The sequence below is a fragment of the Streptomyces sp. NPDC093252 genome, from assembly GCF_040683675.1.
In the GTDB taxonomy this organism is placed as follows: domain Bacteria; phylum Actinomycetota; class Actinomycetes; order Streptomycetales; family Streptomycetaceae; genus Streptomyces.
The window spans coordinates 180471-408490 of sequence record NZ_JBFBEM010000002.1 but is presented as its reverse complement, the minus strand read 5'-3'; the positions used below and the strand labels follow the sequence as shown (position 1 = coordinate 408490).

General features: G+C 72.8%; 200 protein-coding genes, 4 tRNA genes and 2 pseudogenes (1 of these 206 only partly in view). 99 read left to right on the top strand and 107 right to left on the bottom strand.

Going from position 1 to position 228020, the window contains the following annotated elements; translation table 11 throughout:
- Positions 1 to 722: the 5' portion of an MBL fold metallo-hydrolase gene (locus AB0O01_RS05010; RefSeq protein WP_365311044.1), read on the bottom strand. It extends 10 nt beyond the left edge of the window; the window shows 722 of its 732 coding nt (coding positions 1-722); its start codon is at positions 720 to 722; its stop codon lies off the left edge, out of view.
- A 216-nt stretch (positions 723 to 938) separates the two neighbouring features.
- Here AB0O01_RS05010 and hrcA point away from each other — a divergent pair, with 216 nt between their 5' ends.
- The 8 genes from hrcA to AB0O01_RS04970 all read left to right on the top strand — a co-directional run bounded on the left by hrcA (position 939) and on the right by AB0O01_RS04970 (position 10953).
- Positions 939 to 1955, top strand: coding sequence for a heat-inducible transcriptional repressor HrcA (hrcA, locus tag AB0O01_RS05005; protein WP_365311043.1), 1017 nt, complete (start codon positions 939 to 941; stop codon positions 1953 to 1955).
- Positions 1956 to 3092 (top strand): molecular chaperone DnaJ, encoded by a 1137-nt coding sequence (dnaJ, locus tag AB0O01_RS05000; RefSeq protein WP_355731536.1) that lies wholly within the window; start codon positions 1956 to 1958, stop codon positions 3090 to 3092.
- A gap of 553 nt (positions 3093 to 3645) precedes the next feature.
- A complete protein-coding gene (locus AB0O01_RS04995; protein ID WP_365311042.1) occupies positions 3646 to 4722 on the top strand; it encodes a nitronate monooxygenase in 1077 nt (358 codons plus the stop codon).
- Positions 4719 to 5462 carry a 16S rRNA (uracil(1498)-N(3))-methyltransferase gene (locus AB0O01_RS04990; protein ID WP_365311041.1) on the top strand — a complete coding sequence of 248 codons (744 nt, stop codon included), beginning with the start codon at positions 4719 to 4721 and terminating at the stop codon, positions 5460 to 5462. The genes AB0O01_RS04995 and AB0O01_RS04990 overlap by 4 nt, the downstream gene beginning before the upstream one ends.
- A 204-nt stretch (positions 5463 to 5666) precedes the next feature.
- The gene (locus AB0O01_RS04985; RefSeq protein ID WP_365311039.1) at positions 5667 to 6140 is read left to right on the top strand and encodes a hypothetical protein; all 474 of its coding nucleotides are present in this window, start codon (positions 5667 to 5669) and stop codon (positions 6138 to 6140) included.
- 115 nt (positions 6141 to 6255) lie between these two features.
- Positions 6256 to 9441 (top strand): S41 family peptidase, encoded by a 3186-nt coding sequence (locus AB0O01_RS04980; protein WP_365311038.1) that lies wholly within the window; start codon positions 6256 to 6258, stop codon positions 9439 to 9441.
- A 243-nt stretch (positions 9442 to 9684) separates the two neighbouring features.
- Positions 9685 to 10038, top strand: a complete 354-nt coding sequence (locus AB0O01_RS04975) for a histidine triad nucleotide-binding protein (RefSeq protein ID WP_365311037.1) — start codon at positions 9685 to 9687, stop codon at positions 10036 to 10038.
- 6 nt (positions 10039 to 10044) lie between these two features.
- Positions 10045 to 10953 (top strand): ribonuclease Z, encoded by a 909-nt coding sequence (locus AB0O01_RS04970; RefSeq protein ID WP_365311036.1) that lies wholly within the window; start codon positions 10045 to 10047, stop codon positions 10951 to 10953.
- Here the strand turns inward: AB0O01_RS04970 and AB0O01_RS04965 are convergent.
- Complete coding sequence (locus tag AB0O01_RS04965; protein WP_365311034.1) at positions 10950 to 12281, bottom strand: MFS transporter; 1332 nt, start codon at positions 12279 to 12281, stop codon at positions 10950 to 10952. The two genes, AB0O01_RS04970 and AB0O01_RS04965, sit on opposite strands and share 4 nt — an antisense overlap.
- A 411-nt stretch (positions 12282 to 12692) precedes the next feature.
- Between AB0O01_RS04965 and AB0O01_RS04960 the strand changes: the two genes are divergently transcribed.
- The 8 genes from AB0O01_RS04960 to era all read left to right on the top strand — a co-directional run bounded on the left by AB0O01_RS04960 (position 12693) and on the right by era (position 19393).
- Entirely contained in the window at positions 12693 to 13811 is a 1119-nt protein-coding gene (locus tag AB0O01_RS04960; protein WP_365311033.1) for a PfkB family carbohydrate kinase, read from the top strand.
- Positions 13812 to 13949: 138 nt separating this feature from the next.
- On the top strand, positions 13950 to 15008 hold the full coding sequence (locus AB0O01_RS04955) for a PhoH family protein (RefSeq protein WP_365311032.1): 1059 nt from the start codon (positions 13950 to 13952) through the stop codon (positions 15006 to 15008).
- Positions 15009 to 15021: 13 nt separating this feature from the next.
- Positions 15022 to 15519: an rRNA maturation RNase YbeY gene (gene ybeY / locus AB0O01_RS04950; RefSeq protein ID WP_365311031.1), complete on the top strand. Its 498-nt coding sequence runs from the start codon at positions 15022 to 15024 to the stop codon at positions 15517 to 15519.
- The gene (locus tag AB0O01_RS04945) at positions 15516 to 16862 is read left to right on the top strand and encodes a hemolysin family protein (protein WP_365311030.1); all 1347 of its coding nucleotides are present in this window, start codon (positions 15516 to 15518) and stop codon (positions 16860 to 16862) included. The genes ybeY and AB0O01_RS04945 overlap by 4 nt, the downstream gene beginning before the upstream one ends.
- Before the next feature lie 10 nt (positions 16863 to 16872).
- A complete protein-coding gene (locus AB0O01_RS04940; RefSeq protein ID WP_365311029.1) occupies positions 16873 to 17232 on the top strand; it encodes an MmcQ/YjbR family DNA-binding protein in 360 nt (119 codons plus the stop codon).
- 34 nt (positions 17233 to 17266) lie between these two features.
- Positions 17267 to 17620, top strand: a complete 354-nt coding sequence (locus AB0O01_RS04935) for a cytidine deaminase (RefSeq protein WP_365311028.1) — start codon at positions 17267 to 17269, stop codon at positions 17618 to 17620.
- A 212-nt stretch (positions 17621 to 17832) separates the two neighbouring features.
- Positions 17833 to 18336 carry a hypothetical protein gene (locus AB0O01_RS04930; protein WP_365311027.1) on the top strand — a complete coding sequence of 168 codons (504 nt, stop codon included), beginning with the start codon at positions 17833 to 17835 and terminating at the stop codon, positions 18334 to 18336.
- 97 nt (positions 18337 to 18433) lie between these two features.
- Complete coding sequence (gene era, locus AB0O01_RS04925) at positions 18434 to 19393, top strand: GTPase Era (RefSeq protein WP_365311026.1); 960 nt, start codon at positions 18434 to 18436, stop codon at positions 19391 to 19393.
- A gap of 105 nt (positions 19394 to 19498) precedes the next feature.
- On the opposite strand, the gene AB0O01_RS04920 is transcribed toward era, so the two are convergent.
- On the bottom strand, positions 19499 to 20350 hold the full coding sequence (locus AB0O01_RS04920; protein ID WP_365311024.1) for a helix-turn-helix transcriptional regulator: 852 nt from the start codon (positions 20348 to 20350) through the stop codon (positions 19499 to 19501).
- A 144-nt stretch (positions 20351 to 20494) separates the two neighbouring features.
- Between AB0O01_RS04920 and AB0O01_RS04915 the strand changes: the two genes are divergently transcribed.
- Positions 20495 to 21346 carry an NAD(P)-dependent oxidoreductase gene (locus AB0O01_RS04915; protein ID WP_365311022.1) on the top strand — a complete coding sequence of 284 codons (852 nt, stop codon included), beginning with the start codon at positions 20495 to 20497 and terminating at the stop codon, positions 21344 to 21346.
- A 40-nt stretch (positions 21347 to 21386) separates the two neighbouring features.
- Here AB0O01_RS04915 and AB0O01_RS04910 read toward each other — a convergent pair whose 3' ends face one another.
- The 3 genes from AB0O01_RS04910 to AB0O01_RS04900 form a co-directional block, all read right to left on the bottom strand.
- Positions 21387 to 22691: a GH1 family beta-glucosidase gene (locus tag AB0O01_RS04910; protein WP_365311247.1), complete on the bottom strand. Its 1305-nt coding sequence runs from the start codon at positions 22689 to 22691 to the stop codon at positions 21387 to 21389.
- Between the two features lie 188 nt (positions 22692 to 22879).
- Entirely contained in the window at positions 22880 to 23158 is a 279-nt protein-coding gene (locus AB0O01_RS04905; protein WP_365311021.1) for a protealysin inhibitor emfourin, read from the bottom strand.
- Positions 23159 to 23179: 21 nt separating this feature from the next.
- Positions 23180 to 24250 carry a M4 family metallopeptidase gene (locus AB0O01_RS04900; RefSeq protein ID WP_365311019.1) on the bottom strand — a complete coding sequence of 357 codons (1071 nt, stop codon included), beginning with the start codon at positions 24248 to 24250 and terminating at the stop codon, positions 23180 to 23182.
- 386 nt (positions 24251 to 24636) lie between these two features.
- Between AB0O01_RS04900 and leuA the strand changes: the two genes are divergently transcribed.
- The 6 genes from leuA (at position 24637) to AB0O01_RS04870 (ending at position 32953) form a co-directional block, all read left to right on the top strand.
- On the top strand, positions 24637 to 26358 hold the full coding sequence (gene leuA / locus AB0O01_RS04895; protein WP_365311018.1) for a 2-isopropylmalate synthase: 1722 nt from the start codon (positions 24637 to 24639) through the stop codon (positions 26356 to 26358).
- Between the two features lie 183 nt (positions 26359 to 26541).
- Positions 26542 to 27237: a TerB family tellurite resistance protein gene (locus AB0O01_RS04890; protein WP_365311017.1), complete on the top strand. Its 696-nt coding sequence runs from the start codon at positions 26542 to 26544 to the stop codon at positions 27235 to 27237.
- A 199-nt stretch (positions 27238 to 27436) separates the two neighbouring features.
- Entirely contained in the window at positions 27437 to 29587 is a 2151-nt protein-coding gene (locus AB0O01_RS04885) for an MMPL family transporter (protein WP_365311016.1), read from the top strand.
- Between the two features lie 135 nt (positions 29588 to 29722).
- Positions 29723 to 30961, top strand: coding sequence for a histidine kinase (locus tag AB0O01_RS04880; RefSeq protein ID WP_365311015.1), 1239 nt, complete (start codon positions 29723 to 29725; stop codon positions 30959 to 30961).
- Positions 30958 to 31647, top strand: coding sequence for a response regulator transcription factor (locus tag AB0O01_RS04875; protein WP_365311014.1), 690 nt, complete (start codon positions 30958 to 30960; stop codon positions 31645 to 31647). Before AB0O01_RS04880 ends, AB0O01_RS04875 begins: the two co-directional genes overlap by 4 nt.
- A gap of 118 nt (positions 31648 to 31765) precedes the next feature.
- Positions 31766 to 32953, top strand: a complete 1188-nt coding sequence (locus tag AB0O01_RS04870; RefSeq protein WP_365311013.1) for a sialidase family protein — start codon at positions 31766 to 31768, stop codon at positions 32951 to 32953.
- Here AB0O01_RS04870 and AB0O01_RS04865 read toward each other — a convergent pair.
- The 5 genes from AB0O01_RS04865 to AB0O01_RS04845 all read right to left on the bottom strand — a co-directional run bounded on the left by AB0O01_RS04865 (position 32950) and on the right by AB0O01_RS04845 (position 39652).
- Positions 32950 to 33876: a dihydrodipicolinate synthase family protein gene (locus tag AB0O01_RS04865; protein ID WP_365311012.1), complete on the bottom strand. Its 927-nt coding sequence runs from the start codon at positions 33874 to 33876 to the stop codon at positions 32950 to 32952. The genes AB0O01_RS04870 and AB0O01_RS04865 overlap by 4 nt on opposite strands.
- Complete coding sequence (locus tag AB0O01_RS04860; RefSeq protein WP_365311011.1) at positions 33876 to 34943, bottom strand: ABC transporter ATP-binding protein; 1068 nt, start codon at positions 34941 to 34943, stop codon at positions 33876 to 33878. The genes AB0O01_RS04865 and AB0O01_RS04860 overlap by 1 nt, the downstream gene beginning before the upstream one ends.
- 123 nt (positions 34944 to 35066) lie before the next feature.
- Positions 35067 to 37055: a dipeptide/oligopeptide/nickel ABC transporter permease/ATP-binding protein gene (locus AB0O01_RS04855; RefSeq protein ID WP_365311010.1), complete on the bottom strand. Its 1989-nt coding sequence runs from the start codon at positions 37053 to 37055 to the stop codon at positions 35067 to 35069.
- Complete coding sequence (locus AB0O01_RS04850; RefSeq protein ID WP_365311008.1) at positions 37052 to 38014, bottom strand: ABC transporter permease; 963 nt, start codon at positions 38012 to 38014, stop codon at positions 37052 to 37054. Before AB0O01_RS04850 ends, AB0O01_RS04855 begins: the two co-directional genes overlap by 4 nt.
- A gap of 21 nt (positions 38015 to 38035) precedes the next feature.
- On the bottom strand, positions 38036 to 39652 hold the full coding sequence (locus tag AB0O01_RS04845) for an ABC transporter substrate-binding protein (protein WP_365311007.1): 1617 nt from the start codon (positions 39650 to 39652) through the stop codon (positions 38036 to 38038).
- Between the two features lie 748 nt (positions 39653 to 40400).
- Here AB0O01_RS04845 and AB0O01_RS04840 point away from each other — a divergent pair.
- The 3 genes from AB0O01_RS04840 to AB0O01_RS04830 all read left to right on the top strand — a co-directional run bounded on the left by AB0O01_RS04840 (position 40401) and on the right by AB0O01_RS04830 (position 42583).
- Positions 40401 to 40625, top strand: coding sequence for a hypothetical protein (locus tag AB0O01_RS04840; RefSeq protein ID WP_365311006.1), 225 nt, complete (start codon positions 40401 to 40403; stop codon positions 40623 to 40625).
- A 255-nt stretch (positions 40626 to 40880) separates the two neighbouring features.
- On the top strand, positions 40881 to 41627 hold the full coding sequence (recO, locus tag AB0O01_RS04835; RefSeq protein ID WP_365311005.1) for a DNA repair protein RecO: 747 nt from the start codon (positions 40881 to 40883) through the stop codon (positions 41625 to 41627).
- 122 nt (positions 41628 to 41749) lie between these two features.
- Positions 41750 to 42583, top strand: a complete 834-nt coding sequence (locus AB0O01_RS04830) for an isoprenyl transferase (RefSeq protein ID WP_365311003.1) — start codon at positions 41750 to 41752, stop codon at positions 42581 to 42583.
- Between the two features lie 92 nt (positions 42584 to 42675).
- Here AB0O01_RS04830 and AB0O01_RS04825 read toward each other — a convergent pair whose 3' ends face one another.
- From AB0O01_RS04825 to AB0O01_RS04810, 4 genes are all read right to left on the bottom strand, one after another.
- Positions 42676 to 43098 (bottom strand): transcriptional repressor, encoded by a 423-nt coding sequence (locus AB0O01_RS04825; RefSeq protein WP_365311002.1) that lies wholly within the window; start codon positions 43096 to 43098, stop codon positions 42676 to 42678.
- Positions 43099 to 43160: 62 nt separating this feature from the next.
- Positions 43161 to 44063 (bottom strand): metal ABC transporter permease, encoded by a 903-nt coding sequence (locus AB0O01_RS04820; protein ID WP_365311001.1) that lies wholly within the window; start codon positions 44061 to 44063, stop codon positions 43161 to 43163.
- Entirely contained in the window at positions 44063 to 44845 is a 783-nt protein-coding gene (locus AB0O01_RS04815) for a metal ABC transporter ATP-binding protein (protein WP_365311000.1), read from the bottom strand. The genes AB0O01_RS04820 and AB0O01_RS04815 overlap by 1 nt, the downstream gene beginning before the upstream one ends.
- 17 nt (positions 44846 to 44862) lie before the next feature.
- On the bottom strand, positions 44863 to 45831 hold the full coding sequence (locus tag AB0O01_RS04810; RefSeq protein WP_365310999.1) for a zinc ABC transporter substrate-binding protein: 969 nt from the start codon (positions 45829 to 45831) through the stop codon (positions 44863 to 44865).
- Between the two features lie 252 nt (positions 45832 to 46083).
- Here AB0O01_RS04810 and AB0O01_RS04805 point away from each other — a divergent pair, with 252 nt between their 5' ends.
- On the top strand, positions 46084 to 47466 hold the full coding sequence (locus tag AB0O01_RS04805; RefSeq protein ID WP_365310998.1) for a glycine--tRNA ligase: 1383 nt from the start codon (positions 46084 to 46086) through the stop codon (positions 47464 to 47466).
- A 201-nt stretch (positions 47467 to 47667) separates the two neighbouring features.
- Positions 47668 to 48279 (top strand): LysE family translocator, encoded by a 612-nt coding sequence (locus AB0O01_RS04800; RefSeq protein ID WP_365310997.1) that lies wholly within the window; start codon positions 47668 to 47670, stop codon positions 48277 to 48279.
- A 6-nt stretch (positions 48280 to 48285) separates the two neighbouring features.
- On the opposite strand, the gene AB0O01_RS04795 is transcribed toward AB0O01_RS04800, so the two are convergent.
- A complete protein-coding gene (locus tag AB0O01_RS04795; protein ID WP_365310995.1) occupies positions 48286 to 49359 on the bottom strand; it encodes a chitinase in 1074 nt (357 codons plus the stop codon).
- A gap of 265 nt (positions 49360 to 49624) precedes the next feature.
- Here AB0O01_RS04795 and AB0O01_RS04790 point away from each other — a divergent pair, with 265 nt between their 5' ends.
- Entirely contained in the window at positions 49625 to 50602 is a 978-nt protein-coding gene (locus AB0O01_RS04790; RefSeq protein ID WP_365311246.1) for a zinc-binding dehydrogenase, read from the top strand.
- 80 nt (positions 50603 to 50682) lie between these two features.
- On the opposite strand, the gene AB0O01_RS04785 is transcribed toward AB0O01_RS04790, so the two are convergent.
- Complete coding sequence (locus tag AB0O01_RS04785) at positions 50683 to 50904, bottom strand: hypothetical protein (protein WP_365310994.1); 222 nt, start codon at positions 50902 to 50904, stop codon at positions 50683 to 50685.
- Between the two features lie 117 nt (positions 50905 to 51021).
- On the opposite strand from AB0O01_RS04785, the pseudogene AB0O01_RS04780 reads away from it, so the two are divergent.
- A pseudogene (locus AB0O01_RS04780) lies at positions 51022 to 51899 on the top strand (alpha/beta hydrolase).
- A gap of 185 nt (positions 51900 to 52084) precedes the next feature.
- Here AB0O01_RS04780 and AB0O01_RS04775 read toward each other — a convergent pair.
- Positions 52085 to 53530: an MFS transporter gene (locus AB0O01_RS04775; protein WP_365310992.1), complete on the bottom strand. Its 1446-nt coding sequence runs from the start codon at positions 53528 to 53530 to the stop codon at positions 52085 to 52087.
- A gap of 128 nt (positions 53531 to 53658) precedes the next feature.
- Here AB0O01_RS04775 and dusB point away from each other — a divergent pair, with 128 nt between their 5' ends.
- A complete protein-coding gene (gene dusB, locus AB0O01_RS04770) occupies positions 53659 to 54870 on the top strand; it encodes a tRNA dihydrouridine synthase DusB (RefSeq protein WP_365310991.1) in 1212 nt (403 codons plus the stop codon).
- Positions 54871 to 54897: 27 nt separating this feature from the next.
- Here dusB and AB0O01_RS04765 read toward each other — a convergent pair whose 3' ends face one another.
- The 3 genes from AB0O01_RS04765 to AB0O01_RS04755 all read right to left on the bottom strand — a co-directional run bounded on the left by AB0O01_RS04765 (position 54898) and on the right by AB0O01_RS04755 (position 60275).
- Positions 54898 to 56520, bottom strand: a complete 1623-nt coding sequence (locus AB0O01_RS04765; protein ID WP_365311245.1) for a CDP-alcohol phosphatidyltransferase — start codon at positions 56518 to 56520, stop codon at positions 54898 to 54900.
- A 204-nt stretch (positions 56521 to 56724) separates the two neighbouring features.
- Positions 56725 to 58665 (bottom strand): glycogen debranching N-terminal domain-containing protein, encoded by a 1941-nt coding sequence (locus AB0O01_RS04760; RefSeq protein WP_365310990.1) that lies wholly within the window; start codon positions 58663 to 58665, stop codon positions 56725 to 56727.
- Positions 58662 to 60275 carry a hypothetical protein gene (locus AB0O01_RS04755; protein WP_365310989.1) on the bottom strand — a complete coding sequence of 538 codons (1614 nt, stop codon included), beginning with the start codon at positions 60273 to 60275 and terminating at the stop codon, positions 58662 to 58664. The genes AB0O01_RS04760 and AB0O01_RS04755 overlap by 4 nt, the downstream gene beginning before the upstream one ends.
- A 121-nt stretch (positions 60276 to 60396) precedes the next feature.
- Between AB0O01_RS04755 and AB0O01_RS04750 the strand changes: the two genes are divergently transcribed.
- Both AB0O01_RS04750 and ppdK read left to right on the top strand, forming a co-directional pair.
- Positions 60397 to 61632 carry an ROK family protein gene (locus AB0O01_RS04750; RefSeq protein WP_365310988.1) on the top strand — a complete coding sequence of 412 codons (1236 nt, stop codon included), beginning with the start codon at positions 60397 to 60399 and terminating at the stop codon, positions 61630 to 61632.
- A gap of 558 nt (positions 61633 to 62190) precedes the next feature.
- On the top strand, positions 62191 to 64989 hold the full coding sequence (gene ppdK / locus AB0O01_RS04745) for a pyruvate, phosphate dikinase (protein WP_365310987.1): 2799 nt from the start codon (positions 62191 to 62193) through the stop codon (positions 64987 to 64989).
- A gap of 154 nt (positions 64990 to 65143) precedes the next feature.
- Here ppdK and AB0O01_RS04740 read toward each other — a convergent pair whose 3' ends face one another.
- Positions 65144 to 65347 (bottom strand): ferredoxin, encoded by a 204-nt coding sequence (locus AB0O01_RS04740; protein ID WP_365310986.1) that lies wholly within the window; start codon positions 65345 to 65347, stop codon positions 65144 to 65146.
- 289 nt (positions 65348 to 65636) lie between these two features.
- On the opposite strand from AB0O01_RS04740, the gene AB0O01_RS04735 reads away from it, so the two are divergent.
- From AB0O01_RS04735 to AB0O01_RS04725, 3 genes are all read left to right on the top strand, one after another.
- Positions 65637 to 66797, top strand: coding sequence for an alkaline phosphatase PhoX (locus AB0O01_RS04735; RefSeq protein WP_365310985.1), 1161 nt, complete (start codon positions 65637 to 65639; stop codon positions 66795 to 66797).
- Positions 66798 to 66928: 131 nt separating this feature from the next.
- Positions 66929 to 67876: a superoxide dismutase gene (locus tag AB0O01_RS04730; protein ID WP_365310983.1), complete on the top strand. Its 948-nt coding sequence runs from the start codon at positions 66929 to 66931 to the stop codon at positions 67874 to 67876.
- Between the two features lie 254 nt (positions 67877 to 68130).
- On the top strand, positions 68131 to 68433 hold the full coding sequence (locus AB0O01_RS04725; RefSeq protein WP_365310982.1) for a hypothetical protein: 303 nt from the start codon (positions 68131 to 68133) through the stop codon (positions 68431 to 68433).
- Positions 68434 to 68456: 23 nt separating this feature from the next.
- On the opposite strand, the gene nirD is transcribed toward AB0O01_RS04725, so the two are convergent.
- Both nirD and nirB read right to left on the bottom strand, forming a co-directional pair.
- Complete coding sequence (gene nirD, locus AB0O01_RS04720; RefSeq protein WP_365310981.1) at positions 68457 to 68828, bottom strand: nitrite reductase small subunit NirD; 372 nt, start codon at positions 68826 to 68828, stop codon at positions 68457 to 68459.
- Positions 68825 to 71413 carry a nitrite reductase large subunit NirB gene (gene nirB, locus AB0O01_RS04715; protein WP_365311244.1) on the bottom strand — a complete coding sequence of 863 codons (2589 nt, stop codon included), beginning with the start codon at positions 71411 to 71413 and terminating at the stop codon, positions 68825 to 68827. The genes nirD and nirB overlap by 4 nt, the downstream gene beginning before the upstream one ends.
- Positions 71414 to 71766: 353 nt before the next feature.
- Between nirB and AB0O01_RS04710 the strand changes: the two genes are divergently transcribed.
- Positions 71767 to 72549: a TSUP family transporter gene (locus AB0O01_RS04710; RefSeq protein WP_365310980.1), complete on the top strand. Its 783-nt coding sequence runs from the start codon at positions 71767 to 71769 to the stop codon at positions 72547 to 72549.
- Between the two features lie 8 nt (positions 72550 to 72557).
- Here AB0O01_RS04710 and AB0O01_RS04705 read toward each other — a convergent pair whose 3' ends face one another.
- Entirely contained in the window at positions 72558 to 73385 is an 828-nt protein-coding gene (locus AB0O01_RS04705) for an NAD(P)-binding domain-containing protein (protein ID WP_365311243.1), read from the bottom strand.
- A 237-nt stretch (positions 73386 to 73622) separates the two neighbouring features.
- Between AB0O01_RS04705 and AB0O01_RS04700 the strand changes: the two genes are divergently transcribed.
- Together AB0O01_RS04700 and AB0O01_RS04695 are read left to right on the top strand one after the other, a co-directional pair.
- The gene (locus tag AB0O01_RS04700; RefSeq protein WP_365310979.1) at positions 73623 to 74054 is read left to right on the top strand and encodes a helix-turn-helix domain-containing protein; all 432 of its coding nucleotides are present in this window, start codon (positions 73623 to 73625) and stop codon (positions 74052 to 74054) included.
- A gap of 100 nt (positions 74055 to 74154) precedes the next feature.
- Positions 74155 to 75333, top strand: coding sequence for a serine/threonine-protein kinase (locus AB0O01_RS04695; protein ID WP_365310978.1), 1179 nt, complete (start codon positions 74155 to 74157; stop codon positions 75331 to 75333).
- Here the strand turns inward: AB0O01_RS04695 and AB0O01_RS04690 are convergent.
- From AB0O01_RS04690 to AB0O01_RS04670, 5 genes are all read right to left on the bottom strand, one after another.
- On the bottom strand, positions 75317 to 75949 hold the full coding sequence (locus AB0O01_RS04690; RefSeq protein WP_365310977.1) for a class F sortase: 633 nt from the start codon (positions 75947 to 75949) through the stop codon (positions 75317 to 75319). The genes AB0O01_RS04695 and AB0O01_RS04690 overlap by 17 nt on opposite strands.
- 121 nt (positions 75950 to 76070) lie before the next feature.
- Positions 76071 to 76610: a hypothetical protein gene (locus AB0O01_RS04685; RefSeq protein ID WP_365310976.1), complete on the bottom strand. Its 540-nt coding sequence runs from the start codon at positions 76608 to 76610 to the stop codon at positions 76071 to 76073.
- A 271-nt stretch (positions 76611 to 76881) separates the two neighbouring features.
- Positions 76882 to 77076 (bottom strand): DUF397 domain-containing protein, encoded by a 195-nt coding sequence (locus AB0O01_RS04680; RefSeq protein ID WP_365310975.1) that lies wholly within the window; start codon positions 77074 to 77076, stop codon positions 76882 to 76884.
- Positions 77073 to 77276, bottom strand: a complete 204-nt coding sequence (locus AB0O01_RS04675) for a DUF397 domain-containing protein (protein ID WP_365310974.1) — start codon at positions 77274 to 77276, stop codon at positions 77073 to 77075. Before AB0O01_RS04675 ends, AB0O01_RS04680 begins: the two co-directional genes overlap by 4 nt.
- Positions 77273 to 78100 carry a helix-turn-helix transcriptional regulator gene (locus AB0O01_RS04670; protein ID WP_365310973.1) on the bottom strand — a complete coding sequence of 276 codons (828 nt, stop codon included), beginning with the start codon at positions 78098 to 78100 and terminating at the stop codon, positions 77273 to 77275. The genes AB0O01_RS04675 and AB0O01_RS04670 overlap by 4 nt, the downstream gene beginning before the upstream one ends.
- 106 nt (positions 78101 to 78206) lie before the next feature.
- Here AB0O01_RS04670 and AB0O01_RS04665 point away from each other — a divergent pair, with 106 nt between their 5' ends.
- From AB0O01_RS04665 to AB0O01_RS04650, 4 genes are all read left to right on the top strand, one after another.
- Positions 78207 to 78458, top strand: a complete 252-nt coding sequence (locus AB0O01_RS04665) for a hypothetical protein (RefSeq protein WP_365310972.1) — start codon at positions 78207 to 78209, stop codon at positions 78456 to 78458.
- 32 nt (positions 78459 to 78490) lie between these two features.
- Positions 78491 to 78826 (top strand): hypothetical protein, encoded by a 336-nt coding sequence (locus AB0O01_RS04660; RefSeq protein WP_365310971.1) that lies wholly within the window; start codon positions 78491 to 78493, stop codon positions 78824 to 78826.
- A gap of 119 nt (positions 78827 to 78945) precedes the next feature.
- The gene (locus tag AB0O01_RS04655; RefSeq protein ID WP_365310970.1) at positions 78946 to 79785 is read left to right on the top strand and encodes an alpha/beta hydrolase; all 840 of its coding nucleotides are present in this window, start codon (positions 78946 to 78948) and stop codon (positions 79783 to 79785) included.
- A gap of 15 nt (positions 79786 to 79800) precedes the next feature.
- The gene (locus tag AB0O01_RS04650) at positions 79801 to 80217 is read left to right on the top strand and encodes a gamma-glutamylcyclotransferase family protein (protein WP_365310969.1); all 417 of its coding nucleotides are present in this window, start codon (positions 79801 to 79803) and stop codon (positions 80215 to 80217) included.
- 15 nt (positions 80218 to 80232) lie between these two features.
- Here the strand turns inward: AB0O01_RS04650 and AB0O01_RS04645 are convergent, their stop codons facing one another.
- Positions 80233 to 80985 (bottom strand): ElyC/SanA/YdcF family protein, encoded by a 753-nt coding sequence (locus tag AB0O01_RS04645; protein WP_365311242.1) that lies wholly within the window; start codon positions 80983 to 80985, stop codon positions 80233 to 80235.
- A gap of 220 nt (positions 80986 to 81205) precedes the next feature.
- Here AB0O01_RS04645 and AB0O01_RS04640 point away from each other — a divergent pair, with 220 nt between their 5' ends.
- The 5 genes from AB0O01_RS04640 (at position 81206) to AB0O01_RS04620 (ending at position 88291) form a co-directional block, all read left to right on the top strand.
- Positions 81206 to 82066: a sirohydrochlorin chelatase gene (locus AB0O01_RS04640; RefSeq protein WP_365310968.1), complete on the top strand. Its 861-nt coding sequence runs from the start codon at positions 81206 to 81208 to the stop codon at positions 82064 to 82066.
- A 134-nt stretch (positions 82067 to 82200) separates the two neighbouring features.
- A complete protein-coding gene (locus tag AB0O01_RS04635) occupies positions 82201 to 83472 on the top strand; it encodes a deoxyguanosinetriphosphate triphosphohydrolase (RefSeq protein ID WP_365310967.1) in 1272 nt (423 codons plus the stop codon).
- 230 nt (positions 83473 to 83702) lie between these two features.
- Positions 83703 to 84968 carry an FAD-dependent oxidoreductase gene (locus AB0O01_RS04630; protein ID WP_365310965.1) on the top strand — a complete coding sequence of 422 codons (1266 nt, stop codon included), beginning with the start codon at positions 83703 to 83705 and terminating at the stop codon, positions 84966 to 84968.
- 29 nt (positions 84969 to 84997) lie between these two features.
- Positions 84998 to 86881, top strand: coding sequence for a DNA primase (dnaG, locus tag AB0O01_RS04625; RefSeq protein ID WP_365310963.1), 1884 nt, complete (start codon positions 84998 to 85000; stop codon positions 86879 to 86881).
- Between the two features lie 81 nt (positions 86882 to 86962).
- On the top strand, positions 86963 to 88291 hold the full coding sequence (locus AB0O01_RS04620; RefSeq protein WP_365310962.1) for an RNA polymerase sigma factor: 1329 nt from the start codon (positions 86963 to 86965) through the stop codon (positions 88289 to 88291).
- Between the two features lie 126 nt (positions 88292 to 88417).
- Here AB0O01_RS04620 and AB0O01_RS04615 read toward each other — a convergent pair whose 3' ends face one another.
- The 4 genes from AB0O01_RS04615 to AB0O01_RS04600 all read right to left on the bottom strand — a co-directional run bounded on the left by AB0O01_RS04615 (position 88418) and on the right by AB0O01_RS04600 (position 94133).
- Positions 88418 to 90346, bottom strand: coding sequence for an ABC transporter ATP-binding protein (locus tag AB0O01_RS04615; protein WP_365310961.1), 1929 nt, complete (start codon positions 90344 to 90346; stop codon positions 88418 to 88420).
- On the bottom strand, positions 90346 to 92079 hold the full coding sequence (locus AB0O01_RS04610) for an ABC transporter ATP-binding protein (RefSeq protein ID WP_365310960.1): 1734 nt from the start codon (positions 92077 to 92079) through the stop codon (positions 90346 to 90348). Before AB0O01_RS04610 ends, AB0O01_RS04615 begins: the two co-directional genes overlap by 1 nt.
- 212 nt (positions 92080 to 92291) lie before the next feature.
- Positions 92292 to 93749, bottom strand: coding sequence for an FGGY family carbohydrate kinase (locus AB0O01_RS04605; protein ID WP_365310959.1), 1458 nt, complete (start codon positions 93747 to 93749; stop codon positions 92292 to 92294).
- Between the two features lie 75 nt (positions 93750 to 93824).
- Positions 93825 to 94133 carry a YtxH domain-containing protein gene (locus AB0O01_RS04600; RefSeq protein ID WP_365310958.1) on the bottom strand — a complete coding sequence of 103 codons (309 nt, stop codon included), beginning with the start codon at positions 94131 to 94133 and terminating at the stop codon, positions 93825 to 93827.
- Between the two features lie 155 nt (positions 94134 to 94288).
- Here AB0O01_RS04600 and AB0O01_RS04595 point away from each other — a divergent pair.
- From AB0O01_RS04595 to AB0O01_RS04585, 3 genes are all read left to right on the top strand, one after another.
- Positions 94289 to 94361: transfer RNA gene (locus AB0O01_RS04595), tRNA-Asn, on the top strand.
- A 5-nt stretch (positions 94362 to 94366) separates the two neighbouring features.
- Positions 94367 to 94439 (top strand) — tRNA-Asn (locus AB0O01_RS04590).
- A gap of 188 nt (positions 94440 to 94627) precedes the next feature.
- Positions 94628 to 94704, top strand: a tRNA-Ile gene (locus AB0O01_RS04585).
- Between the two features lie 363 nt (positions 94705 to 95067).
- Here the strand turns inward: AB0O01_RS04585 and AB0O01_RS04580 are convergent.
- Both AB0O01_RS04580 and AB0O01_RS04575 read right to left on the bottom strand, forming a co-directional pair.
- Complete coding sequence (locus AB0O01_RS04580) at positions 95068 to 96177, bottom strand: serine/threonine-protein kinase (RefSeq protein ID WP_365310957.1); 1110 nt, start codon at positions 96175 to 96177, stop codon at positions 95068 to 95070.
- An 81-nt stretch (positions 96178 to 96258) separates the two neighbouring features.
- Positions 96259 to 97086, bottom strand: a complete 828-nt coding sequence (locus AB0O01_RS04575; protein ID WP_365310956.1) for a hypothetical protein — start codon at positions 97084 to 97086, stop codon at positions 96259 to 96261.
- Positions 97087 to 97378: 292 nt separating this feature from the next.
- On the opposite strand from AB0O01_RS04575, the gene AB0O01_RS04570 reads away from it, so the two are divergent.
- The gene (locus AB0O01_RS04570) at positions 97379 to 98599 is read left to right on the top strand and encodes an acyl-CoA dehydrogenase family protein (protein WP_365310955.1); all 1221 of its coding nucleotides are present in this window, start codon (positions 97379 to 97381) and stop codon (positions 98597 to 98599) included.
- Between the two features lie 273 nt (positions 98600 to 98872).
- The gene (locus AB0O01_RS04565) at positions 98873 to 100309 is read left to right on the top strand and encodes an MFS transporter (protein WP_365310954.1); all 1437 of its coding nucleotides are present in this window, start codon (positions 98873 to 98875) and stop codon (positions 100307 to 100309) included.
- A gap of 258 nt (positions 100310 to 100567) precedes the next feature.
- Here the strand turns inward: AB0O01_RS04565 and AB0O01_RS04560 are convergent, their stop codons facing one another.
- Entirely contained in the window at positions 100568 to 100855 is a 288-nt protein-coding gene (locus tag AB0O01_RS04560; protein ID WP_365310953.1) for a heavy-metal-associated domain-containing protein, read from the bottom strand.
- Between the two features lie 285 nt (positions 100856 to 101140).
- Here AB0O01_RS04560 and AB0O01_RS04555 point away from each other — a divergent pair, with 285 nt between their 5' ends.
- Positions 101141 to 101932, top strand: coding sequence for a hypothetical protein (locus tag AB0O01_RS04555; RefSeq protein ID WP_365310952.1), 792 nt, complete (start codon positions 101141 to 101143; stop codon positions 101930 to 101932).
- 54 nt (positions 101933 to 101986) lie between these two features.
- Here AB0O01_RS04555 and AB0O01_RS04550 read toward each other — a convergent pair whose 3' ends face one another.
- The 4 genes from AB0O01_RS04550 to AB0O01_RS04535 form a co-directional block, all read right to left on the bottom strand.
- On the bottom strand, positions 101987 to 103015 hold the full coding sequence (locus tag AB0O01_RS04550) for an NlpC/P60 family protein (protein WP_365310951.1): 1029 nt from the start codon (positions 103013 to 103015) through the stop codon (positions 101987 to 101989).
- A gap of 127 nt (positions 103016 to 103142) precedes the next feature.
- Positions 103143 to 104144, bottom strand: a complete 1002-nt coding sequence (locus AB0O01_RS04545; RefSeq protein ID WP_365310950.1) for a M56 family metallopeptidase — start codon at positions 104142 to 104144, stop codon at positions 103143 to 103145.
- Positions 104141 to 104509 carry a BlaI/MecI/CopY family transcriptional regulator gene (locus AB0O01_RS04540; protein WP_365310949.1) on the bottom strand — a complete coding sequence of 123 codons (369 nt, stop codon included), beginning with the start codon at positions 104507 to 104509 and terminating at the stop codon, positions 104141 to 104143. Before AB0O01_RS04540 ends, AB0O01_RS04545 begins: the two co-directional genes overlap by 4 nt.
- Before the next feature lie 130 nt (positions 104510 to 104639).
- On the bottom strand, positions 104640 to 105074 hold the full coding sequence (locus AB0O01_RS04535; RefSeq protein ID WP_365310948.1) for a protein-tyrosine phosphatase family protein: 435 nt from the start codon (positions 105072 to 105074) through the stop codon (positions 104640 to 104642).
- 91 nt (positions 105075 to 105165) lie between these two features.
- Here AB0O01_RS04535 and AB0O01_RS04530 point away from each other — a divergent pair, with 91 nt between their 5' ends.
- Together AB0O01_RS04530 and AB0O01_RS04525 are read left to right on the top strand one after the other, a co-directional pair.
- Positions 105166 to 105621, top strand: coding sequence for a hypothetical protein (locus tag AB0O01_RS04530; protein ID WP_365310947.1), 456 nt, complete (start codon positions 105166 to 105168; stop codon positions 105619 to 105621).
- A gap of 67 nt (positions 105622 to 105688) precedes the next feature.
- Positions 105689 to 106426 carry an ankyrin repeat domain-containing protein gene (locus AB0O01_RS04525; protein WP_365310946.1) on the top strand — a complete coding sequence of 246 codons (738 nt, stop codon included), beginning with the start codon at positions 105689 to 105691 and terminating at the stop codon, positions 106424 to 106426.
- A 57-nt stretch (positions 106427 to 106483) separates the two neighbouring features.
- On the opposite strand, the gene AB0O01_RS04520 is transcribed toward AB0O01_RS04525, so the two are convergent.
- The 9 genes from AB0O01_RS04520 to AB0O01_RS04480 form a co-directional block, all read right to left on the bottom strand.
- A complete protein-coding gene (locus AB0O01_RS04520; protein WP_365310945.1) occupies positions 106484 to 108067 on the bottom strand; it encodes a GAF domain-containing protein in 1584 nt (527 codons plus the stop codon).
- Positions 108068 to 108069: 2 nt separating this feature from the next.
- A complete protein-coding gene (locus AB0O01_RS04515) occupies positions 108070 to 109107 on the bottom strand; it encodes a rod shape-determining protein (RefSeq protein ID WP_365310944.1) in 1038 nt (345 codons plus the stop codon).
- 237 nt (positions 109108 to 109344) lie between these two features.
- Positions 109345 to 113898, bottom strand: coding sequence for an SAV_2336 N-terminal domain-related protein (locus AB0O01_RS04510; RefSeq protein ID WP_365310943.1), 4554 nt, complete (start codon positions 113896 to 113898; stop codon positions 109345 to 109347).
- A complete protein-coding gene (locus tag AB0O01_RS04505) occupies positions 113888 to 114910 on the bottom strand; it encodes a MoxR family ATPase (RefSeq protein WP_365310942.1) in 1023 nt (340 codons plus the stop codon). The genes AB0O01_RS04510 and AB0O01_RS04505 overlap by 11 nt, the downstream gene beginning before the upstream one ends.
- A gap of 82 nt (positions 114911 to 114992) precedes the next feature.
- Positions 114993 to 116702: a trypsin-like peptidase domain-containing protein gene (locus AB0O01_RS04500; RefSeq protein WP_365310941.1), complete on the bottom strand. Its 1710-nt coding sequence runs from the start codon at positions 116700 to 116702 to the stop codon at positions 114993 to 114995.
- 12 nt (positions 116703 to 116714) lie between these two features.
- Complete coding sequence (locus AB0O01_RS04495; RefSeq protein ID WP_365310940.1) at positions 116715 to 117101, bottom strand: CU044_2847 family protein; 387 nt, start codon at positions 117099 to 117101, stop codon at positions 116715 to 116717.
- A gap of 377 nt (positions 117102 to 117478) precedes the next feature.
- Positions 117479 to 118936 carry a carboxyl transferase domain-containing protein gene (locus AB0O01_RS04490; RefSeq protein ID WP_365310939.1) on the bottom strand — a complete coding sequence of 486 codons (1458 nt, stop codon included), beginning with the start codon at positions 118934 to 118936 and terminating at the stop codon, positions 117479 to 117481.
- Positions 118929 to 120377, bottom strand: a complete 1449-nt coding sequence (locus tag AB0O01_RS04485) for an acyl-CoA synthetase (protein WP_365310938.1) — start codon at positions 120375 to 120377, stop codon at positions 118929 to 118931. Before AB0O01_RS04485 ends, AB0O01_RS04490 begins: the two co-directional genes overlap by 8 nt.
- A gap of 133 nt (positions 120378 to 120510) precedes the next feature.
- Positions 120511 to 121689: a MerR family transcriptional regulator gene (locus tag AB0O01_RS04480; protein WP_365311241.1), complete on the bottom strand. Its 1179-nt coding sequence runs from the start codon at positions 121687 to 121689 to the stop codon at positions 120511 to 120513.
- A gap of 170 nt (positions 121690 to 121859) precedes the next feature.
- Between AB0O01_RS04480 and AB0O01_RS04475 the strand changes: the two genes are divergently transcribed.
- Together AB0O01_RS04475 and AB0O01_RS04470 are read left to right on the top strand one after the other, a co-directional pair.
- Entirely contained in the window at positions 121860 to 122735 is an 876-nt protein-coding gene (locus AB0O01_RS04475; RefSeq protein ID WP_365310937.1) for a hypothetical protein, read from the top strand.
- A gap of 161 nt (positions 122736 to 122896) precedes the next feature.
- Positions 122897 to 123820, top strand: coding sequence for an alpha/beta hydrolase (locus AB0O01_RS04470; RefSeq protein WP_365310936.1), 924 nt, complete (start codon positions 122897 to 122899; stop codon positions 123818 to 123820).
- A gap of 6 nt (positions 123821 to 123826) precedes the next feature.
- Here the strand turns inward: AB0O01_RS04470 and AB0O01_RS04465 are convergent, their stop codons facing one another.
- The 9 genes from AB0O01_RS04465 to AB0O01_RS04425 form a co-directional block, all read right to left on the bottom strand.
- Positions 123827 to 124459 carry a hypothetical protein gene (locus tag AB0O01_RS04465; protein WP_365310935.1) on the bottom strand — a complete coding sequence of 211 codons (633 nt, stop codon included), beginning with the start codon at positions 124457 to 124459 and terminating at the stop codon, positions 123827 to 123829.
- A complete protein-coding gene (locus AB0O01_RS04460) occupies positions 124422 to 125252 on the bottom strand; it encodes an FkbM family methyltransferase (protein WP_365311240.1) in 831 nt (276 codons plus the stop codon). The genes AB0O01_RS04465 and AB0O01_RS04460 overlap by 38 nt, the downstream gene beginning before the upstream one ends.
- Before the next feature lie 188 nt (positions 125253 to 125440).
- A complete protein-coding gene (locus tag AB0O01_RS04455; protein ID WP_365310934.1) occupies positions 125441 to 125674 on the bottom strand; it encodes a Trm112 family protein in 234 nt (77 codons plus the stop codon).
- Positions 125671 to 126582, bottom strand: a complete 912-nt coding sequence (locus AB0O01_RS04450; protein ID WP_365310933.1) for a hypothetical protein — start codon at positions 126580 to 126582, stop codon at positions 125671 to 125673. Before AB0O01_RS04450 ends, AB0O01_RS04455 begins: the two co-directional genes overlap by 4 nt.
- Before the next feature lie 23 nt (positions 126583 to 126605).
- Positions 126606 to 127358, bottom strand: coding sequence for a methyltransferase domain-containing protein (locus tag AB0O01_RS04445; protein WP_365310932.1), 753 nt, complete (start codon positions 127356 to 127358; stop codon positions 126606 to 126608).
- Positions 127355 to 128617, bottom strand: coding sequence for a condensation protein (locus tag AB0O01_RS04440; protein ID WP_365311239.1), 1263 nt, complete (start codon positions 128615 to 128617; stop codon positions 127355 to 127357). Before AB0O01_RS04440 ends, AB0O01_RS04445 begins: the two co-directional genes overlap by 4 nt.
- A gap of 8 nt (positions 128618 to 128625) precedes the next feature.
- Positions 128626 to 132885 (bottom strand): alpha-(1->3)-arabinofuranosyltransferase family protein, encoded by a 4260-nt coding sequence (locus AB0O01_RS04435; protein WP_365310931.1) that lies wholly within the window; start codon positions 132883 to 132885, stop codon positions 128626 to 128628.
- Complete coding sequence (locus AB0O01_RS04430) at positions 132882 to 133559, bottom strand: class I SAM-dependent methyltransferase (protein WP_365311238.1); 678 nt, start codon at positions 133557 to 133559, stop codon at positions 132882 to 132884. The genes AB0O01_RS04435 and AB0O01_RS04430 overlap by 4 nt, the downstream gene beginning before the upstream one ends.
- A 154-nt stretch (positions 133560 to 133713) precedes the next feature.
- The gene (locus AB0O01_RS04425; protein ID WP_365310930.1) at positions 133714 to 134889 is read right to left on the bottom strand and encodes a glycosyltransferase family 4 protein; all 1176 of its coding nucleotides are present in this window, start codon (positions 134887 to 134889) and stop codon (positions 133714 to 133716) included.
- A 310-nt stretch (positions 134890 to 135199) separates the two neighbouring features.
- Here AB0O01_RS04425 and AB0O01_RS04420 point away from each other — a divergent pair, with 310 nt between their 5' ends.
- Positions 135200 to 135352, top strand: coding sequence for a DUF2613 family protein (locus tag AB0O01_RS04420; RefSeq protein WP_355731852.1), 153 nt, complete (start codon positions 135200 to 135202; stop codon positions 135350 to 135352).
- A 3-nt stretch (positions 135353 to 135355) separates the two neighbouring features.
- A complete protein-coding gene (locus AB0O01_RS04415; RefSeq protein ID WP_365310929.1) occupies positions 135356 to 136600 on the top strand; it encodes a helix-turn-helix domain-containing protein in 1245 nt (414 codons plus the stop codon).
- A 78-nt stretch (positions 136601 to 136678) separates the two neighbouring features.
- Here AB0O01_RS04415 and AB0O01_RS04410 read toward each other — a convergent pair whose 3' ends face one another.
- Together AB0O01_RS04410 and AB0O01_RS04405 are read right to left on the bottom strand one after the other, a co-directional pair.
- Entirely contained in the window at positions 136679 to 137668 is a 990-nt protein-coding gene (locus tag AB0O01_RS04410) for an NAD-dependent protein deacetylase of SIR2 family (protein WP_365310928.1), read from the bottom strand.
- On the bottom strand, positions 137665 to 138684 hold the full coding sequence (locus AB0O01_RS04405; RefSeq protein ID WP_365310927.1) for a protein-ADP-ribose hydrolase: 1020 nt from the start codon (positions 138682 to 138684) through the stop codon (positions 137665 to 137667). The genes AB0O01_RS04410 and AB0O01_RS04405 overlap by 4 nt, the downstream gene beginning before the upstream one ends.
- A 184-nt stretch (positions 138685 to 138868) precedes the next feature.
- On the opposite strand from AB0O01_RS04405, the gene AB0O01_RS04400 reads away from it, so the two are divergent.
- From AB0O01_RS04400 to AB0O01_RS04390, 3 genes are all read left to right on the top strand, one after another.
- Positions 138869 to 139765 (top strand): AraC family transcriptional regulator, encoded by an 897-nt coding sequence (locus tag AB0O01_RS04400; protein ID WP_365310926.1) that lies wholly within the window; start codon positions 138869 to 138871, stop codon positions 139763 to 139765.
- A 244-nt stretch (positions 139766 to 140009) separates the two neighbouring features.
- Positions 140010 to 140537 (top strand): nuclear transport factor 2 family protein, encoded by a 528-nt coding sequence (locus AB0O01_RS04395; RefSeq protein WP_365310925.1) that lies wholly within the window; start codon positions 140010 to 140012, stop codon positions 140535 to 140537.
- A 188-nt stretch (positions 140538 to 140725) separates the two neighbouring features.
- Positions 140726 to 141583 carry an SMP-30/gluconolactonase/LRE family protein gene (locus AB0O01_RS04390; RefSeq protein ID WP_365310922.1) on the top strand — a complete coding sequence of 286 codons (858 nt, stop codon included), beginning with the start codon at positions 140726 to 140728 and terminating at the stop codon, positions 141581 to 141583.
- A gap of 7 nt (positions 141584 to 141590) precedes the next feature.
- On the opposite strand, the gene AB0O01_RS04385 is transcribed toward AB0O01_RS04390, so the two are convergent.
- The 5 genes from AB0O01_RS04385 to AB0O01_RS04365 form a co-directional block, all read right to left on the bottom strand.
- Positions 141591 to 142997, bottom strand: coding sequence for an FAD-dependent monooxygenase (locus tag AB0O01_RS04385; protein ID WP_365311237.1), 1407 nt, complete (start codon positions 142995 to 142997; stop codon positions 141591 to 141593).
- A 73-nt stretch (positions 142998 to 143070) separates the two neighbouring features.
- Entirely contained in the window at positions 143071 to 144264 is a 1194-nt protein-coding gene (locus tag AB0O01_RS04380) for an MAB_1171c family putative transporter (protein WP_365310920.1), read from the bottom strand.
- Positions 144261 to 145490 (bottom strand): MAB_1171c family putative transporter, encoded by a 1230-nt coding sequence (locus AB0O01_RS04375; RefSeq protein WP_365310918.1) that lies wholly within the window; start codon positions 145488 to 145490, stop codon positions 144261 to 144263. The genes AB0O01_RS04380 and AB0O01_RS04375 overlap by 4 nt, the downstream gene beginning before the upstream one ends.
- Complete coding sequence (locus AB0O01_RS04370; RefSeq protein WP_365310916.1) at positions 145487 to 146011, bottom strand: toxin; 525 nt, start codon at positions 146009 to 146011, stop codon at positions 145487 to 145489. Before AB0O01_RS04370 ends, AB0O01_RS04375 begins: the two co-directional genes overlap by 4 nt.
- Before the next feature lie 50 nt (positions 146012 to 146061).
- Entirely contained in the window at positions 146062 to 147303 is a 1242-nt protein-coding gene (locus AB0O01_RS04365) for an MAB_1171c family putative transporter (protein WP_365310914.1), read from the bottom strand.
- Between the two features lie 820 nt (positions 147304 to 148123).
- Here AB0O01_RS04365 and AB0O01_RS04360 point away from each other — a divergent pair.
- The 3 genes from AB0O01_RS04360 to AB0O01_RS04350 all read left to right on the top strand — a co-directional run bounded on the left by AB0O01_RS04360 (position 148124) and on the right by AB0O01_RS04350 (position 151686).
- The gene (locus tag AB0O01_RS04360) at positions 148124 to 148582 is read left to right on the top strand and encodes an Rrf2 family transcriptional regulator (RefSeq protein ID WP_365310912.1); all 459 of its coding nucleotides are present in this window, start codon (positions 148124 to 148126) and stop codon (positions 148580 to 148582) included.
- 147 nt (positions 148583 to 148729) lie between these two features.
- Positions 148730 to 150160, top strand: a complete 1431-nt coding sequence (locus AB0O01_RS04355; protein WP_365310910.1) for a hypothetical protein — start codon at positions 148730 to 148732, stop codon at positions 150158 to 150160.
- The gene (locus AB0O01_RS04350) at positions 150157 to 151686 is read left to right on the top strand and encodes a hypothetical protein (RefSeq protein ID WP_365310908.1); all 1530 of its coding nucleotides are present in this window, start codon (positions 150157 to 150159) and stop codon (positions 151684 to 151686) included. The genes AB0O01_RS04355 and AB0O01_RS04350 overlap by 4 nt, the downstream gene beginning before the upstream one ends.
- A gap of 150 nt (positions 151687 to 151836) precedes the next feature.
- Here AB0O01_RS04350 and AB0O01_RS04345 read toward each other — a convergent pair whose 3' ends face one another.
- From AB0O01_RS04345 to AB0O01_RS04335, 3 genes are all read right to left on the bottom strand, one after another.
- Positions 151837 to 153714 (bottom strand): glycerophosphodiester phosphodiesterase family protein, encoded by a 1878-nt coding sequence (locus tag AB0O01_RS04345; protein ID WP_365310906.1) that lies wholly within the window; start codon positions 153712 to 153714, stop codon positions 151837 to 151839.
- 100 nt (positions 153715 to 153814) lie between these two features.
- Positions 153815 to 154000 (bottom strand): DUF397 domain-containing protein, encoded by a 186-nt coding sequence (locus AB0O01_RS04340; RefSeq protein ID WP_365310904.1) that lies wholly within the window; start codon positions 153998 to 154000, stop codon positions 153815 to 153817.
- Positions 153997 to 154782: a helix-turn-helix transcriptional regulator gene (locus AB0O01_RS04335; RefSeq protein WP_365311236.1), complete on the bottom strand. Its 786-nt coding sequence runs from the start codon at positions 154780 to 154782 to the stop codon at positions 153997 to 153999. Before AB0O01_RS04335 ends, AB0O01_RS04340 begins: the two co-directional genes overlap by 4 nt.
- A gap of 213 nt (positions 154783 to 154995) precedes the next feature.
- Between AB0O01_RS04335 and AB0O01_RS04330 the strand changes: the two genes are divergently transcribed.
- A complete protein-coding gene (locus AB0O01_RS04330) occupies positions 154996 to 155505 on the top strand; it encodes an ATP-binding protein (RefSeq protein ID WP_365310902.1) in 510 nt (169 codons plus the stop codon).
- Here the strand turns inward: AB0O01_RS04330 and AB0O01_RS04325 are convergent.
- On the bottom strand, positions 155473 to 156291 hold the full coding sequence (locus AB0O01_RS04325) for an intradiol ring-cleavage dioxygenase (protein ID WP_365310899.1): 819 nt from the start codon (positions 156289 to 156291) through the stop codon (positions 155473 to 155475). The two genes, AB0O01_RS04330 and AB0O01_RS04325, sit on opposite strands and share 33 nt — an antisense overlap.
- Before the next feature lie 57 nt (positions 156292 to 156348).
- Positions 156349 to 157827: a histidinol-phosphate transaminase gene (locus AB0O01_RS04320; protein ID WP_365310897.1), complete on the bottom strand. Its 1479-nt coding sequence runs from the start codon at positions 157825 to 157827 to the stop codon at positions 156349 to 156351.
- A gap of 317 nt (positions 157828 to 158144) precedes the next feature.
- Between AB0O01_RS04320 and AB0O01_RS04315 the strand changes: the two genes are divergently transcribed.
- Positions 158145 to 158852, top strand: a complete 708-nt coding sequence (locus AB0O01_RS04315; RefSeq protein ID WP_365310895.1) for a hypothetical protein — start codon at positions 158145 to 158147, stop codon at positions 158850 to 158852.
- A gap of 86 nt (positions 158853 to 158938) precedes the next feature.
- On the opposite strand, the gene AB0O01_RS04310 is transcribed toward AB0O01_RS04315, so the two are convergent.
- The 3 genes from AB0O01_RS04310 to AB0O01_RS04300 form a co-directional block, all read right to left on the bottom strand.
- Positions 158939 to 160066 carry a glycosyltransferase gene (locus tag AB0O01_RS04310; protein WP_365310893.1) on the bottom strand — a complete coding sequence of 376 codons (1128 nt, stop codon included), beginning with the start codon at positions 160064 to 160066 and terminating at the stop codon, positions 158939 to 158941.
- 142 nt (positions 160067 to 160208) lie between these two features.
- Positions 160209 to 161513, bottom strand: a complete 1305-nt coding sequence (locus AB0O01_RS04305; RefSeq protein ID WP_365311235.1) for a nucleotide sugar dehydrogenase — start codon at positions 161511 to 161513, stop codon at positions 160209 to 160211.
- A gap of 64 nt (positions 161514 to 161577) precedes the next feature.
- Complete coding sequence (locus AB0O01_RS04300) at positions 161578 to 162975, bottom strand: glycosyltransferase family 4 protein (protein ID WP_365310891.1); 1398 nt, start codon at positions 162973 to 162975, stop codon at positions 161578 to 161580.
- A 231-nt stretch (positions 162976 to 163206) separates the two neighbouring features.
- Here AB0O01_RS04300 and wecB point away from each other — a divergent pair, with 231 nt between their 5' ends.
- From wecB to AB0O01_RS04280, 4 genes are all read left to right on the top strand, one after another.
- On the top strand, positions 163207 to 164295 hold the full coding sequence (gene wecB / locus AB0O01_RS04295) for a UDP-N-acetylglucosamine 2-epimerase (non-hydrolyzing) (protein ID WP_365310889.1): 1089 nt from the start codon (positions 163207 to 163209) through the stop codon (positions 164293 to 164295).
- The gene (locus AB0O01_RS04290; protein WP_365310886.1) at positions 164288 to 165043 is read left to right on the top strand and encodes a methyltransferase domain-containing protein; all 756 of its coding nucleotides are present in this window, start codon (positions 164288 to 164290) and stop codon (positions 165041 to 165043) included. The genes wecB and AB0O01_RS04290 overlap by 8 nt, the downstream gene beginning before the upstream one ends.
- Positions 165043 to 166863, top strand: a complete 1821-nt coding sequence (locus AB0O01_RS04285; RefSeq protein ID WP_365310884.1) for a hypothetical protein — start codon at positions 165043 to 165045, stop codon at positions 166861 to 166863. Before AB0O01_RS04290 ends, AB0O01_RS04285 begins: the two co-directional genes overlap by 1 nt.
- Positions 166864 to 167027: 164 nt before the next feature.
- On the top strand, positions 167028 to 169250 hold the full coding sequence (locus AB0O01_RS04280; protein WP_365310882.1) for a glycosyltransferase family 4 protein: 2223 nt from the start codon (positions 167028 to 167030) through the stop codon (positions 169248 to 169250).
- 12 nt (positions 169251 to 169262) lie between these two features.
- On the opposite strand, the gene AB0O01_RS04275 is transcribed toward AB0O01_RS04280, so the two are convergent.
- Together AB0O01_RS04275 and AB0O01_RS04270 are read right to left on the bottom strand one after the other, a co-directional pair.
- Positions 169263 to 169988: a class I SAM-dependent methyltransferase gene (locus AB0O01_RS04275; protein ID WP_365310880.1), complete on the bottom strand. Its 726-nt coding sequence runs from the start codon at positions 169986 to 169988 to the stop codon at positions 169263 to 169265.
- Between the two features lie 9 nt (positions 169989 to 169997).
- Positions 169998 to 170447 (bottom strand): MarR family transcriptional regulator, encoded by a 450-nt coding sequence (locus AB0O01_RS04270; protein WP_365310878.1) that lies wholly within the window; start codon positions 170445 to 170447, stop codon positions 169998 to 170000.
- A gap of 104 nt (positions 170448 to 170551) precedes the next feature.
- Between AB0O01_RS04270 and AB0O01_RS04265 the strand changes: the two genes are divergently transcribed.
- Positions 170552 to 171586 (top strand): NADP-dependent oxidoreductase, encoded by a 1035-nt coding sequence (locus AB0O01_RS04265; RefSeq protein ID WP_365310876.1) that lies wholly within the window; start codon positions 170552 to 170554, stop codon positions 171584 to 171586.
- Positions 171587 to 171646: 60 nt separating this feature from the next.
- Here AB0O01_RS04265 and AB0O01_RS04260 read toward each other — a convergent pair whose 3' ends face one another.
- Complete coding sequence (locus AB0O01_RS04260; RefSeq protein WP_365310873.1) at positions 171647 to 172153, bottom strand: GNAT family N-acetyltransferase; 507 nt, start codon at positions 172151 to 172153, stop codon at positions 171647 to 171649.
- On the bottom strand, positions 172144 to 173385 hold the full coding sequence (locus AB0O01_RS04255; RefSeq protein ID WP_365310871.1) for an XRE family transcriptional regulator: 1242 nt from the start codon (positions 173383 to 173385) through the stop codon (positions 172144 to 172146). Before AB0O01_RS04255 ends, AB0O01_RS04260 begins: the two co-directional genes overlap by 10 nt.
- 240 nt (positions 173386 to 173625) lie before the next feature.
- Between AB0O01_RS04255 and AB0O01_RS04250 the strand changes: the two genes are divergently transcribed.
- The 4 genes from AB0O01_RS04250 to AB0O01_RS04235 all read left to right on the top strand — a co-directional run bounded on the left by AB0O01_RS04250 (position 173626) and on the right by AB0O01_RS04235 (position 175582).
- Complete coding sequence (locus tag AB0O01_RS04250) at positions 173626 to 173901, top strand: hypothetical protein (protein ID WP_365310869.1); 276 nt, start codon at positions 173626 to 173628, stop codon at positions 173899 to 173901.
- Between the two features lie 99 nt (positions 173902 to 174000).
- Positions 174001 to 174183 (top strand): hypothetical protein, encoded by a 183-nt coding sequence (locus AB0O01_RS04245; RefSeq protein ID WP_365310866.1) that lies wholly within the window; start codon positions 174001 to 174003, stop codon positions 174181 to 174183.
- An 87-nt stretch (positions 174184 to 174270) separates the two neighbouring features.
- The gene (locus AB0O01_RS04240) at positions 174271 to 174696 is read left to right on the top strand and encodes an organic hydroperoxide resistance protein (RefSeq protein WP_365310864.1); all 426 of its coding nucleotides are present in this window, start codon (positions 174271 to 174273) and stop codon (positions 174694 to 174696) included.
- A 76-nt stretch (positions 174697 to 174772) separates the two neighbouring features.
- The gene (locus AB0O01_RS04235) at positions 174773 to 175582 is read left to right on the top strand and encodes an EI24 domain-containing protein (RefSeq protein WP_365310862.1); all 810 of its coding nucleotides are present in this window, start codon (positions 174773 to 174775) and stop codon (positions 175580 to 175582) included.
- A gap of 76 nt (positions 175583 to 175658) precedes the next feature.
- On the opposite strand, the gene AB0O01_RS04230 is transcribed toward AB0O01_RS04235, so the two are convergent.
- Positions 175659 to 176867, bottom strand: coding sequence for a pyroglutamyl peptidase (locus AB0O01_RS04230; RefSeq protein WP_365311234.1), 1209 nt, complete (start codon positions 176865 to 176867; stop codon positions 175659 to 175661).
- Between the two features lie 144 nt (positions 176868 to 177011).
- On the bottom strand, positions 177012 to 177635 hold the full coding sequence (locus AB0O01_RS04225; protein WP_365310860.1) for a TetR/AcrR family transcriptional regulator: 624 nt from the start codon (positions 177633 to 177635) through the stop codon (positions 177012 to 177014).
- Between the two features lie 114 nt (positions 177636 to 177749).
- On the opposite strand from AB0O01_RS04225, the gene AB0O01_RS04220 reads away from it, so the two are divergent.
- A complete protein-coding gene (locus tag AB0O01_RS04220) occupies positions 177750 to 180344 on the top strand; it encodes a glycoside hydrolase family 3 C-terminal domain-containing protein (RefSeq protein WP_365310858.1) in 2595 nt (864 codons plus the stop codon).
- 87 nt (positions 180345 to 180431) lie between these two features.
- Here the strand turns inward: AB0O01_RS04220 and AB0O01_RS04215 are convergent, their stop codons facing one another.
- Both AB0O01_RS04215 and AB0O01_RS04210 read right to left on the bottom strand, forming a co-directional pair.
- Positions 180432 to 181415, bottom strand: coding sequence for an aldose epimerase family protein (locus AB0O01_RS04215; protein ID WP_365310856.1), 984 nt, complete (start codon positions 181413 to 181415; stop codon positions 180432 to 180434).
- Between the two features lie 69 nt (positions 181416 to 181484).
- Positions 181485 to 182384 carry an SGNH/GDSL hydrolase family protein gene (locus tag AB0O01_RS04210; RefSeq protein WP_365311233.1) on the bottom strand — a complete coding sequence of 300 codons (900 nt, stop codon included), beginning with the start codon at positions 182382 to 182384 and terminating at the stop codon, positions 181485 to 181487.
- A 265-nt stretch (positions 182385 to 182649) separates the two neighbouring features.
- Between AB0O01_RS04210 and AB0O01_RS04205 the strand changes: the two genes are divergently transcribed.
- A complete protein-coding gene (locus AB0O01_RS04205) occupies positions 182650 to 183144 on the top strand; it encodes a DUF3145 domain-containing protein (RefSeq protein WP_365310854.1) in 495 nt (164 codons plus the stop codon).
- Positions 183145 to 183446: 302 nt separating this feature from the next.
- Here the strand turns inward: AB0O01_RS04205 and AB0O01_RS04200 are convergent, their stop codons facing one another.
- From AB0O01_RS04200 to fasR, 5 genes are all read right to left on the bottom strand, one after another.
- The gene (locus AB0O01_RS04200; RefSeq protein ID WP_365310852.1) at positions 183447 to 184721 is read right to left on the bottom strand and encodes a beta-ketoacyl-[acyl-carrier-protein] synthase family protein; all 1275 of its coding nucleotides are present in this window, start codon (positions 184719 to 184721) and stop codon (positions 183447 to 183449) included.
- A 92-nt stretch (positions 184722 to 184813) separates the two neighbouring features.
- Positions 184814 to 185062, bottom strand: a complete 249-nt coding sequence (locus AB0O01_RS04195) for an acyl carrier protein (RefSeq protein WP_212910420.1) — start codon at positions 185060 to 185062, stop codon at positions 184814 to 184816.
- Between the two features lie 77 nt (positions 185063 to 185139).
- Complete coding sequence (locus AB0O01_RS04190; protein WP_365310850.1) at positions 185140 to 186174, bottom strand: ketoacyl-ACP synthase III; 1035 nt, start codon at positions 186172 to 186174, stop codon at positions 185140 to 185142.
- A 17-nt stretch (positions 186175 to 186191) separates the two neighbouring features.
- Positions 186192 to 187163: an ACP S-malonyltransferase gene (locus tag AB0O01_RS04185; protein WP_365311232.1), complete on the bottom strand. Its 972-nt coding sequence runs from the start codon at positions 187161 to 187163 to the stop codon at positions 186192 to 186194.
- An 89-nt stretch (positions 187164 to 187252) separates the two neighbouring features.
- Positions 187253 to 188458 carry a fatty acid biosynthesis transcriptional regulator FasR gene (gene fasR, locus AB0O01_RS04180; RefSeq protein WP_365310848.1) on the bottom strand — a complete coding sequence of 402 codons (1206 nt, stop codon included), beginning with the start codon at positions 188456 to 188458 and terminating at the stop codon, positions 187253 to 187255.
- Between the two features lie 89 nt (positions 188459 to 188547).
- On the opposite strand from fasR, the gene AB0O01_RS04175 reads away from it, so the two are divergent.
- On the top strand, positions 188548 to 189198 hold the full coding sequence (locus AB0O01_RS04175; protein ID WP_365311230.1) for a pirin family protein: 651 nt from the start codon (positions 188548 to 188550) through the stop codon (positions 189196 to 189198).
- Positions 189199 to 189319: 121 nt separating this feature from the next.
- Here the strand turns inward: AB0O01_RS04175 and AB0O01_RS04170 are convergent, their stop codons facing one another.
- Complete coding sequence (locus AB0O01_RS04170; RefSeq protein ID WP_365310846.1) at positions 189320 to 190144, bottom strand: serine hydrolase domain-containing protein; 825 nt, start codon at positions 190142 to 190144, stop codon at positions 189320 to 189322.
- Positions 190145 to 190230: 86 nt separating this feature from the next.
- On the opposite strand from AB0O01_RS04170, the gene AB0O01_RS04165 reads away from it, so the two are divergent.
- Together AB0O01_RS04165 and AB0O01_RS04160 are read left to right on the top strand one after the other, a co-directional pair.
- Positions 190231 to 190725 carry a MerR family transcriptional regulator gene (locus tag AB0O01_RS04165; RefSeq protein WP_365310844.1) on the top strand — a complete coding sequence of 165 codons (495 nt, stop codon included), beginning with the start codon at positions 190231 to 190233 and terminating at the stop codon, positions 190723 to 190725.
- Complete coding sequence (locus tag AB0O01_RS04160) at positions 190722 to 191738, top strand: aldo/keto reductase (RefSeq protein ID WP_365310842.1); 1017 nt, start codon at positions 190722 to 190724, stop codon at positions 191736 to 191738. The genes AB0O01_RS04165 and AB0O01_RS04160 overlap by 4 nt, the downstream gene beginning before the upstream one ends.
- A gap of 56 nt (positions 191739 to 191794) precedes the next feature.
- Here the strand turns inward: AB0O01_RS04160 and AB0O01_RS04155 are convergent, their stop codons facing one another.
- From AB0O01_RS04155 to AB0O01_RS04145, 3 genes are all read right to left on the bottom strand, one after another.
- Complete coding sequence (locus AB0O01_RS04155) at positions 191795 to 192646, bottom strand: DUF4429 domain-containing protein (protein ID WP_365310840.1); 852 nt, start codon at positions 192644 to 192646, stop codon at positions 191795 to 191797.
- 66 nt (positions 192647 to 192712) lie between these two features.
- On the bottom strand, positions 192713 to 193930 hold the full coding sequence (locus tag AB0O01_RS04150; protein ID WP_365310838.1) for an alpha/beta hydrolase: 1218 nt from the start codon (positions 193928 to 193930) through the stop codon (positions 192713 to 192715).
- Between the two features lie 134 nt (positions 193931 to 194064).
- Entirely contained in the window at positions 194065 to 194715 is a 651-nt protein-coding gene (locus AB0O01_RS04145) for a TetR family transcriptional regulator (protein WP_365310836.1), read from the bottom strand.
- 113 nt (positions 194716 to 194828) lie between these two features.
- Here AB0O01_RS04145 and AB0O01_RS04140 point away from each other — a divergent pair, with 113 nt between their 5' ends.
- Complete coding sequence (locus AB0O01_RS04140; protein ID WP_365310834.1) at positions 194829 to 196445, top strand: MFS transporter; 1617 nt, start codon at positions 194829 to 194831, stop codon at positions 196443 to 196445.
- 189 nt (positions 196446 to 196634) lie between these two features.
- On the opposite strand, the gene aceE is transcribed toward AB0O01_RS04140, so the two are convergent.
- Entirely contained in the window at positions 196635 to 199382 is a 2748-nt protein-coding gene (gene aceE / locus AB0O01_RS04135; RefSeq protein ID WP_365310832.1) for a pyruvate dehydrogenase (acetyl-transferring), homodimeric type, read from the bottom strand.
- Positions 199383 to 199792: 410 nt separating this feature from the next.
- Here aceE and AB0O01_RS04130 point away from each other — a divergent pair, with 410 nt between their 5' ends.
- From AB0O01_RS04130 to AB0O01_RS04105, 6 genes are all read left to right on the top strand, one after another.
- Positions 199793 to 200230: a DUF3052 domain-containing protein gene (locus AB0O01_RS04130; RefSeq protein WP_365311229.1), complete on the top strand. Its 438-nt coding sequence runs from the start codon at positions 199793 to 199795 to the stop codon at positions 200228 to 200230.
- Positions 200231 to 200502: 272 nt separating this feature from the next.
- Positions 200503 to 200961 (top strand): peroxiredoxin, encoded by a 459-nt coding sequence (locus AB0O01_RS04125; RefSeq protein ID WP_365310830.1) that lies wholly within the window; start codon positions 200503 to 200505, stop codon positions 200959 to 200961.
- Between the two features lie 131 nt (positions 200962 to 201092).
- Positions 201093 to 201668 (top strand): calcium homeostasis/redox stress adaptation protein, encoded by a 576-nt coding sequence (locus AB0O01_RS04120; RefSeq protein ID WP_365310828.1) that lies wholly within the window; start codon positions 201093 to 201095, stop codon positions 201666 to 201668.
- Positions 201669 to 201773: 105 nt separating this feature from the next.
- Positions 201774 to 202349 (top strand): TerD family protein, encoded by a 576-nt coding sequence (locus AB0O01_RS04115; protein WP_365310826.1) that lies wholly within the window; start codon positions 201774 to 201776, stop codon positions 202347 to 202349.
- A gap of 58 nt (positions 202350 to 202407) precedes the next feature.
- Positions 202408 to 203544: a DUF475 domain-containing protein gene (locus tag AB0O01_RS04110; RefSeq protein ID WP_365310824.1), complete on the top strand. Its 1137-nt coding sequence runs from the start codon at positions 202408 to 202410 to the stop codon at positions 203542 to 203544.
- Positions 203545 to 203663: 119 nt separating this feature from the next.
- Positions 203664 to 204401, top strand: coding sequence for a Tellurium resistance (locus AB0O01_RS04105; protein ID WP_365310822.1), 738 nt, complete (start codon positions 203664 to 203666; stop codon positions 204399 to 204401).
- An 84-nt stretch (positions 204402 to 204485) separates the two neighbouring features.
- Here AB0O01_RS04105 and AB0O01_RS04100 read toward each other — a convergent pair whose 3' ends face one another.
- Positions 204486 to 205373 carry a TerD family protein gene (locus AB0O01_RS04100; RefSeq protein ID WP_365310820.1) on the bottom strand — a complete coding sequence of 296 codons (888 nt, stop codon included), beginning with the start codon at positions 205371 to 205373 and terminating at the stop codon, positions 204486 to 204488.
- 277 nt (positions 205374 to 205650) lie between these two features.
- On the opposite strand from AB0O01_RS04100, the gene AB0O01_RS04095 reads away from it, so the two are divergent.
- The 3 genes from AB0O01_RS04095 (at position 205651) to AB0O01_RS04085 (ending at position 210612) form a co-directional block, all read left to right on the top strand.
- Positions 205651 to 206823: an HpcH/HpaI aldolase/citrate lyase family protein gene (locus AB0O01_RS04095; RefSeq protein WP_365310818.1), complete on the top strand. Its 1173-nt coding sequence runs from the start codon at positions 205651 to 205653 to the stop codon at positions 206821 to 206823.
- Between the two features lie 394 nt (positions 206824 to 207217).
- Positions 207218 to 209785 (top strand): phosphoribosyltransferase, encoded by a 2568-nt coding sequence (locus AB0O01_RS04090; RefSeq protein WP_365310816.1) that lies wholly within the window; start codon positions 207218 to 207220, stop codon positions 209783 to 209785.
- A complete protein-coding gene (locus AB0O01_RS04085; protein ID WP_365310814.1) occupies positions 209785 to 210612 on the top strand; it encodes an HAD family hydrolase in 828 nt (275 codons plus the stop codon). The genes AB0O01_RS04090 and AB0O01_RS04085 overlap by 1 nt, the downstream gene beginning before the upstream one ends.
- A gap of 49 nt (positions 210613 to 210661) precedes the next feature.
- On the opposite strand, the gene AB0O01_RS04080 is transcribed toward AB0O01_RS04085, so the two are convergent.
- The 5 genes from AB0O01_RS04080 to AB0O01_RS04060 all read right to left on the bottom strand — a co-directional run bounded on the left by AB0O01_RS04080 (position 210662) and on the right by AB0O01_RS04060 (position 214745).
- The gene (locus AB0O01_RS04080; RefSeq protein WP_365310812.1) at positions 210662 to 211399 is read right to left on the bottom strand and encodes a DedA family protein; all 738 of its coding nucleotides are present in this window, start codon (positions 211397 to 211399) and stop codon (positions 210662 to 210664) included.
- A gap of 84 nt (positions 211400 to 211483) precedes the next feature.
- Positions 211484 to 211702: a zinc ribbon domain-containing protein gene (locus tag AB0O01_RS04075; protein ID WP_365310810.1), complete on the bottom strand. Its 219-nt coding sequence runs from the start codon at positions 211700 to 211702 to the stop codon at positions 211484 to 211486.
- A 9-nt stretch (positions 211703 to 211711) separates the two neighbouring features.
- The gene (locus AB0O01_RS04070; RefSeq protein WP_365310808.1) at positions 211712 to 212293 is read right to left on the bottom strand and encodes a DUF4383 domain-containing protein; all 582 of its coding nucleotides are present in this window, start codon (positions 212291 to 212293) and stop codon (positions 211712 to 211714) included.
- 84 nt (positions 212294 to 212377) lie between these two features.
- Positions 212378 to 213772, bottom strand: a complete 1395-nt coding sequence (locus tag AB0O01_RS04065) for a hypothetical protein (RefSeq protein WP_365310806.1) — start codon at positions 213770 to 213772, stop codon at positions 212378 to 212380.
- A gap of 73 nt (positions 213773 to 213845) precedes the next feature.
- Positions 213846 to 214745 carry a DUF4097 family beta strand repeat-containing protein gene (locus tag AB0O01_RS04060; protein WP_365310804.1) on the bottom strand — a complete coding sequence of 300 codons (900 nt, stop codon included), beginning with the start codon at positions 214743 to 214745 and terminating at the stop codon, positions 213846 to 213848.
- Between the two features lie 243 nt (positions 214746 to 214988).
- Between AB0O01_RS04060 and AB0O01_RS04055 the strand changes: the two genes are divergently transcribed.
- Positions 214989 to 215060 (top strand) — tRNA-Val (locus AB0O01_RS04055).
- 43 nt (positions 215061 to 215103) lie between these two features.
- Here AB0O01_RS04055 and AB0O01_RS04050 read toward each other — a convergent pair.
- Positions 215104 to 215466, bottom strand: coding sequence for a hypothetical protein (locus AB0O01_RS04050; protein ID WP_365310802.1), 363 nt, complete (start codon positions 215464 to 215466; stop codon positions 215104 to 215106).
- 117 nt (positions 215467 to 215583) lie between these two features.
- Here AB0O01_RS04050 and AB0O01_RS04045 point away from each other — a divergent pair, with 117 nt between their 5' ends.
- Positions 215584 to 215904 carry a DUF2277 domain-containing protein gene (locus AB0O01_RS04045; protein ID WP_365310800.1) on the top strand — a complete coding sequence of 107 codons (321 nt, stop codon included), beginning with the start codon at positions 215584 to 215586 and terminating at the stop codon, positions 215902 to 215904.
- Between the two features lie 125 nt (positions 215905 to 216029).
- Here AB0O01_RS04045 and AB0O01_RS04040 read toward each other — a convergent pair whose 3' ends face one another.
- Positions 216030 to 216671 carry a VTT domain-containing protein gene (locus AB0O01_RS04040; RefSeq protein WP_365310798.1) on the bottom strand — a complete coding sequence of 214 codons (642 nt, stop codon included), beginning with the start codon at positions 216669 to 216671 and terminating at the stop codon, positions 216030 to 216032.
- 271 nt (positions 216672 to 216942) lie between these two features.
- Between AB0O01_RS04040 and AB0O01_RS04035 the strand changes: the two genes are divergently transcribed.
- Complete coding sequence (locus AB0O01_RS04035) at positions 216943 to 217557, top strand: superoxide dismutase family protein (protein WP_365310796.1); 615 nt, start codon at positions 216943 to 216945, stop codon at positions 217555 to 217557.
- Here AB0O01_RS04035 and AB0O01_RS04030 read toward each other — a convergent pair.
- The 3 genes and pseudogenes from AB0O01_RS04030 to AB0O01_RS04020 all read right to left on the bottom strand — a co-directional run.
- Entirely contained in the window at positions 217520 to 219412 is a 1893-nt protein-coding gene (locus AB0O01_RS04030; protein ID WP_365311228.1) for an FAD/NAD(P)-binding protein, read from the bottom strand. The genes AB0O01_RS04035 and AB0O01_RS04030 overlap by 38 nt on opposite strands.
- Positions 219413 to 219795: 383 nt before the next feature.
- Positions 219796 to 221502: an alkaline phosphatase D family protein gene (locus tag AB0O01_RS04025; RefSeq protein ID WP_365310794.1), complete on the bottom strand. Its 1707-nt coding sequence runs from the start codon at positions 221500 to 221502 to the stop codon at positions 219796 to 219798.
- Between the two features lie 300 nt (positions 221503 to 221802).
- Positions 221803 to 221997, bottom strand: a pseudogene (locus AB0O01_RS04020) (FAD/NAD(P)-binding protein); the annotation flags it as partial.
- Positions 221998 to 222429: 432 nt separating this feature from the next.
- On the opposite strand from AB0O01_RS04020, the gene tgmA reads away from it, so the two are divergent.
- The 3 genes from tgmA to tgmC are packed head-to-tail and all read left to right on the top strand — an operon-like array spanning position 222430 to position 224803.
- Positions 222430 to 222702 carry a putative ATP-grasp-modified RiPP gene (gene tgmA / locus AB0O01_RS04015; RefSeq protein ID WP_365310792.1) on the top strand — a complete coding sequence of 91 codons (273 nt, stop codon included), beginning with the start codon at positions 222430 to 222432 and terminating at the stop codon, positions 222700 to 222702.
- The gene (tgmB, locus tag AB0O01_RS04010) at positions 222702 to 223664 is read left to right on the top strand and encodes an ATP-grasp ribosomal peptide maturase (RefSeq protein WP_365310790.1); all 963 of its coding nucleotides are present in this window, start codon (positions 222702 to 222704) and stop codon (positions 223662 to 223664) included. The genes tgmA and tgmB overlap by 1 nt, the downstream gene beginning before the upstream one ends.
- Positions 223661 to 224803, top strand: a complete 1143-nt coding sequence (gene tgmC, locus AB0O01_RS04005; RefSeq protein WP_365310788.1) for an ATP-grasp peptide maturase system methyltransferase — start codon at positions 223661 to 223663, stop codon at positions 224801 to 224803. Before tgmB ends, tgmC begins: the two co-directional genes overlap by 4 nt.
- Positions 224804 to 224885: 82 nt before the next feature.
- On the opposite strand, the gene AB0O01_RS04000 is transcribed toward tgmC, so the two are convergent.
- Together AB0O01_RS04000 and AB0O01_RS03995 are read right to left on the bottom strand one after the other, a co-directional pair.
- Positions 224886 to 225098: a DUF397 domain-containing protein gene (locus tag AB0O01_RS04000; protein ID WP_365310786.1), complete on the bottom strand. Its 213-nt coding sequence runs from the start codon at positions 225096 to 225098 to the stop codon at positions 224886 to 224888.
- Positions 225098 to 225937, bottom strand: coding sequence for a helix-turn-helix transcriptional regulator (locus tag AB0O01_RS03995; RefSeq protein WP_365310783.1), 840 nt, complete (start codon positions 225935 to 225937; stop codon positions 225098 to 225100). Before AB0O01_RS03995 ends, AB0O01_RS04000 begins: the two co-directional genes overlap by 1 nt.
- Before the next feature lie 398 nt (positions 225938 to 226335).
- On the opposite strand from AB0O01_RS03995, the gene AB0O01_RS03990 reads away from it, so the two are divergent.
- Entirely contained in the window at positions 226336 to 226827 is a 492-nt protein-coding gene (locus AB0O01_RS03990) for a hypothetical protein (protein ID WP_365310781.1), read from the top strand.
- 173 nt (positions 226828 to 227000) lie between these two features.
- Here the strand turns inward: AB0O01_RS03990 and AB0O01_RS03985 are convergent, their stop codons facing one another.
- Complete coding sequence (locus AB0O01_RS03985; RefSeq protein ID WP_365310779.1) at positions 227001 to 227645, bottom strand: HNH endonuclease family protein; 645 nt, start codon at positions 227643 to 227645, stop codon at positions 227001 to 227003.
- Positions 227646 to 228020: the final 375 nt, after the last annotated feature.

Genomic DNA, 228020 nt, shown 5'->3' with positions numbered 1-228020 from the left:
ACGCCGAAACGCTCCGCCAGCGCCTCCCGCTGCTCCCGCACGAACCCCGCCCCCACCACCGCCCCGTGACCGGGCACATACAGGGCGTCCTCCCCGCCCAGCGCCAGCAGCCGGTCCAGCGCCGCCGCCCACCGTCCCGGCACCGCGTCCGGCCCCGCCTGCGGAGGCCCGGACTCCTCGACCAGGTCACCGCAGAACACCACCGCCGGATCACCCGGCACCAGCACCGCCAGATCGCAGCCGGTGTGCCCGGGACCGGCGTTCACCAGCAGCACCCGGGTACCGCCGCCCAGGTCGACCGCCCGCTCGCCGGTGATCTCCCGGGTGGGCCCGGACAGCAGGGCGGCGGCCCGTGCCGCGTCCGCCTCCGGCAGCCCGTGGCGCACCGCGTCCGCCCGCAGTTCCTCCCGCGCCTCCGCGCCGGTCAGCGCCGCCGCCAGCCCGGCCGCGCCGAACACCTCGGCCTCCCCGAACGCCGCCATGCCGAACACGTGGTCGAAGTGGGCGTGGGTGAGGGCGAGATGGGTCACCGGCCCGCCCGCCAGCCGCTCCGCCCCCTCCCGCAGTGCGGCCCCTTCCCCCGCGCTCGACCCCGCGTCGATCAGCAGCGCGGCGCCCTCCCCGCGCACCAGCCCCACCGTGCAGTCCCAGCCCGGCAGCCGGCACCGTCCGACACCGGACCGCAGCCGTTCCCAGCCCAGCTCTTCCCAAGTGACCGTCATACGGCGACGCTAGCGGTACGCCCCGCCCCGCCCCGTGCCTGCCCGCCCGGCCACCCCGTACGGCCCGTAGGGACCGGTCTTGCCCGGCCCGCACCCCACCGCCGTACACTGGGCCGGGCAGGGTTGGCACTCGATGGTGCCGAGTGCCAGGGACAGCACCGGGGTAGACGGTGATGGACGGGGAGCGGGACGACAGCCGCAGGAGGTGTGCGCGGGATGCTCAGTGAACGAAGGCTCCAGGTGCTGCGCGCCATCGTCCAGGACTACGTCGGCACCGAGGAGCCCGTCGGCTCCAAGGCGCTCACCGAGCGGCACAACCTGGGCGTCTCCCCGGCCACCGTGCGCAACGACATGGCGGCGCTGGAGGACGAGGGCTTCATCGCGCAGCCGCACACCTCCGCCGGGCGCATCCCGACCGACAAGGGCTACCGGCTCTTCGTCGACAAGCTCGCCGAGGTCAAGCCGATGTCCGGCGCCGAGCGCCGCGCCATCCACAGCTTCCTGGACGGCGCCGTCGACCTGGACGACGTCGTGGGGCGCACGGTACGGCTGCTCGCCCAGCTCACCCGGCAGGTCGCCGTCGTCCAGTACCCCTCGCTGACCCGGTCCACGGTCCGCCATGTCGAACTGCTGGCGCTGGCGCCCGCGCGCGTGATGCTGGTCCTGATCACCGACACCGGCCGGGTCGAGCAGCGGCTCGTGGACTGCCCGGCGCCGTTCGGCGAGGCGTCGCTCGCGGATCTGCGGGCCCGGCTCAACAGCAGGGTGGCCGGCCGCCGCTTCCCGGATGTGCCGACCCTCGTCCAGGATCTGCCCGAGAGCTTCGAAGCCGAGGACCGGGGTACGGTCCAGACGGTACTCTCCACACTCCTGGAGACGCTGGTCGAGCAGACCGAGGAGCGCCTGATGATCGGCGGCACGGCCAATCTCACCCGCTTCGGACATGATTTCCCCCTCACCATCCGCCCCGTCCTGGAGGCGCTGGAGGAACAGGTCGTCCTCCTCAAACTGCTGGGCGAGGGGATGGATTCGGGCATGACCGTGCGGATCGGTCATGAGAACGCCCATGAGGGACTCAACTCCACCTCCGTCGTGTCGGTGGGCTACGGTTCGGGCGGCGAGGCGGTTGCCAAGCTCGGCGTGGTCGGACCGACCCGCATGGATTACCCGGGAACGATGGGAGCGGTACGCGCAGTGGCACGGTACGTCGGACAGATCCTGGCGGAGTCGTAAGTGGCCACGGACTACTACGCCGTTCTCGGCGTGCGCCGCGACGCGTCGCAGGAAGAGATCAAGAAGGCGTTCCGGCGGCTCGCACGCGAGCTGCACCCGGACGTCAACCCGGACCCGAAGACCCAGGAGCGGTTCAAGGAGATCAACGCCGCTTACGAGGTGCTCTCCGACCCGCAGAAGAAGCAGGTCTACGACCTCGGCGGCGACCCCCTCTCGCAGGCGGGCGCCGGTGCGGGCGCGGGCTTCGGCGCGGGCGGCTTCGGCAACTTCTCGGACATCATGGACGCGTTCTTCGGCACGGCGTCGCAGCGCGGACCGCGCTCGCGCACCCGCCGCGGCCAGGACGCCATGATCCGGATCGAGATCGAGCTGGACGAGGCCGCCTTCGGCACGACCAAGGACATCCAGGTCGACACCGCGATCGTCTGCTCCACCTGCAACGGCGAGGGCGCCGCCCCCGGCACCACCGCGCAGACCTGTGACATGTGCCGCGGCCGGGGCGAGGTCTCCCAGGTAACCCGGTCCTTCCTGGGCCAGGTCATGACCTCCCGCCCCTGCCCCCAGTGCCAGGGCTTCGGCACGGTCGTGCCGACCCCCTGCCCGGAGTGCGCGGGCGACGGCCGGGTCCGCTCCCGGCGCACCCTCACCGTGAAGATCCCGGCCGGTGTCGACAACGGCACCCGCATCCAGCTCGCCGGAGAGGGCGAGGTCGGCCCCGGCGGCGGCCCCGCCGGAGACCTCTACGTCGAGATCCACGAACTGCCGCACTCGGTCTTCCAGCGCCGCGGCGACGATCTGCACTGCACGGTCACCATCCCCATGACCGCGGCCTCCCTCGGCACCAAGGTGCCGCTGGAGACCCTCGACGGCATGGAGGAGGTCGACATCCGGCCCGGTACTCAGTCCGGCCAGTCGATCCCCCTGCACGGCCGGGGCGTGACCCATCTGCGCGGTGGCGGACGCGGCGATCTGATCGTCCATGTCGAGGTGCAGACCCCGACCAAGCTCGACCCCGAGCAGGAGCGGCTGCTGCGCGAACTGTCCAAGCTGCGCGGCGAGGAGCGGCCCACGGGCCAGTTCCAGCCGGGCCAGCAGGGGCTGTTCTCCCGGCTGAAGGACGCGTTCAACGGACGCTGAGCGATGCGTGCGGCTCCGCCGGGTCACCGGGTGCTGCGGGCGGCAGCCCGCTCTCCGGGGAGCCGGGGTCCGGCGTCGGCCCCACCCGCGGGTGGGGTGCGCGCGGGCCGGCCCCGGCCCGGTGGGTGATCCACTGCGGGGCTCGGCAGGCGCGGACCAGGGCAGGGCCGCGCCGGGCCCGGGGTGATCCGGAGTCGCTCCCGTCCGGCCCGGAGCGGGGCGCCGTCCGGGTTCAGGGCCGTTGAGGAGTGTGCCCGGTGCGGTTCAGTGACCGCCCCTGTGCGGTCCCGGCCGGGTCCCGATGAGGTCCACAGCGCCGCCTCGTGTGGTCCAGCGCTTTCCGACCCCGTGCCGTCCAGTGGCCGACCCGGGTGATCTGCAACCCCACCCCGCCCGGTCCAGTACCAGACCTCCGCGCGGTCCGGAAAAACCACCCCCTCCCCACCCCCTGAACTCACCCCCGCGTTTGTCCCCATCCGTCCCCATGCCGCTGGCCTATGCCGGGCGTAAGGCCGGATTCGGACCTTCACCGGGGACGTGACAACATGCGGTCATGTCCTCCGCGCTGACCGATCTCTTTCCGCACCCGATCGTGCAGGCCCCCATGGCGGGCGGCGTCTCCGTGCCGCATCTGGCGCTCGCCGTGTCCGAGGCCGGCGGGCTCGGGTTCCTCGCCGCCGGGTACAAGACGGCCGACGGCATGTACCAGGAGATCAAGCAACTGCGCGGGCTCACCAACAAGCCCTTCGGCGTCAACCTCTTCATGCCCCAGCCCGACACCGCCGACCCCGCCGCCGTCGATGTCTACGCCCATCAACTGGCCGGTGAGGCCGCCTGGTACGAGGCCGAGCTGGGCGACCCCGACAGCGGGCGCGACGACGGCTACGACGCCAAACTCGCCGTACTCCTCGACAACCCCGTACCCGTGGTCTCGTTCCACTTCGGGGTGCCCGCGCCCGAGGTGCTGGAGGCGCTGCGCCGGGCCGGCACCCTCACCCTGGTCACCGCGACCACCCCCGAGGAGGCCCTCGCCGTGCAGCGGGCCGGGGCGGGCGGGGTGATCGCCCAGGGGCTGGAGGCAGGCGGCCACCAGGGCACCCACCGCGACCTCGCCGAGAACGACGGCTCCGGGCTGGGCCTGCTCTCCCTGGTGGCGCAGATCCGCGAGGCCGTCGCCCTGCCGATCGTCGCCGCCGGGGGCATCATGCGCGGCGCCCAGATCGCCGCCGTCCTCGCCGCGGGCGCCCAGGCCGCCCAGCTCGGCACCGCCTTCCTCATCACCCCCGAGTCCGGCGCCAACGCCCTGCACAAGCGGGCCCTCATCGACCCGCTCTTCGCCCGCACCCAGCTCACCCGCGCCTTCTCCGGCCGCCCGGCCCGCGGCCTGGTCAACCGCTTCCTGCGCGAGCACGGCCCCTACGCCCCCTCCGCCTACCCCGAGATCCACCATCTGACCTCGCCGCTGCGCAAGGCCGCCGCCAAGGCCGGGGACGCCCAGGGCATGGCCCTGTGGGCCGGGCAGGGGCACCGCATGGCCCGGGAGATGCCCGCCGCCCAGTTGATCGAGGTGCTGGTCGCCGAACTCGCCGCGACCCGCACCGCGGTGTCCGCCCCCGGCGGTGCCGGATGACCGCCCCGGTCTTCGTCGTCCCGCACTTCGACGCCGGGGACGGCGGACGGTACGTGCTGGACGGCGCCGAGGGCCGCCACGCCGTCTCCGTGAAGCGGCTGCGGCCCGGCGAGGACGTGATCCTCACCGACGGCGCGGGCCGCTGGGCGGACTGCGTGGTCACCGGCACCGAGGGCAAGGACCGGCTGATCGTCCGGATGGACGGTGTCGGGGAGGACCCGGCGCCCGAGCCCCTCCTCACCGTCGTCCAGGCACTGCCCAAGGGCGACCGCGGGGAGGTCGCCGTCGAGACCATGACCGAGGTCGGGGTCGACGCGATCGTGCCCTGGGCCGCGACCCGCTGCATCACCCAGTGGAAGGGCGAACGCGCCGCCAGGGGCCTGGCCAAGTGGCGGAACACCGCCCGGGAGGCCGGTAAGCAGTCCCGCCGCACCCGCTTCCCCGAGGTCACCGCCCTCCACACCGGCAAGGAGGTCGCCGGACTGCTCGCCCGCGCCGACTTCGCCGCCGTGCTCCACGAGAGCGGCGAGAACACCCTCGCCACGGCCGAACTGCCCGCCACCGGCACGATCGTGCTGGTCGTCGGACCCGAGGGCGGCGTCACCCCCGAGGAACTCGCGCTGTTCGAGGCGGCCGGGGCCCGCCCCCACCGGCTCGGCCCGACCGTCCTGCGCACCTCGACCGCAGGCACCGCCGCCGCCGCACTCCTCCTGGGCCGCACCGGACGCTGGTCGTCCTGACCGCCGTACCGAAACTCCCGCCGGGAGGGGCGCCCGCCGTACGGCCGGGTCGCCCCGGGTGACCCGGATGCGTACTACCGCGACGGCCCCGACGATGGCAGGCTGCCCTTCATGGGGGCAGCACAGCGGTTATGGCGGACGGTACGGCGGACCCCGACCCGGGGCCGGGCCCGGACCCGGCGGACGGCCGGGGTCGCCCTGGGCGTGCTGCTCGGCGCGGGCGCGACCGTCGCCTGCGAACCGGCCAACACCCTGTCCACCGCGACGATCTCCTTCACCAGCGACGCGCTCCTCACCCGGGAACTGGAGCGCCGCGACCACCCGGTCCGCTGGCTCACCTGCACCGCCGAGTACGGCGACCGCGCCACCCCCAGCCCCTCCGCGAGCGAGGACACCGTCGCCGATGTCGACTGCGAGGGCCAGACCACCGACGGCAAGGACATCTCCGTCACCGGCAGCGTCACCCGGGCCGTGAACGGGGCCTGTGTCCGGGGCGACCTCACCGCCGAGGTCGACGGCAAGCGGCTCTTCCAGGTCAGCGCCCTCGGCGACTGCGACGCCACCGGCGCCCCGCCGGTCAACCAGCCGGGCGGCGGCGCCGGACCCACCACCACGGTGACCGTCACCCGGACCGTCTACTGCCAGAGCGACCCCCAGTGCTGGCCAGAGGGCAAATGACCCGTCCCGTCCGCGGGGACCGGGTCCGCTCCGCGCCAGGGCCGCGGCAAGTGATCCCAAACCCCTGTGCGGAACCGCCGCACCTGCATAGGGTGATCGGGTGATTCAGTCCCCAGTGCCTGCGTACCTCCGGTTTCCGCATGTCCAGGGCGAGTTGGTCGCCTTCGTCGCCGAGGACGACGTCTGGATCGCCCCGCTGGAGGGCGGGCGGGCCTGGCGCGTCAGCGCCGACAACATGCCCGTCACCATGCCGCGCATCTCGCCCGACGGCACCACCGTCGCCTGGACCTCCACCCGCGACGGCGCCCCCGAGATCCATGTCGCCCCCGTCGACGGCGGCCCCTCCCGGCGGCTGACCCACTGGGGCAGCGCCAAGACCCAGGTCCGCGGCTGGACCCCCGACGGCCGGATCCTCGCCCTCTCCACCCACGGCCAGGCCACCCTGCGCCGCACCTGGGCCCGCGCGGTCCCGCTCGACGGCGGCCCCGCCGAGACCCTCCCCCACGGCCCCGTCGGCGATGTCGTGCACGGCCCCGCCACCGTCCTGCTGTCCGCCCCCATGGGCCGCGAGGCCGCCTGGTGGAAGCGCTACCGGGGCGGCACCGCCGGCAAGCTCTGGATCGACCGCGCCGGCGACGGCTCCTTCGTCCGGCTCCACGAGGACCTCGACGGGAACCTGGAGTGCCCCCTGTGGGCGGGGGAGCGCATCGCGTTCCTCTCCGACCACGAAGGCACCGGCGCCCTCTACTCCTCCCTCGCCGACGGCACCGGCCTGCGCCGCCACACCCCCCTGGGCGGCTTCTACGCCCGCCAGGCGTCCGGCGACGGCACCCGCGCGGTGTACGCCTCGGCCGGTGCGCTGTGGCTCCTGGACGACCTCGCGCCCGGCACCGAACCGCGCCCCCTGGAGGTACGTCTCGGCGGCCAGCGCACCGACCGCCAGCCCTACCCCGTCAACGCCGCCCGCTGGTTCGGCGCCGCCTCGCCCGACCACACCGCCCGCGGCAGCGCGGTCGCCGTGCGCGGCGCCGTCCACTGGGTCACCCACCGCTCCGGCCCCGCCCGCGCCCTGGCCGCCGACCCCGGCGTCCGCAACCGGCTGCCGCACACCTTCCGCGTCGACGGCGAGGAACGGGTGGTGTGGGTCACCGACGCCGACGGCGAGGACGCCCTCGACATCGCCCCCGCCACCGGCACCGCCCCCGGCACCACCCCCCACCGCATCGGCGCCGGGCGCCTCGGCCGGGTCCTGGAGCTGGCCGTGGCCCCCGACGGCAGCCGGATCGCCGTCGCCGCGCACGACGGACGGCTGCTGCTGGTCGAGCGGGAGAGCGGCGCGATCCACGAGGTCGACCGCAGCGAGGACGGCGACGTCGCTGACCTGGCCTTCTCACCCGACTCCGCCTGGCTGGCCTGGTCCCACCCCGGCCCCCGCCCGCTCCTCCAGCTCCGCCTCGCCCACACCACCGACCTCACCGTCACCGAGGTCACCCCGCTCCGCTTCCAGGACTACGCGCCCGCCTTCACCCCGGACGGCAAGCACCTCGCCTTCCTCTCCAACCGCTCCTTCGACCCGGTCTACGACGAACACGTCTTCGACCTCGCCTTCGTCGTCGGCGACCGCCCCCACCTCATCACCCTCGCCGCGACCACCCCGTCCCCCTTCGGACCGCAGCGCCACGGAAGGCCCTTCGACGCGCCGGACAAGGACGAGACCCCCGACGGCGAGGGCACCCCGGCCACCCGGATCGACCTCGACGGCCTCGCCGACCGGATCGTGCCCTTCCCGGTGGAGGCGGGCCGCTACTCCAACCTCCGGGCCGCCAAGGACGGCGTCCTGTGGCTGCGCCACCCCGTGCAGGGTGTCCTCGGCGCCTCCCGGGCCACCCCCGACGACCCCGACCCCAAGACCGAGCTGGAGCGCTACGACCTCGTCCAGCAGCGCATCGAGCATCTCGCCGCCGACGCCGACCACTTCGAGGTCAGCGGCGACGGCAAACGCGTCCTGCTGTGGACGGACGGCCGCCTCAAGGTCGTCCCCAGCGACCGGCGGGCCTCCGGCGACGACGACAGCGACAGCAACATCACCGTCGACCTCGCCCGCGTCCGCCAGCAGGTCGACCCCGGCGCGGAGTGGCGCCAGATGTACGACGAGACCGGCCGCATCATGCGCGACCACTTCTGGCGCCCCGACATGAACGGCGTCGACTGGACCGCCGTCCTCGACCGCTACCGCCCCCTCGTCGACCGGATCGCCACCCACGACGACCTGGTCGACCTCCTCTGGGAGGTCCAGGGCGAACTGGGCACCTCCCACGCCTACGTCATCCCCCGCGGCCACGGCGGCGGCGCCGCCCGGCAGGGCCTGCTCGGCGCCGACCTCTCCCGCCACCCGGACGGCACCTGGCGCGTCGACCGGATCCTTCCCTCCGAGACCTCCGACCCCGACGCCCGCTCCCCGCTCGCCGCCCCCGGCGTCGCCGTCCGCCCCGGGGACACGATCACCGCCGTCGGCGGCCGTTCCGTCGACCCCGTCACCGGCCCCGGACCCCTCCTGACCGGCACGGCGGGCAAACCCGTCGAGCTGACCGTCGCCCCGGCCGACGGCGGCGACCCCCGCCACGCCGTCGTCGTCCCCCTCGCCGACGAGGAACCCCTCCGCTACCACGCCTGGGTCGCCGACCGCCGCGCCTACGTCCACGAACGCTCCGGCGGCCGGCTCGGCTACCTCCACGTCCCCGACATGCAGGCCCCCGGCTGGGCCCAGATCCACCGCGACCTCAGGGTCGAGGTCGCCCGGGAGGGGCTCGTCGTGGACGTCCGGGAGAACCGGGGCGGCCACACCTCCCAGCTCGTCGTGGAGAAACTGGCCCGCCGGATCGTCGGCTGGGCGGTCCCGCGCGGGATGCGGCCCTACAGCTATCCCCGGGACGCCCCGCGCGGCCCGGTCGTCGCCGTCGCCAACGAGTTCTCCGGCTCCGACGGCGACATCGTCAACGCGGCGATCCGCGCCCTCGGCATCGGCCCGGTGGTCGGCACCCGCACCTGGGGCGGGGTGATCGGCATCGACAGCCGCTACCACCTGGTCGACGGCACCCTGATCACCCAGCCGAAGTACGCCTTCTGGCTGGAGGGCTACGAGTGGGCCGTGGAGAACCACGGGGTCGACCCGGACGTGGAGATCGTCCAACGCCCCCAGGACTGGGCGGCCGACCTGGACCGCCAACTCGACGAGGCCATAACCCTGGCCCTGACCGCCCTGGAATCAACCCCGGCGAAGACCCCACCGACGGAGGGCTGAGGGGGCGGGCCCCTTACAACGGGCGTAGGGGGCAACGCCCTGCTTTTCAGGGGCGCGGGGCTGCTCCGATCTGCGGCTTCGCCGCAAGGGCCAACGCCCTGCTTCTAGGGGCGCTGGGGGTACCCCCTCTGGGGGAGGAACTGCGCGACCAGCCCCCACCGACCCGCACCCACCCACCGCCCCTCAACGAACACCGACGCTACGATGCAGGTCGTACGCCGCCCAACCCCCGGAGGGACCACCATGGCAGGGGAGCCCCAGGACGACTGCCTGTTCTGCAAGATCGTCGGGGGCCAGATCCCGGCGACCATCGTCCGCGAGACGGAGACGACCGTGGCCTTCCGGGACATCAACCCCCAGGCACCCACCCACGTCCTGGTCATCCCCAAGGCGCACTACGCCAACGCCGCCGACCTCGCCGTCGAGGAGCCCGGGACCGCCGCGGACATCCTGCGCGAGGCCCGCGCCGTAGCCGACGACGACCATCTGGAGAGCTACCGCATCGTCTTCAACACCGGCGCCGGCGCCGGCCAGACCGTCTTCCACGCGCACGCCCACGTCCTCGGCGGGCGCGGCATGCAGTGGCCCCCGGGATAGCACCCGGTGTCCGTCCGTGAACTGGTGGTGCTCGGCACCGCGAGCCAGGTGCCGACCCGCCAGCGCAACCACAACGGCTACTTCCTGCGCTGGGACGGCGAGGGCCTCCTCTTCGACCCCGGCGAGGGCACCCAGCGCCAGATGCTGCGCGCCTCCGTCGCCGCCCACGACGTGCACCGCATCTGCGTCACCCACTTCCACGGCGACCACAGCCTCGGCCTCGCCGGAGTGATCCAGCGCATCAACCTCGACCGGGTCCCGCACCCCGTCACCGCGCACTACCCGCGCTCCGGACAGCACTACTTCGACCGGCTGCGCCACGCCACCGCCTACCGCGAGACCGTGTCGCTCACCGAGGCACCCGTCGACACCGACGGCGACCTCGCCGTCACCCCCGCGTACACCCTCCAGGCCCGCCGTCTCTCCCACCCCGTGGAGTCGTACGGCTACCGGCTGGTGGAACCCGACGGCCGCCGGATGCTGCCCGAGCGACTCGCCGCACACGGCATCCAGGGCCCCGACATCGGCCGCATCCAGCGCGCGGGCGCCCTGCACGGCGTCGGACTCGACCAGGTCAGCGAGGTCCGCCGCGGCCAGCGGTTCGCGTTCGTCATGGACACCCGCCTCTGCGACGGTGTCCACGCGCTGGCCGAGGGCTGCGACCTGCTCGTCATCGAGTCGACCTTCCTGGACGAGGACGAGCGGCTCGCCGTCGAGTACGGGCATCTGACGGCGGGCCAGGCCGCCCGCGTGGCCCGGGACGCCGGTGTACGGCATCTGGTGCTGACCCACTTCAGCCAGCGCTACCCCGACCCGGAGGAGTTCGAGCGGCAGGCACGGGACGCGGGCTTCACGGGTGACCTCACGGTCGCCCACGACCTCCAGCACGTACCCCTCCCCAAACGCCGCACCTAGCCACTTTCCCCTGCCACCCCGGCAGCCCCCTCGACCCCGGCTGACCCCGCCGCCCCAGCCGATCCCGCCACCCCGGCCGCCCCCGCAGACCCACCCGCCCCCGCCGTCCCATACGCCCGCCGGGAGCCGGGTACGGCCGGGGTGCTCACCGCGATGTCCAGGGCCCCCACGGGCTCCGGGACGCGTGAGCACCCGGTGCGCACGGCGACCAGGGTCATCGGCACCGCCACCACCGCCAGTCCGGCCCCCAGCACGACCCCTATGACCGGGAACCCCGCCCACGCGGCCAGCGCACTGCCCACCAGCGGCCCCGCCGCCGTCCCCAGGGACGCCGCGGAACCCACCAGCACCGCCCACCGCCCGCGCGCGTCCAGCGAGGCGGCGAGAGAGATGACATAGGCCAGGACGACCGGATAGACACCGTTCCAGGCGATCTCCCCGACGGCGAACGCGGCCGGACCGGTCGCCGCGGCACTGAGCGCCATGCAGCCCGCGATCAGCGCCGTACCCGCCCCCAGTGCCACGGCCGGACCCAGCCGCCGCCCCAGCGCCCCCGCCGCCAGCACCCCGACCAGCCCCGCCCCCAGAGCCAGCGCGAACACCACCCCCACCGTCGCCTCGTCCAGTTGCGCCTGGGTGACGCCGATCCGGCCGCTCACCCCCCACAGCGCGTTCTGCGCCATCGCCCAGAACGGCATCGCGCCGACCAGCAGCAGCCCGTACCGGAGCCGGGCGCGCGGCACGCGCGCGGGTGCCGGTTCGGCGGCCCCCGGCAGGGGCACGTCGGCCGTACGCGCCGCCAGCCGGCCGGTCAGCGGCCACACCGCCAGCGCGGCCAGCGCCATCGCGGCGAACGGCAGCCCATGGCCGGGCCCCAGATGCGGGACCGTCAGGAACACGGCACCCGCGAGCGCGGACACCGACAGCAGACCGAGCCCGGTCGCCCGGTGCGGTACGGGCTGGGCGGCGATCCCGGTGGCGGCGACCGCCGCCGCCGTACCCGAACCGGCGCCGCCGAGGACCGCGCCGAGCGCGACCGCCGGTACGGAGGCGGTCAGCGCCGCACCGCCGTAGCCGAGCACGGCGAGCGCCAGCCCGGCGCGGGCCAGGAGACGGGCGCCGATCCGGTCGACCCGGGAGGCCAGCACGAACCCGGCCGACGCCGAACTCAGCAGCAGGGCACTGCCCATGGCACCGGCCTGGGTGGCGGAGACGGCGAGCCGCGCGTCCAGCCGGCCGACGATCGTCGGCAGCAGATAGGGGGCGAGGTACCCGGCCGCGAACAGGGCGGCCAGCGGCCGGGGCGAAGGAGAGAGGGCGGCGCACACGGGCGTTCCAAGGCATGCGGAAGGAGCGGCGGAGGGAGGGGGAGGACGACCGTCCGGGGACACCGTCGAGGAGCCGCGAACGACGACAGGGCGCGCGGACGCGGACGGGAACCGGAACGGGGACAAGGGCGAACCGGGACCCGCGGGATGGACCCCCGGGACGGGAACGAGGGGGCAATTTGTATCAAGCGGGGACAACGGGACGGGAGAGCCGAACGCGTGACGCGGGCAACATTTTGTTGAGCAGGGGCGTGTCCGCACGCACGAGCGCCCTCCTGTGCCCTCCCGTACCGCTCCCGTACCCCCGCCGTACCCGTAAAGCGCGCTCCCGCGCGCCCCGCCGCAGGTCACGGACCACTGTCAGTGCCGTGGTGCACACTGACCAGACCCGCACCACGTCAGGGAGCGCACGTGAACTCCTCCCACGCCACCGCCCGAAAGGCGCCGCCGCACTGCCAGGTCGACCCACTGGCCGAACTCCGCAGACCGGACGACCCCCCGTGGGACGTCTACCTGACCGGCACCGTCTTCCTCGACATCATCTTCACCGGCCTCGACTCGGCCCCGGTACGCGGAACCGAGTCCTGGGCACGCGGCATGGGCTCCAGCCCCGGCGGCGTCGCCAACATGGCCACCGCCCTCGCCCGCCTCGGCCTGCGCACCTCCCTGGCCGCCGCCTTCGGCGACGACCACTACGGGGAGTACTGCTGGGACGCCTTGGAGACCGGCGAGGGCATCGACCTCACCCCCTCCCGCTCCATCCCCGGCTGGCACTCCCCGGTCACCGTCTCCATGGCCTACGACGACGAACGCACGATGGTCTCGCACGGCCACGAGCCGCCCCCCGCCGAAACCGCCCCCGACCACCCGCCCCACGCCCGCGCCGCCGTCGCCTCCCTCACGCCCGGCGTCCGTGCCCCCTGGATCGAACAGGCCGCCCGCAGGGGCACCCGGATCTTCGCCGACGTCGGCTGGGACGAAACCGGCGCCTGGGACCTGGCCGGCCTCGCCGACCTGGAGCACTGCGAGGCGTTCCTGCCCAACGCCCAGGAGGCGATGCGCTACACCGGCACCGACAACCCCCGCCACGCCGCCCACGCCCTGACCCGCCATGTCCCGCTGGCCGTCGTCACCCTGGGCGCGGAGGGCGCCTACGCGGTGGACGGCCGGACCGGCGAGACCGCCGAGGTGCCCGCCATCGCCGTGGAGGCCCTGGACCCCACCGGCGCGGGGGACGTGTTCGTCGCCGGCTTCGTCGCGGGCACCCTCGCGGACTGGCCGCTCGCCGACCGCCTCGCCTTCGCCGGGCTGACCGCCGCGCTCTCCGTCCAGGAGTTCGGCGGCTCGCTGTCGGCGCCCGGCTGGTCGGAGATCGGCGCCTGGTGGCGCACGGTCCCGTCGCTGCCGGACCAGGACCCCACGGCCCTGAAGCGGTACGCGTTCCTGGACGGCCTCGCCCCCGGCGAACGCGCCAGACCCTGGCCGCTGCGCCGGGCGGTCCCCACCATCGGCTTCGGCCGCACGACCTGACCCCCTCGGGACCCGGGGCCGCGGTCACCGAAAAGCCCTACGGCGATGTCAGTGCCCCGTCGTACCCTGGGAACCGCGAGGCCGCCCTCAGCGACGCGGCCGTATCAAGGAGGAACAGCAGGCGATCAGCGCCGGCCCATGACTCAGACACCCACAGCTCACACCCCCGCGCAGCAGCAGGCGAGAGCAGAGATCACGGTCCCCGCCCAGCACCCCATGGTCACCGTCCTGGGATCCGGCGACTCGCTCCTGCGCGTGATCGAGAAGGCTTTCCCGGCGGCCGACATCCATGTCCGGGGCAATGAGATCAGCGCGACCGGTGACCCGGCGGAGGTCGCCATGGTCCAGCGCGTGTTCGACGAGATGATGCTGGTGCTCCGCACGGGGCAGCCGATGACGGAGGACGCAGTGGAACGCTCGATCGCCATGCTCAAGGCGAGCGAGAACGGGGAGAGCGACGGCGCCGAGACCCCGGCCCAGGTGCTGACGCAGAACATCCTGTCCTCGCGGGGGCGCACGATCCGCCCCAAGACCCTCAACCAGAAGCGGTACGTCGACGCCATCGACCACCACACCATCGTCTTCGGCATCGGCCCCGCCGGTACCGGCAAGACGTATCTGGCGATGGCCAAGGCGGTCCAGGCCCTTCAGTCCAAGCAGGTCAACCGCATCATCCTGACCCGCCCGGCGGTGGAGGCCGGCGAGCGCCTCGGCTTCCTCCCCGGCACCCTCTACGAAAAGATCGACCCCTACCTCCGCCCCCTCTACGACGCCCTGCACGACATGCTCGACCCCGACTCCATCCCGAGGCTGATGGCAGCGGGCACGATCGAGGTGGCGCCGCTGGCGTACATGCGGGGCCGCAGCCTGAACGACGCCTTCATCATCCTGGACGAGGCCCAGAACACGAGCCCCGAGCAGATGAAGATGTTCCTCACCCGGCTCGGGTTCGACTCGAAGATCGTGATCACGGGTGATGTGACCCAGGTCGACCTGCCGAACGGGACCAAGTCGGGGCTGCGGCAGGTGCAGGACATCCTGGAGGGGCTGGACGACGTGCACTTCTCCCGGCTGTCGTCGCAGGACGTCGTCCGGCACAAGCTGGTGGGCCGTATCGTCGACGCGTACGAGCAGTACGACAGCCTGAACGGCACGGAGAACGGCGCCCACAAGGGTGGTCGGAACAAGCGGAAGTAGACAAGCCAGCACTATGTCGATCGACGTCAACAACGAGTCCGGTACCGAGGTCGGCGAGCAGCAGATCCTCGACATCGCCCGCTACGCGCTGGCGCGGATGCGGATCCACCCGCTCTCCGAACTGTCGGTGATCGTCGTGGACGCCGACGCGATGGAGCAGTTGCACCTCCAGTGGATGGATCTGCCGGGCCCGACGGATGTGATGTCGTTCCCGATGGATGAACTGCGTCCGCCGTCGAAGGACGACGAGGAGCCCCCGCCGGGGCTGCTCGGGGACATCGTGCTGTGCCCGGAGGTGGCCGCCAAGCAGGGCGCGGAGGCCGACACCCAGCACTCCATGGACGAGGAGCTGCAACTGCTCACCGTCCATGGAGTGCTGCATCTGCTGGGGTACGACCACGAGGAGCCCGACGAGAAGGCCGAGATGTTCGGTCTCCAGGCCGCCATCGTGGACGGCTGGCGCGCGGAGCAGGGCCTGACCGGTCCCTCCCCGGCCCCCACGGTGTCATGAGCATCCCGCTGATCACCGGGGCCGTGGCGCTGGTCGTCGTGGCCTGGCTGGCGGCCTGCGCGGAGGCCGGGCTCGCCCGGGTCTCCAGCTTCCGCGCGGAGGAGGCCGTACGGTCCGGGCGGCGCGGGAGCGGCAGGCTGGCGCAGGTCGCCGCGGATCCGACGCGGTATCTGAATGTGGCGCTGCTGGTGCGGGTGGCCTGCGAGATGGCCGCCGCCGCGCTGGTGACGTACGCGTGTCTCCAGGAGTTCCCGGAAACCTGGGAGGCGCTGCTGGTCGCCATCGGGGTGATGGTGCTGGTGTCGTATGTGGCCGTGGGGGTGTCGCCGCGGACGATCGGGCGGCAGCATCCGCTGAACACGGCGACGGCGGCGGCCTATGTGCTGCTGCCGCTGGCGCGGATCATGGGGCCGATCCCGTATCTGCTGATCCTGATCGGCAACGCGCTGACGCCGGGCAAGGGGTTCCGGCGGGGGCCGTTCGCCTCGGAGGCGGAGCTGCGGGCGCTGGTGGATCTGGCGGAGCAGGAGTCGCTGATCGAGGACGAGGAGCGCCGGATGGTGCACTCGGTCTTCGAGCTGGGGGACACCCTGGTCCGGGAGGTGATGGTGCCGCGGACCGATCTGGTGGTCATCGAGCGGTACAAGACCATCCGCCAGGCGCTCACCCTCGCCCTGCGCTCCGGTTTCTCCCGGATCCCGGTGACCGGCGAGAGCGAGGACGACATCGTCGGGATCGTCTATCTGAAGGATCTCGCGCGCAAGACGCACATCAGCCGGGACGCCGAGTCGGAGCTGGTGTCGACGGCGATGCGGCCCGCGTTCTTCGTGCCGGACACCAAGAACGCCGGGGATCTGCTGCGCGAGATGCAGAAGGAGCGCAACCATGTCGCGGTGGTGATCGACGAGTACGGCGGTACGGCCGGGATCGTCACCATCGAGGACATTCTGGAGGAGATCGTCGGGGAGATCACCGACGAGTACGACCGTGAGCTGCCCCCCGTGGAGGATCTCGGCGCGGGCCGCCACCGGGTCACGGCCCGGCTGGACATCGGCGATCTGGGCGAGCTGTACGGCCTTGAGGCGTATGACGACGAGGATGTGGAGACCGTCGGCGGGCTGCTCGCCAAGTGCCTGGGCCGGGTGCCGATCGCGGGGGCGAGTGCCGTGGTCGACCTGCCCGACGGGCGGGCGCTGCGGCTGACGGCGGAGGCCGCGGCGGGCCGGCGGAACAAGATCGTGACGGTGCTGGTGGAGCCGGTCGGCCCGGACGGGACGCCCGGGGCGGCGGCTGAGCGGGCGGCCGGGAGACCGGCGGTGTCGGCGCGGGACCAGCAGGGGTGAGGGGCGCGGGATGACACCGGGTGAGCTGCGGGCGTTCTGCCTGTCGTTCAACGCGGCGGTCGAGGACTTCCCGTTCGGGCCGGAGACCTCGGTCTTCCGGGTGCTCGGCAAGCTGTTCGCGCTCAGTCGGCTGGACGGGACCCCGCTGACGGTCAACCTCAAGTGCGATCCCGAGGACGCGGTGCGGCTGCGGGCGGAGCATCCCGGGCTGATCGTTCCCGGCTGGCATATGAACAAGCGGCACTGGAACACCGTGACGGTGGCCGGAGAGCTGCCGAATCGGCTGGTCAGGGAGCTGGTGGAGGACTCGTACGACCTGGTGGTGGCGGGGTTGCCGCGGGCCGAGCGGCTGCGGCTGGACCGTCCCTGACGGAAGCGGCGCGGGGGGTTCGTATGCTTCGGGCATGACCGACAGCAGCGCGCTCGACGCCGAGGACCGCAAGATCGTCACCCTGGCCCGTTCCACCCGTGCCCGCAACGGGGTGCCCGAGGGGGCCGCCGTCCGGGATGAGACGGGGCGGACGTATGTCGCCGGGACGGTGGCGCTGGAGTCGCTGCGGCTGAGCGCGGTGCAGACGGCGGTGGCGATGGCGGTGGCGTCCGGGGCGCGGTCGCTGGAGGCGGCGGCCGTGGTGAGCGAGGCGGGGGAGGTCGCCCCGGCGGATCTGGCGGCGGTCCGGGATCTGGGCGGGGCCGGGACGCCGGTGTTTCTGGCGGGGCCGGACGGGGAGGTCCGGGTACGGGTGAGCGCCGGGTGAGCGGAGTGACGGGTGAGTCGAGTGCCGGGGTGACTTACCGGCGGTAACCTGGCCGGTTTTCGTCCTTACCCCGGTCCGTCGCTCCGGTATCAATGAAACCGCTGGTTCCGACGGACCGTCAGAAATCCGACGCGTGGTCCCTGGCCGACGCGTGGCGTGCCGTCTCCCGTTCACCCCCACACGGCATCCCCCACGGGAAGGGAACGCACCCCATGAGCAGCCCCATGAGCATCCCCCGGACACGCAAGCGGACCGGTACGAGCGTCGCCCTCATGGTCGGCGCCCTCGCGGTCACCGGACTCGCCCTGGCGCCCACGGCACTCGCCGTCACCCCCGCCACCGCCACCATCGACGCCGACTGCGGCGGCCTCGGCAGCGGCGCCGCCACCCTCACCGCCACCCAGAACGGCTCGGCGGCCACCGTCACCCTCACCTCCACCGACATCACCGCCCCGGTCGCCCTCGGCGCCGACTCCATCGCCGCCACCCTCACCCTGACGAAGGCGGGCGGCGGCACGGTCACCTTCTCCGGCACCGAGAACCCCGCCATGAACACCGGCGACCCCGTCACCGTCGGCCCGCTGAACGGCAGGGTCGCCTCCGGTGACCGGCTGGAGGCGTTCGGCGGCGAGCTGCGCATGACGATCTGGGGCTTCATCACCCTCACCTGTACGGCGACCGCCCCGCAGTCACCGGGACCGTTCGTGTTCGACTGACCGACCCCCCACGGGCCGGGCCACGCGCCCGGCTGCGGGCCGGACGCCCCGGGGCGTCCGGCCCGCACGTGCGGCGGCTCCCTGTGGATCAGGGACAATGGGCGCCATGAGCGTTCGAACCCCGTCCTCCGAGCCGTCCGCGGCGCCCCACCGCGCCGGCTTCGCCTGTTTCGTGGGCCGCCCCAACGCGGGCAAGTCCACCCTCACGAACGCTCTGGTCGGGCGGAAGGTCGCGATCACCGCGAACCAGCCGCAGACCACGCGGCACACCGTCCGCGGCATCGTGCACCGCCCCGACGCCCAGTTGATCCTGGTCGACACCCCCGGCCTCCACAAGCCGCGCACGCTGCTCGGCGAGCGGCTCAACGATGTCGTCCGCACCACCTGGGCCGAGGTCGATGTCATCGGCTTCTGCCTCCCCGCGAACGAGAAGATCGGGCCCGGCGACCGGTTCATCGCGAAGGAACTGGCCGGGATCCGCAAGTCCCCCAAGGTCGCCGTCGTCACCAAGACCGACCTGGTCGACTCCAAGGCCCTCGCCGAGCAGCTCATCGCCATCGACCAGCTAGGCAAGGAGCTGGGGTTCGAGTGGGCCCAGATCGTGCCGGTGTCGGCGAAGTCCGGCAAGCAGGTGGATCTCCTCGCGGATCTGCTCATCCCGCTGATGCCGGAGGGGCCCGCCCTGTATCCGGACGGTGAGCTGACCGACGAGCCCGAGCAGGTGATGATCGCGGAGCTGATCCGGGAGGCGGCGCTCGAAGGGGTGCGGGACGAGCTGCCGCACTCGATCGCGGTCGTGGTGGAGGAGATGCTGCCGCGGGCGGACCGGCCGGTGGATCGGCCGTTGCTGGACATCCACGCCTATCTGTACATCGAGCGGTCCAGTCAGAAGGGGATCGTGATCGGGCCCAAGGGGAAGCGGCTGAAGGATGTGGGGGTCAAGTCGCGCAAGCAGATCGAGGCGTTGCTGGGGACGCCGGTGTTCCTGGATCTGCATGTGAAGGTGGCGAAGGATTGGCAGCGGGATCCCAAGCAGTTGCGGAGGCTTGGGTTCTGAGGGGGCGGGTTTATCGGGTGCGGATGAAGGGTGCGGGTGCGTTGTGGCTGGTCGCGCAGTTCTCCCCCAGAGGGGGCACCCCCAGCTCCCCTAAAACCAAAAACCTCAAGTCCTCCCGGTGTTCGAGAGGTTCTGGGTGCCGATGACCCTCAGCAGCCTCAGGCGTTCGTAGGTCTCTGTGTCCGGGCGGGCCGTGTGGATGATCAGGAGGTGGCGGTGGCCGTGGCTGAGGAGGATCTCGCAGTCCAGTTCCAGCAGACCGACCACCGGGTGGAGGAACCGCTTGGTCGCGCTGTCCCGCTGGGACACCTCGTGCTCGGTCCACAGGGACGCGAACTCCTCGCTGCGGGAGCGGAGTTCGGCCACCAGCGCCGCCGGTTCCGGATCGTCCGGGTGGGCCGCGGCCACCGCCCGCAGGCTCGCCACATGACCACGGGCCAGCGCCGCCCGGTCCTCCTCGGGGAACAGCGCCCGCGCCCCGGGATCCAGAAAGAAACGGCGCCGTAGGTTCCGCTCCCGGCGCGGCTGGGCCATCACATCGCCGATCATCGCCTTGGCCAGCGCGTTCTGCGCGAGCAGCTCACCGCAGTCGTTGACGATGTGCGCGGGCGCGTCGTCCAGCCGGTCCAGGACCAGCAGCAGCCCGGGGCGGACATGCGCCGACGCGGTCTCCCGCCGGGGCGGCTCCTCACCGGTCAGATGGAAGAGGTGGTCGTGCTCCACCTCCGTCAGCCGCAGCGCGCGGGCCAGCGCGGTCAGGGTCTGCCGGGACGGCCGCGGGCCGCGTGACTGCTCCAGCCGCGTGTAGTAGTCCACGGACAGCCCCGCCAGCCCCGCCACCTCCTCCCGCCGCAGTCCGGGCGTACGGCGCCGGGGGCCCGCCGTCAGGCCCACATCGGCCGGGGTGATGCGGGCGCGCCCCCGGCGCAGGAAGTCCGCCAGTTCCGTTCGGTTCACCCCTCCACCCTGCAACGTCCCGTCCGTCTTATCCAGGGACTCCCGATCCCCCGATCGACAGGTCTCTCCCGCCGCCGCCCTCCCCACCCGAGGCTGGACCCGGAGATCGCGACGAGCGATCACGGGAGAAGGCGAGTGAGTGCCATGCTGACACTGGTGACGGGTACGACCGGGCAGGTCGGGCGGCGGTTTCTGCCCCGGCTGCTGGCGCGGCGGCAGGGGAGCGACCAGGTGCGGATCCTGGTGCGGGACGCGGCCCGCGCCGAGCCCTTCGCGGAGCTGGGCGCGCAGGTCGTCGTCGGTGATCTGCGCGACGAGGAGGCGCTCGGGAAGGCGGTGGCCGGGGCGGACGCCGTGGTGAACATCGCCGCCTCCTTCCGCGGGGTCCCCGACGAGGAGGCATGGGCGGTGAACCGGGACGCGGCCGTCGCCCTCGGCAAGGCCGCCCAGTCGGCCGGGGTGCAGCGGTTCGTGCAGGTCAGTACGGGGGTGGTGTACGGCATCGGGCGCGGGCGTCCGCTTGTCGAGGAGGACGAGAACCGGCCGGGCGGCGAGCTGTGGGGCGCCTACCCGGAGTCCAAGATCGCGGCCGAGCGGGAGCTGCTGGCCCTGCCCGAGCTGGACGTCCGGATCGGGCGGCTGCCCTTCGTGTACGGGGAGGGCGATCCGCATCTCGCCCAGTCCCTGCGCTGGGCCGCGCACTGGGCCAGAGCCCAGCGCCTCCAGATGGCCCACCACATGGATGTGGCCCAGGGCCTGCTGCGGCTGCTGTGGGCCCCGGGCGCCACCGGCGTCTACAACATCGCCGACGACGCCCCCGTGACCGCCGTGGAGCTGCATCAGCTCAACGGGATCGAGCCCCCGGAGCAGCCCGAGGACCGTACCGACCCCGACCCCTGGTTCGGGATCATGTCCACCGAGCGGATCCGCCGGGAGCTGGGCTACCGGCCGTACTTCCCGAGCGTCTGGAACGCCCGGGACGCCGGAGCCCTCTGAACCCGGCCGCCAGGCCCCCAGGCCGCCCGGCCGCCCGGCCTCAGCGCTGGGCGCGCAGCAGCTCCCGGTACCAGGTGTACGACGCCTTGGGGGTGCGCCGCTGGGTCGCGTGGTCGACGTGCACCAGGCCGAACCGGCGGGCGTAGCCCTCCGCCCACTCGAAGTTGTCCAGCAGCGACCAGACGAAGTAGCCGCGGACGTCCACGCCCGCCTCGATCGCCCGGTGCAGGGCGCGGACATGGCCGTCCAGGTAGGCGATCCGGTCCTGGTCGTCCAGGCCGTCGTAGGAGCAGCCGTTCTCGGTGATGACGATCGGGGGCAGCCGGTCGCCGTAGCGGTCGCGGAAGGTGGTGAGGAGTTCGGTCAGGCCCTCCGGGAGCACCGGCCAGCCGAAGTCCGTCCTCGGGACGTTCTCGATCTCCCGGACGGAGAAGGGCAGTTCGGCGGGCATCCGCACCCCGCCGAAGTCGATCTCGGTGCCCTGCGGGGCGCCCACCCGGGTCGGCGCGTAGTAGTTGACGCCGTAGAAGTCGAGCGGCTCGGAGATCACCTCCAGGTCGGCCGCCACGTCCCCCGGCATCAACTCGCCCAGCCCGGCGGGGTAGTCGCCCAGCAGGAGGGGATCGGCGAAGAGGCGGTTGAGGAGGACGTCGTAGAAGTCGGCGGCGGCCACGTCCGCGCTGTCGTCGGAGGCCGGCCAGGTGGGGCCGTGGGAGTTGGCGATCCCGATCTCCCCGGCCCCGGCCGCGCGCAGGGCCCGGACCGCCGAGCCATGGGCGAGGAGCTGGTGGTGGGCGACCGGCAGCGCGTCGAACAGCAGCCGCTCGCCGGGGGCGTGCAGGCCCAGGGCGTGGCCCAGCAGGGTGTGTTCGGCGGGTTCGTTGAGGGTGATCCACCGGGACACCCGGTCGCCGAGCCGCCCGGCGACCACCGCCACATGGTCGGCGAACCGGGCGGCGGTGTCCCGCTCGCGCCAGTCCAGCGCGGTCGGCAGCTCCCAGTGGAAGAGGGTCGGCACCGGCCGGATCCCCGCCGCGCACAGCGCGTCCACCAGCCGGTCGTAGAAGTCGAGCCCGCCGGGGGAGTTGACCCGGGGCCAGGAGATGGAGAAGCGGTAGGCGTCCACGCCGAGACCGGCGAGGAGCGCCACATCCTCCGGGTAGCGGTGGTAGTGGTCGCAGGCCACGGCCGGGCTGGAGCCGTCCTTCACCCGGCCGGGCCGCGCGGCGAACACATCCCACACCGAGGGTTCGCGCAGCTCGGCCGCGCCCTCGATCTGCTGGGCGGAGGTCGAGACCCCCCAGCAGAATCCCGCCGGGAAGCGGGGGAGGGGGGCCACCTCAATACCGGCCGGGGCCGGGGCCGGAGGCGGGCCCGGAGCCGGGATCGAGGCCGGTATCGGGGCCGTGTCCGGTATCGGTGCCGGGGGCGGTGCAGGGGTCGGGTCCGTGCGTCGGTCGGTCGCCATGCGCGGATCATCCGTACCGCTGGTAACGGAAGTCAACCGGCCGGAGGCGGATCCCCGCAGCCGCGTCAGGCGCCTTCCTTCAGCACCCGGCGGACCAGCTCGCGCTGCTCGTCGGTGAGCCGGGGATCCGCGCAGCGGACGGTCCTCCCGTCCACGGTGATCTCATAACTGAAGCCGTCCGGCACCCCGTGCGGCCCGCCTCCCGGCGGTGTGCCCCGGCCGGCGGCGACCGCCCGCTCGGCCAGGGCCTGCCACTCCGCGGCGTCGGGCCGCCCCGAGGTGTCCACCTCGGCGTGCCGCTCGATCCCCGCGAACCCACCCGTGCGCCTCACCTGAATCCGCATGGGTCCCTGTCTAGTACGGAACTACGCCTCGCGCACCCCGACCCGCTCCCACGCCTTCTGCACGGCGAGCAGTTCCTCGCCGTCCCCGAACCGCTCCCGGGCCGCCGCGACCGTCAGGTCCGCGAACTCGGTGAAGCTGGCGTCCTCCTTCAGCTCGCCGCCGGTCAGCACGTCGTACCAGACCCGGCCCGCGCGCTCCCAGGCGTGGCCGCCGAGGGTGGTGGCGGCGAGGTAGAACGCGTGGTTGGGGATACCGGAGTTGATGTGCACCCCGCCGTTGTCGCGGCCGGTGCGGATGTAGTCGTCCATCGTCGCGGGCTGCGGGTCCTTGCCGAGGACGTCGTCGTCGTACGCCGTGCCCGGGGCCTTCATGGAGCGCAGGGCGGTGCCGGTGACGCGGGGGGCGAGCAGTCCGGCGCCGATCAGCCAGTCGGCCTGGTCGGCGGTCTGGCCCAGGGTGTACTGCTTGATGAGCGAGCCGAAGACGTCCGAGACCGACTCGTTGAGCGCGCCGGGCTGGCCGAAGTAGGTGAGGTTCGCGGTGTACTGGGTGACGCCGTGGGCGAGTTCGTGGCCGATGACGTCGATGGGGAGCGTGAAGTCGAGGAAGATCTCGCCGTCCCCGTCGCCGAACACCATCTGCTCGCCGTTCCAGAACGCGTTGTTGTAGTCCCGGTCGTAGTGGACCGTGGCGTCCAGCGGCAGTCCGGAGCCGTCGATGGAGTCGCGCGCGAACGCCGTGAAGAAGAGTTCGTAGGTCGCGCCGAGGCCCGCGTAGGCGCGGTTGACGGTGGCGTCCCGGCCCGGCTCCGAGCCCTCGCCGCGGACCTTCTTGCCGGGCAGGTCGGTGCCGTGCTCGGCGTCGTGGATGCTGCGCTGCGGGGTGCCGGGCGCGGCGGCGGCCGGGGCGGTGACGGCGGGGGCGCCCAGGACGGTGGTCAGCCGTCGCTGGGTGCGCTCGAAGGCGTCGCGCTGGAGGGTGCGGCGCGCCGCGCTCGCGATGCCCGGTTCGTCGGCCTGGGCGAGGGTGTCGAGGACATGGGGCGGGATGATCGTGCAGAAGATGGGCTCGTGGCCCCCGTTTTCCTTCATGTGCGACACGGTGGCACTCCGTCTGGTTGATGTCACTATGCGTGACCGAGATGGATGAAATGCGGGGTGTTGGAGCGTGGGGGTGGGGGTGGTGTGTTAGCGGGTGCGGGCTGGTGGGGGCCGGTGAGTGGGGGCTGGTCGCGCGGTTCCTCGCGCCCCTGAAAGGCCGGAGACTCCCCCTCCTGTCTATACGAGGGGCGATCCCGCATCGTGATACACGGGCGTCATGGCTCGGGAGTCTCGGTTAGAGTGCTCGGCATCATGCGTTTCGGGCTGCTTCTTCTTAGCTGCCGCGGCGAGGGCCTGTAGTCCAGGTCGACTCCCTCCCCGCGGAGCTTCGTGTTGCCGTCGGCCGTCCCTTCCGGACACCCTCAGGAGCCCCGATCATGGCGAACCGCCAGCAGCCCAGCTCGATGCCCATCCAGAAGTACGGCCGCTACGAGCAGGTCGACATCCCCGACCGCACCTGGCCCCAGCAGCGCGTCACGGCCGCCCCCCGCTGGCTCTCCACCGATCTGCGCGACGGCAACCAGGCCCTGATCGACCCGATGTCCCCGGCGCGCAAGCGGGCGATGTTCGATCTGCTGGTGAAGATGGGCTACAAGGAGATCGAGGTCGGTTTCCCCGCCTCCGGCCAGACCGACTTCGACTTCGTCCGCTCGATCATCGAGGAAGAGGGGGCCATCCCCGAGGACGTCACGATCTCCGTGCTGACCCAGGCCCGTGAGGACCTGATCGAGCGGACCGTGGAGTCCCTGAAGGGCGCCCGCCGGGCCACCGTCCACCTCTACAACGCCACCGCGCCGGTCTTCCGCCGGGTCGTCTTCCGGGGCTCCAGGGACGACATCAAGCAGATCGCCGTCGACGGCACCCGCCTGGTGATGGAGTACGCGGAGAAGCTGCTGGGCCCCGAGACCACCTTCGGCTACCAGTACTCGCCGGAGATCTTCACCGACACCGAGCTGGACTTCGCGCTGGAGGTCTGCGAGGCCGTCATGGACGTCTGGCAGCCCGGCCCCGGCCGCGAGATCATCCTCAACCTGCCGGCCACCGTCGAGCGCTCCACGCCCTCCACCCACGCCGACCGCTTCGAGTGGATGGGCCGCAACCTGAGCCGCCGCGAGCACGTCTGCCTGTCCGTCCACCCCCACAACGACCGGGGTACGGCGGTGGCGGCGGCCGAGCTGGCGCTGATGGCCGGGGCCGACCGCGTCGAGGGCTGCCTGTTCGGCCAGGGCGAGCGCACCGGCAATGTCGACCTGGTCACCCTGGGCATGAACCTCTTCTCCCAGGGCATCGACCCGCAGATCGACTTCTCCGACATCGACGAGATCCGCCGTACGTGGGAGTACTGCAACCAGATGGAGGTCCACCCGCGCCACCCCTACGTGGGCGACCTGGTCTACACGTCCTTCTCCGGCTCCCACCAGGACGCCATCAAGAAGGGCTTCGACGCCATGGAGGCCGACGCCGCCGCCAGGGGCGTCACCGTCGACGACATCGAGTGGGCGGTCCCGTACCTGCCCATCGACCCCAAGGACGTCGGCCGCTCCTACGAGGCCGTGATCCGGGTGAACTCGCAGTCCGGCAAGGGCGGTATCGCCTACGTCCTGAAGAACGACCACAAGCTGGACCTGCCGCGCCGGATGCAGATCGAGTTCTCGCGGATCATCCAGGCCAAGACGGACGCCGAGGGCGGCGAGGTCACCCCGAAGGACATCTGGGCGGTCTTCCAGGACGAGTACCTGCCCAACCCGGACAACGCCTGGGGCCGCATCCAGGTCCGCACCGGCCAGTCCACCACCGACACCGACGGCGTGGACACGCTCACCGTGGAGGCCACCGTCGACGGCGCCGACACCGTGCTGTCCGGCTCCGGCAACGGGCCGATCTCGGCCTTCTTCGACGCGCTCCAGTCCATCGGCGTCGATGTACGCCTGCTGGACTACCAGGAGCACACCATGAGCGAGGGCGCCTCCGCGCAGGCCGCCTCGTACATCGAGTGCGCGATCGGCGACAAGGTGCTGTGGGGCATCGGGATCGACGCCAACACCACCCGCGCCTCCCTGAAGGCGGTCGTCTCCGCCGTCAACCGGGCGGCCCGCTGACCGCTCCCACCGGGGGTTTACGGATCCCGCCCACCCTCGTCGGTGGGCGGGATCCCGTCGTTTACCGGCGAACTCACGCCAAGGTCACGGAAAGGTCTCGTCCAAGGTACTGACTACGGCTCACTGATGTGGCTAACATCACGCCAGCGCGGCGATGTTGCCGTGGGGTTACGGAGGTGCGACATGCTGCCAGAACGGGAACAAGACGGCCGTGTCGCCAGGTATTCCCGCATCCTGGGTACCCGTACCGCGTGGACGGCCGTCGGCGACGGGCAGTTCTTCTGCCCGGGCTGCGGTGGCGACCGCAACTTCCAGCGGCTCACCGGCCGCCGCCGGTTCACCCTCCTCGGGGTGCCGGTGCTGCCGCGCGGCGAGACCGGGCCCACCATCGAGTGCGCGGCCTGCCGCCGGCACTTCGGCACGGATGTGCTGGACCACCCGACGACCTCGCGCTTCTCGGCGATGCTCCGCGACGCCGTGCACACCGTCGCCCTCGCCGTACTCGCCTCGGGCGGCACCCGCGCGCGTACGTCGCTGTCGGCGGCGGCGGGGACGGTCCGGGCCGCCGGGTTCGACGACTGCACCGAGGAGCAGCTCGACGCGCTCGTCGAGGCGCTCGCGGCGGACACCGGGCGGGTCTACGGGCGGCCCTGCGGGCCGGGGCTGGCCATAGAGCTGCACGAGGCGCTCGATCCGCTGGCGCCGCATCTCGCTCCGGCGGGGCGGGAGGGGATTCTGTTGCAGGGGGCGCGGATCGCCCTCGCGGACGGGCCCTACACGGCCGCGGAGCGGGAGGTGCTGGCGACGGTGGGGGCCGCGTTGACGATCACCGCGGATGAGGTGTCCCGGTTGCTGGCGGCGGCGGGGACGCCTGGGTGAGTTTTTTGGGTGCGGGTGAGTGGGGGCCGGTCGTGCAGTTCCTCGCGCCCCTAAGAGCTTTGTACTCCCCGGGGAGTAAGGGACCCCCGATGTCACCTGGCGTAGTACCCCGTGGCTCGGTCTTCCGTCGGACGTAAAGGAACGGTCCTCCCGACAGGCTGGGGGCGTCCGGTCAGTCTGAGGGAGGGAGGCCCGTCTTATGGGGGCCGTTGGGAGTTCTTCGCGGGGGCGGGTCGTGCCCTGGGTGGTGCTCGGGTTGTGGATCGCCGTGCTGGTGGTGGTCGCGCCGTTCGCGGCGAAACTGGGGGATGTGCAGCGCGACCGGGCCGTGGACTATCTGCCGAACAGCGCCGATTCCACGCAGGTCGCGAAGATCCAGGACCGGCTGCCCGGCGGGGAGACCACCGAGATGGTCGTCGTCTACCACCGGGACGGTGGGCTGACGGAGGCCGACCGGGAGGTCGCCGCGCGGCAGATCGAGGAGATCGCCGGGGCCCACACCCTGGCCGCCGAGCCCGTCGGGGTGCCGTCCGAGGACGGGACGACCCTGATGTATCCGGTCGCCAGCAATGCGCCGGGGCAGGACGAGGACGCCCGGGACGCGCTGGTCAACGAGGTGCGGGAGGTCGCGGACGGAGCGGACGCCGCGGGCGGGCTGAGTGTCGAGGTCGGGGGTGAGGCCGCGCTGGCGACGGACGCCGGGGAGGTCTACCAGTCGCTCGACGGGCCCCTGCTCTACACCACCGTCGCCGTGGTCGCCGTCCTGCTGATCATCATCTACCGCAGTCCGTTCCTGTGGCTGGTGCCGCTGGTCGTCGCCGGGATCGCGGACTTTCTGTCGATGGGGGTCGCGTACGGGCTCAACCAGTGGTTCGGGACGTCGGTGTCCGGGCAGTCGTCCGGGATCATGACGATCCTGGTGTTCGGCGCCGGGACGGACTACGCGCTGCTGCTGGTCTCCCGGTACCGGGAGGAACTGCGGACCGTCGAGCGGCCCCACGACGCCATGGTGCGGGCGCTGCGCGGCTGCGGGCCCGCCGTGCTCGCCTCCTCGGGGACCGTCGCCGCCGGGCTGCTCTGCCTGCTCGCCGCCGATCTGAACTCCAGCCGGGGCATGGGACCGCTCGGCACGGTCGGCGTGCTCTGCGCGCTGCTCGCCATGCTGACCCTGCTGCCCGCCCTGCTGGTGCTGCTGGGGCGGCGGGTGTTCTGGCCGCTGGTGCCGCGCCACGGCAGCACCCCGAAGGCGCGGAAGTCGCTGTTCGCGGCGATGGGTTCCAGCGCCGGGCGGCGGCCGAGGACCGTGCTGGTCGGCGGGGCACTGCTGCTGGGGGCGCTGGCCCTCGGGGCGTTCAACCTGCCCGGCGACCTCAAGCAGGAGGACTCCTTCACCAACACCCCGGAGGCCGTCGCCGCCATGGGGACCCTCGCCACCGCCTACCCCGAGCGCGGCACCCAGCCCATCACCGTCATCGCCCCCACCGGCCGGGCCGACGCCGTGCTGGCCGAGGCACAGGACACCGGCGGGGTGGAGAGCGCCGCACGCGGACGCAGCGGGGACGGGTGGACCGAGATCACCGTGCTCGCCGCCGCGCCCCCGCAGTCGGCGGGGGAGACCCGGACCATCGAGGACCTGCGCGACCGGCTCGACGGCTCCTATGTGGGCGGGCCCAGCGCCGAGCAGCTCGACCTCAAGGACACCAACGCCCGGGACCAGAAGGTCGTCGTCCCGCTGGTGCTGCTCTCCGTGCTGCTGATCCTGGTCGCGCTGCTGCGCAGCCTGGTCGCGCCGCTGCTGCTGGTGGCGGCCGTGGTCGCGGTGTGGGGGGCCGCGCTCGGCATCGGCGGACTGGTCTTCGGGCCGCTGTTCGGGTTCGAGGGCACGGATCCGGGGCTCGGGCTGCTGTCGTTCGTGTTCCTGGTCGCCCTGGGCGTCGACTACGGCATCTTCCTGATGCACCGGATGCGCGAGGAGGCCCTCAAGGGCGCCGAACCCGTCGCCGCCGCGCTCACCTCGCTGCGCACCACGGGCGGGGTCATCGCCTCCGCCGGGCTGGTGCTCGCCGCGACCTTCGCGGTGCTCACCACCATGCCGATGCTGCAACTCGTCCAGCTCGGCTTCGTCATCGCGGTCGGGGTGCTGCTGGACACCTTCCTGGTGCGGACCTACCTGGTGACCAGCGCCAGTGTGGCGCTGCGGCGGACGGTGTGGTGGCCGGGGCCGCTGTCCCGGGCACCCCGGACGCCGGGCGGATCGGAGGGGCCCGGGGGGTCCGAGGGGCGGGACGGGCCGGACGGGCCGGACGGCCGGGGTGAGTCCCGGGCGGTGGGTGCCGGCGCCGGTCGCTGATCCCGACCGGGAGGGAGCCGCTGGTTCCCGACCGCAAGCTCCCTGGTTCCCGACCGCAAGCTCCCGGTTCCCGACCGGAAACCTCTGGTGCCCCCTCCCTCCCGGAGGGGGCACCCCCTAGCGGAGGATGAGCCCGTGCAGGCATCCACCCGGGCGGCCCGGCCCCGCCGTATCGGCGAGCGGGTCATGGCCGCGATCAACCGCGACCCGCTGACGGCACCGCACGCCCTGCGCAACGACGCCGTGCTCGCCGTCGCCACCGCCCTCCTCGCCACCTGGTCCGCCCGCGTGGGCGACCACGGGCAGCGTCCGGACCTGCTCGGCTGGACCCTGCTCTACGCCGCCCATGTGCCGCTGGTGTGGCGGCGGCGGCGCCCGATGCTGGTCCTGCTCACCGTCGTCGCCTGCCTCGCCCCCTACCACGCGCTGGACAACCAGCACACCGCGCCGATCGCGACGACCGTGATCGTCCTCTACACCCTCGCCGCCACCGGCACGGTCCGGCGCACCCTGGTCACCGGCGGCACCATCCTCGGCACCGCCCTCGTCGTCAACGCGCTCACCAACCCCGACGGGCTGCGCGAACTGCTCCGGATCTCCGGGTGGATCCTCGCGGTGCTGTTCTGGGGCATCGACGTGCGCTACTACCGGCAGTACTTCGCCGCCCTGGTGGAGCGCGCCGAACGCGCCGAACGCACCCGCGAGGAGGAGGCCCGCCGCCGGGTCGCCGAGGAACGGCTGCGGATAGCCCGCGACCTGCACGATCTGCTGGCCCACAGCATCACCCTGATCGGGGTGCAGACCTCCGTCGCCGCGCATGTCCTTACCGCCGACCCCGACCGGCTCGACCGGGCCGCCGTCGCCGCCGCCCTCGACGACATCGCCGAGACCTGCCGTTCCGCCCGTGGTGAACTCCGCACCACCCTGGAGGTGCTCCGCGCCCAGGACGGCGGCGACCACCGCGGCTCCCTGCCCGGCCTCGGCGGCCTCGGCGACCTCGCCGACAGCGCCCGGCTGGCCGGGGCGAAGGTCGACCTCACGGTCACCGCCGACGGAGTGCCGCCCGCGGTGGGCGCCGCCGTCTACCGGATCGTCCAGGAGGCCCTCACCAACGCCGTCCGGCACGGTGGGCGCGACGGCCTCACCGTCCGGGTGCGGGTCGAGGGCGACTCCGGCGCGCTGCGGATCGCGGTCACCGACGACGGGGCGGGCAGCGGCACCGGCACCCCGGGCCACGGTCTGGTCGGGATGCGGGAGCGGGCCCGCAGCGTCGGCGGCACCCTGGAGGCCGGGGCGCTGCCGGGCGGACGCGGGTTCGAGGTCAGCGCGGTGCTGCCGCTGAGCGCCGCCGGTGAGGGAGCGGGTGCGCGATGAGTACGGGGACCGAGCCGATCCGGGTGCTGCTCGCCGACGACCAGACGCTGGTGCGGTCGGCGTTCGCCATGCTCGTCGAGTCCGCGAAGGACATGGAGGTCGTCGGGGAGGCCGCGACCGGGCGCGAGGCGGTCGAACTGGCGCGCAGCGTCCGCGCCGATCTGATCGTCATGGACATCCGGATGCCCGACCTCGACGGGATCGAGGCGACCCGGCTGATCGCCGCGGACGACGCTCTCGCGCGGGTGAAGGTGCTGGTGCTGACGACGTACGACAGCGACGAGAACATCGTCTCCGCGCTGCGGGCGGGGGCGGCGGGGTTCCTCGTCAAGGACACCCGGCCGGCCGATCTGCTGGACGCGATCCGTACGGTCGCGGCGGGGGAGGCGCTGCTGTCGCCGGGGCCGACGGCGCGGCTGATCGCGCGGGTGCTGGCGGCTCCGCCGGGGGTGGGGGGTATGGGTGCCGGTGCTGGGGGGCCCGAGGGTCTTTCGGCGCGGGAGCGGGAGGTGCTGGTGCTGGTGGCGCGGGGGTTGAACAACGCGGAGATCGGGGGTGCGCTGGGGGTGAGTCCGCTGACGGCGAAGACGCATGTCAGCCGGATCATGGGGAAGCTGGGGGTGCGGGATCGGGCGCAGTTGGTGGTGGTGGCTTATGAGTCGGGGTTGGTCAAGGCCGGGGGGTAGGTGCGGGTTTGTCGTGGCCGGTCGCGCCCGCGCGGCGGAGCCGCGAATTGACACAGCCCCGCGCCCCTGTCGGCGTTGCCGCCGACCGTGTTGACGAGGTGTCAGTGAGCATGAGGGCATGAGACCACTCCACCGGGGCCTGTTCATGGCCGTCGTCCTTCTCGCCCCCGTCGCCGCCACCGTGCCGACCGCCGCCGCCGTCACCGGATGTGCCTCCTCCGTCCCCTACACCGCCGCCCACGACGGATACGACACCTACCGCATCCCCGCCGTCGTCCGGACCCCGGACGGGGGCGTGCTGGCGTTCGCCGAGGGGCGGCGGGACGGGGCCGGGGACAGTGGGGACATCGATGTCGTGGTGCGGCGGTCCGGGGACGGGGGGTGCACCTGGGGGCCGGTGGACGTGGTGGCCACGGGGGAGGGGGACACCCGGGGGAACCCGGCGCCCGTGGTCGACCCGGCGACCGGGGACGTCGTGCTGCTCACCTCGTACAACAGCGGGCGGGTCAGCGAGGCGCAGATCATGCGGGGGGAGGTGACCCAGGCGCAGGGGCGGCGGGTGTTCGTGCAGCGCAGCGACGATGGCGGGGGGTCCTTCTCGGCGCCCCGCGAGATCACCGGGCAGGTGAAGGCGCCGGGCTGGCGCTGGTACGCGACGGGGCCGGGGCACGCCGTCGCCCTCACCCGGGGGCCCTACCGGGGGCGGCTCGTGGTCGCCGCCAACCACTCCGCCGCGCCGCCCGCCGGATCCGCCGACACCGGGCAGGAGCCCCGCTGGTACGGCGCCCACGCCCTCTACAGCGACGACGGGGGCGTGAGCTGGCGGATCGGGTTCGTGGACGACACGTACGACGGGGTGGACAACGCCAATGAGTCCAGCGCCGCCGAGCTGCCCGACGGGCGGGTCTACTTCTCCGCCCGCGACCAGCACGGCACCGGCACCGGCAACCGCCTGGACACCTACTCCCCCGACGGCGGCGAGAGCCTCGCCCGGCCCTACGCCGTGCAGCACAGCCTGGACGACGTGCCGATCGTGCAGGGGAGCGTGCTCCAGATGCCGGACGGGGGGCCGCTGCTGTTCTCCGGGCCGTCCGTGCCCACCGCCCGCCAGTCCATGGCCCTGTGGAGCAGCGCCGACGACGGGCTGGGCTTCCGCAGGGCGCTCACCCTGTCCGGGCAGCGGGCCGCCTACTCGGACCTGGTGCCGCTCGGGCGGGAGACGGTGGGGATCCTGTACGAGACCGGGGTGTCGGGGGCGTACGAGACGATCGAGTTCCGAAGGCTTTCGCCTGGAGATCTGGGCTAGAGGAGCCCGGCGGTGGCCAGGTGCTTGCCGACCTGCTCGATCTCGTCCGGGGAGAGCGGGATCTGGGGGGCCGCGGTCGCCGGGCAGTCGATGACGCCGCGCAGATGCAGGGCGGCCTTGAAGGCGCCGAGGGCGGAGGAGCTGCCGCCCATCCGGGCCGGGTCGCCGACGCCGACCAGGCCGAACAGGGCGCACAGCCGCTCCTGTTCGGCCCGGGCCCGGTCGGGGTCGTTCGCGCGGGCCAGCCGGTAGAGGCGGACATAGCCGTGCGGGTCGACGTTGGCGAGGCCGGGGACGGCCCCGTCGGCGCCGAGCGCGAGGGCCGCGTCGACGACCACCTCCGAGCCGGTCAGCACGCTGAAGCCGGGGATCGCGCGGGCCCCGAGGACCACCTCGCGGAAGCCGCCGAGGTCGCCGCTGGAGTCCTTCAGGCCCGCCAGGACACCGTCGGCGGCCAGCGCCAGGACCAGGGCCGGGGAGAGCTTGGAGTGCACCGAGCGGGGCAGGTCGTAGGCGACGACGGGCAGGGCGGAGCGCTCGGCGAGCAGGCGGTAGTGGCGGTCGATCTCGGCGGGGTGGGTGCGGGTGTAGAACGGGGCGGTGGCGACGACGGCGTCCGCGCCCGCCGCCGCTGCCGCGGCGATGTGGTCCAGGACCCGGGGGGTCGTCATGTCGATCGCGCCCGCCAGGACCGGCAGGGAGCCGCCCAGATGCCCGGTGACGGTCTCCACCACCCGGCGGCGCTGGGCGTCCGTCAGATAGGCCGCCTCGGAGGTCGAGCCGAGCACGAACAGGCCGTGCACCCCGCCCGCCACCAGATGGTCCACCAGCCGCTCCAGCGAGCGGACGTCCACCTCGCCCTCGGGCGTCAGGGGCGTGCAGACGGGCGGGACGACACCGGTGAGGGGGGCGGGCAGGGGCATCAGTTCTCCCGTGGGTGGCTCCGGCGGGCGAGATCGCGGGTCGACTCGTCCTCCTCCACAGGATGGTGACAGCGGAAGCGGTGGCCGGGCTCCGACGCGGCCGTAAAATCAGGCAATTCGTCCATGCAGACCTGGTCGGCCTTCCAGCAGCGGGTGCGGAACGGGCAGCCGCTCGGCGGGCGGGTCGCCGACGGCACCGGGCCCACCAGCGGGATCGGGTCGACCGGGTGCAGCAGTCCGGGCGTCGCCGAGAACAGGGCGCGGGTGTAGGGGTGGCGGGCGTGCTCGGTGACCCGGGCCGCCGGGGTCTCCTCGACGATCCGGCCCAGATACATGGTGATCACCCGGTCGCTCATCCGCCGCACCGTCTGGATGTCGTGCGAGACGAACACCAGGGCGAGGCCGAGGCGTTCCCTGAGGTCCAGCAGGAGATTGAGGATCTGGGCGCGGACCGACACGTCGAGGGCGCTGGTCGGCTCGTCGGCGACCACCAGCTCGGGGTCCAGGGCCAGGGCGCGGGCGATGGCCACGCGCTGGCGCTGACCGCCGGAGAGCTGGCCGGGGAGGGCGTCGGCGAGGGCGGGCGGCAGCCCCACCAGGGCCATCAGCTCCCGCACCCGCTCCTCGCGCCCGGCGCGGTCGCCGCGGCCGTGCACATCGAGGGGGTCGCGCAGGATCCGGCGGACCGGCAGCCGCCGGTTCAGGGCCGTGGAGGGGTCCTGGAAGATCATGCCGGTGGAGCCGCCGATGACGGTCCGCCGCTCGCCCGGCGGCATCGCCCACAGGTCCCGGCCCCGGAACGCCACCGTGCCCGACACCGGGCGCTCCACACCCACCAGCACCTTCGCCAGCGTCGACTTGCCGCAGCCCGATTCGCCGACCACCCCGACCGTCTCGCCGGGCGCGATGGTGAGATCGGCGCCGGTCAGGGCGTACACCCGGTCGCGGGTGAAGACGCCGCCGCTGCGGGCCCGGTGGACGACATGGGCGTCGGTGACGGTGACGAGGGGCGGGGGCGGGGGGCCGTCGGTCTCGCCGAGGCCGTCGGGTTTGACGAGGGCGTTCATCGTGATGCCTCCCCGTTCGGGGGCGGTGGGCCGCCCGGTTCGCCGAGGGCGTTCATCGTGTCCGCTCACCTCCGCTGGGCCGGCTCATCGCCGTACCGCTCCGAACCCGGCCCGTCCGGCTCCTCATGCGACCGGCTCGCTCTCCGTCGACACCAGGTCCACCGCCGGGTGGTGGCAGGCCGCCAGGTGGGTCGCCGTGCCGGTCAGGGCGGGGGCCGTCGCCCGGCAGACCTCGGTGGCGCGCGGGCAGCGGTCGGCGAAGCGGCAGCCCGCCGGGAAGTCCGCCGGGGCCGGGACGACACCCCTGATCTGCGTCATCCGGTCCGCCCCGCCCTCCAGGGACAGCACACTGCCGAGCAGCCCGCGCGTGTAGGGGTGGGCCGGTGCCTCCACCAGGTCCGCGGTCACCCCGCTCTCCACGATCTGGCCGCCGTACATCACCACCACCCGGTCGGTGATGTCGGCGATCAGGGCGAGGTCGTGGGAGACCAGGATCAGGGCGAAGCCCAGTTCCGCGCGGAGCCGCAGCAGCAGTTCCATCACCTGGGCCTGCACGGTGACGTCCAGCGCGGTGGTCGGCTCGTCGGCGACGATCAGCCGGGGATCGCGGGACAGGGCCAGGGCGATCAGGACGCGCTGGCGCTGGCCGCCGGAGAGTTCGTGCGGATAGCTGCGCAGGGTGCGTTCGGGGTCGAGGCCGACCAGGGTGAGGAGTTCGGCGGGGCTGCGCCGGCCGCCGCGCCGGACGACCTGTTTGAGCTGGGCGCGGATGGTCATCGCCGGGTTGAGGGAGGACAGGGCGTCCTGGTAGACCATCGCCATCTCGTGGCCGAGCAGCCGACGCCGTACCCGGGCCGGTTCGGTGAGCAGTTCGCGCTCCCGGAAGCGGATCCGGCCGCGTACCCGGGCGGCCCTGGGCGCCAGGCCCATCACGGTCAGCGCGGTCAGCGACTTGCCGCAGCCCGACTCGCCGACCAGCCCGAGCACCTCGCCGGGCCGCACCTCGAAGCTGATGCCGTCCACGATGTCGACGCCCCCGTGGCGGCCCGGGAACCCGATCGCCAGGTCCTCCACCGCCAGCACCGGTACCCCGCCGGGCAGCGGCCGGGCCCGGGACCGCAACCGCCGGGCGGCGTCGGTGAGACCGGGCAGCGCCAGCACCTCCCCGGTGCCGGGCCCGGCCGCCTCCAGATGGTCGGTGTGCCCGTCGGCGCCGGGGCGGACCGGTGTCTCGCGGGGCGCCGGGGCCGCCCAGGCGTCCGAGACGCCCTCGGACAGCACGTTCAGCGACAGCACCGTCACCAGCATCAGCAGCCCGGGGAAGACCGTCGCCCACCAGCCGCCGGTCAGCACCATGTTCTTGCCGTCGGCGATGACACTGCCCCAGGACGGGTCCGGCGGACGCACCCCGGCCCCGATGAAGGACAGCGACGCCTCGAACACGATCGCCTCGGCGACCTGCACCGTGCAGAACACCAGCACCGGCGCGGCGCAGTTGATCGCCACGTGCCGCCACACGATGTGCGGGGTGCGGGCGCCGATGACCCGCTCGGCGGTCACATAGTCCTCGCCGTACTGGTCGAGCACGTTCGCCCGCACCACCCGCGCCACCGGCGGGGTGAACAGGAACGCGATGGCGCAGATCAGGACGGTGATCCCGCCGCCGAACACGGCGACCAGGACCGCCGCCAGCGCGATCCCGGGGAACGCCATCACCACGTCCAGACAGCGCATCAGCGTCTCGTCCACCGCCCGCCGGGAGGTCGCCGCGACCGCGCCGATGACCGCGCCCGCCACCAGCGCCAGCCCGGTCGCCCCGAGACCGATCGCGAGGGACCAGCGGGCGCCGAAGACCAGGCGGCTGAGGATGTCCCGGCCGACGCTGTCCTGGCCCATCCAGTGCGCGGCCGACGGGTGCCCGGTCCCGTCGACCGGCGGGAACTGCGCCAGCGGGTCGTAGGGCGCGATCAGCGGGGCGAACACCGCCACCAGCACCACCACCGCCAGAAAGCACACGGCGGCCTTCGACAGCGGGGGCAGCCGGCGCCAGGTGCGCAGCCGGACCCCGGGACGGGCGAGGGCCTCGGTCAGGGCCTTGCGGGTCATGATCATGCGGTCGAGTCCCTCAGTCGCGGGTTGACCAGCAGGTACAGGATGTCGATGACCAGGTTGACGACGACGAACCCGATCGCCGTGGTGATCACGACTCCCTGGACGACCGCCGGGTCACCGTTCTTCACGGCGTCGATCATCAGCTTGCCCATGCCGGGCAGCGAGAAGATCGTCTCGATGACGACCGCGCCGCCCAGCAGATAGCCGACCCGCAGCCCCAGTACGGTCAGCGGGTTCATCAGGGCGTTGCGCAGCACGTTCCGGCCGACCACCACCCGGGGCGGCAGTCCGCTGCCGATGGCGGTGCGGACGTAGTCCTTGTCGAGTTCCTCGACCATCGAGGTGCGGACGATCCGGGTGAGCTGGGCGGCGACCGGCAGGGACAGGGCGAGGGCGGGCAGTGTCATGGTGCGCAGCCAGCCGGTGACCGAGTCGGCCGGGTTGATGTAGCCGCCGGCCGGGAACCAGCCGAGGCCGACCGCGAAGTACTGGATCATCAGCAGCGCCAGCCAGAAACCGGGCGCCGCGACCCCGATCAGCGAGACGACCCGGATGATCTGGTCCGGCGTCCGGTCCCGGTAGACCGCCGCGGTCACCCCGCCGATCAGCGCCAGCACCACCGCGATGCCCAGCCCCAGGAACGTGAGCTGCACGGTCAGCGGCAGCGCGGTCAGCACCTGGTCGAGGACCTCGCCCCGGGTCAGGGCGCTGGTGCCGAGGTCGCCGTGGAGGAGATCGCCCACGAAGTGCAGATACCGCACCGGCAGCGGGTCCAGCAGGCCGTGTTCCGCGCGGAAGTCGCGCAGTTGCTCGGGCGTCGGGTTGGCGCCCTGGAAGAACGCGGACGCCGGATCGACGTCCGAGAACCGCATGACGACGAAGACGAACAGCACGATGCCCAGCATCAGCGGCACCAGCAGCAGGATCCGGCGGACGAGAATCCGGACGACGGCGACCACGCGCGACTCCCCTCCGTTCCGTCAGACCCAGGTGGCCTGAAGCACATTGATCCCCGGGTACGGCTGGGCCCTGACCCCGCCGAGCCGGCGCGGGTCCCAGGCGGTCATCAGCGCGTTGTGCACCACCGGGTACAGCACCGCCTGCTCGGCGACCAGGTCGATGTACCCCTGGACCAGGGCCTTCTTGCGCTCCGGGTCCGGCTCCCGGGTCGCCCGGTCCATGTCCCGGAACAACCGCCGCGCCACCGGGTCGTCCGCCCACCGGGTGTAGCCCATCCACAGGTTCTCGGGGCCGTAGTTGTAATGCATGATCAGATCGGCGTCGATGCCGAACTGATTGGGGTTCGAGGCCGCGGCCACCACCTGGTAGTCCCGCTTCTGGTCCAGCTTGGTGAAGACCGCCGTGGTCTCCTGCGGCGCCAGCGTGGTCTTCACCCCGATCGCGTCCCAGGACGCCTTGATGGTCGGCAGACAGTCCATGATCCAGCTCACATTGGACGCCATCAGCTCCACGCCCAGCCCGTCGGCCCCCGCCTCCTTCAGCAGCCGCCGCGCCCGGTCCGGGTCGTACCCGTAGACCGTCCGCGCCCGCCGGTACGACGGATTCCCCTCGTCCAGGAACGAGGTCGCCGCCCGCCCGTGCCCCTTGAGCGCCACCTGGACGATGGTGTCGGTGTCCACCGCGTAGCGCAGCGCCTGCCGCACCCGGACATCGCCGAACGGCCGGTGCGCGGTGTTGAACATCAGGAACAGATTGTTCATCCCGGCCCCGCTCCCCACCTCCATCCCGCCCCCCTCCAACTGGCCGATGTTGGCGTACGGGATGTTGTCCGCGATCTGTACACCCGCCCCGGCGCCGGAGATCATCGCGACCCGGGGGGCGGCGTCCACGATGGTCAGCCAGTTCATGGTCCGGAAGGCGGGCGGGCGCGGCCCGTTGTAGCCGTCGAACGCCGCGAAGACGGTGTTGGACTTCGGGTGGTGCGCCGACTGCCGGTACGGCCCCGAGCCGATCGCCAGCCCCTTGATCGCGTCGTCCCAGGCACCCGGCCGGGAGAACACATGCCGGGGCATGATCTTGGCCAGCGTCAGCCGGGACACCCCGTCCGGGAACGGGAACTTCAGCTCCAGCCGCACCCGCCGCGCGTCGATCCGGGTCACCGCCCTCAGCCAGGGCGCGAAGAACCCCTTGGCGAGGGTCGGGGTGTCCGGGTCGAGGATCCGGTCGAAGACGAACACCACGTCGTCCGCCGTGACCGGCGTCCCGTCGTGGAACCGCGCCCCCTCCCGCAGGGTGAACGCCCAGGTGGTGGCGGACGGGTCCGGCGGCAGCGCGGTGGCCAGCGCCGGGTAGGGCGCCCGGGAGATCGGGTCGGTGTCGACCAGTCCCTCGTAGATGTGGTTGTTGGCGGCCATGGCGAACGCCGACGCGGTCTGCGTCGGATCCCAGTTGCCGTCGTTGCCGTAGCCGATCACCGCGGTCAGCGAGCGGTCCCGGCCCGAGCCGCCGCCGGTGTAGATCGTCGACTCGGGCCCGCACCCGGTCAGCGACACCGCCGCGACGGCGCCCAGCGCCCCGGTGTGCTTCAGAAACGTCCGGCGCGACGGCACCGGGACGCCACGGGACACAGCGCGCACGGGTCCTCCAGCGGTGGGGGGAGAGGAAGCGTGGGGTGAGGAACGAGGCGGGGGAGGGGGTGGTGGGGCTCTTGGGGTCGGCGGGGTAAATCGGGAGATACGACGTTCTATGTCCTGATCATCGTGACCATAGGAAAGGCACACTGCGTGGTCAAGGGATCACACACGAATGGCCGACACGTCCCGCCGCAGAGCCGACGGTTCACGCCCCCTGTGCCTTCGGGCGCCCCCGTGATCCGCCGGCCGACGGCGCCCGGTCCGCCGTCGGGGCCGGATCGGCCGAGCCGCCGCCCGACGCCTCCCCGGCCGCCACCGCTAACCCTCCCGCCCGCCCGCCTCGAATTCCGCCGCAACTGCTCGAAAACGCCGCCGATTTACGGATTGAGTCGAAGCCTTGTTAACGGCCGCGACAATTTTGGCCGAGATTTTCCCGAGGGCGCGGTACGGTCTCCTCAAGGTCGGTCACGCACCCCACACCAGGTACCGAATCGGCCCCTGGTCATGCCCAACACCCTTGAATGGGCAGGCACTTGTATCCCGGCGGAACAAAAGAGGCCGGTGAGTCTACGGCCCGCCGTACCGCCATGGAGCCAAAAGCATGAGATACGGAAAAGCCGGGGAGTCACGGGGCAGCACAGGGCGCGGCGCGATGCGCCGAAGAGGTGGAGGGAACGTTGAAAAAAATGCGGGCCGCAGGCGAAAAGGCCGGGATTTCTCCGGCACCCGGGCGCATCGAGGCGGCTGGGCTGTGAGTACACCGAAGCCGCCGATCGGCTCGTACGTCGTCGACACCCGTACCGGGCAGGTCGGCGTCGTCATGGGCCACGAAGGGCCGTACGTCCAGTTGCGGCCCTTCGGCGGCGGCCGGGAGTGGGACTGCCCGCCCGGCACCGTCCGGGCGGCCAGCGGCGCCGAGCGGCTGCGCGCGGCCACCGCCTACCAGAACGCGCGCAGCCGGGGCGAGGTCCCTTGAAGGGACTGCGCCCGAAGCGACTGCGCCCGACGGGACGGCGACCGGAGGGACTGCGTCCCAAGGGACTGCGACCCTCGAAGGGCCTGCGGCGGCCACGCGCACCGGCCGTGTGGGCAAGAATGGGGCCATGACCCAGTCCCGCGCCGACACCCCGCGCCCCCCGCACCCGGCGGGTGAGCCGCACCGGCCGGCGCCGCGCCCTCCCGGGGGACCGACCGAGGTCTCCGGGACCCGCACCCACGGAGGTGCGCGGCGATGAGCCTGTTCCGGGACGACGGCATCGTGCTGCGGACGCAGAAGCTCGGCGAGGCCGACCGCATCATCACCCTGCTCACCCGGGGCCACGGCCGGGTCAGGGCGGTGGCCCGCGGCGTGCGCCGCACCAAGTCCAAGTTCGGCGCCCGGCTGGAACCGTTCTCCCATGTCGATGTGCAGTTCTTCGCCCGGGGCGGTGAACTGATCGGCCGCGGTCTGCCGCTGTGCACCCAGAGCGAGACCATCGCCGCGTACGGCGGCGGCATCGTCACCGACTACGCCCGCTACACCGCCGGCACCGCCATGCTGGAGACCGCCGAGCGGTTCACCGACCACGAGGGCGAACCGGCCGTCCAGCAGTATCTGCTGCTGGTGGGCGCCCTGCGCACCCTCGCCCGCGGCGAGCACGCCCCGCACCTCGTCCTGGACGCCTTCCTGCTGCGCTCCCTCGCCGTCAACGGCTACGCGCCCAGCTTCGGCGACTGCGCGAAGTGCGGGCTGCCCGGCCCCAACCGCTTCTTCTCGGTCGGCTCCGGCGGCTCGGTCTGCGCGGACTGCCGGGTGCCCGGCAGCGTCGTACCCTCACCGCAGAGCCTCACCCTGCTCGGGGCGCTGCTCACCGGCGACTGGGCCACGGCGGACACCTGCGAGCCCCGGTACGTCCGGGAGGGCAGCGGACTGGTCTCCGCCTATCTCCACTGGCACCTGGAGCGCGGCCTGCGCTCCCTCAGATACGTCGAGAAGTGAGCGCGTCGAAAACGAGCGCGTCAGCGCGTCAGTGGACGAGCGCGTCAGCACGTCGGTCAGTCGGCCGGCACCGTCAGCCCAGCCGGCCCAGCCGGCACACCGCACAGGAAGACGAGAAGCACATGGTGGTACGCGGGATTCTGGGACGCCAGCGCCGCGAGTACAGCACGCCGGAACCGCACCCCTCCGGCGCCCGCCCGCCGAAGCTGCCCGGTGAGCTGATCCCGCGCCATGTGGCGATCGTCATGGACGGCAACGGCCGCTGGGCCAAGGAACGCGGACTGCCCCGCACCGAGGGCCACAAGGTCGGCGCGGAGCGGGTGCTCGATGTCCTCCAGGGCGCGATCGAGATGGGCGTCGGCAGTATCTCCCTGTACGCCTTCTCCACCGAGAACTGGAAGCGCTCGCCCGACGAGGTGCGCTTCCTGATGAACTTCAACCGCATGTTCATCCGCAGGACCCGCGACCAGCTCGACTCGCTCGGGGTGCGGGTCCGCTGGGTGGGCCGGATGCCCAAGCTGTGGAAGTCGGTCGCCAACGAACTCCAGATCGCCCAGGAGCAGACCAAGGACAACGACCGTCTGACCCTCTATTTCTGCATGAACTACGGCGGCCGGGCCGAGATCGCCGACGCCGCCAAGGCCCTCGCCGAGGACATCCGCACCGGCCGCCTCGACCCCGGCAAGGTCACCGAGAAGACCTTCGCGAAGTACCTGTACTACCCGGATATGCCGGATGTGGACCTGTTCCTGCGCCCCAGCGGCGAACAGCGCACCTCCAACTACCTGCTGTGGCAGTCCGCCTACGCGGAGATGGTCTTCCAGGATGTCCTGTGGCCCGACTTCGACCGCCGCGACCTCTGGCGCGCCTGCCTCGAATACGCCTCCCGGGACCGCCGCTTCGGAGGCGCGATCCCGAACGAGGACCTTTTGGCCATGGAGGGCAAGCAGCAATAGCGGGGGGGTACGGGGGGGCCGCAGGCCCCCCCCGCCAGGGGCGCGGGGAACTGCGCGACCAGCCCCCACGCGGGGAAAGCCCGAAACGGCGCTCAGACCCCCGAAGAACCCGCGGAGCACTCCGCACAGGTACCAAAAATCTCCACCGTGTGCGCCACATTCACAAACCCGTGCTCCACGGCGATCGCCTCCGCCCACGACTCCACCGCGGGCCCCGCGACCTCCACCGCCTTGCCGCACGCCCGGCACACCAGATGATGGTGGTGCTCCCCGGTGGAGCACCGGCGGTACACCGACTCCCCGTCGGACGTGCGCAGCACATCGACCTCACCGGCGTCGGCGAGGGACTGGAGGGTCCGGTACACCGTGGTCAGCCCGACCGCGTCGCCCTTGTGCTTGAGCATGTCGTGCAGTTCCTGGGCGCTGCGGAACTCGTCGACCTCGTCCAGCGCGGCGGCCACGGCGGCACGCTGCCGGGTGGCGCGGCCCTTCACGGGCGGTCCAGCGGTGGTCACTGGTTGCCTCCTTGCGTCTGCGTTGTGCCGGGCGCCATTGTGCCAGCCCGGCTCGTCCGCGGTCAGACGCCGATCTCCCTACCCGCTCCACGAGCGGCGGGAACCACGCATTCCGCGGGGTCTCCGGTGGGGTGCGCCGCGGCGGCGAGCCGTGCCCGGCGCCGGGCCAGCGGCAGCGACACCGCGGTCAGCGCCAGGAACGCGCCGATGGTCAGCAGCACGATCGTCGCGCCGGGCGGCACATCCTGGTAGTACGAGGTCACCGTACCGCCGAGGCTCACCGCCACCCCGATCGCGACGGCGACCGCGAAGGTCACCGCGAAACTCCGGCTGAGCTGCTGCGCCGCCGCCACCGGCACCACCATCAGCGCCGACACCAGCAGCAGCCCGACCACCCGCATCGCCACGGTCACCGTGACCGCCGCGGTGATCGCGGTGAGCAGATTCAGCGCCCGTACCGGCAGCCCGGTCACCCGCGCGAACTCCTCGTCCTGGCTCACCGCGAACAACTGCCGCCGCAGCCCCAGCGTGACCAGCATCACGAACGCCGCGAGCAGGCAGATCGCGGTCACATCGGACGCCGACACCGTCGACAGCGAGCCGAAGAGGTACGAGGTGAGGTTGGCGTTGGAGCCGCCGGGCGCGAGGTTGATGAACATCACGCCGCCGGCCATGCCGCCGTAGAAGAGCATGGCGAGGGCGATGTCACCGCGGGTGCGGCCGTACCAGCGGATCAGCTCCATCAGGACCGCGCCGAGCACCGAGACCAGGGTGGCCATCCAGATCGGCGACCAGGACAGCAGAAAGCCGAGGCCGACGCCGGTCATGGCGACATGGCCGATGCCGTCGCCCATCAGGGCCTGGCGGCGCTGGACGAGATAGATGCCGACGGCGGGGGCGGTGATGCCGACCAGGACGGCGGCGAGCAGCGCCCGCTGCATGAAGGCGTAGTCGAGGATCTCCATCAGCTCAGCAGTCCTGTCCGGAGGGGGCCGGCCCCCTGGGGCGCGTGCGGGTGGACGTGGTCGTGGCCGGGCAGGGCATGCTGGCCGAGGGCCTCGGGCGGCGGCCCGTCGTGCAGGACGCAGCCGTCGCGGAGCACCACCGCGCGGTCGATCAGCGGCTCCAGCGGTCCCAGCTCGTGCAGCACCAGCAGCACCGTCGCCCCGGCCGCGACCTGCTCGCGCAGGGCGGTGGCCAGCACCTCCTGGCTGGCCAGGTCGACGCCCGCCATCGGCTCGTCCATGATCAGCAGTTCCGGCGCGGAGGCCAGGGCGCGGGCGATCAGCACCCGCTGGTGCTGGCCGCCGGAGAGCGCGTCGACCGGGTCCTTCGCCCGGTCGGCCATCCCGACCAGTTCCAGGGCCCGGTGCACCGCCGACCGGTCGGCCTTGCGGAAGACGCCGAAGCGGGTACGGGACAGACGGCCCGCGGAGACCACCTCGGTCACCGTGGCGGGCACCCCGCCCGAGGCCGTGGTGCGCTGCGGGACGTAGCCGAGGCGCGCCCAGTCGCGGAACCGGGCGCGGTCGGTGCCGAACAGCTCGATCCGCCCGGCGCCCACCGGCACCTGCCCGATCACCGCGCGCACGGCGGTGGACTTGCCCGAGCCGTTCGCGCCGAGCAGCGCGACGACCTCGCCGCGGCCCACCGTGAAGTCGATCCCGCGCAGGACGGGCCGACCGCCCAGCTCGGCGCGCACCCCGCGCACGGAGATCACGGCCTCCGTCGTACCGCTTGCGCCCATGGCGTCCTCCACCGTTGTCACCTGCTGCCCAGAGCCTGTTTCAGTGCCGCCAGGTTGGCGTCCATGACCTGGAGGTAGTCGTCGCCCTTCGACCGGTCGGTGATGCCCTCGACCGGGTCCAGGACATCGGTCCGCAGACCCGCGTCGGCGGCGAGGGTCTTCGCGGTCTCGTCGGAGACGAGCGTCTCGTAGAAGACGGTGGTGACTCCGTCGGCCCTGGCCTCGTCCTGGAGTTCCTTGATCCGGGCCGGGCTGGGCTCGCTCTCCGGGTCCAGGCCGTTGATGGCCTCCTGGGTCAGCCCGTAGCGCTCGGCGAGATAGGTGAAGGCGGAGTGGTTGGTGAAGAAGACCTTGGTGCCGGTGTTCTTCAGGCCCTCGGTGAAGCGGGCGTCGAGGGCGTCGAGCTCGCCGGTCAGGGTCTCGGTGTTCTTGCGGTAGTCGGCCGCGTGGTCCGGGTCGGCCTTCGCGAAGGCGGCGCCGACGCCCTCGGCGATCTCGGCGTACTTCACCGGGTCCAGCCAGACATGCGGGTCGAGGGCGTCCCCCGACCCCTCCTCGCCCTCGTGACCCCCGTCGCCCTCGTGGCTGTGGCCCGCGCCGCCGTGGCTCTCCAGCGTGGTCAGCGAGGCGGCGTCGATCTTGGTGCCCACCTCGGACTGGGCGACCGCCTCGTCCACGGCGGGCTGGAGGCTCTTGAGATACAGCACCGCGTCGGCCTCGCCCATCCGGGCCGTCTGCCGGGCGCTCAGCTCCAGGTCATGGGGTTCCTGGCCGGGCTCGGTGAGGGTGGTGACGTTCACCAGGTCCCCGCCGATCCGCTCGGCGAGGAACTGCATCGGATAGAACGAGGCGACGACGTCGAACCTGTCGGTGTTGCCCGCGGCACCGGAGCCGGAGCCGGTGTCGGTCGAGCAGGCGGTGAGGGCGGCCAGACCCAGGGCGGTCACGGCCGCCATGGGTATGAGAGGGCGTCGTCGTACGTTCATGACAGTCATTTTCAACAATTCTGGAAACGATTGTCAACAAACCGTTCCCGGCCGCCGGTGACCGCACGGCGCCCCGCCGGGGGATCGGACCGGGGACCGGGGGTCGGTCGGCGCGATCGGGCCGTGGATCGGATGGGGGATCGGACCGGGGCCCGCACCGATTTGGCCGAGGGGGAGCCCCCGCCGGTAACCTGAAGCATTCGCTCTGAAGCATCTCGCTTCGTCGCCCGTCGTCGTAATGAAGAGAGCACCGTGGCCGCCGACAAGATCGACACCATCGTCAGCCTGAGCAAGCGCCGTGGCTTCGTATTCCCGTGCAGTGAGATCTACGGCGGACAGCGTGCCGCCTGGGACTACGGTCCGCTGGGTGTCGAGCTGAAGGAGAACCTCAAGCGCCAGTGGTGGCGCTACATGGTGACGTCGCGCGAGGACGTCGTCGGTATCGACTCGTCCGTCATCCTGGCCCCCGAGGTGTGGGTCGCCTCCGGTCATGTCGCCACCTTCACCGACCCGCTCACCGAGTGCACCTCCTGCCACAAGCGGTTCCGCGCGGACCACCTGGAGGAGGCGTACCAGGAGAAGAAGGGCCGTCTCCCCGAGAACGGCCTCGCGGACATCAACTGCCCCAACTGCGGCACCAAGGGCCAGTTCACCGAGCCCAAGTCGTTCTCCGGGCTGCTCTCCACCCACCTCGGCCCCACCCAGGACTCCGGCTCGGTCGCCTACCTGCGCCCCGAGACCGCCCAGGGCATCTTCACCAACTTCGCCCAGGTGCAGACGACTTCGCGGCGCAAGCCGCCGTTCGGCATCGCGCAGATGGGCAAGTCCTTCCGCAACGAGATCACGCCCGGCAACTTCATCTTCCGCACCCGCGAGTTCGAGCAGATGGAGATGGAGTTCTTCGTCAAGCCGGGCGAGGACGAGAAGTGGCAGGAGTACTGGATGGAGCAGCGCTGGAACTGGTACACCGGCCTGGGCCTGAGCGAGGAGAACATGCGGTGGTACGAGCACCCGAAGGAGAAGCTCTCCCACTACTCCAAGCGCACCGCCGACATCGAGTACCGCTTCCGGTTCGGCGGCAGCGAGTGGGGTGAGCTGGAGGGCGTCGCCAACCGCACCGACTACGACCTCGGCGCCCACTCCAAGGCGTCCGGCCAGGACCTGTCCTACTTCGACCAGGAGGCCCAGGAGCGCTGGACGCCGTATGTCATCGAGCCGGCGGCCGGTGTCGGGCGGGCGATGCTGGCGTTCCTGCTGGACGCCTATGTCGAGGACGAGGCGCCGAACGCCAAGGGCAAGCTGGAGCGCCGGGCCGTGCTGCGGCTCGACCACCGGCTCGCGCCGGTCAAGGTGGCCGTGCTGCCGCTGTCCCGCAACCCCGAGCTGTCGCCGAAGGCGAAGGGGCTCGCGCAGGCGCTGCGGCAGAACTGGAACATCGAGTTCGACGACGCCGGCGCGATCGGCCGCCGCTACCGCCGCCAGGACGAGATCGGTACGCCGTACTGCGTGACCGTCGACTTCGACACCCTGGAGGACAACGCGGTCACGGTGCGCGAGCGGGACTCGATGAAGCAGGAGCGGGTGTCGCTCGACCAGATCGAGGGGTACCTGGCGGGCCGCCTGGTGGGCTGCTGACGCCGGGAGCGCCGGGTACGACGCCCGCCCTTCCCTCCGGCTCGACCGGGGTGGGAGGGCGGGCGTTTCCCGTTCTGCTCCGTCCTTCTGCTCCCTCCTTCTGCTCCCTCCTTCTGCCTCCTCCGGTGCGAAGGTGGTCCCCGATAGGGGCTGCCCATTGGCCCTGTGGGGGTGCCCGGCGGGCGGGCGAGGCTGGGGCGCATGAGTATCGCGTTTCTGCTGACCACCCTCGTGGTGGTCGCCACCCCCGGTACCGGGGTCGTCTACACCCTCGCGGCCGGGCTGTCGCACGGGCGGCGGGCCGCCGTCGTGGCGGCGCTGGGCTGCACCGTCGGGATCGTCCCGCACATGCTGGCCACGGTCACCGGTGTCGCCGCCCTGCTGCACACCAGCGCCACCGCGTTCCAGGTGCTGAAGTACGCCGGGGTCGCCTATCTGCTCTACATGGCGTGGGCCACCCTCAGGGACCGGGAGGCGATCGGCGTCGAGGGCGGGGGCGCTCCGCTGTCGTCGGGCCAGATGATCTGGCGGGGCGTCCTGATCAATATCCTCAACCCCAAGCTGACCATCTTCTTCTTCGCGTTCCTGCCCCAGTTCGTCACCCCCGGCGAGCCGCGCGCGCTGCTGCGGATGCTGGCGCTGAGCGGGGTCTTCATGCTGGCGACGTTCGTGGTCTTCGCGGTGTACGGGGTGCTGGCGGCGTCCGTGCGCAGCCATGTCATCTCCCGGCCGAGGGTGATGACATGGCTGCGGCGGAGTTTCGCGGGCTCGTTCGTGGTGCTCGGCGCGAAGCTGGCCGTCACCTCGCGCTAGCGGGGCTCAACGCCCTTGCAGGGCCTTGACGTTGTCGCCGAAGGTCCAGTTGCGGGAGCCGTCCCAGTTGATGGACCAGGTCATGAGGCCCTTGAGGCTGGTGCCGTAGTTCCGCCACGCCTGGGAGACCAGGGACGGGGACATGTAGCCGCCGCCCGCGCCGGACTGGGCGGGCAGGCCGGGCACCTGCTTGTCGTACGGGACGCGGATGGTCGTGCCCTGGATGACCAGGCCCCGGTTGAGGCAGTCGGTCTGGGCGATGAAGCCCTGGACGGTCCCGGCGGAGTAGGAGTCGCCGGAGCAGCCGTAGAAGCTGCCGTTGTAGTACTGCATGTTGAGCCACCACAGGCGGCCGTTGTCGGCGTACTTCTTGATGACCGGGAGGTAGGCGCCCCAGATGGAGCCGTAGACGACGCTGCCGCCGGTGACGTACGCGGTCTCCGGGGCCATGGTGAGGCCGAAGTTGGACGGCATCTGGGCGAGGATGCCGTCGATGATGCGGATCAGATTGGCCTGGGACGCGGACAGGGTGTTGATGTTGCCGCTGCCGATGAGGCCGGTCTCGATGTCGATGTCGATGCCGTCGAAGTTGTACTTCTTCAGGATCGGCACGATGGTCGCGATGAAGCGGTCGGCGACGGTGGCCGAGCTGAGGTCGATCCCGGCGGTGGCGCCGCCGATGGACATGAGGATCGTCTGCCCGGCCGCCTTCGCGGCGCACATCTCGGACGGGGTGGCCACCTTCACCCCGGTGTCCATGCCGTCCTGCCAGAGCGCGGTGCCGTCGGAGAGGATCACGGGGAAGGCCGCGTTGATGACGTTGTAGCCGTGCTGGCCGATCCGGGCGTCGGTGATCGGGGTCCAGCCGAAGGGCGGGTGGACGCCGTTGGCGGCGCCGTCCCAGTTCTCCCAGTAGCCCTGGAGCACCTTGCCGGTGGGGCGGGACTTGACCGCGCAGGTCTCGACGGCGGCGGCGGGCTGGGCGAGGGCGAGGGGGGCGAGACAGACGGTCGCGAGCGCGGCGGCCAGCAGCCGCGCTCTGCGGCGGGCCGTGCCGAACATACGGAACGCACGGAGCATACGAGACCTCCAGGGTCTGCTGGTGGGGTGACCGTGCCGTGAGTGTCGTAGACATGACAGTCGCGCGGTCCAGACCATTCGTCAATAGGTCTGGACCAATTGCCGCCCGGGTGGGGGTGGGACGGGGGCTGCGTGGGGGCCGCGTGAGGTGGGGCCGGGTGGGGGCCGGGACCGTTGACCTCAACCTCGCTTGAGGTCCTAGCGTGCGGACGGTGAGCGCGCCGGGGTGCCCGGCGTGGATTCGTGAACGGGAGTGGTGAGCGCGATGCGAGCGGTCCAGGTGCGGGAGTTCGGCGGACCGGAGGTCCTGGTCGTGCGGGAGGTGGCCGACCCGGTGGCCGGACCCGGGCAACTGGTCGTCGGGGTCGCCGCCGCCGATGTCATCTTCTTGGACACCCTGCTGCGCTCCGGCTGGGGCGGGGACTACTTCCCGCTGGAACTGCCCTACGTCCCCGGTGGCGGTGGCGCCGGGCGGGTGCTGTCGGTGGGGGAGGGGGTGGACCCGGGGTGGATCGGGCGGCCGGTGCTGGCCCGGGGCAGCGGCGGCTATGCCGAGCGGATGGTCGCGGAGGCGGCGGATGCCGTCGAGGTCCCGGAGGGGATGTCCTTCCCGCGGGCGGCGGCGCTGCTGCACGACGCGGTGACCGCCCGGATGCTGATCACCGAGGCGGGCATCGGGACGGGCGCGTGGGTGCTGGTCGCGGCGGCGGCCGGGGGTGCGGGCTCGCTGGTGGTGCAGGGTGCGCGGGACGCGGGCGCGCGGGTGATCGCGGCGGCCCGGGGCGAACGCAAGCTCGCCCTGGCGGCGGAGCTGGGCGCCACCCTCACGGTCGACTACAGCGAGCCGGACTGGCCGCGCCGGGTGCGGGAGGCCACGGGCGGCGCCGGGGTGGCGGTGGCGTTCGACGGGGCCGGGGGAGCGCTGGGCCGCGAGGCGTTCGGGGCGGTGGCCGAGGGCGGCCGTTTCCTCACCTACGGCTCGGCGGACGGCTTCGCCGACATCGACCCGGGGACGGCACGGAGCCGGGGGGTGACGGCGATCAACGCCCTGGAGCTCGGGCCGCCGGGACCGGAGGCCGTACGGGAGATGCTGACCGGGGCGCTCGATCTGACCGCGCGGGGCCGTCTGCGGCCGGCGATCGGGGCGACCTATCCGCTGGAGCGGGCGGCCGACGCCCACCGGGCCCTCGCGGAACGGGCGACGGTGGGGAAGTCCTTGCTGGTGACGGGGGTGGAGAGCTGAGGGGAAGGGTCAGTCCGTGTCGGGAGGTGGAGAGCTGAGGGGGGAAGGGTCAGTCCGTGCCGGGGGGCTGAGCGGGCGGGTCAGTCCGTGTCGGGGGAGGGCTGAGCGGGGTCGACGGTGGCCTCATGGGCCTCGGCCAGATGCTCCTGCGCCTTCAGCCAGGGCAGGAACTGGGCGCGCCGGAGCCAGCCGCAGGTGTCGCAGGTGAGGGTGCGCTGCACCCCGGTGCGGGCGACCCGCACCACATGCTCCCGCCCGTGCCGGTCCCGGCGGCTGACCTTGCTCGTGTCGATCTGCGGCATGACGCCTCCTGCGGCCGTGGCGGTGACGGCCCGTCTCGGTGGGTGGGGGTGGGGGTGGGGACGCGGATGGGGGAAACCGGTGTGCGGTGGGGCGGGGCGGCTTGGCAGGATCGGCGCATGCCGATTGCCGAAGTGTCGTCCGGAGTGTCGCTCGCCCATGAGTGCTTCGGGAACCCGGGGAACCCGCCGGTGCTGCTGGTGGCCGGGTTCGGGTCGCAGCTCATCGTCTGGCACGAGGACTTCTGCCGGGCGCTGGCGGACCGGGGGCGCTATGTGATCCGCTTCGACAACCGGGACACCGGTCTGTCGACCCGGTTCGACGACCGTCCCGTGGACATGGGGCGGTTCGTCGCCGCCGTCCGGGGCGGGGACCTGCCCGGGGCCGGGGCGATGGTCCCGTACCGGCTGACCGATATGGCCGAGGACGCGTTCGGGCTGCTCACGGCGCTCGGCATCGAGCGGGCGCATGTCGTCGGGTCCTCGATGGGCGGGATGATCGCCCAGACGATGGCGATGATCCGCCCGGAGCGGCTGCTGACCCTGACGTCGATGATGTCCACCACCGGCGAGAGCGAGTACGGCGGGGCGAGCCCCGAGGCGAGGTGCTGCTCGGCCCGAGACCGGCGGACCGCGAGGGGTTCGTGGCGGCGGCGGAGCGCGAGCTGGTGTGGGCGTCGAAGCGGTACGGCGATGCCGCGTCGCTGCGGGACCTGGCGGGCCGGAGCCATGACCGGGCGTACTACCCGGCCGGCGTCGGCCGGCACCTCGGGGCGATGATCCTCAGCGGCTCCCGCGCGGACGGCCTGCGCCGGCTGACGGTACCGACCCTGGTGATCCACGGGCTGGACGACACCCTGATCGACCCCAGCGGCGGACGCCGTACCGCGGAACTGGTGCCCGGCGCGGAACTGCTGCTGGTCCCGGACATGGGGCACGACCGGCCGCGCGAGCTGTGGCCGGAACTGATCGACGCGCTGGCGGCGCACACCGGCTGAGCCGGTACACCCCGGACGCACCGCCCCGGACGGAACACACACAGCCCCGGGCCCCCTGTCACCTCCGCATCCCGAACGCAGTCTCCCCCGGGCCCCCCTCGCCCCGGAAGCAGGCCCCGCCGCCCCGGCCCCCGCTCACCTCCGCACCCCGCACGCAGCTCCCCACCCTCACCCCCACTCCCCGCTCACCTCCGCACCCCCACCACCTCCCGCCCCTCCGTCCCCTCCAGGAGCTTCGCCGTCCGCTCCGCGGTGGCCGCCGCCCATCGGCCGCTGGTGAGCAGCCCCACCGCCAGCACCGCCAGTCCGCACACCACCAGCACCCACCATCCGGGCCGGGCGGCGGCCACGAAGCCCTCCGCGTACGACAGGCCGCCGAGCCCGGCCGCCAGGACCGCGCCGACGATCGCGACGCCCAGGGTCTGGCCCAACTGGCGGCTGGTGGAGGCCACGGCGGAGGCCACACCGGCCTGGGACAGCGGCATCCCCGACACCGCGGTGTTGGTGATCGGCGCGTTCACGAAGCCGAAGCCGACGCCGAAGAGGGCGTACCCGAGGAAGAGGGTCACATCGGAGGTCTCGGCGTGGAACGCGGCGAACATCAGGGCCCCCGCCGTCATCGCCGGCCCGGCGATCAGCAGCGGAATCCGCGGCCCCCGCCCGCCGACCAGCCGCCCCGACAGGGGAGCGCACAGAAACGTCGGCACGGCCATCGGCAGCATCCACAGCCCGGCGTGCAGGGCGTCCAGACCCCGGACGTTCTGGAGATACAGCGTCGACAGGAACAGAAAGCCGCCGAGCGCGGCGAAGGAGCAGATGGCGATCACCGTCGCCCCGCTGAACGGCGCCGACCGGAAGAACCGCAGATCGATCAGCGGCTCGGCCCGCCTCGGCTCCACCCGCACCAGCGCCACCAGCGCGATCACCGCGACCGCCGCGAACGGCAGGACGTACGCCGGCTCCGAGTGCGGGGCCTCGATGATCGCGTATGTCAGCGAACCGAACAGCAGGATGATCAGGAGCTGCCCGACCGGGTCCGCCCGGCGGGGCTTCGCCGCCCGGGACTCCGGTACGAACCGCCAGGTCAGCAGGAGCGCGGCGATACCGACGGGGAGGTTGATCCAGAAGATCGCCCGCCAGTTGACCGCCTCCACCAGCAGACCTCCGATCAGCGGACCGGCGGCCATCGAGACACCCACCACCGCGCCCCAGGCGCCGATCGCGCGGGCGCGCTCCCGGGGGTCGGTGAAGGTGTTGGTGATGATCGACATGGCGACCGGGTTCAGCATCGAGCCGCCGACCGCCTGGATCATCCGGAAGATCACCAGCGTCTCCAGACTGGGAGCCGCCGAGCACAGGGCCGAGCCGAGGGTGAAGACGACCAGGCCCACGACGAAGACCCGTTTGCGCCCGATCCGGTCGGCCGTGGACCCGGCCAGCATCAGCAGCGAGGCGAGGACGAGGGTGTAGGCGTCGATCGTCCACTGGAGATCCGAGGTGGTGGCGTGCAGATCGCGCTGCATGGAGGGGAGCGCGATGTTCAGCACCGTGTTGTCCATGCTCACGATCAGCAGGCTCATACAGCAGATCGCGAGCACCAGCATCCGTCGGCGAGAGCTGAGCTGAGACATCTCTTCACTGTACGCCGATATCGATAGTGCGCCTAACTAATGATTATCTGTCCGGTGAGACGCCGACCGGTTCCGGCACCTGGCACATTCCCGCACCGGCACATTCCCGCACCCGGCACAATGGAGGAATGCCCACGCCCGTCCCGCCCGTCGCCCCCGCGCAGCCGTCGCCGCTGCGGATCGGTCCGCACACCGTGCAGCCGCCCGTCGTCCTGGCCCCCATGGCCGGGATCACCAACGCGCCCTTCCGCACCCTGTGCAGGCAGTTCGCCGGAGGCGACGCCTTCGCCGGAGGCGAAGCAAAGGATGGGGCCAGTGGGGGCAAGGGCCTGTTCGTGAGCGAGATGATCACGACCCGGGCGCTGGTCGAGCGCAATGAGAAGACCATGCAGCTCATCCACTTCGACCCGAGCGAGACCCCGCGCTCGATCCAGCTCTACGGGGTCGACCCGGCGACCGTCGGCAAGGCCGTCCGCATGATCGCCGAGGAGGGCCTCGCCGATCACATCGACCTGAACTTCGGCTGCCCGGTCCCCAAGGTCACCCGCAAGGGCGGCGGCTCCGCCCTCCCCTACAAGCGCCCCCTGCTCCGCGCGATCCTGCGCGAGGCCGTCACCGGCGCCGGGGACCTGCCGGTCACCATGAAGATGCGCAAGGGCATCGACGACGACCACCTCACCTACCTCGACGCGGGCCGGATCGCCGTCGAGGAGGGCGTCACCGCCATCGCCCTGCACGGCCGCACCGCCGCCCAGCACTACGGCGGCACCGCCGACTGGGACGCCATCGCCCGCCTCAAGGAGCACGTCCCGGAGATCCCCGTCCTCGGCAACGGCGACATCTGGTCGGCGGACGACGCCCTGCGGATGGTCCGTACGACGGGGTGCGACGGGGTGGTCGTCGGGCGCGGATGCCTCGGGCGGCCGTGGCTGTTCGCCGATCTGGTCGCGGCCTTCGAGGGACGGGCGGGGGAGGTGGCCCGGCCCGCGCTGCGGGAGGTCGCCGAGGTGATGGTGCGGCACGCAGCGCTGCTCGGGGAGTGGATCGGGGACGAGGCGCGCGGTGTCATCGACTTCCGCAAGCATGTCGCCTGGTATCTGAAGGGCTTCGCGGTCGGCTCGGAGATGCGCAAACGGCTCGCCGTGACCTCCTCGCTCCAGGAACTGCGGGGCGGGCTGGACGAACTGGACCTCGACCAGCAGTGGCCGGGCGGCGCGGACGGCCCGCGCGGGCGGACGTCGGGCAACAACCGGGTCGTCCTCCCGGACGGCTGGCTGAGGGACCCGTACGACTGCGCGGGCGTCGGCGAGGACGCGGAACTGGACACCTCCGGCGGCTGACTCACCTCCACCTTTCCACCCACCCTCTCAACCCGACGCGACCGACCCGAACGCCTCCAGGAACCGGTCCCGGAACGCGCTCATCCGCCACACCGGTGCCGCCGCCCCCGGCCGCAGCCCCTCCGTCCAGCCCCAGTTGGAGATCCGGGACAGCACCGCCGGATCCCTGGTGACGACGGAGACCGGGACATCCCGGCTTGCGTCGGGACCGGTGACCTTGGCCAGGGGCTGGTGGTCGCCGAGGAAGACCAGGACGGTGTCGTCCGTCCCGTAGCGCTCCAGCCATTCCGTCAGGCTCGTCACCGAGTAGGACACCGCCCTGCCGTACTCCTCCTTCGAGCGGGCGGCGCTGGGCGCGATCTCGGCGGGGCGGTGGCCCTTCGCCTCGATGGGGCCGTAGAGGGAGCCGTCGCCGAGACCGTCCCAGTCGACCCTCTCCGGCAGCGGCGCCCACGGCTGGTGACTGGACGTCAGGATGATCTCCGCCATCAGGGGCCGCTCCCGCTCCCTGCCGTGCTCCAGGCGCTCGAACGCCTCCAGCGCGTACTGGTCCGGCATCGTCGACCAACTGAACTTCGGCCCCTCATAACCCAGCTCGAAGGCGTCGTACACCCGGTCCAGGCCGAAGAAGTCCTGCTCGGGCCAGCCCTTCTGCACCCCCGGCATCACCCCGACCGTGTCCCACGCCCCCGTCCGCTGGAACACCTTGGTGAGGGTCAGCCGGTCGTCCGCCGCCGTCACCGTCCGGTACCGCTGCTGGTTGTCGATCCACAGACCGGACAGAAACGTGGAGTGGCCGAGCCAACTGCTGCCGCCGAACGTCGAGGATGTCAGCCAGCCGCTCCGCGCCCGGAACCCGGCCGCCGCCAGCGCCTCGCCCCGGGCCGCCAGCGTCCCGGTGACCCCGGGCGCGGTCACCGGGTCCTCGATCGCCGTCCGGCCGTAGCTCTCGATGAAGGCGAAGACGACGTCCTTGCCGCGCAGCTCCGGAACCAGCAGGTCCGCCGGGGTCGCCCCGTAGGGGTCGGTGCCCGCCTCCTTCGCGAACTCCGCCTCGTCCGCCAGCGTCCACCGCACCAGGTGCGCCTTCGCCTCCACCGCCGCCCGCGCCCGGTCCGCGGCCACCGGCACCCCGGCCCACTGGGCCCCCAGCGTGGCGCAGCAGATCCAGGCGGTCGCCGCGACCAGCGCCCCCCGGTGCACCGCCCCCTGGTGGTGGCCGAGGAGCCGGGCCAGCCGGACGGCCGCCGCCCCGGTCGCCGCCACCAGGACCACCGCGCCCGCCACCGCCCCCACCGTGGCGACCCAGGTGGCGGTACGGCCCATGGTGTCGACCAGGTAGGCGTGGGCGTCGTCCAGCAGGCCCCAGTCCAGCACCGGGTTGAAGCCGCGCCCCAGGTACTCGCCGAACCCCAGGTCCAGCAGATTCACCACGGTCACCGCGCCGAGCCCGGCCCCGGTCGCCCCCGCCACCCACAGCCGCGCCCGGCGCGGCAGCGCCAGCAGCACCGCCGCCGCGACGATCGGCTCCGCCGGGATCCGCGCGAACGCGGCCGGCCGCATGTCCTGCGCCGCGTTCGGCAGCACCGAGGCCAGGAAGAGGAGCAGTGCGGCCCCCGAGGTGAGCGCCGCCCGGCAGCCCCGCGCCACCCCGGGACGCGCCCGGAGCCAGCGCCGTACGATCCGCCGGGGCCGCGACAGATGGGGGAGCAGATGAGCGAGTACGGCCACCACAGGGGTCCTTCCGCACGGTCACGGTCACGATCACGTCATGACTCGACACCGTTCCGTACGGACGCCCCCTGCGGCACGTTCACCACGTCGCCGTTCTTTCGGAAAGCCCCCGGCGTACCCCTAGACGCCGCCCCCCACCGCCGTCAGCAGCCCCAGCGGCGAGGCCGCCGCCCGGGACTCCCGGACGCACGCGTGTGCGTACGGCACCGGACCCTCGCCCGCCCCCCGCTCGTACCCGGCGTACACCTCGGGCAGCCGGCCGCCCATCGCGACCGCCGCCGCCACCACGCCCTGCGCCACCGTCCGCGCCTCGTCGTGCAGCCCGTAGCGGGCCAGGCCCAGGGTGATCAGCGCGTTGTCGTGCGGCCACACCGAACCGCGGTGGTAGGAGAGCGGGTGGTAGGCCGGCTGCCCGGCCGCCAGGGTCCGCACACCCCAGCCGGAGAAGAAGTCGGGCTCCAGCAGCCGCCGTCCGACCGCCTCCCCGTACTCCTTGTCGAGCAGCCCCGACCAGAGCAGATGCCCGGCGTCGGAGGCCAGCGCGTTCAGGGCCCGGCCCTCGCCGTCCAGCGCCAGCGCCGGGAACGCCCGGTCCTCCATCCAGAAGTCCCGCTGGAAACGGTCCCGCAGATCCGCCGCCGCCTGTTCGAGCAGCGCCGCGTACACCTCGTCGCCCCACACCGTGCGCGACAGCCACGCCGTGCGGCGCAGGGCGTCGTACGCGTAGCCCTGGGCGCCCGCCGCCATCACCGGGCCGGTCGGACGGGTGCCGTCGGCGGCGCAGATCGCGCCGGGGGAGTCCTTCCAGTTCTGGTTGGCGAGGCCGCCGCGGTCGGCGCGGTAGACGAGATAGCCGCGCGAGGTCAGCCCGCCGTGGTCCAGCATCCAGCCGACGGCGGCGCGGGCGTGCGGTTCCAGGCGCCGGGCCAGTACCCCGTTGCCGGTCTGCTCCACATACGCGCCGAGCAGCACCAGGAAGAGGGGGGTGGCGTCGACCGAGCCGTAGTAGCGGCCGTAGGGCACCTGGCCGAAGTGGGCCAGCTCGCCGTGGCGCACCTCGTGCACGATCTTGCCGGGCTGGGCGACCGACTCGGTGACGGTGTCCGTCGCCTGGGTCGCGGCGAGCGCGGGGAGCGTGGCGGCGGCCAACTGGGGGCGGTAGGGGAGGGCGAAGAGGGAGGTGAGGAGGGCGTCCCGGCCGAGCAGGCTCAGGAACCAGGGGGCTCCGGCGGCCGGGACCTGGAGTTCCTCGCCGTCCGGGCCGGTCGCGGGGACATGCAGTATGGCCAGGTCCGCCAGGCCCCGGGTACAGGCCGCGGCCAGGTCCGGCCAGTCGGTCGGGAAGGCGACGCCCTCCATGAACGCGGCCTCCCGCGCCCGGACCCGCTCGGTCACCCCGCGCGGGGAGCGCGGCACCCGCAGCGCCCGCTTCTCGCCGTGCGGCCGGGCCATCACCCGCAGCAGCAGCTCGGCGGTGCCGTGCGCGGGCAGCTCCAGGGTCCAGACCAGGCGCCGGGCGCCGGTACCGGTCTCCTCCACCGCGTCCGGGGCGGGCTCGGCGGTGACCGTCGTACTGGAGCGCCATTCGCCGCGCCGGTAGCCGAACTCCACCCCGTCGTCGAGGATCTCGCGCCGCCGCACCGCGCCTGTCTTGGCGTAGGTGCGGTGGTCGGAGCGGAGTTCGAACTGGTCGGTGAAGTCGGCGTCGACGGTGAGCGCCACCCGTACCGTGACCGGCACCGGGCGGTTGCTGGTCACCCGCAGCGACTCCACGAAGGCGCTCTCCGCGACCGCCTGCTCCCGGAACAGGGTGCAGGCGGGCGGCTCGGTGCGGCCTCCGCGCGGAACGAGGACACAGCGCGCGGTGTCGCCGCCGCCGACCGGCGCGAGCGTCTCGGGCACCGCCCCGTCGACGGTGAGCTGCCAGCGGCTCAGATGCCGGGCGTCCCGCACGAACAGACCCTCGGGGGAGCCGCCGTGCCGGACACCGCTGATGTCCCCGCTGTCGTCGACGGCGGCGAACGTCCCGCCGTACACGAGCAGATGATGCCGGTCCGTCATGGCCGGTCCCCTCCCTCGGCTCCGTCGGCCGCCGGGTTCTCCGCGGCCGGTTCCATGGCGTGCAGCAGGTCGAGCGTGAGCGCGGCGGTCCAGCCGAAGCCGGCCGCGCCGCAGGGCTCGCCGGTGTACGGGTCGACGTACTCGGCGAATCCGGATGTCAGGGCGCTGTCCACGAGGGCCGTCCGCAGGGCGTCCGCCCGCCGGGCCTCGCCGTGGACGCGCAGGCCCCGCTCCAGGAGCCAGCCGGTGTTGAACCAGGCCGGCCCGCGCCAGTAGCGGTGCGGGTCGAAGGACTCCCCGAGCAGGTCGTAGCTGGGCACCAGCCGGGTGCCGGCGCCCAGCCCGAAGTGCGGTCCGGTCAGGGTGCGCAGCAGGGCGCCGCCGATCTCGCGCGGCAGCTCGGGCAGCAGCAGCGGGATCAGCCCGGACACCCCGCGCTCGGGGATGAGCGCGCCGCGCGGCTCCCGGGCACTCGGCAGGCCCTGGCCACCGGGCAGGTCGCGCCCACCGGGCAGATCCCGGCCACCGGGCAGGTCGCGCCCGCCCCGCAAGTCCCGGCCACTCGGCAGGTCGCGCCCACTCGGAAGATCCCGGCCCCCCGGCAGATCGCCGCGCCCGCCCGGCAGATCCCGCCGACTGGGCAGGTCCTGCCCGCCCCGCAGATCCCGGCACAGGAACATCCCCGCCGCCGGGTCCCACAGCCGCTCGATCAGCACCGCCGTGAGGCGCTCCGCGCGGGCGTGGCGGGCGGTGCCGCTGGCGCCCAGTTCGCGGGCGATACGGGCGAGGGCGTGCTCGGAGGCGATCAGCAGGGCGTTGAACGCGGGGTCCTCCACCATGAACGCGCTCGGCGCGTCCGCGTACCCCCCGTCCCGGTAGTCCGCCGCCAGCCGGACGTACCGGCCGTAGTCCAGGTCGGTCGGGCGGTCCTCGGGGGCGCCGTGGTCGAGGTCGGCGCGGCGGAAGGAACGGGCCGGGGCGGGCACCACCCGGGCCAGCGGGGCGTCCCAGGCGGGGCTGTTGTCCATGCCCTGCTCCCAGGGGTGGACGACGGACGCCAGCCCGCCACCGCCCAGATCCCGCCGGTGCAGCAGATAGCGGTGCCAGGCGGCGAGCTTCGGGTACATGCCGGTGAGAAACCCGCGCGCGCGGGACAGGCCGGGATCGGCCAGATGGGTCAGCCAGACCGCCAGCGCGTGCACCGGTGGCTGCACGATCCCGGATGTTTGTACGGTTCCCGGAGCGCCCGCGGTCCGCCCCGCCGTCGAGGAGCGCCAGAAGTCGGGGCTCGGGAAGTACGCGTCGAGCGGCACGGAGGGGTTGAAGACGATGTGCGGGACGCGGCCGTCACCCCACTGGGCGCGGAACAGGGTCTCCAGCTCGGTCTGGGCGCGTAACGGCGACAGATGCCGCAGCCCGATCGCGATGAACGCGGAGTCCCAGGACCACTGGTGCGGATACAGCGAGCGGGACGGCACGGTCGAGGTCCCGGTCCAGTTCCGCTCCAGGACGCGGGCCGCCGCAAGCCGGGGCGAACCGGGCGGCGGCGGTGGATCGTATGCGATCTCTCGATGCGCAGGTCGGGCGGTGAGTTGGGCGGTGCGATCCACTCGGGGCTCCCCGAAAGACATCCGGTCGGGTCGGTTCGGTCTGGGCCATCGTAGAGTTACGTCTATTTAACACGCAAAACCCAGGATGTAATGCAGACTTGGGAAACACAAGGGGGTGCGCATGAACGGTCGGAACGGGACTCGGAACGGCACGCGGAACGGGACTCAGACCAGCGCCGGTGACCTGCTGGAACTCGTCCGCAGCGGCCGTGCCGTCACCCGAGGTGCCCTCCAGCAGGCCACCGGACTCTCCCGGGCCACGGTCGGGCAGCGCCTCGACCGTCTCTTCCGCGCGGGCTGGCTGCGCGAGGGCGCGGGCGGCCCGGTCGGTTCTCCGCTCGGCGGGCGCCCCTCCATCACCCTGGAGTTCGACGCCGAGCACGCGGTGGTCCTCGCCGCCGACCTCGACACCCGGCACGCCCGTACCGCCCTGCTCACCCTGACCGGCGAGATCCTCGCGGAGAGCGGCGGCACCCTGGTGGTGGAGGAGGGCCCGGAGCCGGTGCTCGGTGAACTCGGCGGGCGGCTGGCCGAGTTGCTGCGCAAGGCCGGGCGGCTCCCCGAGGAGGTCTGCGGCATCGGCCTCGCGGTGCCCGGCCCGGTGGAGTCCGGCACCGGCCGGGTGGTGGAGCCCCCGATGATGCCGGGCTGGGACGGCTACGACATAAGGGGCCGCCTGGCCCGCTCCTTCGCCGACCACACCGGCTCCACCGCCCCCGTCCCGGTCCTGGTCGACAACGACGCCAATCTGATGGCCTACGGCGAGCAGCGCGCCGGGCACCCGGGCTGCGCGGCCTTCGTGCTGGTCAAGGTCTCCACCGGCATAGGCGCCGGCGTCGTGGTCGACGGCGCCCTGTTCCGGGGCATCGACGGCGGCGCTGGCGACATCGGCCACATCCGCGTCCCGCAGGGTGCGAAGGCGCTGTGCCGATGCGGTTCGTACGGCTGTCTGGCGGCGGTCGCCAGCGGGGGCGCGGTGGCCCGGCGGCTGGCCGAGGCCGGGGTGCCCGCGGCGTCCGGCTCGGATGTGCGCGAGCTGCTCGCCGCCGGGCACCCGGAGGCGGCGGCGCTGGCCCGGGAGGCCGGGCGCAGTGTGGGGGAGGTGCTGGCGACGGTGGTGACGCTGCTCAACCCCGGGGTGCTGATGGTTGCCGGGGACCTGGCCGGGATTCCGTTCCTGACCGGGGTGCGGGAGCTGCTGTACCAGCGGGCCCTGCCCCGCTCCACCGCCCACCTGGAGGTCCTGACCTCCCGCCTGGGCGACCGGGCGGCACTGGTCGGGGCCGGGGCGCTGGTGGTGGAGCACCTGTACGCCCCGGAGCGGGCGGAGGAGCGGCTGCGGGCGCTGGGGGTGTAGGGAGCGGTAGCCGGAGCGGAGCGGTAGCCGCGCGGCCGGGCGATGGCGAGGTTGCCGGGCCGGTGGGCGAGGTCGCGGGGCCGGTCGGCGGGGTGGTGTGGCCCGGTGGCCAAGGTTGCAGGGCCGGTCGGCAGGGTGGTGCGGCCCGGTGGGCGAGGTGGTGCGGCCCAGTCGGCGAGGTTGCGGGGCCCGGTGGCCGAGCGCACGCTCGGTGCATGAGAGGCAGCAGGTTTCCGCCCGATGACGAGGGATCGCCGGGCGTCCGCATGGTGATATCCGGTCGCCCGGACGGGTGCCCCGACGGCGTGATTCTCGCCACCCTTGATAAGGCTTGCGCTCAGATGAGCGGATCATGGGCGACTGCATTTCTCAAAGAGTGGCACTGAGTGCCAATCGATGATCGTTCATCGGGCGAACTCAGGCGTGCCGCAAGCCGCTCATTCGAGCGCAATGGGGCCGTGAGGGCGCGATCCGGCTTCAAGAAGTGAACACATCCCCGCCCGATTTCTTGCCAAGCCTTGACTTTCGATCCTGTGGCGGATGCCCGGTTACGGGCGCATGACGCGCAAGTGGACCTCCCCAGACGCCTTGGATCTGGGTATGTTCCTCGCCGTCAGGGCAGCCACCGCGTCCTCCGAGGAGTTGGGACCCGTGTCGGAAAACACCAAGTTCGTTTACGACTTCACCGAGGGCAACAAGGACCTCAAGGACCTTCTCGGCGGTAAGGGTGCAAACCTCGCGGAGATGACAAACCTGGGCCTTCCGGTTCCGCCCGGGTTCACCATCACCACCGAGGCGTGCAAGGTCTACCTCGACAGCGGCGACGAGCCCGCGGCACTCCGTGACGAGGTGAGCGCGCACCTCGACGCGCTGGAGCAGCGGATGGGCAAGAAGCTCGGCCAGGCCGACGACCCCCTGCTGGTCTCCGTACGCTCCGGCGCCAAGTTCTCCATGCCGGGGATGATGGACACCGTCCTGAACATCGGGCTCTCCGACGCGTCCGTGCAGGGGCTCGCCAAGCAGGCCGGGGACGAGCGGTTCGCCTGGGACTCCTACCGCCGCCTCATCCAGATGTTCGGCAAGACCGTCCTCGGCGTCGACGGCGACCTCTTCGAGGAGGCGCTGGAGAAGGCCAAGGCGGGCAAGAAGGTCACGGTCGACACCGAGCTGGAGGCCGCCGACCTCAAGAAGCTCGTCACCGCCTTCAAGAGGATCGTCAAGAAGGAGGCCGGGCGGGACTTCCCGCAGGAGCCGCGTGAGCAGATGGACCTCGCCATCCAGGCCGTCTTCGACTCCTGGAACGGCGACCGCGCCAAGCTCTACCGCCGCCAGGAGCGCATCCCGCACGACCTCGGCACCGCCGTCAACGTCTGCTCCATGGTCTTCGGCAACCTCGGCCCCGACTCCGGCACCGGCGTCGCCTTCACCCGCGACCCCGCCTCCGGCTACCAGGGCGTCTACGGCGACTACCTCCAGAACGCCCAGGGCGAGGACGTCGTCGCCGGGATCCGCAACACCGTCCCGCTCGCGGAGCTGGAGCGGATCGACCAGCAGTCCTACGACCGGCTCATGCGGATCATGGAGACCCTGGAGAACCACTACAAGGACCTCTGCGACATCGAGTTCACCATCGAGCGCGGTCAGCTCTGGATGCTCCAGACCCGGGTCGGCAAGCGCACCGCCGGGGCCGCCTTCCGGATCGCCACCCAGCTCGTGGACCAGGGTCTGATCGACGAGGCCGAGGCGCTCCAGCGCGTCACCGGCGCCCAGCTCGCCCAGCTCATGTTCCCCCGCTTCGACGACGAGGCCAAGGTCCAGCAGGTCGGCCGGGGCATCGCCGCCTCACCGGGCGCGGCGGTCGGCAAGGCGGTCTTCGACTCGTACACCGCGGTGAAGTGGTCCCGCTCCGGGGAGAAGGTCATCCTGGTCCGCCGGGAGACCAACCCCGACGACCTGGACGGCATGATCGCCGCCGAGGGCATCCTCACCTCCCGCGGCGGCAAGACCTCCCACGCGGCCGTGGTCGCCCGGGGCATGGGCAAGACCTGTGTGTGCGGCGCGGAGGAGCTGGAGGTCGACACCAAGCGCCGCCGGATGACCGTGCCCGGCGGGCAGGTGGTGGAGGAGGGCGACCTCATCTCCATCGACGGCTCCTCCGGCAAGGTCTACCTCGGCGAGGTACCGGTCGTGCCGTCCCCGGTGGTCGAGTACTTCGAGGGCCGGATGCACGCGGGCGCCGACGACGCCGACGAACTCGTCGAGGCCGTCCACCGGATCATGGCCTTCGCCGACCGCAAGCGCCGCCTGCGGGTCCGGGCCAACGCCGACAACGCCGAGGACGCGCTGCGCGCCCGCCGCTTCGGGGCCCAGGGCATCGGCCTGTGCCGCACCGAGCACATGTTCCTCGGCGACCGCCGCGAACTGGTCGAGCGGCTGATCCTCGCCGACCACGACGAGGAGCGCGAGGAGTCCCTGAAGGCCCTGCTGCCGCTCCAGAAGCGCGACTTCGTGGAACTCTTCGAGGCCATGGACGGCCTCCCGGTCACCGTCCGCCTCCTGGACCCGCCGCTGCACGAGTTCCTCCCCGACATCACCGAACTCTCCGTCCGGGTCGCCCTCGCCGAGTCCCGCCAGGAGCCGCACGAGAACGAGCTGCGCCTCCTCCAGGCCGTCCACCGCCTCCACGAGCAGAACCCGATGCTGGGCCTGCGCGGGGTCCGCCTCGGCCTGGTCATCCCCGGCCTGTTCACCATGCAGGTCCGCGCCATCGCCGAGGCGGCGGCGGCCCGCAAGGCGGCCAAGGGCGACCCGCGCGCCGAGATCATGATCCCGCTGGTCGGCACGGTCCAGGAGCTGGAGATCGTGAAGGACGAGGCGGACCGGGTGATCGCCGAGGTGGAGGCCGCCACCGGCACCTCCCTCAAGCTCACCATCGGCACGATGATCGAACTCCCGCGCGCCGCGCTGACCGCCGGTCAGATCGCCGAGGCCGCCCAGTTCTTCTCGTTCGGCACCAATGACCTCACCCAGACGGTGTGGGGCTTCAGCCGCGACGACGTCGAGGCGTCCTTCTTCACCGCGTACCTGGAGAAGGGCATCTTCGGGGTCTCCCCCTTCGAGACCATCGACCGCGACGGCGTCGGCTCCCTGGTCGAACTCGCCGCGAAGGCCGGCCGCGCCACCCGCCCCGACCTCAAACTCGGCGTCTGCGGCGAGCACGGCGGCGACCCGGAGTCCGTCCACTTCTTCCACGAGGTGGGCCTCGACTACGTCTCCTGCTCGCCGTTCCGCATCCCGGTGGCCCGGCTGGAGGCGGGCCGGGCGGCATCGCAGGCCCAGGGGAGCGACCACCGCTGAACCCTCCGGTGGGAGAAGAGGGGGCGGCACCCTTGTGCGGGGGTGCCGCCCCTGCGCCTTCCTGGGCGGGGGTGCCGCCCCTGCGCCTTCACGGGCGAGGGTCCGGGCGTGCCCGGCTCCGTCTCCGGGAGTACCCGGCTACTCCTCTACTCCTCTACTCCTCGCGGACGCTGATCGCCTGTGCCGGGCAGCCCCGGGCGGCCTCCCGCAGCAGGGGGTCGCCGCCGCCGTCGGCCCGGCCGGGGCGGACCGTCCCGAAGCCGTCCTCGTCCTGGTCGAACACACCCGGGGCGGTGAGATAGCAGTTGCCCGCGCCGATGCAGTGGTCCGGGTCGATCGACACCGTGGTCGTCGTCATCGCAGCTCCTGGCCGTGGGGGAGGGGAGAGGGGGGCGGGGCAGGTCGCCGCCCTGGTCGTCAGGGTGCCCGGAGCCGTCGCGGACACAGCCCTTCCGGGGGCCTGCTTCGCCCCATCGGGTGAGGGTCCGGGTGAGCGTCGGAGTGAGTATCGGGGCCCGCCCGCCGACCGCCCCGCTTCCGTCACGGCATGTCCATGACTTGTCCATCCCGCTCGCCTAACGTCCCGGACCGCACCACCCCGCCACCGGCCGGTGGCGGGACCGGTCACGGCACCCCTTGGAGTGAGAGTGGAACGTCGTCACCTTCTGCGTGCGGCCGTCCTCGGCGGCTCCGCCGCCGCCTTCGGCGGCAGTCTGTGGCGCGGCGCCGCCTACGCGGCCCCCGCCCAGCCCGGCACCGGCCCCTACGGGGCCCTCGGCGCGCCGGACGCCAACGGCATCAGACTGCCCAGCGGGTTCACCAGCCGAGTGATCGCCCGCTCGGGCCAGACGGTCCCCGGCACCTCGTACACCTGGCACAACGCCCCCGACGGCGGTGCCTGTTACACCGACGGCAGCGGCTGGATCTATGTGTCCAACTCCGAGATCAACCCCTCCGGCGGGGTGAGCGCGGTGAAATTCTCGGCGACCGGCACGGTCACCGCCGCGTACCGGATCCTCTCCGGCACCCGTACCAACTGCGCGGGCGGCAAGACCCCCTGGAACACCTGGCTGTCCTGCGAGGAGGTGTCCCTCGGCTACGTCTATGAGACCGACCCCTGGGGCGTCGCCGCGGCCGTCCGCCGGGACGCCATGGGCCGCTTCAAACACGAGGCCGCCGCCGCGGACCCGGTCCGCCGGGTCGTCTACCTCACCGAGGACGAGACCAACGGCCGCTTCTACCGCTTCGTCCCGGCGACCTGGGGCGACCTCTCCGCCGGCACCCTCCAGGTGATGGTGGCCGGAACCGCCACCTCCGGCTCCTTCACCTGGGCCAACGTCCCCGACCCCGACGGCTCCCCGACCACCACCCGCACCCAGGTCTCCGGCTCCAAGTCCTTCAACGGCGGCGAGGGCTGCCACTACGCCGACGACACCGTCTGGTTCACCACCAAGGGCGACAACCGCGTCTGGCAGCTCAACCTCACCACCAACACCTACGAGCTGGCCTACGACGACTCCCTCGTCACCTCCGGCACCGCCCCCCTGACCGGCGTCGACAACATCACCGGCGCGGCCTCCGGCGATCTCTACGTCGCCGAGGACGGCGGCACCATGGAGATCTGCGTGATCACCCCCGCCGATGTCATCGCCCCGTTCCTCCGTATCGACGGCCAGTCCGCCTCGGAGATCACCGGCCCCGCGTTCTCCCCCGACGGCCGCCGCCTCTACTTCTCCAGCCAGCGCGGCACCAGCGGCAGCTCCTCCGGCGGCATCACCTACGAGGTCACCGGCCCGTTCCGCGCGTAGGGGCTTGGACACCGGCGAGTGAAGGGTGGGGCGCGGGGGAACTCCCAGCGGGAGCAAGGGCGTTGACCCGGCAGACACCGCAGGCGCCACCCCGAGTCCCACCCCCCACCTCACCCCCGGAGGCATGCCCCATGACCCGGACCACCCGCCGCGCGCTCCTCACCGGACTGACCGCCGCGACCCTGGCCGCAGCCACCGCCACCACTGCCACCACCGCCACCGCCGCCCCGTCCCGAGCCCCCTGGCCGACGGAGTTCCCCCTCCCCGACGGCTTCCTCCCCGAGGGCATCACCATCGGCAGCCGCCCCTACGCCTACCTGGGCTCCCGCGCCAACGGCGCCGTCCTGCGCACCGATCTGCGCACGGGCACCGGCGAGATCCTCCACCCGGGCGCCCCCGGCACGGCCACCATCGGCCTCAAGCTCGACGGTGACGGCACGCTCTACCTCGCCGGAGGCGCGAGCGGCACCGCCCGCCTCGTCGACGCCCGCACCGGCAGCCTGCGCACCACCCACACCCTCAGCACCGCCACCCCCACCTTCATCAACGATGTGATCCTCACCGGCGACCGCGCCTGGTTCACGGACTCCCGCAACCCGGTCCTGTACGGCGTCCCGCGCGGCGGCCGGAGCACACCAGGCGTCCGCGAACTCCCTCTGACCGGCGACTGGGTCCAGATCCCCGACATCAACAACGCCAACGGGATCGTCGCCACCCCGGACGGCAAGGACCTGATCGTCGTCCAGAGCAACCCGGGCGCGCTCTACCGCGTCTCCCTGCGCACCGGCGTGGCCCGCCGCCTCACCCTCACCGGCGCCGACTCGGTCCTCTACGGCGACGGCCTGCTCCGGATCGGCTCCACCCTCTACGTCGTCCAGAACCGGCACAACCTGGTCTCCGTCTGGGACCTGGACCTCGCCCGCACCCGCGCCACCCTCCGCCGTACGATCACCGACCCCCGCTTCGACGTCCCCACCACGGCCGCCCGCCACGGCAACCGCCTGTACCTGGTCAACGCCCGCTTCACCAGCCCGCAACTGCCCACGACCACGTTCACGGGGGTCGCGGTCCCGCTCTAGGGACCCCCTGGCGGCGGGCGTGCGGGGGAAGCCGGTGCGCCGCACGGGGGTCGCGGGCGACGCGGCCCGCGCTCCCCGTGGGCGCACGGCCGCGCCGAAAGGGCGCACGCGGTGCTTTACCCCGCACCGGCGACCCCCGCTCTAAACGGGCATCCTCCCGGGCACCCCATCCCTGGCCGCGTCACCGGGGCACGGCCGTACAGGCGGGCGCACAGCCGCGCAGCCGTAGAGGCGCACAGGGAGAGGCAGCAGCCATGAGCATGCTCCAGACCGGTCAGTTGCAGTTGGGCTCCACCAGCCCCTCGGCCACCACGGGCGGGAACACCGCCACCTTCACGCAGGTCACGTTCCCCTCGCCGTTTCCGGCGAACTCCGAGGTCGTCGTCATCCCGTTCGTCCAGACGTTCAACGGCCCGGACACCCCGGGCCTGCGGATCGCCGATGTCACCACCACCGGCTTCAAGATCCGGATCAATGAACTGGTGGGCGTCGGAAGGCCGCTCTCCGACGGCCCCCACACCACCGAGACGATCGGCTGGATCGCCAGTACGGTCTAGCCCGAGCGAGGCCGGTAGGAAGGTCAGGCCGCCGCCCGCACCTCGTACACCCGCACCCCCACCCCCTCCTCGTCCAGGCAGCGCCCCGACTCCAGGTCGAAGCGCTGCTTGAGGAGGGGGGAGGCGACGAACGGGCGGCCCGCGTGGGTGCCGGTCAGGCCGCGGGAGAGCACCGCCGCCCCGCCGAACGGATCGCGGTTGTCGATGGCGAACAGCCGTCCCGCCCGGTCGCGGAACAGCGCCGCCTGGCCGCCGTCCGGCAGCAGGGCGGCGACGCCCCGGCCGGGGAGCAGGGTGCCCAGGTCGCAGACGGTGAGCCAGGAGTGGGCGGACACCCGGATCTGCACCTTGAGTTCTGTCTGAACGGAAGCGGGAGCGGGGGCTGCCGTGGTCATCGCGGGGCGGTTCCTTCCAGGACGGGACCGGCGCCGGGGCGCAGGCCGAGGGAGAGCAGGGGCAGGTCGGGCTTGATCTGATCGCGCTCGGCGACGAAACCGACCACCGGGTCCGGGGTGTCGGGGGCGTTCACGAAGGACACGAAACGGGCCAGCTTCTCCGGGTCGGCGATGGTCGCGGCCCACTCGTCGCGGTAGTGCGCCACATGGTCGGCCATCAGTTGCTCCAGCTCCGCGCAGATCCCGAGTGAGTCCGCGACCACCACGTCCCGGACATGGTCCAGGCCGCCCGGCAGCCGCTCCAGCCAGGTCGAGGTGCGCTCCAGGCGCTCGGCGGTCCGGATGTAGAACATCAGGAACCGGTCGATCAGGCGGATCAGCTCGGCGTCGGTCAGGTCCTGGGCGAGCAGGTCGGCGTGGCGCGGGGTGGCGCCCCCGTTGCCACCGACGTACAGATTCCAGCCATTCGCCGTGGCGATCACGCCGAAGTCCTTCGACCGGGCCTCGGCGCACTCCCGAGCGCACCCGGAGACCGCCGACTTCAGCTTGTGCGGGGAGCGCAGCCCCCGGTAGCGCAGCTCCAGGTCGATCGCCATCCGCACCGAGTCCTGCACGCCGTAGCGGCACCAGGTCTGCCCGACGCAGGACTTCACCGTCCGCAGCGCCTTGCCGTAGGCGTGCCCCGACTCGAAGCCCGCGTCGACCAGCCGCGTCCAGATCAGCGGGAGCTGCTCCACCCGGGCGCCGAAGAGATCGATCCGCTGACCACCCGTGATCTTGGTGTACAGCCCGAAGTCCCGGGCGATCTCCCCGATCACGATCAGCTTCTCCGGGGTGATCTCACCCCCCGGGATGCGCGGTACGACCGAGTACGACCCATTCCGCTGGAGATTGGCGAGGAAGTGATCGTTGCTGTCCTGGAGGGTGGCCTGTTCGCCGTCCAGGACATAGCCGCTCACGCCGATCGTCCCGGCGAGCGAGGCGATGATGGAGCCGATGGCGGGCTTGCAGACCTCGCAGCCGTCGCCGTCCCGGGCGCTCTCGCGGCCGTAGCGGTCGAGCAGTTCGCGGTGGGTGGTGATCCGCAGGGCGAGGACGATCTCGTACAGCTCCTCGCGGGTGCGGGCGAAGCAGCCGCACAGGCCCTTGTCGACCTCGACGCCGCTCGCCTCCAGCTCCGCGGAGACGAGTTGCCCCAGCACCTTCGCGCAGCTCCCGCAGCCGCTGCCCGCCCGGGTGCACTTCCGCACCTCGGGGACGGTGGTGCAGGAGTGCTCGGTGACGGCGGCGCGGACGGTGCCCTTGGTGACGTTGTGGCAGGAGCAGATCACGGCGTCGTCCGGGAGGGCGGAGGGGCCGAGCTGGGCGCCGCCGCTCGCGCCCGCGGGCAGCACCAGCGACTCCGGCGCGACCGGCGGCACGGAACCGGTCAGCGCGCGCAGGGTGCCGTACGCGTCCGCGTCGCCGACCAGGATGCCGCCGAGCAGGGTGCCGTCCCGGGCGACGACCAGCTTCTTGTACAGCCCGGACCGGGCGTCGGAGTACACCACGTCCAGGCAGTCCGGCGCCGTGCCGTGCGCGTCGCCGAAGGACGCCACATCCACGCCGAGCAGCTTCAGCTTGGTGGAGAGATCGGCGCCGGTGAAGGACGCCGCCCCGTCGGCCGCGAGGGTCGCCGTCCCGTCGGCCGCGAGGGTCGCCGCCGCCGTCTCCGCCTGCTCATAGCCCGGCGCCACCAGCCCGTACACCCGGCCGTCCGGGCTGAGCGCGCACTCGCCGATCGCGAACACGGCCGGGTCGGAGACCGTACGGCACCGCTCGTCCACCGCGATGCCGCCGCGCTCGCCGACGGTCAGCCCGCAGTCCCGGGCGAGTTGGTCGCGCGGCCGGACCCCGGCGCTGAACACCACCAGATCGACATCCAGCTCCGACCCGTCCGACAGCCGCATCCCGCTCACCGCGCCCGCCGCGTCCGTGACGATCTCCTGGGTGCCGGTCCCGGTGTGGACGCTCAGCCCCATCCCCTCCACCGTCCGCAGCAGCGCCGCGCCGCCGCCCTCGTCCACCTGGACCGGCATCAGCCGCGGCGCGAACTCCACGATGTGCGTGGCCAGTCCCAGCCCTTGCAGCGCGCCCGCCGCCTCCAGCCCGAGCAGCCCGCCGCCCACGACCGCCCCGGTCCGGGCCCCGGCCCGCGCGTACGCCTCGATGGCGAGCAGGTCGTCCATGGTCCGGTACACGAAGCAGCCCTCGGCGTCCTGGTGCGGCACCGGCGGGACGAAGGGGAAGGAGCCGGTGGCGAGGACGAGGGTGTCGTAGCGGAGGACCTCGCCCGAGCGGGCGGTCACCGTCCGGGCGGCGCGGTCGATCCGTTCCGCCGGGTCGCCGAGCCGCAGCTCGATCCCGTGCGCCGCGAGGAACTCCGGGTCGGTGAGGGACAGCTCCTCGGGGGTACGCCCCGAGAAGTACGACGTCAACCGCACCCGGTCGTACGCCGGACGCGACTCCTCCGCGAGTACCACCACCCGGTGGGTCGCCGTCAGGCCCCGCTCGGCGAGCGCCTCCAGGAACCGCTGGCCGACCATGCCGTGGCCGACGAGCACGATCGTGGCGGTGGCCCCTGCGGTGCCTCCTGCGGTGCCCCCCGGGGTGCCTCCTGGGGTGCCTCCTGGGGTGTCGGTCATGCGCGGCAGCCTCCGTCGTCCGAACCGGCGAGTGGTGATGCCCGGAAGCGTGCGCGGCGGAGGTTTCCCGACCGCATCGCACCTGTTTCCCGGGGGGAACGCTGCGCTCAGCGGGGGTGGGGGGTGGGTGTGAGGGGCCTCCGGCCATGGGAGGGGCCTCCAGCCGTGGGAGGGGCCTCCAGCCGTGGGAGGGGGCTCACGGCTGCCGGGGGTGGGTGCGAGGGGGGTCGGGGGCAGGCCCTAGGGTCGCGATCATGCCCGACATATCCCTGACCACCCTCGCCGTGCTCTGCCTCGCCGCCCTCGCGGCCGGCTGGATCGACGCGGTGGTCGGCGGGGGCGGGCTGCTGCTCCTGCCCGCGCTGCTGCTGGGCCTGCCCGGCACCACCCCCGCCGCGCACGCCCTCGGCACCAACAAGGCGGTCGCCATCGTCGGCACCACGGGTGCGGCGATCACCTACGCCCGCAGGACCCCCGTCGAGGTCCGCACGGCCGTCCGGATCGGGCTCGCGGCCCTCGCCGGTTCCTCCGGGGGCGCCTTCCTCGCGGCCGGGATGAGCACCGAGGTGCTGAAGCCGGTCGTCATGGTGGTGCTGCTGGGCGTGGCGGCCTTCGTCATCCTCAGGCCCACGTTCGGTACGGCCCCCGCCCCCGGCCCGGCGTCCCGCCGCCGCACACTCGCCGCGATCGGCCTGGCGGGCCTGGGCATCGGCTTCTACGACGGCCTGATCGGCCCCGGCACCGGCACCTTCCTGGTCCTCGCCCTGACCGCCGTCCTCCACCTCGACCTGGTGACCGCGTCCGCCACCGCGAAGATCGTCAACTGCTGTACCAACGCCGGGGCGCTGGCCATGTTCGCCTGGCAGGGGGCGGTGCTGTGGCAGTTGGCGGCGGTGATGGCGGTGTTCAACCTGGCGGGCGGCACCCTCGGCGCGCGCACCGCGCTGAAGCGGGGCAGCGGCTTCGTGCGGGGGGTGCTGCTGACGGTGGTGTTCGCGCTGGTGGCGAACATGGCGTACGAGCAGTGGATCAGCTAGGGCATGCCTCAGGTGAGAAGCAGATCCACCACCCCGGCGCTGCCCTCGTCCGGGTGGCCCTGGGCCAGGCGCAGTTCCATCAGCCGCCAGATCGGGGTGAACAGCTCGGTGGTGACGCCCTGCTCCTTGGCGGCCCGGCGCATGGTCCGGGTGCCGGTGACCATCATGGCGAGGTTGGAGGTGACGCCGGTGCGGTAGTCGCCGCTCTCCAGTTGCCCGGCCACCTCGTGCGCGAGCGGTGCCATCGCCGCGAGCCAGTCCACCAGCAGCGGGGCGAACGCGGTCGGCGCGATGTCCTCCCTCCTCAGCATGGCGAAGGCGTGCAGCACCCCGGTGAACACCCCATCCAGCCCGCTCAGCAGCGCGATGTCGTACAGCCCGGCGAAACCGGGGTCCGCGCCCACGTACGTCGTCCCGCCCGCCACCGCGAGCGTCTCCCGGTGCTCCTCGAACAGCTCCGCCGACCCGCTGTAGAGCACATATCCACCGGACGAGGGGTCCCCGATCATCGGCGGTACGGCCATGATCCCGCCGTCCAGGAAGCGCGCCCCGCGCCGCTCGGCCCAGACGGCACGGGAGCGGGCGTCGCCCGGGGTCCCGGTGGTGAGGTCGACCAGGTCGCGCCCGGCGAGATCGGTGCCGTCGAGGGCGTCGCCGACGGAGGCGTCGTCCAGCAGACAGACGATCACCAGCCGACCGGCGGCGACGGCCTCGGCCGCGCTCGCGGCGACGGTGGCGCCCTTGGCGGCGAGCGGTGCGGCTCGGGCGGCGGTGCGGTTCCAGACGGTGACGGGGTGCCCGGCGCCGAGCCAGGCACGGGCGAGGGCGGTCCCCATGGCGCCGGTGCCGAGGAGGGTGACGGGGGTGGGGGTTTTCGGTGCCGTCGCGGTCACGGTCGCGGTTTCGGTCTCGGTGTCGATGTCGGCGTCGGTGTCGATGTCGGTCATGGCGTTTAGCCTCGGGGTGGGGAACATGCCTGCTCAAGTACGTACTTCGGAGTGGGTGGTTACCTCGGGGATAGCGTCCAGCTCAGCGAGGTGCCGGACGCCGGTGACGACGGAAGGGGGCCCGGGATGCCGAGCGGGCGACGGCCGGGGCGGTATTTCTGCGGGATCGACGCGGCGATGGATGTGATCGGCGGCAAGTGGAAGGTGCTGATCCTGTGGGCGCTGGACGAACGGCCGCACCGCTTCGGTGAACTGCGCCGGGAACTGCCGGGCGTCACCGAGAAGGTCCTGGCCGCGCAACTGCGCGAACTGGAGGCGGACGGCATCGTGCACCGGGAGGAGTACGACGAGGTGCCGCCGAGGGTGGAGTACTCGCTGACGGCCCGCGGTACGTCCCTGAACGCGGCACTGGAGCCGCTGGGGGCGTGGGGGAGGGCGAACGTGGAGGGGGTACCGCCGGAGCCGGAGCCGGAGCCGGAGCCGGAGCCGGGGCTGGAGCCGGGGTCGGGTTCAGGGCCGGGGCCGGGGACTCGCTCCGACTCCGCCGCTCTGGTCTAGAAGGTCCCGTTCGGAGCGGAGAGTGCGGCACGGGCCCCACCGGCTCCTGCCGTGACTACCCTGGGCGCAGGCAGGGCTTCGGGAGGCGGGGGAAGCGCGCATGGTCAGAGGTCTGGGTGCCGGAGATCCGCGCGGCATAGGGTCGTACCGCCTGCTCGGGGTGCTCGGGGAAGGCGGTATGGGCAAGGTCTACCTGGGCAGTTCGCGCAGTGGGCGCCGCGTGGCGGTGAAGGTGATCAGACCGGATGTCGCCGCGGACACGGAGTTCCGGACGCGTTTCCGGCGGGAGATCGAAGCCGCCCGCAGGGTCGGCGGGGCGTGGACCGCACCCGTCATCGACGCCGACCCCGATGCCGCGGTCCCCTGGCTGGCCAGCGACTACATCGACGCCCCGGACCTGGGCACCCTCGTCCACCGGCGGGGCCCGCTGGACGAGGCCGACGGGCTGCGGCTGGCCGGCGGACTCGCCGAGGCGCTGGAGTCCGTACACCGCGCCGGGCTGATCCACCGGGACCTGAAGCCGCCCAATGTCCTGATGACCGGCAACGGTCCGCGGCTCATCGACTTCGGCATAGCCCGCGCCTTCGACGGGACCACACGGGTCACCGGGACCGGCCTGATCGTCGGCACGCCCGGGTTCATGTCACCGGAACAGGCGGAAGGCGCCGAACTCACACCGCCCAGCGATGTCTTCTCGCTGGGCGGTGTGCTGTTCTTCGCGGTCACGGGGCGGGAGCCCTTCGGCTCCGGTGGCGCCGCCTCGGTGCTGTACCGGGTGGTGCACGACGAGCCGGACCTCACCGCCGTACCGTCCAGGCTGCGGCCGGTCCTGAGCGCCTGTCTGCACAAGGATCCGGCACACCGGGCGACGCTCGACCAACTCCTCGGCCTCATCGACGGCCGGGCCGTCGGTCCGGTGCCGACGCAGGCAGCGGAGCACCGGCAGCCCGGTGCGTACACGCGGGCCCGCGCCGAGTCCCCGACGGAGGCACCCGTCCCGTCAGCGGATGCCCCAGCATCGGCCCCGGTCGAGCCTCCGTCCTCCCTGCCGATGCTGGTCGCGTTCGTGATCTGGGCGGGAGGCGGTGCGGTGGGTCTGGTGGCGCTCGTCGCCACCGGGGGTGTGGGCGGCTATCTCGTCATCCCCTTCCTGCTGTGGCTGGGCATCAGCACGGCACAGGCGCAGGAACTGCGGTCACGGCGGCGGCTGCGCCACCGGCTCCGCGACCGCGGGCGCGGCCCGGAGGGCCCCTGGCGGGGCCCTAATGGCTCCCCGTGAGATGGGCGAACACCACCACGTTCCCCTGGTACCCGGTGTCCCGCGAGTACCCTCCGCCGCAGGTGATCACCCGTAGCTCGGGCCGGTCGGCGGCCCCGTACACCTTGTCGTCGGGGAAGGCATCGGCGTCGTACACCTCCACCGCGTCCACGGTGAACTCGGCGACCGAGCCGTCCCGCCGCTCCACCTCGATCCGGCTGCCGCGCTGGAGCGCCCCGAGCCGGTAGAAGACGGCGGGCCCCTGCCGGTTGTCGACATGCCCGGCGACGATCGCGGTGCCGGTCTCCCCGGGGGTGGTTCCGGCCTCGTACCACCCGGCCAGGTTCTTGTCGGCGGCGGGCGGGACGTCGAGGCTGCCGCCGGGGGTGAGGCCGAGGCCCATCAGCGGGGCGTCGACGCGGATGCCGGGGACGCGGATACGGTCCGGCGGGGAGGGCGGCAGCGCGGGCGCGGCCCCGCTCCGGGCTCCGGGACCGGTGCCGGTGCCGGTGCCCGCCTGGGCGGCGGACGGCTGGGGCGGTGTCTCCCGTGCGGCGCCGGGTCCGAGCAGCCACAGGCCGGTGCACAGGGAGACGACGGTCACCCCGGCTATCGCGGCGTTCCCCACAGAGCGCATCAAGCCCCCTCTCCTTCTCTTCCTTCTCCCCGTGCCCCCTCCGGGCCGCGAGGGGCGTCGGACCAGGAGGGGGCCGGGGTCGTGCGGTACCGGTGGACGGACAGCGGAGGGTGTCCGTCCCTCACATCCCGTCGCCTCTCGCCCGGCGATGCAGGAGCCAGGTACCGCCCGCGGCGGCGACGGCGAGAGCCGTCACGCCGGCCGCGGTCTGTACGGGGTCGGGGCCCAGGGCGCCGCCGACCCCCGTCTTCACACTTCCGCGCGGATGCACCGCCGCCCCGCCGTGCGCGGGACCGAGGGCCACGACCAGATCGCCCAGCACCTGCCGCCCGCCCTCGGCGCACTTCGCGACGATCTCGTACGTCCCCGGCTGCGCGCTCGGCGGCACCTTGAACTGGCCGATGGCCCTGCCCTCGTCGCTGCTCGGCGCGAGCGTGAACCGTCCGGCGCCGACCGCACTGGCGTCCCCGTCGGCACTGCCGCGCCCGGCGCAGGCGTCGGTGGTGGCGGTGACATGGGTGCCGGGGGCGACGGTACGGGGGGTGATGTCGATGGTCCCGGCGACGGGGGGTGTGCCGCCTCCATGGGCGGGTGCGGCGAGACCGGCCGCGCCGGTGATGGCTAGCGCGGTGGCGGCCAGCAGCCGGGCGGTACGTCGCATCGATCGCTCCTTCGAGCCGTCGTCTCGGTCGGTTGCGCTTCCTCTCCGAGGAAACGGGCAACGGGCCGGACGCGCTTGTCGAGGGGGCGGGGCGAGAGGGGGGCGGGGGGCGGATTCCGCTCCGCGTTTCAGCAGGTCACGGGGGAGGGCGGGGTGGGTGCGGAGAAAGTGGGGGGTGCGGGGGTGAATGGGTGACGGGGCGTGCCAGCAGAGGGGGAAAGCCCCGCGGCGGCGCTCGCGGGCGGCGGGGCTTTCGGGGTCGACCGGGAGGTCAGTGGTTCTTGACGTCCGCCAGGAAGAACGCGAAGGCGCTGACGGAGGGTGCCAGGGTGGGGCCGGTGGGGTTCTTGGAGTCGCGGATGGGGACTATGCCGTGGGAGGGGGTGAGGTTGGTGGCGATCTCGACGCAGACGCCGCCGTTGTCGCTGTGCGACGACTTGAACCAGTCGGGGGTCTCGTCGGTCATTGCTGCTGACCCTTGATGTCCGCCACGAAGAGTGCGAAGGCGTTGACGGGGAGGGTCAGGGTGGGGCCGGTGGGGTTCTTGGAGTCGCGGATGGGGACCACGCCACTTATGGCGGCGAGGTTGGCGGCGACCTCGACGCAGTTGCCGCCATTGTCGCTGTAGGAAGACTTGAACCAGCGGGGGGTCTCGTCGGTCGTCACTGGATGCCCTTTCGTACCTCATGGATCATGGCCACGGATGCTGCCTGAGAGAGCGCTTCGGCCTGTAGCTGATGGTAGGCCGTCAGTATCGGAAGCACGGAGGTCGCTTCCCGGTCCAAGTGCCCCTGCGTTTGGGACTCTGCGTAGGCGAAGACTGAACGGTCAGGCATTGTAAGCAAGTTGACCGGCAGGTTGAATGTGCGGCGCTCCCCCATGGAGAACGGTGCCACCTGAAGCACGGTATTGGGACGGCCCGCGAACTCGACCAAGCGGTCGAACTGCGCGTTCATGACCTCAGGGCTGCCGACCGGCCGCCGAATGCAGCTCTCGTCCATCACCAGGAACACCATAGGTGGACGCCGCCGTTCCAGGGCCTGCTGCCGCTCCATGAGGAACGTCACTCGCTCGTCGGCCTGTTCGGACGTGATCGCCCCGCGCTCCACAGCGCTGTCGGCCAACACCGCCGCGTAGGCCGGGGTCTGCAAGAGCCCAGGAATGATCCCGATCTCGTACAGCCGGATCTCTACCGCCCGTTCCTCATACCCGACGTACTCCGGGAATCCCTCCAGCAGCACGCCGTGCCGAATCTCCCGCCACTCCCGCTCGAACGCGTCGTCGCTTCCGAAGGCCAGATCCAAGCGACGAGCCAGCCGCAAGGTTGGCATTTTGCGACCGGTTTCAACTGACGAAATATGCGTGCTGGAATATCCCATCTCCTCGCCTAACTGCTCCTGCGTCCAGCCACGTTCCTCTCGCAGCGTGCGTACACGCGCCCCGAACGCGGCGCGCGGGGAGCTGTCCGGGTTCAGTTCCTTGATGTTCATGAGCCCAGCACCGACCTTTCGTCCTGCTCCGACACGTTGAATGACTCCTCACCCTAGGCCACTCTGAACGCGCTTGGTAGTGATTCCACTACGGAGAGGAGTCGCCATGCCCCCCAAACCCCCCACCCCCGCCACATCCCCCCAACTCCCTTCCATCGGAACCCTGTTGATGGACAAGGCGCACGACCGCATCGGAGAGTTCCGCGGCGCTCAGGCCGGGCTCTGGCACCTGCGCCCCGTCACCGGTGGCATCGAATGGACCGTCGCCCCCGCCGACACCCGCCCTGCGAACCCCACCGAGCGACTGCGGGCCAAGACCGTCCGCGCCAACGCCCGCAGCCGGGGTGAGGTGTTGTGACCCCGCCCGGAGGGCAACCGCACGGCCCGGTGATGCGGCAATGCGGGGCCACCTCCGACGTACCGTCCGGTCGGCTGCTGCTGGCGATCATCGCCGGGCAGGGCAAGGTCCTCAGGGCCGATCTGCGACCCGCCCTGGCCCCCGTCCGTTGCGAACTCGGCGCCTGGCACGCCTGCGAGCACGCCTGCCACATCTGGGACTGGCCGGACAGCCACGCCCCACCCCTGTGGGCCCGCTGGCGGACCGCCGGCCCGATGCGGTTCGAGAACCTCACCTGGTGCGGGGTCCCCGGAGGACCGAGGGGAGACGCCTGCTTCCTCTACCGCAACCACGTCCGCACCCACTCCTGGAACCTCCGTGACCTCTAGGAGGTGGCGGACCGGCCGACCCACCGCACCGCTCCCGCAACGCCCCTGGCGGAATCACGACACCGATCGGCGGATCACCCCGTACCGGCCACCACCGCACCCGCCCTAGGTTCGGCCGCATGGCACAGCTCAGCCACCGGACCGCCACGACCTCCCTCACCACCGACGACTGCACCCTCCACGCCACCACCCTCGGAGCGGGCCCCGCTCTGGTCCTGCTGCACGCGGGCGGCCCCGATCACCGCAGCATGCTCCCGCTGGCCGAACGGCTCGCCGACCTCGGCACGATCGTCCTCCCCGATCTGCGCGGCTACGGCCGCTCCGTCTGCACCGACCCGGCCCGCCACACCTGGGCCCAGTACACCGAGGACGTCATCGCTCTCCTGGACCATCTGAACCTCCCCGACGCCGTGCTCGCCGGGGCGGGTCTCGGCTCCACGATCACCCTCCGCACCGCCGCCGCACACCCCGACCGCGTCCGCGCCGCCGTGCTGATCAGCGTCGAGGACATTGAGGACGACGAGGCGAAACAGGCCGAGATCCGCTTCCTCGACGCCTTCGCCGCCCGCGTCGCCACGGACGGTATCGAGGCCGGCTGGGAACCGATCCTCGCCGACTTCCCGCCCGTCGTCGGCGCCATGGTGCGCGACGCGATCCCCCGCTCCGACCCCGCCAGCATCGTCGCCGCAGCCGCCATCGGCCACGACCGCTCCTTCCGCAGCGTCGACGAACTCGCCGCCATCACCACCCCCACCCTCGTCTTCCCCGGCACCGACCCACGCCACCCCACCACCCTCGCCCAACAGGCCGCCGCCACCCTCCCCGGCGGACACCTCGCCACCACCCCGATCGGCGACGACCTCAAAACCGCCGAAGACCTCGCCCGCGCCCTCGCCCCCACCCTCCGCGCCTTCCTCGCCACCACCGCCGCCCACCCCTCGGCCGACGGACCCGCCTGATGCACAATCCCCAGCGTGAACCTCCCCTTCTTCGTCTACGGCACCCTGCGCCCCGGTGAGCCCAACCACACCACCCACCTCCTCGGCCGCACCCACGCCGAGGAGCCCGCCCACCTCATCGGCGCCACGCTCTACGACGGCCCCGGCTACCCCTACGCCGTCCCCACCCCCGGCGAGACGGTCCACGGCGAACTGATCACCGCCCGGCCCGAGAACTACCCCCAACTCCTCCGCGCCCTGGACCTCCTGGAGGAGTACACCCCCGGCGACCCCCGCAGCCTCTACCACCGCGCCGACCGCGAGGTCCTCCGCACCGCCGACGGCACCTCCGTCCGCGCCTGGGTGTACTTCGCCGCCCCACCGGTCGCCGCCCGGCTCCGGGCGCACGGCACCCTCATAGCGGGCGGCGACTGGAGATCCAGACCCCGGTGAGGGCCCAGCCCCCGCTCACTCCGCCGAGCCCGCGCCCGAAGTCGCGTCCGAAGTCGCGCCCGAAGTCGCGTCCGAGGCCAGGCCGTCCGAGGTCAACGCCTGCCGTACCCCCTCCTCGCGCGGCCCCAGGAACGTCGGATCGGGCCGCATCACCACATCCCACGCCGCCTTTCCGGCCGCGAGGATCTCCCGGACACCTCCGGAGTACGAGGGCCCGGGTCTGTAGTCGGCCACCCCGACGCCGTACCCCGACACCCCGGCCGCCTCGCACAGCGCCACCGCTCTGCGGATATGGAAGTCCTGGCTGATCAGGATCGCCTCGTCCACCCCGAAGATCTCCTTGGCGCGCACGCACGAGTCCCAGGTGTCGAACCCGGCGTGGTCGCTGACGATCCGCTCGTCCGGCACGCCCAGCCGGGTCAGATAGGACCGCATGGCGTCCGGCTCGTCGTACTCCTCCCGGCTGTTGTCGCCCGTGACCAGCACGACTCTGATCTGTCCCGCCCGGTACAGCTCCGCCGCCGCGTCCAGCCGGTCCGCCAGGTACCGCGACGGCTCGCCGTCCCAGCGCAGCCCGGCGCCGAAGACCACGGCCACATCCGTGCGCGGCACATCCGCGACCGTCCGCAACCGGTCACCGGTCGTCAGCCGCAGCCAGGTCGCCGGCAGCAGCCCCAGCACGCACACCACCATCACGGCCTGCACCAGCCGCCGCTTCCCGGCCGTACTCCGCGGCATCCGCGGACGCGGCACCCGCAACCGCGGCATCCGAAGGCGCTGCACCCGCAGTCGGCGAAGCCCCACTCCCACCGTCACTCCCCACCCCTCATCTGCCCCACTTCCACCCGTCACCAGCGAAAACGTGTTCCAGCCCCGCCAGAGTTCCCGCCCCTCCTCACACCAAAGGGTGAACCGCCGTGAACCCGCCGCAAACAGCCAGGACGAACCGGGCAACGGCCCAGCAATCTCCTCACGCCACCCTCTCCCCATGACCACCCCACCCGACCCCCTGTCCGACCCCCTGTCCGACCCCACGCCCAGCCCCCCACCCGCCCTCGTCCTCGTGGCCCACGGCAGCCGCGACCCCCGAGCCCTCACCACCGTCCACGCCCTCGCCGCCCGCGTCCGCGCCCTGCGCCCCGACCTCCCCGTCCACCTCGGCCACCTGGAACTGAACGCCCCCCTGCTCCCGGAAACCCTCGCCACCCTCGCCCCCCTCTCCTCGTCCCCCACCCCCGGCGCGATCCTCGTCCCCCTCCTCCTCAGCCGCGGTTACCACGTCAAACGGGACATCCCGGACCTGGCCGCCACCACCCCCCTCCGCACCACCGTCACCCCGCCCCTCGGCCCCCACCCCCTCCTCGCCGAGGCCCTCCACACCCGCCTGACCGAGGCCGGCTGGCCCAGCCACCTCACGGACCGCGACCGCCGCACGACCGCCGTCGTCCTCGCCGCCGCGGGCTCCCGCGACCCCGAGGCCGCCCGCGACACCGCCCGCACCGCCCGCCTCCTTGCCGCCCGCCTCGGCGTCCCCGTCCGCCCCGCGTACGCCTCCGCCGCCCGCCCGACCGTCCCGGAGGCGATCAGCGCCCTGCGCGCCGAGGGCCGCCCCCGCACCGCCGTGGCCTCGTACTTCACCGCCCCCGGCCGCTTCGCCACCCAGTGCGCCGCCGAGTCCCCCTGGCTGGCCTCGTCCCCCCTGGGCACCCACCCCGCCCTCCCCCACCTGATCCTCCACCGCTACACCCGGGCCACCCGGCAACGCCCTTCGAGGGGCGCGGGGAACCGCGCACGGCTGCCCCGGCTCCGCGCGGATGGCACCCGCGCAAGAACAACGCCCTGCTTCTAGGGGCGCTGGGGGTACCCCCTCTGGGGGAGGAACTGCGCGCCCAGCCACCCCCCACCCGCACCGGCCCCCCCAACAGAACCCCGCACCCACCCCCACCACCCCAAACCCCACCCCCACCACCTACTGTCAACCCCATGGAAGCCACCCCCTACGAACCGTCGGCGACAACCCGCTGGGCCCCCGAGCCCGACAAACGCCCCGGCCGTACCGCCTTCCAACGCGACCGCGCCCGCATCCTCCACTCCGCCGCCCTCCGCCGTCTCGCCGGAAAGACGCAGGTCGTCACCCCCGGCGGCACCTCCCAGGCATGGGACCCCAGCCCCCGCACCCGCCTCACCCACTCCCTGGAGTGCGCCCAGGTCGGCCGGGAACTCGGCGCGGCCCTCGGCTGCGACCCCGACCTCGTCGAGGCGGCCTGCCTCTCCCACGACCTCGGCCATCCCCCGTTCGGCCACAACGGCGAACAAGCCCTCAACGAGTTCGCCGAGGACTGCGGCGGCTTCGAGGGCAACGCCCAGTCCCTGCGCCTGCTCACCCGCATCGAGCCCAAACGATTCACCCCGCGGGGCTCCGTCGGCCTCAACCTCACCCGCGCCGCCCTGGACGCCGCCACCAAGTACCCCTGGCCGCGCGGAGCGCACCCCACCGACCCCGCCTCCCGCAAATTCGGTGTCTACGACGACGACCGCCCCGTCTTCGACTGGCTCCGCGAGGACGCCCCCGGCACCCGCACCTGCTTCGAGGCCCAGGTCATGGACTGGTCCGACGACGTGGCGTACTCCGTCCACGATGTCGAGGACGGACTGCACGCCGGTCACATCGACCCCAACTGCCTGCACGCCGAACCCGAACGCCGGGCGGTCTTCGCGGTCGCCGTCGGCCGCTACGTCCCCTCCGGCACCGACCCGGCCGAACTCGCCGCCGCCCTGGACCGCCTCCTCGACGCCGAGTGGTGGCCGCACGGCTACGACGGCTCGGCGGTCGCCCAGGCCCGCCTCAAGGACGCCACCAGCCAGCTCATCGGCCGGTTCTGCCTGGCCGCCGAGACCGCCACCAGAGCGGCGTACGGCGGGGGCCGCCTCACCCGGTACGGCGCCGAACTCGTCGTCCCGCGCGCCACCCGGATGGAGTGCGCGGTGCTCAAGGCGGTCGCCGACCGGTATGTGATGCAGCGGGACGAGCAGGCCCGGCTCCGGGCCGACCAGCGGATCGTGGTCGCCGAACTCGCCGAGGCCCTCACCGCCCGCGCCCCGGACGGCCTGGACCCGCAGTTCCGTGCCCTGTTCGACGCGGCCGGGGACGACCGGGCGCGCAAGCGGGTGATCGTGGACCAGATCGCCTCCCTCACCGACGCCTCGGCCCGCACCCTGCACCACCGCCTGACCACCCGCCGCCCCACCGCCTGACCACCCGCCGCCCCGCGGCCCGACCACCCGCCGCCCCACCCCCTGACCACCCCACGCCCCACCCCGCGCGCGGGGGCGTGATTGAACACAACGGAAGATACTCAGAGATACCCAAAGGTGACCCTCCGTGGCCTGATCGGGTCACCCCCTCTTCCCCCATCACGCTGCGTGCGGGACGCTCGCCTATGGCGGCACTCTCGTGTGGCGGCATTTTTACGAGGAGGCATCAAGTGGTCGACGCGGATCAGACATTCGTCATCGTCGGAGGCGGGCTCGCCGGGGCGAAGGCGGCCGAGACGCTCCGGGCGGAGGGTTTCAACGGGCGGGTGATACTGATCTGCGACGAACGCGACCACCCGTACGAGCGCCCGCCGCTGTCCAAGGGCTACCTCCTCGGCAAGGAGGAGCGCGACAGCGTCTTCGTGCACGAACCCGCCTGGTACGCGCGCCACGACATCGAACTGCATCTCGGCCAGACCGTCGACCGGATCGACCGCGCGGCGAAGACCGTCCGCTTCGGTGACGACGGCACCCTTGTCCACTACGACAAGCTGCTGCTGGCCACCGGCTCCGAGCCCCGCCGCCTGGACATCCCCGGCACGGACCTCGCGGGCGTCCACCATCTGCGCCGCCTCCACCACGCCGAACGCCTCAAGGGTGTCCTGTCCGCCCTGGGCCGGGACAACGGGCACATCGTGATCGCCGGGGCCGGCTGGATCGGTCTGGAGGTCGCCGCGGCGGCCCGGGAGTACGGCGCGGAGGTCACCGTCGTGGAGTCGGCGCCGACCCCGCTGTACGGGGTGCTGGGCCCGGAGCTGGGCGCCCTCTTCGCGGAGCTGCACCGCTCCCGCGGGGTCCGGTTCCACTTCGGGGCGCGGCTCACCGAGATCGTCGGCCAGGACGGCCTGGTCCTGGCCGCCCGCACCGACGACGGCGAGGAGCACCCGGCGCACGACGTGCTCGCCGCGATCGGCGCCGCTCCCCGCACGGGCCTCGCCGAGTCGGCGGGACTGGCGATCGCCGACCGCGCGGACGGCGGCGGCATCCTGGTGGACGAACGGCTGCGCACCTCCGACCCCGACATCTACGCCGCCGGTGATGTGGCCGCCTTCCCGCACGCCCTGTTCGGGGCCCGGGTCCGGGTGGAGCACTGGGCGAACGCCCTCAACGGCGGACCGGCCGCCGCCCGGTCGATGCTCGGCACGGACACGCCGTACGACCGGGTGCCGTACTTCTTCTCCGACCAGTACGACCTGGGGATGGAGTACAGCGGCTGGGCGCCGCCCGGGTCGTACGACCAGGTGGTGATCCGGGGGGACGCGGCGAAGCGGGAGTTCATCGCGTTCTGGCTGAAGGAGGGGCGGGTGCTGGCCGGGATGAATGTGAACGTGTGGGATGTCACAGACCCGATCCAGCAGTTGATCCGCTCCGGAGCCCCGGTGAGCACCGACGATCTGGCGGACCCGCACATTGCGCTGGAAAACCTCGTCCCGTGAGTGTCAGTGCGCCCCCGTAGACTCTCCTCGTGGCTGGACGGATCAACGACGAGGACGTGAAGGCGGTTCGGGACGGGGTCCCGATCGACGCCGTGGTGTCCGAGTACCTCCAGTTGCGCAACGCGGGCGGGGGCAACCTCAAGGGCCTCTGCCCGTTCCATGACGAGAAGTCGCCGTCCTTCCAGGTCAGCCCGAGCAAGGGACTCTTCCACTGCTTCGGCTGCCAGGAGGGCGGCGACACCATCACCTTCGTGATGAAGGTGGACCACCTCTCCTTCTCCGAGGCGGTCGAGCGCCTCGCCGCCCAGGCTGGCATCACCCTGCGCTACGAGGAGGGCGGTTACAACCCCTCCCACCAGCGCGGCGAGCGCATCCGCCTGGTCGAGGCCCACAAGATCGCCGCCGAGTGGTACGCGGAGCAGCTCGCCACCTCCCCGGAGGCCGAGACCGGCCGGACCTTCCTCACCGAGCGCGGATTCGACCACACCGCCGCCGTCCACTTCGGCGTGGGCTACAGCCCCCAGGGCTGGGACCACCTCACGCGCTATCTGCGCGGCAAGGGCTTCACCGACAAGGAACTGCTCCTCTCCGGCATCGCCCAGGAGGGCCGCCGCGGCCCCATCGACCGCTTCCGGGGCCGCCTCATGTGGCCCATCCGGGACATCGCGGGCGATGTCGTCGGCTTCGGCGCCCGCAAGCTCTACGAGGCCGACACCGGCCCCAAGTACCTCAACACGCCCGAGACGGCGATCTACAAGAAGTCCCAGGTGCTCTACGGCATCGACCTCGCGAAGAAGGAGATCGCCAAGACGCGCAGCGTCGTGGTGGTGGAAGGCTACACAGACGTCATGGCGTGTCATCTCGCCGGGATCACGACAGCAATCGCGACCTGCGGAACATCATTTGGTAATGAGCACATCAAGATTCTCCGTCGCCTTCTGATGGACAAGTCGACGGCGAGAGTGATCTTCACCTTCGATGGTGACGCCGCCGGGCAGAAGGCTGCCCTGCGGGCATTCGAGGACGACCAGAAGTTCGCGGCCGAGACCTACATCGCGATTGCTCCTGAGGGGATGGACCCATGTGATCTGCGACTGGCGAAGGGTGACGTGGCCGTGAAGGGACTGGTGGAGAGTCCTACCCCGTTGTTCAAGTTCGCCCTTCAGCACATCGTAAAGCACTATGACCTGGATACTCCGGGGGGTCGGGCCGCCGCTCTGGACGAAGCCGCACCCGTCACGGCCAAGATCAAGGAAGAAACGGCGCGCAGGGAGACAGCCGTGTTGCTGGCCGGACTGGTCGGCATTCTCGACCCGGAGCACGTGGTGACCAGGGTTGGCCACCTCTCTCGCCGCGGTCGCGGCCCTGCCCCCGCCCGTACGGACTCCCTCCAGATGCATGAAGCTCCCGCCCGGGCCTTCGGAGGGGCTCCTTTGACTTTGCGTAACCCTGTCTACTCCACTGAACGTGAGTTGCTGAAGCTGGCTCTCCAACGGCCAGACCTGGTCTCGCCAGCCTTTGACGCATATGGCGCCGACGAATTCACCGCCGCCCCCTACGCCACCGTACGCGAAGTGATCTTTGACGCGGGCGGCGCGGAATCGGGTACCGAGGATTACCAAGACTATCTGGTCCGTGTCCGCGCAGCCGCCCCCGACGACGCTGTCCGTGCACTGGTCACGGAACTAGTGGTTGAGACGCTTCGCCGCAAATCGGTGGATGAGCAATATGCGGGAGGGCAGTTGGTGGCGGTCCGCCGACGAGCGGTCGCGCGTCGGCTACATGACCTCCAGAGCCTTCTGACTCGCGTTAGCCACGTAGATGCCGCCCAAGCTGCGGCTATCCAAAACGAGATGATGACGTTGACGCGCTACGACAGAGCACTCCAGGACGAGGGTCCAACCGCGCTCTGAGCTGGTTGTCACAGCCCGGACGCAAAAAGTCACCGCACGCCCCTCGTGGCGGCGATGTGTCGTACCCCACACTGGGGAGCGGTGCCTGAGTCCTCGGAGCGCGGCCGACCCGTCCCCCACGGGTTCCACACCCCCGCGGTTCCGCTCATCGCGTACGGGACGGACAGCGGCAAGGCCGTCGACTCCGCCCCCCAAGCAGCGCTGCCGCACGCCTCAGCAGCGATCATCCTGGAGGTCGCCCCCGTGCAGACCCAGACCCTCGTGCAGAACGACACCCCCACCACCGGCGCGGCCCGGCCGGACACCGAGACCGGCGTCCTGGTCGCCGTACCACCCCAGCACCTCACCGAGGGCCACCCCGATGCCACCGGCACGGCCCCCGACCCGGACGAGCCCGACGGCCCGCCCCTCGCCGCACTGGACGCCACCGAACCCGTCGAACCCGCCGAGCCCGCCGAGCCCGTCGAACCGGCCCGCCCCGCCCGCGCCGACACCAGCGGCCCCACCTCCGACCTCTTCCGCCAGTACCTCCGCGAGATCGGCCGTATCCCGCTGCTCACCGCCGCCGAGGAGGTCGACCTCGCCCGCCGGGTCGAGGCCGGGCTGTTCGCCGAGGAGAAACTGGGCTCCGCCCCCGCCCTCGACAGCGAACTCGCCCTCGATCTCGACCGGCTCGTCGTCATGGGCCGGATGGCCAAACGCCGCCTCATCGAGGCCAACCTCCGCCTGGTCGTCTCGGTCGCGAAGCGGTACGTCGGCCGCGGGCTGACCATGCTCGACCTGGTCCAGGAGGGCAACCTCGGCCTGATCCGCGCGGTCGAGAAGTTCGACTACGCCCGCGGCTACAAGTTCTCCACGTACGCCACCTGGTGGATCCGCCAGGCCATGTCCCGCGCCCTCGCCGACCAGGCGCGCACGATACGGGTCCCGGTGCATGTGGTGGAGCTGATCAACCGGGTGGTCCGGGTGCAGCGCCGGATGCTCCAGGAACGGGGGTACGAGCCGACGGCGGAGGAGGTCGCGGCCCAGCTCGACCTGGCGCCGGAGCGGGTGGGGGAGGTGCTGCGGCTCGCCCAGGAACCGGTGTCGCTGCACGCGCCGGTCGGCGAGGAGGACGATGTCGCCCTCGGCGACCTCATCGAGGACGGTGACGCCGCGAGCCCGGTGGAGTCGGCGGCGTTCCTGCTGCTGCGGGAGCATCTGGAGGCGGTGCTGTCGACGCTGGGGGAGCGGGAGCGCAAGGTCGTCCAGTTGCGGTACGGGCTGGCGGACGGGCGTCCGCGGACGCTGGAGGAGATCGGGAGGATCTTCGGGGTGACGCGGGAGCGGATCCGGCAGATCGAGTCGAAGACGTTGAACAAGCTTCGCGATCATGCGTTCGCGGATCAGTTGAGGGGTTATCTCGACTGAGAGTGGCGTTGCCCCGCAGGGCGATGGGGAGTGGGCGCAGCGGCACCCCGCTCGCGCGGGCAAGCGCCCACCCCCGCCACGGCACCCCGCTCGCGCGGGCAAGCGCCCACCCCCGCCACGGCACCCCTAATCCACCTCCGCCACCGCCTCCGCGAACTGCGCCCTGTACAGCCGCGCGTACGCGCCCCCGGCCTCCACCAGCTCCCCGTGCGCGCCCTGCTCCACGATCGAGCCGTTCTCCATCACCAGGATCGTGTCCGCGTCCCGGATCGTGGAGAGCCGGTGGGCGATCACGAACGACGTCCGCCCGTGCTGGAGCTTGGCCATCGCCTTCTGGATCAGCACCTCGGTCCGGGTGTCGACGGAGGACGTCGCCTCGTCCAGCACCAGGATCACCGGGTCGGACAGGAACGCCCGCGCGATGGTGATGAGCTGCTTCTCCCCGGCGCTGACCCCCGCCCCCTCGTCGTCGATCACCGTGTCGTACCCGTCCGGCAGCGTCCGGACGAACCGGTCCGCGTGCGCCGCCCGTGCCGCCTCCTCGATCTCCCCGCGGCTCACCTCGCGCGTGGCGCCGTACGCGATGTTCTCCGCGATCGTGCCGCCGAACAGCCAGGTGTCCTGGAGGACCATGCCGATCCCGGCCCGCAGCTCGTCCCGGGACATCGCGGCGATATCGACCCCGTCGAGGGTGATCCGGCCGCCGGAGACGTCGTAGAACCGCATCAGCAGATTCACCAGCGTCGTCTTGCCCGCCCCGGTAGGGCCGACGATCGCGACCGTCTGACCGGGCTCCACCGTCAGCGACAGCTCCTCGATCAGCGGCTTGTCGGGGTCGTAGCGGAAGGAGACGGATTCCAGGGCCACCCGCCCCCGCAGCTCCTCCGGCCGCACCCCCGGCACCGGGTCCGCGGACTGCTCCCCGGCGTCGAGGAGTTCGAAGACCCGCTCGGCGGAGGCGACCCCGGACTGCACCAGGTTCGCCATCGACGCGACCTGTGTGAGCGGCATCGAGAACTGCCGGGAGTACTGGATGAACGCCTGGACGTCCCCGATGGACAGCGCGCCGGAGGCGACCCGCAGCCCGCCGACCACCGCGACCAGCACATAGTTCAGGTTCGACACGAACATCATCAGCGGCTGCATGATCCCGCTGTTGAACTGCGCCCGGAACCCGGCCTCGTACAGCTCCCCGTTCTGCTCGGCGAACTGCGCCGCCGACTCGTCCTGCCGCCCGAAGACCTTGACCAGAGTGTGGCCGGTGTACATCTCCTCGATGTGCGCGTTGAGCTTGCCGGTGGTGCGCCACTGCGCCACGAAGTGCGGCTGCGACCGCTTGCCGACCCGGGTGGCGACGACGAACGACAGCGGCACGGTGACCAGCGCGACCAGCGCCAGGATCCAGGAGACGTAGAACATCATCACCAGCACGCCGATGATCGTCAGCACCGAGTTGATGAGCTGGCCCATGGACTGCTGGAGGGTCTGGCCGATGTTGTCGATGTCGTTGGTCGCCCGGGACAGCACCTCGCCGCGCTGGCGCTTGTCGAAGTAGGACAGCGGCAGCCGGGACAGCTTGGTCTGGACGTCCTCGCGCATCCGGAACATCGTCCGGTTGACGGCCCGGTTCACCAGCCGGGTCGCCACCGCCATCAGCAGCCCGGCGATCAGGAACACCCCGAGCGCGAGCAGCAGCACCTGCCCGACGGCGGTGAAGTCGATGCCCTCACCGGGGGTGAAGTCGGTGCCGGAGAGCATGTCGGCCATCCGGCCGTCGCCGCGCTCGCGCATATCGGCGAGCATCTGCGCACGGCTGATCCCGGCGGGCATCTCCCGGCCGATGATCCCGGCGAAGACCAGGTCGGTGGCGTCCCCGAGGATCTTCGGCCCGATCACCGACAGACCCACGCTGATCACCACGCACACCAGCAGCGCGTAGATCGTCAGCCGTTCCGGGCGGAACTGGCCGATGAGCCGTTTCGCCGAGTTCTTGAAGTCGAGCGAGCGGCTGTCGGGGCCGGTGCCGGCCATCATCCGCCCCGCGGGCCCGGCCATCAGGCAGCCTCCGCTTCCGTGAGCTGGGAGAGCACGATCTCCCGGTAGGTCGCGTTCCCGGCCATCAGCTCCTGGTGACGGCCGCTGCCGACGATCCGGCCCTCGTCCAGGACGACGATCCGGTCGGCGTCGCGGATGGTCGACACCCGCTGCGCGACGATCACCACGGTCGCGTCGGCGGTCTCCGCGGCGAGCGCGGCCCGCAGCGCGGCGTCGGTGGCGTAGTCGAGGGCGGAGAAGGAGTCGTCGAAGAGAAAGATCTCCGGGCGCTGCACCAGCGTCCGGGCGATGGCGAGCCGCTGCCGCTGACCGCCGGACACATTGGTGCCGCCCTGCGCGACGGGCGCGTTCAGCCCACCCTCCAGCGCCGCCACGAACTCCCTGGCCTGCGCCACCTCCAGCGCGTGCCACAGCTCATCATCCGTGGCGTCCGGATTGCCGTACCGCAGATTGGTGGCGATCGTCCCCGCGAAGAGATACGGCCGCTGCGGCACCAGCCCGACGGTCCGGGCCAGCAGCCGCGGCTCGATCGCCGTCACCGCCGTACCGTCGACCAGCACCTCCCCCTCGGTGGCGTCGAACAGCCGGGGGACGAGCCCGAGCAGCGTGGACTTGCCGCTGCCCGTCGAGCCGATCACCGCCGTGACCTCGCCGGGCCGGGCCACCAGACCGACGTCCCGCAGCACCGGCTCCTCGGCGCCCGGGTAACGGAACCCCGCCCCCCGGATCTCCAGATACCCGCGCCGGCGCAGCTCGGTGACCGGCGCGACGGGCGGCACCACACTCGACTCCGTGTCCAGGACCTCCTGGATCCGCTCGGCGCACACCTCCGCCCGCGGCACCATCATGAACATGAAGGTGGCCATCATCACGGACATCACGATCTGCATCAGATAGGAGAGGAACGCCGTCAGATCACCGATCTGCATCCCCCCGCCGGCGATCCGGTGCGCCCCGAACCACACCACCGCGATCGACGACACATTCACCACCGTCATCACGATGGGAAACATCAGCGCCAGCAGATTCCCGGACTTCACCGATACGTCCGTCAGCTCGGCGTTGGCCTGCCGGAACCGCTGCTGCTCGTACGCGTCGCGGACGAACGCCCGGATCACCCGGTTGCCGGTGATCTGCTCGCGCAGCACCCGGTTCACCGTGTCCAGCCGCACCTGCATCGACCGGAACAGCGGGCGCAGCGCCCGCACGATCAGCGTCACGCTCAGCCCGAGCACCGGCACGACGGCCACCAGCACCCCGGACAGCGGGACGTCCAGCCCGAGCGCCAGCACGATGCCGCCCACGCACATGATCGGCGCCGACACCATCAGCGTGAAGGTCATCAGGGCCAGCATCTGGATCTGCTGGACGTCATTGGTGGTCCGGGTGATCAGCGAGGGCGCCCCGAAGTGCCCCAGCTCCCGGGAGGAGAACGACTGCACCCGGTCGAAGACGGCGGCCCGGACGTCCCGGCCGAGTGCCGCCGCGGTCCGGGCCCCGTAGAAGACGGCCCCGATGTTGCAGACGACCTGGGCCAGGGAGATCCCGATCATCAGGGCGCCGTAGCCGACGATGTAGCCGGTGTCGCCGTTGACGACACCGTTGTCGATGATGTCGGCGTTGAGGGTGGGCAGATAGAGCGTCGCGCAGGTCTGGAGGAACTGGAGCAGCACCAGCAGCACGATGGGTTTTCGGTAGGGCCTGAGATAGGTCCGCAGAAGTCGTATGAGCACGCTGAGGTCTCTCGGGTTCGGCGAGGTGAGGTGAGAATCAGGGAGTGAGGGGAGCGGGGGGAAGTGGGGGGCGGTCGCCCCCTGGGCCCCCATCGTCGGACACTCCACCGGCGTTACCTCAACCGAATTACGCCGCCGGTGGTGCCCTCAGCGGCCGTCCGGGGCCCCTTACTACCGGACTCTTACATTCCTCACCTCGCGCCGGGAACCCGTCACACCCGGAATGCACCCGGATGAGTCTGCTCCCGAACCGCCACGAACTGCTGGCGCACCGCCTGTCCCACGGCCAGCTCGTCCCCCGGGTCGAGCACCTGGGCCGCCACCGCCCCCTGCCACCCCGGCGGGGTGCGCGCGTCCAGCGTGCCCTGCGACACCCCGAGCGCCCAGGCCGCCTGCCGGGCGGCGCCGATCGCCCCGTAGTCGGCGGGCTGCACCACGACGACCTGCGCCCCGAACAGCGCCGGAGCCGCCGCCTGCACGGCCGGCAGCCCGGCCGCCGACCCCAGCAGAAACACCCGCCGTACGTCCACCCCGCGCCCGCGCAGCACGTCCAGCGCGTCCGCGAGCCCGCAGAGCATCCCCTCGAACGCGGCCCGCGCGAAGTGCTCCGGCTTCATCGACTCCCGCCGCAGCCCGGCCAGGGTGCCCGCGGTGTGCGGCAGACTCGGGGTGCGCTCACCCTCCAGATACGGCAGCAGCACCAGCCCGTGCGCGCCCGGCGTCGACTTCATCGCCAGCGCCGACAGCCCCTCCAGATCCCCGGCCCCGAGCAGCTCGGCGGCCCCGCGCAACGTCCGCACCGCGTTCAGCGTCGTCACGACCGGCAAATGCATGCCCGTAGCGTCCGCCAGCGATGTGATCATCCCGCTCGGATCCTGGAGCGCCTCGGGATGCACGGCCATCACCGACCCCGACGCCCCCAGCGACACCACCGCGTCCCCGAGCCCCAGCCCCAGCCCCAGCGCCGCGGCCATGGTCTCGCCGGTCCCGGCGGAGATCAGCAGCCCCTCCGGCGTCGTACCCGCCGCATCCGCAGGACCGATCACCTCCGGCAGCATCGCCTGGTGCCCGAGCGCCAGCTCCACCAGATCCGGCCGGTACGCCCCGGCCGCCGCCGACCAGTACCCGGTGCCCGAGGCCCCGCCCCGGTCGGTCGTCCGCCGCACCGGCCGCCCCAGCAACTGCCACACCAGCCAGTCGTGGGCCTGCATCAGGACGGCCGCCCGCCGCGCGTTCTCCGGCTCGCTCCGGCTGAGCCAGCGCAGCTTGGTCACCGGCTGCGCCGCCTGCGGCACACACCCCACGGCATGCGCCCACGCCTCCCGCCCGCCGAGCGCGTCCACCAGATCGGCGGCGGCGACCTGCGCCCGCTTGTCCCCACCGACCAGCGCGGGCCGTACGGTATTGCCCTGGGCGTCCAGCGCGATCAGCGCGTTCTGCTGCGCGGACACCCCGATGGCCTGCACACCCTCCAGCAGCCCGCCCCCGGCGGCCTCGCCCAGCGAGAGCAGCCATGCCTGTGGATCGACATCACTGGGCCGGGCCCCGCCCGAACCCTCGGGCAGGGGGTGCGGCGCGAACCCGGTCCGCAGCACGGAACCGCTGTCCGCGTCACAGACGACGATACGAGTGGAATCGGGTGAGCTGTCCAGCCCGGCGACTATCCCCATGCCCTTGATTTTGCCGTATGGGCGGGGTGATCCCGCCCCGGGAGGCGGGATCGGGGGACCGAGGCGACCGTCGGGTCACGTATTGCTGGTACCCCAGTCGTCCTCGCCCCCGCCGCCACCGGCGGTGCGCTCCCGCAGCGAGCGGACCCGGTCGGCCACCGAGTCGGGCATCCGGTCGCCCACCTTCTCGCTCACCGCGTGGTAGGCCTTGCCCGCGAACTCCCGCCCCTGCTGGGCGGCGGTCTCGGCGGTGTTGCGCACGGCCGGGTTCTCGGCGATCTGCCGCGCCGACTTCTTGAGCTGCTCGTAGCGCTCGCGCCCGGCCCTGGTGCCCAGTACGTAACCCACCGCGAGTCCGGCGACGAACATGAGCTTGTAGCGCACGGCGTCCACCCCTTCTTGACGTGTCCAGCAGTCGGCGTCGGGCCCGGGGGAACCGATTGGCGGAGCACCCCCCTGCTTGCGCTAATGTATGTGTCGCAGCGAGCCCACGCCCCCTGGTGAACACCCAGGTAGGTACGTTCGATGCAACGAGGCATTCCTCCGTAGCTCAATTGGCAGAGCAGCCGGCTGTTAACCGGCAGGTTACTGGTTCGAGTCCAGTCGGGGGAGCTCGGTCCTCCGTAGCTCAATTGGCAGAGCAGCCGGCTGTTAACCGGCAGGTTACTGGTTCGAGTCCAGTCGGGGGAGCCTGGTGAACGAGGGCCCCAGCGGGGTCCTTTTTCATGCCCGTTTTCATGTCCGGCGGAACCGTTCGAGGCGGCACGGAGTCCTCAGGTCATGAACGCCGTGGGAAGCCGACCATCCGGAGCAGGAGATCGTATGAGCGGCTATGCTGCGGCAGACGGCGCGCACAAATGTGCGCGACACGCCGCTATGGGGCGGTAGCTCAGCCGGTTAGAGCAGCGGACTCATAATCCGTCGGCCGTGGGTTCGAGTCCCACCCGCCCCACCATTTCCTTCCGGGCAGAATCGATCTGACCTGCGAGGCGGGCCACTTCCCGGGTCGGGCGCGAGCGCCGGTTCGCTCTTGAAGATGATCAGCTCGGCCGACGCTCAACCGAAGTGCAGGCGATCAAGAGATGAGTGGCCCCGGTCGGCGGGTGATGACGACCGGGGCAGGTGTCTGTGCGGTCAGGCTGTCCGCGCCTGCGCGAGCAGTCGGCCGATCCGGTCGCCGATGCTCTCGTCCTCGTACCGCATGGGCACCCCCACCAGGTGGATGTCCCTCCACGGTACGTCCGTTGGCCGGTGGGGGTGGCGGGGGAAACGCGGTCCGATCACTTTCCCTGGGCCTCTCGGCCGCGGCGGGGCGGTCCTACTCGCAGTAGTGGTTCAGGACATCCGGCAGTCGTCGGGCCCAGTCGGCGAAGGTCGGGTCGTCGGGGGCGGTGAGGGTGCAGTCGTACGGGGTGTCGTCCGGTACCTCGATGAACAGGGTGCACTGGCGGGCGGCGGCGGAGAAGGTGTGGCTGATGCTTGCGATGTCGGTCCAGGGGAATTCGATGGCGGTGCCCCGGTATTCGACCAGCCTGATCTCGATGCCGTGGGTGTTGATGACCAGAGCGCGTTCGTCGTCCTCGGCGTGGAAGGAGTCGGTGGTGGTGCCGGGTGCGGCGGTGGTCGGCGGTGGCGTGATGAGGGTGGGGAGCGCGGTTTCGGTGAAGGCGTCGAGCAGGTTTTCTGGGGTGGGGCGGTGGGCGGGGTTCTTCTCCAGGCATGCGGCGATGATTCCGCGCAGGTCTTTTGGGAGTGGTGAGAGGTTCGGTGGTGAGTGGACCGAGCGGTACATGAGCATCATCGGGGTGCCCGCGCCGAAGGCGCTGCCGCCCGCCGCCGCCACGAGGACGGCGCCGAGGGCGAACACATCGGCGGCACCCGTCACTTCACGGCCCTCCGCCTGCTCGGGGGCGAGATAGCCGGGGGTGCCGAAGGTGTGGCCCGTCGTGGTCAGCCGGGTGGATTCGACGGCCCGCGCGATACCGAAGTCCACGACGCGCGGGCCGTCCGGCGCCATGATGATGTTGGCCGGTTTGAGGTCGCGGTGGACCAGTCCGCATCCGTGTACCGCCTGGAGTGCCTCTGCCAGTGCCGCGCCGAGTTGTCGCAACTCGGGGGCGGGCAGGGGGTGTTCGGATGAGCGGATGACGTGGGCGAGGGTCGGGCCGGGTAGGTAGGCCGTGGCCAGCCAGGGGGGTTCGCCGTCCGGGTCGGCGTCCACCACCTGCGCGGTGTGGAAGCCGCCGACCCTGCGCGCGGCCTCCACCTCGGCACGGAACCGGGCCCGGAAGTCGGGGTCCGAGGCCAGCTCGGGCCTCGCCACCTTGACCGCGAGCAGGCGCCCGCCGCGTGACCGGGCCAGGTACACCGTGCCCATACCGCCCGCACCGAGTTCCCGCACGACGGCGTAGGAACCGATCCGCTCCAACTGGTCCTCCCGGTGCCGTCGCGCGGGTCCCTCGGTGGTGGCCCTGCTCAGGGGCTCAGCGTGGCGGCCCTGCTCAGGGGCTCAGCGCACGTCGATGTAGTCGGCCGTGCTGGTGGTGGCGCCGGTGGTGGAGTTGCCGTGGTACACCCAGCGGTAGGAGCCGTCGACCGACGCGGTGACCGTCGTCTTCAGGCTTCCGGTGCTGCTGGTGGTGGCCTTCTTGACCGTCTTGTAGGTGTCGGTGCCCTTGGCGCGGAACTGGAGGCTGACCGTACGGCCGCCGTAGCCGTCGTACTTCTTCGTGCCCCAGTTCGCCCGGGTCAGCTTGCCCGTGACGGTGATCGGCTTGCCCTTGGTGACCGGCTCCGGGGAGGCGTTGGTGGTCGCCTTGGCGGCGCGCTTGAGCGGGACGGTGAGGGAGCGGGTCTCCAGCTCCGACGCCTTGAGCTGGCCGTTGGCCTTGAAGAGGAGCAGGGAGACGCCGACCTTCCAGTTCGTGGCGTCGCTGTTGGAGTCGACCTGCTCCTGGCTCGGGTGCGGGTCGATGTAGAGGTTGCCCTCGCACTCGGTGCGCTTGGAGTCGATCTCGTAGCAGGTGTAGCTGCCCGCCTGGATGTAGTTGTTCCCGGTCTCGGCCGCCGTCTTGATGCTGCCCCGGTAGAGGAAGGGGTGCGCGTCGTAGGCGAAGGGATCGTCGGTGCTGTACCCGGCGGGCAGCTTGACCTTGAAGCTGAGGGCCGGCTCCACCACCTTCGAGGTGCCGACCACGATCGGCTTGCCGTTGTTGATGACGATGTCCGACACGGTGATACCGGTGTCCGCCGCCTGAGCCGCCGGCGCGTTCAGCACCGAGAGCCCCAGCGCCCCCACGAGCGTCGTCACCGCGATGGTTCGTCTGCTTGTTCTCATGCACACCCTCTTCAGGAGGAAACCGCTGCAAAGGGCGGCAGCTTATCCGACGAGTTCCGGTGGGAGCGGGCACGGGGGCGGGGTCTCCTTCGGGTGAAGCGGGTCGAACGGGCGCACGGCATGGGCTCGATGGCCCGGTGTCTGTCGTGTCCTGGTGGGCGGTGAGTGGGGCGCCCCGGTGAGCGGGGGCGTCCGGATGGTCGCAGAGGCGGTGCCGCGGAGGTGGCGCCGCGGAGTTCCGGAGGGTCGTCTTATGTCGAGGTCGAGGTCGAGGTCGAAGTCGTCGTCGTCCGTGTTCTCGTCCGCTGCCCGTGGGGAGGGGGACGGGCTGGTCGGGCGGGCCGCGGAGCTGGTGCCGCTGCTGCGGGGCAACGCGGCGCGTACCGAGGGGGAGCGCCGGGTCGTGGACGAGAACCTCGCGGCCCTGGCCGGGGCCGGTCTCCTCCGGCTCACCGTGCCCCGGCGCCTCGGTGGGCACGAGGTGAGCGTCCGGACCCTGGTCCGGGTCGGTGCGGAGCTGGCGCGCGGCTGCGGCTCGACCGCCTGGGTGAGCACGCTGATCAATGCCGGTAATTGGCTGGTCGCGCTGTTTCCGCGGCGGGTTCAGCGGGAGGTGTGGGGGAGCGGGCCGGACGTCCGGGTGTGCAGTGTGCTGTCCCCGGCGGGGGTCTGGCGCGAGGCCGACGGCGGCCGGGTGGTCACCGGGAAGTGGGGCTTCGCCTCGGGGAGTCTGCACAGCCGGTGGGCGGTGCTGGGCCTTCCCCTCGGCGAGGCCGCCGACGGGCAGCCGGCCGAGCAGGGGGTGGCGCTGATCCCGATGGCGGACCTGACGGTCGAGGACACCTGGTACGTCGCCGGCCTGCGCGGCACCGGCAGCAACACCCTCGTCGCCGCGGACGTCTTCGTCCCCGCGTATCGCGTCATGTCGCTGACCAGGGCCATCGGCGGGGAGCACGGCACCGAGCGCGAGCGCGAGCACGAGGACGAGGACGAGGACGAGGGACTGTACCGGGCGGCCCTGGTTCCGGTGCTCGCCCTGGTGCTGGCCGGGCCCCAGGTGGGGCTGGCGAAGGCCGCGCTGGAGGCGGTCATGGAGTCGCTCGCCGGGGGCAGGGGCATCTCCGGCACCTGCTACGGCCGTGCCCGTGACGCGCCCTTCGTGCAGACGCAGCTCGCCGAGGCGGCGCAACTCGTCGACACCGCCGAGCTGCACATGCTGCGCTGCGCCGACGACATCGACGACTGGGCCGCGCGGGGCGCGTACATGCCGCTGCTGGGCCGGGCCCGTGCCCGCATGGACACCGGGTACATCGCGCGCTGTGCGCGGGAGGCGATCGACCGGCTGCTCAGCGTCCAGGGCGCGGGCGGCTTCGCGGAATCCGCCCCGCTCCAGCGGATCTGGCGCGACCAGGAGACCGCCAGCCGCCACGCCCTCGTCAACCCGGCCCTCGCGACGGAGCTGTACGGGCGGGCCCTGCTGGGGGTCGAGGAGCGGATCACTCCGCTGATCTGACCGGGTTGGGTGGGGTGGGGGAGCGGGCCCGGTCGTGCGGGGGAGGGGGCCTCGTCGTGTGGGACGGGCGCGCCCGGCGGTGCCGGGAGAGCGGGCCTCGTCGTGCGGGGGAGCGCGCTCGGTCGTCTCGTTCGGGTCGGTGATGTCGACCCGGCGGCTAGCTATACCCCCTAGGGGTATGTTACCGTGCGGCAGCTCGATACCCCCTAGGGGTATTGGGAATGTCGCTGGTTCACAGCTTTTTCGTAGCTGACTCAAAGGGGTGGTGGAGAGATGTCCGACGTCAATCCCAGACGATGGTGGGCGCTCGCCGTACTCGCCGCGGCTCAGTTCATGGTGATCATGGATACGTCGATCATCGGCGTCGCGCTGCCCGAGATGCAGAAGGATCTCGGGTTCTCGCAGGGTGAGTTGCAGTGGGTCTTCAATGCTTATGTGATCGCCTTCGGTGGGCTGTTGCTGCTCGGTGGGCGGTTGTCCGATCTGCTCGGGGCGCGGCGGGTGTTCAACGCCGGGTGGGTCGTGCTGATCGCCGGGTCCGTGGTCGCCGCCGCCGCGCAGACCGCCTGGGTCGAGGTCGTGGGGCGGGCCGTGCAGGGCGTCGGCGGCGCGCTGATCGCGCCGGCCGCGATGACCCTGCTGATGATGCTCTTCGCCCACAACCCCCGGGAACTGGGCAAGGCCATGGCGCTCTACGGGGCCGCCGCGCCCGCCGGAGGCACCGCCGGGGTGTTCCTGGGCGGGGTGTTCACGGAGTGGCTGAGCTGGCCGTGGATCTTCATCATCTACGTGCCCATCGGTGTGGCCACCCTCGCCGCCACCAAGATCCTGCCGTCCGTGCAGGGGCGCAAGGGCGGGGTCGATGTGCTGGGTGCCGTCGCCGTCACCGCCGGGCTGGCGCTCGCGGTGTTCGCCGTGGTGCGGGCGCCCGAGGTGGGCTGGGGAGCCACCGCCACCGTGCTCCAGTTGATCGGTGCCGGGGTGCTGCTGGGGCTCTTCTTCGTCATCCAGCGGGCCGTGCGCGAGCCGCTCATGCCGCTCGGCATCTGGCGGGTGCCCCGGCTCGGTTCCGCCAACCTCGCCATGACCCTGCTCGGGGCCGCCTGGATCCCGATGTGGTACTTCCTGAACCTGTACCTCCAGCAGGTGCTCGGTTACGGGGCCTTCGCCTCCGGGGCCGCGCTGCTGCCCATGACCGGGCTGCTGATGGTGTTCATGACGGCCATCACCGCGCGGCTGATGGGCCGCTTCGGCGCCAAGGCGCTGATCGGCACCGGGCTGCTGGTCCTCGCGGGCGGGCTGCTGTGGCTGTCCGCCGTCGAGCCCACCGGCACCTTCGTGGTGGACGTCCTGCCCGCCTCGCTCGTCGCCGCGCTCGGTATGTCGCTCGCCTACATACCGGCGATGATGGCCGCGATGTCCGGCGCCCCGCAGGAGCAGGCCGGGCTGGCCTCCGGCATCGTCAACACCACCTATCAGGTGGGTTCCGCGCTGGGGCTGGCGACCCTGACCGCCGTCGCCACCTCGCAGGGGGCCGGGCAGCTCGGTGATCTGCCCGCGCTGACGGACGGGTTCAGCGCGGCCTTCGTCTGGGCCGCAGTGATCGCCGCGGTCGGCGGGCTCGTCACCCTGCTGGTGATGCGCCGGGAGCCCGCTGCCGCCGCGGCGGCCGGGGAGCGGAAGGGGGCGGGGGAGCGGGCCGGGGTCTGAGCACCCCCGAGGGCCGCTCGCGTCTCTCCCTCCCCCCCTGCCCCTCCCGCCAGGTCGGATCAGAAGGGCCCCGTAGCACCACACGGTGCGTGCGGGGTCCTTCTGCTGTGCGAGGGCCCCGGAGCCGTGCGAGGGCCCCGGGGCCGCCGCAGGGTGAGGTGTACGTCGTTGAGGACGGCCAGTGGGGCCCCTGCGCCACACGCCGGAAGGGCCGCCCCTCTCGGGGGCGGCCCTTCCGGTCTGTGCGGTGGTGGTCGCTCAGGACGACGACGATGCCGTCGCCGCCCGGCCCGCGTAGCCGTAGCCGGCCTCGTCGACCGTCTTGGCGATCAGGGCGTCCAGCGCCTCGTCCGGCTCGGTGGCCGTGGTGACCGTCACCAGGCCGGTGCCGATCTCGACCTCGACCGCGGTGATCTCCGCGAGATCGCCGACGGCCTTGGTCACCACGCCCTGGCAGTGGGCGCTGCCCACGCCCTCGACCCGGTAGACCGTCGTGACCTCGGCGGTGGAGTGGCAGCTTCCGTCCGTGGTGCAGCAGTTCGACATGGCGTTCGTTCTCCCGTGGGTCGGAGTGGGAAGAGGGGCGGGTCACCCGGGTGATCCGCTCACTGTGGGCGCTGGATACCCCATGGGGGTATCTGTGCCTGGAAATATGTATACCCCCCAGTGGTATTTATGGCAAGCTCCGGGTGGGGGTGTGCCATTGATCGCCCGGCTGGTCACCCCGTTGGTCACCTTGTTGATCACTCTTGACTTCACATACCCCCCGGGGGTATGTTTCCCTCAGTCGTCCGGTCACGGGCGACGAGGAAGACGAACGAGGAGTCGGTCATGAACAGCGCCGCGCACCACGCACACGCCGGTCACCACGGGCACCAGGGGGGCCATGGCGACCACGGGAGCCACGGGCACGCCGCCGCCTCCGCCGTGAGCCACCGGCTGGAGCTGGCCACGCCCCGCGTCACCGCCGGGGAGAAGACCGATCTGCGGTTCAGCGTGATCGAGGACGGTGAGCACGGGCCCCGGCTCCTCGCCTCCTCCGCCGAGTACGAGGAGTCGCACGGCAAGGAACTGCATCTGATCGTCGCCTCGCGCGATCTCTCCGTGTACCGGCATCTGCACCCGGTGCTCGGCGGGGACGGGATCTGGTCGGTGCCGGTGGAGCTGCCGAAGGGCGGGGAGTACCGGGTCTTCGCCGACTTCCGCCCGCACGGCGGCGACCCGGTGACCGCCGTCGCCGTTCTGCTCGCCGAGGGGGCCGGTGAGCCCGTCGCCCTGCCCGAGCCCACCGGGGTCGCCCTGGTGGACGGCTACGAGGTCCGGCTGGACGGCGAACTGGTCGGCGGCGAGGGCGGCGCGCTGGTCTTCTCGGTGCACAAGGACGGGCAGCCCGTCACCGACCTCCAGCCCTACCTGGGCGCCTACGGCCATCTGGTCGCCCTGCGCGCCGCCGACCTCGCCTATCTCCACGTCCACCCGGGCGGCGAACCCGGCGACGGAGTCACCCCGGCCGGACCGGAGGTCTCCTTCCATGCCGTGGCGGGCGGCCCCGGCCCGTACGGCCTCTTCCTGGACTTCCGGCACGGGGACGTCGTACGGACCGCCGCCTTCACCACCCGCTGACCGGGGCCGAGCGGTCCCTGATCAGCCCCTGACCCACCCCTGATCAGGGGCTGCTCAGGGGCGGGTCGCCGCGAAGTACGGCATCGAGTCCAGGTCGGTGACCTCCACGTTCTTGCCGGTGCGCGGGGCGTGGATCGCCTTGCCGTCGCCGACGTAGAGGCCGTTGTGCTGGGTGTTGTTGTACCAGTAGATGATGTCGCCCGGCTGGAGGTCGGCGCGGGCGACCTGGCGGCCCGCCGAGTACTGCTGATTGACCGTACGCGGCAGGGAGACGCCCGCGGCAGCCCAGGCGGAGCCGGTCAGGCCCGAGCAGTCGAAGGAGTCCGGGCCGGTCGAGCCCCACTCGTAGGGCTTGCCGAGCTGGGCGTACGCGAACTCGATCGCCGTACGGGCCCGGCCGCTCGCGGCGCCGTCGTAGGTGTCCGGGGCGTCGCTGCTGCCGGCCGCCTCGTCCGCCTTCTCCTCCGCCGCCTTCAGTTCCGCCCGCTCCTCGGCGGTCAGGCTGTTCAGCAGCTTCTGGGCGTCGCGCAGCTTGCCCTGGATCTCGTCCTTCTTCTCGCTCATCCGCTCCTGGGCCACGCGGGCCGCCGCCAGCTTCTCCATCGCCTCGGCGCGGCTCTGGGCGATCTCGCGCTGCTTGCGCTGGAGGCTGTCCAGCAGGGTCCGCTGGCGCTCGCTGGTGCGGTCCACCAGGGACGCCTGCTCCAGGAAGTCGTCCGGGTCGGCGGAGAGGAAGAGCCGCACGCTCGGGTCCAGCCCGCCGTCGCGGTACTGGGAGGCGGCTATCGGGCCCATCTCGGCGCGGATCTCATTGATCTCCTCCTGCTGGCGGGCCACCTCCTCCTGCGCCTTGTTCGCCGCCTCCTGAAGGGTCTTCCGCTTCTCCTGGGCCTCGTTGTACTCCTCGGTGCTGGCCTCCGAGTCGTGGTACAGCTCCTCGACCTCGGTGCGCACCTGCTCCACGGAGGGCTTCGGCTCCGCCTGGCTCTGGGCCGTCGGCAGCAGCGAGAACGCCCCCGCCGAGGCGGCCAGCACGGCGAGCCGGGGCCGGGTCGGCGGCTTGGGGCGGCGGTGGGTTCCCATGCTGCGGCTCACATTCCTGGGGAGGGGCGATGTTCCGGTAGGCAATACGGCAACAACTTAGTAGCTTCGTAGATGGGGGTGCAATGCGGGGGGAGGGGGAGGGCGGGAGATGAGGGACGGGCGGGGCTCAGGTGAACGGGGTCGGGACGCAGCCGAAGAGCAGCGGGATCACCGGGGGGAGCGCCGCCCCGGCCGCCAGCACGGCCCGCAGCGCCGGATGCGGACGCCGCTGCGGATGCAGCACCCGCCGCAGCCGCACCAGCGCCCCGGCTCCGCCGCCGTCCATGGCTCCCGCCCCGCCGCTCACGGCCCCGGTCCGGTTGCCCGCGGCGCTCCGGTCGTCCGCCGTGCTCGGGCCGTTCATCGCGAACGCGCCCGGGGGTACCGAACGGGCCGCCGCCATCTCGTACATCGCCGTGGCCAGCAGATCGCGGGAGTGGTGGTCGAGCGCGCGGTCGTCGGCCGCCATCTCCAGCAGGACGGCGGTCTGCTCGCGCGCGTGCCGGGCCAGCGGGAGCCACCCGCACAGCCGGGCGAACCCCTCCGTCACCGCCAGCGCCAGATGGTGCCGCCCCGCGATGTGCGCCCGCTCATGGGCGAGTACGGCGTCCAACTGGCCCGGCGAGAGCAGCCGCAGCGCGCCCGCGCTGACCACGATCCTCGAACGGCGGCCGGGGAGGCAGTACACGGCGGGCCGTTCGTGCTCGACGACCGTCGCCGACAGGAGCGGGTCACGGCGGCCCACCAGATCCAGGACCCGGCGGTGCCGGGCGCGGGCCCGGCGGCCCCGGAACGCCTCCAGCGCGACGGCGGCCAGCGCGGCGGCGACCACCGTCAGCGGGAGGGCGACCGTCAGACGGTCGGTGATCGTCGGGTCGGGCACGCCCGTCGCGCCGGTCAGACCGCACCAGTGCAGGAAGCCGACCACATCGGCGTGCAGATGCTCGGTGGGGGCGGCGAGATGGTGCCCGGCCAGGGCCACGGCCAGTACGAAGGAGACGATCAGCCCCTGCCAGACGGCGACCGCGAGCGCCGGGGCCCGGTACGCCCACGCCGCGCGCAGCAGCAGCCGCGGGGCCAGCAGGCCCACCGCCGCCGCGTACCCGAGCAGGGGGAGCGCCGGGCTCACGAGCCCGCCTTCCGCCCCACCGCGCGCAGCGCCTGGCGCAGGGCGCTGATCTCGTCGGGGTCCATCTGCTCCACGAAGTGCGCGAGCGCCACCGGCCGGTCCTCACTCGTCCCGAGCGCGTCCTCCATCAAGGCCGCCGAGTACTGCTCGCGGCTGCGCACCGGGGTGTACACCCAGGCCCGGCCCTGCTTGCCGCGCACCAGCCAGCCCTTGTTGTAGAGGATGTTGGCGACGGTCATCACGGTGGTGTAGGCGAGCGGGCGTTCCTCGTTGATGTCGTCGACGATCTCCCGTACGGTCGCCGGCCGCCGCCACCGCCAGAGGCGGTCCATGATCTCCGCCTCCAGATCGCCCAGCCGCCGCATCCGCCGCACTCCTCGTTCTTCTTCTTCCGGGTTCTACCCGGGCTCTTCCGGGCTCTCCAGGGCTCTTCCGGGCTCTTCCGAGTTCTTCCCGCCTGCTCGCAGGCCGCCATGGTAGGCCGGGGCGGGCCGGTCAGGAGAAGCGGGCCACGTAGCGCCGCTGCCAGGGGGTCTCCACCGCGCGGGGCGAGTAGTGCGCGCGGACGTAGGCGACGGCCTCGGCGGCGGGGACGCCGTCCAGGACCGCGAGCGCGGCCAGCGCCGTGCCGGTACGGCCCCGGCCGCCGCCGCAGGCGACCTCCACCCGCTCGCCGTCGGCCCGCCGCCACGCCTCGCGCAGGGCGTCGGCGGCGTCCGTACGGTCGGCCGGGAGCCGGAAGTCGGGCCAGCGCACCCAGCGGTACGCCCAGTCCACCGGCTCCGGCGCCCGGCCCAGCAGATACAGGGCGTACGAGGGCCGCGGGCCCGGCGGCAGCGGGTACCGCAGACCGCGTCCGCGCACCAGCCGCCCCGAGGGCAGCCGCAGCACTCCCTCACCGTCGGGCTTCCAGGTCTCGGAGGTGTCCATCCGTCGACCCTAGGGGGTGTGAACGCGGGCGGGGCGGGGTCCGTACTACTCGCCGTACGGGGAGGCGGGACCGGGGGACGGAGGGACTCGGGTGGAACAGGTGCGCGCGGTGCTGGTCGCGGTGGGGGCCGCCGCCGGGGTCGCCCTGGTGGCGGGGTGCGGCGGGGACGGGGACGCCGTACGGCCGCGACCGGCCGGGAGCGGGGCGCCCCGGGTGTCCGCCGCACCCGAGGCCGGGGTGATGGCACCCGCCAGGGTCGAGGTGATCGCCGCCCTCGCCGGGTGCGCGGCGGAGATCCGGATCGAGGCGGACGAACTGCGCCAGGGCGTCTGCGAATCCGGTGGCGACGGCTATGTCATCACCACGTTCCCCGAGGACCGGCTCAAGGAGACCTGGCTCGACTCCGCCGGCGTCTACGGCGGCACCTATCTGGTCGGGGCCCGGTGGGTGGTCGGCGCCGAGCCCGGCCTGCTGACCGGGCTGCGGGAGCGGCTGGGCGGGGAGGTACGGGAGTTGCGGGGGATCGGGCCCACCGCGGGGCGGTAGTCCGACGGGCTCTGCGCAGGGGAGCCGTGGTTCTGCTCGGGGGGCCGGAGTGGGAAGCTGGGTGTTCATGACGACCCTGAACTCCCTTGATCCGCTGGCCGTCGCGGTCACCGAGGCGATCCGCACCGGTGATCTCGCGGCGCTGCGCGAGCTGCTCGCCGACCGTCCCGACCTGGCGTCCGCCGGGATCACCGAGGCCGAGGACAGCGAGCGCGCCGGGACCCGCAGCCTGCTGCACATCGCCACCGACTGGCCCGGTCACTACCCGCGCGGTCCCGAGGTCGTCGCCCTGCTGGTGGCGGCCGGGGCCGATCCCGGCGCCCGGTTCGTGGGCGCGCACACCGAGACCCCGCTGCACTGGGCGGCCAGCAACAACGACGTCACCGCGATCGACGCGCTGCTGAAGGCCGGTGCCGACATCGAGGCGCCCGGCGCGGTCCTCGGCGGCGGCTCCCCGCTCACCGACGCCTGCGGCTTCGGGCAGTGGCGGGCCGCCCGGCACCTGGTCGAACGGGGCGCTCGGGTGGGCCTGGACGAGGCCGCCGCCCTCGGCCTGCGGGACCTGGTCGAGGAGTACGTCAGCGAGAACTCCGGCCCGGACACCGACGCCCTGGACCGGGCCTTCTGGTCCGCCTGTCACGGCGGGCAACTGGAGACCGCCCGGCGGCTGCGCGAGCTGGGCGCCGATCTGGACCGGGCCGGGCACGACGGGATGACCCCGCTGGACATCGCGCGGGCGCAGGACGCCGACGCGGTGGTGGCCTGGCTGGTGGGGGAGGGGGCGCGGGGCGCGACGGCGGGGTGAGCCGCACGGAAGCCATGGGTGCCGTGGGTGCCGTGGGTGCCGTGGGTGCCACGGGTCCTATAAGGGGGACTGCCAATCGGTGACCCCCGGACCACCCCCTGTACTCCCCGTACCCCCCGTACCCTCCGTACCCCCCGTACCCCCCGTACCCTCCGTCCCTCCGGTGGCCCCGCCGTCGTCGCGTACCGTCAGGCGGACGACCTCTCTGCCGTCCGGCAGGGGGGTCGTGGTGTCGACGGTGATCTCCAGTCGGGTGAGCGGCGGGCGGTGGGCCGCGGCGGTGAGGGCGCGGTGCAGGACCGTGAGGAGCTGTGCCGCGACGGGCTCCGGGACCCGGGAGTCGATCGGGCCGGTGAACCGTACCGACGGCTGGAAGCCGAGCAGCGCCGCCGCGGTCGCCGTCTCCCGCAGGACCTTGCCGCGCAGGGTGGTGGGGGCCTCGGTCGGCGGCTGCTGGAGGGCGTAGATGGTGGTGCGGACCTCCTGGATGGTGGCCTGGAGTTCGTCCGCCGCGCGGCCGAGGGTGTCGTGGACGTCGTCCGGTGGTGTGCGGCGCTGGGTGGACTCCAGCATCATCGCCGTCGCGAACAGCCGCTGGACGACGAGGTCGTGCAGATCGCGGGCGATCCGGTCGCGGTCCTCGTAGACCGCGAGCCGGCCCTGGCGCTGCCGGGTGTCGGCGAGGACCAGGGCGAGCGCGGCCTGCGAGGCGAACTGGGTGGCCAGCAGCCGTTCCACGTCCGTGTACGGGCTCGCGCCCCGGGCGCGGGGCAGGGCGAGGGTGCCGATGAGCCGGCCCCCGGCCTGGAGCGGGAGCATCATGCTGGGGCCGAAGCGGTGCCGGACATGGGTGGTCATCCGGGGGTCGGTCGCCGAGTCGTCGATGAACACCGGTTCCCCGCCCAGGAGCTGCACCAGGACCGGGCTGCCGGGCGCGATGGTGGTGCCGACGATGTCCCCGGGGTCGGCGGGGGCGGACGCGACGACGATCTCCATACCGCCCTCCGGGGTGGCCTGGAGGATGACGCCCGCGGCGGCGCCGGCCACGACCCGGGCGCGGTCGGCGACCGTGCGCAGGGCGTCGGCGCTCTCGCCGGTGAGCAGGGCGGTGGTGACCGCGGCCGAGCCCTCGATCCAGCGCTCGCGGTGCCGGGCCGCCGCGTACAGCCGGGCGTTGCCGATCGCGATACCGGCGTGGGCGGCGAGCAGCCGGAGCAGTTCCTCGTCGGCGGGGGTGAAGTCGCCGCCGCCGCGGGTGCCGGTGAGGCGGAGCCGGCCGAAGAGACGGTCGTCGACGTGGATCGGGACGTCGAGGGAGGGGGTGGGGGAGGGGGTGGTGGCGGGGGAGGGACCGGCGGTACAGGTGCCTGTTCCCGTGCCGGTGCCGGTGCCGGTGCCGGTGCCGGTGCCGGGGTCGGTGCCCGTGCCCGTGCCCGTGCCCGTACCGGTGTCGGTGCCGATGTCGGTGAGGCCGTCGCGGGCCGGGTCCGTCATGTCGAGGACGGCGTGCCGGGCGCCGGTCACCTCGGCGGCGCCGGACACGATGTGGCGCAGGGTGCCCGCGAGGTCGAGGTCGGCGCCCACGCCGAGGACCGCGTCCAGGAGCGGGGCGGGCAGCGGGGCGGCGGGGTCCCCGGGCATCCTCAGGGGCCCAGCGGGTTCAGCTCCAGCGGCTGGATCCGGCCCTCCAGCATCGCCCCGAGCCCCTGCACCGCGCAGATGTCGGGGCGTTCGGCGATGTGCACCGGCATCCCGGTGGCCTGGCGCAGCATCTCGTCCAGGCCCGGCAGCAGCGCCGAACCGCCGACCATCACGATCCCCCGGTCGACCAGGTCGGCCACCAGGTCGGGCGGGCAGTCGCGCAGCACCTTGCCGATGCCGTCGAGGATCGCGGTCAGCGGGGTCTGGATGGCGTCCCGGACGGCCGCCGTGTCCACCCGGACGCTGCGGGCGAGGCCGGTGGCGACATCGCGGCCGTGGATCTCGGTGGAGGCCGGGCCGTGCTCGTTCAGCCCGTTGCCGGACAGGGCGAGCTGGAGCGGCCGGACGGACTGGCTGGGCAGCATCAGCTCATGGGCGTGCCGCAGATGCTGCACGATCGCCTGGTCCACCGCCTCCCCGCCCACCGGGACCCGCTTGGCGGTGACGATCGAGCCCAGCGAGAGCACCGCGACCTGGGTGGCCGCCGCCCCGCACACCAGGACCATGGTCGCCTCGGGCTGCTCCACCGGCAGTCCGCTGCCGACGGCGGCGGCGATCAGGGTGTCGACCAGTTCGACCCGGCGGGCGCCGAGGCCGACCAGGGTCTCGATGGTGGCGCGCTGGGCGAGCGGGTCGGAGTCGTGCGGGGTGCAGGCCGCCGCACGCAGCCGGGGCTTGCGGCGCAGGGTGCGGCGGACCTTGTCGCCGAGGAGGTGGCGCAGCATCCGCTGGGCCATCTCGATGTCGACCACGGTCCCGCCGGAGACCGGGCGCACGACCCGGATGTAGTGCGGGGTGCGGCCGGTCATCTGCTCGGCGAACTCACCGACCGCGATCAGCGCGCCGGTACGGGTGTTCACGGCGGCGGCGGAGGGCTGGTCGACCACGAGGCCGTCGCCCTTCACGTACACCCGGGTCCGCGCGGCGCCCAGGTCGACGGCGAAGTGGCAGCGGCGCAGCGCCTCCAGGCTGGCGGTCATGGCGGATCCTCCCGGGAACGCGGAGCGGGCCGCCGGGCGGCGGGCCCCTGCGTCGAATACTCCGCCGGGGAAGGGGGGCGGCGCCTTCTGTGGGGGGCCGGGTGGGGGGCCACTGAATGGGGGATTTGCTGGCTTTGCCGAGTGTCGGGGTTGCGCGGGGCGCATCGGCCCCTCCGCCGGAGGGTGCGGAGCCGTCGCCGTTCGGAGGGCCCTTGGGGGCGGGCGGGGCCTCGCTCGTCAGAGCGTGCGGGCCGCCTCCATCAGGGTCGTGAGATCCGTGCCGAGGAAGGACGCTCCGGCTGCGGTCGCCGCTCGTGACTCCGCCGAGGTGGACCCGATCACCAGGCACCGGGAGGCCGGGACCCGCAGTTCCTCGATGGCCCGCGTCAGGATGTCCGGCGCCGGTGGCAGCGGGACGCGCCGGTCGTACCGGCCCTCGATGGCCTCGAACTGCTCCAGTTCGTGCCGGTCGACGAAGCTCCACAGCGCGTCGTCGGACGTGTCCCCGACGATGCCCAGCCGCAGCCCCCGCCCGGCCAGCGTCCGGACGCAGGCCACGGCGTCGGTGGCCGGAGCGACCCGGCGCACGGCGGCCTCCTCGATCTTCGCCAGCCGCACATGCAGCTCCTCGGCGTACGCGGTGTCCCGGAACGCGTCCAGCAGGTCCAGCGGGTGCGGGCGCTCGCCGCGCTGCCGGGCGACCGTGCCGTCCGGGCGCGGCAGCGGCACACCCGCGAGGGCGTCCGCGGCGCTGCGCCGCTCCACCACGGTCTCGGCCAGCCGCCGTGCCGCGTCGGACTGCTCCTCCGGTTCGTAGAGCCGGGTCAGGGTGCCGTCGAAGAACAGCAGCACGGCGTCCACCTCGCGCAGGGCGCGCTGCGCGCGGACGACGGGCGGCGCGAACCGCAGGGCGACGTCCCAGCGGACGGTGCAGCCGGGGACGGCGTCGGGGGAGAGCCGCTGCGCGAGCGCCGCGTCGGTGGGGAACCCGCGCAGCGTCACCCGGCCGAGGGCGTCGGCCAGATGGGTCCGCAGCGCCCGCTCTGCGTCGGCGCGGCCCTCCCGGACGTACGTCTCCGGGTGGACGATCCGCCACACCGCGCTGCCCCGGGCCGTGAGGGAGTGCTGGGACGCCTCCCAGCGCACCGACTCCTCCAGCCTGCTCCGGCGTTCGGTCAGATCGACCTCGTAGTACCGGTCCCCCGTGCGGACCACGGTCCGGGTCACGCTGCTGGAGGGCGCCGCGTGCGGCGGTTCGGGGAGGTGGGGCGGCAGCGGGTACGGACCCCGGACCGGCGGCAGCGGCTCCGACGGCTCCGGCAGGGTGACGGGCAGCGGTCCGCGCCCCCCGTCCAGCCGCTCCCGCACGGCCCGCGGTACGACGATCAGGCCCTGCGTGTCGGACCGGTCCAGCGCGGTGAGGGCCTCGGCCCACTCCTCGGCGTCCGCCACATGGGCCAGGCCCAGCCGGGCCCCGCCCAACTCCCGCAGCAGCCCAGGGAAGCTCTCGACCGCCGCGCGCAGCAGCTCCGGCACCGGACGGCCCGGCCCGCACGGCAGCGAGTAGCCCCCGGTGTGGGCGCGCGGCAGGAACGCCGTCTGGCTCGGCCCGCCCGCCGCGACCAGCCGGGTCAGCGCCCGGCCCAGCAGCGCGTGCAGATCCGCGGGCTGGGCGCCGTCCGTGAACTGGAACACCAGGAGGGTGTCCGGCGGGTTCCCGCGATTCTCCTGGCGCTCTGCGCTCTCCTCGTCCAGTTCCTCGCGCAGTTCGTGGCCGAGGGCGAGGAGGTCGTGGCCGGTGCCGCCGGAGAGTTCGTACTCCTCGAAGATCTCCAGGGCCTCCCGGAGGCGGCCCTGGCGGCGCAGGGCGATCAGATACAGGCGGCGGAAGTCCTCGTGGGAGGGGTGGGCGTCGACCAGGACGACGAGGTCGGCGGCGGCGCGGTCCACCTCGCCGAGGTCGAGGTCGAGTTCGGCGCGGGTGCGCAGCAGGCCCAGGCGGAGCTGGACGAGACGGGTGCGGGCGGCGCGGGCGGCGGGGCCGGGGACGCCCTCCAGGGGCGTTTCGGTGCGCCACAGGGCGAGTGCCTCGGCGATCTCGGCGCGGGCCCGGGTGAGATCGCCCCTCGCCCGGTTGCGCTCCGCCAGCCGGACCAGGTCCTCGCAGTGGGTGACATCCAGGTAGTCGGCGCTGATGTGCAGGGCGTAGCCGTCGGGGCGGGAGGACAGTGCGGAGTGCGGACCCAGCGGAGGCAGCAGCCGGGCCGCCGCCAGGTCGAGGGAGGCCACCGGATCGCTCGGCTCGTCCGGTGTGTCCCAGATGCCCCAGCGCAGTTCCTCATGGCTCACCGTGCGGCCGTGCTGGAGCAGCAGCATCGCCAGCAGGGCTTGGGCGGCGGGCGGTGCCAGGGGGGCGCCGTTCAGACGGAGCGGCCCGAGCAGGAGGTAGCGGCGCCGGTCGTAGGGGTCGTGGGCGTCGAACTCGTGCCACGCCTCGATCCGGTCCCTGCCCCGGGTCTGGGTCCACAAGGAAGGGGACATGAGCTGGTCGAGGGCGTCCGCGTACCCCGGGCGCAGCTCCTCCGGCAGGTGCACCAGGGCCGACGGCTCAACCGGCAGGTCCACCCGGGGTGTCCCGCAGGCCAGGTGGAGCAGCAGTTCGCCCAGGGCGCGCAGATCCTCGGACCGCTCCGCCGGACCCGCCGGGCGCCCCGGCTCGAACGGGCTGAGCAGTGCCTCGCCGCCCGGTTGCAGCACCACCCGGGACAGGTCGACACCGCCATGGGTGAGCCCGGCCGTGTGCAGGGCCTTGAGGGCGGACGCGAGATGCCGGACCAGTGAGACGAAGAGCGGGAAGGGCAGCCAGTAGCCGTTCGGCGCCGCCAGGCTCCTCAGCGCCAGGCCCTCCACGAACTGCATGACGAGATACGGCATGTCGTCCTCGACGCCGTGGTCGTAGACGGCGACCAGGGCGTCGTGCCGCAGTTCCCGCAGCAGCAGGGCGTCCCGGGCGAACGCCGAGTGCCGTGCCGGGTCGGTGGTCCGCTCGTATGTCCGCAGGGCCGCCTTCCGCCCCGTCGAGGGTGTCTCCACCTGCCACATCGACCCCGTGGCCGTCAGGGGCCGCACCGGCCGGAAACGCCGGGCCAGCGCCTCGGGCCAGTGCGGTGCCGCCCCGCCCCCGAGCCGCCGTACGCTCCCCGGGCTCACCGTCGCGAACGCCTGGCCGTCCGGGGCCGGGGCCGTGCCGCCCGCCGCCGGGGCCGTCGCCGTGAACTCGCCCGGCGCGCGGCCCGCCCAACTGTCGATCAGGCCGCCGACCCGCTCCAGTAGTTCCGTCGTCCGGCCCCGGTCGCTGCGGGGCAGCCCGCGCAGCAGCAGGGCGCGGACGCCGGGCCGGAACGCGTAGGTGCCGGGCGGGCCGGGGACCGCGGTGAGCAGGCCGCCGAGGACGACCTCGGCCAGATGCTGCGGGCGCGGATCCGGTTCCAGTGCCGCCTGCACCAGCCGCATCACCGGCAGCGCCGGACGCCCCACCGCCACATGCCCCGCCAGTCGGAACGCCTCCGGCGACGCGGTCGAGCGGAACCGCCGGACCAGTTCCTCGGGCGTCAGCCGGGTCAGGTCCGCACGGTCGCGGTCGCCGTCGCGGTCGCCGTCTCCGTCCGGCGGGGCCGGGCCCAGCGCCGCCACCGCCGCCGGGAACCCGCTGCCGCCCGGCGCCGCGACCAGCGCCGCCCAGTGCGCCAGCCAGCCCGCGTCCGGCTCCAGCACGGGCAGCGGGAACACTCCGGCGCCGGGCCCCGCCTCCGGGGGGTCGTACGGGGTGAACGTCAGGGACGCGGCCGGGGCCGCCGGGTGCGGGGCGCTCAGCCTGCCGGGGACGGTGGGCAGGGCCGTGTCCCGCCACAGATGCTCCGGCAGCGGCTGGAGCACGGCGAGCGGCATCCGCCGGGCCCAGCGGCGCAGGGTCCGGTACCAGCGCTCGCCCGCCGGGCCCCGGCGCCACTGCGGGCCCATGCAGTCACTGATCACCAGGGTCAGCGTCCGGCCGTCGGCGGGGGCGTGCGCGGCCTGCCCGGCGACCGAGCCGTCGGGGCCCGCCGCGTGCAGGGTGACCGTGCGGAAGACGCCCGACTGGGCCAGCGCCAGATGCAGTTCACGGACCAGGGGGCGCCACAGCGGCATGGTGGGGCCGGTGTCGTGCACCAGGTGCAGCCGCAGCCAGCGTTCCCGCGCGGGCCGCAGCACCGGCAGCCACCAGCGCGGATCGGCGTCCAGCCGGGCGATCCGGTCGGCGGTGGCCCGCTCGTCCAGCTCCCGCCCGACCGGCGCGTCCGCCCGCCGCTTCAGGGGCCGCAGCGCCCGTTGCAGGGCCAGCGGGTGGCGCAGCATGGGCGGCGCCGGGGCGCGCAGGGAGACATGCCGGGGGCCGGAGGAGACGGGTTCCGGCGGGCCGGGGAGATGCAGGGGGACGCGGGGGGCGCCGTGCGGTGCGGGCGGGGGAGGAGGGGGAGGCGGGGGAGTGGGGGCGACCGGCGGCCTTGGCTTCGGCTTCGGCTCCGGCTCCGGGCGTTGTGCCGCGCGTGGAGGGTCGGCCGCGGTGGCGGTGTCGGGGGCGTCGTCGCCCCGGGCCGGGGAGGACGGCTCCATCCGGGCCGCCAGCCACAGCAGTTCGGCCAGCTCGCGCGGGGCCGGGCGGTCCCCGGAGCCCGCCTCGGCGAGGGCGTCGGCGAGCCGGGAGAGCAGGGCGGCGGCCCCTTCGTCACCGCCCGGCCGGTCAGAAGGCATCGGTCCCCGGGTCCTGCCCCAGATAGGGCATCAGCCGCTCCGCCAGTTCGTCCAGCGACCCGGCGTCCAGCCCGGCGGCCCCGGCCAGATAGATGGCGTTCAGCAACTGGTCCGTGGCCAGGTCCCCGCCGCCCACCCGGGACAGGAACCGCTCGATCAGCCGCCGCGCGTAGGCGTCGGGTTCGCCCAGGTGGGCGCGGACGATCCCGGCGAGCTGCTCGTCGTCGGGCTGGCGCAGCCGCAGGGTGACACAACGGCGCAGGAACGCGGGCGGGAACTCGCGCTCCCCGTTGCTGGTCAGCACCACGAACGGGAACGCCAGACAGCGCACCCTGCCCCGGGTCACCGGGACCCGGGCGTCGGTGCCGTCGGCCAGCACCTCGGCCGTCGGGGTCCGCCGGGCGGCCCGCACCAGCTCCGGGATCTCGTACTGCCCCTCCTCCAGCACGTTCAGCAGGTCGTTGGGCAGATCGAGGTCGCTCTTGTCGATCTCGTCGATCAGCAGCGCGCGCGGCCGGGTGTGCGGCAGCAGGGCGGTGCCGAGGGGGCCCAGCCGGAGATGGTTCTCGACGCCCTCGCCGCTGCCGTCGCCCTCGCCGTCGTCGGGCCCGGCGCGGCGGGCCGCGTACAGCCGGGACAGCGGGTCGTACTGGTACAGCCCGTCGTGCAGGGCGCTGCGGCTGGTGATGTTCCAGCGCAGCACCGGGCCGAGCCGCAGCTCGCGGGCGACCGCGTAGGCCAGCGAGGACTTGCCGGTGCCGGGCGGGCCGGTGACCAGCAGCGGGCGGCGCAGATACAGGGCGGCGTTGACCAGTTGCACGGTGTCCGGGGTGGCCCGGTAGGTCTCGGCGCGGTGGGCGCGGTCGGGGGAGGCGGCCGAGGAGTCGTCGGCCGCGGTGGGCGGATCGAGGGGCGGGCCGCCGTCGAAGGCCCGCCAGGGCGGGGGGTCGGGCAGGCTGTCGATGCCGTCGTGCGGCTCGCCGGTGCCGGTGTACACGGGCCACAGGGGCATGGATCGCGCGTCCCTTTCCTTCGGTTCCTTCGTTGCTTTTGTTGCTTTCGTTTCCCTTGCTCCCTCGGTGCCGGTCATCGGTTCAGGCCACCGGGGAGTGGTCGCAGGCGGTCGGCTCCGGGAAGCAGCGCGGGTCGTCCCACATCAACTGGACGTCGTGTGCCCAGTGCTGGTCCGGTTCGTCGGTCGCCGCGGCGCTCTCGCGCAGGTCCAGCAGGAGCCGGGGGAGCTGCGCGGGCGGGACGCCGGTGACGGACTCGGCGACCCGGTCCAGGAAGGCGGTGCCCGCGCAGTCGCCGGGGTGCCCCGGGCCGGGACAGCCCGCGCGCGGCCACAGCAGCACCGGCACGGGGGCGAGCAGCCCCACCTCGAAGTGGGCTCCGGCGGCACCGGGCGCTATGGCGTACGCCGCCATCACGACCTCCGGGGCGCGCAGCCGAAGACGTAGGTGGGGCGGGCGTTCCTCGGTGTCGCAGGCCACCCGCTGCGGGGCGGTGCCGCCGTCGGCGTCCCGTTGCTGCCACTTCTTGGCGAGCTGGTGGCGGTGGCCGCCGCTGCGGTGCCGGGAGCGGTCGGCGACCACCAGGGGGTGGGCGCAGCCCAGCGGGGTGGAGTCGTCGGCGCCGCGCGCCCAGCGGGCGACCGGTTCGTTCAGCAGATCGCGCGGGAGGACGAAGGTGAGCAGTTCGTCGGCGCCGGGGGCGAGCTGGGTGAACGCCTCGTCGATCCGCTCCTGGACATAGGCCCGCACCCCGCCGCGCGGCAGCCGGCGCGCGCCGACCGGGCGGCGGTGGCCGTCGCGGTAGGCGAAGACCTCGACGGTGACCTGGTCGGCGCCCGCCCCGCTGTGCTCGATCTCGACGACGATCGGGGACCAGTCGGGGGGTGGTTCGGCGGGGGTGGGGGCGCCCGGGGAGCCCGGGGCCTCCGGCGCGCGGGCGGGTCCGGCCGGCGGCTCCGCTGCGAGCAGCCGGTCCAGCAGATCCGCCAGCCGCGCCACCGCCTCCGGGTCGTCCACCTCCCACTGCACATACGCCGCCACCCGCTCCAGCGACCCGAAGCCGCCCTCCGGCAGCGGCGGCCCGAACTCGCCCACGGCGTCGACGTACACCTGGTCCGGCCGGTACGGCAGTCCCGCCCGCTCGGCCCGGCGGACCAGCCCGTACAGCCGCCGCCGGAGTTCGGGGCGGTGGCCGTCGGTGGGGACGAGTTCGCCGAGGCCGCCCCAGTGGCGGGCCAGCACCTCGGTCGGCAGCATCCGGCCCACCCGGGTGTCCGGGCCGCCCGCGACCGCCGTGACCATCCCGACGACCCTGCCGTCCGCCAGGGTCGCCGCCGCCCCGCTGAACCCGCCCGCCAGCGGCTGCCCGTGCCCGGTCAGCGCCTCCAACTGCACCCACTCGCCGGAGATCAGCGGGCCGGGCAGGGCCCGGTAGGAGGCGACCATGCCCTCGTCGTAGCCCCGGGGGAACCCGTACGCCACCAGTTCCGCGCCCCGTCCCTCGGCGCCGGGCGGCGCGAACGCGGCCGGGGTCACCGGCACCGCCCGCTCCAGCTCCAGTACGGCGAGGTCGCCCGGGTCGGTGGCGCCGCCCCGCCAGCCGCCGTGCACGGTGACGGACGCGGCGAGGGCACCGAGGTCGGCGCGGCCCGGGAACCGGACGGTGATCTGCGCCGTCTCGCTGAACCGGATCACATGCGCGCAGGTCAGCACCCGGCGCGGGGAGATCAGGAAACCGGCGCCGACTTCCCTGCCGCAGTCGACCCTGGTGTGCCAGGCGTCCGTTCGCATGGGGTCGCCGCCTCAGGCGGTCGGCGCCGGGTCGATGGCGCGAGTGGCGCGGGTGTCGTGCTGGTCGCGGGCGTCCGGGGTGCGGGGGCCCGGTGTCCAGGTCAGTCTGACCACGAGGTGGCCCTCCGCGGCGCCCTTGGCGATGACCGCCCCGGTCTCCGCGCTGAGCTTCACCCCGAACTCCAGTTCCACGGCGTCCGGCTGGAGGGTGCCGTCGCGGAACACCCGCAGCGCGGACGCGGCGGCGGCGCGGACGCCGGTGAGCGCGCTCTCGAAGGTGCGGGCGGCCTGCGCGGGGGAGTCGCCCCGGGAGATCAGCCGGGCGCCCGGGTCGTCGGGATCGCCCTCCACCACGATCAGCGCGCCGTCCTCGGTCGTGAACTTCACCAGACTGTCCATGCCCCGTCCGCTCCCCCGCCGTTCCCTGATCCTGACGGGCGCCATTCTTGCCGAGTTCCCGTGCCGCTGTCCCGCCGAACGCCCCCCGGACGGACCCGAACACCCCCTGGGCGCCCCGGACATGCGGCGGCGCCGCCACCCTGGGACGGGGGGACGGCGCCGCGCAGACGTGCTGTGTGACTCTTCGAACCGTCAGACCAGCCAGCCGACGAAGTGGAGGAGACCGGCGAGGATGTCGGTGAGAAGGTTCATGATCGTGCGTTCTCCTTGCGATGACGCATTGCTGCGCATGAGTGTGGGACCTGCGCTCAACTACGGTATGCATCCCGTCGCTTGCGCACCGTAAGTATCGTCAATCACAGGAGCCCCGGACACCCTCACGGGTGACGATCACCTGTTCCGGGGAATAACTGATCGCCTGTTCGGTCCCGTACCACCCCCAGCTCGGCCAAGTCCTGTGGGCGGACGCGGAGTTGGTCCGCCGTGGCCTGTGTCTCCGCCGGTTCCCGCTTGAGGATCTGCGCGGCGAGTTCGGGCGCGATGACCGAGAAGTAGCTGTCGGGAGTGGCATAGGTGTTGCCGGGCGCCGCCAGGGCCAGCGCCCCGCCCGAGCCGCCCTCGCCGATCACCAGTGTGGTGACCGGCGTCCGCGCGGCGGCCACCGCGCCGAACACCTCGGCGATGGCCGCGCCCGCCCCCTGCCGCTCCGCCGCCGCGTCATTGGCGGCGCCCGGGGTGTCCACCAGGGTCAGCACCGGGATGCCCAGTCGGCCGGCCAGCCGGATCAGCCGGGCGGCGGTGCGGTACCCGGCGGGCCGGGTCGCGGCCCCGGTCTGCGCCGCGTAGGCGACCGTACGGCCCTCGTGGGTGCCGAACCCGCACAGCATGCCCTCCGGGTCCCGGCCGCCGCAGCGGTCGCCGCTGATCTCCGCCCGCTCACCGAAGTAGGCGTCCAGGTACTGGGGGGCGCGGGGGCGGCGCGGGTCCCGGGCGGCGGTGACGGCGTCCCAGCCGGTGCGGGGGAGGGCGGTGGTGCCGAGGGGGGTGGGGGGTGGTGCGGGGGTATGGGGTCGCCCGGGGGCGTCCGCCCCGGAGCCGTCGGGCCCGGAGCCGTCGGGCCCGGGAGCCTCCGCCCCGGCAGCCTCCGCCCCGGGAGCCCCCGCCCCGGCCCCCAGCAGTCGCAGCCACCGGCCCAGTACCTCCCGCAGTTCCCCCGCCGGGACGACCGCGTCCGCCGCGCCCGCCGCCACCTGGGCCTCGGCGGTGTACGCCGTCGGGTCGGCGTCCGGTGGGCGGACCCGGGAGCCGGCGAAGCCGACCTGGGCGCCGGGCAGCGCCAGGATCACATCCGCGCCCGCGCCCAGCGTTGCCCAGCCGCCGCCGGTCGTCGGGTCGCGCAGGACGGCGATCTGCGCCAGCCCGGCCCGCCGGGTCAGCTCCGACTGCCGGGCCACCCGCTGGAGCTGGGTGAGCGCGACCATGCCCTCCTGCATCCGGCTCCCGCCGGTCGCGATCAGCGGCACCACCGGCAGCCGCCGCTCCCGGGCGTACGTGTACGCCGCCTCCAGCCGGTCGCCGGTCCGGGCGCCCAGCGAGCCGCCGAGGAAGCCGAACTCGAAGGCGATCAGCACCGCCCGGGTGCCCTCGACGCGGCCGGTGCCGCAGACCACGGACTCCTCCTCGCCGGTCCGGGCGGCGGCGCGGGCGCGGGCGGCGTCGTAGCCGTGCCAGGCGAGGGGGCCGTCGGGGGCGTGCCGCCCGGCGGGGTGGGGGAGTTCGGCGAAGTCGTCGGTGACGAGGGCCAGGACCGCGCGGGCGGAGAGCCGGTCAGTCATGGCGCAGGGCCCGCTTCATGATCTTCCCCATGTCGTTGCGGGGCAGGGCGTCGAGGTGGTGGACCACGCGGGGCCGCTTGTGCGGGGCGAGCCGCCGGGCCACATGGTCGGCCAGTTCCTGGTCCGGCGGCGGGCTCTGCGGGTCGGTCGGCACGATCCAGGCGACGATCCGCTCCCCGAGGTCGGGGTCCGGTTCCCCGGTGACGGCGGCCTCGCGCACCCCCGGATGCTCCAGCAGGGCGTTCTCGATCTCCCCGGCGCCGATCTTGTAGCCGCCGCTCTTGATCAGGTCGGTGGCCCTGCGGCCGACGATCCGGACCGAGCCGTCGGGGTCGCGGACGGCCATGTCGCCGGTGCGGAACCAGCCGTCGGGGGTGAAGGCGGCGGCGGTGGCGTCGGGCCGGTTGAGGTACTCGGTGAACAGATGCGCCCCGCGCACCTGGATCTCCCCCACGCTCTCCCCGTCGAGCACCGCGACCGGCGTCCCGTCGTCCTCCACCAGCCGCAGCTCCACCCCGGGCAGCGGGACGCCGACGGTCCCGGCGCGGGCGGCGCCCCCGTCCACCCGGACACTGGTGTTCATCAGGGTCTCGGTCATGCCGTACCGCTCGACGACCCGGCGGCCGGTGGCGGCGGCGATCCGCTCGTGGTCGTGGACCGGCAGCGCGGCCGACCCGGAGACCAGCAGCCGCGCCCCCGCCAGCCCCTTCACCAGCCCGGGTTCGTCCGGGAGGGCCTCGGCGATCCGGTGGTACATCGTCGGCACCCCGAACAGCATGGTCGCCCCGGCGTTCAGCTCCCGGGCCACGCCCGCGGTGTCGAACCGGCCCAGGTGCCGTACGGCTCCGCCGCGCCGCAGCGGCCCGAGGATCCCGAGCACCAGCCCGTGCACATGGAACAGCGGCAGCCCGTGCACCAGGACGTCCGCGTCCGTCCACCGCCAGGCGTCGGCCAGCGCGTCCAGGGTGGCGGTGACCGCCCGGCGGGGCAGCACGGCGCCCTTGGGCGGGCCGGTGGTGCCGGAGGTGTAGACGACGAGGGCGGGGGCGGCGTCGTCGGCGTCGTCCGGGGGCACGGCGCCCTCCGCGTCCGCCCGTACGTCGATCCGCTCCAGCGCGGCGAGCGGGGCGGGCAGGACGGCACCGGGCGCGGCCAGCACCGCGTCGGGGGCGCTGTCGCCGAGGACATGGGCCAGTTCCGCCTCGCCCGACCGGGGGTTGAGCGGTACGGCGGCCACCCCGGCGGTCAGCACCCCGGTGACGGCGACGGCCGTCTCCAGTTCCGGGGTGGCCCAGACGGCGACCCGCCGGGCCCCGCGGACCCGCTCCGCGACGGCCCCGGCGGCGCGGGCGAGCCCGCCGTAGGTCAGGGAGCGGTCGCCGAACCGCAGGGCGGCCCGTCCGGCGGGGGCGTGGCGCAGGGCCGGGAAGAGTGGGGACACGTGGGGTACTCCTTGCGTCGTCGTGCGCACCTCGGCGGGTGGGCCTGTGCCGCAAGCAACGTACCCATTCCCGGCCCATCCCCGGCCCTTTCCCGGCGCCTTCCCGGCCGGGGGGGCGGTCCGGGCCAGCCTGTCAGGCCGCCGCGGTCCCGCGATCGTCGCGGTCGTCGCCGTCGTCGCGGCCATGGTGGCCGTCGTGGCCGTCGTGGTCGTGGTGGACATCGGCGACCACGCAACTGATGTTGTCCGGTCCGCCCGCCTCGTTCGCGGCGGCGATCAGGGCGGTCACCGCGTCCTCGGGGGAGGGGGCGGCGGTCAGGGCCGTGCGCAGGGCGGCGTCCGGGACGACCGCCGGGAGGCCGTCGCTGCACAGGAGATAGCGGTCGCCGGGGCGGGCGGTGTGCAGCCGCAGATCCGGGGCGGGGCGGCCGGTGCCGGTGAGGGAGTTGAGGAGCAGGGTCCGCTGCGGGTGGGTGACGGCCTCCTCCGGGGTCAGCCGCCCCTCGTCGATCATCGCCTGCACCACCGTGTGGTCGTGGGTGACGCGGAACAGCCCGCCGTCGCGGAGCAGATAGGCGCGGGAGTCGCCGATGTGCACGAGGGCGAGGTGGGAGCCGGTCAGGAGGAGGGCGGTGAGGGTGGTCCCGGCGTCCTCGGCCCGAGCAGCCCCCGCCCCCGCCGTCGCCTCCTCCACGGCGAGAGCCGCGTCCAGCACGGCGGCCTCCAGCAGATTCAGCACCTCCCCCGCCGAGACCTCCGCTTCCCCCCTTCCCTCCGCCCCCTCAAGGGCCTTGAGGGTCTCCACGGCCGCGGTGCTCGCGGGTCCGCCCGCCGGGCCGTACCCGTCGGCGACGGCCAGCAGCCGGTTCCCGGCGTATGCGGTGTCCTGGTTGACCGGGCGCACCCGGCCCCGGTCGGAGTGGGCGGCGTAGCGCAGGGTGAGGGTGCTGGTCGTCATGGCGATGTCGTCCTTGTCTCTTCGTCCCGCTCGTTGCGACAGGTGGTCCACCAGGAACCCGGCGAGATCGCGTCGCTCGGCCGTCTCGCGCTCGACCCGGGTCCAGTACGCACGGATCTCCCGCGCCGCCGCCGGTGCCTCCAGCCCGCACACCTCGCGGATCCGCGCCAGCGGCATCCCCAGCCGCCGCAGCCACGCCACCAGCCGGGCCCGCTCCAACTGGCCCGCCGCGTAGTAGCGGTACCCGGTGTCCGGGTCCACCCGGGCGGGCCGCAGCAGATCGAGCCCGTCGTACAGCCGCAGGGCCTTGGGGGACAGCCGGGACGCCCTGGCGAAGGCGCCGATCGTCAGCATGCGTCCGTGTTCCGTCCGCTCCACCTGGAAACCTCCTCCGGTTCCGCCACCGATGCTGAAGCCTCCCCGAAGGTGAAGGTCAAGCGCCTGCCGTGGGGTTCTCGCCGGCCGGTCCGATTGTTAGCCTGCCCGCTGTCCGATGATCACCCCGTACGAGGAGGAGTCGTCCCGTGCCGCGTATCGCTCTGGTCACCTGCCGGCCCGGCCCCGAGGTCGCCGTCGATCCGGATCTGCCGGGGCTGCTGGCGGCGGTCCGGGCGGCGGGCGCCGACGCGGAGGCCGTGCGGTGGGACGATCCGGACGCCGACTGGGCGGCCTTCGACCTCGCGGTGATCCGCTCCACCTGGGACTACAGTTGGCGGGCCGGGGAGTTCCTGGCCTGGGCCGACCGCTGCGCCGCCCTCACCCGCCTGGCCAACCCGGCGCCGGTCGTGCGCTGGAACGCCGACAAGCGCTATCTGGGCGACCTGGCGGCGGCGGGTGTCCCCACGGTCCCGACCGCCTACGCGGCCCCGGGTGAGGTGCTGGCGCTCCCGGCCGGTGCGGAGTACGTGGTCAAGCCCACCTCGGGCGCGGGCGCCCGCTTCGCCGCCCGCTACACCCCCGACGAGCACGACACCGCCGTACGGCACGTGGAGCGGATGCACGCCGAGGGCTTCACCGCGATGGTCCAGCCGTACGTCCGGGCCATCGACACCTCGGGCGAGCGGGCCCTCCAGTTCTACGGGGGGCGGCTGATCCACGCGATCCGCAAGGGTCCGGTCCTGTCCCCGGGCACCCCGTACGACGTCCGCAAGACGGCCCACCCGGGGGTCCGGCCCTGGCGGCCGACCCCGGCGGAGACCGCCGTCGCCGAACAGGCCCTCGCCGCCGTACCCGGGGGCTCCGGGCTGCTCTACGCCCGGGTCGACCTCGTCGACGGCGAGGACGGGCGCCCGCAGCTCATGGAACTGGAACTGGTCGAGCCCCATCTGTTCCTGGATCTGCATCCGGAGTCGGTGGGGAAGGTTGCGGGGGCGGTGGTGGAGGCGGCGGACAGGGGATAGGGGGCGGGGGGTGGGGGACGGCGGATGGGGGATGGGGGCAGGGGGCGGGGGATGGGCGTGCCCGAACGGGCGGGTTTCCGGGGGCGGGCCGCCCCCTTGTTGGTCACTGCACAAGATGCGCGTTATTGTGCGGTGACCAAGAGAGCAGAAGGAGCGAGCCCGTGACCCTCGATGCCGAATTCCGCCCCGTCTACGAGGTGCTGCCGGAACTCGATGTGTTCGCCGATCTCCCGGCCTCCCGGGCGGCCCTCGCCGCTGCCAGCGGGGACGGCACGTCGGACGACAGGGTGCGGGTCGAGGACCGGAGTGTCACGGCCGCGGGGGTGACCGTGACCGTGCGGATCTACACCCCGCTCGCGCCCGCCGAGGGGCCGCGGCCTGCGGTGCTCTGGTTCCACGGGGGCGGGTTCGCCCTCGGGGGGCCCAACGCCGAGGACGGGACCTGCCGGCGGCTCAGTGCCGCGCTCGGGGTGACCGTCGTCGCGCCCGACTACCGGCTCGCCCCCGAGAACCCGTACCCGGCCGGGTTCGACGACTGCTACGCGGCGCTGGTCTGGGTCGCGGCGGAGGCCGAGGGGCTCGGGGTCGATCCGGCGCGGATCGCGCTCGGCGGGCACTCCGCCGGGGCCGCCCTCGCCGCCGGGGTCGCGCTGGCCGCCCGGGACCGCTCGGGGCCCGCGCTCGCGTTCCTCTACCTCGGCTACCCGGTGCTGGACGACCGGCTGGAGACCGACTCCGCCCGGACCGTCACCGACCCGAAGCTCTTCAACCGCAAGGGCGCCGGGGACGGCTGGCGGCTCTACCTCCAGGACGCCGACCCGGCCGCCGGGTACGCCGTCCCGGGCCGGGCCACCGCACTGCACGGGCTGCCGCCCACCTATCTCCTCGTCAACGGGATCGACCCGGTCCGGGACGAGGCGCTCGCCTTCGCCTCCCGGCTCAGCACCGCCGGGAATCTGGTCGAACTGCATCTCGTGCCCGGCGTCCCGCACATGTTCGATGTCTTCGCGCCGACGATCCGGGCCACCCGGCGGGCCGTCGACGCCTGGACCGGTGCCCTCGCCCATGGACTCGGGCTGGAGTGACCGGGCTCAGCTCCGCACGGTCGTGCGTTGCAGCAGGCCCCAGGTGAATTCGGCGGTCACCGCCCGCCGCGCCCCCGACCCGTCCGGTGCCGTGAAGGACAGGCCCCAGCGGGTGGGGGCGGTGCCTTCGAGGGGGCGGGCCGGGGCGAAGGCGCGGGCGGCCTCGTCCACCGTGCAGGACCAGGGGGTCAGGTCGGCCAGGGTGCGCAGGGGCGGGGCGGGGGCGCCGGGGGCGCGGACCAGCCACTCGTTCCACACCGTCCGGTCCGGGCCGAGCAGGACCTCGAACCGCAGCTCCGACCAGAGCGGCAGCGGCCAGCGCCAGGCCGCGCAGTCCAGGTCGCCGATGCGGCGGGCGGTCACCGACTCCGGGGTGCCGAGGACCGAGCGGTAGCGGCTCGCCGCCGGACGCGAGCGCGGCGAACGGACCATCGCCTGCCAGCGCTTGTTCGCCTCCCGCATCCCGGCCTGCCCGACGCCCAGCGCGCGCCGGGCGTCCTCCACCAGGTCCGGGTTGTGGTCCGCCATGCGCCGCAGCAGCACGAGGGTGAAGTCGCGGGGGGTGAAGTCGAGGGGGGTGAGGACGGGAGGGGGACGGCCGTCAGCGGCGGGTGTGGAATCCGAGGACATACAGTCCATCGTGGCTCATCCGGTCGGCCCGCCCGCGCCCCGGTCCCGGTCCCGGCTCCCGCGGCCTGCGGTCCTTCGGGAGGAACAGGACCGAGTTCACATACCGGCGCCGCCGTGGCGGCAGCACCCGCCGGACCAGCCCCACCGACGCCAGATGCCCGGTACCGGCCTGGTGGGACTCCAGCGGGAAACCGGACAGCGGCACCCAGCGGTCGCCGGGCAGCACCCAGCCCTCGTAGCCCAGCATCCGCAGATACGTCACCACCGGGCCCACCGGCTGGATCCGGGATTCGAGTTCCACCAGGAGCGCCGGACGGTCCCGGGTGAGCAGGCCGGTCGCCCCGCGCAGCACGGCCAGTTCGCTGCCGTCCACATCGATCTTCACGAAGCCGACGTCCCGCAGACCCAGTCCGTCCAGGGCGACGCAGCGCACCGGGACGGCGTGGCCGTGCACGTCCCGGCGGACCAGTGACGACAGCCCGCGGGCGCCGGTGTCCCCGGTCGGCAGCCAGAGGCGGGCCGTTCCGGGGTGGTCCGCGGCGGCGGCCTGGATCACCCGGACGTTGGACGGGGCGGTCGAGGTCAGCAGGCGGGCCAGCCTCGGCACCGGCTCCACCGTCACCACCCGGCGGGCCCGCGCGCTCAGCCGCCAGGTCCAGGGCCCGTACCAGCCGCCGACATCCACCGCCGTACCGCAGTCCGCCGGGCACAGCTCGGCCAGATGGGTCAGCTCCGGCTCGAAGCGGGGGTACACGGCTCGGGCGGTCGCCGCCACCAGCCGCTCGGGGAGCAGCGCGGCCACCCGGGACGCCGCCGTCGGCGACCCCGGATCGCCGGTGCCGTGCCCGCGGGCGACCGGGTCACCCGTCCCGTGTCCGCGGGCGACCGGATCACCGGTGCCGAGCCCTCGTGCCACCGGGTCGCCGGACCAGCGCCCCCGTGCCCCGGGATCACCGGCCCCGCGCCCCCGCGCGCCGCCCCGGCCCGCCGTCACGGAGTCATCCGCTTCAGCAGTTCCGTGTGCTCGTCCTCGGGGATCTGCTCGCCGGAGGACGGCAGCAGTTGCGGGACGCCGTCGATGATCGGATAGCGGCGGCGCAGCCGGGGGTTGTAGAGGGCCCCGTCCTCGTCGTCGTCGCGCTCCCCGGCGGGGGGCAGCAGGTGCAGCGGTTCCTTGTCCAGGGGGCAGGCGAGGATCCTCAGCAGGGGGTCGTCCGGCTTCATGGCGGGGTCAGCTCCTTGGCGCCGATGGGGGGCGTGGGTGCGGTGTCGTGTGTGGGCATGGCCAGCAGCACGGTGACCGCCAGACAGGTCCCGGCGATCCGCAGCCCCAGCTTCAGCGGATCCGCGGGCAGCGCCTCACCGAACGACAGCGTGCCCAGCACCGCCGTGAACAGACAGGTCACCGTCGTGCACACCGGCACGATCAGCGAGGCCCGGCACCGCTGGAGCGCCGCCTGCGACAGCACCAGCCCGAACGCGCCGGTGAAGAGGAGGAGATAGGGGTACGGGGAGCGCAGTACGGCGGTCAGGGCGCCGGTGAGGCCGCCGCCGTCCGTCGTCAGATGGCCGGAGACGCCCTTGATGGCCAGCGAGGACACCCCGTAGAGCAGTCCCACCGCCACCCCGTACTCCACGCCGGTCGTGGGCAGCCGGTGCCGATGGCGGGCGCCGCGCTCGGCCGACCGGTACAGCCACACCCCGGCCGCCAGCGACGGCACGCACACCAGCAGCACCAGGGGGTAGGGGGCGTCCGCGCCGACCGTGTCGGCGCCCTCGTCCAGCGACAGCACCACCATCAGCAGCGCCAGCAGGATCGCCGCGAGCGCGTACCGCTCCCGCCCGCTGGTCTCCTCGCCCAGCAGCCGCGACGACAGCAGCACCAGCAGCACCAGCCCCGACACGAACAGGCCCTGCGCGGCGGCGATCGGCAGCGTCCGGTAGACGAGCAACTGGGCGGCGAAACCGGCGGCCAGCGCCAGCGCCCCCGCGATCCACAGCGGACTGCCCAGCACCAGCCGCAGCAGGTGCGCCGGGCGCCGCGCGCTCACCTCGGGCAGCGTGCCCAGCGCCCGCTTCTCCAGCACGAACCCCGTGCTGTAGAGCACGTTCGCCAGCAGCGCCGCACCCACCCCCCACCACACCGCCCGGCCCCCTACGTCCGCCGGGCGTGCAGCAGCAGGATCGACGCCAGCGACGGCCGCGCGCACGCCAGTTGGTCCAGTGGGCGCAGCACCCGCGGCACCCCGTGGAAGGGCGCCCCCGTCAGCCGGACCACCTCGAAGCCGGACGCCGCCACGAACCCGCGCAGCGCCCGGGCCGTGTACAGCCGCAGATGGCCCACCACCTCCGAGCCGGGGCGGCCGTGGATCCCGCGCAGGCTCACCTCGGAGAACACCGGCTGCACCCCGGCCAGCAGCAGCCCCCGGTTGTACCAGGCCGCCAGATTCGGGGTGGACAGCATCAGATGGCCGCCGGGCCGCAGCACCCGCCGGATCTCGTCCAGCGCCGCGTCCGGGTCGACCAGATGCTCGATGACCTCGCTGAACAGCACCGCGTCAGCGCAGCCGGTGCGCAGCGGCAGCCCGCCCCCGGCGAGTTCGCCCCGCACGACGGACGGCAGCCGGGTGCGGGCGCGGGCCAGCGCGTCCTGCGACCAGTCGACCCCGACGATCCGGTGGCCGCGCAGCAGCGGGGCGGCGGTCGCGGCGGAGGTGCCGTCGCCGCAGCCGATGTCGAGGACGGTCGCGCCCGGCGTCCCGGCCAGCGCCGCCGCCAGCACCCGCGCCTGCCGCAGCGCGCGGGGGGTGCCGGAGGCCACCGGGACGGCCGGGTTCTCGTAGAAGTCCCGCAGACCGGGCGGCGGGGCGGTGGACGTGACGGACGTGACGGACGGGGGTGCGGTCATGGGGCGGTGGCCTCCGTCGTGTGGAGGTGCTGCGCGAACAGGTCGAGGAGCCGGGCGCCGTCGTCCGGGCCGAGCAGGGTCCGGGACCAGCGCAGCGCCAGATGCAGCCGGCCCGCCGTGGACGCCGTGGTGACGGTCAGTCCGCGCGGCAGCCGCGCCGGGGCCGAGAACCACACCGCCCGCGCCCGGCCCGCCGCCCCGCCGAAGTCCAGCGGGTACGGGATCCGGCCGATGTTGCTGAGCAGGGTGGTGGACGTCCAGGGCGCGGCGGCCCGGCGGACCGCCCGGGTCAGCCCGCCCCGCCAGACGACCGGGACGACCGGCGCGGTCAGCAGGGCCGCGCCATGGCCGAGCTGGGGGCGCGGGACGGCCTTCAGGGCGCGGGTGCGGGTGGCGGTGCGGTGGAGCAGGGCGGAGGTGTCGGCGCCGTCCAGTTCGTCCGGGGTGAAGGAGACCTCGACCAGCCGGGTGCCGTTGCCGATCGGCATGGTGAGGTCCCGGGGGCGGTCGTCCACGGGCATGGTGATGCGCAGGGGGCGGGGCGGGGCGCCGTGGTCGCGGTTCCAGTGGGCGAGGGTGCGGGCGGTGGCCACCATCAACTGGTCGTTGACGGTGTAGGGGGCGCCCTTCGGGCGGTGCGGCAGGGGGAGTTCGGTGAGGATCAGCTCGTTGCCGGGGACGGAGGTCGCGGGCGTGCCGGGCGCCACCCGGGCGGGGCGGGACCAGGTGCCGGGGGCGCCGGGCGCGGACTGCGGGGGCTGCCCGGGGCGGACGGGGGGAGCGGTGGGGGAGTTGTCCGTGCCCCCGTACAGCTCCGCCGCCGTGGCGAGGATCCGCAGACAGGCCGGGCCGTCCAGGGCGGTGTGGTTGACGGTGAGGACGAGGGCGGTGCCCTCGGCCGCGCGGTCCACCGCCTCCAGCCGGATGGGCGGGGACGCGGTCAGCGGCGGCGTCTCGTCCAGGGACCGCCGCCGGGCCGCGGCCAGGGCCGGGCCGTCCGGCCCCGAGAAGCGCACCGCCGCGACATCCGGCTCCGCCGTCAGCTCCCAGGTGTACCGGCGCCGGTACCAGGGGCCCGCCGCCTCCCGCATCAGGATGCGGGGATGGCGGCCCAGGGCCTCGGTGAACGCCTTCCGCAGCCTGGGCGGGTCCACCGGGCCGGGCAGGTGGACCTCGATGTGGACGGTCTCCGGCTCCGCCTGCTGATGGCAGTGCCGGGCGATCTCGTCCACGACCGGGAAGGGGATCGTGGTCGTCATCGTCGTCGTCACGGACGGCCCTCCGAGCCCGGAGCCGCGCCCGGACCCGTGACGGGAGCCGCCCCCGGCAGCGGTGCCGTGGGCGCCTCGTCCCCCGTACCCGCACCCGCGCCCGTACCCGTATCCGCACCCGCGCCCGTACCCGACCCGGCCCGTCGCCGTCCCCGTCGCTCCCGCACGCTCACCAGCGCCGCGAACAGCCCGATCAGGGCGAGGAGCTGGGCCACCGGCCCGAACGCCCCGTCCGCGTCGCCCACCGGACGTCCGGCGCCGGTCGCGGCCACGATCCCGGCCAGCGCGAGCGAGCCGAAGGCGATCGGCACCAGCAGGGCGTGCCGCCACCGCGCCAGCACCGCCAGCGCCGGGACCAGCAGCGCGAACCAGCCCGCGACGACCACGCCGACCAGCGTCAGCGCCACCGTGCCGAGCCACAGGCCGGGCAGCGGCACAGTTGCCTGGGGCGCGTCCGGGTTGGGCTCGCGGCGCCGCCACAGCGCCAGCCCGATCAGCGCGGCCAGCCCCGCCCCGCTGCCGATCAGCGCGGCGTCGTAGGTGGTGGCCGGGCCGTAGGACAGCTTGACGGTGCCGCCCTCGCCGGCCGGGACCAGCCAGCCCTGCTGCCAGCCGTCGAGCCGGACCGGGGTCAGTTCCCGCCCGTTGAGGGTGGCGTTCCAGCCGTCGTTGAAGTTCTCGTACGTCGTCACATACGAGGCCGCGCCCGAGCCGACGGTCAGTTCCCGCCGGTCGCCGAGCCAGTCCCGGACCTCCAGGGCACGGTCGGTGGCGACCGGCGCGTCCCTCGTGCCCCGGGTGAGGGTGAGGTCGGTGAGCAGCAGGGCGCCGGAGTCGCCGGACTCCACCCGGTGCTCGCCCGAGGGCAGTTCGAGCCGGTTCCCGTCGGTGCCGCACAGCGTCAGCGGCAGCCGCCGCCGCTCGGTGAGGTCGGCGACCCGGCCCGAGACGGAGGTCTCGTACAGGGTCCCGGCGACCGCCACGTCCGGACCCGAGCCGCAGGGCAGCTCGAAGGTGCGCCCGGGGTCGGGCTGCGGGGTGCGCAGCGCGTCCAGGGCCGGGATGTACGCCTCGGTCAGCCCGACCGGGAGCCGCAGATCCTCGTCCACCAGGGGGTTGTGGAGGGTGATCGGGGCGGTCTCGGTGACGGTGATGTCGAGGCGGTCGGTGGTGATGGCGGGGAAGCGGACCCAGCCGTTCTCGTCCACGGCGGCGACGGCCGCGCCCTTCGGGGAGCTGATGCTGACCTCGGTGGGCCGGGTGGTGAGCCCGCCCGCCCCGGCGAGCACCAGCTCACTGACGGCCGTCTCGCCGTCCCAGGCCAGCCGGATCGTCGGGTCGTCCCCGGCGATCCAGGCGGTGGTCAGATCGCCGTCGGTGAGATTGCGGGCGGACAGCCCGGTGCCGAGCCGGGCGGTGGACGCGGCGGTCGCGGTGATCCGGCGCTCCTGGTCGGGGGCGATCTCGTAGAGCAGTTCGTCGAGTGCCTCGCCGGGGACGGCGACCGCGCTCGCCTCGATGCCGTAGTCGCCCGGCGCGTCGGTGGTGAAGGAGCGGTGCAGGCCCGCCTCGGTGCCGGTCGGGGACATCCCGGCCGGGTCGGCGGTCCGGTGCAGCGAGATGACCTCGTTCGCGGCCCCGTTGCCCTCGGCGTCCGCCGGGAGGTTCAGGATCCGGGTCACGGTGACGTCCGGCAGGGTGATCTCGGAGAAGCCCGCGCCGAGCAGTCCGGGCCTGCGCTCCACCGAGTCGAGGATCGTCAGTTTCATCCACCCGGTCGCCCCCTCGGGCGCCTTCACCGACTGGACGGCCCCGTTGGGCTGGAGGTAGCTGGTCTCCTCCCCGCGCTCGGTCTCCACCCGCACCCGGGTCGGCGCCGAGCGCACACTCTCCTGCGGCAGCGGCGTCACCCGGAACGAGCCCGGCATGTCGTACTCCTCGGTGAACCCGATCCGCAGCCACTCGCCGTCCGGCGAGTCCGCCGCGCCCTCGGTCCACGCGGTGTCCGGGTTCCCGTCGAAGGCGTTCACCGGGTCGAACTGCGGCAGATGGAAGAACCAGCTCCCGTACGAGGACGCCGTCACCGACTCCGCCCCGCGCAGCTCCGCCACCGTCTGGTGGTCGGTGCCGGTCAGCGGCAGGATCTGGCGCGGCGCGTCCCCGGCGTCCTGGAGCGCCTCGGGCGCGTTGCGCTCGTCGCGGGTGTACGTGTACGAGGTGTGGGCGCTGACCAGGCCGAACCGGGTGTCCGCCCGCCGCATCCCGTCCCCGGTGACCTGCAACGGCGGGGAGTCGACCCCCGGATGCCCGTCGCCGGTCAGCACACTCGCCCGGCCCCGCAGCCCGGACGCCACCGGCAGCAGCGCCTCCGGCCCGCCCGACACCGTCGCGGTGTCCGCGGCCGGGGTGATGCCCGCCTGCCCCGGCCGGGGCACCTCGGTGCCGGCCGGCCGGTACAGCTCCACCGCCCGCTGCCGCCCGTACAGTCCCTCCACCTGGAGCGGGGTGTTCTCGGCGATCCGCCCGGCGGTCACCACCGGCCCGTACCCGGCGACCCGCTCGTACCCGGACTGCTCCAGGGTGCGCTTCACGGTGGTGGTCGGGGTGTAGCCGACCTGGTCGGGGTCGAGGTCGTTGCGGACGACGACGTAGTACACCCCGGCCCGGCTGAGGAAGTCGGCGAGGCCGGGCACCTCCACCCCGGTCTGGAGCGCCTGCTCGACCGCGTCCATCGCCCGCCGATTGCCCGGCTGCCCGAACGGCACGTAGTCGCGCTGGCCCCAGCGGGACTCGGCGGTCACGTCCAGCGGCTGGTCCATGGTCGAGCCCCAGGTGTAGATGCCGTGCGCGGTCGCCGGGACGACCAGCGCCCGCGCGTCCGGCGACAGCTTCTCCAGCTCCTTCGCCGTGGTCCGCCAGTACTCCGGGACCTCCTGGAACGACCCCGCGTTCAGGATCGACCCGTTGAGGTACGGCCACACCAGCCCCGGCAGCACCAGCACCGCCGCGACCAGCGGCACGAACCGGCGCCCGCGCACCGTCCGCGCCCCGCGCGGCTCGGCGGCCACCGCCACCAGATGCGCCAGACCCAGCGTCAGCGCCAGCGCCAGCCCCGTCTGGAACTTGTAGATGTTCCGGAACGGCGCCAGCCAGCCGTCCAGCCAGTCCTGCACGGTCCCGTGGAAGGGCGCCCCGAACGCGCCGCCGTACCCGGCGAGCAGCACCAGCGCGCACACCAGCACGGTCAGCACCAGCCAGCGCCGCTCGGGCAGATCCCGCCGCGCGAGCCCGGCGAGCCCCAGCCCGGCCGCCAGCGCCGAGCCCACGATCACCAGCACCGACGACACCACGGCCCACCCGGCGGGCAGCCACGCCTCACCGAAGTGCAGATACGCCACCCAGTTCCCGGCGCCGCGCAGCGCCTCGGTGGCCGCCATGGTGTCCGTCGTGGCCTGCGCGGTCTCGATGTACGGCAGGAAGTTCTCCCCGTACACGCCGAGCAGCAGCAGCGGGATCCACCACCAGGCGGTCGCCACGGCCATCCCGGGCAGCCACCAGGCGATCAGCCTGCGCCGCCGGGGGCCGGGCGGCCGGGTCAGCAGATACAGCCCGACCGGCAGCAGCGAGGCCAGCGTCGAGGCCGCGTTCACCCCGCCCATGAACGGGATCACCAGCACCGACCGCAGCGCCGCGACCCGGGCGCTGTAGCGCTCGTCGGCCAGCGGCAGCAGCACCCAGGGCAGGAACGCCCCGGGCAGCGCGGCGGCCGACGTCGACCCGATGACCACGGTGAACACCGGCCACAGCGCGTACGCCACCGCCCCGAGCAGCCGCGAGGTGCCGTTGCCGACCCCCAGCCGCTCGGCCAGCCGGAGCGCGCCCCAGAACGCCACCGCGACGATCAGCGACATCCACAGCCGCTCCGCCAGCCACACCGGCACCTGCACGACCCGCGCCAGCCCGTGGAAGGGCAGCATCGGCCAGAGATAGCCGACGTACTGGTCCTGGATCCCGCCGAACCCGGCCCGGTCGTGCCACAACTGGCCCAGATCGGACAGGAACCGCCAGGGGTCGACGGTCACCCCGAGTTTGGTGTCGAAGGTCTGCCGCCCCGGCTTCACCGCCAGGAACAGCACCAGTGCCACGGCCCAGAATCCGAGCAGCCAGCGCCGCGACCGCGGCCCCTCGGGAGGGACCGCGCTGGTCGCTGTGGTGGGCACGGCTGCCGGGGGAGGAGCCTGGACCGTGGTCGTCATGGGGGACACCGCCGGAGAATGAGAAGGAGATTCCAAGTGGCGAACTCACGGAGACCGGGGACCTTGACGATCCACTCCGTGAGGAAGGGCCAGTAGCGGGAGCGGGCCGCGACGACCGTGAGATCGTCCCGGGCCCGCACCTGCCGCAGGGTGGTACCGATGTGGACGGCGAACAGGTTGTCGCCGAGGGTGTGCTTGGCGGCTCTTCCGGTGCGCCGCCGGTACCGCGCGCGGGCCCGCTCGGCACCGAGGTAGTGCCAGGGCGCCCACTCGTGACCGCCCCAGGGGGACAGCCAGTTGGTGAACGACACATAGACGAGCCCACCGGGCCGGGTCACCCGGGCCAGCTCGCTGAGAAACGTCTGCGGATCGGCGACGTGCTCCAGCACGTTCGAGGTGAACGTGACATCCGCGACCCCGTCGCCGAGCGGCAGCAGATACCCGTCGGCGCGAACGGCCCCGGCCGGCGGCCGGTCACCCAGCTCCCCGGCGTCGGGCTCGAACAGAAACGCCTCCGCGCCCCGCCGCCGGAACTCCTCGGTGAAGTACCCGCTCCCCCCACCGACATCGACCACGACCTGCCCGCGGACCTCCCCGTGATACCGCTCGACCTGATCAACGGCATCCCGGGCGAGCAACGAGTAACACGCCTCGGGATCGGCTTGCTCCCGCATGAACGCCCGGAAGAGGGCCACGGATCGAGCAAACGACGGATCCTTGAAACGGCCCTGGGGGGCAACGCCCCTCAAGGGGCGCGGGTCCCTGACATGTGCGGCTCCGCCGCGTGGGCGCGACAAGCCACGACGCACCCGCACCCGGCGTACCACCTCACCCTCTCGACGCATAGCCGCCCGTCCCACTCGCAGAGCGATACGCCTCACACGCCACAGCGCGAAACCGCCGCACCGTCCGCTCCCACCGAAACCCCGCCGCATGCCCCAACGCCATCTCCCCCATGGCGGCCCGCCGCGAAGCCGACAGCGCGAGCGAACACCAGGCAGCCGCGAAAGAGGACTCCCCCCGGGCCAGCACCCCCGTCTCCCCGTCCACGACGGAGTCACGCAGCCCCGGCACATCGAAGGCGACCGCGGGCGTCCCCCGCGCCGCCGCCTCCGTCACCACCAGCCCCCACCCCTCCACCGCGGAGGGGTGCAGCAGCAGCCACGCCGCGCACAGCAGCCGGTGCTTCTCCGCCTCGGAGACATGCCCGGTGAAGGTGACGTCCGGACCCGCGAGCCGCTCCAGCCGCTCCCGCTCGGGCCCGTCGCCGACGATGACGAGCCGCCCGCCGGTGACCGGACGGACCCGCTCCCACAGCCGCAGCAGCAGATCGATCCGCTTGTACTCGACGAGCCGCCCGACGGCCACGAACAGCGGCTCGGGGGAGCGCCCGGTCACGGGACCGGGTTCCTCGACGCCGTTGTGCACCACCCGGATCCGGTCCGGGGCCACCCCGAGGGCGCCCAGCGCCTGCGCGGTGGACGGGGACACGGCGACCAGCAGACTCCGCTGCTGCCGCCGCCCGCTCAGCGCCCACTGCTCCAGCCTCCGGCCCAGTTGCGCGGCCGGTGCCAGGGGCCCGCCGAACCGCATGCCCCACAGATCGCTGTGGACATGGTTGACCAGGCACATCGTCGGCCCGCGATGCCACAGCGGGGCCAGATAGGGCATGCCGTTGCACACCTCCACCAGCAGATCGGTCTCGCCGACCTGCCGGGCGAAGACGGACCGGGCCCGCAGATAGTGGGCGTAGGCGCCGCCCGCCGACACGACCCGGTAGTCACGGAAGGCGGCCGGGCCGCCGCAGACCAGGGTCACCTGGTGGCCGAGGCGGGTCAGCCCGTCGGCCAGCTTGTCGACCAGCAGCTCGGAGCCGCCGGCGGCCGGATTGCCCAGGTCGCGATGGGCGAGGAAGGTGATACGGCGTGGTACCGGCGGCGGCGCCGCGGGGTGCTGCGGCCGGCGGAGGGTGGCACGCAGCGGGGACGGCACGTGCTGGGGCATGGGAGCTCCAACTCGTCTCGGGGTGCGGAACTCGGTGGGGGAGACAGGGGGTGGCCGAAAGACAGGGGGACGCGCTTTCCGGGAGTGGCCTGTGGACGGACTGTGCGGGGGTGGGGTGGCACAGTTTTCGCTCACCCGATCCGTACGGCTACTCACCGGGATGACAATTTCGGGCCCTGTAGGAGCTGACGTCACGTCATTTCATGAGCGTCGGGAGGAACCGCCCCTTGACGGCACGTGCACACGCATCAACACTGACCCGACAGGCAGGGGTGGGACGACCTCATTCACCAGAGAGGCTGACCCTGCGATGTCCAGACTGACCGCCGCCGCACTCACCGTCGTGGCCGGAGCCGCGCTCGCCGTGGCCGCCGCGTTCGGTGTCGTCGCGCTGCTCGACGCCACGCCCGAGCAGCCGAACACCCCGCTGATCACCTACGAGCAGGCCGGTCAGGGGAGCTGAGCCGTGACCACCCACCCGGCCCCGGCCCTCTCCCCCCGCTCCGCCTGGCACGATGTGCCGCGCTTCCAGGTGCGCCGCTTCGCGTCGATCGCGCTGGCCGAGGCCCCCGGCCTGGCCGAGGAGATCATGCGGGAGATCCGCCGCGAGTACCCGCAGTTGCCCGTCGTCATGGACGAGAACGGCGAGCCCATGGCCCTGGTCGGCATCCGCCGGGCCATCGAGGTGTTCGTGCAGCACCTGGACCGCTCCGGGGGCCGCCCGACCGTACCGCCCGACGTCTTCCACGACTTCGGCCGCGGCGAGGGCTACGGCGGGCGCAGCCTGGACTCCCTCCAGGCCATCTACCGCATGGGCGTCCGCCTCGCCTGGCGCCGCTTCGCCGACATCGGCCAGCGCGTGGAGATCCCGCCCCCGGCGATGTACGAACTCGTCGACGCGGGCTACGAGTATCTCGACGGCCTGGTCGACCGGTCCGTCCGCGGCTACGCCGAGGCCGCCGCCCGCCAGGCCGGGGAACGCCTGCGCCTCCAGAAGCGCCTCATGGAACTGCTCCTCACCGAACGCCACCGGGGCGACCCCGCCGAGGCGCTCGGCGAACGGGCCGCCCGGATCGGCTGGCCGCTGCCCCGCAAGGTCGCCGTCGGAGTCCTGCTGCGCCCGGCCCGCGAGGCGGTCGCCCCCGCCGTCCCCCAGGGCGTCCTGCTGGACATGGAGTACGAGCAGCCCCGCATGGTGGTGCCCGAGCCGACCGCCGCCGGCCGTCCCGAACTGCTGCACCGCGCGCTCGGCGGCTGGGCGGGCGCGATCGGACCGCCGGTGGCGCTGGCCGACGCGGCGAAGTCGCTGCGCTGGGCGGAGGCGGCGGTGAGGCTGATGGAACGGGGGCTGCTGCCGGCCGGGGAGGTGCTGTTCTGCACCGAGCACACCGAGGCACTGGTACTGCTCCAGCCCGAGGAACTGATCGACGACCTCGCCGTGCGCTGTCTGGCACCGCTGGTGCACTGCGGGCCCACCCATGGGCGGCGGCTCGCCGAGACGCTGCTGGCCTGGCTGGAGACGCGGGGCGGGGCGCCGGAGGTGGCGGGGCGGCTGGGGGTCCATCCGCAGACGGTCCGGTACCGGCTGCGGCAGATCCGTGAGCTGTGGGGGGACGAGATCGACGATCCGGACCGCCGGTTCGAGCTGGAGCTGGTGCTGCGGGCCCAGCGGTTGCGGGGGCGGTTGGGGGAGGGCGGGACCGGGGCGTGAGGGCCGGGTCGTGAGGGCCGGGGTGGACGCGGGCGCTCGGACGCGGGTGTTCGGGTGAGGGCGTTCGGATACGGGCGTTCAGTGAAGGACCCGCGGCCCCGGCACCAACCCTGACCCTGACCCCGGTACCGACCCCAACCCCGACCCCGACCCCGATGCCTGTGGCGCGGTGAGCGTGTCGAGCAGGTGCTCGGCGTCGGCGCGGAGGGACAGGGCCCGTCCCGCCAGGTCGGAGGGGACTTCGGGATGGGCGGGGTTGACGCGGACCAGGCGGGTGTGGGGGAGATGGCGGGTGAGGTGTTCATCGGGGTGGCGGATGACACCGGGGGTGTTGAACCCGGCGCCGAACTCCAGGATCAGCAGACGGCTGCCGTCGGGGGCCCCGCCCAGCCACTCCCGCAGACCCCGGCCGTTGGGGAGGTAGGGGGCGTCAACGAACTCGGGGCCGATACGGACATTGATCTCGACCTCGCCGCCGCAGCGCGGGCAGCGGGGCAGGGCGTCCGGGTCCATGACAAGGCCGGTGGCCGGGTCGTACGCCGACAGGAGCCGGTCGACGAGCGGCTCGCTGTCCCAGGTGTCAGTGGTGCAGGGTGTCGTGCACTGGTAGCGGCCGTAGTCGCCCTGCGGGGTGAAGACCCGGTCCGCGGCGAAGCCGTTGCGGGCGAAGAGCGCGTCCACGTTGGAGGTCATCACCCAGTGGTCCCTGTCCCCGACGAGTGCGCGGAGCCGCTGGTAGAGCGGGTTGGGGGCGGAGCCGAAGCGGATGTCGTCGATGTGGACGGCCCAGTATCCCCACCACAGGGCGGGCGGCAGGGGCACGCCGACGAGATAGCGGGAGCGCAGGCCCAGGCGGTACAGGGCGGGGAAGAGTTCCCGGACGCGGTCGGCGTCGCCGTAGTCGTACCCGGCCGCGGCGCTGAGTCCGGCGCCCGCCGTGATGAGCACGCGGTCGGCGTCGGCCAGCCAGGAACGGACCGTGTCGGCCTGGGTCCGGAGGGCGGGGGGCCGGTGGTTCACAGGGTCGTTCACGGGGTTGTTCAGCGGGTCGTTCTTCGGGTCGTTCATCGGGTGGTGGCCTCTTCGGTCAGGGCGCCGAGGTAGGCGGCGCGGTCGTCGGACGTGAACACGTTGAAGATCACGCGGTCCAGGCGTCCGGGGTGGCGGGCGAGCCAGTCGGCGACCGTGTCCAGGGCGATGCGGGCCGCGGGCCGCCGGGGGTAGCCGAAGACACCGGTGCTGATGCCGCAGAACGCCACGGTGCGGATGGTCCCCACCTCGGCGGCGAGGTCGAGACAGGCCCGGTAGGAGGCGGCGAGGAGGCGTGCGTGCGTCGCGTGCAGGGGTCCGTCGACGACGGGGCCGACGGTGTGCAGGACGTAGCGGGCGGGCAGATGGTAGCCGCGGGTGATCTTGGCGGTGCCGGTCGCCTCCGGGTGGCCCTGCCGGACCATGACCGTGTGGCAGTCCTCGCGCAGGCGGGGACCCGCCGCGCTGTGGATGGCGTTGTCGATGCACGGGTGCAGCGGGACGAAGCAGCCGAGCATCGCGCTGTTGGCGGCGTTCACGATCGCGTCCGCGCCGAGCGCGGTGATGTCGCCCTGCCACAGCACCGTGCGCTCCGCGGCCGGGTAGGCCGTGCCGGGGAACTCCTCGGCGACGAGGGGAAGGCGGTCCGGGTCCGTCACGGTCCTGGCCGCGCGCTCACCGCTCAGGAGGGCGTCCAGCACCCGGGACACGGGAGGTGGGAGCGGGCCCGGCCCGCGGAGGGTGAGGACCGCGCGCAGCAGGCGTCGGGCGGCCGGGTCGTCGAGCCGGTCCGTGTCGCCCGCTCCCGGGACCGACCCGGCGGTGGCGGGGTCCTCGCTCATTGCGGACAGCGCGGCACGCACCAGGTGGGCCGGGCGTGCGGGCACGGCGGGGTCGGTCGGGTCGGTGGGGTCCGCGGGGTCGGTGGGGTCGGTGGTGGTCCGGAACGGATCGTCCAGGGCGATGGCCGCGCGGTAGTCGGCGAGCTTGAGGGCGGAGGTGGGAGCGGGGGTGGGGGCGGGCGGGGGAGTGGGCGTGGGAGTGGGGGTGGGCATGGGGTTCTCCCGGGTGGTGAGGGCGGGACTGGGGCGGTGCGGACGGGGTTCCGGCCCTGCGTGGCACCTCCCCTCCCTCTTGTCCCTCTTGCGTATTTCCGACATCCGATGTGGCGTCGCACGAAGCGATGCGTCCAAGCTAGGAGGAAGAACCGGTAGCGGTCGGATACGCTGGCGACCCGTGATGGCCAAAAAGCGACACGCTGCCAGGGTGGAGATCCCGGAGATCGCCTTCACCGCGCCCGCCGGAACGCCCGCCGGGGTCGAGGTCCTGTCCCTGGCCGAACTGCGCCACCGGGCCACCGCGATCCAGCTCGCCACCCCGCAGCGGCCGGACTTCCACCAACTGCTCACCCTCACCGGCGGCACCCTGGGGCACACCGTGGACTTCACCGGCCATGCCCTCGAACCGGGAGCCTGGCTCTGGGTGCGCCCCGGCCAGGTCCATCAGTGGGGCGACCTCACCGGGGCCGAGGGAACCCTGATCCTGTTCCGCCCGGACTTCCTCGACCCGGCCACGGCCGACGCCGCCCGCACGCAGGACCCGCACGCCCCGGTCCTGCGCCGCCCCCTGCCCGACGACGATGCCGCCCTGCGCCTCGCCGCCGAGCACCTCGGCATCGAGTTCCGCGCCCTCGGACATCTGCCGCTGGACATCCACACCGCCGCCCTACGCCACCTGCTGGCCGTCCTCGTGCTCCGTCTGACCCACCTGACCGCGCCCGCCGGTTCTCCCGCCTCCGAACCCGACCCCACCTACCTGCGCTTCCGCGACGCCGTCGAGAAGGGCTTCGCCCGCACGCGCCGGGTACAGGACTACGCACGCACCCTCGGCTACTCGCCCCGCACACTCTCCCGGGCCACCCTCGCCGCCGCGGGGCTCGGCGCCAAGGAGTTCATCGACCGCCGGGTGATCCTGGAGGCCAAACGCCTCCTGGCGCACAGCGACCAGAGCGCCGCCCGCATCGCCGGCCGTCTCGGCTTCCCCAGCGCGACCCACTTCAGCAAGTTCTTCCTCCGGGGCACCGGGCAGACCCCCCTGGCCTTCCGCGACACGGTCCGCGGGCACGCCCCGCAGTGAACGGCACGGCAGCCAGTGAACGGCACGGCAGCCGACGCGCACCCATGTCGGTTTTTGGCCATCATCTTTCCGCTGGGGACCTCGTCGGCACCGGCGCCGGACCGGAGGCTCAAGGTACGTCGCGCCCCCTGCGCACCACCTCCCGGGAACCGGGAAACGGGCAACCGGGAGCCGGAAACGGGGAACCGGGAGCCGGGGTCGCGACCCGCCCGACCCATCCCCAGCCAACGGAACAGGAAAGCTCATGAACCGCACCCTCCGCATCGCCCTGCCGGTCGCCGCCGCCGCCCTCCTCATCGGCGGCGCCGCCACCCAGTCGGCCCTGGCCACGTCCCGGACCACCCCGGCCGCCGCGAGCCACGCGGGCCACGCGAGCGGCCTCTCGGCCCGGGAGGCGAAGAACACCAAGGCCGCCCTCGCCCTGCTGGACATCACCTTCAACCAGCACGACCCCAGGAAGGCGGCCGAGAAGTACATCAGCGCCGAGACCTACATCCAGCACAACCCCCACTTCGGCAACGGCCGCGATGCGTTCATCGCCGGTGCCACCGCCTGGGTCCAGCAGAACCCCGGCACCTCGCTGGACTTCAAGCGCACCGTCACCCAGGGCGATCTCGTGGTCGTCCAGGGCCTGTCCAAGCTGAGCGCCGGCGACCGCGGCACGGTCGAGGTCGACACGTTCCGCTTCGACCGGCACGGCAAGATCGTCGAGCACTGGGACGCCCTCCAGCCCGTCGCCGAGACGAGCGCCAACGGCAACCCCCAGGTCTGACCCTGGGCGGGGCGGGGACGGGGCGGGAACGGGCTCGCGAAGCCGTACGGCCGGAAGGCGACAGGCTGTCCGCGGGGAGCCCCGGTCCCCGGGACGCCTCGGGGGCGACCCCTCCTGACGGCGTCGCCCCCGCCGTATGATCACCGGTGATCCGGGCCGCCCGGTCCGGCCGTCGCCCCGGGGGACCCATGAGCACGCGCTACGACATCGCCGTCCGGGCCGAGGCCCTGCTCGGTGAGGGGGCCACCTGGGACGCGGACGCGGCACGGCTGATCTGGGTCGACATCCTCGGCTGCCGGGTCCACACCTACGACCCCGCCACCGGGCACCGCACCGTCCGCACCACCGGCCGCCACGTGGGCGCCGCCAAACCCCGCGCGGGCGGCGGACTGGTCCTCAGCCTCCGTGACGGCGTCGCCCTCCTCGACCCGGACGGCACCTTCGGCTGGCTGCACCACGACCCCGTCCCGGGCCGCCGCGCCAACGACGCCGCCGTGGCCCCCGACGGCTCCCTGTGGGCGGGCACCATGTGCGACGACGAGACCCCGGGCGGCGCCACCCTCACCCGCCACGCCCCCGACGGCACCGCCCAGGTGATCCTCCCGGACGTCACGGTCGGCAACGGCGCCGGATGGAGCCCGGACGGCACCCTCTTCTACTACGTCGACACCGCCACCCGCCGCGTCGATGTCTTCGACCACGACCCCGACGGGGAGGGGGCGGCCCGACTGCGCGACCGGCGGACCCTCACCACCATCGGCACCGGCTTCCCCGACGGGCTGACGGTCGACGCCGACGGCTGTGTCTGGGTCGCCCTCTGGGACGGCGGCGCGGTCCACCGCTACACCCCGGACGGGGTGCTGGACCGCGTCCTCGAAGTCCCCGCGCCCCGCGTCACGTCCTGCGCCTTCGGCGGCCCCGGACTGCGGGACCTGTACCTCACCACCGCCCGTACGGGCCTGTCCCGCCCGACCCCGCTGTCCGGCTCGGTGCTGGTGGTGCGGGGCGCGGGACAGGGGCTGCCGCAGCCCGCGTTCGGCGGCTGAACCGCCGTCAGGCGCCGACCCCGGTACGGTCCAGTTCCCGCAGCAGCGCGCGCTCCCGCGCGGTCAGCGGGGGGCCCGACAGCGGGGGGAGGGGGGAGCCGAGGGCCGCCGGGAGGACCGCGCTCGGATGGAACAGCCGGTTCGGGCCCGCGGTCATGCTGGTGACCGCCATCAGGGCGGAGGCGGCCGGGTAGGAGCCGGTGGCCGCGGCCGTGAGGCGGCGCGAGTAGCGGGCGGCGACGCGGTCGGCGAGGGTGGGGCCGCCGCCGCTGGCCCCCGGGTACCAGACGTCCTGGCTGACGGCCATCGTCCAGGCCGAGTCGACCGTCCCGGCCACCCCCCGCTGCACCCGCCGGGCCAGCCCCGGTGCCCCGAGGCCGCCGTGACGCACCTCCCGGGCGAGCACCCGGGCGCCGAACGCGGCGACCGACATGCCCTGCCCGTACGCCGGGTTGAAGGTGGCGACCGCGTCGCCGAGCACCACGAACCCCTCCGGCCAGCGCCGGGCCCTCTCCAGATGGCGCCGGACATTGCTGGTGCTGTGCCCGACCCGGATCCCGGTGAGCGGTTCGGCGCCCGAGATCAGCCGGCCGACGATCGGGTCGGGCAGGTCCAGGGTGTAGCGCAGGAAACCCTCGGGGTCGGCGGGCGGTTCACCGCCCCGGGTGCCGGCCAGGCTCACCATCCAGCGGTCGCCCTCGATCGGCAGCACCATCGCACTGCGCCCCGGGCGGCCCGCGTACGGGTCGGACTGCACCATCGTCAGCGGGAAGTCCTCGGCGCCGGGCGGGGTGCGGTAGACGCGGGTGGCGTTCACCAGCCCGGCGTCCACCGTCCGCTCCGGGACACCGGAGATCCCGAACAGTTCCAGCCAGTGCAGCATCCGGGAGCCGCGTCCGCTCGCGTCGACCACGAAGTCCGCGGCGAGGTCCTCGCTCCCGCCGTCCGGGGTGGACAGCCGGACCCCGCGCACCCGGTCGGCGTCGCCGAGCAGACCCTCCACGCGGGCGGTGCGGATCTCCACCGGGGTGGTGTCCAGGACGGCCTGGCGCACCGTCCGGTCCAGCAGCGCCCGGGTGCAGGTGACGATCTGCGGGCCGGTGTGCCGCCAGCGTCTGAGCCAGCCCTCCGGGGAGAGCACCACCATGCCTCTGCCCAGGGATATCTCATGGGCGCCCGCGGCCAGCAGATCCTTGCGCAGCCGCCCGCCCGGGATCAGCTCCTCCATCGCGGCGAGCCCCCCGGCCATCAGCAGATGGGCGTGGCGGCCCTGCGGCAGCCCCCGGCGGTGCTCCGGCCCCGGCGGCAGCTCGTCGCGCTCCACCACCACCACCTCGTCCACCGTGCCGGCCAGGGCCGCCGCGGCCAGCGTGCCCGCCAGCCCGGCACCGACGACGACAGCTCGACGCGACACGGAACGCGGCACGGACGACGACACGGAACGCGGCGGCACGGGACGCGACATGGGACTCCTCAAGTATCAGAAATCAGCCATGGTGGAGGCCATGGGAGGTCCTCACGGTACCTTCGCGCGCCAGGGCGGGGACCGGTGAGTACCGCATGGCGTGGGCCAGTTCGACCAGGCCGCTGCTGTCGGAGACCTCGGTGGCGTAGAGCCGGTACGTACTGGGTGGGTCGAGCGGCTGCTCACGGGCGGCGGCCCGGCGGGCGGCATCGCCGACCATGGCCGCCTCGGCGGCCATCCGCGCCTGGTGCGGGGTGCGCCCGGCGCGGGCGGCGGTGTCCCGGGTGTCCTCGCGCACCAGGTCGTCGAAGTAGGGCGCGAGGGCCAGCAGCGCGTCATGGATGGCGACCTCGCGCCAGTGCAGCCGCTGGCGCGGCGACTGCCACCAGCCGCTCGGCGGCTTGGGCGCGGTGGACACGAACCCCACCCGCGACCACAGCGGACGCAGGCTGCGGTGGTCGCCCAGGGCACGCCAGTGGGCGCGCAGCGGCGGCAGCAGCCGGGGCAGGGTGTACCCGGCGGAGCTGATCAGCGCGGCCAGCGCCGCCATCGGCGGGGCCACCGCCGTCGACAGGAAGTCCAGGTCACCGCCCGCCCAGCGGGCCGCGACCGCCGTGTACTTGGTGACCTGGAAGCCCAGCAGGTCCACGACCGAACTCGCCATGATCAGCCGCAGCCCGGTGCGCAGCAGCCCGGTCACCTCCCGCTGCCACTTCCAGCACAGCACGGCCATCACCACCGTCGCCACCGTGTGACCGACCAGGTAGAGCACGATCATCTCCCGCATGAACGGGGTGGTCGCGTAGTAGGTGTCGAGGTCGGCGAGCCGCTCGGTGTCGGTGTCGGCGAGCACGAACAGCACCACGATCGCCACGACCAGCGCCCCGTAGGCGGTGATGCTGCGCCGGACCGTGCGCCGGATCCGCTCCCGGGGCCCGCCCCGCCAGTGGACCAGCAGAATCATCAGCGAGCAGGAGTACGCCGAGATCAGCCCGTACGTCAGCGGCGCCCCGAAGTTGGGGACCCCGGCGACGTCGTTGACCACGGCCAGCGTCAGCGGCGCCGAGCACACGAACACCAGCGCGGCCAGCGCGATGGCCACCGACGTCGACACCGTCAGCGGGCCCCGCGCCCCGGTTCCCGCGCCCGGCCTGCGGTACAGCACCACGGCGGCCAGCGTCAGCAGCGCGGCGGCGACATACACCACGAAGCTCATCGCGGTCCGCCCCGCCCGCCGTGCCCCCGCCCGCTCGGGGGGGCCCCCTGTCCGCCCGCCACCGCGGCCGTATCGCCACCGCCACCGCCGAGGCGGGCCGAGGCGACCAGCGGGGAGGCAGTCAGCGCCCGCGCGATGGGCAGCAGCGACGCCGGCGCGGGGCCCTCGACCGGGGGCAGCTCCCCGGCCGGGGGCGGATCCCCGCGGTGCTCGGCGCGGGCCGCCGCCGCTATCACGGCCGCCCAGGCGGTCGCCTCGGCCCGCCGGGCATCGCCGCCCGTCCCCAGCTCGGCGTCGTGGACGCGGTCGTACAGCGCGCGGTCGAAGTAGGCGTCGAGATAGCCGAGCGCGTTGTGGATGCTGGTCTGGCGCCACATCAGCCGGGTGCCGGGGGCCGCCCAGCGCGGCCGGGCCAGCCGCAGCCGCCGCCTGCTCAGCACCCCGTCCAGCTCCCGCTCCAGCGGCGCGAGGCGCAGATACGTCCGCCAGGTGCCCAGCCAGCGGGTCAGCGCCGGACCGGCCAGCGGGACCAGCACGCCGGTACAGGTGGCGAGGGCGCCGAGCCCGGCCGCCGCCCGGGACACCTCGGTGTCCAGCGCCGACCAGTCGTAGCCGAACCAGCGGCCGGTCACCGCCGCCAGCTTGGCGACGCCGTACCCCGAGGAGCCCAGGGTGCCCAGGCCCAGGATGACCAGCCCGGCCCGCAGCCAGCCGTGCACCTGCCGGGCCCAGCCCAGCGACGCCACGGTGGTCACGGCCGTCGCGAACAGATGCGCCACCAGGTACAGCACGATCATCTGCCCGATGAACGGCGTACGGGCGTAGTACGTGTCGAGGTCGGTCCGCCGCTCCACCGGCGCGTCACCCAGCGCGAACAGCACCGCGATGCCCAGCGCCACCAGCGCGTACCCGATGACCCAGCGCCGGGAGACCCGGTGCGTCCGGGGCCCGCCCCGCCAGCACACCACCAGCACCTGCGAGGCCGCCCCGTAGGCGGTGATGGTGGCGTACGTCACCGGCGCGGCGAGGTTGGGGATCCCGCTGAGGTCGTTGACGGCGCCGACCGTCGGGGGCGCCCCCAGCAGAAAGCACAGACCGCCCAGGAACAGCATGATGCAGATGGCCCGCAGATAGGGGTCCTTGGGGTGGCGCAGCAGATCGGGCACCTTCACGGCGAGACCGAGCCAGAGCAGGGCGCAGGACAGATAGTTGACCAGGCCGCTCATCTGCGGTTCCCGCGGTAGTTCAGGGCTGCCCCGATCCGCCCGGCGATCCCGCCGGCGCCGTCATCGCCGTCACCGCCGGCATCCGCCTCCCGGACGCCCGCCGTCTCGGTCTCCGTCTCCAGCAGGGTGCGCAGCCGCTGCCCCATCAGCATCCCGAACCGGTCGGCCTCCTGCTCGTCGGCCAGGGAGAAGTCGGTGCGCAGCGCGGCCGGGGCGTCACCGGACGCGGGGTGCGGCTCGCGGTGCATGTGCCACACCTCGTGGCAGAAGATCACGATCTGGTGCCAGACGGCGGCCCGCCGGTCCACCACGATGTCGTCGCGGGCCTCCCGGTTCAGCCACAGCCCGCTGGCGGTGTGCGGCGGGAACACCTCGCGGTGCAGCACCACCTCCCGCCCCCGCCACCGGCCGACGGCGGCGACCAGAGCGGCGAACAGGGCCTCGGGGTCGTCCGGCACCTGGGCCGGCAGGGACGCGATGAGGGCGTCGGCGAGCCGGCGCATCTCCTTCTTGGTACGCACGTTTCTTCCCCGGGGTCGTCTGGTCGTTCGGCGTCGCGGCGGTGGTGGGGTCACTCATGGGCGGGCACGCTCCGTACGGGGGCGGCGGTGCGCGAGCGTACCGCCGCGAGGAGATCGGGGCGGCGCAGCGCCGAGGAGACGGCGGCGATCTCCGAGAGCAGCAGGGTGGTGTCCGGCTCGCCGTCCCCGGGCGGCCCGTCGGGCGCCGCCCGGTGCCGGGCGACGGCGTCCTGCACGGCCAGTGCCCCGGCGGCGGCCCGCGCCCGCGCCGGGTCGAGCCCGAGCCGGAGGGCGGCGTCGTAGGAACCGCGCCACAGGTCGCCGTCGAGATGGGGGGCGAGGGGCAGCAGCGCGTCGCGGATGTAGGTCTCCCGGCGGATCAGCCGCAGTTCCGGCGAGGAGCGCCCGCGCGCCGGAGCCAGGGAGCCGTGCGCCGAGCGCATCAGCAGATACAGCGGGCGCAGTCGGCGGTGGGCCCGGCGCACCCGCCAGCGCCCGTGGGCGTACTGGCCGCAGTGCGGCAGGATGAACCCGGCCGCGATCAGGATCGCCGACAGACAGGCGGCCGGGGCGGCGACCGAGCTGTTCAGCCAGTCCAGATCGCCCCCGGCCCAGCGGGCGGCGACGGCGGTGAACTTGGCGGCGTCGAACACCAGGTTGAGCGCGTACCCGGCGCCGAGCGAGGTCAGCCCCCAGCGCAGCCAGGCGTCCAGCCCGTCGGTCCGCACCCAGTTCCACAGCAGCCGGAACGTGATGAGCACGGCGGTGCAGTGGGCGGTCAGGTACAGCACGATCATTTCCCGCAGGAACGGGGTGGTGGCGTAGTAAGTGTCGAGATCGCGCAGCCGCTCCTCGTCGGCGTCGGCGAGGGCGAACAGCACCCACAGAGCGACGATCACCGCCGCGTACCCGCCGATGACCCGGCGCCGGGCCCGGCGCGCGGACCCGGACGGCCGCCCGGTCCCGTCCCGCCAGGCGATGAGCAGCAGCAGACAGGCCGCGCAGAACGCCATGAGCAGCGAATACACCCAGGGCGCGGCGATGTTGGGCACACCGGTGACCCGGTTGACCCAGGCGATGGTGAGGGGCGAGACGAACACGAACACCGCGCTGGCGAGCAGCAGCAGCCCGCCGACCGCCCGCAGCAGGGGTTCCCGCCACAGCCGCACGATGGTCGGTGCCTTGATCGCCAGCGCGGCCAGCAGCACCAGCGTCGGAATCCAACTGAAGGAGCCGTAGAGCGCGCCGACGAGGGCTGCGGGATCCAGCGCGAGCGCGCCCGCGATGTTCATCGGACCCCCTTCTCACCGCCGTCCGGCAGCTTGTCCGAGATTACGCGGCTGGAAGTGTCCGCGTCACGCGCCCGCACCCCGCCGACCGGCGCCCCGCCCCCGGTACGGCCGGAAAGCGCCGGTCCCTCCGGCCCTCCGCCCCGCGCTCCCCCCTGATCCGCGCGGCCGGAAACGGAGCGGCGAGGTCCGCCCCGGCGACGCCCCCGCCCCCTCGCCGAACCACTCCCACGCACAAGCGAATCGACGCCCCTCGCCGCCCCGGCCGAGACCCCCGCCCGCTCACCCACCCCCCACCCACCCCACCCCCGGCAATGAGCACGCTTCCCGTCCCGGAAGCCCCGCCCGGAGGTCCGTCCGGGCCGCCCCCGGCCGTCACCGCCGACTACGCCGGGCGTCCCGACCGTGAACCCCACGCCCCCCGCCCGCCGGGAACCCCCGCCTCCCTCCACCAGCACGCCCCCGGCGGCCCACCGGGCGGCCCACCGACCCGCCCGCGGATCCCGTCCCCCGGACGCCACCGCACCCGACCGGCGGCGCACCGGAGACAACGGCCCGAATCCCACCCGGCGAAGAGGGCGCGAGCCACGCGCCGCCCGGGATCCGACGCCCCGTCGTTCCCCCCCCGCCTGCCCGCCTGCCCGCCTGCCCGCCTGCCCCCCCGCCCGCACCGGCCGATGCCTGCTGCCCCCGCACGGCACAAGCCCCCACCCCCTACCCCCCACCCCCCTTCGCCCGCTGCCCTTCCCAGGAGGGACGCCCGCCGGGACGACCGGTTCCGGCCAGTCGCACACCCACCACCGCGCACCCCCACAATGGGCACATGAGGATCTCGGCAAGGGCGGACTACGCGGTGCGGGCGGTACTGGAGCTGGCCGTCAGGGCGGGCGGCGACCCGGTGAAGGCGGAGACGATCGCCGCCGTCCAGGACATCCCGCACAAGTTCCTGGAGGGCATCCTCGGCGATCTGCGGCGCGGCGGCATCGTGGAGTCCCGCCGGGGCGGGGGCGGCGGCTACCGCCTGGCCCGCGACGCGGCGAAGCTGACGGTGGCCGATGTGATCCGCACGGTCGACGGCCCGATCGTCTCGGTCCGCGGCGAACGCCCCACCACCCTCACCTACACCGGCTCCGCCGAACCCCTCCTCCCCCTCTGGATCGCCCTGCGCGCCAACGTCCGCAAGATCCTGGAGGGGGTCACGATCGCGGACATAGCGGGAGCGGAACTCCCGGTGATGGTGCGGGAGTTGGCGGCGGATCCGGCGTCCTGGGTGAATCCGTGAGAACCGGTGAACCCGTGACTCCGACTCCCTGAGACCGTTCCCGGACAACTCCGTCCGCCCGCACAACCCTTCCGCTCCCCGAAGAGTCTTGTGATCACCCGGCTACCTGATCACCGCCCTTCACCCCCCTTCCTCTGGAGCGACCCCGTGCGCAAACGCACCCTGTTGATGTCCGCGACCTTGCTCGCCACCGGTCTCACCCCCTGGGCCGCGGCGAGCGCCCAGGCGGCGACCGGTGTGCCGGGCGATGTGAACAAGGACGGCTACCGCGATGTCGTGGTGGCCGCGCCGGACGCCACGGTCGCGGGCCACAAGAAGGCCGGTGCCGTGGTCGTGTTCTACGGCACCGCGAACGGCATCAGCTCCGCCAGACGCACCGTCCTGACCCAGAACTCCCCCGGTGTACCGGGCGCGGCGGAGGCCGGGGACCGCTTCGGCGCGGCCGTCGTCGTCTCCGACCTCGACAGGAACGGCTACAGCGACCTGGTCGTGGGCTCCCCGGGCGAGGAGGTCTCCGGGGACATCGGCGGCGGCTCGGTCACCCTCGTCCGCGGCACCGCCTCCGGCCTCACCCAGGGCAAGTCCGTACGGGACCCGTGGCCGGCGACCCACGACGCGTACGGGCGGACGCTCGCCGTGGGCGTCTACCACGGCGCGAACCCCGTCAACGACGGAAAGGTGTCCATCGCCGTGGGCGCCAACGACAGCGAGGTCACCTTCATGCCGGCCGACCTGTCCGCGCAGTCCGGGACCGGCGGCATCGGGATCGGCTTCAACCCGCAGCACGGCATCGTCGCGCTGTCCCCGGTCGACCTGCCCGGCACCACCGGCGACCGCCTGATCATCCACGGCCGCGGGGTGGGCGACGGCGGCTGGGGATACGACGGGACGGGCGACGACCCGGCCGCGTACCTCGCCGACCCCGGCGGATTCGACGGCGGGCCGCTGGCCGCAGGCACCGTCTCCGCGACCGGCGACCTGGACGGCGACGGCGAACCGGACCTCGTCATCGGCCATCCCGAGGACCCCGCCCAGAGCCCCGGCACCTCCCTCGGCGGCCAGGTCACCGTGCTCTACGGCGCCGCCGTCAACGGTGTCCCCACCCGGACCCAGGTCATCACCCAGAACACCCCGGGGGTGCCCGACACCGCAGAGGCCAAGGACCGGTTCGGCGCCTCGGTCGCGATCGGCGACACCGACAAGGACGGCCGCGCCGACCTGGTGATCGGCGCCCCCGGTGAGAACGGCGGCAGCGGCTCCGTCACGGTCGTGCGCTCCACCGCCACCACCCTGGACACCGCCCGCACCTGGACCCAGAACAGCGCGGGTGTCCCCGGCGCCTCCGAGACAGGTGACGCCTTCGGCACGGCGGTCCGCGTCCTGGACACCAACAAGGACGGCTACGCCGATCTGGTCGTGGGCGCCCCCGGCGAGAACGCCGGTGCCGGGGCCCTGTGGTCGCTGCGCGGCTCGGCGGCATCCGTCACCGCGACCGGCGCCGTCAGTGTCAGCACCGGCGCCGCGGGCCTCGGAGCGGCGGGCGCGGCCCGTCTCGGCACGGTGGTGACCGGCCCGTGACGCACCCCCGCCACCCCCGCCGCCCCCTCACCCCCGCCCCCCGCCCCGGAGCCGCCGCGATGTCCCGCCGCCCCTTGCTCGCCGCCGCCATCGCCGTCACCGCCGCCGCGACCCTGACCGCCGTGCTGCTCCCGGCCGGGTCGGCGAGCGCCGCGGCCCCCTACAAGGGCGCCAACAACGCCTCCGTCCAGAACGACTTCAACGGCGACGGCTACCGTGACCTGGCCGTCGGCGCGCCGGGCGCCGCCGACGGCTCGGTGGAAGCGGCGGGTGCCGTCGTCGTCCTGTACGGCGCGGCGGGCGGGGTGTCGGCCGCCCGCCGCACGGTCATCACCCAGTCGACCGCCGGAATCCCCGACTCGTCCGAGGAATGGGACCGGTTCGGCACCGCGGTCGCCTCGGCCGACCTGGACCGGGACGGCTACGCGGACCTGCTGGTCGGCACGCCCGACGAATCCGTGGGCACCATGGGCATGATCGGCTCACTGACCGTGGTGTGGGGCGGCCCGACGGGCCTCAAGGGCGGGGCGCGCGTGGCCCCGCCGACCGGGCTGGACGAGGGCTGCGGATTCGCCGGCGGACTCGCGGTGGGCGACCTCGACGGCAACGGAGCCCCCGAGATCGGCGTGACCGGCAACTGCACCGCCACGTCCTACACCGGCCCGTTCACCCGCTCCGGCACCCCGGCCAGAAGAACCGTCGTGAACGGCATCGGCACCAACCGCGGTGTCGTCATGGGCGACATCGACGGCGACGGAAAGGCCGAACGCCTCTGGCTCCCGGGCCCCACGGACGGAGACCTCGGTGGCCCCGTCTACGTAGAGGTGTCCCAGGGCGACTACTACGAACTACCGCTCGCGGACGGCTACTCCGGCCAGATCGGCGACATCAACGGCGACGGCTACGGCGACCTCGTCACCGGCATCCCCTTCGACTCCTCCCCCATGCCCGGCACCCCCACCCACCGCGGCGGCGAGATCCAGGTCCTGTACGGCAGCGCCCAGGGGATCAGCCCCGCACAGCGGCCCCGGATCATCCACCAGGACACCGCGGGTGTCCCCGGCACGAGTGCGAACGGCGACCTGTTCGGGGCGGCGCTCAGCATCGGCGACACCAACGGCGACACATACGCGGACGTCCTGGTCGGTGCCCCGTCCGACACCGTGGGCTCCGCCCGGGGCGCGGGCGCGGCGACCCTGCTGCGCGGCTCGGCCACCGGACTGACCACCACCGGGACGAAGGTCTACACCCAGGACACCGCGGGCGTCCCCGGAGCCGCCGAGAACGGCGACGCGTTCGCCGCCGCGACCCACCTCGTCGACCTCACCAAGGACGGAAAGGCGGAGGTCGTCACCGGCGCGCCCGGCGAGAACTCCGACGGCCTGCTCTGGACGGCCAAGGGCACCACCACCGGACCCACGGTGACCGGCTCCACCCTGATCAGCGGAACGGGCGTCGGCCTGAAGCGCAAGTACACCGAGATCGATTTCGGCGCAGCGCTCCCAGGAGCGCGATCCTCCATCTGACTCCGACCTACGACCTCTGACCTCTGACCTCTGACCTCTGACCTCTGACCGCGCTGACCGCGCTGACCGCGCTGACCGGACCGCCGGTCGAGCCGGTGGCGGAGGCGGGCGCCGCGCGCTGACCGCAGCGCCCCCTCCCCCCACCCGTCGCTACTGGAGCAGCTTGGCGTCCGCCGCGATGAGCCGGGCGGCGTCCTTGGGCAGGCTGCCTGTCCTGGCCGCCAGTTCCGCGGTCCTGGCGAGGAGCGTGTACTTGCCCTTCGCCAGCTCGGAGAGGAGCAGGGCGACGGTGGTGTCCTTGCCCCGGGAGGTGAGGATCAGATGGCCGAGGCCCGCCCGATCGGCCTTCACGGTGAAGGTGCTGGAGGCGGTGGCGGTGCCGGCGGCGCCGGTCGCCTTGACGGTCAGGGTGTGCGGGCCCGCGCTCAGCTCGGTGAGGTCGAGAACCTCACCCGCCTTCCGGGCGACACCGTCCACGGTGATCTCCGTCGCCGTGGCGTTGTCGGCGTCCACGGCGAGGACCGGGCGCTGGGCGCGGTTCAGTACGGTCCCGTCGGCGGGCGAGGTGACGGCGACGGCGGTGGCCGGGGGTACCTGCTGTGCCTGGGCCTGGTTCCAGCCGGTCAGCTCGGTCGGCCGGTTGGTGATGATGGCGTCGACGCCGTACTTCTCGTACTGCTGCCACTTCGCGGACGAGTCGATCGTCCACACCATGGTGGCGACCCCGGCCGCGTGCAGTTCCTTCACCACCTCCGGCCGGGCCTCCAGTGCCCCACCGCTCGGGTTGTACGAGGTGAGTCCCAGCTCCTTCGCGACGGCGACCGGGTCGGCGTCCAGGGCGCCGACGAGCAGCCCGGTGGGCAGCTCCGGGGCCAACTCCCGCACCCACCGCAGATGATCCCTGCTGAAGCTCTGCACGAAGACCCGCCCGGTCATGCGCTCCGCGCGCACCACCTCGATCATCTTCGCCACCTGCTCCTTGCTGTCCGCCCGCTTGACCTCAAGGAGCAGATTGCCGCCCCGGGTCCGCAGATCGGCGAGCTGCTGGGCCAGTGTCGGCACCCGCGCGCCGGTGAAGGTCGGCGCGAACCACGACCCGGCGTCCAGCGCGTCGAGCTGGGCGGCGGTGAGGGTGGTGATGTCACCGGTGCCGTCGGTGGTGCGGTCGACGGTGTGGTCGTGCATCAGATACGGGACGCCGTCCTTGCTGAGCTGGACGTCGTTCTCGATGAAGTCGGCGCCGCCGCGGCGGGCGATCTCCTGGGCCTGGAGGGTGTTCTCGGGCGCGGCGGAGGAGGCGCCGCGATGCGCGATGACGGTCATCGGCGCCCCGTCGGCCCGCAGATACCCATTGGCACCGAGCGCGGTCACCTTCACATCATCGAAGGACACCTTGGCCCCGTTGACGACGAAGGCGAGGCCGCCGTCGGCGGAGCGCTGGAGCTGGTTGGTGCGCATGAGCTGCTTGCCGTCGAGGAACCAGGCGGCCTGGTGGCCGTGCACCTCGATCCGGACCTTGACGTCCCGTCCGGTGGCGGCGGCCCGCGGGGCGGCGGCCGTGTTCGTCACATTCCAGGCCCCGGCCGGGTTGAGCTGGGCGAACTCGACCCCGTTGGCGGCGGTGGAGCCGCTGCGCAGGGTGGCGATCCACCAGGGGGTGGCGCCGGAGGCGGGGACATCGAGCCCGAGGGCGAACCACCGGGTGGCCTCATTCACGGACTCGAAGCGGGCGGTCGCCTCGAAGCGGTAGTTCTCCAGATGGGAGCCGAAGGTGAGCTTCTTGGTGCCGGAGGCGGCGGTGCCGACGAGGCGGCCGTTCTGCACCTGCCACTCACCGTCGACCGCCCGCCAGCCGGCGGGTATCGCCCCGGAGTCGAAGGTCTCGTTCACCACGACATCACCGGGCTCGACGGTGGAGTCGGCGCTCGCGGCGGAGGCGAGCGGGAGGAGCAGCAGGGACCCGACGGCGGCGAGGGCGACACCGGCTCGGGTGGGTCTGGGCTTGAATCGGCGGTTTCGGAGGATCATGCCGGTGAAGGTAGGAGGGGAGATCGTCCGAGGGGCGAAGCGGGGGTGACCGGTTGAAGAACGCCCCGGGCGCGGGTTGCGGCCGGGGCGCGGGGTTGGGCTACCGCCCGAGGTGGGCGATGAAGTCGCCCCAGGTGGTGGGAGTGAGGGCGAGTCGAGGGCCGTTGTCCCGGTCTTTGGAGTCCCGGACATGGATGACGGACGGGCAGGCGGCGACCTCTACGCAGTCGCCGGAACCAGTGCTGCTGTAGCTCGACTTGAACCAAGCCAGTTCGGGCGTGCTCATAGGGCTCCTCGCATCTGATGTAACAGGCTCACGGAGTCCTCCAGGGAGAGAGCCTGTGAACGCATCCTGGCATACCGCTTCTGGAGCACGCTGACGATCTTTCGATCAGAGATCAACTGACCGGTCTCCGGAGCCTCCGTGTAGGCGAACCACTTGTTCTTCGTGGTTTCCAGCAACTGCATCGGGCCATGCATTCCGGCGTGGGACGGCTTCGCAGCCGACATGATCTGTACCTCCACGTTGCGCAGCTCCACGATCTTCAGCAGGTGATCGATGAGTCCGCGCGACGCATCCGTGCCGCCAGTGTGACGCCGCAGGGTGTGCTCCTCCAGCAAGAAGCTGAACGCCGTGCCTGGGCTGCCCCGAAGCAGCTCTTGCCGCTTGGCCCGTGCCGCCCACCCCTCCTCAATCTGCTCGTCCGTCAGGTACGGCAGTTCCTCGGCGAACAGTTGCCGCGCGTAAGCCTCGGTCTGGAGCAACCCTGGAACGACCCGGCAGTCGTACACGTACAGCGTGATCGCCGCCTTCTCCAAGCGAGCCCACTGGCGGAACCACGCCGCCAGCCCTGGCTGACGCGTCACGTGCTCCAAGGCGTTTCGCAAGGCACCCGTGTTGCCCAGAGCCTCCTCCGCCCGCTCCACATAGTCCGGGTCCGGCAACCTCCGCCCCTGCTCCACCGACGCCACCGTGTGCTTCGAGAACTGCACCAGCTCCGCGAACTCCTCCCTGCTCAGCCCCGCATGCTCCCGCAACGCCTGGTGCACCGCCCCGAACGTCCGCATACTGTCCGAGGATTCCGGCTCACCGCCCTTCTTCGCCGTCGCCCCAACCCCATTGCTGTCGCTCACCGTTGGCCACCTTTCGCATGCGCCACCCCGACCACAGCATCGTTACGGGACGTGACCGGTACTGTCCAGAGCGTGAGCGCGTACGCTGCCGCAGCGTACGAGGCTTTTGGCTGGTTGAGCCGGGTGCGGCGCCGTCACATTGGGCCCATGCAAACCCCCCTCGCCCCCCAGCAACCCGTCACCGTACGTATGTTCGCCGAGCGGATCACCGCCACCCCCCGAGGCGCCCGCCTCGCCCGGTTCCTGGCGCTCACCCGGCTCGCGATCTGGGGGATCCCCCACCGCTCCGCCCTCTCCGACCGCATCGGGCTGATCGTCGCCGAACTGGCCGCCAACGCCGTCACCCATGGCCGCGTCCCCGGGCGGGACTTCGAGCTGCGGCTGTCCGTCGTGACCGGCAGCGTACGGATCGAGGTGACCGACACCCGCGACGACGGCCGTCCGCCGGGGCCGGGGCAGATCCAGGCCCCGGACGCGCTGGACGAGTCCGGGCGCGGACTCCTGCTCGTCGCCGAGGCCGCCGACCGCTGGGAGGTACTGGACCGGCCACCCGGCAAGACCGTCCGCGCCGAGGTCGACGTCCCCGGCTGGCTCAAGCTGTTCGGCATGCCGCCCCCGGCGCCGTCAGTCCCCCCGCTGCACCCCGACCGTCAATGACCCCCGATATCCCTCCCCCAGCGGAGCCAGGGTCAGCAGACCCGAGGTCGCCCCACCCCCGTCGTAGAACTGATCGTCGTCCAGCGCCGTACGGCTCCCCGTGTTCTCCGCGTACACGGGGAGCGCCGACACCTCCTCCGTGATGTCCTCGGGGAAGAACAACTGGCCCGTGTGGAGTTCCTCGCCGCCCTCGAAGGAGTCGTCGTCGGTCAGCTCCACATCCGTGTGCACCTTGATGTGGATGTGCACGCAGCGGTCCCCGTACCAGCCGGGGAAGACCGTCGTGAACTCCGCCGCGCCCTGCGCGTCCGTGCGCAGCCCGCCGCGCAGGAAGCGGCCGTTGTCGGGGCCGTCGTGGCCGTTGGCGCCGACGAAACCCGAGTACTCACCCAGCGCGTCGCAGTGCCACAGCTCCACCATCGCGCCGGACAGCGGGACGCAGGAGTCCGCGTCCACCACCGTCAGCGCCACCCGCAGGGGCACACCCTCCCGGTCCTCGCTGATGTCCGCCCGGACCAGGGCGCCTTCCAGGTGGTACGGGCCCTCCGTCATCTCCCGGGTGAGGGTGCAGACGATCGGGGCTGTGGAAGAGGGGGAGGAGGAAGGGGAGGGTTGTGCGGTGCTCGGCGGGGTGGTTTCCGAAGGCCGCGGGTCGGCGGAGGTGCCGCCCCCGCTGTCGTCCGTCGTGCAACCCGCCGCCACCAGCGCCACCGCCGCTGTCGCCCCCGTCGCGATCAGTACTGTCCGGCGGGTCGGTGCGGGGCTTCCCGAAATGTCGTCTGCCATGACCATAGGACCGTAGAGGAACAAACTGTCGGCGACCTGTCGGGAACATAGCGAACGTCAACCGGCGTTCGGCCAGCCCGCCGGGTTCGGCCAGCCCGTGGCCGGGGGCATGCCGTTGGTGCCCCGCACCTGCGCCGCCGTCAGTCCGCCGTGCGCCGGCACCCCGGGCGGGGTCGGTCCGCCCACCGGCATCGGTACCGGTACCGGTACCGGCGGAGCCACCACCACCGCAGCCGCTGCCGGGACCGGCATGGGCAGGGGCATCGGCAGGGGCAAGGGGTGCTCCACGGCCGGGGGCAGTCTCAGCCCCGCCCCGTTCGACGCGTGCACCAGACGGTCCACCGCCGCCGTGCCCGAGCTGTAGCCCATCCCGGCGGACTGGTCCGCAGGCACGCCCGCCGCCGTTCCCCGTCTCGTCGCCGTCCCGTACAGCACCTGCTCCAGACCCGTCATCAGGCGCCGCACATCGACCTGCGGACGCACCACGAGCCGCAGGAAGCGGCTGGACGAACCGATCTTGTTGCCGCACTCGCGCACCAGGATGCGGTGTTCGGTCAGGAGCCGGTCCCGGACCACCGTTCCCTCCGCGCCGACCGGGAGCCGGACGAAGAGGAAGTTGCCCTGGGAGGGGTAGACGGTCAGCCCGGGGAGGGCGGAGAGCTGGCTCGCCATGTCGAGACGGTCCCGGCGGACCTGGTGCAGGCTCTGCGCGTACTCCGGACCGTGCTCCTTCAGCATGAAGACGACATACTCGGCGAAGGAGTTGAGGTTCCACTTCGGCAGCATCGCGCGGACCCTGCCCGCCAGCGCCGGGTTGGCGACCAGGTAGCCGAAGCGGATGCCGTGCAGGCCGAAGTTCTTGCCGAGGCTGCGCAGCACGATGACATTGGGGCGGATCATCGCCTCCTGCACGACACTCGGTTCCGCCTCCGCGTCCGCGAATTCGAGGAACGACTCGTCGATCACCACCAGGTCCCGGTCCGCCATCGCGTCCATGAACTGCACGATCGCGTGCTTGTGGAGGAACCCGCCGTCGGGGTTGTTCGGGTTGCAGAGCACGGCGACGCGGGTGTTGCGGGCCCGGATGAAGTCCGCGTACTGCGCCAGGTCCAGGGCGAACCCGCTCGACTCCTGGAGCGGGAACATGTCCACCCGCTTCCCGGTCTCCATCGGCTGGTCCGTCCAGCGGCCGAAGGTGGGGACGGGGATCGCCAGGGACTCCCGTACGAGGAGATGGTCGATCCAGGTGATGAGTTCCGTGGAGCCGTTGCCCATCGCCACGCACTGCGGGGGCAGTTGGAGCAGACCGCACAGCTCGGCCGTGATGGTGTCGGCGCCGCTGGGGTAGTACGTGATGATCTCGCGGAGCCTCGCCGCCATCTCGTCGAACATCCCGGGGGTCGGGAAGTACGGATTGCAGGGGATGCAGAAGTCCACCGGCCCGGCACCCTCGCCGCCGCCCTCGCGCGTCAGCGCCGCCATCGACGGGCTGTGTGCCGCGGTGCCGCGGAACAGCGAGGTGACGTTGTCAGCCAAAGCGACCTCCGTAGGGGCGGGCCCGGCGGGGACGACCGGGCCCGCTCGATCTGGGTGGCCCGCGCGAGGGGGAGCGCGGGCCGCCCTTGGATACGGGGGGTGGGGCGGGAGTGTTCAACGGTGGTGAGAGAAGTGTGGGGGCGGGGGCCATGAGATGGCCCCCGCCATGGCCCTCCACGGCGGTACCCCCGCCCCTGCCCAACGCCCCCGCCCCTGCCCTTTTCGCCCCTCTTCCCGTCTCTTCCCACAGAACTTTCAGAACTTTCACAGCGCGGCCTAGGAACCGGACCGCCGCGGAACCTAACGTTCCCCGGGTCATGGACTACTGCCACCCCTGCCGAAGACATCTCAACGGCGCTCTCACCTGCCCGGGGTGCGGCGCCCCAGCCGCCGTACCCGAGCCGCGGTACGCCGCCGGTCCGCCCCCCGGGGACACCCGTGCCCCGGACGGCGAGGAGCCGCACCGCGACGGCGGCCCGCCCCCGCGCGCCGGGCGGCGCACCACCCCCGGCCGACGCACCGCCCCCGGCCGCCGGGACCGCAAGGCCGCCGCCCATCGCCGCAGGCGCCGCCGGGTGCTGTTCGCCGGGGCCGGTCTCCTGCTCGCCGCCGGTGGCCTCAGCCTCGCCGAACTCGGCGTCGACGGCCCGGGAGCGCACCCGAGGCCCGCGGTCGCCGGGGACGACCGGGGCGACGGCGACGCGTCCGGCGCGCCGACCGGCGGGGAACGGACGGAGCCGCCCGCCGAGTCGCCCTCGGACACCGGGTCGCCGTCCACCTCACCCTCCGCCTCGCCCTCCGCCACCCCGCCGGAGTCGGCGGAGAGTTCCGCGTCCCCCGCCAAGGACGCGCACACCGCCGACCCGGGCGGCACGGTCCCCATCGCCCACCCCACGACCCCCGGTGAGCCCTCCTCCGGACCCACCACCGCACCCCCGCCCGACGACGACCCACCCAAGCCGGACCCGACCCCGGAACCCACCCCGACGAAGACCTGCGAACGCTTCCTGTGGTGGTGCGCCTAGCACCCGGCATCCGGCCCAGTGCCCGGCATCCGGCCCAGTGCCCGGCATCCGGCATCCGGCCCGGCGTCCGGCCCAGTGCCCGGCGCCTAGCACAGCGCCCGCGTCTCCTCCGCCTCCTTCACCCACCGCTCCAGCCGGTCCACGAACTCCGCCCCCCGCTCCGTCCAGTCCAGTTCGGCGAGGGCCGCCTCCCGGCCGCGTTCGGCCGAGCCGAGGCGCAGATCGGTGTCGGTGCGTAGCTTTCGTACGGCCATCGCGGCGGCGGCCGGGTCCTCGTAGGGGACGACGAGTCCGCAGCGGTGACGGGTCACCAGGTCGGCGGCGAGCGGGTTGGGGGTGGTGACCACGGGGACGCCGTGGGCCATGTACTCGACGACCTTGGTGGGCCGGGAGTGGCGGTAGTTGCGCTCGTCGCGCAGCAGGGAGAGGCCGGCGAGGGCGCCGGAGAGCAGGGCGAGCGCCCGGTCGTTGGGCTGGTAGCCGTGCCAGCGCAGGACGCCCTCGCGGTGGGCGGCGGTGAGCGCGTCCCGGACATCGGGGTCGGCGGCGCCGACGGCCTCCACCCGTACCTCGGGCGCCAGCAGCCGGGCCGTCTCGATCAGATCGAGCGCGCCGCGCGCCCGGGAGAGATGGCCCAGGTAGACGGCCCGGTCGGGGCCGGGCGGCGCCGGGTGCTCCCGGGGGACCAGAGGCAGGTTGGGCACCACGGGGTGGGGCCTGCGGAACCGTTCCTGGTAGGCGTCCTCGGCGAGCAGCAGCCGGACATGGCGTTCCGCGAGCCGTTCCGCCGCCCGGATCGCCGCCCGCAGCGGGGGCCGCAGCGGTGCCGGGACCCAGCGTTTCATCGCCAGCGCCGCCGCGGTGTCCTCGTGCACGTCCCACACCGTGACCGGGACGCGGCCCTCGCGGCGCCAGCGGCGCAGGGTGCCGGGCAGGGCGAGCAGCAGTTCCGGGTCGTGCAGCAGCACCACGTCCGCCTCCGGGCCGCGGTCGGCCAGCAGGGTGCGGGCGGCGCGCAGGGCGGCCCGGCGGTCGCGGCCGGTGGCCCGGGGCAGGTCCAGGCCCTCGACATCGGGGCGCGGGGTGACCCCCCGGGCGGCGAACGGGGCCGCGTACAGCACCTGGTGGCCGTGCTCGCGCAGGGTGGCGATCTGGCGGTGGAGGATGCGCGCGTCCTCGGGATGGTGGACGACGGTGACCACGAGTATCCGCATCAGAGCAGCACCTTTCGGCTCCCGGGCGGGGTCGGACGGGGTCGGACGGGGTCGGGCGGTTCGGGTGGCGGGGGCGCCCCCTGGAAGCCCGGTGCCTCCTGGAAGGCCGGCGCCCCCTGGAAGGCCGGCGCCCCCTGGAAGGTCAGAGCACCTCGACACCGGGCCGGAAGATCCGCCCCTTGGTGTCGAAGAGCAGCCGGGCCGCGTCGGACAGGGCGGGCAGGTCGTAGGCGGAGTGGTCCTGGAGCAGAATCGTCAGATCGTGCTCGGCGACGGCGGTCAGCGGGTCGTCGGCCCGGGGGACCGGGACCCCGTCGATCGCCCACGTGCCGACCTGCGGATCGTGGAAGGACACCTCCGCCTCGCGCCGCCGCAGCAGCCGCGCCACCGGCACCGCCGGGCTCTCCCGCTGGTCGGCGATGTCCGGCTTGTAGGTGACCCCGAGCAGCAGCACCCGGGAGCCGTGCAGGGGCCGTCCGGCGTGGTTGAGGAGGTCCTGCGCGCGGCGGACGACGTACTCGGGCATCCGGCGGTTGATCTCCTGGGCCAGCTCCACGAACCGGAACTCGTAGCCGAGGGAGGAGCGCACCTTGTAGGAGAGGTAGTTGGGGTCGATGGGGATGCAGTGGCCGCCGACGCCCGCGCCGGGCCGGAAGGCGTGGAAGCCGAAGGGCTTGGTGCTCGCGCAGCGGATCGCGTCCCACAGGTCGACGCCGAGTTCGTGGCTGATCACCGCCAGCTCGTTGACCAGGGCGATATTGACGTGCCGGTAGGTGTTCTCCAGCAGCTTGGCCATCTCGGCCTCACGGGTGCCCTTGGCCTGCACCACCTCGTCCACGAGCTTGCCGTAGAAGGCGACCGCGCGGGTGGCGCAGGCGGGGGTGGAGCCGCCGACCACCTTGGGGGTGTCGCGCAGTCCGAAGCCGGGGTTGCCGGGGTCGATGCGCTCGGGGGAGAAGGCGAGCGCGAAGTCCTCGCCGGCCCGCAGCCCGGAGCCGCTCTCCAGCAGCGGCCGGACGACCTCCTCGGTGGTGCCGGGGTAGGTGGTGGACTCCAGGACGACGAGCTGCCCGGGGCGCAGCCGGGCCGCGACCGCCTCGACGGCCGAGGTGACCGCGCTGAGGTCGGGGCCGCCGTCGGTGGTCAGCGGGGTGGGCACACAGATCACCACGGTCTGCGCCCGGGACAGGCAGTCCGGGTCGGTGTGGGCGGTGAATCCGGCGGCCAGCATCCGGCCCACGTCGTCGTCCGACACGTCGTCCACGTGCGACCGCCCGGCGTTGAGCGCCGCGACCAGCCCCGGGTCCCGGTCCAGCCCCACGACCCGCAGACCGACCGTGGCCGCCTCCCGGGCCAGCGGCAGTCCCACATAGCCGAGTCCGATCACCGCGAGTTCGGCGGTCGGTTCCTGGTCCGCGCTCGGTGCGCTGCTCCGGGCGACCTGCATGGCGTCCTCCCCGTCCCGTGCCATGCACGGCTAGGCGTGGCTTCACCGACGCGGCCCCCGCGGCTCAGAGACCTCCGAGTGCGCGGTACGCCGTGCGGGTCGTCTCGGCGACCCGGGTCCAGGTGCGGTCGCGGGCCACCAGCTCGCGCGCGGACGCTCCCCATTTCAACCGATTTCGACCGTAATGCATATTTTCAAGGGCCGCCGCCCATGACGGAGCCGAGTCCGGTGGGATCAACAGCCCGGTCCGGCCCGGCTCGACCAGTTCCCGCAGCGCCGGCAGGTCGCTGGCCGCCACCGGCAGCCCGCACGCCATCGCCTCCACCGGCTTCAGCGGGGTCACCAGCCGGGTCACCCGGGCATCGGTGCGCGGCACCGCGAACACATCCAACGCCGCGTAGTACGACCGTACTTGGGCGTGCGGCACCCGCCCCGTGAACAGCGCCGTGCCGTCGCCGAGCCCCAGCTCCCCGGCCAGCTTCTCCAGCGCCGCCCGCTGGGGACCGTCCCCCACCACCAGCAGCCGCACCGGCACCCCCCGCCGCCGCAGCTCGGCACCCGCATGGAGCAAGGTCCCGATTCCCTCGTGCGGCGCAAGGCTGCCGACCGTGCCCACCACGAACTCCTCCGGCCCGATCCCCAGCCCCGCCCGCACCGGACCCCCGTCCGGCGGCGGCGCCAGAAACGCCTCGTCCACCGCGTTCGGCACCAGCAGCACCCGCTCCGGATCCACCCCCCGCCCCACGATCTCCGCCCTCATCGCGGCACCCAGCGTCAGCACCAGATCCGCCTCGCGCATGCAGTACGACTCCAGCTCCCGCCGCGCCCGGTAGCTCGGGTCGTCCGGCGTCCGCCCCGGCGCCTGGGTCAGCCAGGTGTCCTCCAGGAAACCCCGCACCTCGTACACCACCGGCAGCCCGTAGGCCGCGCGCAGCGCCAGCGCCACCCGCCCGTTGCCGTGGTCGGTCGCCGGATGCAGCACCGCCGGGCGCAGCCGCTCCACCAGCCGCCCGGCCAGCTCCGCGTTCCGCGCCAGCAGCGCCCGCTGCCCGTACGGCAGCCACCACGGCAGCAGCCGGTGCTGCGGCACCCCGCCCACCGTCACCACCGGCCGGGTGTCCGGCGCCCCCTGCGCCACCGGGAACCCCAGCCGGGTCACCACATGCGGATCCAGCCCCGCCGCCCGCTGCGCCTCGGCGATCTTCTGGGTGCGCACGGTGTACCCGGCGTGCCGCACCGGCAGGGCGTTGGTCACCAGATGCAGCACCCGCCCCGGCACCGGCCGCGCCACCACCCGGGGCAGCGGCGCCGGTACCGGCCCCCGGTCCGGCACGGCCGCCGGACCCGCCGTACGGGCCCGCGCCGCGAGCCGCCGCCGCAGCCCGTCCGGCGCCCCGGGCAGCAGCCGCACCCCGAGCAGCGCGGCACGCGCGGGGTCATGGCGCAACTCGCCCCACGCCACGGAAGCGGCCAGACTGAGGGCACGAGGGGATGTAAGGGATAGAAGGGTTGAATTACGCAGATAACGCGACATGCCGTCACGGTAGGCGCAAAGCACGGTGAACGGTGAACGGTGAACGCGGCGAGCGCGGAGTACGGCGAGCGCAGAGAACACGGCGAGCGCGGCGAACGGTGAGAACGGCGAACGGCAAGAACGGCGAACGGTGAGAACGGCGAACGGAGAACCCAGGACATGAACGGACGTGTACTCCACGTCGTCGGCACCCGCCCGAACTTCGTCAAGGCCGCACCGGTCGTCGCCGCGCTGCGCGACGCGGGCTGCGACCAGGTCCTGGTCCACACCGGCCAGCACTACGACGAGCGGATGTCCGACATCTTCTTCCGGCAGCTCGGGCTGCCCCGCCCCGACACCGACCTCGGCGTCGGCTCCGGCACCCACGCCCGCCAGACGGCCGAGCTGCTGATCGCCCTGGAGGGTGAGCTGACCGCCCGGGACCTGGCCCTGGTCATCGTCTACGGCGATGTGAACTCCACCCTCGCCGCCGCCCTGGCCGCCGCCAAACTGGGCATCCCCCTCGCCCATGTGGAGGCCGGACTGCGCAGCTTCGACATGGCGATGCCGGAGGAGGTCAACCGGCGCCTGGTCGACCAGCTCGCCACCCTCCTCTTCGCCACCAGCCCCGAGGCCATCGGCCACCTCGCCCGCGAGGGCGTCCCCGCCGACCGGATCCATCTGGTCGGCAACCCGATGATCGACACCCTCCTCACCCACCTCGACCACTTCGACCCGGCCACCGCCCGCGCCGCCCACGCCCTGCCCGAGCGCTACGCCGTCGTCACCCTGCACCGCCCCGCCAACGTCGACGACCCCGAGGCCGCCCGCGCCGCCGTCCACGCCCTCACCGAGGCCGCCCGGCTGATCGACCTCGCCGTCCCGCTGCACCCGCGCGGCCGGGCCGTCCTCGGCGCCGCCGGACTCACCGACGCCCCCGGCGTCCACGTCATGGACCCCCTGGGCTACGTCGAGTTCATGAGCCTGGTGCGGGGCGCCGCCGCCGTGATCACCGACTCCGGCGGCGTCCAGGAGGAGACCACCGTCCTGGACGTCCCCTGCCTCACCCTGCGCACCACCACCGAACGCCCGGTCACCGTCACCCACGGCACCAACCGCCTGGTCGGCCCGAGCGAACTCGTCCCGGCCCTGCGCAAGGTGCTCGACGCCGGCCCCCGCCCGCACCCCGAGGGCCCGCCCCTGTGGGACGGCGAGGCGGGCCCCCGCATCGCCGCGATCATCACCCGCTGGCTGGACCACCATGGCTGACCCGGCACCCACCACACCCGACGCCCCGGCACCCGGCGTCCCCCGCGCCCCCACCGCCAACACCCCCACCCCGGACACCCCCTACGACCCCACCCCCGACCGCACCTACTGGAACACCCGCCACCGCCACCACGACACCCTCGCCTCCGGCGGCCACATCGGCCTGGACCGCCCCGGCAACGAGATCTTCTACGCGCTGCGCCTCGGCGCCCTGCTCCCCCTGCTCGGCGACCTCGCCGACCCCACCGCCCCCCTCTTCGTCCTCGACGCGGGCTGCGGCAAGGGCCACTTCGCCCGCGCCCTCGCCCGCTGCGGCCACCGCGTCGACGCCTTCGACACCAGCGAAGCGGCCGTCACCGAGGCCCGCGCCCAGGCCCGCGCAGAGGCAGGCACCCAGGGCGGGGGCGGCGGCGCCCCCCGCTACGCCGTCGCCGCCCTCGACGAGTGGCGCAGCCCCTGGCTCTACGACGCCGTCCTCAGCCTCGACGTCCTCTTCCACGTCCTGGACGACGACGAGTGGGCCGCCGCCCTGCGCAACCTCGCCTCCCTGGTCCGGATCACCGGACGGCTCATCGTCACCGACGAGAACGGCGCCGCCCGCCGCCCGCGCGGCACCTACATCGTCCACCGCCCCGCCGCCGACTACACCGCCGTCCTCACCCCCCTGGGTCTCGGCCACACCGGCTTCACCCCGTACGGCTTCCGGGAGAACGAGGTCGGCTTCCATGTCTTCACGAGGACCCGCTGATGCGTCTGACCGATCTGCTGCGCCCCCATCTCGACGGCGTCACCACCGTCGTGGACGCCACCCCCGGCGCCCTCGACCTGGAGCCCTACCTCCATCTGCCCGACGGGGTCACCCTGACCCGGGAGCCGGACGCCGTCGGCGAAGGCACCCTCGTCCTCCTCTCGCACGGCCCCGACACCCGCCTCCACGGCACCGAGTCCGCCGTCCTCGCCGTCCTGGAGCGGATGCGCCCCGGCGGACGCGGACTGATCGTCCTCGGCCACCGCGTCCCCGAACTGCCCTACCACCGCCTCCTCGACGCCCTCGTCGCCCACCACTGCCAGGTCCTGCGCGCCGCCCCCCTCGACTACACCCACCTCCACGCGGGCGCGGTCTTCACCCGCACCGACCGACTCCTCCCGCCCGACGACTGGTCCGGCCGCCCGGTCCCCGCCGAGGGCTTCGCCACCGCCCTGCGGATCGCCGACGAGTACGTCCTCGCCGACCTGGTCTCCCGCGCCCTGCGCACCCGGGTCCTGGACCTGGAACGCGCGGCCGGGGAGCGCGCCACCGAGGGCCCGGGCACCGGAGCGGCCGACGGGCTCGCCGAGCGCCTCGCCGCCGCCGAACGCGAGCGGGCACAGCTCTCCGCCGCCCTGCGCGGCGCCCGCGACCGGGTCGAGGTGCTCCAGGCCCGGGTGGCGATGCTGGAGGGCTCGACCTCGCTGCGGGTCGGCAAGGCCCTCGTCTCCGCCGCCCGCTCCCCGAAACGCGGCGCGACCCGGCTCCCGAAGGAGCTGTACGGCCTCTGGCGCACCCGCACCACCCCCACGAAAGCCGCCCCCACCACACCCAGCGCGCCCACCACCCCCACCGGGACCGAAGCAGACCTGGACGGCGGCCGTCTCCACCTCGCCCACCGCGCGTTCACCTCCGCCCCCCGCGACCGCCTCGTCCTCGCGGGCGTGTTCACCGACCCCACCGCCACCGCCTTCGCCGCCGACGCCGTCGTCAACCGGACCCTTCCGCACGACGCCGAACCGATCGTCGCCCGCACCGACCCGGACGCCGTCGTCGTCCAGCTCACCGCCTGCACCGGATACGGCCCCTGGGCGCACACCGGCACCGGCTTCGCCCCCGATCTCGACCGGCGGCTGAACGACCTCCTCACCGCCGCCCGGACCGCGGGCCGCGCCTGTGTCCTGTGGCGCGACGGCCCCGCCTCCGCCGCCCCCGGACTGACCCGGTTCGCCTGGGACGCCGTCCTCGACACCGACACCGGCACCCCCCTCACCGACCTCGACCCGGCCACCGACGGCCGCGACCGGCTGCGGGAGGTGTTCCGTACCGGCGGCACCCGGGTCCGGCTGGCCGAACTCGCCCGCCGGGTCGGCGCCCCCGACCCGCTCGCCGCCCGCCGGGTCGCCGTCGTCGCCGACCCCCGGGACCGCGCGGACATCGCCCGCCTCACCGCGCAGGTGCTGGGGCAGGCGCACCGGCCCGCCGAGGTCGTCGTCCCCGACCCCGCCGGGCTCGGCGAACTCATCGCCGCCGGGATCACCGTCCGCACCGGCACCCCCCTCGCCCCCTGGATCGCCGACTGGACCGACGACCCCGCCGAGGACCGCCCGGACACCCTCCTGCTCGACCTCCTCTGCGCGCAGGAGTACTCCGGCGCCGACGCCGTGGGCTCCACCCCGGCGGGCGACGACTACACCTTCGTCCCCGAACTGCGCCCCCTGCTGGTCTCCCGGGAGCTGTACGTCTCCGGCGACCCGCCCGAGCTGTGGGCCCGCCGGGGCCACCGACTGTTCGCCTGCTGCGGAAAGGAACCGGCATGAGCCGGGACGGAGCCGGCATGAGCCGGGACGGAGCCGGTATGAGCCGGGAAGGAACCGGCATGAGCCGGGAAGGAACCGGCATGAGCCGGGAAGGAACCGGTGTGAGCCGGGAAGGAGCCGGTATGAGCCGGAAGGGAGCCGGTGTGAGCCGGGAAGGAGCCGGTATGAGCCAGGAAGGAACCGGCATGAGCCGCGAAGGAACCCCCGCCGGAACGGGCCGCTCGCTGACCGCCCTCGTCTACGGCGATGTCGACCTCAACCTCATCGACGGCTCCGCCGTCTGGGCCCAGTCCACGGTCCAGGCCCTCGCCGGAACCGGCTGCCGCACCCGCCTGGTCCTGAAGGCACCGGTCCGCACCGGCCGCCTGATCGACCCGCTGGCCGGCCTCCCCGGCGTCCGCGTGATCCGCCCGCACGACGAGGGGCTCGTCCCCGGCGTCACCGACAAACCCCTCTCCCCGGTCCAGGCATCGCGCCTGCTGACCCGCCTCGACGAGACCGACCCCTGCGATCTGCTGGTGCTGCGCGGACGGCGGCTGGTCACCCGGGTGGTCGCCGACGGCCGGTTCGACGGCCGGATCTGGGCCTATCTCACCGACATCCCGCAGTCCGCCGCCGAGATGACCGAGGAGGCCCGCGCCGAACTGACCCGGATCGCCGAGGCCGCCCAGCGACTCCTGTGCCAGACCGAGGACCTGCGCTGTCTGCTGGAGACCTGGATCCCGGCGGCGGTGGGCAAATGCGTCCTGAGCCCGCCCGCGGTCCCGGAACCCCCCACGCCCGTTGCCGACCACCCCCCGCACACCCCCTTCCGCCTCGTCTACACCGGCAAGTTCGCCCCGCTGTGGAACACCCTCCCCATGACCCGGCTGCCCGCCCTGCTGGCCGAGCGGGGCATCCGCGCCGAACTGCACACCGTGGGCGACAAGATCCACGACGACCCCGGGCACCCTTCCTTCCGCACCGACATGGCCCGCGCCCTCACCACCACCCCCGGCGTCCAGCACCACGGCGGACAGCCCCGCGAGGAGGCGATGCGGATCGCCACCGACTGCGACCTCGGCCTCGGCTGGCGGGACCCGGCGCTGGACGCCAGCCTCGAACTCTCCACCAAGGTCCTGGAGTTCGGCTCCCTCGGCCTCCCCGTCGTCCTCAACCGCACCCCCGCCCACGAGGCCCTGCTCGGCACCGACTACCCCCTCTACGTCCCCGGCCGCGCCGGACCCGACGAGGCGGCGGACGCCGTCGCCCGCGCGGTCCGCGAACCCGACAGCCGCCGCCTGGCCGCCGCCCGCTGCCGCGAGGCCGCGGCCCGCCACACCCTCACCGCCGCCATCGACCGCTGGCGGGGCCACCTGACCCGCGCCTTCCCGCCCGCGCCCCCCGCCCTCACCGCCCGCCCCCTCCGGGTCGGCGTCGCGGGTCACGACCTCAAGTTCCTCACCCGTCTCCTGGACCACTTCCGCGCGGTCCCCGGCCTGGAACTCCGGATCGACGCCTGGCCGGCCCTCTCCCGCCACGACCCGGCGGCCAGCCGTGAACTCGCCGACTGGGCGGATGTGGTGGTCGTGGAGTGGTGCGGCCCGGCGGCCGTCTGGTACAGCCGCCACAAGCGCCCCGGCAGCAGACTGATCATCCGCCTGCACCGCTTCGAGCTGGAGGCGGCCTGGCCCCGCCAGGTGGCCATCGACCACGTGGACCGAGTGATCTGCGTCAGCACGTACTACGCCCGCCGCACTCTGCAACACACCAACTGGCCACCGGGGAAGGTGGTGGTCGTCCCCAACTGGGTCGACACCGACCAGCTCGACCGCCCCAAGGCCCCCGGCGCCCGCTTCCGGCTCGGCATGATCGGCATCGCCCCCAGCCGCAAACGGATGGACCTGGGCCTGGACGTCCTGGAAACCCTGAGAGCCCGGGACCCCCGCTGGCACCTGGCCATCAAGTCCAAACCACCATGGGAGTACTGGTGGATCTGGAACAAGCCAACCGAACGCGCCCACTTCGACACGATCCTCCACCGTATGCAGACCTCCCCCCTCCTCACCGGCGCGGTGGTCTTCGACGGCTTCGGCGCCGATGTGGCGGGCTGGCTGCGCCGGGTCGGCCACATCCTCTCCACCAGCGACGACGAGAGCTTCCACCTGGCCCCCGCCGAAGGCATGGCCTCCGCCGCCGTCCCCGCGCTGCTCCCCTGGCCGGGCGCGGACGAGATCTACGACCGCCGCTGGATCCACCCGACCCCGGCGGCCATGGCGGACGCCCTGGAGAACCTGGGCGACGACGGCTGGCACACCGCCGGCCAGGAGGCCCGCGCCCAGGTGCGCGAGAACTTCTCCCTGGAACGGGTGGCCGAAGCCTGGACGGACCTGCTGGTGTCCGGGTGAGCGGAGCGGAACTCAGTGGCCGGGGGTGACCGGCTTGACGACCCGGAACGCGAACTGCCCGCAGTACGTCAGCTTGCGCAGATTCACCAGCGCGGTCTGCCGCCGGGTCCGCCGCCCCCACTCCTCGATCTCGGAGTTCAACGGCGACTCCTCACTCCAGTACCGCCCGTACACGGCCTTCCCATCGGCCCGGTACGACCGCATCAGCAGCGTCACCCCGTCCAGGGAGGGCCGGATCTCCTCCAGCACCAGCCCCGCCTCCTCCACCAGCACCCGGAACCCGTAGGGCGTGTAGTTCCAGAGGCTGTAGGAGTGGTACGGCTCGAACTGCGAGGTGGAGCCGATGAACACCCCGCCCGGCCGCAGCACCCGCGCGATCTCGGCAAGCAGCTCACGAGGCCGAAGCACATGCTCAAAAACCTGATGGGAATAGATCAACGGCACACCACCCGACCGGAACGGCAGCCGCACCCCGTCGAAGTGCACCACCGGATCATCACCCCCGGGCAGATGCTGCCGCGCCTCGGGCGAGTCCGGGATGTCGACACCGACCCACCGCACCTTGGGGTCGAACCGCTTGAAATGCGCCGCCGAAGCACCCTTCCCACACCCCAGATCGACCACTGTCCCGGGCGCGTCGGGGGCGTCCATGACCTGATCGACGTAGTACCGCGAGGTCACCTGACGGGCGTGGTCGTCGGGGATGCAGTCCTTCAGAAGGTCCCAGAGGGTCGCCATGCGGCGAGGCTACGGCACCATCCGCCGCAGCAGATCCCGCAACGCCAGCCGCTCGGCGTCGGTCAACCCGGCCAGCGGTTCCCGGGCGAACCGCAGGGACTCGCGCAGGCTGCGGGCCACCCGGACGCCCTCCTCGGTCGCCGCCGCCAGCTTCACCCGGCGGTCACCCGGGTCGGCGCGGCGCTCGGCCAGCCCCCGCGACTCCAGCCGGTCCACTATGCCCGTCACATTCGACGGCTCGCACTTCAGCCGGTGGGCGATCCGACGCATCGGCAGCGGCTCCAGCGCGAGCAGACTGAGCAGCTTGGCCTGGGCCCCGGTCAGCGCATGCCCCGCCGCGGCTTCCTCATACTCCTCGTGATACCGGGCCACCACCTCGGCGATCAGCTCGACGACCTCCAGGGTCAGCGGGTCGGGTCGGTGCGGAGCGGCGGGCGGGGTGGCGGAGGGTGTGGCCATGGCATCCAGGGTAGCGCGTTACTTGACACCCTGAAACATTAAAGAGCATTGTTATTTCAGAACATGAAATACTCTCTCTCACCCCCCGAAAGGCCCCCCACCCCATGCCCAACACCACCCCTCCCTCTCCCTCTTTTCCCACCACCAGCCGAGAATGGCACCTCCTCACCCGCCCGGTCGGCTGGCCGAAGCCGGAGGACTTCGCCCTGGTGGAGGTCCCGGTCCCGGTGCCGGGCGAGGGCCAGGTGCTGGTCCGCAACCGCTACCTCTCCGTCGACCCCTATATGCGCGGCCGGATGAGCGCCGCCAAGTCCTACGCGCCCCCCTACGCCCTCGGTGAGCCGATGCTCGGCGGAGCGGTGGGCGAGGTGGTGACCTCGAACGCCGAGAACCTGACCCCGGGCGACCATGTCCTGCACTACGAGGGCTGGCGCGAGTACGCCGCGGTGGACGCCACCTCCACCGTCAAGGTCGACCCGGCCGCCGCCCCCCTCTCCACCTACCTGGGCGTCCTCGGCATGACCGGCCTGACCGCGTACGCCGGACTGCTCCGCGTCGCGGACCTCAAGGAAGGGGATGTCGTCTTCATCTCCGGCGCGGCCGGGGCGGTGGGCGGCCAGGCAGGCCAGATCGCCCGCCTCAAGGGCGCCTCCCGGGTCATCGGCTCCGCCGGTTCCGACGACAAGGTCAAGCTCCTCCTCGACGAGTACGGCTTCGACGCCGCCTTCAACTACAAGGACGCCCCGGTCGCCGACCAGCTCAGGGCCGCCGCCCCCGACGGCATCGACGTCTACTTCGACAATGTCGGCGGCGATCACCTGGAGGCCGCGCTCGGCGCGCTCAACCTGCGCGGCCGGATCGCGATCTGCGGCGCGATCTCCGTCTACAACGCCACGGCCCCGGTGCCCGGCCCCCGCAACCTCCCCCGACTGATCCAGACCCGAGGCCGGATCGAGGGCTTCCTGGTCCGCGACCACTACGACCTCCAGCCCCAGTTCGTCCAGGAGGTGGGTCCATGGGTCGCATCGGGGGCCCTGAAGTACCGGGAGACGGTGGTGGAGGGGGTGGAGAACACGCTGGAGGCGTTCCTCGGGGTACTGCGGGGCGACAACACGGGCAAGATGATCGTCCGGTTGTAGCGGCGCAGTTTCTCCATGGCTCCGTGAATGAGCGCTCCAGGGGCTCACAAATGGCTCTGCCTACAGGAGCTTTCGGACCATCACGGCGAAGTGCGGGGAGTCCTCGGAGTGCTTGAATTCGCCGACCTTGCCGTAGCCCCACCGTTCGTAGAGCGCCTGAACCCTGGGATGCTCCGAGTCCACCAGGAGAGACGCCAGGTCGGCGGATTCCAGAGCGAGCAGTGCGTCATGGATCCGCTGTGCCCGCCCGGTGCCGCGCCATGCGGGGATCACCATGAGTTCGGAGAGGGCGAATGCAGAACCCTTGAGGCCGGAAGGGCGAACGTGCCCCTTCCACCAGCCACCCGGCTTGAACAGGGAGCCATAGGCATAGCCGACCGGGCCGCTTTCCTCCCAGCCCACAATGCACTTCCAGTCCTCCCGTGCGGACCAGAGGTCAACGAAGTAGGAGAAGCGCTCACGCGAGTGGAACGGGTCCGGGTCGTCGGCGTATGCCTCGTCGTGGATGTCCAGCAGCAGAGAGCGTACGTTCTGTGCGTCGGCGTGGGTGTAGTGCTTCAGATCCATGGGGAAGACTCCTCGATCCACTCGACAACCTCAGGCGCCTTCGAGCCCGAGGCGACGAGCACCTTGCGTGTTGCGGCCAGAGTGTTCGTCATGCGCCGGGACCCGAACTCCGAAGGGAGCATCGCGTACGCCTGTCGACCGGTCGCGCCGGCCAGCTCCAGGTCACCTTGCTTGGCCTGCGATAGGGCCAAGCGTGCCGTATAGAGGGCTTTGTTCCGGACCCTGTTGTCCGGGAGGGCAGCGAGCGCGCGGTGCACGCAGTACTCCGCTCTTCCGTGGTCCCCAAGTGCGGTCCACATGTAGGAGGACAGACCGTCGAGCTCGCTGCGGTCGTAGAACGCGATCCACTTGGGGCGCTGCTGGCCGGTAGTCCGCGCGAAGGACCTCTCGGCATCGCCGAGAGCGCGCAGCGCCTCGGACGGCTGTCGCAGGCGGGCGAGATTGACGGCACTGCGCATGTGCCCGAGGGAGGCGAACAGCGGGTCCCGCCGAGCGACGGACGACCGCTTCATCACCTCGGCTCCCGCCACGGCGTCGGCACGATGCCCCTGCTGACTCAACGTCAGGGTCAGAACATTCCATACGCGGTACATGGCTTCGCTGTCCCCTGACAGGACGGCGAAGGGCAGAGCCTTGTCGAGATGCGCGCGGGCCCGCTGTGGTGCGCGGGCATCGAAGGAGGCGAAGGCGGCGGAGCAGAGAGTGTCCGAGGCGAGCCTGTGAAGCATGCCCTGTACGCGAGCCGAGGCCGTGGACAGCCCAAGGGCGGACTGGATACGAGACGCCAGCTCCACCGCGACGCCCTCGATGCGCCGTGGGTCCCGCCCCGCCGTGTCCTGCCGAACAAGAGCCACGAACTCCTGCTGGAAACGCCGGACATCACTGACACCAAGGCGCCCCTGATTGCTGCTGCCCGGGGTCCCAACGGCCAGGGCCGAGCCGCTTGCTGCGTTGAGGAACTGACGACGGTCCACAGGATCTGCCTCCTTTTTGCGGGGCATGAACCCAAGATCCTCGGCGCGGGCGCCGAGAACCTCCTCCAGCGAAAGCCTGATCCGGTCTTGCGGCCACTTTGTACGGCCGGCTAACCACCGACGCACATCCGAGTCGGTGATCCTGCCCGGTTTCCCTGTCAGTACTTCGATCTGACTACTCACCCTACGCGCCAACTCGGCCTGTCCAAGCCCCAGTTCCTTCATGCGCGCCGCAAGCTTTCGGTTCCTGACCGACATCCCTTCACGGTAGCTCCACCCGTCTCTGGACACCGCGAGCGTTGGCAAAAATCACCGGGGTCACGGCAGCGGGCTGCCCTCACTTTCCTCTGTGCCGCGCGCCCGCCGGGCCGTTGACTGTGCGGGAAAGGAAGCGAAGGGAGAGCCACGGCGGTGACAGGCAATACGGATACGGCGTCCATCGACGGCGGGTGCGTGGAGACGGGTTGGATCAGAGACACCATCACCGTTGCCGGACTGATGAGACTCCCCACGTCCACCCGTGCCGACATCGACGCACGGACGAAGGACCTCATCACCCACCTCTCGGAACTGCTCCGCACCGACCTCGGCGCCGACCAGGACCCGGACGCCATGGCGTTGGTGCGTGCCTCGTACGCGCGCCTCGACCTGACCAAGAGACCCGGTCCGCAGACTCCGGCGTACGCCGCCTTCGCCTATTTGAAAGAGACCGCGGACCTCACCCTGAAGGTCTTGCAGGTCTACACCGCGAAGCACGGGCCCGAAGCGCAGTGAGGCCCAGGCGCACCACGGCCGAGGGGCATCGCCGATGTCAGCGGAGCTTCCCCGCCCCCGCCTCGCCGCAGCCCCCGCCGTGACCTCCGGTCCGAGGCCGTGACGTACTCCGTCTGCTGGCTCTGCCGTGCGGACAAGCCGGTGCTGTTCATCGGCCCGCTGACGGTCAACGGACGAACCGCCCCCGGCTTCGCCTGCGCGGACTGCTGCACCTGGTCCGACCGGTACGTGTGCGCCTACCTACGGATGCACGACGCGGGGTACCCCCTCACCCCCTTCTAGCCCATTCCGACATGCGGTAACTTCTTTCCGAAACCGCTCGGGATCGTGGGCGCGAGTCCCGGGTGGACCCGAGGAGGAAGAACCCCCATGCCCCTTCAGCAGTCCGACGTCCTCTACACCGCCGTCGCCACCGCCGAGAACGGCCGGGACGGCCGGGTCGCCACCGACGACGGCAGGCTCGACCTGACCGTCAGCCCGCCCAAGGAACTCGGCGGCAGCGGCGCCGGCACCAACCCGGAGCAGCTCTTCGCCGCCGGATACAGCGCCTGCTTCCAGGGTGCCCTGGCCGTCGTCGCCCGCAGGGAGAACGCGGACGTCTCCGGCTCGACCGTCACCGCGAAGGTCGGCTTCGGCAAGAACGACGACGGCTTCGGCCTCATCGTCGACATCTCCGCCACCCTCCCCAACACGGACCCGGTCACCGCCGCCGCCCTGCTGGAGAAGGCCCACCAGGTCTGCCCCTACTCCAGGGCCACCCGCGGCAACATCACGGTCACCCTCACCCTGAACTGAGGGGCGTACGGCACCCCGGGGGGCCGCCCCCACCGGCGGCCCCCCTCCACCGTCCCGCCCTCGGTAGGCTTCCGCCATGCATGATCTTGGGGCGGGTTTCCGTTATCTCATCAAGGGCCAGCGCTGGATGGCCGGGCACGGCAGAAGCTACGGCTTCGGGCTGCTTCCGGGCCTGGTCACGCTGGTGCTCTACGCGGCGGCGCTCGTCGCCCTGGCACTGTGGGGCGAGGACTTCGTCACCTGGGCCACCCCCTTCGCCGACGACTGGGCCAGCCCCTGGCTCGGCCTCTTCCGCGGCTTTCTGACGGCCGTTCTCTTCGCGCTAGGACTGCTGCTCGCGGTCCTCACCTTCACCGCCGTCACCCTCCTCGTCGGCCAGCCCTTCTACGAGAACCTCTCCGAGCAGGTCGACCGCGATGTCTCGCCCGACGGCACGGCCCCCGAGTCCGGTCTGCCGCTCTGGCGCGAACTGTGGATCTCGGCCCGCGACAGCCTCCGCATCCTCGCCCGCGCGCTGATCTGGGCCGTCCTGCTCTTCGCCCTCGGCTTCATCCCGGTCGTCGGCCAGACCGTCGTCCCCGTCGTCGGCTTCTTCGTCACCGGCTTCTTCCTCACCGAGGAACTCGCCGCCGTCGCCCTCCAGCGCCGGGGCGTCGAACTCCGCGCCCGCCTCGCCCTGCTGCGCTCCCGCAAGCGCCTGGTCTGGGGTTTCGGCACCCCCCTCGGCCTCGCCTTCCTCGTCCCCTTCGTGGCCGTGTTCCTGATGCCGGGCGCGGTGGCGGGGGCCACCATGATGGCGCGGGACCTGCTGGGGGAGGGGTTCAAGGAGGACGGCAACGGCGAGGAGGAGGGGGAGCGGGAGACCGAGCGCACCCCCGCCCATTAACCCCCGCCCACTAACCCCCGCTCACTAACCCCGGCCCGCTGACACTCCTCCCCCCTCCCCCCTCCCCCTCCAGCCGTCAGCCCGACGCCCCCACTCCCACCCCCACGATCGCCCGCACCTGCGCCACGATGTCCCCCCGGTTCCGCACGAACTCCGGATCCGTCACCTCCGTCGTGTTCCCCGCCCCGAACTCCAGTACCGGGGTGTGCACATGCCCGCCCGGCAGGTCGGCGGCCAGGCCCAGCCGGTCCCGGAGCAGCGTCGCGCGGTAGGCGATCTCGTTGGAGAGATAGTTCCCGCCGCCGCCCGACCGCGCCACCGACCCCGGGGTCGGCCCGTCCGGGCGCACCACCGGCTGGGTCTCCCCGGCCGGTATCTCCGTCACCGAGGTGTTGTCGTACACCGGGAACCGCCCGGTCGGCGCCGCCGTGATCGCCGCGTACGGCAGGGTCGTCGACGTCCACTGCGGCTGGGAGGCCGGATCGGCGACCGGGACGATCCCCGCCGTACCGCTGTTGGTGTTGTCGCCCGTGCCGCCGCGCCAGGCGCCGTTGGTGCGCTCGATGTCGAAGCGGCCGGGACGGCCCTGGCTGACCGTCGCGAAGAGGTTCACCCGCCCCAGATACGGCCGCAGGGTCCGCTCCACCGTGCCCTCGGCGAAGTCCGCCCAGCGCACGGGGAACACCGCCGTCTCCACCCGGGCCGGACCCTCCGCCGTCTCGATCACCGTGCCGTCCAGCGCCAGCGCGCTCGCCCCGGACGGGTTGGAGATCCGGATGTCCCGGTCGAGCGTGAACGGGTCGAAGCCGGTCACCAGCACCCGCCGGGTCCCCTCACCCTTCGGGTAGCGGATGCCGTCCTGCCCGCGCGAGGTGCGCTCCAGCAGCCCCAGCAGCGCCGCCCGGCCCTCCCCGGTGAGCCCGAACCCCGGCTCCCAGGACCGTACTTCGCGGGTCATGCCGAGCCGCGCCCAGTACAGCGGCCGGTCGTCGTCCCGGCTCAGATCACCGCCTGCCGGGCCCCGACCCTGCGCCCGGTCCACGGCCCGCTCCCACAGCGCCGCCCCCGCCCGCCGGACGATCCGCTCGGCCTGCGCGTACGACCGGGCCCGCTCCAGCGCGCGGACGAACTCCGGGGCGGCGGAGTCGAATCCGGACCGCCGCAGAATCTCCTGCGGCACCGCCCGGTCCAGCCGCAGTTCCTCCACGGTCGGCGGCCGCGCCGAGGTCCCGGCGGCCGAGGCGGGCGGCGCGGGAGCGGCGAGCGAGGCGAGCGAGGCCAGCAGGACGGCGGCCAGCGCGCCGCCGCGTACAACATCCAGGGATGTCAGGGGACTTCTCAAGGGACTTGGGTCCTTCCGTCGCAGTGGGGTGCGAGGCACCGGAAGGCCGCAGTATCGCGTGACAGGAGTGACCCTGGCCATAGGGTGTTACGCCGGAGACGAGCCCTCAGAGTCCCCGGGATCGCCAGTGCCGCCGGGGTCCTCGCCCAGCAGCCGCAGGAAGTCCCGGAACGCGCCCGGCATGTCCACCGACCCCGGGTCCAGCAGCCACTGGTACTGGAGCCCGTCCATCACCGCCACCAGCAGCGGCGCGGTCCGCTCCGGCGTCAGCCCGTTCGGCAGCCGGTCGCCGTACTCGGCGCGCAGGGCCGCCGCCATCGCCGCCCGGACCCGGGCGTAGCGCTCGGTGAACCAGTCGCGCGCCGGATGGCCCTCGGTGACGCTCTCGCCGAGCAGCGCGGAGAAGGTCTGGATGATGCCGGGGCGCATCGCGTTGTAGTCGACCAGCGAGGTCAGCAGGTCCAGCCGCCAGCGGGTGTCCGGCAGCGCGTCCCACTGGTCCCGCTCCTGGAGCACGGCGACCAGCAGCGCGTCCTTGGTCGGGTAGTAGTGCAGCAGCCCCTGCTGGGTGAGCCCCACCCGCTCGGCGACGGCGGCCAGGCTGGCGCCCCGGTAACCGCGCTCGGCGATCACCTCCAGGGCCGCCCGGACGATCTCCGCCCGCCGCTCCTCGCTCCTGACCCTGGCGCTCATCCCCTCACCGTACGGCATGAGCATGATGGCAAAAGAGGGAAATGTAACGGCCGGATAACGAAACCTACCGACCTACAGGCATTGGGTGCACGATGAAGGGAGAGCCGCACGCCACGACGAGGAGGCAGCCCCATGACGACGACCCCGGGAAATCCGACCACCCTCATCCCCACCCCCACCCCCACCCCCACTGGGCACGGGCCGGACGCGGCCCGGGAAGCCGTCGTGAGCGCCGCCCTGGCCGCCCTCGATCTGGACGCCAAGACCCGGCTGCTCGCCGGTCAGGACATGTGGCGGCTGCCCGCGCTCCCGGAGATCGGCCTCGCCCCGCTGGTGATGTCGGACGGGCCGATCGGGGTTCGGGGCCGCCGTTGGAGCGCCGACGACCCGTCCGTCGCCCTGCCCTCCCCGACCGCGCTCGCCGCCACCTGGGACCCGGACCTCGCCGAGCGGGCCGGGGTACTGCTCGCCCAGGAGGCCCGCCGCAAGGGCGTCCATGTGCTGCTCGCCCCGACGGTCAATCTGCACCGCTCACCGCTCGGCGGACGCCACTTCGAGGCATACAGCGAGGACCCCTGCCTCACCGGCCGGATCGGCACCGGATACGTCCGGGGCGTGCAGTCCGGCGGGGTCGGCACCACCGTCAAGCACTTCGTCGCCAACGACGCCGAGACCGACCGCTTCACCGTGGACAACCGGATCGGGGAGCGCGCCCTGCGCGAGCTGTACCTCGCCCCGTTCGAGGCGATCGTCGAGAACGCCCACCCCTGGGGCATCATGACCGCCTACAACTCCGTCAACGGCCCGACCATGACTGAACACCGGTACCTGGTCAACGAGGTGCTCCGGGGCGCATGGGGCTTCGACGGCGCCAATGTCTCCGACTGGACGGCCGCCCGCGACACCGCCGCCGCCCTCACCGGCGGCCTGGACATCGCCATGCCCGGCCCGAACACGGTCTACGGTCCCGCCCTCGCCCGGGCGGTGCGCGACGGGGCCGTGGCGGAGGCCGCCGTCGACACCGCCGTCCGCAACGTCCTGCGGCTCGCCGCCCGCGTCGGGATCCTGGACGGCGCCGAACCCGCCGTCACCGACCTCCCCGCTCCGGTCGACGGCGAGGCCCTGGCCCGCGAGATCGCCCACCGCTCCTTCGTCCTGCTCCGCAACGAGCCGATCCGCCCCACCGCCCCGCCCGCTCCCGCAGGGCCGACCACCCCCACCGGCCCCGCGAGCCCCACCCCCGACATCCCCGACATCCCCACCGCCCCCGTTCTCCCACTGATCCCCGGCACCACCACCGTCGCCCTCTCCGGTGCCGCCGCCCGCGACGCCCGGATCCTGGGCGGCGGCTCCGCGACCGTCTTCCCGGCCCGGACCGTCTCCCCGCTCGACGGCCTCACCGCCGCCCTCCCCGAGGGCGCCCTCACCTACAGCATCGGCGCCGACCCCAGCACCGAGATGGCCGTCGCCGACCGCGGCTTCACCCTCCGCACGGTCTGCCGGGACGCCGACGGCGAGATCCTCGGCACCGCCTCCGCACCCAGCGGCCACCTCCAGTGGATGGACGGCGACCTCCCCGGCGGCGTCACCCACGACCGCCTCCACACCGTCGAACTCACCGGCACCTACACCCCCCGCGCCTCCGGCACCCACACCTTCGGCATCCGGGGCGCGGGCGCCTTCACCCTCACCCTCGGCGGCCGGACCCACTTCGACGCCCTCCAGGCCCCCGCCGAGGGCGACCCCTTCGAGGCGCTCTTCGGCCCCCCGGTGCCCCGCGCGGAGGTGGACCTCATCGCGGGCGAACCCGTCGAGGTCTCCCTCACCCAGGTCGTCGCCCTGCCCGCGGACCTCCCCCTCAGGATCATCACCTTCTCCCTCACCCACCAGGAACCCCGGCGCGACCCCGACGCCCTGATCGCCGAGGCCGTCGAGGCGGCCCGTGCCGCGGACACCGCCGTCGTCGTGGTCGCCACCACCGACCGGGTGGAGTCCGAGGGCTTCGACCGCACCGATCTCGCCCTGCCCGGCCGCCAGGACGACCTGGTCCGCGCGGTCGCCGCCGCCAACCCCCGCACGGTGGTCGTCGTCAACGCCGGGTCCCCGGTCGACATGCCCTGGCACGACGATGTCGCCGCCGTGCTGCTCACCTGGTTCCCCGGCCAGGAGGGCGGGGCCGCCCTCGCCGACGTCCTCACCGGCGCCGAGGAACCCGGCGGACGCCTCCCCACCACCTGGGGCACCCTCGCCGACGCCCCCGTCACCGAGGTCACCCCCACCGACGGCGTCCTCGACTACCGCGAGGGCGTCTTCATCGGCTACCGCGCCTGGGAGCGCGCCGGCCGCACCCCCCTCCACCCCTTCGGCCACGGCCTCGGCTACACCACCTGGGCCCACGAGTCGATCGAGGCGCACGCCGACGGCCCGACCGTCACCGTCACCGTCCGCCTCCGCAACACCGGCGACCGCCCCGGCCGCGAGACCGTCCAGCTCTACCTCGCCCCCACCACCCCCGACCCCGACCGCCCGGCCCGCTGGCTGGCCGGTTTCGCCTCCGTCGAGGCCGCCCCCGGCGAGAGCACCGAAGCCGTGATCGAACTACCCCACCGCGCTTTCGAGATCTGGCACGAACCGACCGCCTCCTGGTCGTTTGTGAAGGGTTCGTACGAGATCCAGGCCGGTCGTTCGATCACCGACCGCGCGCTCACGGTGACGACTACTGTCTGATCGAGGGCGATTCGTCCCGCTGCTGAGCCCCGGCCCGGAACCTGACACCCGGACCGGGGCTCACTCGCGCCCCCGTGCTCCAAGCGCTCACCGCGCGCCGAACCCGTAGACCGTCTCCGAGCGGTACACCTCGCCCGGCCGCAGCACGGTGTCCGGGAACTCCGGCCGGTTCGGCGAGTCCGGGAAGTGCTGGGTCTCCAGGGCGATCCCGGCGCCCGGCGCGAACGGCTCACCGAGGTGGTCGGCGGAGTAGAGCTGGATGCCGGGCTCGGTCGTCGCCACCGTCAGATACCGCCCGGACCCCGGGTCGGACAGCTCCGCGACCTCCACCGGCCCGGCGGTCACGCCCTTGTCGAGGACGAGATTGTGGTCGTACCCCGACCCGACCGGGCGGCGCGTACGGAAGTCGAAGCGGGTGCCCTCCACCGGGGCCACGCCGGTCGGGATCTCATCGGCGCCCACCGGCAGATAGCGCGAGGCGGCGACCCGCAGCACCTGCTCGCGGGTGCTCCCCGCCCCGCCGGTCAGATCGAAGTAGCTGTGCTGGGTGAGATTCACCGGCGTCGGCGCGTCCGTCACCGCCTCGTACCGCACCCGCAGCGCCCCCGCCGGGTCCAGCGCGTAGGTCACCGCGACCTCCAGACGGCCCGGATAGCCCTCCTCGCCGTGCGGGCTGACCCGGCTGAGCCGCACCCCGTGCGCCAGCGGCTCGCCGTCCCACACCCGCTTGTCGAAGCCCCGCTCCCCGCCGTGCAGCGCGTTCCCGCCGTGATTGCGGGCCAGGGCGTACGTCAGCCCGTCCAGCGGGAAGCGGCCACCGGCGATCCGGTTGGCGTACCGGCCCACCAGCGCCCCGAAGTACGGTCCCGGATGCGACAGATACCCGTCGAGATCCGCGAACCCCAGTACCACCCCCGCCCCCGCCCTCGCCCCCGTCCCCGCCCCGCCCGGCACCTCCACCGACTGCACGATCCCGCCGTACGACAGCACCCGCACCCGGACGCCCGCCCGCTCGAAGGTCCAGCGCCGCACCCGCGTGCCGTCGGGCAGGGTGCCGAAGTGTTCGCTCATGATCAAAACCCTAGAGCCTGCCACCCCTCCCGGTGGCGCTCAGCGCTTCTCGGTGCTTCTCAGGTCTTCTCAGCGCTTCTCGGCGGTGACGGCCCGGTAGGCGATCTCGGCCAGCCGCGCCTGGCCGTCCTTGCTGGGATGGAACCAGTCCCAGTGACTGAGCTGATCCGTACCGAACTCGTAGTCGAACACCGCGCCCCCGTCGAACCGGCAGCGCTCGTCCTCCTCGCACACCTCCCGCAGCACGTCGTTGTAGTCCTCGACCCGCTCCTGCACGGTCTGGCGGCGGTCCGTCGCCGCCGCGTCCAGCGCGTCCGCGTCCCCCAGCATCGACGGGCAGATGCCCAGCTTCCACACCTGCTTGCCCAGCGGGTTCATCCGCCCCTCCGACCACAGCCGCAGCAGATCCGGCACGCTCGCCACATACAACTGCGCCTTCGGCGCCCCCCGCCGCAGCGCCGCCACCGCGTCCTCGAACCCCTGCCGGAACTCCGCCACCGGTGTCATCGCCCGCACCGACGCCCGGCAGGCGTCGTTCGCCCCCGCCATCACCGTCACCAACTCCGGGTCGCGGGTCGCCGCCTGGGCCATCTGGCCGGGCAGATCCGCCATCCGGGCGCCCGTCTCCGCATAGTTCCAACTGTGCGAGGCCGCCCGCGCGCCGCCCAGCAGCCGTACGGCCAGTGACTCGACCTCCGGGCTGCTCCCGGTCGCCCACGACACCTCCGGGCAGTCCGACAGGACCGTACAGGCGTCGAAACCACGGGTGATCGAATCCCCGACCGCCGCCACCGACTCCGGGCTGACATCCCACTCGGGTGTCGGCCGCGGCGCGGGCTGCGCCTTCTTCTCCACCTCCGGAGAGCCGTCCCCGCCCACGGCGTCGCACCCGGCCACCGAGACGACGACCGCCGCCACCGCGGCGCACAGGGACAACGGCCCCGAACGCCACCGCACACCCCGACCGATCCCCACAAAGCCCTCCTCGCGCGGTCACCGTCCCCATCTCATAAGAACGCGCGAGGGTTCCCGGTACCTGACACGGACCGCCATCCGCTCGCCATCCGCCCGCACAGGCGTCCTGCCGGGTGAATGGCGACGGTTTCCCGGCACCCCGACCGACGGTACGTCACACTCCTTGCGCCGCCGCACGGTAGCCTCGCCATCAAACGTGGCTGCCGGCCACCACCGCTCAGCCGCCGCACATATTGTCCCGCTCAGCCCGGAGGTCCCGGTGACGACACGTGGAGTTCTGTACGTGCACTCCGCTCCGCGCGCGATGTGCCCCCATGTCGAGTGGGCCATCGCCGGAGTGCTGGGCACGCGCGTCAGCCTCGACTGGATCCGGCAGCCCGCCGCACCCGGCACCTGGCGCTCCGAGTTCTCCTGGAAGGGCCAGGTCGGTACGGCCTCCAAGCTCGCCTCGGCGCTGCGCGGCTGGCAGCTCCTGCGCTTCGAGGTCACCGCCGAGCCCTGCGCCACCGCCGAGGGCGAGCGCTATAGCTGCACTCCCGACCTGGGCATCTTCCACGCGGTCACGGGGATCCACGGGGACATCCTGATCCCCGAGGACCGGCTGCGCGCGGCGCTCCAGCGCAGCCAGCGGGAGGGGACGGACCTCCAGTCCGACATCGCCCGCCTGCTGGGCAAGCCGTGGGACGACGAACTGGAGCCGTTCCGCTACGCGGGGGAGGGGGCGCCGGTGCGGTGGCTCCACCAAGTGGTGTAGCCCTGCCGGGCGGGTCGCTGTGTCGGGTGCGGGCGGGTGGGGGCTGGTCGCGGAGTTCCCCGCGCCCCTAGGAGGGGGTGGCAGGGCTCGCTCGTCGGGTGCGGCCCGGCGGCCCCTCTCCGCGCAGTTCCCCGCGCCCCTAAAGGCCCTCCAGGGCAGCGCCGCTGCTTTTAGGGGCGCGGGGAACTGCGCGACCAACCCCCACCGAGCCGCACCCGGCAGAGCAACCCGCGCCACCCCGAAACCCCGAACGGCCCGAACCCCTCAGGGGCTCGGGCCGAATGACAGGTGAACCGGCGGAGCTACACCGTGCGGAAAGCCAGCACCACGTTGTGCCCCCCGAACCCGAACGAATCGTTCAGCGCCGCGATCCGCCCCTCCACCGGCAGCTTCCGGGCCTCCCCCCGCACCACATCCGCGTTGGCCTCCGCCTCCGGATCGATGTTGTCCACATTGATCGTCGGCGGAGCCACCCGGTGGTACAGCGCGAGCACCGTCGCCACGGTCTCGATCCCGCCCGCGCCGCCCAGCAGATGCCCGGTCATGGACTTGGTCGCGGACACCGCGAAGTGGTCCACCTCGTCCCCGAACACCTTCCGCAGCGCCTTCAGCTCGGCCACATCACCGGCCGGCGTCGACGTCGCGTGGGCGTTGACGTGCATGATCTCCGCCGGGTCCAGGTCGGTCCGGTCCAGCAGGTTGCGCAGGGCCTGGGAGATCCCGCGCCCCTCCGGCTCGGGCTGCACGATGTCGTGGGCGTCGGCCGAGATGCCCTGGCCGACCGCCTCCGCGTACACCCGCGCCCCGCGCGCGGCGGCGTGCTCGGCGGACTCCAGGACGATCACGCCCGCGCCCTCACCGAGCACGAAGCCGTCCCGGTCGACGTCGTAGGGACGCGACGCGCCCTGCGGGTTCTCGTTGTTCTTGGACATCGCCATCATGTTGCCGAACGCGGCGATCGGCAGCGGGTGGATCGCCGCCTCCGTCCCGCCGGCCACCACGATGTCGGCGCGGCCGGTGCGGATCATCTCGATGCCGTAGCCGATGGCCTCGGCGCCGGAGGCGCACGCGGAGACCGGGGTGTGCACCCCGGCACGCGCGCCGACGGCCAGCCCGACGTTCGCCGACGGGCCGTTCGGCATCAGCATGGGCACGGTGTGCGGGGAGACCCGCCGGACGCCCTTCTCCTTCAGTACGTCGTACTGGTCGAGCAGCGTCGTCACGCCCCCGATGCCGGAGGCGATCACCGCGCCGAGCCGGTCGGGGTCCACGACCCCGCCGTCCTCTCCGGCCTTGGCCGTGAACCCGGCGTCGGCCCATGCCTCCCGGGCCGCGATCAGCGCGAACTGCGCCGAGCGGTCCAGCCGGCGGGCCTGCGGCCGGGGAATGATCTCGGTGGGCTCCACGGCCACCGGCGCGGCGATCCGCACCGCCTGGTCGGCGGCCCAGTCCTGGTCGAGGGTCTTGACGCCGGAGCGGCCGGCGACGAGACCCTCCCAGGTCGAGGCTGCGTCGCCACCCAGCGGTGTGGTTGCGCCGATACCGGTGACGACCACGGTGCGATTGGTCGGGCTCACGGGAAACTCTCTCTCCACAAAAACGGATACAAGGGTCGGCGGCGCCACCGCCGGGTGGCGGGGCGGGCCGGACCAAGCCGGCCCGGCCGGACTCAGGACTGGTGCTTGAGGATGTAGTCGGTGGCGTCACCGACGGTCTTGAGGTTCTTGACGTCGTCGTCGGGGATCTTGACGTCGAAGCGCTCCTCGGCGGCGACGACGACCTCGACCATGGACAGCGAGTCGACGTCCAGGTCGTCGGTGAAGGACTTGTCCAACTGGACGTCCTCGACCGGGATCCCGGCGATCTCGTTCACGATCTCCGCGAGACCGGCGACGATCTCTTCCTGGGTGGCGGCCATTGTGGCGCTCCTTCGTTTCTTCTCAGAGGGTGTGGCGGTGCGCTCCCCGCCGGACAGCATGATCCGGCACGGAGTGCCTAGGGGAGGGTAACGACAGAGGCGGCGTAGACGAGACCCGCCCCGAATCCGATGACGAGCGCGGTGTCGCCGCTCTTCGCCTCACCGGTCGCCAGGAGCCGCTCCATGGCGAGCGGGATCGAGGCGGCCGAGGTGTTGCCGGTGGTACGGACATCACGGGCGACCGTGACCGTCTCCGGCAGTTTGAGGGTCTTGACCATCGAGTCGATGATCCGCTCGTTGGCCTGGTGCGGGATGAAGACGTCCAGTTCGTTGGCGCCGATCCCGGCCGCGTCCAGCGCCTGCTGGGCGACCTTCGCCATCTCGAACACGGCCCAGCGGAAGACGGCCTGACCCTCCTGGGTGATGGCCGGGAACTTCACGTTCCCCTGGCTGTCCACCGGGAGGCCGGAGACATCGCCGCCGACCCGGTACTCGTCCCAGGGCACGGTCTGCTTGATGGTGTCCGACTTGTCGCCCTCGGAGCCCCACACGGTCGGGCCGATGGCCGGTTCCGCGGACGGGCCCACGACGATCGCCCCGGCGCCGTCACCGAACAGGAAGGCCGTCGCCCGGTCCTCCAGATCGGTCAGGTCGCTGAGCCGCTCCACGCCGATGACCAGGACGTACTCCGCGGACCCCTCGACCACCAGGCTCTTGGCCAGGGTCAGCCCGTAGCCGAAGCCCGCGCAACCGGCCGAGATGTCGAACGCGGCGGCCTTGTCGGTGCCCAGCTTGTCGGCGATCTCGGTCGCCACGGCCGGGGTCTGCTTGAAGTGCGAGACGGTCGAGACGACGACCGCGCCGATCTGCCCGGCGGTGATCCCGGCGTCGGCGATGGCCTTGCCGGACGCCTCGATCGACATCGCGGCCACGGTCTCCTCGGCGTTCGCCCAGTGCCGGCTCTCGATGCCGGAGCGGGACCGGATCCACTCGTCGGAGGAGTCGATCTTCTCCAGGATCACCTCGTTGGGCACCACCCGGACCGGCCGGTAGCCACCGACCCCGAGGATGCGCGCGTACGGGGAGCCCTTGCTTGGTTTGATCTTCGACATGGCCCGGAGGGCTCCTTTCAGGCGCCCGCCGCGTCGGCGGCAGAAGAGTCGGCGGCAGAAGAGGACGTCTCAGCGGTCTCGGCGATGAGCTGACGGGCGGCGTCGAGGTCGGCGGGGGTCTTCAGGGCGAGGGTCCGGACGCCGGGCAGCGCGCGCTTGGCGAGGCCGGTCAGGGTGCCACCGGGGCACACCTCCAGCAGCGCGGTCACCCCCAGCTCCTTGAAGGTCTCCATGCACAGATCCCAGCGCACCGGGTTGGCGACCTGGCCCACCAGCCGCTCCAGCACCTCGGTGCCGGTGGCGACGGTCCGCCCGTCCTTGTTGGAGACATAGGTGACCGCGGGATCGGCCGGGGTGAGACCGGCGGCGGCCGAGGCCAGCGCCTCCACGGCCGGGGCCATGTGGGCGGTGTGGAAGGCACCGGCCACCTTGAGCGCGATGACCTTGCGGACACCCTCGGGCTTGTCCTCGGCGAGCGCCGCGAGCTGCTCCAGGGTGCCGGCGGCGACGATCTGTCCGGCGCCGTTGACGTTCGCCGGGGTCAGACCGAGCCGCTCCAGATGCTTCACCGACACCTCGGGATCACCCCCGAGCAGCGCCGACATCCCGGTCCCGGTCACCGCGGCGGCCTCGGCCATCGCCAGCCCCCGGGTCCGTACGAGACGCAGCGCGGCGGTGTCGTCCAGCACACCGGCGAAGGCGGCTGCGGTGATCTCGCCGACGCTGTGACCGGCGACGGCACCGGGGCGCACCGCGGCGATGTCACCGAGTGCCGCGGCGGACAGCAGACCGGCGGCGACCAGCAGCGGCTGCGCCACGGCGGTGTCCCGGATCTCGTCCGCGTCGGCGTGCGTGCCGTAGTGGGCGAGGTCGAGGCCGATGGCGTCCGACCACGCGGCGACACGGTCGGCGGCGCCGGGCAGTTCGAGCCAGGGGGTCAGGAAGCCGGGCGCCTGGGCGCCCTGGCCGGGAGCGACGAGTACGAGCACACTCACACTCTCTCTTGGGGACGGGCAACGCCGCCCGTGGGGACAGGGACGAAGAACGACAGGGGGTTTTGTGGAAGGCCGACAAAACCCTAGGGCTGAAGATCTCCATCGGCCAGCCGCCCCAGGATCAGCGCGATCCGCAAAGTGAACGCAGATCGTACATCCGACGGCGACCAACCGGTGACGTCCGTCACACGTCGAAGCCGGTAGCGCACGGTGTTGGGGTGCACGAACAGCATGCGGGCGGCGCCTTCGAGGCTGCTCGCCTGTTCGAGATAGACCGAGAGGGTCTCCAGCAGCGCCGAGCCGGCCTCTTCGAGTGGTCTGTAGATCTCCTCCACCAGTTGCTCACGGGCGCTGGGATCGCCCGCGATGGCGCGCTCCGGCAGCAGATCGTCCGCGAGCACCGGGCGCGGCGCGTCCTGCCAGGCGGTGCACGCCTTCAGCCCCGCCGCGGCGGCCTGCGCCGACCGGGTCGCGGCCAGCAGATCGGGTACGACGGGCCCGGCCACGACCGGCCCGGCCGCGTACGGTCCGATCAGGGACTTCGCGACCGCCAGCGGATTGTCGCTGCCGCCCGCGATCACCACCAGACGGTCGCCGAGGACCCCGGTGAGGACCTGGAGCTTGGCGTGCCGGGCGGCCCGGCGGATCGCCTCCACGGTCAGTTCGGAGTCCCCGTCGGGCGCGGTGCCCAGCACCACGCACACATGCTCCGGCGAGTTCCAGCCGAGCGCCGCCGCCCGCGACACGGCCCCTTCGTCGGCCTCGCCGCTCAGCACGGCGTTGACCACCAGCGACTCCAGCCGCGCGTCCCAGGCACCGCGTGCCTCGGCGGCCTGGGCGTAGACCTGCGCGGTGGCGAAGGCGATCTCCCGGGCGTAGACGAGCAGCGCCTCCCGCAGCACCCCCTCGTCCCCCGGGGCCGCCACCTCGTCGATCGCGGACTCCATCACCTCGATCGTGGTCCGCACCATCTCCACCGTCTGGCGCAGGGTGATCGCCCGGGTCAGCTCGCGGGGCGCGGTGCCGAACACATCCGTGGAGATCGCCTGGGGCGCGTCCGGGCGCCGGAACCACTCGGTGAACGCGGCGATACCGGCCTGGGCGACCAGCCCGATCCAGGAACGGTTCTCCGGTGGCATCGCCCGGTACCACGGCAGCGTCTCGTCCATGCGCGCGATGGCCTGGGCGGCGAGGTTTCCGGAGGACTTCTCCAGCCGCTTCAGGGTCGCGGAGTGGGGGTGGACTTCGGGCGCGGGCACGTCGTTCCTGCCGGTCTCGGGTTCGGGCACGGCACAAGACTGCCCTATCCGGATGCCTCGGTCGCCTTCGGGGCGCTTTATGCCGGTGCGGCGCCGCCGGGTCTACGGTGGTGGGCGTGATGGACGTACGGCGCGCCGAGCGGCGCTACCCCGGGGGCGAGGCCGGCGCCGGCATCGACACCCGCCACGCCTTCTCCTTCGGCCCGCACTACGACCCGGACAACCTCCGGTTCGGCGCGCTGATCGCCTGCAACGAGGAGCGGCTCGCCCCGGGCGCGGGCTTCGCCGAGCACCCGCACAGCCACACCGAGATCGTCACCTGGGTGGTGGAGGGCGAGCTGACCCACCGCGACTCGGCGGGGCACGAGACGGTGATCCGGCCCGGGGACGTCCAGCGGCTCAGCGCCGCGTCGGGCGTCCGCCATGTGGAGCGCAACGCGGGTCCCCGGGGGCTGGTCTTCCTCCAGATGTGGCTGGCGCCCCTGACGCCGGGCGGGGATCCGTCCTACGAGGTGGTCCGGGGCATCGCGGACGCGACGCCGTACGCCGTGCCGGAGGCGGGGGCGATGCTGCACGTCCGGCGGCTGGGGGCGGGGGAGCGGACGGCGGTTCCCGACGCGGGGCGGGTGTATGTCCATGTGGTGCGGGGTGAGGTGGGGATCGGGGCGGAGGTGCTGTCCCCCGGGGACTCGGTGCGCATCGGGGATGCGGTGGGGGTGACGGGGGTGGGGGTGACTCCGTCGGAGCTGTTGGTGTGGGAGATGAGGTGAGGGTGCTTCGTTGTCTGCGGGTGCGTGGTGGCTGGTCGCGCAGTTCCTCCCCCAGAGGGGGTACCCCCAGCGCCCCTGAAAGACCCCTGCGGCTCGCGCCGGTGAGCGGCATCCCCCGACGTCAGCCCTCTCGTACCTCGCTCAGTACCGCGTCCGTGAACACCGGCCACGCCTCCACTGCCCAGGGGCCGAATGCGCGGTCCGTCAGGGCGGCGCAGCCGACCCCCGCTGCCGGGTCGATCCACAGGAACGTCCCGGCCTGCCCGAAGTGACCGAACGTCCCCGGCGAGGACAGCGCCCCCGTCCAGTGCGGGGACTTCCCGCCCCGGATCTCGAACCCCAGCCCCCAGTCGTTCGGGTTCTGCGAGCCGTACCCCGGCAGCACCCCCTTCGTCCCCGGGAACTGCACCCGCATCGCCTCCGCGACCGTCCGTGGATCCAGCAGCCGCGGCGCCTGCACCTCCGCCGCGAACCGCAGCAGATCGGCGACGCACGACACCCCGTCCCGCGCCGGGGAGCCCTCCAGGGACGTGGCCGTCATGCCCAGGGGAGCCAGCACCGCCTGCCGGACGTACTCCGGGAACGGCATCTCCGTCACCTTGGCCACATGCTCCCCGAGCTGCTCGAACCCGGCGTTGGAGTACACCCGCCGCTCACCCGCCCGCGCGCTCACCCGGTGCTCGTCGAAGGCCAGCCCGGAGGTGTGGGCGAGGAGATGCCGGACCGTGGCGCCGTCGGGCCCCGCCGGGTCGTCCAGCTCCAGCGCGCCCTCCTCGTACGCCACCAGCACCGCGTAGGCGGCGATCGGCTTGGTGACCGAGGCCAGAGGGAACACCCGCTCGGCGGGACCGTGCACCCCCAGTACCGTGCCATCGGCCCGGACGACCCCGGCCGCCGCGTGGGGTACGGGCCAGTTCTCGATCAGCGCAAGACTCTTCAACGACATACGGCCGAGCTTAGAACCCCCCTCGGCCCCTCCCCGCCCGGCCTCCACTTGCCTGGAGTGCACTCCAAGGTCATAGCGTGGAAGGCATGACGGTGATGCACTCCACGGCCGTGACCGCGACCGAGACCGAGGCAGTACCCACCCCCGAGGACCTCTGCGCCGCCCCGCCCCGGCGCCATCCCCGGCCCGACGGACAGGACCGCTACACCATCAGTGAGGTCGTGGCCTTCACCGGGCTGTCCGCGCACACCCTGCGCTGGTACGAGCGGATCGGGCTGATGTCCCACATCGACCGCTCCCACACCGGCCAGCGCCGCTACTCCAACCGCGACCTCGACTGGCTCGACCTGGTCGGCAAGCTGCGGCTGACCGGGATGCCGGTCGCCGACATGGTCCGGTACGCCGAACTGGTGCGCGAGGGCGAGGACACCTACGGCGAGCGCCATGAACTGCTCCGGGCCACCCGCCGGGACGTACTGACCCGTATCGCCGAACTCCAGGACACCCTCGCGGTGCTGGACCGCAAGATCAGTTTCTACGCGGACAGCCACCGCGGCACCGAAGCGGAGAGCACCCGATGACCAACGGCAGGATCCGTACCGTACGACTGGGCGCCACCGGACCCGAGGTCGGGGTCCAGGGGCTGGGCTGCATGGGCATGAGCTTCGCCTACGGCCCCACCGACCAGGACGCCGCCCGCGCCACCCTCGACCGCGCCCTCGACCTCGGCGTCACCCTCTTCGACACCGCCGACGCCTACGGGAACGGCGACAACGAGCGTTTCCTGTCGCCGTTCTTCCGGGCGCACCGCGACGAGGTCGTCATCGCGACCAAGTTCGCCCTGCACATCCCGCCGGACGACCCGACCCGCCGGGTCATCCGCAACGATCCCCCCTACATCCGCCAGGCCGTCGAGGCCAGCCTCCAGCGGCTCGGGGTCGACGTCATCGACCTGTACTACATGCACCGGCGCGACGAGAGCGTCCCCCTTGAGGACACCGTCGGCACCATGGCCGACCTGGTGCGGGAGGGGAAGGTCAAGCATCTCGGACTCAGCGAGGTGACCGCCGATGAGCTGCGGGCCGCCCACGCCGTCCACCCGATCGCCGCGGTGCAGTCGGAGTGGTCGCTGTTCAGCCGGGACATCGAGGCGCATGTCGTCCCGGCCGCCAGGGAACTGGGCGTCGCCCTCGTGCCGTACTCGCCGCTCGGCCGGGGTTTCCTCACCGGCTCCTTCGTCAGCGCCGACAAGGAACTCGGCGCCGATGACTTCCGCCGCCAGCAGCCCCGTTTCACCGGCGACAACGCCACCGCCAACGCCGCCCTGCTGGAGCCGGTGCGCACCGTCGCCGAGGCGCACGGGGCGAGCCCCGGGCAGATCGCCCTGGCCTGGGTGCAGGCGCAGGCGGGGCTGCGGGGGCTCACCGTCGTCCCCATCCCCGGTACCCGCAGCGCGCGCCGCGTCGAGGAGAACACGGCGGCCACCCGGATCACCCTCACCCCCGAGGAGATCGCCCTGCTGGACACCATCGGGCCCCAGGTGCGGGGCAGCCGGTACGCGGACATGCGGTTCGCGTCGGCCGGACGGGAGTAGCCGACGGCGGTCCCGGGGGGCCCGGTTGGTCCCGGGGCCCGGGGCCTGCGACTCCGCTACAGCTCCGCGAGGAGTTCCGCCTTCTTCACCGCGAACTCCTCGTCCGTCACCAGCCCCGCCCGGTGCAACTCGCCGAGGTGCCGGATCCGTTCGGCGACATCCGCCGGGTCGCGCCGGGCCACGGCGGCGACCGGCACCGCGGAGGCCGGAACCGCGCCGCGCGCCGCCGCCAGCACCGCGGCGGCGAACGGCAGCGACTCGTGCACCGGCCCGTAGCCCAGACCGAACACCACCGTGGCCGGATCCTGGTCCGGCTGCGCCGGGCGGTCCGCGCTCTCCCGGCGCAGCAGCCGCAGATGTCCCTCGAACACCTCGGGCGAGCGCCACTCGACCCCCGCGAGGTCGGCGACCCGGAAACTCTGGTCGCCGGCCTTCCACTTCGCCGACGACGCGCCCGTCCAGAACCAGCGGAACGCCACCGTCGTCCCGTCGAAGGACGCCTTCGCGTCGTACGCCTTGAAGGAGCGGGGGACCTCGGGCGCGGCCACCAGATGCCGTTCGGACGGGCCCGACTCGGTGAGTCCGGCGCGCAGTTCGTCGGCGTAGTACTCGGCGAGGGTCTCCCGCTCGGCGGGCAGCACCAGCCGGTACGGGTCGCTGCCCTCCTTGAGCTGTCCGGCCGCCGCCTCCATCAGCGGATCCGCGCCCGGCCGCGGCTCGGCGCGCAGCACGACCGTTCCGCGACGGCCGGGAGCCAGCGTCACACCCTGGAGCGCCGCCAGCGGCACCCGGCGTTCCCCCAGCGCCTGGAAGAGCCTGGGTGTGCGAATCCCCCGTTCGTAGCGGATGAGCACGGAGTCGGACTCGAACTCCCAGGCGGCATGAAATCCGGCCAGTACGTCACCCATGCGGCTCATCGTATGCGGCACGAGCTCCTCCGTCCCCTTCCCGCGCAGACCGCGGTTTCTGCGACTCTACGCGCGTCCGTTCCCGGAGTCTGCGGGCATATCGGTCATACATCGGTCGTCGTCGCCGGCGCAGCGCACCGAGCCATACGCGCCTACCCCGATCTCGGCGAAGTTGCGCAGACTCTCCGTGCCGGGTTCGAAGTACCCGGCGTGGCCGTGCGCCCCGCCCGCCGACAGCACCCGCGCGCCGAACGCCCGGGACACCGGATCGGCGCCGTGCCCGAGCCCGCCCAGCTCCAGATAGGGCACGTCCTCGATCCAGTCGTCGGCGTCCCGCATCGCCCACACCCGGGCCGGACTGCGCAGTTGGGACGCCTTCTCGGCGCGCATCCCCGGGCTGCCGGCCACCGCGATGTCCGACACCCGGTCCGGCAGCACCCGCGCGGCCACCCCGCAGAGCACCGAGCCGTAGCTGTGGCAGAACAGCGAGACCGGGGCCGATCCGGGCAGCGCCCGCACCAGCGCGTCCAGCCGGGCCGCGCCCTGGGCGGCGCGGGTGGCGGTCGCCGCCTCCATCCCGATCCCGCTGGGCGCGGTGTAGTCGGCCCAGGCGATCACGGCGGTACGGACGCCGGGGCGCGCGGCGCGCTCGGCCTCGTACAGGGACTCGGCCATGCCGGCGGGCGCCGCGTACTTGCGGTGGGTGCGCTGGAAGGTGAGCAGATCGGTGTCGACGCCGGGGACGACGATGGAGATCCGCTCGGCGCGGGCGAGGCCGCCGTACACCTCGGCGACGCGTCCCGAGCCGTCCGGGTCGAAGGCGAGGATCTGCCGGCCCGGCTCCATCAGCGCTTCCAGGCGGTGCATCCGGCGGCCCGCCTCGTGCTGTCCGCCCGGGGTGAGCCGGCTGTCGTGCATCCGGGCCCGTTCGACGCGGCGGGCCTGGGCGAGGGCGATCCGGTTGGCCCGGTAGCGCAGTTCGACGGGGGCGCCGTTCATATTGCCGACCGCGAGCGGATAGCGGTGGGCGAGCAGAGTGCGCCGGGCGGGGCCGAGCGAGGCGAAGAACGCGGCGAGCCGGGCGGGCGCCGAGCGCGGGTCGGGGAGCCGGTGGCCGTCTATCCGCCCGTCCTCCCAGGCGGCGAGCGAGATCTGGAGCGGGGTGTGGTCGCGCTGGCCGCGCAGCGCGGTCCAGCCGGTGGTCGCCAGCATCACGAAGACCACGGCCAGCGCGAGCAGCGCACGCCACACATTGAGCGTCGGGGAGGAGTCGAAGGAAGTCACTGGGAGGACACACTAGGAGAACGGGACGGTCTCGCGTGAATCGAGTGACGGCTCTCACGTTTGAGCCACGACGGGGCTGATCATGGGTGGTGAGGGCGGTACAGGGGGAGGCGCGCGGGGCGCGCGGAAGTGCCCTACGGCGTACGCCAGTTCTCGGCCAGCGCCGGTCCCACCTGGTCGAGGTAGCGCGCGGTGACCGCGCGCATGCCCGCCACGCTGTGGTCGTCCCCGGCGGTCCAGAGCCGCTCGGTGACCCGCATGACCCCGCCGAACAGCGCCACCGCCACCCGCGGGCGGGGATCCTCGTCCACATCGAGCCCCTCGCGCTCGGCGATCAGCCGCGCGAACCCCTCCTCCGTCTCCGCCGAGCGCCGCAGATGCGCCGCGAGCAGCACCGGCGTCGACTCGATCACCCGGTACATCCGCAGATACTGGTCCACGCTCGCCACCGACTCGATCCGCTCGTGGATGGTGTCCCAGCCGTCCAGCACCGCCATCCGCAGCGCCTGGAGCGGCGGTTCGTGCGCCGGGCGGGCCCGTACCGCCTCGTAGAAGTGCTCCACCGTGATCTCGTGGAGGGCGAGGGCGGTCTCCTCCTTCCCGGCGAAGTAGCGGAAGAAGGTGCGCTGGGAGACATCCACGGCCTCGGTGATGGCGTCGACGGTGGTGCGGTCGTAGCCGCGGGTGGTGAACAGGTCGACGGCGGCGTGCAGCAGCGCGTCCCGGGTCCGCTGTTTCTTGCGCTCGCGCAACCCCGGTGCGGGCGAGCGGTCCAGCGTGTCCATCGGGTCCTCCAGCGAACCGTTCTCCCTGGTCGGGGGAGAGGTGAGTGACTTGACAGTTACCGACTTGTGAATTGGTTTGTCAATTGTCAGTGGCTGTCTCTAGTGTCGCCCGCATGACTAGTCAGACCACCCTCGACAAGACGGGACCCGGGGACGGCATACCCCCCTCGCCGTCCGCCGCGCCGGCCAAGGGGCTGCGCGGCCATCCCTGGTTCACCCTGATCACCGTCGCCGTCGGGGTGATGATGGTCGCCCTGGACGGCACCATCGTGGCCATCGCCAATCCGGCCATCGCCTCCGACCTCGGCGCCACCTTCGCCGAGGTGCAGTGGATCACCAACGCGTACTTCCTCGCCCTCGCCGTCGCGCTGATCACGGCGGGCAAGCTCGGTGACCGGTTCGGCCACCGCCAGACCTTCCTCATCGGCGTCGTCGGCTTCGCCGCCGCGTCCGGTGCGATCGGGCTCTCCGACAGCATCGCCGCCGTCATCGTCTTCCGGGTCTTCCAGGGCCTGTTCGGCGCGCTGCTGATGCCGGCCGCGCTCGGTCTGCTGCGGGCCACCTTCCCCGCCGAGAAGCTCAATATGGCGATCGGCATCTGGGGCATGGTCATCGGCGCCTCCACCGCCGGCGGCCCGATCCTCGGCGGTGTCCTGGTCGAGCACGTCAACTGGCAGTCGGTGTTCTTCATCAATGTGCCGGTCGGTGTCCTCGCCGTCGCCCTCGGCGCCTGGATCCTGCTGGACCACCGCGCGCAGAACGCCCCGCGCTCCTTCGACCTGCTCGGCATCGGACTGCTGTCCGGCGCGATGTTCTGTCTGGTCTGGGCGCTGATCAAGGCGCCCGAGTGGGGCTGGGGCGCGGGCCGGACCTGGCTGTTCCTGGTCGTGGCCGTGGCCGCGTTCGCCCTCTTCGCGATCTGGGAGAAGCGGGTCAGGGAACCGCTGATCCCGCTCACGCTCTTCCGCTCCGTCCCGCTGTCGGCGGGTGTGGTGCTGATGGTGATGATGGCCATCGCGTTCATGGGCGGCCTGTTCTTCGTGACGTTCTACCTCCAGAACGTGCACGGCATGAGCCCCGTCGACGCCGGTCTGCATCTGCTGCCGCTCACCGGCATGATGATCGTCGGCTCACCGCTCGCGGGTATCGCCATCACCAAGGTGGGCCCGCGGATCCCGCTGGCCGGCGGGATGGCGTTCACCGCCCTCGCCATGTACGGCATGTCCACGCTGGAGACCGACACCGGCAGCGGGATCATGTCCCTCTGGTTCGCCCTGCTCGGCCTCGGCCTCGCCCCGGTCATGGTCGGCGCGACCGAGGTCATCGTCGGCAACGCCCCGATGGAGCTGTCCGGGGTCGCCGGTGGGCTCCAGCAGTCCGCGATGCAGATCGGCGGCAGCCTGGGCACGGCCGTGCTGGGCGCGGTGATGGCCTCCAAGGTCGACAGCGACCTGGCCGGGAACTGGGCGGACGCCGGGCTGCCCCCGCTGTCGCCCGAGCAGCAGGCGGCGGCGTCCGAGGCGGTCCAGGTCGGGGTGGCGCCGGTGGCGCCCGACACCCCGGCGGAGGTCGCCACGACGATCACCGATGTCGCCCACGACACCTTCATCTCCGGGATGAGCCTGGCGTCCCTGGTGGCCGCGGGCGTCGCGGCCGTCGCCATCCTGGTCGCCCTGCTGACCAAGCGCGGGGAGAACGCGGACGCGGGGGCAGGGGCGGCGCACATCTAGCGCCCCTGCACTTCCGCAGCCGTCGGGTGCGGGTGAGTGCGTGGTTCTCGCGCAGTTCCTCCCCCAGAGGGGGTACCCCCAGCGCCCCTGGGGAGACGGCCGCTGCCGTGTCTTTCAGGGGCGCGGGGAACTGCGCGACCAGCCCCCACGCACCCGCACCCGCACCCGAATCCGCAACCCAACCCGGCGCTACGCGTCACCCCCCGCAGCCCCCGGATCCGCCGCCCCCACATCCAGCAACTGATACCGATCCAGCGCCTGCTTCAGCGCGGAGCGATCCACCTTCCCCTCCTGAGCCAGCTCCGTCAGCACCCCCAGCACGATCGACTGCGCGTCGATGTGGAAGAAGCGGCGCGCCGCCCCCCGCGTGTCGGCGAAGCCGAACCCGTCCGCGCCCAGCGACTGATACCGCCCCGGCACCCAGCGCGCGATCTGGTCCGGAACCGATCGCATCCAGTCGGACACCGCCACGAACGGTCCCTCGGCGCCGCTCAGCTTCCGGGTCACATACGGCACCCGCTGCTCCTCCTCCGGCCGCAGCAGATTGTGCCGTTCACACTCCACCGCCTCCCGCCGCAGCTCGTTCCAGGAGGTCGCCGACCAGACATCGGCCCGTACGTCCCACTCCTCGGCGAGGATCCGCTGCGCCTCCAGCGCCCAGGGCACGGCCACGCCCGAGGCCATGATCTGCGCCGGGACCGACCCCGCCGTCCCCGCGCCCAGCCGGTGGATGCCCTTGAGGATGCCCTCGACATCGACGTCCGCGGGCTCGGCGGGGTGCTGGATCGGCTCGTTGTAGACGGTCAGGTAGTAGAAGACGTCCTCGCCGTGCGGATGCTCGGCGTCGCCCCCGTACATCCGGCGCAGCCCGTCCCGCACGATGTGCGCGATCTCGTACGAGAACGCCGGGTCGTACGCCACACAGCCCGGGTTGGTGGAGGCGAGGAGCTGGGAGTGGCCGTCGGCGTGCTGGAGGCCCTCGCCGGTCAGGGTCGTGCGCCCGGCGGTCGCGCCCAGAACGAAACCGCGCGCGAGCTGATCGGCCATCTGCCAGAACTGATCGCCCGTACGCTGGAAACCGAACATCGAGTAGAAGACGTACACCGGGATCAGCGGCTCGCCATGGGTGGCGTACGACGAACCCGCCGCGATCAGCGAGGCCGTGCAGCCCGCCTCCGAGATGCCGTCGTGCAGCATCTGGCCGGTCGGCGACTCCTTGTAGGCGAGCAGCAGATCCCGGTCCACGGACTCGTACTGCTGGCCCAGCGGGTTGTAGATCTTCGCACTCGGGAAGAAGGAGTCCATGCCGAAGGTGCGGTACTCGTCCGGCGCGATCAGCACGAAGCGGCGGCCGATCTCCTTGTCCCGCATGAGATCCTTCAGCAGCCGGACGAACGCCATGGTCGTCGCGATCTGCTGCTGGCCGGAGCCCTTCTTCACACTCGCGTAGGTCTTCTCGTCCGGCAGGGCGAGGGGCTTGGAGCGCACGACCCGGGTCGGGACATAGCCGCCGAGCGCGCTGCGCCGGTCGTGCATGTACTGGATCTCGGCCGAGTCGCGGCCCGGGTGGTAGTACGGCGGCGGGCCGCTCTCCAGCTCGCGGTCCGAGATCGGCAGCCGGAGCCGGTCGCGGAAGCCCTTGAGGTCGTCGACCGTAAGCTTCTTCATCTGGTGGGTGGCGTTGCGGCCCTCGAAGTTCGGGCCCAGCGTCCAGCCCTTGACCGTCTTGGCCAGGATGACCGTCGGCTGGCCCCGGTGCTCGACGGCCGCCTTGAACGCCGCGTAGATCTTCCGGTGGTCGTGCCCGCCGCGCCCCAGATGCAGGATCTGGTCGTCGGACATGCCCTCCACCATCGCCCGCAGCCGGTGGTCGTCCCCGAAGAAGTGGTCGCGGATGTACGCCCCGGTCTCGGTCGCGTACGTCTGGTACTGGCCGTCCGGGGTGGTGTTCATCCGGTTGACCAGCACCCCGTCCCGGTCCTGGGCCAGCAGCGGATCCCAGGAGCGGTCCCAGACCAGCTTGATCACATTCCAGCCGGCGCCCCGGAACACCGACTCCAGTTCCTGGATGACCTTGCCGTTGCCGCGCACCGGCCCGTCCAGCCGCTGGAGGTTGCAGTTCACCACGAAGGTCAGATTGTCCAGGCCCTCGCGGGCGGCGATGGTGAGCTGGCCCAGCGACTCCGGCTCGTCCATCTCGCCGTCCCCGAGGAACGCCCAGACGTGCGACTTCGAGGTGTCGGCGATCTCCCGCGCGTGCAGATAGCGGTTCATCCGCGCCTGGTAGATCGCGCCGATCGGGCCGAGCCCCATCGACACCGTCGGGAACTCCCAGAAGTCCGGCATCAGCCGCGGATGCGGATACGAGGACAGCCCGTACGGGGCCTTCGACTTCTCCTGGCGGAAGGCGTCGAGGTGCCGCTCGGTGAGCCGGTCCAGCAGGAACGCGCGGGCGTAGATGCCCGGCGAGGCGTGCCCCTGGAAGAACACCTGGTCGCCGCCGTCGCCCTCGTCCTTGCCCCGGAAGAAGTGGTTGAAGCCCACGTCGTAGAGCGAGGCGGAGGAGGCGAAGGTGGCGATGTGGCCGCCGACGCCGATCCCGGGGCGCTGGGCGCGGGACACCATCACCGCCGCGTTCCAGCGGGTCGCGTTCAGGACGCGGCGCTCGATCTCCTCGTTGCCGGGGAAGAACGGCTCGTCCCTGGTCGCGATCGTGTTCACATAGTCCGTGCTGCGCATCTCGGGCACGGCGACCCGCTTCTCACGGGCCCGCTCGATCAGCCGGAGCATGAGGTAGCGGGCCCGCTCCCGGCCCCGCTCGTCGATGGCGGCGTCCAGGGAGTCCAGCCATTCCTGGGTCTCCTCGGGATCGAAGTCAGGAACCTGACTCGGAAGGCCGCCAATGATGATCGGATTGCGATCGGATCCGGAAGCCACGCTGTTCCTTACCTGTCGGAGTTACCTGGACGCGGGCCCCGGGGCCGCTGCTCCCTGTGCCCGCGCCGCTCCCCATCGTCTACCTCGGGGGCGTAAACGTCATCTCTACCCCGAGGTAACCGGCACACTTGGGCGACCCGGCGGGTCCGCTCCCGGCGGAAAACTCATGCGAGTCCCGCACGGGCAGAGGGTTCCCAAACGCCCAAACGGGGCAGAAGGGTGTGGTGTGCATCACGTTCGCCGGACAAGTGGTGCCTGGAGTTGCGGGGACACGGCCTGGATCGTCACCGTTTCGGCGGTCTGAAACGCCGGGTACTTGCGCGATCCGTCCCGCCCGTGTGGACTACGGCCAATGCCTCGCGCCCGCGCGTGGCTGAGACATACCCAAAGACATGATCAGGAGGCAACCCGTGAGCGCGACCGCGGACCACGCGGAGGAGCGGACCAACCCTGCCGCCAGGCTGGGTTTCCAGCCCGGACAGGTGGTCCAGGAGATCGGCTACGACGACGACGTCGACCAGGAGCTTCGCGAGGCACTGGAGGAGACGATCGGCAGCGAGCTCGTCGACGAGGACTATGACGACGTGGCCGACGCCGTGGTGCTCTGGTTCCGCGACGACGACGGTGACCTGACCGATGCGCTGGTGGACGCCACCACGTACATCGAGGAGGGCGGCACCATCCTGCTGCTGACGCCGAAGACCGGCCGCGACGGCTACGTCGAGCCGAGCGACATCTCGGAAGCCGCGACCACGGCGGGGCTGACCGCCGCGAAGAGCGTCAGCGTCGGCAAGGACTGGAGCGGGTCGCGTCTGGCGACACCCAAGGCCGCGAGGTCCAAGCGGTGACGCGTCCGCGTCCCGGCGCGTAGCCCGTCGGGCCCCCAGGACCGTCAGGGGTCCGCCAGAACCCAGCCCGCCGGGCGGGCCGAGTCTTCGTGCTCGGCCCGCCCGGCGGTGTCGGTGCCGGGCCGTACACGCCCCGGGTGACCCGATCGGGCACGGCCGGGGTGACCGGCCTCTCGGCGGCGGGGTGACCGGGCACTCAGCGGGTCCCGCCGGTCGGCTGCGTAGGGTGGGTGTGATCCGTACAGCCCAGCAGCCCCCCGAAGGGACGACCGATGGCGATCCAGGTCGGCGACAAGGCCCCCGACTTCGCACTCAAGGACAACCACGGCGCCACCGTGAAGCTGTCCGACTTCCGCGGTGAGAAGAACGTCGTCCTGCTCTTCTACCCCTTCGCCTTCACCGGGGTGTGCACCGGCGAGCTGTGCGAGGTCCGCGACAACCTGCCGAGGTTCGCCGACCGCGACACCCAGGTGCTCGCCGTCTCCAACGACTCCATCCACACCCTGCGCGTCTTCGCCGAGCAGGAGGGCCTGGAGTATCCGCTGCTCAGCGACTTCTGGCCGCACGGCGAGACCTCCCGGGCCTATGGCGTGTTCGACGAGGCCAAGGGCTGCGCGGTGCGCGGCACCTTCGTCATCGACAAGGAGGGCGCGGTGCGCTGGACGGTCGTCAACGGCCTCCCGGACGCCCGCGACCTCGAAGCGTACGTCCAGGCCCTCGACGCGCTCTGATTGTTAAGCCCCAGGGCCTGCGGGCCATGGGAACCGCTCACTAGGATCGACTCGTTTGATCCGTTGCGGACGTACACCCGTACACGGATGCACCACGGGGCTTTCCGCCCCCCAAGACAATGGAGGGACTCGTGGGAGTCAGCCTCAGCAAGGGCGGCAACGTATCGCTGACCAAGGAGGCCCCGGGCCTGACCGCGGTCATCATCGGTCTGGGCTGGGACGTGCGGACCACGACCGGCACGGACTTCGACCTCGACGCGAGCGCGCTGCTGCTGAACAGCACCGGCAAGGTCGCCAACGACCAGCACTTCATCTTCTTCAACAACCTGAAGAGCCCGGACGGCTCGGTCGAGCACACCGGCGACAACATCACCGGTGAGGGCGAGGGCGACGACGAGCAGATCAAGGTCAACCTCGCCGGCGTCCCCGCCGACATCGAGAAGATCGTCTTCCCGGTGTCCATCTACGACGCCGAGAACCGCCAGCAGTCCTTCGGCCAGGTCCGCAACGCGTTCATCCGCGTGGTGAACCAGGCCGGAGAGGCCGAGCTGGCCCGGTACGACCTCAGCGAGGACGCCTCGACCGAGACCGCCATGGTCTTCGGCGAGCTGTACCGGCACGGGGCGGAGTGGAAGTTCCGCGCCATCGGCCAGGGCTACGCGTCCGGCCTGCGCGGCATCGCGCAGGACTTCGGTGTGAACGTCTGACCGAGGCCCGTCCCGGGGGAAGCGACCGTCCGGCGCCGCGCGGTTTGTGTGCGGCGCCGGACGCGCAGGACAACCAGAGAAGCACGACAGGGGAGGATCAGGATCATGGGCATCACGCTCGCCAAGGGGGGCAATGTCTCCCTGTCCAAAGCCGCACCGAACCTGACCCATGTGTTGGTGGGCCTCGGCTGGGACGCGCGGTCCACCACCGGAGCACCCTTCGACCTCGACGCGAGCGCGCTGGTGTGCAGCAGCGGGCGCGTGCTGGGGGACGAATGGTTCATCTTCTACAACCAGCTCACCAGCCCCGACGGCTCGGTCGAGCACACCGGGGACAACCTCACCGGTGACGGCGACGGCGACGACGAGTCCCTGCTGATCGACCTCGCCAAGGTCCCCGCCCACGCGGACAAGATCGTCTTCCCGGTCTCCATCCACCTGGCCGACGAGCGCGGCCAGACCTTCGGCCAGGTCAGCAATGCCTTCATCCGGGTCGTCAATCAGGCCGACGGCCAGGAACTCGCCCGCTACGACCTCAGCGAGGACGCCTCCACCGAAACGGCGATGATTTTCGGAGAGGTCTATCGCTACCAGGGCGAATGGAAGTTCCGTGCGGTAGGGCAGGGGTACGCGTCGGGGCTTCGCGGGATCGCTCTAGACTTCGGGGTCAATGTTTCGTAAAGCCGGGTACGGCGTGGGGGAGACCCGTTCAGCCCGTACACAAGGGATTGGGTAGCCAGTGATTCTGAGAACTTTCGGCTGGTCGTTCGCGGTCACCGCGGCCGGCCTTGTCGCGGCGGTCTTCTACGGGGGGTGGGCGGCACTCGGTCTCGTAGCCATCCTCTGTGTTCTTGAGATCTCGCTGTCCTTCGACAATGCGGTCGTAAATGCCGGAATTCTGAAGAAGATGAATGCCTTCTGGCAGCGCATCTTCCTGACCATCGGCATCCTGATCGCCGTCTTCGGTATGCGGCTGGTGTTCCCCGTCGTCATCGTCGCGGTCAGTGCCCAGATCGGCCCGATCGAGGCGGTCGACCTCGCACTCACCGACCAGAACCGGTACGAGGAACTCGTCACCGACGCGCACCCGGCCATCGCCGCCTTCGGTGGCATGTTCCTGCTGATGATCTTCCTCGACTTCATCTTCGAGGAGCGGGACATCAAGTGGCTGGGCTGGCTGGAGCGGCCCCTGGCCAAGCTCGGCAAGGTCGACATGCTCTCGGTCTGTGTCGCGCTGATCGTGCTGCTGATCACCTCCATGACCTTCGCCACCCAGGCACATCTGCACGCCGGACCCCAGGACAAGGCGGAGACGGTTCTGCTCTCGGGTGTCGCCGGTCTGATCACGTATCTGGTCGTCGGCGGCCTCTCCGGCTACTTCGAGAACAAGCTGGAGGAAGAGGAGGAGCGCGAGCACGAGGAGGAGGAGAAGGCCAAGCGGGCGGGCAAGCCGGTCATCCTGCTGGCCGGCCGGGCGGCCTTCTTCATGTTCCTCTACCTGGAGGTCCTGGACGCGTCCTTCTCCTTCGACGGTGTCATCGGCGCCTTCGCCATCACCAACGACATCGTGCTGATGGCCCTGGGTCTGGGCGTCGGCGCCATGTACGTCCGGTCGCTCACCGTGTACCTGGTCCGCGAGGGCACGCTGGACGACTACGTCTATCTGGAGCACGGCGCGCACTACGCGATCGGCGCGCTCGCGGTCATCCTGCTGGTCACCATCCAGTACGAGATCAGCGAGTTCATCACCGGCTCGATCGGTGTGCTGCTGATCGCCTGGTCCTTCTGGTCCTCCGTGCGCCGCAACCGGGCGCTGGCGGCGGCCGAGGGCGGATCCGGGTCGGACGACAAGACCGAGGTCCCGTCCGGCGTGTGACGACCCCCGGGGGTTGACGCCCCGGTGGGTGAGGGAACGCTCTGTGCGGGGCGGTACCGAGGTGGACATCGTCCTCGGGCCGCCCCGCACAGCCGTCCGACGAGTGAGGTGGGGGCGCAATGGGCTTGCTGGACCGGTTCTGGCGTGGGCGGGACTCGGAGTTCGACTCGGGCAACGCGGCGACGAACTCGATCGAGCTGACCAAACGCCACGGCGAGGTGTCACTGACCAAGCAGGGCGCCGCCACCGGCAATCTGCGGATCAATCTGAACTGGCGGATGCGCAGCGCCGACATGGGCGGCCCCCAGCGCGAGAGCCTGCTCCGGCACCCCTTCAAGGCGCTCAAACCGCCGGAGGTCCTGGGCCACAGCCAGAGCATGGTCAACGTCGACCTCGACCTCGGCTGCCTCTACGAACTCCAGGACGGCACCAAGGGCGTCGTCCAGCCCCTGGGCGGCTTCCTCGGCGACCTCAACGGACCGCCCTACGTCAAGCTCAGCGGCGACGACCGCTTCGGCTCGGCCTCCGGCGAGACGATCTACGTCAACCTCGACCACCGGGACGCCATCAAGCGCGTCCTGGTGTTCGTCTACATCTACGACCAGACCCCGGCCTTCGACCGCACCCACGCCATCGTCACGCTCTACCCCAGCAACGGCCCCCGTATCGAGATCGGCCTCGACGAACGCCACCCGCAGGCCCGCTCCTGCGCGGTCGTCATGATCGAGAACGTCAAGGGCGAACTGATGGTCCGCCGTGAGGTGAAGTTCGTCTACGGCTTCCAGGGGGAGCTGGACCGGTTGTACGGGTGGGGGTTGCAGTGGGGGCGGGGGTACAAGTCGAAGACGGAGGCGTGACGCCCGGCGGCGGGGTGTCAGGGGCCATCGGCCCCGGGCGGGCCGGGCGCCGGGACGCCCCGGCGGTGATCCGTCGCGCGCGTCCTAGCGGCCGATGAACTGCGGTCCCTGCGGGGGCAGCCGGAAGTCCGGGTCGGGGGCGGTCGTCCCCACCGGCTGCGGATAGCCGTACGCGGGCCGGCTGCCCGGCTGGGGGTAGCCGTACCCCGGCTGCGGCGCCGCCGCGGCGGCCGGCTGGGGATAGCCGTAGGCGGGCTCCGCCGCCGGTGCCCCGCCCGGCGGCTGGGCGACCGTCGGCTGGTTCGCACCGGCCACGGACGCGGCGGACACCGTGGGCGCGACGGACGCCGTGGGCGCCGCGGGGGCCGGGAAGACCGGCGCGACCGGGGCGTCCTCCGGCAGGCGGGCAACCCCGGCCTCCGCCGCCTCCGACTCGTCCACCGAGATCCCGAAGTCGGTCGCGAGCCCGCGCAGCCCGTTGGAGTAGCCCTCACCCAGCGCCCGGAACTTCCACCCGTCCCCCCGCCGGTACAGCTCACCGCAGATCAGGGCGGTCTCCGCCCCGGTCATCGGCACGACATCGAAGTACGCCACCGGCTCCGCGTCCGGCGCGCCCGCGTCGTACAGCAGGATGCGCAGGGTCCGTACGCTGTCGAAGGTCACCCCGTCCGCCGAGGCGACCAGCAGAATCCGGCCGACACTGGACTCGACACCGGAGAGATCCGTCTGGATGGTATCGGTGAGGCTCTCGGCGACCCGCTTCTTGCCGAGCCGCCAGACCTTCCCGGAGGGGTGCCGGGGCTGGTTGTAGAAGACGAAGTCCTCGTCGGAGCGCACCCGGCCGTCGGGGCCGAGGAGCAGCGCCGAGGCATCGACGTCCGGGACTCCCTGACCGGGCGTCCAGCGCAGCACGGCGCGCACGGTCGCGGCTTCCAGCGGGACGTTCGACCCCTTCAGCATGGCGTGCGTCATGCGGTCATCCTGCCCTCTCGGTCCTGATCACGACAATGCGGGGCGCGGCCCGGCCGCGTCGGCGGACGCGAGGGCGGACGTGAGGGGGCGGAGTATTCGGAGGATCTGTGATGGATGCACCATGGAAGGGCGTGTGCGTGCCCGTGGGAAGAGCGTGTGCGTGCCCGCGTTACCTGAAATTCATGCCCTGCGGGAACCGGTGACATGGACTCCTACGTACTATTACCGGCCACCTGTCGTCATCTACCGGCACATTCCGACTCCACGGGGGAGATTCATGCGTCATTTCGGGCAAATCGCCCCTGAGGTGCGGCAGCGCCTGTTCCACCGGGAGCCGAGCCGTTTCACCGCCGACTCCCCGGCCCGGCTGCTCGCCGCGGCCCTCGGCGCCACCCTCTACTCGCCCGCCACCCGACCGAGGCTCGCCGACGACATCGCCAAGCAGTCCGCCCGCGGGGTCGTCTCCATGGTCCTGTGCCTGGAGGACTCCATAGACGACGCCGACGTCCAGGACGCCGAGGAGAACCTGGTACGCCAGCTCCGGGAGCTGGCCGGGCACCCCGGCTACGCCGCCGACCCCGCGCTGCTCTTCATCCGGGTCCGCACCCCCGGCCAGATCCCCGATCTGACCCGCCGCCTCGGCCCGGCCGCCGCCGTGCTGTCCGGATTCGTCCTGCCGAAGTTCACCGAGGAACGCGGGATCCCCTTCCTGGAGGCCCTCGCCGCCGCCGAGGCCGCCAGCGGACGCCGTCTCTTCGCGATGCCGGTCCTGGAATCGCCCGAGCTGCTCTACCGGGAAACCCGCGTCGAGACCCTGGAGGGCATCTTCCGCGCGGTCGACAAGTACCGCGACCGCGTCCTCGCCCTCCGCCTCGGCGTCACCGACTTCTGCTCCTCCTACGGCCTGCGCCGCGGCCCCGACATGACCGCCTACGACGTCCAGGTCGTCGCCTCCGTGATCGCCGACGTCGTCAACATGCTCGGCCGCGCCGACGGCACCGGCTTCACCGTCACCGGGCCGGTCTGGGAGTACTTCCGGGTGCAGGAACGTATGTTCAAGCCCCAACTGCGGCGCAGCCCCTTCCTCGAAGGCCAGGCCGACGAACTCCGCGAGGCCCTCATCGAGCACGCCATGGACGGCCTGCTGCGCGAGATCGCCCTCGACCAGGCCAACGGCCTCCTCGGCAAGACCTGCATCCACCCCTCCCACGTGCTGCCCGTGCACGCACTGTCCGTGGTCAGCCACGAGGAGTTCAGCGACGCCCAGGACATCCTGCGCCCCGAACGCGGCGGCGGCGGGGTCCTGCGCTCCGCCTACACCAACAAGATGAACGAGGTGAAGCCGCACCGCGCCTGGGCCGAACGCACCCTCCTGCGCGCCGAGGCGTTCGGCGTCGCCAACGAGGACATCGGCTTCGTCGAACTTCTGGCCGCCGGTATCCCGACCTGAGGGATCCGGCCCCTCGCCGCTCCTGCAACCTCCTCCTCCACCTCCCAAGGGACCCATGAACACGCCACGGAACAGCGGGCACGACCTCCCGGCACCATCGAGCCCCGGGGGGCGCCCCGCGAGGGCGGGCGGCCGGGGTGGTCAGGGGGGTACTCAGGGGGGTGGTCCGGGTGGCCGGGGAGCCGCTGAGGCGGGTTCGGGGGGCGAGGGGGCTCGTGGTGGCGTCCAGGCGTCTCCGGGGGCTGTGGGGGCCGTGGAGGCTCATGGGGCTGTAGGGGCTCACGGGGCCGGTGAGGCTCCCCGGGGTTCTGGTGCCGCCGACGCGGGTGCCACCGACTCGGGTGCCGCCGCCCGCCCCGGGGGAGGCGTCGCGGACGGTGACGGCCGGGCGGCCGTGCGTGCCGGTGGCGCCCCGCGCGGGTCGGCGGGGCCGGGCGACGCGCCTACCGGGTCGGCGGGGCCGGGCGACGCGCAGCCCGGCCCGGCGGAGCCGGACCCCGGCGACGGCGTCTGGTCCGGTACCTGGGTCGCCGAGCGGCTCGGTGTCGCGCTGCACGGTGACGACCAGTTGCCCCGGCTCCTCGGCCTCGCCCTGCGGCGCAATCCCAAGCGCGCCCACCTCCTCGTCTCCCACGTCCTCGGCAAACACGTCCCCCAGACCCCGTCCCTCGTCCACGGCCACGGCCTCACCCTCGGCCGCCGCGTCCACGCCCTGCTCGGCGACGGACCCGGCCGCCGCGCCGTCGTCCTCGGCTACGCCGAGACCGCCACCGCACTCGGACACTCCGTCGCCGACGGCCTGGGCACCGCGCCCTATCTGCACTCCACCCGCCGCCCCGTCCCCGGCGTGGCCCCCGCGGGCGGCTTCGAGGAGTCCCACTCCCACGCCACCTCCCATCTGCTCCTCCCCGAGGACCAGGCCCTGCTCGCCGGGGACGGCCCGCTGGTGCTCGTCGACGACGAGTTCTCCACCGGCAACACCGTCCTCAACACCATCCGCTCCCTCCACGAGCGCTACCCCCGCGACCACTACGTCGTCGTCGCCCTCGTGGACATGCGGTCCGCCGCCGACCGGGACCGGCTCACCGAGTTCGGCCGGGAGATCGGCGCCCGGGTCGACCTCGTCGCCGCCGCCCGCGGCACCGTCCTGCTCCCCGACGACGTGCTGGAACGGGGCCGGGCCCTCGTCGCCGAGCACGAGCGGCCCACCGACGAGCCCCACGCGCCCCGCCCCGACACCCCGCCCGGCACCCTCGCCCGGGTCGGCCTGCACTGGCCCGCCGGGCTCCCCGACGGCGGACGGCACGGCTTCACCCCCGCCCACCGCCACCGCCTGGAGGCCGCCCTGCCCGCCATGGGCGCCCGCCTCGCCGAGGCCCTGCCCGCCGACGCCCGGCGCGTCCTGGTCCTCGGCACCGAGGAACTGATGTACGCCCCGCTCCGCCTCGCCCGCGAGCTGGAGCGGATACTCCCCGGCACCGACATACGCTTCTCCACCACCACCCGCTCACCGGTCCTCGCCGTCGACGACCCCGGCTACGCCATCCGCAGCCGCCTCGTCTTCCCGGCCCACGACGACCCCGCCGACGGCCCCGGCGACCGCTTCGCCTACAACGTCGCCGGAGCCCGCTTCGACGCCGTGATCTCCGTCGTCGACTCCACCGCCGACACCCCGGCCCTGCACGCCCCCGGCGGCCTTCTCGCCCGCCTCGCCGACCACACCCCGCGCGTCCTGCTCGCGGTCGTGCCCAGCCATGTCCCCGCGCCCCTGTACGTCACCGCCTTTCCCGGAGCCAGATCCGCCATGCTGCCCGAACCCCTCCGCGGCCCCGCCTTCTCCTCCTACGCCCCCGACGAGGTGGGCTGGCTCCTCCAGGACCTCTCCGACGTCACCCTGGAGGCCCCGACCGAGGAACGCGAGGAGGCGATCCAGAGCGGCGGCGCCCACTACGCCGAGTCGCTGCCCGTGGAGTACCAGCCCAGCGACCGGTACCAGCGGTTGTTCCACTCCGCCCTCGCCACCTCCGCCGGGCGTATCGCCCAGGCCGTCGGGGCCGTCACCGAGACCGTCCTCACCGAGCGCTCACCCCGCCCGGTGCTCGTCTCCCTCGCCCGCGCCGGGACCCCCGTCGGCATCCTGATGCGCCGCTGGGCCCAGCACCGCCACGGCCTCGAACTGCCGCACTACGCCGTCTCCATCGTCCGGGGCCGCGGCATCGACGCCAACGCCCTGCGCTGGCTGGCCGACCGCCACGACCCCTCCGACGTGGTCTTCGTCGACGGCTGGACCGGCAAGGGCGCCATCACCCGCGAACTCACCGAGGCCGTCCGCCGGTTCGAGCACGACCACGGGGTGAGCGGCTTCGACCCCGAGATCGCCGTCCTCGCCGACCCCGGCTCCTGCGTCCGCACCTACGGCACCCGCGAGGACTTCCTCATCCCCTCCGCCTGCCTCAACTCCACCGTCTCCGGCCTCATATCCCGCACCGTGCTCCGCGCCGACCTGGTCGGACCGGACGACTTCCACGGCGCCAAGTTCTACCGCGACCTCGCCGGAGCCGATCTCTCCAACACCTTCCTCGACACCATCGCCGCCCGCTTCCCCGAGGTCACCGAGCGGGTCGACGCCACCGTCAAGGACCTGCTCGCCGCCGACCGCACCCCCACCTGGGAGGGCTGGGCCGCCGTCGAACGCATCAGCGAGGAGTACGGCATCCACGACGTCAACCTCGTCAAGCCCGGCGTCGGCGAGACCACCCGGGTCCTGCTGCGCCGGGTGCCCTGGAAGATCCTCGCCCGCGCCGGAGCGGGCCCCGACCTCGACCACGTCCGGCTGCTCGCCGAGCAGCGCGGCGTCCCCGTCGAGGAGGTCACCGGCCTCCCCTACACCTGTGTGGGGCTCATCCATCCCAAGTACACGCGCGGCGCGACCGGCGCCGACGGAAAGGCGGTAACGCTCTGATGCCGGTGCTGGTGGCGAGCGATCTCGACCGAACCCTCATCTACTCCTCCGCGGCTCTCGCCCTGACGATGCCCGACGCCCGCGCACCCCGGCTGCTCTGCGTCGAGGTCCACGAGAGCAAGCCCCTGTCCTTCCTCACCGAGACCGCGGCCGGGCTCCTCACCGCCCTCGGCGACCGCACCGACCGCGCGCTCTTCGTGCCCAGCACCACCCGCACCCGCAAGCAGTACGAGCGGATCAACCTCCCCGGCGCCGCACCCCGCTACGCGATCTGCGCCAACGGCGGCCACCTCCTCGTCGACGGCGTCTCCGACCCCGACTGGCACGCCGGGGTCACCGCCCGCCTCGCCGACGAGTGCGCCCCGCTCGCCGAGGTCCGGGCCCATCTGGAGACCTCCGCCGACCCCCTCTGGGTCCGCAAGCACCGGGTCGCCGACGATCTCTTCGCCTACCTCGTCGTCGAACGCGAGCTGCTCCCCGAGGACTGGGTGAAGGAACTCGCCGTCTGGGCCGAGCACCGCGGCTGGACCGTCTCGCTCCAGGGCCGCAAGATCTACGCCGTTCCCAAGCCGCTGACCAAGAGCGCCGCCCTGCGCGAGGTGGCCCGCCGCACCGGCGCCGACCTCACCCTCGCCGCCGGTGACTCCCTGCTCGACGCGGATCTGCTGCTCGCCGCCGACCAGGGCTGGCGCCCCGCCCACGGCGAACTCGCCGACAGCGGCTGGACCGCCCCCACCGTCACCGCCCTGCCCGAGCGGGGCGTACTGGCCGGGGAGCGCATCCTCCACGAGTTCCTGCGCGTCGTACGGGCGCCGGACCGGGTGTGACGGAAGGGCGCCGGGACGGCATCCGCCCCGGCGCCCTCCCAGGAATCCCCTAGCGGCGGTCCGCCGCCGCCCCGACCGCGAGGGACGACCGGTCGGCGAAGCCCCCTGAGCCGTCCTCGTCGGAGTCCTCCGCTTCCCGCTGCCGGTCCCGCGCCCGGCGCCCGCCGCGCCGACGACCGGGCCCCGGCCGCATCAGCCGTACGACGGCGAAGGCGACGACGGCGAGGGCGGCGGCGACCAGGACCACCCTGGAGTAGGCGGACACGACGGTCGTGACCTCGGACCAGTTCTCGCCGAGGGCGTAGCCCGCCAGCACGAACACCGTGTTCCAGATCGCGCTGCCCAGCGCCGTCAGCCCGAGGAAGACCGGGAGCGGCATCCGCTCGACTCCGGCCGGGACCGAGATCAGGCTGCGGAAGACGGGGATCATCCGCCCGAAGAACACGGCCTTGGTGCCATGCCTGGCGAACCACGCCTCGGTCCGCTCGATGTCCGCCACCTTCACCAGCGGCAGCTTCCCGGCCAGCGCGACGGTACGGTCCCGGCCGAGCAGCGCGCCGATGCCGTACAGGGCGAGCGCGCCGACGACCGAGCCGATGGTCGTCCAGAGCAGGGCCCCGTACAGGCTCATGTCCCCGGTGCTGGCGGCGAAGCCGGCCAGCGGCAGGATCACCTCGCTCGGCAGCGGCGGGAACAGATTCTCCAGGGCCACGGCGAGACCGGCCCCGGGGGCACCCAGGGTGTCCATCATCTCCGTGACCCACTGGGGAGCGGCGTTGGCACTCATGCCGTCCACCGTAGAGAGCCGAACCTGAAGAGAGCCTGAGGAAGATCACCGGGCACCGCGCCCGCACGGCCCCGGCGGCGGGCCTCAGCCGCAGCAGCCCCCGCCGCAGCAGCCGCCGCCTCCACCGCTGGGAGCGGGGGCCGGGCCGCCGGAGGCGGTGCCGCCGACGGCGACGGTCGACAGCAGCTTGACCGTGTCGTCATGGCCTGCCGGGCAGGCGGCGGGGTCGGCGGACTCGGCCATCGGACGGCTCAGTTCGAAGGTGTCGCCGCAGGTACGGCAGCGGTACTCGTAGCGAGGCATGCCCACAGACTAGCTGGCGTTCTCCGGGGGTGGTGGGGCTGCGCTGGGGGTGAGGGCGGCGCGGGCGCGTTCGTCCTCGGCCGCGGCGGCCTGGGGGTGGCGGGAGCGCCAGTACGGGTTGTCGTGCGGCAGGGCCGAGCCGACCCGGCCGTACATGCCGAAGGTCATCAGGAGGAGGCCGACCACAAAGCTGAACAGCACGTTCTGGATCTTGAACGCGAGGAAGTTGTAGTCGGTCTGGAGGAGACCCAGGTTCAGGAAGCCGTTGAGGATGAAGAGGATGCCGAGGGTCATGTTGAGGGTGGAGGCGAAGTTCCCGCCGATCACCATCCCGACAAAGAGCAGCAGTCCGACACAGATGGACAGCACGCTCAGGGCACCGTTGGTGTTGAGGCCGAGGACCTGGTCGCCGCCGGTGTCGAAGAAGCCGATGGTGTTGGTCAGGCCGAGGATGCCGAAGGCGAGCAGTGCCAGTCCCATCAGGCCCGCGCCGATCCGGTACACCCTGCTCAGGCCGTGGTCGACGGGAAGGTGTTCGTCGAGCCGGATGCGCCGCCTGGTGCGCGGGCGGAGTGCGTGTGTGGTGGCCATGGTCCGCCTCCCTTGGGCGTCAGCCGACGCCCTGCGTGCTCTCCTCCCCCCAATATCCGCCCGGGGCGGGGATGCGGCAACGGCTCAGGGGGTGGTGCCCGCGCCGCGCTCCTCGCGGATCTGGGAGACCACCCGGGCGACCGCCCGGCGGACGGCGTCGGTCTCGGTGAGGAAGTGCCAGTAGTCGGGGTGGCGGCCTTCGAGGGTGGTGACCGCGCGGTCCAGCCGGGCCACGGCGTCGTCCAGGGGGCGGGCGTGGCGCGGGTCGGGGGTGTGGCGGCCCGCCATCGCCAGGCGCTGGGCGTCCCGGATGGCGAACCGGGTGCGTTCGATCTCGGCCCCCGGGTCCTTCTGGACGGCGTTGAGCTGCCGCAGCCGGTCTCCGGCGGCGGAGACGGCCTCGTCGGTGGTGTTCAGCAGGGCGCGGACGGTGGAGAGCCGGGCGGTGGCGTCCGGCCAGCGCTGGGCGTCACGGGCGGCCCGCGCCTCGGCGAGCCCCCGCTCGGCCTGGCGGACATTCTCCCCGGCGAGGTCGGGGACGCGCTGGAGGTCCTGCCAGCAGGCGGCGGTGAAGCGGCGCCGCAGCTCGCTGAGGATCGGCTGGACCTGCTCGGCCCGGGTGGTCAGGGCCTGGGCGCGGGTGCGCAGGGAGACCAGACGGTGGTCGATCTCGGCGGCCAGTTCGGGGAGCCGGTCGGCCTCGGCGCGGATGGCCTCGGCCTCGCGGGCGACGCGCTCGGCGCGCTCCAGGGTCTGGGGGACGCCGTGCTGGCCGGCGCCCTGGTTGAGCTTGGTCAGCTCGGGGGCGAGGGCGGCGAGGCGGGCGGCGAGGTCGTCGGCGCGCAGACCGGCGGCGCGGGCCGCGTCCAGCGCGTTGGAGGCGGCGAGCAGGGACTGCCGGGCGCGCTCCACGGCGGGGGCGAGCCGGGCGAGCTGGGTCTCGGCCTTGCCGAGCAGCGGGCCGAGACCGTCGGCGAACCGGTCGAGGTCGCGCTTGACGCGGGTCAGCTCGTCCTCGGCCCTGGCCAGCTCCGCGCGGGCCCGGGAGGCGGCGGACGCCTCCAGGTCGTCGCGGTCGAGATCATGGGCGTCGACGGCCCTGATGTACTGGTGGCTGGCCTCGTCGATGCGGTGGCCGAGGGCCGCGAAGTCGGCGGCGGCCCGCCGGGCGGCGGGGGAGTCGTCGACGGCGGCGATGGTCTCGATCGAGATCCGCAGATCGCGCTGGGCGGTGTCGAGTTCGTAGAACGCGGCGGCGGCGTCGTCCTTGGCGGCCTGGGCCTCGGCGCGCTGGCTCTCGGCCCGCCCGCCGAACCAGCGGCGGGTGCCGCCGCCGGCGAACGCGGCGAGCAGCGCCGGTGCCGCCACCAGCGGCAGCGAGAGGAGGGTGAGGGTGTCGCGCAGCGCCCGGTGCCCGGCGCGCGGCGGGGCAGGGCGTGCGGACAACGGCGCATACCACTGCGTCGGTTTCGCCGTCACATCCCTCTCCCGTGCTGTCGTCCGCCCTGCCCGGTTCATTCTCCCACCGGTTAAGGACGAACACACGGGTCGGTTAGTTCGCCGTGCGGAGGGTCACTTTGCCGTCGCCGGTACGGGCGGTGACGATGTGGTCGCTGGAGTCGTCGCGGGGGACGGACACCTCGACGCCGCCGTCGCCGGTCTCGGTGGTCACCCGGTAGCCGGCGCGGGGGAGGGCGACGGTGACATTGCCGTCGCCGGAGCGGGTCTCGACGCGGTCGGGGACGGCACCGAGGGTGAGGCGGACGTTGCCGTCGCCGCTGTGGGTGGTGACCGTGCGGGAGCCGAGGTCGGCGTCGATGTTGCCGTCGCCGGTGCGGAGGTCGGCGGGGCCGGTGGAGTCGGTGATGCGGACATTGCCGTCGGTGGTGCGGACGGCGAGGGTGCCGGTGGTGTCGGAGACACGGACGTTGCCGTCGCCGGTGCGGATGTCGAGGGGGTCGGTGAAGCCGCTCGCGCTGATGGCGCCGTCACCGTCCTCGACCTTCACGGCGACTCCGCGGGGTACCTCGACCCGGTGTTTGGCGGAGCAGTCCGCGACGAAGCCGGAGCAGCGCAGCCGGAGTGTGAGCCGGTCGCCGTCCATGGACCAGGTCACCCGGGGCTCCTTGCCGACCATGACCGAGCCCTCGAACCAGCGGGTGACCTCGACGGAGCCGGACTCGGCGTCGTCCGAGGCGATGATCTCCAGGCCGGATTCGTCGGAGTCGACGGTGAGGGTGCGGCCCTGGAGGGCGAAGGTGCGGTGCTCGGGTTCGGTGTCGTCGGCGGCGGACGCGCCGCACGCGGTGCCGCCCGCCAGCACGGCCACGACGGCCCCGGCCACGGCGGCCCTGCGTGCGGTGGCCCCGCGCGCGATGGCCTTGCGCGCGGCGGTCGTGCGTGCGGCGGTCCTCCGCGCGGCGGTCCTGCGCACGGAAACGGAACGACTCATACCGGTCTCCCCCTGCTCCCCTGAACCCGGGAGCTGATCCCTGATCCCTGATGGCTGATCTGTGATGTCGACGGTAGGGAAGCGGCGCCGCCGGGGGCATCCGGCCCGCTCCCGGATCGGGGGTGGGGGTAACCCCCGGGCCGGGCGGCTCTCCCTCCGGGGGCGCCCGGGGCCGCCCGGGGCCGCCCGGATAGGCGTTTGCGGGGCACCGGCTCGGGCAATGTAGGCTGTCGACTCGTCCATGGGTGCGTAGCTCAGGGGTAGAGCGCCTGCCTTACAAGCAGGATGTCGGCGGTTCGAAACCGTCCGCGCCCACACAGAAGAAGCCCCGGCCGTCAACGGCCGGGGCTTCTGTGCGTCATGACGGGTCGTCGCCGGGTCCGTCGCCGGGCCCGCCCTCCGCGTGGGCGTGCTTGAGGTGCATGCGGGCGTTCACCTGGTCGGGGCCGGTGAAGGCGGACCAGTAGCGGTGGGTGGTGACGAAGACGGCGAGTTCGTGCTCGCGGCGGCGGAGCTTGTCTATCTCGGCCTGGTCGTCGGGGGTCCAGCCGGGGGAGGCCGGGCGCTCGACGCGGCGCCAGCCGTTGTCGTCGCTGAAGCCGTCGAGAGGCTCGACCGACCAGGGCAGCCGCTTGAGCAGGGCCGACAGCTCGGCCCGGACCTGGTGCAGCTCCTCCTGACCGGCGAGAAGGTCGCTGGGGAAGTCATAGGTCGTCGCCACGCGGTAATGGTACGCCTGTTCGAATTTGCGAAGCGAGTGTCTCCCGGGGCTTCGTTCGAACGAGTGTTTCGAATGAATGTGCTAGAGGTGGGGAGGGAGGGGTGGGAGACTGGGGGCATGTGCCGCAGCATCAAGACCCTCCGCCCGCCCGCGTTGCCCGAAGAGGCCACGGAAGACGAGATCAGGGCCGCCGCCCTGCAATATGTGCGCAAGGTGTCCGGATTCCGGGCCCCCGCCGCGCACAATCAGGAGGTCTTCGACCATGCCGTCGAGGTGATCGCACAGGCCACGGCGGAACTGCTGGACGGCCTGGAGATCCGTGGCGGCACCGGCTCCGCCGCGAGGGCCACCGGGTCGGCCGCGCCATCGGCGTCGCCGTCGTCCGCGTCACCGTCGTCCCCGTCACCGTCATCGGCGGCGTCCACCCCGGCGGCGTAGCTCCCCACGCGGTGTGGCTCCCCCGCGACCCTCGCCGCGCGGACCCCGGCGTCCGGGCCGGACCGCGTCACCCGGCGTCCGGGCCCGACCGCGTCACCCGGCGTCCGGGCCGGACCGCGTCACGGTCACCCGACCCCCGACGCCGCCCCCGCCCCCGCCCCGGGCCCCCGGCGCATCAGGAACCCGGCCACCCCGCCCGCCCCGACCAGCGCCAGCACCGACACGCCCGTCGCCAGCCAGGTCGCGCCCAGCCACTGGGCGCCGAAGTAGCCGAGGGCCACGCTGTACGTCGCCCAGGACAGGCCCGCCAGCGCGGACCAGGGCAGAAAGTCACGGACCCGGCGCTGCGCCGCCCCCGCGATCAGCGACACCGCCGACCGCCCGGCCGGTGCGAACCGGGCCAGTACCACCAGCGCACCGCCCCCGCGCGCGAGGGCGAGGCCCAGCCGTTCCTGGGCGGTGGTCAGCCGACGGGAGCGGGCGATGGCCCGGTCCAGCCGGTCGCCGCCGCGCCGGGCCAGCCGGTAGAGGGCGAGATCGCCGAGGACGGACGCGGTGGTGGCGCAGAGGGTGAGCCCCAGCAGTGACGGCGCGAACACCGACACATCGTCGCCCGTGGCCCCGCACCCCGCCGCGGCGGCGGTCGCCGCCATGATGACCAGCACCCCGCTGGGCAGCACCGGCAGAAACACATCGAGCAGTACCGAGCACCCCACCAGCACATAGATCCAGGGGCTGTCGGCCAGCGCCCCCACACTCTCCAGCAACGGGACTCCCCGGCTCTCCCCCCCGTGGACCGGACCTGCCGCGGTGACGCGAGGGAACGGCAGGAGCGGCCTTGACAGCCATACAGCGTACGCCGGGCGCGTGACGGGAGATTCACCGGGGGCTCGTGTGTTCGGCGCATCTCATTCACTTCGTTCACCCACCTGCCCCGCTCCGACGCGCGCCGGGCGTGCGCCTCCCGTAGCAACGGTAGGGACAGGGAATACAGGGGGAATGCCCGGAGATGGGCTGAAGGCAAGGAAAGAAGCCACCATGTTTTCAGGGATGTACGTCGGCGCGGTCGCCGCGGCCATGCTGGTGACGGGCGCGGGCAGCGCCTACGGAGCCGGTACGGAGACCACCGACAGGTCCGGAACCGATGGGGTCCACGCGAGCCCCGCCGCCGACAGCGAGCGCGGCTATGTGATGCGCACCGACGCCCGCTTCGCCCCGCCGGGCGCCCTCGCCCCGTCGGCGGCGCTGACGTACGACCCGGAACTCGTGCCCGCCGGGGCCTGGATCGAGGTCGCGCAGAGCAGCGCGGCGAACGGGGCCACGACCGTCAAACTCCGGGTCAGGGGCATGAAACCGGGGCACGACTACGGCGTCCACGTCCACCGCAAGCCCTGCGGGACCGACCCGACCGCGGCCGGCGGCCACTACCAGCACGTGCCGTCGGACAACCCCGCCGACGCCAACCCCGACAACGAGGTCTGGCTGGACTTCACTGCCGACCGCTCCGGCTCCGGCGAGGCCCGCGCCCACCACGCCTGGAACTTCCGGCGCGGCGAGGCGTCCTCGGTGATCGTCCACTCCCAGCCCGGCAACCACGGCACCCGCGTGGGCTGCTTCACCGTCCCGTTCGGCTGGACGGCCGGGACGGCCTGACCGGCGCCGCGAGCGGCTCGTCCGGACAGCGCCCCGTCCCTCCCTCACCGGCGGGGCGGGGCGCCCCGGCCTCCACCCCCACCCCCGCCTCCGCCTCCGTCCCCGCTCCCACCCGCAGCACCGCCCGCGCCACCGCGTCCGCGTCCGACAGCGTCACCGAGTCCACGCCCGGCCGGGCACCCGCCGCCGTCACCCAGTGCACCCCCTCCGTCGGAACGCCGAAGGCGAAGCGCCGGGGGTGGGGTACGCCCTGACGGTTCAGCAGCCGGTACGGGCGGGCCGTCACATCCAGGCCGCCGGTCCCGTAGCCGTCCACCCGGTGCGCCCGGCACTGGCCGGTCCTCAGCAGTCCGGCGAGGAGCGCGTCGGTGGTGCGGTGCAGATCCGGCTCCGGCAGCCGGGCCTCCACCAGCGAGGTGACCCGCACCCGCGACCCCGGCACCTCGGGGGAGTGCGCCACCCACGCCCCCTCCGCGCACCGCACCTCCAGGCGCGGCCCCAGCACCTCCACCACCCCCGCCTCCACCAGCGCGGCCAGTTCCTCGATCCGGCGCCGGGGCGGGCCGATGGAGAGGAAGGCGTTGAGCGGGGTGTACCAGCGGTCGAGATGGTCGCGGCGGGAGCCGCCGCCCAGCCCGCCGTGATCGACCACGAGCCGTATCTCGTTGCGCAGATCGCGCAGCACGTCCAGGGCGGCCTTCACCGGCCCGCGCACATTGCCCCGCGCGGCCTCGGCGGCGTCCGCGCGCAACTGCCCCAGCAGCCACGCCCGCCACTGCCCCCGGTCCGCGAACCGCATGCCCGCGTACGGCCGGGCCACCCGCTCCCAGGACCAGCGCGCCTCCTCGGCGACCCCGAGCGCGTCGAGCAGCCGGGCCTCCCCGGGATCCCCGTGCGGCACCGCGAGCCAGCGTCCGCCGACATCGCTGTCGGGGAGCAGCGTCTCGTAGTAGACCGTCTCCACCTCCTTCGCGATCAGCGGCCATATCTCGGCGAGGAAGTCGGGCGGATCGCCGGAGTCGGCGCGCTTGCGGAAGCCGGAGACGGCCTCCGGGGTGAGGACCCGCGGGAGATGACGCCCGTACGGCCCCTTCTGGTTGTCGCCGCGCGCCCGGTACGGCACTCCGCGCCGCGAACCGGCGTACAGCCGCGGCTCGCGCCCGGAGGGGACGTACCGCAGCGCCCCGCCCTCGCGGAGGAACCGGCCGCCGCGGCCGGTGGTGAGGAGGGCGATGTGGTCGAAGAAGTTCAGCCCGAGCCCGCGCAGCAGAACCGGTTCGCCGGGGGCCAGCGGGGACAGGTCCACATCGGCCGGATTGGCGGGCGGCACATGGTGCAGCCCGCGCTCACGGGCGTACGACGTCTGCCGCCGCTCCTCGGCGGTCGGCGCGGCCGGCAGATGGCCCTGGGTCAGGACGACCGCGCCCAGCCCGGTGAGCACCCGCCCGTCGTCGAGCGTCAGCGACTGCCCGCCGCCGATGCCGTCGTCCAGGCGTACCGCCCGCGCGGTGTGGGTGTGGATCCGGACCCTCGGGGGCGCCTCGCGGACCGTGCGGGCGAACACCCACTCCAGATAGCGGCCGTAGCGGGCCCGGGTCGGGTATTCGTCGGGGCCGAGGGTGCCCGCCGCCCACTCGTGGAGGCTGGGGCCGGGGCGGACGGGGCCGGAGCAGTCGACGCTCTCGTCGGTGAACAGGGTCACCTGGGAGGCGACGGTGTTCATCAGCAGCTCCCCGGACTGGGCGGTGCGCCAGACCCGTCCGGCGCCGGGCGGGGCGGGGTCGATCACATGGACCGTCAGCTCGGTGCCGGGCGGCAGCAGTTCCGGGGCGGAGGCGCAGAGCCGCTCCAGCACGCTGGTGCCGCGCGGCCCGGCACCGACGAGGGCGACGGAGAGGGGGGGAGGGGAGGGAGGGGAGGGCGGGGAAGGGGCGGAGGGGGCGGAGGGGGCGGAGCGGTCGGCGGGGGCGGCGGACAAGGAAGTGACTCCCGGGCGTATGGGGCGCAGTGGAGCGGAGATGCAGAGAGCAGAGAGCAGAGAGCGGACAGGGAACCGGAACCGGACAGGAGGGTGTGGTGGCCGGGCGCGGGAAGCGGACGGTCCGCCTCATCATGCCGTCGCTCGCCACGGAAGCCAACGCACGCCCCACACGTCACAGTTGGCCCCGCATGGGCGGGCATGAGCCGGTGCGACCGCACTTCACCCGGCTCACTCACCGAAGCACTGTGCCGCCCCCGTCATCCCTCCGTGAGCACCGATTCCTCCACCGTCACCAGCCGCGCCCCCGCCCCGCTGCCGCTGCTGGTGCCGCCGCCGGTGCCTCCGGTGTCCCCGGCGCCCGCCCGTGCCTGGTCCAGCCGCAGGGTCGCCGCCCGGCCGCGCAGGGTCAGGGTCATCAACTGGTTGCCGAACCACGGCCCGCCCGTCTTGCGCCAGTCGATCGACGGGCGCGGGATACGGCCGTGACCGGCGAACCGGCGCCCCAGGATCCGGGCGACCCGGCTCCAGCCGAACCGGAAGCCGACCCGGATGGAGAGCGGGATGGAGTTGTGGACCGGCGAGCAGGTGAGCTGGAGGACGCGCGCGTCCGGCCCGCCCCCGGTCCACGAGGGCTCGGCGACATAGGCGTGGTGGACGTCCCCCGAGAGCACGCACACGGTCGCCGGGGCGTCCGCCCCCGACCCCGCCTCGGCGATCAGCGCGGCCAGCGCCTCGAAGGACGCCGGGAAGGCCGCCCAGTGCTCCAGATCCGCCGCCCGCCGCACCTTCTCCGCGAACCGGGCCCAGCGCGGCCCCTTGTCGCCCCGGCACAGCGCCGCGTTCCACCCCTCGGCGTCGTGCACCAGATGCGGCAGCAGCCAGGGCAGGGAGGTGCCGATGAGGAGATGGTCGTACCCGCCCCGGTCGTCGAGTGCCTGGGCGCGCAGCCACTCCGCCTCGCCGGGGTCGAGCATCGCGCGCCTGCCCTCCTCCAGCACGCGGGCCGCGCGGGTGTCCACCATCAGCAGCCGGACCCGCCCGAAGTCGCGCCGGTAGCTCCAGCGGACGGCGGCCGGATCGGCGTCGGCCCCGGCGGCGAAGGCACGCAGGGCGTCGGTGCCGTCGGGGGCGGCGCGTACGGTGTCGTACAGCGGGTCGGTGGCGAGTTCGGCGGGGGAGAGGTTGCCGAGGTGCTGGTGGACCCAGTACGACATCAGCCCGCTGAGCAGCCGCTCCCGCCACCAGCTCGTGGCGCGCATGTCGGCGAGCCAGGCGGCGGAGGTGTTCCAGTCGTCGATGACGTCGTGATCGTCGAAGATCATGCAGGACGGGACGGTGGACAGCAGCCAGCGCACCTCGGGGTCGAGCCAGGACTCGTAGTACAGCCGGGTGTACTCCTCGTAGTCCGCGACCTCGTCGCCCGGGGGCTCGGCCGGGTCGCGGCGGGCGGCCAGCCAGCGGCGGGTCGCCGGGGAGGTCTCGTCGGCGTACACCTGGTCGCCGAGGAGCAGCAGCACGTCCGGGCGGTCGGCGGCCGGGTCGGCGGCGATCCGGGAGGCCAGGGTGTCCAGCGCGTCCGGTCCGACCGGGTCCGCCTCACCGACCGGCGGCGCGGCCCAGCGGCAGGACCCGAAGGCGACCCGCACGGTGTCCCCCTCGGCCGGGGTGCGGATCGTGGACGGCGGGAAGGGCGAGCCGGCCTCCGGCCACACCCGGACCCCGTCGAGCAGTACCTCGTACGGGGTGAGGGTGCCCGGGGTGAGACCGGTGACCGGGATCAGCGCGTAGTGGTGCCCGGCGATCTGGAAGGTACGGGCGGCGCCCAAGGCGGCGCCCGAGGAGGTCCCCGAGGAGCCGTCCGCGCAGCGCACCTCAGCGGTGCACGGACGGCTCGATTCGAGCCATACGGTCGCCGAGGTGCCGTCGGCGTACCTCAGCAGTGGTCCCAGGCGCAGTTCCGCCATATCGTCCCCACCTTCGTCGCCGCCGTCTCTTCGGTCGCCCCGTACGGTACGGAACGACGGGGGCGGGTGGGGAGGTTCCGGGCTGCGGTGTCGTCGTGAGTGTCGTCGTACGGCGTGCCCGAGCCCCAACGTTCCGGAGGATGGGGGGCGGCGGGGCTCGGGGGGCTGTGCGGTGCTGCTACAGCCCTACAGCCCTACAGCCCTACAGCCCTACAGCCCTACAGCCCTACAGCCCTACAGCCCTACAGCCCTACAGCCCTACAGCCCTACAGCTCGGTGAAGCGGGCCAGGGTCACCTGCCTGGGAGGCGACGGTGTTCATCAGCAGTTCCCCGGACTGGGCGGTGCGCCAGACCCGTCCGGCGCCGGGCGGGTCCGGGTCGATCACATGGACCGTCAGTGCGGTGCCGGGCGGGAGCAGTTCGGGGGCGGAGGCGCACAGCCGCTCCAGCACGCTGGTGCCGCGCGGCCCGGCACCGACGAGGTCGACTGAGAGGGTGGATGCGGAGGTGGAGTCGGCGGGTGGCTGGGGCGACGGGGGACGGCTCCGCGTTCGCTGTGGACAAGAGGGTGACTCCCGGGCGTATGGGGCGGCGCGGTGGAGCGGGCTTCTGGAGGGCAGGGGTGATGGCAGGGGGGCGGCAGGGGGTGGTGTTCGGCCGCTGGAAGCGGACGGTCCGCCTCATCATGCCGTCGCTCGCCGTTGAAGCCGACACACGCCCCATGCGTCCCTATTGGGGTCCTGTGCCTCAGGCTGGACGACCTCACCTCCGTCGGTGCGGGTGTGCCCGGACTGAGCCTGAAAGCCCCCACCGAAGGGCACATTCCTGGGTAAGTCGGCCTGCGTCCGGCATCCGCTCCCCGCATCACCGGACACCGTGTCGCACGGCTCATGTCGAGTACTGCCGGAAAGGAAGGCGATGACCACATGACGGAGACGCCCGCACCGTGGGGCACGCTGCGTATGCGGCCGTATGCGGCCACCACCGAGGTTCCCCGCTGCACACCGGTGATCGACCCCGAGACGCAGATCGCGGTGATCGTGAACGAGTACGGCCGGACGGTCGAACTGGGCGCTCATGGCACCAGCACGAGCGGTCTGACACCCACGACGACCACACCCGGCGACGGGTCCGGGCCGGGCGGTGCGACCGACGCGGACAGTACCGAGTCCTACGACCAGGACGAAAGCTCCGACTGATGGGCGACCGCAGGTCGGTACTGGTGCTGACCAACTCCTACGACGTGACAGCGGACCGGGTGTTGCGGCTTCTGTCCGAGCGCCGGATTCCTGTTGTCCGTCTTGACCCCGGCACCGACCTGCACGCGACTGCCTCGCTGACCGCCACGTACCGCCCGGGCGAGCAGCAGGGCGTCCTGCGCACGGCGAGCCGGGAACTGGACATCAACCGCGTTCGCTCGGTCTGGGTGCGCAGGCCCTCCCCCTACACAGGGCCACCCGGGCTCCGTGAGCAGGACAGACGGTTCGCCGCACAACAAGCATCGTGGGGCGCGGGGGGCATCCTCGCGTCCCTGCCTGAAGCGCGCTTCGTCAATCACCCGTGGCACAACCGGGCTGCCGAGTTCAAGCCGTCGCAGCTCTCGACCGCGCAACGCTGCGGATTCCTGCTGCCCGACACGGTGATCACCAACGATCCGGAGGAGGCGAGGGAGTTCGTTGCGTCGCGTCCTGGCGGAGCGGTCTACAAACCACTGTGGAACACGCCGTACCGCGTGAACGGTCAGCCGCACAGCGTGTGGGTTCGGGAGGTACGCAGAGCCGAGATCACGGATGCCGTGTCGGTGTGTCCCCATATGTTCCAGGCCAAAGTGGACAAGGCTTTCGATGTGCGGGTGACCGCCGTGGGTGACCGACTGTTCGGGGTCCGGATCGACAGCCCGGATGTCGACTGGCGCTACCGTCAGGAGTTGATGACATGCGCGTCGGTCGAGGTACCGGAGACCGTCGCGCGTGCGGTCGCGACGTACCTCACCGAACTCCGGCTGATCTATGGCGCGTTCGATTTCGCTGTGGCCGCCTCTGGCGACTGGTACTTCCTTGAATGCAACCCGAACGGCCAATGGGCATGGCAGCCGACCGAAACCACTACGGCTGTCGCCCTGGCCCTCGCCGACCAACTGGAGAAGGGACCCGACACGTGAACACAGCGAGTCAGCTCCGTGCCGCACTCGCGGACAGCCTCACCAAGGAGGGGGCCGTCACGGGTCCCGAGTGGAGCAGTGCGGCCAGAGCGGTGCCCCGCGAGCTGTTCACGGGCTCCTACTTCCTGGCCGTGCCGGGCAGCGTTCCCACCGCCTACCGCCCTGTCCGTGAGGGCGAGCCAGGATGGCTGGAGGGGGTGTACTCCGACGAAACGCTGATCACCCAACTCGATGGCCGCACCAGGCCGGACGATGTGCCGGAGGGTGCCGTGTCCGGCTCCCCCTCGTCGTCGTCCACCCTGCCATCGCTGGTGCTGCGCATGTGGCACCAGCTCGGCGCCGAGCCCGGACACCGGGTGCTGGAGATCGGCACGGGCACGGGCTACTCGACCGCCCTCGGCGCGCATGCTCTCGGTGACGCCGACCTCACCAGCGTCGAGTACGACCCCGTGGTGGGCGGGGCTGCGGCTGTGGCGCTCAAGGCGGCCGGTTTCGCGCCCCGGCTGCTCATCGGTGACGGGCTGCGCGGCGACCCGGAAGGCGGACGCTATGACCGGCTCATCGCCACCTGTTCGGTCCGGTACATCCCGCTGCCCTGGCTGCACCAGGTCAGGCCGGGCGGAAAGATTCTGGTCACCCTCTCCGGGTGGAGTTACGCCCAGGGCCTCGCGCTGCTCGATGTCACCGGCCCCGGACAGGCCACGGGGCGATTCCTGCCCGGGTACACCAGTTTCATGATCGCCCGGCCTCACGACCGGCCACCCCGCCCGACACTGGCCCTGCTGCCGGGGGAGGAGCGCCCGAGCCTGATCGACCCCGCGAAGCTCGATGGCTGGACCGGCGGTTGGGTCGCGCAACTCGCGGCGCCCTCGGCCGAGCGCATGGGCGCTGGAGCGGAGCAGATCCTCTGGGACGTGTCCACCGGTTCGCAGGCCCGGACGGTGCCCGACGCGAACGGGGGCTGGAGCGTCGTGCAGCGCGGGCCCGTCCGCCTGTGGGATCAGGTCGAGCGGGCGGTGCGGCGCTGGCAGGACGCCGGTGAACCCCACCAGGAGGGGTTCGGTATCACGGTCTCGACCGTCGGCCAGCGGGTGTGGCTCGGCACGGAGGACGGACCCGGCTGGGACCTGCCCATCTGACGGGCGGCACGGTCGATGTACCCGAGCCCCACCGTTTCGGAGGATGAGAAGCGGCGGGGCTCGGGGCGGAGGTTGGGTGGTGCTACAGCTCGGTGGAGCGGGCCAGGGTCACCAGTCCGGTGAACGCGCCGACGGACAGGTTCAGAACGGGGCCGCCCGGGTTCTTGCTGTCCCGGACGGGGACGATGCCGGAAGAGGTCGCGTGGTCGGGGGCCCATTCGACGCAGGCACCGCCGTTGTCCACGCTGTATGAGGACTTGACCCATCGCAGCGGGGGAGAATTGGTCACGGTCATCACAGAATGCCCTTTCGTAGCTGTTCGATCATGGCGACGGTCTCGGCCTGAGACGCTGCCTCGATCTGTAGTTGATGGTAGGCCCTCACCAGCGGCACTGCTGAGGTCAGATCCCGGTCCAAATGGCCATGGGTCTGGGACTCGACGTAGGACATCACCGAGCGATCGGTCATGGTCAGCAGGTAGACCAGTCGCCGGAACGGCTTTCGCTCCGCCATCGAGAACGGGGCGAGCTGAAGCGCGGTACTTGATTGGCTGGCGAACTCGATCAGCCGTTCCAACTGACGGCCCATGACGGACGGTCCCCCAATGGGGTTTCGGATGCAGCTTTCGTCCAGTACGGCGAAGATCAGGGGCGGGGACGGGCGGTCGAGCGCGGCTTGCTGCTCTTTCAGGAAGTCGATGCGCTCCGCAGCCTGTTCCGGTGTGATCTCGCCGCGCTGCACTGCGCTGTCTGCCAACACGCGTGTGTACTCGTGTGTCTGAAGCAGCCCGGGTATTACTCCCGTTTCAAACAGCCGAATCTCTGTCGCGCGGTTCTGGTACCCGACGTACTCCGGATACCCCTCCAACATGCTGCCGTTGCGCATCTCATGCCACTGGCGTTCGAACGTGTCTACCGTTCCCACCAGCCCGAAGGCCACATCGGCAGCCTTCGCAAAATGCAAAGAAGGAGACTTGCGAGTTGTTTCAACGCCGGAAATATGCCCGCTGGATACTCCCATGCGCTCGGACGTATCTTCCTGTGTCCAGCCCTTCGCCTCGCGTGATCTGCGGAGGCGGGCCCCGAAGGCTGCTGCTGGTGAGGCGTCCGGATTCAGTTCCTTGCGATTGACCATGCGCACCCCAACTGTCGCGTCCTGACAGCCACGTTGATCGGGTTCCGACCCTACGCCACTCTGATTCCTCCTGGTAGTGGATTCGCTACGGAGAGGAGTCGCCATGTCCGGTGAGAACGTACCGACAAACCGTCCGACACCCCAACTCAGCGTAGGTAACCTGGTGTTGGACACCGCGAGGAACAGGATCGCCATCCTCAGGGACACCGGCGGGACCTGGGAGGACGGCCGCTACGCGCTCCGTCCGCCCGGTGGTGGTGTCGAGTGGCCCGCATGGCGATCGGACATCCGGCCGGCGACGGTGACAGAGCGGCTCAGGCCCGCCCTCGCCGAGCGGAACGAGCGCAGCAGCGGGAGCGGGAGCGCGGGCGCCGCGCGGGGATCGACGGAGTGGTGACGTGCGCCCCGGGCCTCATGACTACTGGGCGGAGATCACTGCCGAGGGCCCCGTCTACGGAGGGGACCGGACCGGGCGCGCAGTCATCGGCCGGTACGGGAGCGCGTTCGTGCGGCTCGTCCTCGGCTGGACGGTGATGGGTGCGCTCCGGATCGCTGACGGACTGGACCCCGACCCCGGGGTGCCCTGGTGCGCGCCTCGGACTCTCGTGCGCGTGGCCGGTGCGGTCGCCGCTGCGGGGGACGTACCGACCGTGTTGCGCCGCTGGTCACGGTCCGAGGGGGACCAGTGCGCCGCGCTCCGGCAGCTCATGGGCGGGGACCCCTGGGCGCTGATCGTGTCGGACGACATCAGCGGGCTCTACTCGCTGACCGTCTGGCCGGTCACGGCCCGCGAGGTGCCACCGGTCCCGCCCGGCAACGCGCGGGGACGCCATCGGAAGCGCCACGTACCGGGACGCGATCCGTGCGATCCGATGGCGTGTCCGCCCTGAACGCCGTTCCGTGCGGCAGCGTTCACCGTGGCGCTGCGGAGGATCGCACGGAACGGCTCCCTTCGGCCCGGTGTGGCTCGGCAACTGCTGAGTCGAAGGAAGGGGGACGGGTACTCGCCTGTTCCCGGCCCCGGCCGCCCCGTTGATCTTCACCGGGCGGCCGGGGCCCCGGCTCAGCAGGCGTTGAGGTACCCCGTGAGGGCGGACTTCTCGGCGGTGTCGACGGACAGCCCGTAGTAGTACTTCACCTGGACCCAGGCGCGGACGTAGGTGCAGCGGTAGTCGGTCCGGGACGGCATCCAGGTGGCCGGATCCTGGTCGCCCTTGGCCTGGTTGACGTTGTCGGTGACGGCGATGAGCTGCGGGCGGGTGAGGTCGTTGGCGAACGACTGGCGGCGCGCGGTGGTCCAGGACCCGGCCCCGGAGTCCCATGCCTCGGCGAGCGGGACGAGGTGGTCGATGTCGAGGTCGGAGGCGGCGGACCAGGTGGCGCCGTCGTACGGGGAGTACCAGGTTCCACTGGTCGCGGCACAGGCGGCGTCGGTGACGACATTGGAGCCGTCGCGCTTGAGGACGGTCTCGCGGGTGTTGCAGGTGCCGGACTGGGTGATCCAGTGCGGGAAGAGGTCGCGGTTGTAGCCGGTGCGGTTCTCGGTGGCGACGGTGAGGGACGCGAGATAGGTGCGGGCGGTGGCGGCGCTGACCGGGGTGGGCAGCGCGGCGGCGGCGGTGGGGGCGTTGAACAGCGCCGCGCCGGAGATCAGGGCGGTGGCCGCGGCGACGGTGCTGAGCAGTCGACGCGCGTAGAGCCTGGGCATGCGGACTCCCTCGGAGTGTGGGGGTGGGGGTGTGCGGGCGTGGGAATGCTGTCGGGGCGGTGTTGCGTACGGGTGTTCGTCGGGTGAGAAGTTAGTGACGTGCGCATGACACGACAAGATTCATTGGGAACTTTCCGAGGGGCGGGGGTGCGCCCCGGCGCTGGGGGCGGGGGGATTTCGCGCCGATGCGGGGTGGGTGGGGGTGATGTGGGGCGATGTGAGGCGGTATGGGGACGATGTGGAGTGGCATGAGGCGGTATAGGCGTGATGTGGAGTGGCGTGAGGCGGTATAGGCGTGATGTGGAGTGGCGTGAGGCGGTATAGGCGTGATGTGGAGTGGCGTGAGGCGGTATAGGCGTGATGTGGAGTGGCGTG

Excerpts from the sequence above, each read along its gene's own strand:
- hrcA (WP_365311043.1), top strand. The coding sequence starts at position 939 with ATGCTCAGTGAACGAAGGCTCCAGGTGCTGCGCGCCATCGTCCAGGAC.
- AB0O01_RS04995 (WP_365311042.1), top strand. The coding sequence starts at position 3,646 with ATGTCCTCCGCGCTGACCGATCTCTTTCCGCACCCGATCGTGCAGGCC.
- AB0O01_RS04990 (WP_365311041.1), top strand. The coding sequence starts at position 4,719 with ATGACCGCCCCGGTCTTCGTCGTCCCGCACTTCGACGCCGGGGACGGC.
- AB0O01_RS04975 (WP_365311037.1), top strand. The coding sequence starts at position 9,685 with ATGGCAGGGGAGCCCCAGGACGACTGCCTGTTCTGCAAGATCGTCGGG.
- AB0O01_RS04955 (WP_365311032.1), top strand. The coding sequence starts at position 13,950 with ATGACTCAGACACCCACAGCTCACACCCCCGCGCAGCAGCAGGCGAGA.
- ybeY (WP_365311031.1), top strand. The coding sequence starts at position 15,022 with ATGTCGATCGACGTCAACAACGAGTCCGGTACCGAGGTCGGCGAGCAG.
- AB0O01_RS04945 (WP_365311030.1), top strand. The coding sequence starts at position 15,516 with ATGAGCATCCCGCTGATCACCGGGGCCGTGGCGCTGGTCGTCGTGGCC.
- AB0O01_RS04940 (WP_365311029.1), top strand. The coding sequence starts at position 16,873 with ATGACACCGGGTGAGCTGCGGGCGTTCTGCCTGTCGTTCAACGCGGCG.
- AB0O01_RS04935 (WP_365311028.1), top strand. The coding sequence starts at position 17,267 with ATGACCGACAGCAGCGCGCTCGACGCCGAGGACCGCAAGATCGTCACC.
- AB0O01_RS04930 (WP_365311027.1), top strand. The coding sequence starts at position 17,833 with ATGAGCAGCCCCATGAGCATCCCCCGGACACGCAAGCGGACCGGTACG.
- era (WP_365311026.1), top strand. The coding sequence starts at position 18,434 with ATGGGCGCCATGAGCGTTCGAACCCCGTCCTCCGAGCCGTCCGCGGCG.
- AB0O01_RS04915 (WP_365311022.1), top strand. The coding sequence starts at position 20,495 with ATGCTGACACTGGTGACGGGTACGACCGGGCAGGTCGGGCGGCGGTTT.
- AB0O01_RS04905 (WP_365311021.1), bottom strand. The coding sequence starts at position 23,158 with ATGCGGATTCAGGTGAGGCGCACGGGTGGGTTCGCGGGGATCGAGCGG.
- AB0O01_RS04900 (WP_365311019.1), bottom strand. The coding sequence starts at position 24,250 with ATGAAGGAAAACGGGGGCCACGAGCCCATCTTCTGCACGATCATCCCG.
- leuA (WP_365311018.1), top strand. The coding sequence starts at position 24,637 with ATGGCGAACCGCCAGCAGCCCAGCTCGATGCCCATCCAGAAGTACGGC.
- AB0O01_RS04890 (WP_365311017.1), top strand. The coding sequence starts at position 26,542 with ATGCTGCCAGAACGGGAACAAGACGGCCGTGTCGCCAGGTATTCCCGC.
- AB0O01_RS04885 (WP_365311016.1), top strand. The coding sequence starts at position 27,437 with ATGGGGGCCGTTGGGAGTTCTTCGCGGGGGCGGGTCGTGCCCTGGGTG.
- AB0O01_RS04875 (WP_365311014.1), top strand. The coding sequence starts at position 30,958 with ATGAGTACGGGGACCGAGCCGATCCGGGTGCTGCTCGCCGACGACCAG.
- AB0O01_RS04870 (WP_365311013.1), top strand. The coding sequence starts at position 31,766 with ATGAGACCACTCCACCGGGGCCTGTTCATGGCCGTCGTCCTTCTCGCC.
- AB0O01_RS04865 (WP_365311012.1), bottom strand. The coding sequence starts at position 33,876 with ATGCCCCTGCCCGCCCCCCTCACCGGTGTCGTCCCGCCCGTCTGCACG.
- AB0O01_RS04860 (WP_365311011.1), bottom strand. The coding sequence starts at position 34,943 with ATGAACGCCCTCGTCAAACCCGACGGCCTCGGCGAGACCGACGGCCCC.
- AB0O01_RS04855 (WP_365311010.1), bottom strand. The coding sequence starts at position 37,055 with ATGATCATGACCCGCAAGGCCCTGACCGAGGCCCTCGCCCGTCCCGGG.
- recO (WP_365311005.1), top strand. The coding sequence starts at position 40,881 with ATGAGCCTGTTCCGGGACGACGGCATCGTGCTGCGGACGCAGAAGCTC.
- AB0O01_RS04830 (WP_365311003.1), top strand. The coding sequence starts at position 41,750 with ATGGTGGTACGCGGGATTCTGGGACGCCAGCGCCGCGAGTACAGCACG.
- AB0O01_RS04820 (WP_365311001.1), bottom strand. The coding sequence starts at position 44,063 with ATGGAGATCCTCGACTACGCCTTCATGCAGCGGGCGCTGCTCGCCGCC.
- AB0O01_RS04815 (WP_365311000.1), bottom strand. The coding sequence starts at position 44,845 with ATGGGCGCAAGCGGTACGACGGAGGCCGTGATCTCCGTGCGCGGGGTG.
- AB0O01_RS04810 (WP_365310999.1), bottom strand. The coding sequence starts at position 45,831 with ATGAACGTACGACGACGCCCTCTCATACCCATGGCGGCCGTGACCGCC.
- AB0O01_RS04800 (WP_365310997.1), top strand. The coding sequence starts at position 47,668 with ATGAGTATCGCGTTTCTGCTGACCACCCTCGTGGTGGTCGCCACCCCC.
- AB0O01_RS04795 (WP_365310995.1), bottom strand. The coding sequence starts at position 49,359 with ATGCTCCGTGCGTTCCGTATGTTCGGCACGGCCCGCCGCAGAGCGCGG.
- AB0O01_RS04790 (WP_365311246.1), top strand. The coding sequence starts at position 49,625 with ATGCGAGCGGTCCAGGTGCGGGAGTTCGGCGGACCGGAGGTCCTGGTC.
- AB0O01_RS04785 (WP_365310994.1), bottom strand. The coding sequence starts at position 50,904 with ATGCCGCAGATCGACACGAGCAAGGTCAGCCGCCGGGACCGGCACGGG.
- AB0O01_RS04775 (WP_365310992.1), bottom strand. The coding sequence starts at position 53,530 with ATGTCTCAGCTCAGCTCTCGCCGACGGATGCTGGTGCTCGCGATCTGC.
- dusB (WP_365310991.1), top strand. The coding sequence starts at position 53,659 with ATGCCCACGCCCGTCCCGCCCGTCGCCCCCGCGCAGCCGTCGCCGCTG.
- AB0O01_RS04760 (WP_365310990.1), bottom strand. The coding sequence starts at position 58,665 with ATGACGGACCGGCATCATCTGCTCGTGTACGGCGGGACGTTCGCCGCC.
- AB0O01_RS04750 (WP_365310988.1), top strand. The coding sequence starts at position 60,397 with ATGAACGGTCGGAACGGGACTCGGAACGGCACGCGGAACGGGACTCAG.
- ppdK (WP_365310987.1), top strand. The coding sequence starts at position 62,191 with ATGACGCGCAAGTGGACCTCCCCAGACGCCTTGGATCTGGGTATGTTC.
- AB0O01_RS04740 (WP_365310986.1), bottom strand. The coding sequence starts at position 65,347 with ATGACGACGACCACGGTGTCGATCGACCCGGACCACTGCATCGGCGCG.
- AB0O01_RS04730 (WP_365310983.1), top strand. The coding sequence starts at position 66,929 with ATGACCCGGACCACCCGCCGCGCGCTCCTCACCGGACTGACCGCCGCG.
- AB0O01_RS04725 (WP_365310982.1), top strand. The coding sequence starts at position 68,131 with ATGAGCATGCTCCAGACCGGTCAGTTGCAGTTGGGCTCCACCAGCCCC.
- nirD (WP_365310981.1), bottom strand. The coding sequence starts at position 68,828 with ATGACCACGGCAGCCCCCGCTCCCGCTTCCGTTCAGACAGAACTCAAG.
- nirB (WP_365311244.1), bottom strand. The coding sequence starts at position 71,413 with ATGGTCGGCCAGCGGTTCCTGGAGGCGCTCGCCGAGCGGGGCCTGACG.
- AB0O01_RS04710 (WP_365310980.1), top strand. The coding sequence starts at position 71,767 with ATGCCCGACATATCCCTGACCACCCTCGCCGTGCTCTGCCTCGCCGCC.
- AB0O01_RS04705 (WP_365311243.1), bottom strand. The coding sequence starts at position 73,385 with ATGGGGACCGCCCTCGCCCGTGCCTGGCTCGGCGCCGGGCACCCCGTC.
- AB0O01_RS04700 (WP_365310979.1), top strand. The coding sequence starts at position 73,623 with ATGCCGAGCGGGCGACGGCCGGGGCGGTATTTCTGCGGGATCGACGCG.
- AB0O01_RS04695 (WP_365310978.1), top strand. The coding sequence starts at position 74,155 with ATGGTCAGAGGTCTGGGTGCCGGAGATCCGCGCGGCATAGGGTCGTAC.
- AB0O01_RS04690 (WP_365310977.1), bottom strand. The coding sequence starts at position 75,949 with ATGCGCTCTGTGGGGAACGCCGCGATAGCCGGGGTGACCGTCGTCTCC.
- AB0O01_RS04685 (WP_365310976.1), bottom strand. The coding sequence starts at position 76,610 with ATGCGACGTACCGCCCGGCTGCTGGCCGCCACCGCGCTAGCCATCACC.
- AB0O01_RS04680 (WP_365310975.1), bottom strand. The coding sequence starts at position 77,076 with ATGACCGACGAGACCCCCGACTGGTTCAAGTCGTCGCACAGCGACAAC.
- AB0O01_RS04670 (WP_365310973.1), bottom strand. The coding sequence starts at position 78,100 with ATGAACATCAAGGAACTGAACCCGGACAGCTCCCCGCGCGCCGCGTTC.
- AB0O01_RS04665 (WP_365310972.1), top strand. The coding sequence starts at position 78,207 with ATGCCCCCCAAACCCCCCACCCCCGCCACATCCCCCCAACTCCCTTCC.
- AB0O01_RS04660 (WP_365310971.1), top strand. The coding sequence starts at position 78,491 with ATGCGGCAATGCGGGGCCACCTCCGACGTACCGTCCGGTCGGCTGCTG.
- AB0O01_RS04655 (WP_365310970.1), top strand. The coding sequence starts at position 78,946 with ATGGCACAGCTCAGCCACCGGACCGCCACGACCTCCCTCACCACCGAC.
- AB0O01_RS04645 (WP_365311242.1), bottom strand. The coding sequence starts at position 80,985 with ATGCCGCGGTTGCGGGTGCCGCGTCCGCGGATGCCGCGGAGTACGGCC.
- AB0O01_RS04640 (WP_365310968.1), top strand. The coding sequence starts at position 81,206 with ATGACCACCCCACCCGACCCCCTGTCCGACCCCCTGTCCGACCCCACG.
- AB0O01_RS04635 (WP_365310967.1), top strand. The coding sequence starts at position 82,201 with ATGGAAGCCACCCCCTACGAACCGTCGGCGACAACCCGCTGGGCCCCC.
- AB0O01_RS04615 (WP_365310961.1), bottom strand. The coding sequence starts at position 90,346 with ATGGCCGGGCCCGCGGGGCGGATGATGGCCGGCACCGGCCCCGACAGC.
- AB0O01_RS04605 (WP_365310959.1), bottom strand. The coding sequence starts at position 93,749 with ATGGGGATAGTCGCCGGGCTGGACAGCTCACCCGATTCCACTCGTATC.
- AB0O01_RS04575 (WP_365310956.1), bottom strand. The coding sequence starts at position 97,086 with ATGAGAACAAGCAGACGAACCATCGCGGTGACGACGCTCGTGGGGGCG.
- AB0O01_RS04565 (WP_365310954.1), top strand. The coding sequence starts at position 98,873 with ATGTCCGACGTCAATCCCAGACGATGGTGGGCGCTCGCCGTACTCGCC.
- AB0O01_RS04560 (WP_365310953.1), bottom strand. The coding sequence starts at position 100,855 with ATGTCGAACTGCTGCACCACGGACGGAAGCTGCCACTCCACCGCCGAG.
- AB0O01_RS04555 (WP_365310952.1), top strand. The coding sequence starts at position 101,141 with ATGAACAGCGCCGCGCACCACGCACACGCCGGTCACCACGGGCACCAG.
- AB0O01_RS04550 (WP_365310951.1), bottom strand. The coding sequence starts at position 103,015 with ATGGGAACCCACCGCCGCCCCAAGCCGCCGACCCGGCCCCGGCTCGCC.
- AB0O01_RS04540 (WP_365310949.1), bottom strand. The coding sequence starts at position 104,509 with ATGCGGCGGCTGGGCGATCTGGAGGCGGAGATCATGGACCGCCTCTGG.
- AB0O01_RS04535 (WP_365310948.1), bottom strand. The coding sequence starts at position 105,074 with ATGGACACCTCCGAGACCTGGAAGCCCGACGGTGAGGGAGTGCTGCGG.
- AB0O01_RS04525 (WP_365310946.1), top strand. The coding sequence starts at position 105,689 with ATGACGACCCTGAACTCCCTTGATCCGCTGGCCGTCGCGGTCACCGAG.
- AB0O01_RS04520 (WP_365310945.1), bottom strand. The coding sequence starts at position 108,067 with ATGCCCGGGGACCCCGCCGCCCCGCTGCCCGCCCCGCTCCTGGACGCG.
- AB0O01_RS04515 (WP_365310944.1), bottom strand. The coding sequence starts at position 109,107 with ATGACCGCCAGCCTGGAGGCGCTGCGCCGCTGCCACTTCGCCGTCGAC.
- AB0O01_RS04510 (WP_365310943.1), bottom strand. The coding sequence starts at position 113,898 with ATGCCTTCTGACCGGCCGGGCGGTGACGAAGGGGCCGCCGCCCTGCTC.
- AB0O01_RS04505 (WP_365310942.1), bottom strand. The coding sequence starts at position 114,910 with ATGCCCCTGTGGCCCGTGTACACCGGCACCGGCGAGCCGCACGACGGC.
- AB0O01_RS04500 (WP_365310941.1), bottom strand. The coding sequence starts at position 116,702 with ATGCGAACGGACGCCTGGCACACCAGGGTCGACTGCGGCAGGGAAGTC.
- AB0O01_RS04495 (WP_365310940.1), bottom strand. The coding sequence starts at position 117,101 with ATGGACAGTCTGGTGAAGTTCACGACCGAGGACGGCGCGCTGATCGTG.
- AB0O01_RS04490 (WP_365310939.1), bottom strand. The coding sequence starts at position 118,936 with ATGACTGACCGGCTCTCCGCCCGCGCGGTCCTGGCCCTCGTCACCGAC.
- AB0O01_RS04480 (WP_365311241.1), bottom strand. The coding sequence starts at position 121,689 with ATGCTGACGATCGGCGCCTTCGCCAGGGCGTCCCGGCTGTCCCCCAAG.
- AB0O01_RS04465 (WP_365310935.1), bottom strand. The coding sequence starts at position 124,459 with ATGGACTGTATGTCCTCGGATTCCACACCCGCCGCTGACGGCCGTCCC.
- AB0O01_RS04455 (WP_365310934.1), bottom strand. The coding sequence starts at position 125,674 with ATGAAGCCGGACGACCCCCTGCTGAGGATCCTCGCCTGCCCCCTGGAC.
- AB0O01_RS04445 (WP_365310932.1), bottom strand. The coding sequence starts at position 127,358 with ATGACCGCACCCCCGTCCGTCACGTCCGTCACGTCCACCGCCCCGCCG.
- AB0O01_RS04440 (WP_365311239.1), bottom strand. The coding sequence starts at position 128,617 with ATGACGACCACGATCCCCTTCCCGGTCGTGGACGAGATCGCCCGGCAC.
- AB0O01_RS04435 (WP_365310931.1), bottom strand. The coding sequence starts at position 132,885 with ATGACGACCACGGTCCAGGCTCCTCCCCCGGCAGCCGTGCCCACCACA.
- AB0O01_RS04430 (WP_365311238.1), bottom strand. The coding sequence starts at position 133,559 with ATGCGGGAGCAAGCCGATCCCGAGGCGTGTTACTCGTTGCTCGCCCGG.
- AB0O01_RS04425 (WP_365310930.1), bottom strand. The coding sequence starts at position 134,889 with ATGCCCCAGCACGTGCCGTCCCCGCTGCGTGCCACCCTCCGCCGGCCG.
- AB0O01_RS04420 (WP_355731852.1), top strand. The coding sequence starts at position 135,200 with ATGTCCAGACTGACCGCCGCCGCACTCACCGTCGTGGCCGGAGCCGCG.
- AB0O01_RS04410 (WP_365310928.1), bottom strand. The coding sequence starts at position 137,668 with ATGAACGACCCGAAGAACGACCCGCTGAACAACCCCGTGAACGACCCT.
- AB0O01_RS04405 (WP_365310927.1), bottom strand. The coding sequence starts at position 138,684 with ATGCCCACCCCCACTCCCACGCCCACTCCCCCGCCCGCCCCCACCCCC.
- AB0O01_RS04400 (WP_365310926.1), top strand. The coding sequence starts at position 138,869 with ATGGCCAAAAAGCGACACGCTGCCAGGGTGGAGATCCCGGAGATCGCC.
- AB0O01_RS04395 (WP_365310925.1), top strand. The coding sequence starts at position 140,010 with ATGAACCGCACCCTCCGCATCGCCCTGCCGGTCGCCGCCGCCGCCCTC.
- AB0O01_RS04390 (WP_365310922.1), top strand. The coding sequence starts at position 140,726 with ATGAGCACGCGCTACGACATCGCCGTCCGGGCCGAGGCCCTGCTCGGT.
- AB0O01_RS04380 (WP_365310920.1), bottom strand. The coding sequence starts at position 144,264 with ATGAGCTTCGTGGTGTATGTCGCCGCCGCGCTGCTGACGCTGGCCGCC.
- AB0O01_RS04375 (WP_365310918.1), bottom strand. The coding sequence starts at position 145,490 with ATGAGCGGCCTGGTCAACTATCTGTCCTGCGCCCTGCTCTGGCTCGGT.
- AB0O01_RS04365 (WP_365310914.1), bottom strand. The coding sequence starts at position 147,303 with ATGAACATCGCGGGCGCGCTCGCGCTGGATCCCGCAGCCCTCGTCGGC.
- AB0O01_RS04360 (WP_365310912.1), top strand. The coding sequence starts at position 148,124 with ATGAGGATCTCGGCAAGGGCGGACTACGCGGTGCGGGCGGTACTGGAG.
- AB0O01_RS04345 (WP_365310906.1), bottom strand. The coding sequence starts at position 153,714 with ATGATCCTCCGAAACCGCCGATTCAAGCCCAGACCCACCCGAGCCGGT.
- AB0O01_RS04340 (WP_365310904.1), bottom strand. The coding sequence starts at position 154,000 with ATGAGCACGCCCGAACTGGCTTGGTTCAAGTCGAGCTACAGCAGCACT.
- AB0O01_RS04335 (WP_365311236.1), bottom strand. The coding sequence starts at position 154,782 with ATGCGGACGTTCGGGGCGGTGCACCAGGCGTTGCGGGAGCATGCGGGG.
- AB0O01_RS04330 (WP_365310902.1), top strand. The coding sequence starts at position 154,996 with ATGCAAACCCCCCTCGCCCCCCAGCAACCCGTCACCGTACGTATGTTC.
- AB0O01_RS04325 (WP_365310899.1), bottom strand. The coding sequence starts at position 156,291 with ATGGCAGACGACATTTCGGGAAGCCCCGCACCGACCCGCCGGACAGTA.
- AB0O01_RS04315 (WP_365310895.1), top strand. The coding sequence starts at position 158,145 with ATGGACTACTGCCACCCCTGCCGAAGACATCTCAACGGCGCTCTCACC.
- AB0O01_RS04310 (WP_365310893.1), bottom strand. The coding sequence starts at position 160,066 with ATGCGGATACTCGTGGTCACCGTCGTCCACCATCCCGAGGACGCGCGC.
- AB0O01_RS04305 (WP_365311235.1), bottom strand. The coding sequence starts at position 161,513 with ATGCAGGTCGCCCGGAGCAGCGCACCGAGCGCGGACCAGGAACCGACC.
- wecB (WP_365310889.1), top strand. The coding sequence starts at position 163,207 with ATGAACGGACGTGTACTCCACGTCGTCGGCACCCGCCCGAACTTCGTC.
- AB0O01_RS04290 (WP_365310886.1), top strand. The coding sequence starts at position 164,288 with ATGGCTGACCCGGCACCCACCACACCCGACGCCCCGGCACCCGGCGTC.
- AB0O01_RS04285 (WP_365310884.1), top strand. The coding sequence starts at position 165,043 with ATGCGTCTGACCGATCTGCTGCGCCCCCATCTCGACGGCGTCACCACC.
- AB0O01_RS04280 (WP_365310882.1), top strand. The coding sequence starts at position 167,028 with ATGAGCCAGGAAGGAACCGGCATGAGCCGCGAAGGAACCCCCGCCGGA.
- AB0O01_RS04275 (WP_365310880.1), bottom strand. The coding sequence starts at position 169,988 with ATGGCGACCCTCTGGGACCTTCTGAAGGACTGCATCCCCGACGACCAC.
- AB0O01_RS04270 (WP_365310878.1), bottom strand. The coding sequence starts at position 170,447 with ATGGCCACACCCTCCGCCACCCCGCCCGCCGCTCCGCACCGACCCGAC.
- AB0O01_RS04265 (WP_365310876.1), top strand. The coding sequence starts at position 170,552 with ATGCCCAACACCACCCCTCCCTCTCCCTCTTTTCCCACCACCAGCCGA.
- AB0O01_RS04260 (WP_365310873.1), bottom strand. The coding sequence starts at position 172,153 with ATGGATCTGAAGCACTACACCCACGCCGACGCACAGAACGTACGCTCT.
- AB0O01_RS04255 (WP_365310871.1), bottom strand. The coding sequence starts at position 173,385 with ATGTCGGTCAGGAACCGAAAGCTTGCGGCGCGCATGAAGGAACTGGGG.
- AB0O01_RS04250 (WP_365310869.1), top strand. The coding sequence starts at position 173,626 with ATGAGACTCCCCACGTCCACCCGTGCCGACATCGACGCACGGACGAAG.
- AB0O01_RS04240 (WP_365310864.1), top strand. The coding sequence starts at position 174,271 with ATGCCCCTTCAGCAGTCCGACGTCCTCTACACCGCCGTCGCCACCGCC.
- AB0O01_RS04235 (WP_365310862.1), top strand. The coding sequence starts at position 174,773 with ATGCATGATCTTGGGGCGGGTTTCCGTTATCTCATCAAGGGCCAGCGC.
- AB0O01_RS04225 (WP_365310860.1), bottom strand. The coding sequence starts at position 177,635 with ATGCCGTACGGTGAGGGGATGAGCGCCAGGGTCAGGAGCGAGGAGCGG.
- AB0O01_RS04220 (WP_365310858.1), top strand. The coding sequence starts at position 177,750 with ATGACGACGACCCCGGGAAATCCGACCACCCTCATCCCCACCCCCACC.
- AB0O01_RS04215 (WP_365310856.1), bottom strand. The coding sequence starts at position 181,415 with ATGAGCGAACACTTCGGCACCCTGCCCGACGGCACGCGGGTGCGGCGC.
- AB0O01_RS04195 (WP_212910420.1), bottom strand. The coding sequence starts at position 185,062 with ATGGCCGCCACCCAGGAAGAGATCGTCGCCGGTCTCGCGGAGATCGTG.
- AB0O01_RS04190 (WP_365310850.1), bottom strand. The coding sequence starts at position 186,174 with ATGTCGAAGATCAAACCAAGCAAGGGCTCCCCGTACGCGCGCATCCTC.
- AB0O01_RS04175 (WP_365311230.1), top strand. The coding sequence starts at position 188,548 with ATGGACGTACGGCGCGCCGAGCGGCGCTACCCCGGGGGCGAGGCCGGC.
- AB0O01_RS04170 (WP_365310846.1), bottom strand. The coding sequence starts at position 190,144 with ATGTCGTTGAAGAGTCTTGCGCTGATCGAGAACTGGCCCGTACCCCAC.
- AB0O01_RS04165 (WP_365310844.1), top strand. The coding sequence starts at position 190,231 with ATGACGGTGATGCACTCCACGGCCGTGACCGCGACCGAGACCGAGGCA.
- AB0O01_RS04160 (WP_365310842.1), top strand. The coding sequence starts at position 190,722 with ATGACCAACGGCAGGATCCGTACCGTACGACTGGGCGCCACCGGACCC.
- AB0O01_RS04155 (WP_365310840.1), bottom strand. The coding sequence starts at position 192,646 with ATGGGTGACGTACTGGCCGGATTTCATGCCGCCTGGGAGTTCGAGTCC.
- AB0O01_RS04145 (WP_365310836.1), bottom strand. The coding sequence starts at position 194,715 with ATGGACACGCTGGACCGCTCGCCCGCACCGGGGTTGCGCGAGCGCAAG.
- AB0O01_RS04140 (WP_365310834.1), top strand. The coding sequence starts at position 194,829 with ATGACTAGTCAGACCACCCTCGACAAGACGGGACCCGGGGACGGCATA.
- AB0O01_RS04125 (WP_365310830.1), top strand. The coding sequence starts at position 200,503 with ATGGCGATCCAGGTCGGCGACAAGGCCCCCGACTTCGCACTCAAGGAC.
- AB0O01_RS04115 (WP_365310826.1), top strand. The coding sequence starts at position 201,774 with ATGGGCATCACGCTCGCCAAGGGGGGCAATGTCTCCCTGTCCAAAGCC.
- AB0O01_RS04105 (WP_365310822.1), top strand. The coding sequence starts at position 203,664 with ATGGGCTTGCTGGACCGGTTCTGGCGTGGGCGGGACTCGGAGTTCGAC.
- AB0O01_RS04100 (WP_365310820.1), bottom strand. The coding sequence starts at position 205,373 with ATGACGCACGCCATGCTGAAGGGGTCGAACGTCCCGCTGGAAGCCGCG.
- AB0O01_RS04095 (WP_365310818.1), top strand. The coding sequence starts at position 205,651 with ATGCGTCATTTCGGGCAAATCGCCCCTGAGGTGCGGCAGCGCCTGTTC.
- AB0O01_RS04085 (WP_365310814.1), top strand. The coding sequence starts at position 209,785 with ATGCCGGTGCTGGTGGCGAGCGATCTCGACCGAACCCTCATCTACTCC.
- AB0O01_RS04080 (WP_365310812.1), bottom strand. The coding sequence starts at position 211,399 with ATGAGTGCCAACGCCGCTCCCCAGTGGGTCACGGAGATGATGGACACC.
- AB0O01_RS04075 (WP_365310810.1), bottom strand. The coding sequence starts at position 211,702 with ATGCCTCGCTACGAGTACCGCTGCCGTACCTGCGGCGACACCTTCGAA.
- AB0O01_RS04070 (WP_365310808.1), bottom strand. The coding sequence starts at position 212,293 with ATGGCCACCACACACGCACTCCGCCCGCGCACCAGGCGGCGCATCCGG.
- AB0O01_RS04060 (WP_365310804.1), bottom strand. The coding sequence starts at position 214,745 with ATGAGTCGTTCCGTTTCCGTGCGCAGGACCGCCGCGCGGAGGACCGCC.
- AB0O01_RS04045 (WP_365310800.1), top strand. The coding sequence starts at position 215,584 with ATGTGCCGCAGCATCAAGACCCTCCGCCCGCCCGCGTTGCCCGAAGAG.
- AB0O01_RS04035 (WP_365310796.1), top strand. The coding sequence starts at position 216,943 with ATGTTTTCAGGGATGTACGTCGGCGCGGTCGCCGCGGCCATGCTGGTG.
- AB0O01_RS04025 (WP_365310794.1), bottom strand. The coding sequence starts at position 221,502 with ATGGCGGAACTGCGCCTGGGACCACTGCTGAGGTACGCCGACGGCACC.
- tgmA (WP_365310792.1), top strand. The coding sequence starts at position 222,430 with ATGACGGAGACGCCCGCACCGTGGGGCACGCTGCGTATGCGGCCGTAT.
- tgmB (WP_365310790.1), top strand. The coding sequence starts at position 222,702 with ATGGGCGACCGCAGGTCGGTACTGGTGCTGACCAACTCCTACGACGTG.
- AB0O01_RS04000 (WP_365310786.1), bottom strand. The coding sequence starts at position 225,098 with ATGACCGTGACCAATTCTCCCCCGCTGCGATGGGTCAAGTCCTCATAC.
- AB0O01_RS03995 (WP_365310783.1), bottom strand. The coding sequence starts at position 225,937 with ATGGTCAATCGCAAGGAACTGAATCCGGACGCCTCACCAGCAGCAGCC.
- AB0O01_RS03985 (WP_365310779.1), bottom strand. The coding sequence starts at position 227,645 with ATGCCCAGGCTCTACGCGCGTCGACTGCTCAGCACCGTCGCCGCGGCC.